A 225,582-nucleotide genomic window follows, 5' to 3' on the forward strand; every position below is an offset into this window, starting at 1 on the left:
GATGTCGCGCGCCATTGCGGGACGATCGGCTACGAGCTGATGTGCGCGGTCGCCGGCCGCGTGCCGGTGCGAGCGGAATAAGGGCGTCGCGCGTGGCCAAACAGAAAACCGTTTACGTCTGCAGCGAGTGCGGCGGACAGACCCCGAAGTGGCAGGGGCAGTGCCCGTCGTGCCAGGCCTGGAACACCCTCGTCGAATCGGTCGCCGAGTCGCCGGCCGCCCATCGCTTCCAGTCGCTCGCGAAGCGGGCGCCGGTGCAGCGCCTCGCCGACATCGAGGCCGCCGACGTGCCGCGCTTCTCCACCGGCATCGGCGAATTCGACCGCGTGCTGGGCGGCGGGCTGGTGCCGGGCGGCGTCGTGCTGATCGGCGGCGATCCGGGCATCGGCAAGTCGACGCTGCTGCTGCAGTCGCTCGCGGATATCGCGAGCGAGCGGCGCGCGCTCTATATCAGCGGCGAGGAATCGGCCGCGCAGATCGCATTGCGCGCGCAACGGCTCGCATTGCTCGACGGCGGCGCACCGGCTGCCGAACTGAAGCTGCTCGCCGAGATCCAGCTCGAGAAGATCCAGGCCGCGATCGATACGGAGCGGCCGGACGTGGCCGTCATCGACTCGATCCAGACCGTCTATTCGGACGCGCTCACGTCGGCGCCCGGCTCGGTCGCGCAGGTGCGCGAATGCGCGGCGCAGCTCACGCGCATCGCGAAACAGTCGGGCACCGCGATCATCATGGTCGGGCACGTGACGAAGGAGGGCAACCTGGCCGGCCCGCGCGTGCTCGAGCACATCGTCGACACGGTGCTGTACTTCGAAGGCGACACGCACTCGTCGTTCCGGCTCGTGCGCGCGTTCAAGAACCGCTTCGGCGCGGTCAACGAGCTCGGCGTGTTCGCGATGACCGAGCGCGGGCTGCGCGGCGTAGCCAACCCGTCCGCGCTGTTCCTGTCGCAGCACGAGCAGGTCGTACCCGGGTCGTGCGTGCTCGTCACGCAGGAAGGCACGCGCCCGCTGCTCGTCGAAATCCAGGCGCTGGTCGATACCGCGCACGTGCCGAACCCGCGCCGGCTCGCGGTCGGCCTCGAACAGAACCGGCTCGCGATGCTGCTCGCGGTGCTGCACCGCCACGCGGGCATCGCGGCCTTCGATCAGGATGTGTTCCTCAATGCGGTGGGCGGCGTGAAGATCACCGAGCCGGCCGCCGACCTCGCGGTGCTGCTCGCGATTCACTCGTCGATGCGCAACAAGGCGCTGCCGAAAGGGCTGATCGTGTTCGGCGAGGTGGGGCTGGCGGGCGAGATCCGGCCGTCTCCGCGCGGGCAGGAACGGCTGCGCGAAGCGGCGAAGCTCGGCTTCACGTCCGCGCTGATTCCGAAGGCGAATGCGCCGAAACAGCCGATCGAAGGGCTGAACGTGATGGCCGTCGAGCGGCTCGAGCAGGCGATCGACCGCGTGCGCGATCTTGAATGAGCGGCGCGGGCCCGCGCGCGGACCGTACATCGCCCGGCGATCTGTCGCGTAATTCGCTGTAAAGAATATGTAGGCTGCTGTAACCCGCCGGACATCGCTTTTCCCTATCCTTTGCCGGATTGTCGAACCGCGCAATGCGAAGGGAACCTATGTTGAAATCGTACGGGGAAGCGCCTGGCGGACGCCTTTACAACCTGCGCGGCTGCCGCGTGTCGGAGCCGATTCGCCAGCCGTGGGGCGGCGGATGCCGGATCGTCGAATGGATCGACGAAGAAGGGCGCCTGGCGCGCAAGGTCGTATCCGAGGATGTGACGGAAGCGGAAGTCGCCGCGGCGATCCGCCGGCCGATCAAAGGGCGCCGGCACCTGATGGGCGACGACGAGCAGATGCCGCGCGACACGCTGCCGCGCCGCTGAGCGGCTCGCGCGGCCGGCCGACGGGCCGGGCAACTACGTCAAACGCAATGAAAACGAGGCCGGGCCAACGCGCCCGGCCTCATCGTTTCCGGATGCGGCGCGGCCGGGCGGATTCGTGGGGCGGTGACGCCCCGACGCGCTGCACCACCGATGAAGCGATCATCGGCTGATGGCGCGCCGGCGGCCGCGCTCAGCCGATCTGCTCGAGTTCTTCCTGCACGGCGAGCCAGTCCGCCTCGACCGTCTCGAGCCGGGTGTTGACCTCGCCGAGCTTGCGAATCGCCTCGGTCAGCTCCGTCTTGCGCGCGGCCTCGTAGCTGGCCGGATCGGCGACGAACGCATCGAGGCGCGCCTTCTCCGCGTGCAGCGTTTCCATTTCCTTTTCGAGCTTCGTGATGCGGTTCTGCAGCGGCTTCTTCAACTGCGACAGCCGCTGGCGTTCCTCGGCCGCCTGGCGCTTCTGATCCTTGCGGTTGACGCCCGGATCGGCGCCCGCGGCGGCCGCGCTGTCGGCCTTGGCGGCCGCGCGCTGCTCGGCCGCGTGCTGCAGCAGCCAGTCGCGGTAGTCGTCGAGGTCGCCGTCGAACGGCTGCAGCCGGTGCTTCGCGACCAGCATGAACTGGTCGGTCGTCGCGCGCAGCAGGTGGCGATCGTGCGACACGAGGATCAGCGTGCCTTCGAACTGCGCGAGTGCCATCGTCAGTGCGTGGCGCGTTTCGAGGTCGAGGTGGTTCGTCGGTTCGTCGAGCAGCAGCAGGTTCGGCTTCTGCCAGATGATCAGCGCCAGCGCGAGGCGGGCTTTTTCGCCGCCCGAGAACGGCCCGACCGGGCTCGTCGCCATGTCGCCCGAGAAATTGAAGCCGCCGAGGAAGTCGCGCAATTCCTGCTCGCGCGTGTCGGGCGCGAGCCGCGCCAGATGCGCGAGCGGCGAGTCGTCCTCGCGCAGCGTTTCGAGCTGGTGCTGCGCGAAATAGCCGATCGTCAGCCCCTTGCCGTCGCGCACGTGCCCCGACAGCGGTGCGAGCGTGCCGGCCAGCGTCTTGATCAGCGTCGACTTGCCCTGGCCGTTCGCGCCCAACAGGCCGATGCGCTGGCCGTTCTGGATCGACAGCGCGACGCGCTCGACGATCGGGATGTCCGTTCCGTCGTCGGCATGGTAGCCGCAGCGGACGTCTTCCATCACCATCATCGGGTTCGGCGCGGCATCGGGCGTGCGGAATTCGAACGTGAACGGCGACGCGATGTGCGCGGGCGCGATCAGCTCCATCTTCTCGAGCGCCTTCATCCGGCTTTGCGCCTGCTTGGCCTTGGTCGCCTTGGCCTTGAAGCGGTCGACGAAGCTCTGCAGGTGCTCGATCGTCTTCTGCTGCTTTTCGTACGCGCTTTGCTGCAGCGCCAGTTGCTGCGCGCGCAGCACTTCGAACTGCGAGTAGTTGCCGCCGTAGCGCTTCACCTGGCGGTTTTCCAGATGCAGCGTGACGTTGCAGATCGAATCGAGGAATTCGCGGTCGTGCGAAATCACGACGAGCGTGCCGGGGTAGCGATGCAGCCAGTCTTCGAGCCAGACGATCGCGTCGAGGTCGAGGTGGTTCGTCGGTTCGTCGAGCAGCAGCAGGTCGGAGCGGCACATCAGCGCCTGCGCGAGGTTCAGCCGCATGCGCCAGCCGCCGGAGAAGCTCGCGACGGATTCGCGCGTCTGCGCGAGCGTGAAGCCGAGGCCGAGCAGCAGCGCTTCGGCGCGGGCCGGCGCGGTGTAGCCGTCGGCATCGGCGAACGCCGCGTGCGCGTCGGCTTCGGCGGCGCCGTCATGCGCGGCCGATGCGGCGGCGATGCGGGCCTCGATCTCGCGCAGCGCGGTATCGCCGTCGAGCGTGTAGTCGAGCGCCGAGCGGTCGACCGCGGGCGTTTCCTGCGACACGTGGGCGATCCGCCACGACGGCGGCATCGAGAAATCGCCGGCGTCCGAGTGCAGCTCGCCGCGCAGGACGGAAAACAGCGTCGACTTGCCGGCGCCGTTCGCGCCGATCAGGCCGGCTTTCTCGCCGGGATTGAGCACGAACGAGGTCGACTCGAACAGCGGCTTCGTGCCGCGCGCAAGGCTGAACTGATTGAAACGGATCACGGCGGAAATGGCTGGCCAAAACCGCTATTCTAGACTGCGCGCCGGTCGCGCCGGGCATCGGCCGTCCGGCGGATGCCGCAACGGCGCAATTTCGCCTAGACTCCACGTCGATCCGGTTTCGTAAAAGGAGTGCCCGATGTCCACCCTGTATTCGTTCAGCGCAGAGACGCTCGCCGGTGCGCCGGTATCGCTCGACGCGTATCGCGGCAAGGTGCTGCTGATCGTCAATACCGCGAGCGAGTGCGGTTTCACGCCGCAGTACGCGGGTCTGCAGAAGCTGTACGACCAATACGCGGCGCGCGGTTTCTTCGTGCTCGGCTTTCCCTGCAACCAGTTCGGCAAGCAGGAGCCGGGGGACGCCGCGCAGATCGGCGCGTTCTGCGAACGCAACTACGGCGTCACGTTTCCGATGTTCGCGAAGATCGACGTGAAGGGCGACCATGCGCATCCGCTGTATCGCTATCTGACCGACGCGGCGCCCGGCATTCTCGGCCTCAAGGCGATCAAGTGGAATTTCACGAAATTCCTGATCGACCGCGAAGGGCGGATCGTCAAGCGCTACGCGCCGTCCACCAAGCCCGACGAAATCGCCGCGGACATCGACAAGCTGCTGTGACGGCGCAGGGCGGCGTGCGCCGCACCGGTGCGGATCGTGCGGGGGCGGCTCGCGCTGGCCGTCAAAGGATCGGCGCGAACAGCCGCGCGACGTGCATCGCGATGCGCCGCCAGGCGGGCGACTGCCGGTATTCGTCCGCATCGACCTCGTAGGCTTGCGCGAAGTCGGCATCGAGCATCGCCTCCACTTCGTGGGCGAACGCGCGGTCGACGATCATGACCATGACCTCGAAATTGAGGCGGAACGAGCGGTTGTCGAGATTCGCGCTGCCGATCGCCGCCGCGATGCGGTCGATCAGCACGACTTTCTGGTGCAGGAAGCCGGGCCGGTAGCGGAACACCTTCACGCCGGCATCGACGAGGTCGCGCGCGTAGAGCTTCGACGCCTCGAACACGACGTAGTGATCGCGCCGGCTCGGGATCAGGATGCGCACGTCGACGCCGCGCATCACGGCGAGCTTCAGCGCGGAGACCACGGCTTCGTCCGGAACCAGGTACGGGGTGGTGATCCAGACCCGCTCGCGGGCGGCATTGATCGATTCGACGAAGAACAGCGATCCGGTTTCCTGCTTGTCGGCCGGTCCCATCGGCACCGCGAGGCAGTGCATGCCGTCGCCGGGCTGCGCGGGCGGCGGCAGCGCGATGGGCGGCAGCTTCTGCGTCGCCCAGTGCCAGTCTTCGGCGAACACGTACTGGATGCTCGCCACCACGGGGCCGCGTATCTCGATGTGGGTGTCGCGCCATGGCGACAGGCGCGGCTTCGCGCCGAGATATTCGACGCCGACGTTGTGGCCGCCGACGAACGCGCGATTGCCGTCGACGACGACGATCTTGCGATGGTTGCGGAAGTTCAGCTGGAAGCGGTTGACGAATTTCCGGTTGGTCGCGAACGGATGGACCTCGACGCCGCCCCGGCGCAATGCGTCGACGTAGCTGTGCGGCAGGTCGAAGCTGCCGATGCTGTCGTACAGCAGGCAGCAGCGCACGCCGGCCGCCGCGCGCGCAAGCAGCGCATCGCGCATCATCCGGCCGAGCGCATCGTCGCGCACGATGAAGAACTGGACGAGCACGTAGTCGCGCGCGGCGTCGATCGCCGACAGGATGGCGGAGAACGTCGCGTCGCCGTTCACGAGCGTGCGCACCGAATTGCCGCCGAGGAACGGCATGCCGCCGAGCCGCGTGAGCGCGAGTACGGCAGCCTGGCCGAGCGCGTCGGCGGCGGGCCCGTCGGTCGCGTCGGTGGTGCGCCACGGCGAGCGCGGTGTGTGCGTGCGCAACATTTCCAGCTCGTGGCGCCGGGCGTCGACGTAGCCGGAGAATTTGCTGCGGCCGAGGAACAGGTACGGGACGAGCGTCAGGTACGGCATGGCCGTGAGCGAGACGGCCCACGCGATCGCGCCTTGCGACGTGCGCGTGTTCATGATTGCGTGGCACGCCGCGACGATCCCGAGCACGTGGACGGTCAGGATCAGGGTGCCGAGATGTAGCCAGTCGAGGGTCATGGGCGCGTAAAGGACTCCCGAGCGGACTCCCGAGGGGATTCCGCAGGTCGTGCGGCCGGGCGGCCGCCTACGCGCATCTTACCCAACCGTGCAGCGCAGTGGTGCGCCGCACGGCGGGTGGGCCGGGAACGCTCAGGCCTTGCGCGGCAGGTCCGACGCCTGGATCAGGAACACGGCGTCGTCGCCCGCGCTGGTGGGCAGCCACGTGAGCTCGAGGCCGCCGAATGCCGCTTCGACGTGCTCGCGCTCGTTGCCGATCTCGACGACGAGCACGCCGTCGTCATGCAGCCAGCGGTGCGCTTCGGCGACGATACGTCGCACGATGTCCATCCCGTCGTCGCCGCCGGCGAGCGCCATCTCCGGCTCGTGCCGGTATTCGGGCGGCAGCGCGGCCATCGACGCGGCGTTCACGTACGGCGGGTTCGTCAGGATCACGTCGTAGCGCGAGTCGGGGTCGGTGCGGAACGCGGGCAACGGTGCGTACAGGTCGCCGCGGTGCAGCCCGATGCGGTCTTCGAGGCCGTAGTCGCGCACGTTGATTGCCGCGACTTCGAGCGCCTTGTCCGACAGGTCGACCGCGTCGATCTCGGCGTTCGGGAACGCGCTCGCCGCGAGGATCGCGAGGCAGCCGGAGCCGGTGCACAGTTCGAGCACCGCGCCGACCTGCTCGGGGTCGGCGACATACGGTTGCAGTCCGTCGTCGAGCAGTTCACCGATGAACGAGCGCGGCACGATCACGCGTTCGTCGACATAGAAGCGGTGGCCGTGCATCCACGCTTCATGCGTGAGGTACGCGGCCGGCACGCGGTCGGTCGCGCGTCGTTCGATCACCGCGAGCACGGCCGCGATTTCGTCGGGCAACAGGCGCGCGTCGAGGAACGGCTCGAGCGTGTCGAGCGGCAAATCGAGCGTATGCAGCACGAGGTAGGCCGCTTCGTCGTACGCGTTGTCGGAACCGTGGCCGAACGCGAGCTTCGCTTTCGAGAAGCGCGTGACCGCGTAGCGCAGCAGGTCGCGGACTGTGGCAAAAGGTGTCGTCATGCGAGGCTCCGTCAGGCAATCAGTTGTTCGAGCACGCGTCGGTACACGTTCTTCAGCGGGTCGACGAAGCGCACCTCGATGTGCTCGTCGATCTTGTGGATGCTGCCGTTCGGCGGGCCGAACTCGATTACCTGCGGGCAGATGCGCGCGATGAAGCGGCCGTCCGACGTACCGCCCGTCGTCGACAGCTCGGTCGTGATGCCGGTTTCGGTGCGGATCGCGTGTTCCAGCGCGCCCGACAGTTCGCCGCGCGGCGTGAGGAACGGCAGGCCGCTCACCGACCACTTCAGCGTGTATTCGAGGCCGTGCTTGTCGAGGATCGCGTGCACGCGGGCCTGCAGGCCTTCGACGGTGCTCGCGGTCGAGAAGCGGAAGTTGAACAGCAGGTCGGCGTGGCCGGGGATCACGTTGGTCGCGCCGGTGCCGGCGTGCAGGTTCGACACCTGCCAGGTGGTCGGCGGGAAGTATTCGTTGCCGGCGTCCCATTGCTCGGCGGCGAGCTCGGCGAGCGCCGGCGCGAGCAGGTGGATCGGGTTCTTCGCGAGGTGCGGATACGCGATGTGGCCCTGCACGCCCTTGACGACCAGTTCGCCGGACATCGACCCGCGGCGGCCGTTCTTGACGACGTCGCCGAGCTCGGTGGTCGACGTCGGCTCGCCGACGATGCAGTAGTCGAGGCGTTCGCCGCGTGCCTGCAGCAGTTCGACGACCTTCACGGTGCCGTCGGTGGCCGGGCCTTCCTCGTCGCTCGTGATCAGGAACGCGATCGCGCCGCGATGGTCGGGATGGGCCGCGACGAATTCCTCGGACGCGACGACGAACGCCGCGAGCGACGTCTTCATGTCGGCCGCGCCGCGGCCGTACAGCTTGCCGTCGCGATGGGCGGGGATGAACGGCGGCGAGGTCCACTGTTCGAGCGGGCCGGTCGGCACGACGTCGGTGTGGCCCGCGAACGCGAGCAGCTTGCCGTCGCGGCCATCGGTGCCGCGCTTGACGGCCCACAGGTTGGTCACGCCGTGCGACGCGATGGTCTCGCATTCGAAGCCGAGCGCGGCGAGGCGCTCGGTCATGATCTGCTGGCAGTGCTGGTCGTCGGGCGTCACGGACGCGCGGGCGATCAGCTGTTCGGTAAGGGCTAGGGTGGCGGACATGGTTCGGACCACTTTCGATAAAAAATGCCGGCGCGGTGGCCGGCAGCGACAGGGCGGCGCCCGTGGGCGCAGCGCGGGCAACCCTATGCGGCAAACAGCGCCGCGTATTGATCGGCCACGAAGCCGAGCGATTTCACGCGGCCGTTGACGACGAGCACGGGGCGCTTGATGACCGACGGCTTGTGGATCATCAGTGCGACCGCGCCGGTCTTCGTTTCGGCAGCCGCCTTCATCGCGTCGTCCAGGCCGCGCCACGTGGTGCCGCGCTTGTTCACGAGCGCGTCGAGCGACACGTCCTTCAGCCAGTCTTCGATCAGCGGCGCGCTGACGCCGAGCTTCTTGAAATCGTGGAACTCGAATTCGACGCCGTGATCGTCGAGCCACACGCGGGCCTTCTTCACGGTGTCGCAGTTCGGAATGCCGTAGACGACCACGGTGTGCGGCTTCGCCATCAGTCGCCTCGCAGCAGCTCGTTCAGGCCGACCTTCGCACGCGTCTTCGCGTCGACCTTCTTGACGATCACCGCGCAGTACAGGCTGTGCGAGCCGTCCTTCGACGGCAGGTTGCCGGCGACGACGACCGAGCCGGCCGGGATGCGGCCGTAGCTGACTTCGCCCGTCTCGCGATCGTAGATCTTCGTGCTCTGGCCGAGGTACACGCCCATCGAGATCACCGAGTTTTCCTCGACGATCACGCCTTCGACGACTTCCGAGCGCGCGCCGATGAAGCAGTTGTCCTCGATGATGACCGGGTTCGCCTGCAGCGGCTCGAGCACGCCGCCGATGCCGACGCCGCCCGACAGGTGCACGTTCTTGCCGATCTGCGCGCACGAACCGACCGTGGCCCACGTGTCGACCATCGTGCCTTCGTCGACGTACGCGCCGATGTTGGTGTACGACGGCATCAGCACGACGTTCTTCGCGATGAACGAGCCGCGGCGCGCGATGGCCGGCGGGACGACGCGGAAGCCGCCCGCGGCGAAGTCTTCGGCCGTGTAGTTCGCGAACTTCGACGGCACCTTGTCGTAGAACTGCGAGTAGCCGCCGGCCGGCATCGGCGCGTTGTCCTCCAGGCGGAACGACAGCAGCACGGCCTTCTTCAGCCACTGGTGGACCGTCCAGTTGCCGTCGATTTTCTCGGCGACGCGCAGGGCGCCCTTGTCGAGCTGCTCGATCGCGTGAGCGACGGCTTCGCGGACGTCGGCGGGCGCGGCCTTCGGCGACAGCTCGGCGCGGTTTTCCCAGGCGGTATCGATGATTTGCTGAAGTTGTTGCGACATGTTCGTTTTCGCAGGAGATGGATGGAATTGATCGGGATGGACGTCTTACCGCGCGAGAGCGCGGCAGAAATCGACGATGCGTTGCGCGCCCTCGACGCATTCGGGGGTGCCCGCGACGAGCGCGATCCGGATGAAATCGCGGCCCGGGTTCGTGCCGTGCGCATCGCGCGCCAGGTACGAGCCGGGCAGAACCGTCACATTATAGTCGGCGTACAGGCGGCGGGCGAACTCGGTGTCCGACAGGCCGGTGCGCGACACGTTGGCCCACAGGTAGAACGCGGCGTCGGGCAGCTTCACGTCGATCACGTCGGCGAGCATCGGTGTGACCGTATTGAATTTCTGCAGGTACAGCGCGCGGTTCTCGCGCACGTGCGCCTCGTCGTTCCACGCGGCGATGCTCGCGTGCTGCCAGACCGGCGACAGCGCGGCGCCGTGGTACGTGCGGTACAGCAGGAATTGCTTCAGCAGCGCGGCGTCGCCGGCGACGAAGCCCGAACGCATGCCCGGCACGTTCGAGCGCTTCGACAGGCTCGACAGCATCACGAGCCGCTCGAAGCCGCGGCCGAGGCGGTGCGCGGCCTCGAGGCCGCCGAGCGGCGGCGCCGCTTCATCGAAATAGATTTCCGAATAGCACTCGTCGGACGCGATCACGAAACCGTGGCGGTCGGACAGCGCGAACAGCTCGCGCCAGTCGTCGAGCGTCAGCACGGCGCCCGTCGGGTTGCCGGGCGAGCACACGTACAGCAGCTGCGTGCGCGCCCAGACTTCATCGGGCACGGCCGCGTAGTCGCACGCGAAGTTGCGGGCCGGGTCGCTGTTCGCGAAATAGGGTTCGGCGCCGGCCAGCAGCGCCGCGCCTTCGTAAATTTGATAGAAAGGATTCGGACAGAGTACGATCGCCTTCTTGCCGTCCGCGGCCGGGCGCGCGTCGATCACCGTCTGCGCGAGCGAGAACAGCGCCTCGCGGGAGCCCGACACCGGCAGCACCTGCGTGGCCGGATCGACCGCCGGCAGCCCGTAGCGGCGCTCGAGCCAGTGCGCGATCGACGTGCGCAGCGCGTCCGAGCCGGCGGTGGCCGGGTACGACGCGAGGCCGTCGAGCGCGGCCACCACGGCGTCGCGGATCAGCGCCGGCGTCGCGTGTTTGGGCTCGCCGATGCCGAAGCTGATCGGTTTGAGGTCGCCGGAAGGCGTCACGTCCTTGAACAGGGCGCGCAGCTTTTCGAAGGGATAGGGCTGGAGCGAGTCGAGTCGAGGGTTCACGGGCGAAGCGGCCATCGCGGCCGGTTGGAGCGAAAGAAGCGGCGGGCGCGCCGCGCGGCTGCGAACGGGCGCGTCGGGCGCGCGGGTCGCAGCGGACGATTATAGCGTGACGGAATGCGGTCACGGCCTGCCGGAACGGCGGCCGGGCCGGTCGAATAAAGGGTATCGAACCAAATGAACAACGCGGTACGCGGCAGTCTGCCGACGCTGGCCATCCTGATCGGCGCGTCGGTATGGGGCCTGATCTGGTATCCGCTGCGGATCCTCGCGTCGCTCGGCGTGACGGGCACGCTGGCGAGCGCGCTGACGAGCCTCGTCGCGTTCCTGTTCGTGATCGTCGCGCGCCACCGCACGATCGCGACGCTGCGCTGGCACTGGGTGCTGCCGGGCATCGCGGTGACGGCCGGCGTGACGAACCTCGGGTTCGTATGGGGCACGATCCACGGCGAGGTGCTGCGGGTGATGCTGCTGTTCTACCTGACCCCGGCCTGGACCGCGATCTACGCGCACTTCCTGCTGCGCGAACGGCTGACCTGGGCCGGCGCGGGGCTGGCGGCGCTGTCGATCGGCGGCGCGATGCTGATGCTGTGGTCGCCGAAGCTCGGCTTGCCGCTGCCGGCCAACCCGGCCGAATGGGCCGGTCTCGCCGCCGGGCTGAGCTTCGCGATGAGCAACGTGCTCGTGATCAAGGCGAGCCGCGAGCTCCCCGAGATGCGCGCGGAAATGCGCACCGCGACGCTGTTCGGCGGCGCGGCGGTGTTCGGCGCGATCGCGTCGCTGTTCGAAGGGCTGCCGGCCGTGCCGGCGAGCGGCCAGCTCGGCGTGGCCGCGCTGATCATCGCCGCGATCGGCGTGACGATGGCGTCGAACAACCTGCTCGTCCAGTACGGCCTCGCGCGCGTGCCGGCGAACCGCGCGTCGATCATCATGCTGTTCGAGATCGTGATCACCGCGCTGTCGGCGTGGGTGTTCGCGAACGAGTTGCCGACCGCGCGCGAGTGGGCGGGCGGCGCGTGCATCGTGCTGGCGACGCTGCTGTCGAGCCGGGTCCATCGTGCCGCGCCGGCACCGGGCAAACCCGGCGACGGTCGGGACGGCGCACGCGCGATGGTATGATGGAAGCCGTTTGCGGGGCCAACGCGGGATGCGCGCGGCCCCGTTTTTGAATTCCGGGGCGCGTGGCGCGCAGGGGCTCTCCGGCCCCGCGCCGTGCGGCCCCGTCCGTTTCACACCTTCTTCACATCCGATACCGCCGTGCGTCTGAGCTCGATCAAACTCGCTGGCTTCAAATCCTTCGTCGATCCCACGCATTTCCAGGTTCCGGGCCAGCTCGTCGGCGTGGTCGGCCCGAACGGATGCGGCAAGTCCAACATCATCGATGCCGTGCGCTGGGTGCTCGGCGAGTCGCGCGCGTCCGAGCTGCGCGGCGAATCGATGCAGGACGTGATCTTCAACGGTTCGACCGCCCGCAAGCCCGGCAGCCGGGCCAGCGTCGAACTGATCTTCGACAACTCCGACGGCCGCGCGGCCGGGCAGTGGGGCCAGTACGGCGAGATCGCCGTCAAGCGCGTGCTGACGCGCGACGGCACGTCGAGCTACTACATCAACAACCTGCCGGCGCGCCGCCGCGACATCCAGGACATCTTCCTCGGCACCGGCCTCGGCCCGCGTGCGTACGCGATCATCGGGCAGGGCATGATCGCGCGGATCATCGAGGCGAAGCCCGAAGAGCTGCGCGTGTTCCTCGAGGAGGCCGCCGGCGTGTCGAAGTACAAGGAACGCCGCCGCGAAACCGAGAACCGCCTGCACGACACGCGCGAGAACCTGACGCGCGTCGAGGACATCGTGCGCGAACTCGGCGCGAACCTCGAGAAGCTCGAGGCGCAGGCGGTGGTCGCGACCAAGTACAAGGAACTCGTCGCCGACGGCGAGGAGAAGCAGCGCCTCTTGTGGCTGCTGCGCAAGAACGAGGCGGCCGGCGAGCAGCAGAAGCAGCAGCGCGCGATCGAACAGGCGCAGATCGACCTCGAGGCGCAGACGGCGAAGCTGCGCGAAGTCGAGGCGCAGCTCGAGACGCTGCGCGTCGCGCATTACTCGGCGAGCGACGCGATGCAGGGCGCGCAGGGTGCGCTCTACGAGGCGAATGCCGAGGTGAGCCGCCTCGAAGCCGAGATCAAGTTCATCGTCGAATCGCGCAACCGCGTGCAGGCGCAGATCGCCGCGCTCAACGCGCAGCGCGAGCAGTGGCGCGCGCAGGCCGAGAAGTCGCAGGACGAGCTCGAGGAAGCCGAAGAGGCGCGCGCGATGGCCGACGAAAAGGCCGCGCTCGCCGAGGACAACGCGGCCGCGAAGCACGATGCGCTGCCGGCGCTCGAAGCGAAGTGGCGCGACGCGCAGGCGCAGCTCAACGACGAGCGCGCGCGGATCGCGCAGACCGAGCAGTCGCTGAAGCTCGAAGCCGCACACCAGCGCAACGCCGACCAGCAGCTCCAGCAGCTCCAGCAGCGCCACGAGCGCCTGAAGAGCGAAGCGGGCGGGCTCGACGCGCCGGACGAGACGCAACTCGAAGAGCTGCGCATGCAGCTGGCCGAACAGGAAGAGATCCTCGCGGAAGCGCAGGCACGCCTGGCGGACGCGCAGGAAACGGTGCCGCGCCTCGACGGTGAACGCCGCGCCGCGCAGGAGCGCGTGCAGGCTGAAGCCGCGCAGATCCACCAGCTCGAAGCGCGCCTCGCCGCGCTGAAGCAACTGCAGGAGAACGTGCAGACCGAAGGCAAGGTGCAGCCGTGGCTCGACAAGCACGAGCTCGGCGCGCTGCCGCGTCTGTGGAAGAAGCTGCACGTCGAGGCCGGCTGGGAAGCGGCGCTCGAGGCCGTGCTGCGCGAGCGTCTCGCCGCGCTCGAAGTATCGAATCTCGACTGGGTGAAGGCCTTCGCGAGCGATGCGCCGCCCGCGAAGCTCGCGTTCTACGCGCCGCCCGCGGCCGGTGAGCCGCCTGCCGCGGTGGCCGGGCTGCGGCCGGTGCTGTCGCTCGTGCGCATCGACGACGCGGGCATCCGCGCGGTGCTGAACGACTGGCTCGGCAACGTCTATGTCGCCGACGACGTCGCGCAGGCGCTCGCGACGCGCACGCAGCTGCCGGCAGGCGGCGCGTTCGTCGTCAAGGCCGGCCATATCGTCACGCGTGTCGGCGTGCAGCTGTACGCCGCCGATTCGGAGCAGGCCGGGATGCTGGCCCGCCAGCAGGAAATCGAGAACCTGGCGCGCCAGGTGCGGGCGCAGGCGCTGCTCGCCGACGAGGCGCGCACGGCCGCCGTGCGGGCGGAAGCCGCGCACACGCAGGCCACGCAGGCGCTCGGCGACGTCCGGGCCCAGGCCGAACGGGCGACGCAGCGCGTGCATGCGCTGCAGATGGACGTGCTGAAGCTCGCGCAGGCGCATGAACGCTATACGCAGCGCAGCACGCAGATCCGCGAGGAGCTCGAGGAAATCGGCGCGCAGATCGAAGAGCAGCGTGCGCTGCGCGCGGAATCGGAAGCGAATTTCGAGCGCTTCGACGGCGAGCTCGCCGAACTGCAGGCGCGTTTCGAGGACAACCAGCTCGCGTTCGAGTCGCTCGACGAATCGCTGACGCAGGCGCGTCAGGAAGCGCGCGACCTGGAGCGCGGCGCGAACGACGCGCGCTTCGCCGCCCGCAATGCGGTGACCCGGATCGACGAGCTCAAGCGCACGATCCAGGTGGCGCACGAACAGAGCGAGCGCGTCGCCGCGTCGCTGGAAGACGCGCGCGCCGAACTCGAGACGATCAACGAGCAGACCGCGCACACCGGCCTGCAGGACGCGCTCGAGATTCGCGCGGTGAAGGAAGAGGCGCTGCAGGCCGCGCGGATCGAGCTCGACGACCTGACCGCGAAGCTGCGCGCGTCGGACGAGCAGCGGCTCGTCGCCGAGCGTTCGCTGCAGCCGCTGCGCGACCGCATCACCGAGCTGCAACTGAAGGAGCAGGCCGCGCGTCTGTCCGTCGAGCAGTTCGCCGAGCAGCTCGCGACCGCCGAGGTCGACGAGGCCGCGCTGGCCGCGAAGCTCACGCCGGATCTGAAGCCGTCCTACCTGCAGGGCGAAGTCACGCGCCTGAACAACGCGATCAACGCGCTCGGCCCGGTGAACATGGCCGCGCTCGACGAGCTGAAGGCCGCGAGCGAGCGCAAGGTGTTCCTCGACGCGCAATCGGCCGACCTGATCGACGCGATCACGACGCTCGAGGATGCGATCCACAAGATCGACCAGGAAACCCGCACGCTGCTGCAGGGTACCTTCGACGAGGTCAATCGTCATTTCAGCGACCTGTTCCCGCGCCTGTTCGGCGGCGGCCAGGCGAAGCTGATCATGACGGGCGACGAGATCCTCGATGCCGGCGTGCAGGTGATGGCGCAGCCGCCCGGCAAGAAGAACGCGACGATTCACCTGCTGTCGGGCGGCGAAAAGGCGCTGACCGCGACCGCGCTGGTGTTCGCGATGTTCCAGCTGAACCCGGCGCCGTTCTGTCTGCTCGACGAGGTCGACGCGCCGCTCGACGACGCGAACACCGAGCGGTTCGCGAATCTCGTGCGCGCGATGTCCGACAAGACGCAGTTCCTGTTCATCTCGCACAACAAGATCGCGATGGAAATGGCGCAGCAACTGATCGGCGTGACGATGCAGGAACAGGGCGTGTCGCGGATCGTTGCGGTGGACATGGAAACCGCCGCGGGTTTTGCCCAGAATTGACGTTTGACGAAACCGGACCGCGTTCGCGCGGCGCATGGGCGCCCGTTCGCGGTCCCGACGAAAAAGAATTGCTGATGGAGCGTGCATGGACGAGTTGACACTCGGTTTGATCGGCGCGGGCGCCGTCGTGGTGGGCGGCGTCGTGGTCTACAACGCATGGCAGGGCGCGAAAGTGCGCCGCAGGATGCCGCGCCCGATGCCGGAAGAAGCGGCCGAGGCGATGAACCGCCCCGAGCGCGACGAAGAGTTGCCGTTCATCGAGCCGGTGCGTCAGCCGGTGCGCCGCGAGCCCGCGGCGCCGGTCGCGGCGGCGACGGCGGCGGCCGAAACCGCGCGCGTCGAGCCGACGTTCGGCGGGGCCGCGCCGGCCGATACGCCGGCCGACCTGCAGGCCGAGGCGACGGGCGTCGACACGTCGGCCGAATCGAGCGAACCGGCTGCCGGCGAAGAGGCCGTGCCCGCCGCCACGCATGACGCGGCGGCCGAACCGGCCGAGCCGACCGAACCGGTGATGCCGGCCGCGACGACGGTCTCGTCGGCGCCGCCCGCGATCGTCGATCGCCGGATCGACTGCATCGTGCCGATCCGCCTCACCGGCCCACTGCCGGGCGACAAGATCCTGCCGGTCGCGCAGCGGCTGCGCCGCGCGGGCAGCAAGCCCGTGCACATCGAAGGCAAGCCGGAAGGCGGCCAGTGGGAGCTGCTGCAGAACGGCGTGCGCTACGAAGAGCTGCGCGCGGCCGCGCAGCTTGCGAACCGCAGCGGCGCACTGAACGAGCTCGAATTCTCCGAATTCGTGACGGGCGTCCAGCAGTTCGCCGACGCGATCGACGGCGCGCCGGAATTCCCGGACATGATGGAAACGGTCGCGATGGCGCGCGAGCTCGACGCGTTTGCCGCGCAGTGCGACGCGCAACTGTCGATCAACGTGATGTCGGACGGTGCGCCGTGGTCCGCGAACTACGTGCAGGCGGTCGCGTCGCAGGACGGGCTGCTGCTGTCGCGCGACGGCACGCGCTTCGTGAAGCTCGACGCGAAGCAGAACCCGGTGTTCATGCTGCAGTTCGGCGATACGAACTTCCTGCGCGACGACCTGACGTACAAGGGCGGCAACATGATCACGCTGGTGCTCGACGTGCCGGTGGCCGAAGAGGACATCCTGCCGTTCCGGCTGATGTGCGATTACGCGAAGTCGCTGTCCGAGCGGATCGGCGCACGCGTCGTCGACGACTCGCGCCGGCCGCTGCCGGAGTCGACGCTGCTCGCGATCGAGCAGCAACTGATGAAGCTGTACGCGAAGCTCGAGGAAGCGGGCATCCCGGCCGGTTCGCCGGTCACGCGCCGCCTCTTCAGCCAGTAACGCGCCGGGCGCGGACGGCGGTATTCGACACCGTCGTTCGTCGCTGCGGCGAGCACGTTTCATGTGCGCTGCAGCACGTCATCCGGCCCGCATTGCGTGCCCCGCTGCGGCGTCAAACTGAGATAATCGGGCATCCGATTTTTTTCAGAACGACTCTGCCGCCAGCATGGCCCGAACCCAAGCCGAACCGCCAGCCAGCCAGCCCGACGCGCGCGCCGCGTGGCTGCGCGACCAACTCGAGCGGGCGAACTACGCCTATTACGTGCTCGACCAGCCGGATTTGCCCGACGCCGAATACGACCGGCTGTTCCGTGAGCTGCAGCAGCTCGAAACCGACCATCCCGAACTCGTGACGCCCGATTCGCCGACGCAGCGCGTCGGCGGCGAAGCGGCCGGCGGCTTCACGCCGGTCGTCCACGATGCGCCGATGCTGTCGCTGAACAACGGCTTCGCCGACGAGGACATCGTCGCGTTCGACAAGCGCGTCGCTGATGCGCTCGCCAAGGCGACCGATCTCGCCGGCTCGGTGACCGACCCCGTGGAATACGCGTGCGAACTGAAGTTCGACGGCCTGGCGATTTCGCTGCGCTACGAGCACGGCGTGTTCGTGCAGGCCGCGACGCGCGGCGACGGGACGACGGGCGAGGACGTGACCGAGAACGTGCGCACGATCCGCTCGATTCCGCTGAAACTGAAGGGCAAGCACGTGCCGGCCGTGCTCGACGTGCGCGGCGAGGTGCTGATGTTCAAGCGCGATTTCGCACGCCTGAACGAACGCCAGCGCGCGGCCGAGCAGCGCGAATTCGCGAACCCGCGCAACGCGGCGGCCGGCAGCCTGCGCCAGCTCGACTCGAAGATCACCGCGCAGCGGCCGCTGTCGTTCTTCGCGTACGGGATCGGCGTGCTCGACGGGATGCCGATGCCCGACACGCACAGCGCGCTGCTCGACTGGTACGAGGCGTTCGGCCTGCCGGTGAACCGCGAGCGCGCGGTCGTGCACGGCGCCGAAGGTTTGCTCGACTTCTTCCGCAAGGTCGGCGAGAAGCGCGAGTCGCTGCCATACGACATCGACGGCGTCGTCTACAAGGTCAACCGGCGCGACGAGCAGGAGCGGCTCGGCTTCGTGTCGCGTGCGCCGCGCTTCGCGCTCGCGCACAAGTTCCCCGCGCAGGAAGCGCTGACGAAGCTCGTCGCGATCGACGTGCAGGTCGGCCGCACCGGCGCGATCACGCCGGTCGCGCGCCTCGAGCCGGTGTTCGTCGGCGGGGCGACCGTGACCAACGCGACGCTGCACAACGAGGACGAAGTGCGCCGCAAGGACATCCGGATCGGCGACACCGTGATCGTGCGCCGCGCGGGCGACGTGATCCCGGAAGTGGTCGGCGCGCTGCTCGACCGGCGCCCGGCGGACGCGGCCGAATTCGTGATGCCGACCGAATGCCCGGTGTGCGGCTCGAAGATCGAGCGCCTGCCGGACGAGGCGATCGCGCGCTGCACCGGCGGGCTGTTCTGCCCGGCGCAGCGCAAGCAGGCGCTGTGGCATTTCGCGCAACGCCGCGCGCTCGACATCGACGGTCTCGGCGAGAAGATCATCGATCAGCTCGTCGAACTGAATCTGGTGCGCACGCCGGCCGACCTGTTCAATCTCGGGTTCGCGACGCTGGCCGAACTCGACCGGTTCGCGGAGAAGTCCGCGCAGAATCTGCTCGATTCGCTCGAGAAGGCGAAGCACACGACGCTCGCGCGCTTCATCTACGGGCTCGGCATCCGCCATGTCGGCGAATCGACCGCGAAGGATCTCGCGAAGCATTTCGGCTCGCTGACGCCGATCATGGACGCGTCGATCGAGGAACTGCTCGAAGTGAACGACGTCGGACCGATCGTCGCCGAGTCGATTCACCAGTTCTTCGCGGAAGAGCACAACCGGACGGTGATCGAGCAGTTGCGCGCGCCGGGCAAGGTCACGTGGCCGGAAGGGCCGCCCGCGCCGAAAGCGCCGCAGGGCGTGCTCGCCGGCAAGACGGTCGTGCTGACCGGCACGCTGCCGAATCTGACGCGCGATGCGGCGAAGGAAATGCTCGAAGCGGCGGGCGCCAAGGTGGCCGGCTCGGTATCGAAGAAGACGGATTACGTGGTCGCGGGCGCCGAAGCCGGCAGCAAGCTCGCGAAGGCCGAGGAACTCGGCATCCCCGTGCTGGACGAAGACGGTCTGCACCAACTCCTGGAGGGTAATACGCCATGATTCGCGAGATCCTGAAGATGGGCGATCCGCGCCTGCTCGAAGTCGCCCAACCGGTCGAGCGGTTCGATACACCCGAGCTGCACGAGATCGTCGCGGACATGTTCGAGACGATGCACCACGCGAACGGCGCCGGGCTGGCCGCGCCGCAGATCGGCATCGGGCTGCAGATCATCATCTTCGGCTTCGGCAACAACAACCGCTACCCGGATGCGCCGCCGGTGCCCGAAACCGTGCTGATCAACCCGAAGATCGAGTACATGCCGCCGGACATGGAAGAGGGCTGGGAAGGCTGCCTGTCGGTGCCGGGGATGCGCGGCGTCGTCAGCCGCTACGCGAAGGTGCGCTACAGCGGCTTCGACCAGTTCGGCCAGAAGATCGATCGTGTCGCCGAGGGGTTCCACGCGCGCGTGGTCCAGCACGAATACGATCACCTGATCGGCAAGCTGTATCCGATGCGGATCACCGATTTCACGCGCTTCGGCTTCACCGAGGTGCTGTTCCCGGGGCTCGATCCGGCCGACGACGACTGATCGGCCCGTTTTCGGCAGACAAGAAAAAAGCCCGCTCGAGCGGGCTTTTTCATTGGATGGCGTACCGGGTGCCTGCGGTCAGAACGTCTCGTCGGCCGACAGGTAGCGCCATTGGCCCTGCGGCAGCGCGCCGAGCATCACGCGGCCCATCCGCACGCGCTTGAGGCCGATCACGTCGAGGCCGACCAGTTCGCACATGCGGCGGATCTGGCGCTTCTTGCCTTCGCGCAGCACGAAGCGCAGCTGCTCGCCGTTCTGCCAGCTCACCATCGCGGGCTTCAGCGCGACGCCGTCGAGTTCGAGGCCGTGGCGCAGCTTCGCGAGCGATTCCGCCGGAAAGTGCTGGTCGATGTCGATCAGTCGTTCGCCGAAGCGCACGCGCACCAGGTATTCCTTGTCGATGTCCGACTGCTCGCCGATCAGTTGCTTCGCGATCACGCCGTTCTGCGTCAGCACCAGCAGGCCGGTGGAGTCGATGTCGAGACGGCCGGCCGGCGCAAGCGCATGCAGGTGTTGCGGCGAGAAGCGCACCGGCGAATGATCGCCGCTCCAGCGGTTCGCGCGCGTGATCAGCACGGCCGCCGGCTCGTAGCCGTCTTCCGCCTGGCCCGACACGTAGCCCACCGGCTTGTGCAGCAGGATCGTCACTTGCGCGGCCTGCGCGGCGCTCGCACGCTCGTCGATCTCGATCTTCTGGTCGGCGCGCACCTTGGTGCCGAGCGTGTCGATGCGTTCGCCGTCGACGAGCACCCAGCCCTTTTCGATCCATTCGTCGGCTTCGCGGCGCGAGCACATGCCGAGCTCTGACATCCGCTTCGACAGGCGCATCAGGCCCGTTTCGTCGCCGTAGTCGACGTCGGCCGTCGCGCGCTTGACGGGTTGCGCGGTCTTCACCGCGCCGAACGAACGGCGGTCGCCGTCGCGCGCCGGGCGGGCGGGGCGGTCGCCGAAGCTGCGCTTCGCGCCTTCGCTGGCGGCCTTGTCGCGGTAGGACGGACGCTTGCTGTCGTCGGCGCCTGCTGCGCGGCGCGGACGTGCGTCGTCATCACGGCGCGGCGGGCGATCGGACGACGTGCGGCGGTCGCCGAAGCCGCGCTTCGCGCCTTCGCCGGCGGCCTTGTCGCGGTACGACGGGCGCTTGCTGTCGTCACCACCCGCTGCACGGCGCGGACGCGTATCGTCGTCGCTGCGGCGTGGCGGGCGATCCGACGACGTACGGCGGTCGCCATAGCTGCGCTTCGCGCCTTCGCCGGCGGCTTTGTCGCGGTACGACGGGCGCTTGCTGTCGTCACCGCCTGCTGCGCGGCGCGGACGTGCGTCGTCATCACGGCGCGGCGGTCGATCGGAAGTCGTGCGACGCTCGCCGAAGCTGCGCTTCGCGCCTTCACCGGATGCGTTGTCGCGATAGGACGGGCGCTTGCCTTCGTCGCCGCCCGCGCGGCGCGGACGTGCGTCGTCATCACGGCGCGGCGGTCGATCGGAAGACGTGCGACGCTCGCCGAAGCCGCGCTTCGCGCCTTCACCGGATGCGTTGTCGCGATAGGACGGGCGCTTGCCTTCGTCGCCACCCGCGCGACGCGGACGCGCATCGTCATCGCGGCGCGGCGGGCGATCCGACGACGTGCGACGGTCGCCGAAACTGCGCTTCGCGCCTTCACCGGCTGCATTGTCGCGGTACGGCGCGCGCGTGCCGCGCTCGGCACCGCCGTCACGCGGCGCGCGCTTGGCCGGTGCGCGATCCGCGCCCGGGCGTTCGGCGCCGGCGGCGCCGCGCGGCTTGAACGAGCGCTCGCCGGTGGCGGCGGCCGCGGGCGCCTTCTTCGGGCGGGCCGGCTTGTCGCCTGCGGGCGGCGCGGCGGGACGCACCGCCTTGCGGGCGACGAGGCTGCCGGAGCGGACAGGGGCGCGAGTCGGCGACGCCGGCTTCGGATTCTTGACGGTTAATTTGGTGCGCATAAACGCTGGGATTCATTCAGACTGCGATCGCACGCAGCAATTCGGTTTCGAGCTGGATCTGCAGGCGGTTATCGGACAGGCCGGCACCCGCGAGCAGGAAGATGTCTTCGACGCGCTCGCCGAGCGTATTGATCCGCGCCGCATGGACGCCGATCCGATGTTCGGCGAGGACGCGCGCGATCGAATAGAGAAGGCCCGGCCGGTCGTTGGCCGACACGGACAGGATGTAGTACTGACCGCGCTCGTCGGCCCGCAGGTCGACGCGCGGCGTGATCGGAAACGTCCGGGACAGCCTCGACAGGCGGCCCTTCGACGGTTCCGGCAGCGGGGCGGTTTCGGCGAGCCGCGCCGCGAGCTGCTGCTCGACGAGGTTCGCGATGTCGCGGTAGCGCACGTCGCGCTCAGTCTGCGTGACGATGAAGTTGTCGAGCGCATACCCGTGCCGCGTCGTGCTGACGCGCGCATCGAGCACCGACAGCCCGTTGCGGTCGAAATACGCGCAGATGCCCGCGAACAGGTCGGGGCGGTCCTTCACGTACACGAGCACCTGCAGCGCGTCGCCGATCGGCGACGGCCGCGCGCGGACGATCGCGGTTTCGGCGTTCACGTGCCGGTACAGCACACGCGTCTGCCATGCGATGTCGGCCGCGTCGTGACGCAGGAAGAAGCCGACGTCGAGCTGATCCCACAACGCGCGGTGCGCATCGTCGGGCACGGTTTCCAGGCGCAGCAGCGCGAGCGCCTGCTCCTGTCTCGACTTCAGCTCCGAATGCGCGTCGGGGTTCGCGCCGCCGAGCACCGCGAGCGTGATGCGGTACAGATCCTCGAGCAGCTTGCCCTTCCACGTGTTCCACACCTTCGGGCTCGTGCCGCGGATATCGGCGACGGTCAGCAGGTAGAGCGCGGTGAGATACCGCTCGTTGCCGACGACCTCGGCGAAGCGCTTGATGACTTCGGGGTCGCTCGTGTCCTGTTTCTGCGCGACCTGGCTCATCGTCAGGTGATGCTGGACGAGCCACACGATCAGCGCCGCGTCGTCGCCGGCGATGCCGTGCTCGCGGCAGAAGCGCCGCGCGTCGGCCATCCCGAGCGTCGAGTGGTCGCCGCCGCGGCCCTTCGCGATGTCGTGGAACAGTGCCGCGACATACAGCACCCACGGGCGCTCGAAGTTGCCGATCAGCTGGCTGCAGAACGGGTATTCGTGCGCATGCTCGGCTACCGCGAAGCGGCGGATGTTGCGCAGCACCATCAGGATGTGCTGGTCGACCGTGTACACGTGGTACAGGTCGTGCTGCATCTGCCCGACGATGCGACGGAAATTCAGCAGGTAGCGGCCGAGCACGCTCGTCTGGTTCATCAGCCGGAACGCGTGCGTGATGCCTTCGGGCTGCTGCAGGATCCGCATGAACGTGTCGCGGTTGCGCGGATCGCGGCGCCACGCGTTGTTCATGATCTCGCGCGAGTTGTACAGCGCGCGCAGCGTGCGGGCGGACAGGCCTTTCACGCCACGCGTCGTTTCGTACAGCAGGAAGGCTTCGAGGATCGCGTCGGGATGGCGCTCGAACACGCCGTCGTCGACGATCTCGAGCATCCCCTGTTTCTCGACGAAGCGATCGGCCGACAGCACGCGCGTGATGCCGCTCGTCGCGGGGAACAGCTGCGCCTCGATGTTCTGGATCAGGATCGTCGCGAGCTGCGTGACCGCTTTCGCGGCCCAGTAGTAGCGACGCATCAGCTGCTCGCTCGCCCGCTTGGCCTGCGTCGGCTGGTAGCCGAAGCTTTCGGCGGCCTGCGTCTGCAGGTCGAACACGAGCATGTCCTGGCGACGCCCGGCGATCACGTGCAGCCGCGCACGCAGCGTCTTCAGGAACCCTTCGTTGCGGCGCAGCTCGCGCGCTTCGCGGTCGGTGATCAGGCCGCGCGTGTCGAGTTCGCGCCAACTGCTGCCGAAGCCGGCCGCGCGCGCGATCCACAGGATCGTCTGCAGGTCGCGCAGCCCGCCCGGGCTTTCCTTCACGTTCGGTTCGAGGCTGTACGGCGTGTCCTGGAACTTCGCGTGGCGCTGGCGCATCTCCAGCACCTTCGCGGTGAAGAACGCGCGGGCGTCGAGCGCTTCGTGGTAGCGCACGGTGAAGCGCTCGAACAGCGCGGTGCTGCCGACGATGCGGCGCGCTTCCAGCAGCGAGGTCTGCACCGTGACGTCCTGCGACGCCTCCTCGATGCACTGCGCGACCGTGCGCACGCTGCTGCCGATCTCGAGGCCGAGATCCCACGCCATGCCGATGAAGCGCTCGATGCGCGCGTCGAGCGCCGCGTCGTGCGCATCCGGCAACAGCACGAGGATGTCGACGTCGGAATAGGGCGCGAGCTCGCCGCGCCCGTACCCGCCGACGGCGACGAGCGCGAGCGTCGCGGGCAGTCCGCAGTCGTCCCACACGCGTTTCAATGCATCGTCGGTGAGTTTCGACAGCGCGTGCATCAGCGACGCGACGTTCGCCGCGCGGCGAAAGCGCTCGAGCATCTCCGTCTTGGCGGCCTTGAATTCGGCGCGCCGCGACAGCGCTTCGGGCGAGGGGGCAGCGTGAGCGCTCATGGGCGGCCGTTCAGGTGCGAAAGTGGGGCGGGCGGGGCGCGACGGCGCTCAGACGGCGGCGGCCGGCTGTGCGAACACCGGGCGCGCCGGCGTGCCGGCAGACACGGTCAGCACTTCGTAGCCGGTTTCGGTGACGAGCACCGTGTGCTCCCACTGCGCGGACAGGCTGCGGTCGCGGGTCTTGACCGTCCACTGGTCGGGCATCGTGCGGATGTCGCGCTTGCCGGCGTTGATCATCGGCTCGATCGTGAAGATCATCCCGGCCTTCAGTTCGATGCCGGTGCCCGGACGGCCGTAGTGGACGACCTGCGGATCCTCGTGGAACACCGTACCGATGCCGTGGCCGCAATATTCGCGCACGACGCTGTAGCCCTGCGCCTCCGCGTGCTTCTGGATCGCATGGCCGATGTCGCCGAGATGCGCGCCGGGCTTGACCTGGTCGATGCCGAGCCACATGCATTCGTAGGTGGTCTGCACGAGGCGCTTCGCGAGGATCGAGCCCTCGCCGACGATGAACATCCGGCTGGTGTCGCCGAAATAGCCGTTCTTGATCACGGTGATGTCGATGTTCAGCGCGTCGCCGTTCTTGAGCACCTTCTCGCCGGGAATGCCGTGGCAGATCACGTCGTTGACCGAAATGCAGGTGGCCTTCGGGTACGGCGGATAGCCGGGCGGCTGGTAGTTCAGCGGCGCGGGGATCGTGCCTTGCTCGTTGAGCATGAACTCGTGGCAGAGGCGGTCGAGTTCGGCGGTCGTGACGCCCGCGACGACGTGCGGCGTGATGAAGTCGAGCACTTCGCTCGCGAGACGGCAGGCGACGCGCATCTCCGCGATATCGTGTTCGTTTTTGAGCGTAATAGCCATCGAGGTATGCCTGGAATGCGGTGAATTGACGGATTATCGCACCTTATGGCGGGCCTCGCAGCCCCTGCGGGCCGCGCGGATGCGGGTTTTCGCGGATTGCCCGGCCCGCTGCCGCGCGGCAAGCGAAAGTGCCGAGCGACTTGAGAGCGGACAAATCCGCGTGCTATACTCTTTGGCTAAGTCGATATCCAAATGCCGAATTTGCCCCAAGTTGGGGCGGCATCGCGGTGAAAGGCTTACGGCACGGGCGTTTTGCGCGTGCCGAATCGCAAGCCGGCGCAACCAGGGTGCCGTCCGTGCGGAATTCACGCCTTCGTGGCGGGTTCGCGCGGCGGTACGGCAGCCGGCTTAAGACCCAACCCTCGTGGAGAATTTACATGGCAGTTACGATGCGCCAAATGCTGGAAGCGGGTGTCCACTTCGGTCACCAGACGCGCTTCTGGAACCCGAAGATGGCTCCGTTCATTTTCGGTCACCGCAACAAGATTCACATCATCAACCTCGAAAAGACGCTGCCGATGTTCACGGACGCACAGAAGTACGTGCGCCAGCTGGCAGCGAACCGCGGCACGATCCTGTTCGTCGGCACGAAGCGCCAGTCGCGTGACACGATCGCCCAGGAAGCGCAACGTGCGGGCATGCCGTACGTCAACGCACGCTGGCTCGGCGGCATGATGACCAACTTCAAGACGCTGAAGGTGTCGATCAAGCGCCTGAAGGACATGGAAGCGGCAGTCGAGGCGGGCGAGCTCGAGAAGATGAGCAAGAAGGAAGCGCTGCTGTTCGAACGCGAAATCGCCAAGCTGCAGAAGTCGATCGGCGGCGTGAAGGACATGGGCGGCATTCCGGACGCGATCTTCGTTGTCGACGTCGGCTACCACAAGATCGCCGTCACGGAAGCGAACAAGCTGGGCGTGCCGGTCATCGCCGTGGTCGATACGAACCACTCGCCGGAAGGTGTGGATTACGTGATCCCGGGTAACGACGACTCGAGCAAGGCAGTCGCGCTGTACGCCGAAGGCGTGGCCGACGCGATCCTCGAAGGCCGTGCGAACGCGGTCAACGAAGTGGTCCAGGCCGCACGCGGCGACGACGAGTACGTCGAGGAAAACGCGTAACTGGCCCCGAGCCGGCGCAAAAAGGGGGCTCTCAACAGGCCCCCTTTTTTTAAGCTTGTGCGCCGGACCTGATCGCGCCGAATCGGCGCGGGTCCGGAAACGAATCTCGGCCGTTCGCGTCCAAGCGGGCGGCGTTGTGAATACAGACTCAAGGAGCGAATGATGGCGGCAATTACCGCAAGCATGGTGGCAGAACTGCGCGCGAAGACCGACGCACCGATGATGGAGTGCAAGAAGGCGCTGACGGAAGCCGACGGCGATCTGGCCAAGGCTGAAGAACTGCTGCGCGTCAAGCTCGGCAACAAGGCGAGCAAGGCCGCATCGCGCGTGACGGCTGAAGGCGTCGTCGCCTCGTTCGTCGGCGGCAACGCGGGCGCGCTGGTCGAGCTGAACTGCGAAACCGACTTCGTCGCGAAGAACGACGACTTCCTCGCATTCTCGAAGACGGTCGCGGAACTCGTCGCGACGCAGAACCCGGCCGACGTGGCCGCGCTGTCGGCGCTGCCGCTCGACGGCTCGACCGTCGACGCAGTCCGCCTCGCGCTGATCGGCAAGATCGGCGAGAACGTGTCGATCCGTCGTTTCGTCCGTTTCGAAACCGCGAACAAGATCGCGACGTACCTGCACGGCGCGCGTATCGGCGTGATCGTCGAGTACACGGGCGCGGACGAGCAGGTCGGCAAGGACGTCGCGATGCACATCGCGGCGATGAAGCCGGTCGCGCTGTCGTCGGCCGACGTGCCGGCGGAACTGATCGAGACGGAACGCCGCGTGGCCGAGCAGAAGGCCGCGGAATCGGGCAAGCCGGCCGAAATCGTCGCGAAGATGGTCGACGGTAGCGTCCAGAAGTACCTGAAGGAAGTGTCGCTGCTGAACCAGACGTTCGTGAAGAACGACAAGCAGACGATCGAGCAGATGCTGAAGGCAGCGAATGCGGCGGTGCAGAAGTTCGCGCTGTTCGTCGTCGGCGAAGGCATCGAGAAGCGCCAGGACGACTTCGCCGCCGAAGTGGCCGCGCAAGTCGCAGCAGCAAAGCAGCAGTAAGCAGTCAGGCAGTATCCGCGGCGGGCGTCCGCTCCGCCGCGGCCGGCGGCGTCGCCGGCCGGCCGGGAACCCCGGTCCGGTCGGCGGCGCTTGCCCGAATCAGTATTTCGCCCCTACAGTTCGTGGTTGTCATCCTCTCGTCGCTCGGAAGCCCCTATGTCCAATGCCTATAAACGCGTCCTCCTCAAACTCTCCGGCGAAGCGCTGATGGGCGACGATGCCTTCGGCATCAATCGCGCGACGATCGAACGGATGGTGGCCGATATCGCCGAAGTCGTGCGTCTCGGCACGCAGCTCGCGGTCGTGATCGGTGGCGGTAATATTTTCCGCGGTGTCGCGGGCGGCGCGGCCGGCATGGACCGCGCGACGGCCGACTACATGGGGATGCTGGCGACGATGATGAACGCATTGGCGCTGCAGGACGCGATGCGCCACGCGGGCATCGAGGCGCGCGTGCAGTCCGCGCTGCGCATGGACCAGGTCGTCGAGCCGTACATCCGGCCCCGCGCGATCCGTCAGCTCGAGGAAGGCCGCGTCGTGATCTTCGCGGCCGGCACCGGCAACCCGTTCTTCACGACGGATACCGCCGCCGCGCTGCGCGGCTCGGAAGTGGGCGCCGAAGTCGTGCTGAAGGCGACCAAGGTCGATGGCGTATATTCTGCCGATCCGAAGAAGGATCCGTCGGCCACGCGCTACACGACGATCAGCTTCGACGAGGCGATCAGCCGCAACCTGCAGGTGATGGACGCGACGGCGTTTGCGCTGTGCCGCGACCAGAAGCTGCCGATTCGCGTGTTTTCGATCAACAAGCCGGGCGCGCTCAAGCGCATCGTGCTGGGCGAGGACGAAGGTACGCTCGTCCACGTGTAAACTCCCGCGGATGCGGGCGACCGGCGCGGGTTGCCGGCCGCGGCGCGCGACATGCGCCGGGCGGGGCCCGCGTTCTTTGAAGGTTTGAAGGTTCGGAGGTTGAAATGAGTGTCGCTGATGTGAAGAAGGGCGTCGAGCAAAAGATGCAGCGCTCGATCGAAGCGTTCAAGAACGATCTGGCCAAGATCCGTACGGGCCGTGCGCACACCGGTCTGCTCGATCACGTGCAGGTCGACTACTACGGCTCGATGGTGCCGATCTCGCAGGTCGCGAACCTGACGCTCGTCGACGCGCGCACGATCGGCGTGCAGCCGTGGGAAAAGAACATGGTCGCGAAGGTCGAGAAGGCCATCCGCGAAGCCGATCTGGGCCTGAACCCGGCAACGGCCGGCGACCTGATCCGCGTGCCGATGCCCGCGCTGACGGAAGAGCGCCGCCGCGAGCTGACCAAGGTCGTGAAGAGCGAAGGCGAAACGGCCAAGGTCGCGATCCGCAACCTGCGCCGCGACGCGAACGAAGCGCTGAAGAAGCTCGTGAAGGACAAGGAAATCTCGGAAGACGACGAGCGCCGTGCGAGCGACGACGTGCAGAAGCTGACCGACAAGCACGTTGCCGAAGTCGACAAGCTCGTGCAGACCAAGGAAGCCGAGATCATGACGGTCTGACGACCGTCCTCGCGCGCCGCCTTCTTCCCGCATTACTGTCTCAACGGCCATGACCTATACCAGCTCTACCGTTCGCGTGCCTGACGTCGGCGTCGTGCCGCGTCACATCGCGATCATCATGGACGGCAACGGCCGTTGGGCGACCGAACGCCGCTTGCCGCGCGTCGCGGGGCACACCCGCGGCGTCGATGCCGTGCGGGCGGTGGTCGAAGGCTGCGCGCGCGCCGGCGTCGAGTACCTGACGCTGTTCGCGTTCAGTTCGGAAAACTGGCGCCGGCCGAACGACGAAGTGTCGTTCCTGATGCGGCTGTTCATCACCGCGCTCGAGCGCGAAGTGGGCAAGCTGCATGCGAACGGGATCCGCCTGCGTGTCGTCGGCGATCTCGACCGTTTCGAGCCGCGCATCCGCGAACTGATTCGCCGCGCCGAAACCAAGACGGCGCGCAATACCCGTTTGACGCTCACCATCGCGGCCAACTACGGCGGCCGGTGGGACATCCTGCAGGCGACGAAGAAGCTCGTCGAGCAGGCCGTGCGCGAAGGTCGCGAGGTCGAAGTGACCGAGGATGCATTCGCGCCGCACCTGGCGATGGCCTATGCGCCGGAGCCCGATCTCTTCATCCGCACCGGTGGCGAGCAGCGCGTCAGCAACTTCCTGCTGTGGCAGCTCGCGTACGCCGAATTCTATTTCACCGACAAGTACTGGCCGGATTTCGACGGCGCGGCACTGGCCGACGCGATGGCGTCGTATACCGAGCGCGAGCGCCGTTTCGGGCGCACGAGTGCGCAGCTCGAACCGCAATCGCAGAACGCCGACTCCCTTTCATGCTGAAAACCCGTGTGATCACGGCGATCGTGATGCTGGCAGTGCTGCTGCCGGTGACGCTGTTCGCGCCGCTCGCCGGGTTCGGTGCGCTGATCGGCGTCGTGCTCGTGTTCGCCGCGTGGGAGTGGGCGCGCCTGCTCAAGCTCGGCGGCGCCGGCCCGGTCGTCTATGCGCTCGTCGCGGCGCTCGCGCTCGCGGCCACCGCGCCGCTCGGCGTCGATGCGGCATCGTCCCGTCCCCTTTTCATGGCGGCCGGCGTGTTCTGGCTGCTGGTCGGCCCGTTCGCGCTGCGGCGCAAGCCCGAACTCGCGGGCGGCGTGTGGCGGCCGTTCCTGCTGGCCGCCGGCCTCGTCGTGTTCGCCGCCTGCTGGCATGCGCTCGTGGCAGCCCGCGCGCAGGGCGTGCCGTTCGTGCTGTCGCTGCTTCTGGTCGTCTGGCTGGCCGATATCGGCGCATACTTCGCGGGCAAGGCCTTCGGAAAGCGTAAACTGGCCATCACGATCAGCCCCGGCAAGAGCTGGGAGGGTGCGATCGGCGGCTGGTTCGCGGTGATGGTCGTCGCCGGTGTCGCGATGGCCGTGCATGCGTTCGAACCGACCCTGTTTTCTGCATTCGCCATGCGCTACGGGATGCCCGGCGCGTGGGCCGCGCTGACGCTGCTGGTCGCGTACAGCGTGATCGGCGACCTGTTCGAGTCGCTGCTGAAGCGGCAGGCGGGCGTGAAGGATTCGAGCGGACTGCTGCCGGGCCACGGCGGCGTGCTCGATCGTGTCGACGCGCTGCTGCCGGTGCTGCCGCTCGCGATGCTGCTGCTTGGTTAAACCATTATTCCTGTTATGCAAAAACGTCTGACATTGCTCGGTTCCACGGGCTCGATCGGAGACAGCACGCTCGACGTGGTCGCGCGCCATCCCGAGCGCTTCTCGGTCTATGCGCTGACCGCGCACCGCAACGGCGACAAGCTCGTCGAGCAGTGTCTGCGCTTCGCGCCTGAAGTGGCGGTGGTCGGCGATGCCGCGACGGCCGCGCACGTCGACGCCAAACTGCGCGCGGCCGGCAGCAAGACGGTCGTGCTACACGGGCCGCAGGCGCTCGTCGACGTGTCGAAGAGCGACGGCTGCGACACGGTGGTCGCGGCGATCGTCGGCGCGGCCGGCCTCGCGCCGAGCCTGGCGGCCGCACGCGCCGGCAAGCGGATCCTGCTCGCGAACAAGGAAGCGCTCGTGATGTCGGGCGCGATCTTCATGGACGCCGTACGCGACCATGGCGCGATCCTGCTGCCGGTCGACAGCGAACACAACGCAATCTTCCAGTGCATGCCGCGCGACGCGGCTGAGCACGGCGGGATCTCGAAGATCATCCTGACCGCGTCGGGCGGCCCGTTCCGTACGCGCGAACCGGCCACGCTGGTCGACGTCACGCCGGACGAAGCGTGCAAGCACCCGAACTGGGTGATGGGCCGCAAGATCTCGGTCGATTCCGCGACGATGATGAACAAGGGCCTCGAGGTGATCGAGGCGCACTGGATCTTCGGGTTGCCCGGCGACCGGATCGACGTGCTGATCCACCCGCAGAGCGTGATCCATTCGCTCGTGTCGTACCGCGACGGCTCGGTGCTCGCGCAGCTCGGCAACCCCGACATGCGCACGCCGATCGCGCACGCGCTTGCGTTTCCCGAGCGCGTCGACGCGGGCGTCGACCAGCTTGACCTCGCGCAGATCGCCCAGCTGTCGTTCGAGAAGCCCGATTACGCGCGCTTCCCGTGCCTCGCGCTCGCGCTGAAGGCGCTCGAGGAAGGCGGTATTGCGAGCGCCGCATTGAACGCGGCGAACGAAGTCGCGGTCGAAGCATTTCTCGAGCGCCGGATCGGCTTCATGGCGATCGCGGCGACGGTCGACGCCGTGCTCAACACGCTGCCGAACCGCGCGCCCGACGGGCTCGACGACGTCCTCGCGGCGGATGCCGAGGCTCGCCGCCTCGCCGCCGCGATCATTGCGAAAGCGCCTGCGCCACGCGTGGAGCGTACTGTCTGAATGGGGTGCTCATGAACGTGCTGGTCGAACTGGTCGCGTTTGCGGTGGCGATCGGGGTACTGGTCGTCGTGCATGAGTACGGACATTATCGCGTCGCGCGCTGGTGCGGCGTGAAAGTGCTGCGTTTCTCGATCGGCTTCGGCCAGCCCGTCGCGCGCTGGGTCAGCCGCCGGACGGGCACCGAGTGGACGCTGTCCGCGCTGCCGCTCGGCGGCTACGTGAAAATGCTCGACGAGCGCGATCCGGGCCCCGGCATTCCGCCCGAGGTGCTCGGCCAGGCATTCAACCGCCAGTCGGTCTACAAGCGCATCGCGATCGTCGCGGCCGGGCCGATTGCGAACTTCCTGCTGGCAATCGCGCTGTTCTCCCTCGTATTCGCCACCGGCGTGACCGAACCGACCGCGATCGTCGCGCCGCCGGCTGCCGGCACTGCGGCGGCCCGCGCGGGCTTCGACGGCAGCGAGACGGTCGTGTCGATCCGCAATGCGCAGGGCGGCGAGTCCGAACCGGTGCGATCGTGGTCGGACCTGCGCTGGAAGCTGCTGTCGGCCGCGTTCGACCATCGCGAGGTCGTGCTCGGCGCGCGCGACGGCAATGCGACGTTCGATTTCCGCGTCGATCTCCGCAACGTACCCGACAGCCAGCTCGACGACGACTTCATGGCCCATCTGGGCTTCGAGGCCGGCGGCGGCACGTTGTCGGTCGCGTCGGTGCAGCCGGGCAGCGCGGCGGAACAGGCCGGCCTGAAGGTCGGCGACAAGCTGGTCGCGCTCGACGGCAAGCCGATCGGCGGCGCGTCGCGCTTCATCGACACGGTGAAGCACCATGCGGGCAAGCCGCTCGACCTGCAGATCGAACGCAACGGCGCCGCGCAGACGGTCGCGATCGTGCCGCAGATGCAGCGCGACGACGAATCGGGGCAGCAGGTCGGCCGCATCGGCGCGGCGCTGTCGATGCACGCGCCGTCGGTGGACGTGCGCTACGGGCCGATCGAGAGCCTGCGGCTCGGCGCGCACCGCACGTGGGACATTTCCGTGTATTCGCTGAAGATGTTCGGGCGGATGATCACGGGCAACGCGTCGCTGAAGAACCTGTCCGGCCCGGTGACGATCGCCGACTACGCAGGCAAGAGCGCGCGGCTCGGTCCGTCGGCGTTCCTGTCGTTCCTCGCCCTTGTCAGCATTAGCCTTGGCGTCCTGAACTTGTTGCCGATTCCCGTTTTGGACGGGGGGCATCTGTTATATTATGCGGTTGAAGCCGCGACCGGGAAAGCCGTCTCGGAGCGCTGGCAGCTGATTCTGCAAAGAGCCGGGTTGATCTGCATCGTCGCATTGTCGGCGATCGCGCTGTTCAACGATCTGGCTCGGTTAATCCATTTCTGAAGCGTCAGGCGGCGGCCGCTGGCCAGCCGCCCGATTTGATGCAGCTAAATATTGGGGATGCATGTTGTTCAAACCTCATCGCTTTGTACCTAAGACAGTTGCAGCGGCCGCGCTCGCCGCGCACGGCCTCGCGGCGCATGCAGCGGCACCGTTCGTGGTGCAAGACATCAAGATCGAGGGGCTGCAGCGCGTCGAAGCGGGTTCGGTGTTCGCCTATCTGCCGATCAAGCAGGGCGATACCTTCACGGACGACAAGGCATCCGAAGCAATCCGCGCGTTGTACGCGACGGGCTTTTTCAACGACGTGCGCATCGCCACGCAGGGCAACGTCGTGATCGTGCAGGTGCAGGAGCGTCCGGCCATCGCGTCGATCGACTTCACCGGCACGAAGGAATTCGACAAGGACAACCTGACGAAGGCGCTGCGCGCGGTCGGCCTCGCCGATGGCCGCTACTACGACAAGGCGCTCGTCGACAAGGCGGAGCAGGAGCTCAAGCGCCAGTACCTGACGCGCGGCTTCTATGCGGCCGAGGTCAAGACGACGATCACGCCGGTCGACGCGAACCGCGTGTCGATCCTGTTCGCGGTGGCCGAAGGCCCGAGCGCGAAGATCCGCCAGATCAACTTCATCGGCAACAAGGCGTTCAGCACCAGCACGCTGCGCGACGAGATGCAGCTGTCGACGCCGAACTGGTTCTCCTGGTACACGAAGAACGACCTGTACTCGAAGGAAAAGCTCACGGGCGACCTCGAAGCGGTGCGCTCGTACTACCTGAACCGCGGTTACCTCGAGTTCAACATCGAGTCGACCCAGGTGTCGATCTCGCCGGACAAGAAGGACATGTATCTGACGGTCACGCTGCACGAAGGCGAGCCGTACACGGTGTCGGGCATCAAGCTGTCGGGCAATCTGCTCGATCGCGAGGCCGAACTCAACAAGCTGATCAAGATCAAGCCGGGCGACCGTTTCTCGGCCGAAAAGCTGCAGCAGACCACCAAGTCGATCGTCGACAAGCTCGGTGAATACGGCTACGCATTCGCGACCGTCAACGCGCAGCCGGACATCGACCAGGCGAACCACAAGGTCAACCTGAACCTCGTCGTCGATCCGAGCCGCCGCGTGTACGTGCGCCGCATCAACGTGGTCGGCAACACGCGCACGCGCGACGAAGTGGTGCGCCGCGAAATGCGCCAGCTCGAAAGCTCGTGGTTCGACTCGAACCGCCTCGCGCTGTCGAAGGACCGCGTGAACCGCCTCGGCTACTTCACCAACGTCGACGTGACGACGGTGCCGGTCGACGGCACGAACGACCAGGTCGACGTGAACGTGAAGGTCGACGAAAAGCCGACCGGCGCGATCACGCTGGGTGCCGGTTTCTCGTCGACGGACAAGGTCGTGCTGTCGGCCGGCGTGTCGCAGGACAACGTGTTCGGTTCGGGCACGAGCCTGTCGGTGAACGTCAACACCGCGAAGAGCTACCGCACGCTGACCGTCACGCAGGTCGACCCGTACTTCACGGTCGACGGCATCAAGCGGATCACGGACGTCTACTACCGCACGTACCAGCCGCTTTACTACTCGACGAGCTCGAGCTTCCGGATCATCAGCGCGGGCGGCAACCTGAAGTTCGGCATTCCGTTCTCGGAAGTCGACACCGTGTACTTCGGTGCGGGCTTCGAGCAGAACCGCCTCGACGTCGATTCGAACACGCCGCAGAGCTACCAGGATTACGTGAACGAGTTCGGCCGCGTGTCGAACACGGTGCCGCTGACGGTGGCATGGTCGCGCGACGCGCGTGACAGCGCGCTGATTCCGAGCCGCGGCTACTTCACGCAGGCGAACATCGAATACGGCGTGCCGGTCGGCAAGATCCAGTACTACAAGGCCGACCTGCAGGCGCAGTACTACTATTCGTTCTCGCGCGGCTTCATCCTGGGCCTGAACCTGCAAGGCGGCTACGGTAACGGTATCGGCAACCCGTACCCGATCTTCAAGAACTACTACGCGGGCGGTATCGGCTCCGTGCGGGGTTACGAGCCGAGCTCGCTGGGCCCGCGCGACACGAAGACGAACGACCCGATCGGCGGTTCGAAGATGCTGGTCGGCAACATCGAGCTGACGTTCCCGCTGCCGGGCACCGGTTACGACCGCACGCTGCGCGTGTTCACGTTCCTCGACGGCGGTAACGTGTGGGGCAACGCGCCGGGCGGCACGAGTACGGGCGCCAACGGCCTGCGCTACGGCTACGGTGTGGGTCTCGCGTGGATCTCGCCGATCGGCCCGCTGAAGCTGAGCCTCGGCTTCCCGCTGCAGAAGCACGAAGGCGACCAGTACCAGAAATTCCAGTTCCAGATCGGGACGGCGTTCTGAACGAACGCATGACAACAGCAACGAGAGGGTAATTTTGCTAACCGGTAAGTTTTCGAAACGAGTGATGTGCGCGCTGACCGTTGCGCTGGCCCTGGGCGCGGCAACGGTGCACGCACAGGACGTCGCCCGCATCGCGGCGGTCAATTCGGATCGGATCCTGCGCGAGTCGGCACCCGCGAAGGCGGCGCAGACGAAGCTCGAAGCCGAGTTCGCGAAGCGTGACAAGGATCTGCAGGACCTGGCGGCACGCCTGAAGTCGATGTCCGATTCGCTGGACAAGAACGGCACGTCGCTGTCGGCGGCCGATCGCGCGCAGAAGCAGCGTGATCTGGCGCAGCTCGATACCGACTTCCAGCGCAAGCAGCGCGAATTTCGCGAAGACCTGAACCAGCGTCGCAACGAAGAATTGGCGGCCGTGCTGGACAAGGCGAACAAGGTCATCAAGCAGATCGCCGAGCAGCAGAATTACGACCTGATCGTGCAGGAAGCCGTGTACGTCAGCCCGCGCATCGACATCACCGACAAGGTGCTCAAGGCGCTCGCGTCCGGCTCGACGAACTGAACGGAGCAGACGACGAATGGCATTGACGCTTGAGGAACTCGTAAAACGGTTCGGCGGCGAGATCGCCGGCGACGCACAGTGCAAGGTGGGCGGGCTCGCACCGCTCGACCAGGCGGGCCCTCAACAGCTCGCGTTCCTCGCGAACCCGAAGTACCTGTCGCAGGTCGAATCGACCCGTGCCGGTGCGGTCCTGATCGCACCGAAGGATCTGGAAAAGCTGGGCGCGGCCGCCGCCGGTCGCAATTTCATCGTGACGCCGAATCCGTACGCGTACTTCGCGCGCGTCGCGCAGATGTTCATCGATCTGGCCACGCCGCCGCGCGCGGCCGGCGTGCATCCGAGCGCGACGATCGATCCGGCCGCGACGGTCGCCGCGACCGCGGTGATCGGCCCGCACGTGACGATCGAGGCCGGCGCGGTGATCGAAGACGGCGTGCAGCTCGACGCGAACGTATTCGTCGGCCGCGGCACGACGATCGGCGCCGACTCCCATTTCTATCCGAACGCATCGGTGTACCACGGCTGCAAGGTCGGCCCACGCGCGATCGTCCATGCGGGCGCCGTGATCGGCTCCGACGGCTTCGGCTTCGCACCGGATTTCGTCGGCGACGGTGACGCGCGCACCGGCAGCTGGGTCAAGATCCCGCAGGTCGGCGGCGTGACGATCGGCCCGGACGTCGAAATCGGCGCGAACACGACGATCGATCGCGGCGCGATGGCGGATACCGTCATCGAGGAATGCGTGAAGATCGACAACCAGGTCCAGATCGGCCACAACTGCCGGATCGGCGCGTATACGGTGATCGCCGGCAGCGCCGGCATCGCGGGCAGCACGACGATCGGCCGCCACTGCATGATCGGCGGCGCGGCCGGGATCGCCGGCCACGTGACGCTCGGCGACTACGTGATCATCACCGCGAAGTCGGGCGTATCGAAGTCGCTGCCGAAAGCCGGCATCTACACCAGCGCGTTCCCGGCCGTCGACCACGGCGAATGGAACAAGAGCGCCGCGCTCGTGCGCAACCTCGACAAGCTGCGCGAGCGCATCAAGGCGCTCGAAGCCGCGCTCGCCGCCCAGGGCGGCACCCACGCCTGAGCGCATCATGCGAGACCACGAACCGGGCACGGCCAGCGCAACCGGCCCGGTTTGCCAGACTGGGCCGCGCGGCGGCCCGCTTCAGCCTTTGCATCACCACCGCGCAGCCTCTGCGTGAGACGAACCATCATGAGCACTGAAAAAATCAACCTCGACATCCACAAGATCCTCACGCTGCTGCCGCATCGCTACCCGATTCTGCTCGTCGATCGCGTGCTCGAACTCGAACCGCACAAAGGGATCAAAGCGCTGAAGAACGTGTCGATCAACGAGCCGTTCTTCCAGGGGCATTTCCCGAAGCGGCCGGTGATGCCGGGCGTGCTGATCCTCGAGGCGCTCGCGCAGGCCGCGGCGCTGCTGACGTTCGCGGAAGAGCAGCCGAAGGATCCGGAGAACACGCTGTATTACTTCGTCGGGATCGACGGCGCGCGCTTCAAGCGCGTGGTCGAACCGGGCGACCAGCTGATTCTGAACGTGACGTTCGAGCGCTACATCCGCGGCATCTGGAAGTTCAAGGCGGTGGCGGAAGTGGACGGCAAGGTGGCGGCGGAAGCCGAACTGATGTGCACGGTCAAGACGGCCGACGCGGCGCCCTGAGCGACGCGGCACGCATGGATAACGTAACGCGAGCAACGCGACACATCATATCGAGAGGCAACGGCGCATGACCAGGATTCATCCTACCGCGATCGTCGAGCCGGGCGCGCAGATCGACGAATCGGTCGAGATCGGCCCGTACGCGATCGTCGGCCCGCACGTCACGATCGGCGCGCGCACGACGATCGGCTCGCACAGCGTGATCGAAGGCCATACGACGCTCGGCGAGGACAACCGCATCGGCCACTACGCGTCGGTCGGCGGCCGTCCGCAGGACATGAAGTACAAGGACGAGCCGACGAAGCTCGTGATCGGCAACCGCAACACGATCCGCGAATTCACGACGATCCACACGGGCACCGTGCAGGACGTCGGCGTGACGACGCTCGGCGACGACAACTGGATCATGGCCTACGTGCACATCGGCCATGACTGCCGCGTCGGCAACAACGTGATCCTGTCGAGCAACGCGCAGATGGCCGGTCACGTCGAGATCGGCGACTTCGCGATCATCGGCGGGATGTCGGGCGTGCACCAGTTCGTGCGCATTGGCGCGCACTCGATGCTGGGCGGCGCGTCGGCGCTCGTGCAGGACATCCCGCCGTTCGTGATCGCGGCGGGCAACAAGGCCGAGCCGCACGGGATCAACGTCGAAGGGCTGCGCCGGCGAGGCTTCTCGGCCGATGCGATCTCGGCGCTGCGCAGCGCGTACCGCGTGCTGTACAAGAACGGCCTGTCGCTCGAGGAGGCGAAGGTGCAACTGCGCGAGCTCGCGGGAGCGGGCGGCGACGGCGATGCACCGGTGAAGGCGCTCGTCGAGTTCATCGACGCGTCGCAACGCGGCATCATCCGCTAAGCGATGCCGCTCCCGACCAATCAGCTCCGGCTCGCGATGGTGGCTGGCGAGCCGTCGGGCGACCTGCTCGCGGCGTCGCTGCTCGGCGGGCTGCGCGAGCGGCTGCCCGAATCGGCCCAGTATTACGGGATCGGCGGGCAGCGCATGATCGCGCAGGGCTTCGACTCGCACTGGCAGATGGACAAGCTGACCGTGCGCGGCTATGTCGAGGCGCTGGGCCAGATTCCCGAGATCCTGCGGATTCGCGGCGAACTCAAGCGCCAGCTGCTGGCCGAGCGGCCGGACGCGTTCATCGGCGTCGACGCCCCCGATTTCAACTTCAGCGTCGAACAGGCCGCGCGCGACGCGGGCATCCCGTCGATCCACTTCGTGTGCCCGTCGATCTGGGCGTGGCGCGGCGGCCGGATCAAGAAGATCGCGAAGTCCGTCGATCACATGCTGTGCCTGTTTCCGTTCGAACCGGCGATTCTCGACAAGGCCGGCGTCGCCTCGACCTACGTCGGCCACCCGCTGGCCGACGACATCCCGCTCGAACCCGACACGCACGGCGCGCGCATCGCGCTGGGTGTGCCGGCCGACGGCCCCGTGATCGCGGTGCTGCCGGGCAGCCGGCGCTCGGAGATCGCACTGATCGGCCCGACGTTCTTCGCGGCGATGGCGCTGATGCAGCAGCGCGAGCCCGGCGTGCGGTTCGTGATGCCGGCGGCGACGCCCGCGCTGCGCGAACTGCTGCAGCCGCTCGTCGACGCCCATCCGCAACTCGCATTGACGATCACCGACGGACGCTCGCAGGTCGCGATGACGGCCGCCGACGCGATCCTCGTGAAGAGTGGCACCGTCACGCTGGAAGCCGCGCTGCTGAAGAAGCCGATGGTGATCTCGTACAAGGTGCCCTGGCTGACCGGGCAGATCATGCGCCGGCAGGGCTACCTGCCGTATGTCGGCTTGCCGAACATCCTGGCGGGACGCTTCGTCGTGCCCGAGCTGCTGCAGCATTTCGCGACGCCCGAGGCGCTCGCCGATGCGACGCTCACGCAGCTGCGCGACGACGCGAATCGCCGTACACTGACCGAAGTGTTTACCGAAATGCATCTTTCGCTGCGGCAGAACACGGCCGCGAAGGCGGCCGAGGCCGTCGTGCGCGTGCTCGAGCAACGCAAGGGGCGCGCATGACCGCCGTCCGTGCACCGCGCCGCCGCGCGCCGAGCGACGGGCAGGGCGGTTTCGATTTCAGCCGCCCGGACGAGATCGTGTGCGGCGTCGACGAAGCCGGCCGCGGCCCGCTCGCGGGGCCGGTGGTGGCCGCCGCGGTGATCCTCGATCCGGCGCGGCCGATCGACGGGCTCGACGATTCGAAGGTGCTGTCCGCGAAGAAGCGCGACCTGCTGTACGACCTGATCGTCGCGCGTTCGCACGCGTATTGCGTCGCGTCGGCGAGCGTCGACGAGATCGATACGCTGAACATCCTGCACGCGACGATGCTCGCGATGAAGCGAGCCGTGGAAGGGCTGTCGGTGCTGCCGACGCTCGCGCAGATCGACGGCAACCGCTGCCCGACGCTGAGCGTGCGTGCCGAGGCGATCGTCAGCGGCGACGCGCTCGTGCCGAGCATCTCGGCCGCCTCGATCCTCGCGAAAGTCACGCGCGATCGCATGCTGGTCGACCTGCACGAACGCTTCCCGGTGTACGGCTTCAACGTGCATGCGGGCTACGGCACCGCGAAACACCTCGCCGCATTGCGCGAACATGGCCCGTGCGAAGCGCACCGGCGCTCGTTCGCGCCGGTTCGTGCGGCGCTTGATCTGATTCGATGAAAAGCATCACTTCCCGCGACAACCCGCTGTACAAGCGCCTGAAGGCGCTCGCGGGTTCGACGCCCCAGCAGCGCCGCAGCGGCCAGGCGCTGCTCGAAGGTTTCCATCTCGCGAGCGCGTATCTCGACACGGGTGCGACGCCCGAGCTGTGCGTCACGACCGAAGGTGCGCTTGGCCATGCCGAGGCGCAGGCGATCGTCGCGCGTATCGACGCGCAGCGGATCGTCACGCTGCCGGACGCGTTGTTCGGACAGTTGTCGAACGTCGTCAACGGCGTCGGCTTCCTGCTGCTGGTCGATCGGCCGGCGCACCCGCTGCCCGCGCGCGTGACGGAGACGTCGGTCGTGCTCGACGGCGTGCAGGACGCCGGCAATGTCGGCTCGATCCTGCGCAGCGCGGCGGCGGCCGGCGTGCGTCACGTGTTCTGCGCGCCGGGGACGGCCTACGCGTGGTCGTCGAAGGTGCTGCGCTCGGGCATGGGTGCGCATTTCCTGCTGTCGATCCATGAGGACGTCGATGCCGGCGAGCTCTCCGGACGCCTCGCCGTACCGGTCGCGCTGACCGACTCGCACGGCGCGCAGGCCGTCTACGACTGCGACCTGTCGGCGCCCGTCGCATGGGTGTTCGGCAACGAAGGCGCAGGCGTGTCGGCCTTCTGGCGCGATGCGGCCACGCATCGCGTGACGATTCCGCAGCCGGGCGGAATGGAGTCGCTGAACGTTGCCGCGGCAGCAGCGGTGTGTCTGTTCGAGCAGGTGCGGCAGCAGCGGCCGGCGTGACGCCGCATGCGCGGCAGGTGCCGTAATACGAAAAAGGCCGCGTTCGACGCGGCCTTTTTGCTTTGGGCGGCGGCCAGACGGCCGCCAGCGCACCGACGCTCAGTACGACTGCCGGTCGAGACGGATTTCCTGCAGGATCGTCGTCGCGATTTCCTCGATCGACTTGTGCGTGGACGACAGCCACTTGATCCCTTCGCGACGCATCATCGCTTCGGCCTCGTTGATCTCGTAGCGGCAGTTCTCGGGCGCCGCGTACTTGCTGCCCGGCCGGCGCTCGTTGCGGATCTCCGACAGGCGCTGCGGGTCGATCGACAGCCCGAACAGCTTCTCGCTGTACGGCGACAGCGCCGACGGCAGCTTGCCGCGCTCGAAATCTTCCGGAATCAGCGGATAGTTGGCCGCCTTCACGCCGTACTGCATCGCGAGGTACAGGCTCGTCGGCGTCTTGCCGCTGCGCGACACGCCGACGAGGATCACGTCGGCTTCCGACAGGTTGCGGTTCGACTGGCCGTCGTCGTGCGCGAGCGAGAAATTGATCGCCTCGATCCGCGTCTTGTATTCCTCGGTGTCCGCGTTCTGGTGGCCGCGGCCCATCGCATGGCTCGACTTGAGCTCCAGTTCCTGCTCGAGCGGTTCGACGAAGCGCTGGAACATGTCGAGCACGAGCGCGTTCGAGCGTTTGACGATGTCGTTCGACTCGCTGTCGACGAGCGTCGTGAACACGATCGCGCGACGGCCGTCGTGCACGGCGGCCTCGTTGATCTTCTCGACGGTCGCATAGGCCTTGTCGAGCGAGTCGACGAACGGCACGCGCACGAGGCGGAATTTCTGGTCGAACTGGGAGAGGATCGAATGCGCGAAGGTTTCGGCAGTGATCCCGGTGCCGTCGGAGACGATGAATACGGTAGGCAGCATGAATCTGGGCGTCGAGCGTGAAGGGCGGTTGCGCGGGCGGCTGGAGGTTCGCCTCCAGACCCAGTGACAAGGTCGCGCCACATCCGGCAGCCGGCACGGTAGAATAGCGGCAACCTGTTGGATAAGCAATTGCGGGGGCGGGGCGCGAACGGCGCCCGTGGCTGGGCCGCGCGATTCCAGAATTCCCGGCAAGTCTGGCGATTTGTCTGAAAATATCGCCCTTCTGCCGGGATTTTTGCAAATCGGGTCGGAAGATTTTCGCCGCTGCGAGTGTTTATCTAACAGGTTGCGTAAGACGCGCCGCGCCTTTTTGCAAGCGCCCGCGTTCGAGCCCACTTGCGCGATCGAGCATTTTTTTCACACTTAGGGGCTTGTATGACTAACGCAGCAAACGTCGCAAAGGACCAGGCGTATGTAATTCCGTTCGAGCAGTTGCGGATGACCGATGTGGAGATCGTGGGCGGCAAGAATGCGTCGCTCGGCGAGATGATCAGCCAGCTTTCCGAAGCAGGCGTTCGCGTACCCACCGGTTTCGCCACGACCGCGCTCGCGTTCCGCGATTTCCTCAAGCACAACGACCTCACCGATCGCATCGCCAAGCGTCTCGAGTCGCTCGACATCGACGACGTGAAGGCGCTCGCCGAAGCCGGCGCCGAAATCCGCAAGTGGATCGTCGACGCACCGCTGCAGCCGCGCCTCGAGCAGGAAATCCGCGCGCAGTTCGAAGTGCTGAAGAACGGCTCGCCGAGCGAGCTGTCGTTCGCCGTGCGCTCGTCCGCAACCGCGGAAGACCTGCCCGACGCATCGTTCGCCGGCCAGCAGGAGTCGTACCTGAACGTCGTCGGCATCGAGGACGTGCTCGACCGCATGAAGCACGTGTTCGCGTCGCTGTACAACGACCGCGCGATCTCGTATCGCGTGCACAAGGGCTTCACGCACGCCGAAGTCGCGCTGTCGGCCGGCGTGCAGCGCATGGTCCGCTCGGACGTCGGCGCCGCCGGCGTGATGTTCACGATCGATACCGAATCGGGCTTCAAGGACGCCGTGTTCATCACGTCGAGCTACGGCCTGGGCGAAACCGTCGTGCAGGGCGCGGTGAACCCGGACGAGTTCTACGTGTTCAAGACGACGCTCGCGCAGGACAAGTACCCGATCATCCGCCGCTCGATCGGCTCGAAGCTGATCAAGATGGAATTCACGCAGCCGGGCGAACCGGGCCGCGTGAAGACGGTCGACGTGCCGCACGAGCAGCGCAACCGCTACTCGATCACGGATGAAGACGTGATCGAGCTGGCGAAGTACGCGGTCATCATCGAGAAGCACTACCAGCGTCCGATGGACATCGAGTGGGGCAAGGACGGCCGCGACGGCAAGATCTTCATCCTGCAGGCGCGTCCGGAAACGGTGAAGAGCCAGGCAACCGGCAAGGCCGAGCAGCGCTTCAAGCTGAAGGGCCAGTCGCAGGTGCTCGCGACGGGTCGCGCGATCGGCCAGAAGATCGGCGCGGGCCCCGTGCGCGTGATCCAGGACCCGTCGGAAATGGAACGCGTGCAGCCGGGCGACGTGCTGGTGGCCGACATGACCGACCCGAACTGGGAGCCGGTGATGAAGCGTGCGGCGGCGATCGTCACGAACCGTGGCGGCCGCACCTGCCACGCGGCGATCATCGCGCGTGAACTCGGCGTGCCGGCCGTCGTCGGCTGCGGCGATGCGACCGACATCCTGAAGGACGGCGCGCTCGTCACCGTGTCGTGCGCGGAAGGCGACGAAGGCAAGATCTACGACGGGCTGCTCGAGACGGAAGTCACGGAAGTGCAGCGCGGCGAACTGCCGGAAATCCCGGTCAAGATCATGATGAACGTCGGCAACCCGCAGCTCGCGTTCGACTTCTCGCAACTGCCGAACGGCGGTGTTGGCCTCGCGCGTCTCGAGTTCATCATCAACAACAACATCGGCGTGCACCCGAAGGCGATCCTCGAGTACCCGAACATCGACCAGGACCTGAAGAAGGCGGTCGAGAGCGTTGCGCGCGGTCACGCGTCGCCGCGCCAGTTCTACGTCGACAAGCTGACGGAAGGCGTCGCGACGATCGCGGCGGCGTTCTATCCGAAGCCCGTGATCGTGCGTCTGTCCGACTTCAAGTCGAACGAGTACAAGAAGCTGATCGGCGGTTCGCGTTACGAGCCGGACGAGGAAAACCCGATGCTGGGCTTCCGCGGCGCGTCGCGCTACATCGCCGAGGACTTCGCGCAGGCGTTCGAGATGGAATGCCGTGCACTGAAGCGCGTGCGTGACGAGATGGGCCTGACCAACGTCGAGATCATGGTGCCGTTCGTGCGGACCGTGAAGCAGGCGGAGCGCGTCGTCGGCCTGCTCGAGAAGTTCGGCCTGAAGCGCGGCGAAAACGGCCTGCGCCTCGTGATGATGTGCGAAGTCCCGACCAACGCGATCCTCGCCGAGGAGTTCCTGCAACACTTCGACGGTTTCTCGATCGGCTCGAACGACCTTACGCAGCTCACGCTCGGCCTCGACCGCGATTCGGGCATGGAGCTGCTGGCCGTCGACTTCGACGAACGCGACCCGGCCGTCAAGTTCCTGCTGAAGCGGGCGATCGATACCTGCCGCAAGATGGGCAAGTACGTCGGGATCTGCGGCCAGGGCCCGTCCGATCACCCGGACTTCGCGCAATGGCTGACGGACGAAGGCATCGTGTCGATCTCGCTGAACCCCGACACGATCATCGATACGTGGCAGGCGCTCGCCGCCAACCGCAAGTAACGATTCGTGATGCAACTTCGGCGAAAGGGCGGTCCGCCGCACTTTCGTTGAAGGCAAAATGCAAGGTTCGTGCTATAAACACCCCGGTAAGCACCGGGGTGTTTTTTTTCGTCGGTACTCGCCGGGCTGTCCGAAGCGTGCCGACCGCTTCGCACAGCTGCGAGCGCAACGAATATAGTGAGCATCGGGGACGTTTTTCTGGAGACCACAATGATGTCGGGGCATCTGTTCTGGTGGGTCGGGGTCGGCGTGCTGGTCGTGGCCGAATTGCTGACTGGTACGTTCTATCTGCTGATGATCGCGCTCGGCTTTCTCGCCGGCGGGCTGTTGCAACTGGCCGGTTTCGCGCCGCGCGTGCAGTTCGGCGCGGCGGCCGCGGTCGCGATCGTCGCGATGATCGTGCTGCGCCGCTCGGGGCTCGGTCGCAAGCAGAAGCGCGACACGTCGACGAATCCCGACGTCAATCTCGATATCGGCTCGACCGTCACGGTCGACGCGTGGCGTGACGGCCGCGCACGCGTGCAGTATCGCGGCGCCGACTGGGACGTCGAACTCGCGGCCGGCGAGCGCGACGATGCGCACGTGTACCAGGTGAGCGCCGTGCGCGGCAATTGCCTCGTGGTCGTGGCGAAACCCGCGGGCTGATCGTCCGCTGATACAACAAGGAGGGAATATTTCATGGATTCGCTGATCATCTGGGTTGTCCTGCTCGTCATCGCGATCGTGATCGTGTCGAAGACGGTGAAGATCGTGCCGCAGCAGCATGCATGGGTGCTCGAGCGCTTCGGGCGCTACCACGCGACGTTGTCGCCCGGCCTCAATATCGTGCTGCCGTTCGTCGATCGCATCGCGTACCGGCACGTGCTGAAGGAAATTCCGCTCGACGTGCCGAGCCAGGTCTGCATCACGCGCGACAACACGCAGTTGCAGGTGGACGGCGTGCTGTACTTCCAGGTGACCGATCCGATGAAGGCATCGTATGGATCGAGCAACTTCGTGCTGGCGATCACGCAGCTCGCGCAAACGACGTTGCGCTCGGTGGTCGGCAAGCTCGAACTCGACAAGACGTTCGAGGAACGCGATTTCATCAACCACAACATCGTGTCGGCGCTCGACCAGGCCGCGGCGAACTGGGGCGTGAAAGTGCTGCGCTACGAGATCAAGGACCTGACGCCGCCGAAGGAGATCCTGCACGCGATGCAGGCGCAGATCACCGCGGAGCGCGAAAAGCGCGCGCTGATCGCCGCATCCGAAGGTCGCAAGCAGGAGCAGATCAACCTCGCGTCGGGTGCGCGCGAAGCCGCGATCCAGAAGTCGGAAGGCGAGCGGCAGGCCGCGATCAATCAGGCGCAGGGCGAAGCCGCCGCGATTCTGGCGGTGGCCGAGGCGAACGCGCAGGCGATCCAGAAGATCGCGAGCGCGATCCAGTCGCAAGGCGGGATGGATGCGGTGAACCTGAAGGTCGCCGAGCAGTATGTCGGCGCGTTCTCGAATCTCGCGAAGCAGGGCAACACGCTGATCGTGCCGTCGAACCTGTCGGATCTCGGCACCGCAATTTCGTCGGCGCTGACGATCGTCAAGAGCGCGGGCGCGGCGTCGGTCGCGAAGGGCTGAGCCCGAAATCGATGCGCGCGCGGTTGCCGCGCACGCATCGTCGTGCGGCGAATCGTCGCGCAGCCGGGCGACCCGCCGCGCGATTCAGGCAGTTCAAAGCAACACGGCCCGCTTCGAGCGGGCCGTGTCGTTTGCGATGCGCGCGGGGTGTGTCAGGTGCCGGCGCGCATGATGCGTGCCTTCTCGCGTTCCCAGTCGCGTTTCTTCTCGGTTTCACGCTTGTCGTGCAGCTTCTTGCCCTTCGCGAGCGCGATGTCGCACTTCACGCGGCCGCCCTTGTAGTGGAAGTTCAGCGGCACGAGCGTGTAGCCGCGCTGCTCGACCTTGCCGATCAGCTTCTTGATTTCCTCGCGGTGCAGCAGCAGCTTGCGCGTGCGCACCGGGTCGGGCTTGATGTGCGTGGAGGCTTCGGGCAGCGGGCTGATATGGGTACCGATCAGGAAGATCTCGGCGCTCTTCACCACGACGTAGCCCTCCTTGATCTGGCCGCGCCCGGCGCGCAGCGCCTTGACTTCCCAGCCCTCCAGCACGAGCCCCGCCTCGTAGCGTTCCTCGATGTGATAATCGAAGTGCGCTTTCCTGTTGTCGATGATGCTCATGAAAGGATCGGGCCAACTCGTTTAAAATCACGATTTTAGCAAAGCAGGGCGGGAATCGCCCGGCTTGGCGTTCCCACTTTAAGCGATGCCGCGCGATTTATGGCAGATGTCCAGAAAACCGTATTGATCCGCCACTCGGCGGAACAGATGTTCGACCTCGTCACCGACGTGGCCGACTACCCCAATTTCCTGCCCTGGTGCGGCGGTGTCGAGATTCGCCGTCAGGACGAGAGCGGGATGGAAGCGCGCATCGACATCAACTTCAAGGGCATCAAGCAGCATTTCGCGACGCGCAACACGCAGCAGCGTCCGACCCGGATCGACATGGAGTTCGCGGACGGGCCGTTCAAGAAGTTCACGGGCTCATGGCGCTTCATCCCGCTGCGCGCCGATGCGTGCAAGATCGAATTCGCGCTGCACTACGAGTTTTCGAGCATCCTGCTCGAGAAGATCATCGGGCCGGTGTTCAGCCACATCGCGAACACGTTCGTCGATTCGTTCGTGAAGCGCGCCGATCAACGCTACGGGAAGGGGTGACGCGATGCTGTCGATCGAAGTCTGCTACGCACTGCCGGACCGCCAGACACTGATTCCGCTGTCGCTGCCCGAAGGCGCGACCGTGCGCTCGGCCATCGATGCGAGCGGCGTGCTCGCGCTGCATCCGGAGATCGATCTCGCGCACGCGAAGACGGGTGTCTACGGCAAGCTCGCGCCGCTCGATGCGCCGCTCGTCGATCACGATCGCGTCGAGATCTACCGCCCGCTGATCGTCGATCCGAAGCTCGCGCGCCAGCGGCGCGTCGACAAATCCCGCCGCGCCGGCTCGATCGAGGGCCGCAAGTGGATGCACAAGGACGCGCGCTGACGCGCGGTTCGCTCGGATTGGTCTGATCAAACGCCGCGGCGCTCAGTGCGCCGCGGCGTTTGCATTTGTCGATGCGCTGCCCGGCGTGTCGCCGTGCCGTCGCACCGAGCCGTACACGCCGGCGAGCAGCAGTACGAGCGCGGCGATCTCGAGCGCGTGCGGCATCCGCTGGTCGTACACGAACGCGTACAGCATCGCGAACACGGTTTCGAACACGATCAACTGGCCCGACAGCGTGAGCGGCAGCCGCTTCGACGCGGCATTCCACAGCCCGTTGCCGAGCCACGACGCGCCGATCGCGAGCACGAGATTCAGCAGCCAGAACAATTGCCAGCGCGATGCCGGGACGGCGGCCTGCACCGTGCCGGCGGGCACTGCGAGGATCGCGAGCCAGCAGAGCCCGCCGATCAAACCCGTCACGACACCCCACAGCACCGACCATTCGTTGCCGCCGAAGCGATGATGGCGCTGCAGGTAGCGCGCGTTCGCCACCGCATACCAGGTCCAGCTCGCGAGCGCGCCCGCCGCGCAGGCGATGCCCGCGAGCTTCTGGGCGAGCGTCGTGGCGTGCGCGGCTTCGGACGTGAACAGGTCGACGTTGATGCAGACGATGCCCGCGATCACCAGCGCGAGCGGGGCGGCGAGCCGCCGCAGCGGCACGGCGCCGTGGTCGCCGAGGCCCGCGAGCGTGACGGTCACGGGCAGTACGCCGACGATCAGGGAGCTGGGCGCGATGCCGATCAGGTGCACGGCGCCGGACAGCAGCATGTAATACGCGACGTTGCCGACGACGGCGAGCTTCACCAGTGCGACGAGATCCTCGCGGGTCAGCCGCGCGAGCAGCGAGCGGGCGGCCGGCAACGCGGCCGCGAGCGACACGAGTCCGTACATCGTATAGCGGCCGGCGCTCAGCAGCAGCGGCGAAAAATCGGTCAGCAGCCGCGGCACGAGAAACACCATGCCCCACAGGGCGCCTGCCAGGACACCGTACACCACGCCGCGCTGCATCGACCGCTCCGAACAAATGATTGACGTGCGCGCATCTTAGCGATGCCGTCGCGGCGGCGTCTTGTTCATTCCTGCACTCGGCGCAGGGCGGCGCGTCCTGGCAGCGTGGGCGCGCGGTGGATCAGCCGTCTGCCGGATCGGGTGTCGCCGCCGTGCCGTCGCCGTCGGCATGCGTGCGCGCCGGGCGGCGCACGGCGCGCAGCTTGCCGCTGTTGCCGCCGCCGCAGTAGAAGCGGTCGTGACCGTCGGATTCGAGCCCCGAGACGCCGACGCCGGCCGGCATGTCGATCTGCTCGAGCACCTGGCCCGTGCGCGGGTCGATGCGCCGCAGGTCGCTCTGGTCGCCTTCCCACGTGCCATGCCACAGCTCGCCGTCGACCCACGTCACGCCGGTGACGAAGCGGTTCGATTCGATCGTGCGCAGCACGGCGCCCGATTGCGGATCCACCTGATGAATCTTGCGTTCGCGGTACTGGCCGACCCACAGCGTGCCTTCCGCCCACGCGAGCCCCGAATCGGCGCCGCCGCCGGGCGCCGGGATCGTCGCGAGCACGCGACCCGATTCGGGGTCGATCTTCTCGATGCGGTCCTCGACGATCTGGAACAGGTGGCGACCGTCGAACGCGGTGCCCGCGTGCGCGGCGACGTCGAGCGAACGGACCGTCGTGCCGCGCTCGGGGTCGAGCGCGTTCAGCTTGTCGCCGGACGCGTACCACACGTGCTGCCCGTCGAACGTGACGCCGTGCACGCCGTCGACGCCCGGAAACGGACCGTACTCGTGAAGGATGTCTGCAGTGGAGCGTTTCATGTTCGTCACCTCGTCGTTCGATGCGGCCATCCTAATCTCCCGGCAGCGCAACCGGGAGTAACAAGGTCGTCGCGAATCCGGGCAGCGGCGGCGTCAGCCAGCGGCGCGCGCGTGCGCGGCCGAGCGCCTGGACCTTGCCGGTTTCCGCGAGCGAATCGAGCGCGCGCTGCACCGTGCGCTGGCTGGCGCCGAGCGCAAGCGCCAGCGCGGAACTCGACCACGCTTCGCCGTCGGCAAGCAGCGCGAGCACGGCCGCATGGCGATCGTCGACCGGGCGCGCGAGGACGACGGTTTCGCGCACGCCGAGCGGTTCGAGCGCGAAGCCGCGCGGCGTCGCGACGACGTTCGCGAGCGGGCGCAGCACCGCCCGCAGCCGGCCGATCTCGACGCGCAGCCGCGCGCGATGCGATTCGTCCGCCTGTTTCGCGCGGAACGCGGCGGCGACGAGCGCGTTTCTCGACACGTCGGCCGGCCACGCCTCGCCGAGCGCACGGGCGAGCACGAACAGCACCGGGCGGCGCGCGAGCGACACGGTCGTGCGCGCATCGCGCACCGTGTGGCGGCACGCGTCGACGACGAGCGCATTCGATTCGAACAGCGTCTCCACTTCGTCGAGCGGCACGAGCCGCGACGTGCCGCGTGCGATGAGCCGGGCGGCCGGTGCGTCGAGCACGCGCGCCGCGGTGTCGACCTCGGCCGTCAGCGCGGCAATGCCGGCGGCGCGGGCGGCCGCGCGGGCACGGGCAAGCGCCGCACGGGCTGCGTGCGTGCGGATGCGGCGCATCGCGATGCCGGCCGCGATCAATTCATGGGCGGCGCGCGACGCGGGCGGCAGCGGTGCGGGATCGAGATGCGCCAGCAGCTGCTCGGCCTCGTCCAGATGGCCGATCAGCAGCAACCGGCGTACCCCGAGATAGCGGGCATGCGCGGCGTTCGCGCGGTCGCCGTGTGCGTCGAGCGTCGCGCAGGCCGCCTCGAGCGCACGCGTCGGCCAGCGCAGGTCGCGCGACGCGAGCGCGATGTCGGCTTCCGCGACGACGCAGCGCGCCCGTGCAACCGCTTCCTTCGCACCGAACGCACGCGCGGCGCCGCGGACGAGCGCGCGCGCGCGTTCGAAATCGCCGAGCTGCGCGAGCGCGATCCCGCGCAGTGCGAGCGCCGGCGCATCGTCGCGCAGCGCGACGCGGTTCAGCGCACCGAGCGCGTCACCGGCCGCGAGCGCGCGCGCGGCCGCCGTGATCAGCGAATCCATCCGAATCCCGACACAGTTGTCACTCCCTCCGGTCCGATGCCCGGCACTAATCTAGCACCACGCACACGGCCCCGTACGCCGTGCCCGGATACCCATCGGAAGGAGGAACCCGCAATGACGACCCATCTCACCGGAACCCGCGACGAATGGCTGGTCGAACGCCGCGCGCTGCTCGACGCGGAAAAGGCGCTGACGCGGCAAAGCGACGAACTCGCGCGGCGGCGCCAGGCGCTGCCGTGGGTGCGCGTCGACAAGACTTACCGGTTCGATACCGAGGCAGGGCAGGCGACGCTCGACGACCTGTTTCGCGGCCGTTCGCAACTGCTGGTCTATCACTTCATGTTCGGCCCCGACTACAAGGCCGGCTGCCCGTCGTGCTCGGCGCTTGCCGACGGCTTCGACGGCTTCGCCGTGCATCTGGCGCACCACGACGTGACGCTCGCGGCCGTGTCGCGCGCGCCGCTCGCGAAACTGCTCGCGTACCGGCAGCGGATGGGGTGGACGTTCCCGTGGGCGTCGTCGGTCGGCAGCGATTTCAACTTCGACTTCAACGTGTCGTTCACCGAAACGCAGCAGCGCGCGGGCGACGTCGAATACAACTACGCGCGGGCCGGTCACGCGATGGACGTGGATCCGCCGCCGGCGCCCGTCGTGCAGTTCGCGGCCACGTGCGGCACCGACGCGGTCACGTATTCGCTCGACCGGCCGGGGATGAGCGCGTTCGTGCGCGAGGATGGCGCGATCTATCACACGTATTCGACCTACGCGCGCGGCCTCGACGGGCTGTGGGGGATGTACCAGTGGCTCGACCGCGCGCCGCGCGGACGCAACGAGGCCGGCCCGTGGTGGCGCCGTCACGATGAGTACGCGCGCGGCTGAGCGGGCCGGCCACGGACGGGCGCGCGCGATGATACGAACGACCACCGGTGAGGCGGCCGCCGATCCGCGCGCATTCGGCGCGGCGGTCGCGGCCGTGTTCGCGGTCGCCGCGGTGGCGACGCTGGCCCAGCACACGTCGATGGCGGCGATGGGCGGCGAGCCGATGACCGGCGGCTGGACGGCCTCGGCCGCCTGGCTGCGGCCGTGCGGCCAGAGCGCCGGGCGCGCATTCGCGGCGTTCGCCGGAATGTGGGGCGCGATGACGGTGACGATGATGCTGCCCGTGCTCGCGCCGATGCTCTGGTGCTACCGCCAGCGCATCGGTCCGGCGGCGGCGGCGCGATCGGCCTGGCTCGTCGTCGTCGCGGGCGCGGGGTATTTCTCGGTCTGGATGGCGCTCGGGGCACTCGTGTTTCCGGCCGGCGCGGTGCTGACGACGGCCGCCGTTCGGCTGCCGGCGCTTGCCCGTGCGATGCCGGTCGCGGCGGGCGTCGTCGTGCTGGCCGCGGGTGCGTTGCAATTCTCCGCGTGGAAGGCGCGCCGGCTGGCGGGTTGCCGGCACGCGGCGGCACATGGCGTGCACCCGTCGCGGGTGGCGGTCGTCACGGCGTGGCGGTACGGCGTGCGCGCCGCGATCCGGTGCGGCGCGTGTTGCGGGAACCTGATGGCCGTCGCGCTGGCGGCCGGCATGATGGATCTGCGCGTGATGGCCGTCGTGACGGTCGCAATCGCCGCCGAACGCGCTGCGTCGATCGGCGGGCGCGTCGCGCGGATCGTCGGTTGCGGGGTGGTGGCGGGCGGCATGGCGATGATCGCCCGTGCGGCCGGGCTGGCGTGAGGCAGGGCAGGCAAGCCGCTTCGGCGGGGCGCCGGGCCGTGCGCGCGGCCGCCGCCGTCGCGGCCGTGTGGCCCCGCCGCGACACGGACACTCGCCGCCCGGCGGCCGGTTGCGCGAATGGCGCGATGCGGCGGTGAAACGAAAGGCGATCGAAAACGAACCGAACGGCGATCCGAACGATTCGGCCCCCGAACGGCCGAAACCGGCTAAGCCGTTGTTCGTGTTGTGAAAATTCGCGGCGCTTCGCGTATAATTCGCTTTTGCGCCCATAGGATTTGCCATGCGTCTGATCCAAAAAGCACTCACTTTCGATGACGTGCTCCTCGTTCCCGCCTTCTCCGACGTTCTCCCGCGCGACACCAGCCTCAAGACCAAGCTGACCCGCAACATCTCCCTGAACATGCCGCTCGTGTCCGCCGCGATGGACACGGTCACCGAAGGTCGCCTCGCGATCGCGATGGCGCAGCAGGGTGGCGTCGGTATCGTCCACAAGAATCTCACGCCGGCCGAACAGGCCCGCGAAGTCGCGAAGGTCAAGCGTTTCGAGTCGGGCGTCGTCCGCGACCCGATCACGGTGCCGCCGCAAATGAAGGTGCGCGACGTGATCGCGCTGTCGCGCCAGCATGGCATCTCGGGCTTCCCGGTCGTCGAAGGCCCGCAACTGGTCGGCATCGTCACGAACCGCGACCTGCGTTTCGAAACGCGCCTCGACGAGCCGGTCAAGTCGATCATGACGCCGCGCGAGCGCCTCGTCACGGTCAAGGAAGGCACGCCGCTCGCCGAAGCGAAGGCGCTGATGCACAGCCACCGCCTCGAGCGCGTGCTGGTCGTCAACGACGCGTTCGAACTGCGCGGCCTGATGACCGTCAAGGACATCACGAAGCAGACCGAACACCCGGACGCGTGCAAGGACGAACACGGCAAGCTGCGCGCAGGCGCGGCGGTCGGCGTCGGTCCGGACAACGAAGAGCGTGTCGAGCTGCTGGTGCAGGCCGGCGTCGATGTGATCGTCGTCGATACCGCGCACGGCCACAGCAAGGGCGTGCTCGAGCGCGTGCGCTGGGTCAAGCAGAACTTCCCGCACGTCGAGGTGATCGGCGGCAACATCGCGACGGCCGCCGCCGCGAAGGCGCTGGTCGAATACGGCGCGGACGCGGTCAAGGTCGGTATCGGCCCGGGCTCGATCTGCACGACGCGGATCGTCGCGGGTGTCGGCGTGCCGCAGATCAGCGCGATCGCGAACGTCGCGGAAGCGCTGAAGGGCACCGGCGTGCCGTGCATCGCCGACGGCGGCGTGCGCTTCTCGGGCGACGTGTCGAAGGCCCTCGCGGCCGGCGCGAACGCCGTGATGATGGGCAGCATGTTCGCCGGCACCGAAGAGGCGCCGGGCGACGTGTTCCTGTACCAGGGCCGCCAGTACAAGTCGTACCGCGGCATGGGTTCGGTCGGTGCGATGAAGGACGGCGCGGCTGACCGCTACTTCCAGGACAATTCGGCGAACATCGACAAGCTCGTGCCGGAAGGCATCGAAGGCCGCGTCGCGTACAAGGGTTCGGTCAACGCGATCCTGTTCCAGCTGGTCGGCGGCGTGCGCGCGAGCATGGGCTACTGCGGTTGCAAGACGATCGACGAGCTGCACGAGAAGGCCGAATTCGTCCAGATCACCGCGGCGGGCATGCGCGAGTCGCACGTGCACGACGTGCAGATCACGAAGGAAGCGCCGAACTACCACGTGGACTGAGCGCCGATGAAACCGCTGCTGCGAGCCGTGCTGATCGTCGACGCCGTGCTGCTGCTGGCGTTCGGCGTGCTGTTCGTGCTGACGCCCTGGCAGGCGCTGTTCAATGCGCTGCAACTGGCGAACATCCAGCCGGCGATGCTCGGCCAGGCGTTCGGCATCGCGCTGCTCGGGCTCGCGTGGCTCGCGTTTCATGCGGCGTTCAACGGTGACCTCACGGCGCCCGTCGCGCGCTCGGTCGGCCATGTGTACTGGTTGACCGGCGTGCTGACGGTCGTGTGGTCGATCGGCACCGGCAGCGGGCCCGCGCTCGCGGCCGCCGGCCGGGTGCTGTCGGCCGTGGCCGGGGTCGCGCTGATCGTGCTGGGCCTCGGCGGCGTGCGGCTCGCATCGGCCGTGCGCCGGCGCGAGAAAGCGCAGGCGCTCGAGGCGCGCGCACCGGCGCAGCGGCCGGCCGAACCGGCGATGGCGCCGGCGTCGGCGCCTGCCGCGCAGCGTGTCGAGCCGGTCGTCGGCCGCCCCGTGGCGCCGGCCGGATCGTCGCCGGCCTCGTCCGGTTCCCGCGCATCGTCGGGCGGCGGCGTCGCCCTCGACGAACGCCCGCCGATGCAGGATTGACCGGCGATGCGTCGCGCGTGCCGCCTGCCGCCCGACGCCGCTGTCCATGCTTTTGACGCAGCGCTCGATGCGCTGCTTTTCTTATTCTCTTCATCCCGTCCGCAGCCATGCACGACAAAATCCTGATTCTCGACTTCGGTTCGCAAGTCACCCAACTGATTGCACGGCGCGTGCGTGAAGCGCACGTCTACTGCGAAATCCATCCGAACGACGTGTCCGACGACTTCGTCCGCGAGTTCGCGCCGAAGGCGGTGATCCTGTCGGGCAGCCACGCGAGCACGTACGAAGACCACCAACTGCGCGCGCCGCAGGCCGTATGGGATCTCGGCGTGCCGGTGCTCGGCATCTGCTACGGCATGCAGACGATGGCCGTGCAGCTCGGCGGCAAGGTCGAGTGGAGCGACCATCGCGAATTCGGCTATGCGGAAATGCGTGCGCACGGCCATACGCGCCTGCTCGACGGCATCGAGGATTTCACGACGGCCGAAGGCCACGGGATGCTGAAAGTGTGGATGAGCCACGGCGACAAGGTGGCCGAGCTGCCGCCGGGCTTCGCGCTGATGGCGTCGACGCCGAGCTGCCCGATCGCCGGCATGGCCGACGAGGCGCGCGGCTACTACGCGGTGCAGTTCCACCCGGAAGTCACGCACACCGTGAAGGGCCGCCAGATCATCGAACGCTTCGTGCTGCAGATCGCCGGCGCGAAGCCCGACTGGATCATGAAGAACCACATCGAGGAAGCCGTCGCGAAGATTCGCGAGCAGGTCGGTGACGAGGAAGTGATTCTCGGCCTGTCGGGCGGCGTCGATTCGAGCGTCGCGGCCGCGCTGATCCATCGCGCGATCGGCGATCAGCTGACCTGCGTGTTCGTCGACCACGGCCTGCTGCGCCTGAACGAAGGCAAGATGGTGCTCGACATGTTCGAGGGCCGCCTGCATGCGAAGGTCGTGCATGTCGATGCATCCGACCAGTTCCTCGGCCATCTGGCCGGCGTGACCGATCCGGAAGCGAAGCGCAAGATCATCGGCCGCGAGTTCGTCGAGGTGTTCCAGGCCGAGGCGAAGAAGCTGTCGAAGGCGAAGTGGCTCGCGCAGGGCACGATCTACCCGGACGTGGTCGAATCGGGCGGCACGAAGACGAAGAAGGCGACGACGATCAAGAGCCACCACAACGTCGGCGGCCTGCCGGAAACGCTCGGCCTGAAGCTGCTCGAGCCGCTGCGCGACCTGTTCAAGGACGAAGTGCGCGAGCTGGGCGTCGCGCTCGGCCTGCCGCCGGAGATGGTATACCGCCATCCGTTCCCGGGCCCGGGCCTCGGCGTGCGGATTCTCGGCGAAGTGAAGCGCGAGTACGCGGACCTGCTGCGCCGCGCGGACGCGATCTTCATCGAGGAACTGCGCGGCACGACGGCAACCGCGCAGGATGCGGCTGCCGGCCTGTGCGGCGAGGCCGATGTCGGCAAGAGCTGGTACGACCTGACGAGCCAGGCGTTCGCGGTGTTCCTGCCGGTCAAGTCGGTCGGCGTGATGGGCGATGGCCGGACGTACGACTATGTGACGTCGCTGCGCGCGGTGCAGACGACCGACTTCATGACTGCGCACTGGGCGCATCTGCCGTACGCGCTGCTCGGCCGCGCGTCGAACCGGATCATCAACGAAGTGCGCGGGATCAATCGTGTGGTGTACGACATCTCGGGGAAGCCGCCGGCGACGATCGAGTGGGAGTGAAATCAGGTCCTTCGGGGACTATCGCTAGCTATCGAAAAACTGTCATAACGTATTGATTTAAAAGAAAATACGTCACGGCGGCTATCGGTGGCTATCGCTGGCCAGCAAAACAGGTTGGCGGTAGAAGTGGCGGTAAGAACCGAAGGCCGGATTAAAACCCTCCCATTCACTATCCAGACCAAAGCCGTCTTTGACGGTAAAAGTCTCCTCGGGAAAGCTTATTTCATGCGGCTTTCCGGGCATCAGCAGGTCTCCTGGCCCCTGACGGTAAAAGCCGTCACGAAACAGGAGGAAAACCTCGATGCTTACCGACACCGCACTGCGCAATCTCAAGCCTAAGTCCAAGATTTATAAGGCTTCTGACCGCGATGGGATGTACGTGACGGTATCGCCTACCGGTACCGTCACCTTCCGCTACGATTACCGTCTCAACGGACGTCGCGAAACCCTGACCATCGGCCGCTATGGGCCGGCCGGCATTTCGCTGGCCCTGGCCCGCGAAAAGCTGATCGACGCCAAGAGGGCCGTCACCCAAGGCAAATCCCCGGCACTGGAGAAGCAGCGCGACAAGCGTCGGCTGACTGCGGCCAAGACCTTTGGCGACGTGGCCGATAAGTGGATGGCGGACGCCAGAATGGCCGACAGCACGAAGGCGATGCGCAAGCACATCGTCGATCGAGACATCCTGCCGGTCTTCCAGAACCGCCAACTCAACGAAATCACCGCCGATGACCTGCGAGCCCTCTGCAACAAGGTGAAGGCGCGCGGTGCACCCGCCACCGCGGTCCACGTCCGCGACATCGTGAAGCAGGTCTTTATCTTCGCCATCCTGCATGGCGAGAAGGTGGACAACCCGGCCGATGATGTAGGCGCGGCGTCGATTGCGACTTTCGTGCCGAAGGATCACGGAATCGCTCGATGGTAGCGATGGCACCGAGCGTCGCCACAAACTGCTGCTGATGCTCGACGAGTTTCCGGCGCTGGGCCGGCTCGACTTCTTCGAGACGGCGTTGGCATTTATGGCCGGCTATGGCATTCGCAGCTTCCTCATCGCGCAGTCGCTCAACCAGATCGACAAGGCCTACGGCCAGAACCATTCCATCCTCGACAACTGCCATGTGCGCGTGACGTTCGCCACCAACGACGAACGGACCGCCAAGCGCATTTCGGAAACGCTCGGCACGGCGACCGAGCTGCGCGCGCAGCGCAACTACGCGGGCCACCGGCTCGCGCCGTGGCTTGGGCACCTGATGGTTTCGCGCCAGGAAACCGCACGTTCGCTGCTGACGCCGGGAGAAGTGATGCAGCTCCCGCCCGACGAGGCGGTAGTGATGGTGTTCTTCCGCTCCAGCAACCAGCGCACCGCGGCCGCACCCGCACAGACCGCTTCGGCCGCGCCGCCGTCCGGCTTGGCGGGCTTCGACCCGCAGGCTGCCGGCCCGGCCTCGACGGCGGCGCAGCCCGCCGACCAAACCGCCGTGCAGAACCGACAAGACCAGAAGGAGGCGTTCCAGAAAGCCGGAACCACAGAAACCCGTAATTCCGGCAACCTGCAAATGCCGACCTCGCCGTATCAGGTGATGGCCGGAACGGTGATCGCAGCGGCGCTGGTGACGGGCATCAAGTCGGACTTGCCGGGGGACGTGATCGGCACAATGACGGAGCCGGTGTACGACACCGCGACGGGCCGCTATCTGCTGATCCCGCAGGGTTCGCGCATCTTCGGCAAATACAACAGCCAGGTCGCCTATGGGCAGAGCAGAGTTCAAGTCGTCTGGAACCGCATCATCCTGCCGGACACGTCCTCGCTCACGCTGGACAACCTGGCCGGCACCGACCCGGCCGGTTACGGCGGCCTGGAGGATGGCGTCGATTGGCATTGGGATCGCATCTTTGCCGGCGCGGCGCTGACAACACTGCTGGGCGTCAGCGCCGAGCTGGCTGCGCCGGAAAACCGCAACGGCGATCGCGTCATCATCGCCGGGCGCGACAGCTTGCAGGACAGCGTGAATCAGGCTGGGCAGGAGATGACCCGTCGCAATCTCAACATTCAGCCGACGCTAAGCTTTCCGGCCGAAGCGGCATCGGTCTCGCCTGCGTTGTTGCGCGTCGTTTGATGTCGCGATAATTCGCAAGCGGGCTGCCGGTTCGGTTGGCGTGCTGCCCCGGTTCACGCGTGGGCAAGAAGCGGCCTGGCGATTGCCAGGCCGTTTTGCGTTAACGCGCGAAGTCGGTCAAGAAGCGCCGTGTTCGCAGTCCCGGACCGGATTCATCACGCACACGCCCGCCCGAGCGACCGCAAATACATCGGCACCTTCGCCTTGGTCGTCGCCTGAACCCGCGACATCAGCGCGTGATCGATCCGATCCAGCCCATAAGTCCGGGAAATATCCTGCTGCAACCGGCACCACAGATGCCCAGCCATCTCGGCATCGACCATCGCACGGTGCGCACGGCCCGATTGCGGCAGCCGCAGCATCTCGACCAGGCTCGACAGGCGGTGACTCCGGGCGTCCGGGTAGATCCGTCTCGCCACCAGCATCGTGCACGCAAACGCATGGTCGGCCGACATGCCGAGCAACCCGAGTTCCGACTGCCAGAAGCGCTTGTCGAAACCGGCGTTGTGGGCCACGACCGCATGCTTGCCGACGAACGCGGCCGCTTCCTTCATGACTTCGGACGCGGGTGGTGCCGCCGCGATCATGTCGTTCGTGATGCCGGTGAGCGCAACGACATCGGACGGGATGCGTCGGCCGGCATTCATCAAACTCTGGAAACGGTCTACGACTTCCCCGTCGCGTAGCAGGATGACCGCAATTTCGGTCGCACGGTCGCCCAGATTCGGTGACAGGCCGGTGGTTTCGAAGTCCAGTACCGCGACGGTTTGCATGGTTGAATTCGGGGGCGTCATCAGAGGGTGTCGAGTTTGGCCCGAGAGGGTAGCATCTTCGGGCGTGCGAACGGCGGATCCGTGGAGCGGCGAGCGGGCCGGCTGCCGATTGACGATAATGAAATCTCGCTCCAGGCCAGTCGGACATGCTGCCGTGACTCAACTGACGCTACCCGGATTCGATGCGCCGCCGCCGGTTCCCGTGCACCGCTTCTTTTTCGCCGTGATGCCGGATACGGCCACGGCCGCGCGCATTGCCGGTATCGCCAAAAGCTTGCAGCAGAAGAAGGACAGTCCGGTGGGCACCGAGCGTCTGCACATCACGCTGGGCTCGCTAGGCGACTTCGCTTACGTGCCGGGCGCTACGCTTGCACGGGCCCGCGCGGTCGCGGACCGCATGGATGGGCCGTCTTTCTCCGTGAGGTTCGACAAGATCATCAGCTTCAACGGGCGGCCCGGTCATCAGCCGCTGGTGCTGACGGGGCGGAACGGTCTGGAAGACTTGATCGACTTTCGACGGCAGTTGCGAGATGCATTGAAACGGGTAGGCGTACCTGTTTTTCCCTCGGGTTTCACCCCGCACGTGACGCTGCTGTATGGCCCGCAGCGGCCCGATGAGTATCGGATCGAGCCGATTGCCTGGACCGCGTTCGACTTCGTCCTGGTCGATAGCTGGCTCGGCAAGTCGCACTACGACGTGTTGGGGCGCTGGCCGCTGGCGACCGGCCGCTCCCCGGGATGATCGCGATGTTGTAAGGGCGGTGCCGTTTCAGCGCATCCGGACCAGGTCGGTGCCGCGTTCCGTGCTCGCCCGGACTCCAGCTCAGTCCCGACCACCCCCGCGATAACGAAGATGAAGCAGCGGATAAGGCCGCCCCTGTCCATCGAGTTCCGATCGTCCGCAGCGCTCGAATCCGAGGCGCTCATAAAATCCCGCTGCCGCTTGGTTCTGTTCGTTGACGTCGGTCGACAGGTCGGGATGGCGCTTGAGCGCTTCTTCGACCAGCCGTCGCCCGACCCCCGCACCATGGTGGGCAGGATCGACGAACAGCGCTTCCATGTGGCTGCCGTCGAGCAGCATGAAGCCGATCGGGCGATCGGTTTCGTCGACGGCCAGATCGAGCGGCGCGCCCGGCAGAAATGCGACGACTTCGGATTCGATCGCGCGACGGTCGTCGTCGCTCAGGAAGTGATGCGTGGCATCGACGGCGTTGCGCCAGATATCCAGCACGCATGTGCCGTCGGCCTCGGTGGATTGTCGAATTCTGATCATGGTTTGACGTGGGGTGATCCGGCGCTCGGCGGGTAGCGGGCGCCAGGATAGATCGAACGCGTCGCGCGCCGGTAGTGCGCCAGCGACGGCAGTGTGTCAGGCGGATGGTGGCCGCGCGTGGCCTAGCGCCGCAGCCCGCTCGATCGCTCGCCGCGCAACGTCGCGCACGCCGGCGCTCATCGGCAAATCGTCGCGGTCGAGTTCGTCGATGCCGAACCAGCGCGCGTCGAGCGCATCGTCGCCGGCGGCCGGCGTGCCGCGCAGCCATCTGCACAGCACGGCGACCATGACGAAATGCTGGCGCACGGCGCCGTGCGCATCGTAATCGAACGCGTCCAGCGCGGTAAAGGCGTCGAGCGCTTCCACGTCGACCGTCGTTTCTTCCGCGATTTCGCGCACGACCGCATCCGCGAACGGCTCGCCCGGCTCGATCTTGCCGCCGGGGAAGCCCCAGCAGCCTGCATCGGGTGGATTCGCGCGGCGCACGAGCAGCACGTCGCGTTCGCGCAGCACGATGCCGATCACCGCGGGAACGGGGCGCAAGGGCGTAGCGTTGCCGGTTGCGGACATGGTCGCGCCTACCTGTCGGTTCGAACGAACGCGGGTACTACGTGTACGCGGCTCATCGCACGTCCCCGGTACGCTGTTCGATCGCGCGGATCACGGCGACCATGTCGGCCGCGCCGTGTCCGGCCCGCTCGGTTTCGCCGTACAGTGCGTGGCAAATGTCGAGCAGCGGCGACGCGATGCCGATGCCGCGCGCGGATTCGGCGACGAGGCGCGCATTCTTCAGCACGTCGGTGATCGCGGCCTGCACCGAGAAATCTGCCGCGACGAGCTTGCCGAGCTTCACGCGCGACACGTCGCTCGCCATCGGGCCGGCATTCAGCACGTCGGCGAAGCGCGCGAGATCGATACCGTGGCGTTGCGCGAAGTGCGTGGCTTCGGTGAGACCCGTGACCATCGTGATCAGGAACAGGTTGACGGCGAGCTTCATCGTCAGCGCCGACGGTACGTCGCCGCACACGAAGCTGTCGCGGCACAGCGGCTTCACGAGCGCGCGGACGGCATCGACGTCGTCCGGCGCGCCGGCCAGCATCACGACGAGCTGACCGGCTTCGGCCGGCTTGCGCGAGCCCGATACGGGCGCCTCGACGTAGCGGCCGGACGCGGCGGCGATTTCGTCGGCGAGCGCGCGGGAATAGTCCGGCGCATTCGTGCCCATGTTGACGATCGTATGCGCGCCGACCCGGGCGGCAAAAGCAGGCGTGCCGCGTGCGAGGGCGGCATCGATTGCCGCATCGTTCGCGAGCATCAGGATCACGGTGCGGCAGGATGCGAATACGTCGTCGATGTCGTCGGCCACGCGTGCGCCGGCGTCGCGCAGCGCATCGTCGCTGCCGTGCGAACGGCTCCACACGACGAGCGGCGTGCCGGCCCGCGCGAGATTGAGCGCCATCGGCGTGCCCATCACGCCAAGGCCGATGAATCCGACTGCGGTTTGCATGGTGCGGCTCCCACGGTAGGTGGCGACGATCGTGGGCGTCAGTATCGCAGCGTTTTCGCATGCCTGCCATCCGGCTCGCGCGAGCGCGCAAGCCGCGTCGTCGTCGCTACGCGAGGTCCGCCAGGTACGGCCACGGATAAATGCCGCGGGCATGGCCGTCGCCGAACACGAAGCGGATACCGTAGCCGAGCGCTTCCACGCCGTCGAGCGTCAGGTCGGGCCGCGCGTCGACGTGGCCGCCGTCGAGCCGGATCTTTCGGCATTCCGCGCATGGGCAACCGCCGCGCAATTGCGCATAGTCGATACGTTGCGACGCGCCGTCGGACCAGCGCAGCGTCAGTGTGCGCGCCGGGTGATCGAGTGCGATTTCGATCGGCGCGATCATCGCGACGCCTCGTCGACCTGGCCGATCGCTATCCGCACGGCCTTGCGGACTTCGGGGTCGCGATCGTCGAGCGCAGCGCTCAGCGCGGGCAGCGTCGCCCGGTCGCGCAATTCGCCGAGCGCGAGCGCGGCTTCCTTGCGCAGGTTGCTGATCGCATGCGAGAGCAGCGCGACGACGGCCGGCGCCGCAGCCGCATCGCGCAATTGCCCGAGTGCGCGCGCGGCGCGCAGGCGCACCTGCCAGTAGTCGTCGTCGAGCGCGGCGACGAGCGGCTCGCGTGCGGTCGCGATGCGCAGCTTGCCGAGCGTGGTCGCCGCTTCCTCGCGCACCTGCCATTCGGCGTCACGCAGCGCCGCGAGCAACGCGGTGACGACGGCGGCGTCGCCCGCCGCCGCAAACCCGATCGCGCCGACCGCGGCGCGCCGCACGTCCGCATCGGCGTCCGTGGTCGCGATGCGGGCGAGCGGCGCCAGCGCGCGGCCGTCCTTGAGCCAGCCGAGCACGACGACCGCCTCGGCGCGTACGGCCGCGGTGCACGCGTCGAGCGCACGCAGCGCGGGCGCGAACGCGCCGGGGTCGCGCAACTCGCGCAAGCCGCGCAGCACGGCGCCGCGTACGAACGGCTCGGGCCGGTCGGCCCATCGGCACAGCACGGCGCCCGATGCCGCGTCCTTCAGTTCGGACAGGCTTTGCGCGGCCGTCGCGCGCACGCTGTCGTCCGGATCGAGCAGCGCGTGGCACAGCGCGTCGACGACATCGGGCTGCTCCCACGCGTCGAGCACGCGCGCGGCCTCGCTGCGTACGTCGGCGGACGGATCGTCGCGCAGCGCCGCGACGAACGACGGCACGAGTTCGGGCGCCTCGAGATCGGCGAGTTCGAGCAGCGCGATGCGGCGCACCGATGCATCGCCTGCGGCGAGGCGCGCGACGAGCGCGGCATGATCGGCGGCCGGCACGCCGGGCAGCGGGAAAGCGGAAGAAGAAGCGGTCATGGAAAAAAGTCGGTACGGTGAATGGGCAGGCACGGGCTCAGGCGGCGTCGCGCAGCAGCGCGAGGCAGCGGCGCTTGATCTCGACGAACGCGGGTTCGGTCGTGCTGTCGTCGGTGCGGGGCCGCGCGAGCGGCACGCGGATGTCGGCGACGATGCGTGCGGGCCGCGGCGACAGCATCAGGATGCGGTCGCCGAGAAACAGCGCTTCCTCGATGTCGTGCGTGACGAACAGCACGGTCGTGCCGATGCGCGACCAGATATCGAGCAGCAGCGTCTGCATCATCCGGCGCGTCTGCGCGTCGAGCGCACCGAACGGTTCGTCCATCAGCAGCACGCGCGGCCGGTTGATCAGCACGCGGGCGATCTCGACGCGCTGCTGCATGCCGCCGGACAGCTGCGAAGGGTAGTGCGCGCCGAAGCCGCCGAGCCCGACGAGTTCGAGCAGCTCGGCCGCCTCGCGGCGGCGCTCGTGCGCGGGCGCGCCCTTCATCTTCAGGCCGAACGCGACGTTGTCGATCACGCGCTTCCACGGAAACAACGTGTGCTGCTGGAACACGAGCCCGCGATCGGGATGCGGGCGGTCGACCGGTTCGCCATCGACGACGATCTCGCCGTGCGTGGCCGCGACGTGGCCGGCGAGCGCGCCGAGCAGCGTCGATTTTCCGCAGCCGGACGGCCCGAGCACGCAGACGAATTCGCCGGGCGCGATATCGACGTCGAGCGCATCGAGCGCCGCGAAGCGCGCATGAGGCGGGCCGAGTTCGATCGTCAGCGCACGCACGCCGACACGGCCGGGAGCGGGTGCGGTAATCTCGGCGGTGCTCATGACCGGCCTCCACGCGGCGCGTACCACGGCGTGAGCACCGCGCCGATCCGCTTGACGAGCAGGCTGCTGCCCATCCCGAGCAGGCCGATCAGCGCCATGCCGACCACGATGTCCGGGTAGTTCTGCAGCGTATAGGACTCCCATGTGAAATAGCCGATGCCGTACTGGCCCGCGATCATCTCGGCCGTGACCAGGCAGAACCACGCGGTGCCCATCCCGATCGACAGGCCGGTGAAGATCGACGGCGCGGCGCCGGGCAGGATCACTTCCGCATAGAGCGCGAGGCCGCGCGTGCCGAGGCTGCGCGCGGTCGCGACGAGCCGCGGGTCGACGGCTTCGGCGCCGTGCACGGTATTGAGCAGGATCGGGAACAGCGCGCCGACGAACGTGATGAACATCATGCTCAGCTCGGACGATGGAAACATCAGGATCGCGAGCGGAATCCACGCGACGGCCGGAATCGGCCGCAGCATCTCGAGCGGCGGCAGCAGCGTGTCCTCGAGCGCGCGATAGCGGCCGATCGCGAGCCCGAGGCCGATGCCGGCGAACGCCGCCGCGACGAAGCCGGCCAGCACGCGCGTGATGCTCGCGAACAGATGCATCGGCAGCTTCGGCGATTGCAGGAACGAGGCCAGCGCGGGGCCCACGTCGGCCGGCGCGGGCACGTTCGCGAACGTGACGATGCCGAGCGACAGCCGCCAGTGGACGGCCGCCTGCCACAGCGCGATGCAGGCGGCGAGCGATGCGATGCGCCACGCGCGGCGGCGCATCGGTGTCGGGCGGCGGCGCGCGGCGGAATGCGGCGAGCGGGCGTCGGCGGCGCGCGGTGCGTCGGCGTGACGGCGTTTGACGAGGTCGAGGGTGGCAGCCATGCGGGAGTCCGGTGTCGACGAATGGAAAGAGAAGGGCGCGATGCTCAGCGCGCGGCGAGCGCCTGCGCGGTGACGGTCTTCGCGGCCGCGTAGTCGACCACCGCGCCCGATACCTGCTGCGCGTACGCATCGGCGCCCGACTTCAGCAGGAACGCGGTCAGCACGCCGTGTGCGTCTTTCACGTACCACGCCTGGTCGGCGAACAGCTTCAGGCCGCTGCCGTGGTCGTGCACGAACACCGCGCGCACCTTCGCGGACGGGCCGAGCTTGCCGAGCGCCGCAAAGGCGGCTGCGGGGCTCGCATAGTGACGCACGGCTTCGTCGCCGGCGAGCCAGACCTGCGCGACGTCGTTGAAATCGCGGATCGGCTTGCCGGTCGACGCATCGTTCGCGACGAGCGGCTGCTTGCCGTAGTGTTTCAGCGCCGCGTCGTAGTCGAGCCCGGACGCCTTGAACGCCGCGCGGATATAGCGATCGTCGACGAACGTCGCGGGGTCGGGCGCGGAGTCGGTCTTCTTCAGCAGCTTCAGCGTATCGATCGCCGTCGCGACCGCTTGCCGGTATTCGGGCTTCCACGTCAGGTCGCGGGTCTGGATGCCGAGCGGCCCGTGATACAGGTAGTCGACCGGCGCCTCGATGCCGGTGACTTTCTCGATCAGCAGGCTGTACTTTTCGGGATTCTGCGCGAGCAGGCGGTTCGCTTCGATCGCGGCGCGCAGATAGGCCACCACGATTTCCGGATAGCGCTGCGCGTAGTCCGCGTCAACGAGCGCGCCATGGAAAGTCGGCGCGTGGGTCTGCGCGCCGTCGTAGACCTTGCGCGCGATGCCGCGGTACGGGAACAGGTCGGCGAACGGCACGAAGTCCGCATGCGCGTCGATCTTGTTCGCCTTCAGCGCGCTGCCGGCCACTTCCGGCGCCTGCGTGACGATGTTCACGTCGGTGTCGGGGTTCCAGCCCTGGGCCTTGATCGCGCGCAGCAGCATGCCGTGCGCGGTCGACGCGAACGGCACCGAGATCGTCTTGCCCTTCAGGTCGGCCAGCCCGCGCACCGTCGAATTCGTCGGCACGACGATCCCGTTGCCGCTGCCGTCGATGCTGCCGTCGAGCACCGTGATGAACACGCTCTTGCGGCCGGCCTTGCGAAACGCCGCGCCGTTCAGCGCGCCGGGGAAATCGGCCATCGCGCCGAAGTCGAGCTTGCCGGCGACCATCTCGTTGGTCAGCGGCGCGCCGGACGTGAAGTCCTTCCACTGCACGTCGTACTTCACGTCCTGGTACTTGCCGGTGCGCGGCAGGTACTTGTCGAGCAGATGCAGTTCGCGGATCAACAGGCCGCCGGTCGCGCAGTTGATCGTCGTGTCCTGCGTGCCGATCGCGACGCGGATCGTCTCCGCATGCGCGAAACCGGCGGTCGCGACCGCGAGCGACGCGGCGAGCAGGTGAAACATCCGTAGCGTGGTGTTCATGTGTCGTGAGTCCGGTAGGGGGAAGCGGGGCGCGGGTCGGCGCGCCGTGTCAGCGCAGCAGGTAAGGGATGTCGACCTTGACCGCGCCGGTCGGGCAGTCGCGTTCGCACGGCATGCAGTACCAGCATTCGTCGAACTGCATATAGGCCTTGCCCTTGGTGACGTCGATCGCGAGCAGGTCGAGCGGACACACGTCGACGCACACGGTGCAGCCCTTGTCGGCGATGCACAGCGACTCGTCGATCGTCACGGGCGCGCTGCTGCGCTGGAAGATGTCGTGCGGGGTATGGGGCATGGCAAGGTTCCTCAAAGGGCGGCCGCGAGCGGGGCCGGTTCGCGGATGCGCAACTGCGCATAGGCGCCGCGTTCGTCGTCGGCGAGTGGCACGACGTACGGTTCGACCGGCCGCTTCTCGCTGCGCATCGCGCCCGCGGCGTCCTTGCGCAGCCACGTGTGGCAGAACCATTCGGCATCGTTGCGGTGCGGAAAATCGACGCGGTGGTGGTACAGCCCCCAGCGGCTTTCGGTGCGGAACAACGACGCGCGTGCGGCCATTTCCGCGCAGTCGCGGATCGCGCGCACTTCGGCCGCGCGCATCAGCTCGTGCGGGTTGTCGGCCTTTATTTCTTCGATATCCTCAATAATTCCGTCAAAACGTTGCAGCCCGATTTCCATCTTGCGCGTCACTTTCGGCGGTTGCAGGTAGTCGTTCACCATGCGGCGCAGCTTGTACTCGACCTGCGCCGGCGCCAGCCCGCGCTCGCGCAGCAGCGGCGCGAGCACGCGGGTACGCTCGGCATCGACCTGTTGGTCGTCCACCGGCGCGTGGTCGCGGCCGGCCACGTCATCGGCCGCGTTTTGTCCGGCGAACCAGCCGTACGTGAATGCGCCGAGCATGTAGTTGTGCGGGACGGCCGCCATGTCGCCGGCTGCGTACAACCCCGGCACGGTCGTCTCCGCGCGTGCGTTCACGTACACGCCCGATGCGCTGTGGCCGCTGCAGAAGCCGATTTCGGAGATGTGCATCTCGACCATCTGGCTGCGGTAGTCGGTGCCGCGCCCGGCATGGAAGCGTCCACGGCTCGGCCGTTCGTTGGTATGCAGGATCTGCTCGATGGTTTGGATCGTTTCTTCCGCGAGATGGTCGAGCTTCAGGAACACGGGGCCGTTGCCGCTCTGCAGTTCCTGGTAGAACTCCCACATCATCTGGCCGCTCCAGTAGTCGCATTCGATGAAGCGCTCGCCCTTGCCGTTCGCGGTGAAGCCGCCGAGCGGGCCGGTCACGTACGCGCAGGCCGGGCCGTTGTAATCCTTGATCAGCGGATTGATCTGGAAGCATTCGAGGTTCGCGAGTGCGGCGCCCGCGTGATAGGCCATCGCATAGCCGTCGCCCGCGTTGGTCGGGTTCTCGTACGTGCCCATCAGGTAGCCCGATGCCGGCAGGCCGAGGCGGCCGGCCGCGCCGCAGCAGAGGATCACCGCCTTCGCGCGGATCACGTGGAAGTCGGCGGTGCGGCAGTCGAAGCCGAGCACGCCGCTCGCGCGGCCCTGCGCGTCGGTCAGCACGCGCGTCGCGACGATCCGGTTCGTGATCGCGATGCGGGCGCGCTTCAGTTGCCGGTACAGCACCTTCTTGATGTCGTGGCCTTCCGGCATCGGCAGCACGTACGAGCCCATGTGGTGAACCTTCTTCACCGCGTAATCGCCGGTGCCGTCCTTCTCGAACTTCACGCCCCAGCGGTCGAGCTGCTCGATCGTCGTGAAGCTGTGCGTCGCGTATGCGTACACGGCCTCTTGATCGACGATCCCGTCGTTGGCGATCGTGATCTCGCGCGTGTATTGCTCGGGCGTCGCATGACCGGGAATCACCGCGTTGTTCAGGCCGTCCATCCCCATCGAGATCGCGCCGCTGCGTTTCACGTTGGCCTTCTCGAGCAGCAGCACGCGCAGCGACGGATCGCGCTCCTTCGCCTTGATGGCCGCCATCGGGCCGGCCGTGCCGCCGCCGACCACGACGATGTCGTATTCATGCACATGGGTATTCATCGCGGGTTCCTTGCAGGTTTGCGCGCCTTCTGCCGGTCGACGCGCAACCGGTACTGGAAGGCGTCGCCGCGGAAGTAGAGGTATTCGTAGTCGATCGGCGCGCCCGACGCGTCGTGCGTGAGGCGTTCGATGCGCAGCACGGGGCTGCTTTCCTCGACGTGCAGCGCGTCGACGATTTCGTCGTCCGCGAGGATCGCGTCGATCGACACGTCGGCATGGCCGAGCGGGATGCCGCAGTCGTTCTCCAGGATCAGGAAGATGTCGCGGGTCGCGAGATCGGCGCCGGCGAGGCGCTTGCCGAGCGCTTCCGGCACCCAGGTCTGTTCGAGCGACACGGGTTCGCGGTTCAGCAGCCGCACGCGATGGATCTCGACGAGCGGCGCGCCTTCGGGCACGTTCAGCTTCGTCGCGAGATGGCGATCGGCCTTCACCGTGCGCAGGCTGCGCAACTGGTTGACGATCTCGTAGCCCATCGACGACATCGCCTCGGCGAACCCCTGCAGCGACGTCACGTTCTGGAACGCCTTCGGCTTCGACACGAACGTGCCCTTGCCGTGCAGCTTGAACAGCAGGCCTTCCTTCTGCAGGTCGCCGAGTGCCTGGCGCACTGTGATGCGGCTGACGTCGAACATCGCGCAGAGCTCGTGCTCGGACGGCATCCGGCTGTGCGGCGCGTAGGTGCCGTCGAGGATGCGTGCGCGCAGCGTGTCCTTGATCTGCACGTAGAGCGGGGCCGCGGACAGCGGCACGACGTTGGGTGGGGGCATCGGTCAACTTGTTATGACAAGATGGGACGAGTGTAGCCAGCGCGATGGCGCGCCCCAACCAACTATTTGTGATTTCGAATTTCCGGTTGCGGAAAAGCGGGGCGGCAGGCGGCGCGGCGAGCGGGTGATCCGACCCTTGCGAGCCGTGCGCAATCGTCGACAATAAAAAAGCGCGGTTTCGTGCGCCGCGCGTGTCGATTTCCCGCTGCGTCGCCCGTCGTATCGATATCGACCGGGCAGTGCGCCGCGCCAGGCGGCCGCCACCCGGCTTCCGCGATTGGCGCAACGAACGAGGAGAGACCCCATGACACGCCACATGCCGGATTCCCGATACCGCTGGGTGATCGTCGCCGCGGGCGGCCTGATGGGCTGCGTCGCGATCGGCGCGATGTTTTCGTTACCGGTGTTCCTGCGATCCATTGCGCGCGATACGGGCTGGTCGATGACCGGCATTTCCGCCGCGATGACGCTCGGTTTCATCGCGATGGCGTTTGCGAGCATGGCGTGGGGCAGCCTGTCGGACCGCGTCGGCACGCGGCCGGTCGTGATCGCGGGCGCCGTGCTGCTGTCGGCGAGCCTGGCGCTGGCGAGCCGCGCGCCGTCGCTGCTCGTGTTCCAGCTGACCTTCGGCCTGGCCGTCGGCAGCGCGACGGCCGCGATATTCGCGCCGATGATGGCGTGCGTGACCGGCTGGTTCGACACGCACCGCAGCCTCGCGGTGTCGCTGGTGTCGGCCGGCATGGGGATGGCGCCGATGACGATGGCGCCGCTCGCCGCCTGGCTCGTGTCGGTGCGCGACTGGCGCACGTCGATGCTGCTGATTGCCGCGCTGGCGGCCGCCGTGATGATTCCGGTGTCGCTGCTGGTGCGCCGGGCGCCCGCGCTCGACGCGGCCCCCGCGCACGCGGCGCCTGCGGCCGGCGGCGCGCCCGCCGCGATGTCGGTCGCGGATGCGCTGCGCTCGCCGCAGTTCATGGTGCTGCTGCTGACCAACTTCTTCTGCTGCGCGACGCATTCCGGCCCGATCTTCCATACGGTCAGCTACGCGGTGACCTGCGGGATTCCGCTGATCGTCGCGGTGTCGATCTACAGCGTCGAAGGGCTGGCGGGGATGGGCGGCCGGATCGCGTTCGGGCTGCTCGGCGACCGCCTCGGCGCGAAGCGCATGCTGGTGGCGGGGCTGCTCGCGCAGGCGCTCGGCGCGCTCGGTTACTACTTCGTGCGCACGCTCGACGGCTTCTACGCGGTCGCGACGCTGTTCGGCTTCATCTATGCAGGCGTGATGCCGCTGTATTCGGTGCTCGCGCGCGAGAATTTCCCGCTGCGGATGATGGGCACCGTGATCGGCGGCTGCGCGATGGCGGGCAGCCTCGGGATGGCCACGGGCCCGGTCGCGGGCGGGCTGATCGTCGATGCGTTCGGCAGCTACGGCTGGCTGTACCTCGGGTCGTTCGCGATCGGGATCGGCGCGTTCCTGATCGCGACGATGTTCCGCCCGTTCGCGAAAGCGCGGCCGGAAACGGTGACTGCGTAATCGGGCCACGTCATCGAATGCGACGGCGGAAGTGGCGGCGGTGGGCGTTTTCGCCGGGTCGACAGGGGTCGATCGTCTCGTCGCGAATTAAAAAATGGGTCCGGGCAGCGCATGCGTTTGGAAGCGTGCGAACGGCGCTCAGCCTGCTGCGGCGCAGCAGAGCGGCAACTGACGGCGATCGGCGCGCATGCGCAGCGATTCGGCCCCTAAAAAACGCAATATCGAGCATATATTCGAAGGGCCTGTCATACCGGCGTCACCCTGCTAGAATTCGGCCTGCCGCATTGTTCCGATTGACTGATGAGATTGCTTGACGCCCTGGTCGAACAACGTATTGCCGCCGCCGCCGCGCGGGGCGAGTTCGACGATTTGCCGGGTACCGGCGCGCCGCAGGCGCTGGATGACGACCTGCTCGTGCCCGAGGAGGTGCGGGTGGCCAACCGTATCCTGAAGAACGCGGGCTTCGTGCCGCCGGCCGTCGAGCAACTGCGCGCGCTGCGCAATCTGCACGACGAAGTGCAGGCGGTCAGCGACCGTGCCGCGCGTTGCCGGCTGCAGGCGAAGATCCTCGCGCTCGACATGGCGCTGGAGTCGCTGCGCGGCGGCCCGATGGTGATGCCGCGCGACTACTGCCGGCGCATCGCGGAACGCCTGTGCGAGCGCGGGCTCGACGACGCGTCCGCCGAAGCGGGGACGATGTGACGTCCGACGCGCTGCACGACGCAGCCCGCTCGGCAGCCGCCCCGGCCGCTGAACCCGTCGCCGATTCTCCCGTTCACGAAGCCGCGCCCATCTCGGCGCGCGACCTCCATTTCATGCGTCTTGCGCAAGCCGCCGCCGAAGAGGCGCGTGCGGCCGGCGAAGTGCCGGTCGGCGCGGTGCTCGTGCGCGGCGACGAAGTGATCGCACGCGGCTTCAACCATCCGATCGGCGGGCACGACCCGTCCGCGCATGCCGAAATGGCCGCGCTGCGCATGGCCGCGCAGCAGTTGCAGAATTACCGGATGCCGGGCTGCGAGCTGTACGTGACGCTCGAGCCGTGCCTGATGTGCGCCGGCGCGATCATGCACGCCCGCATCGCGCGGGTCGTCTATGGCGCGGCCGACCCGAAGACGGGCGCGTGCGGCAGCGTGATCGACGCATTCGCGAATCCGCAGTTGAACCACCACACCGAAGTGACGGGCGGCGTGCTCGCCGACGAATGCGGCGCCGCGCTGAAGTCGTTCTTCGCCGAGCGCCGTCGCGCGTTGCGCGAGGCACGGCTCGCCCGCGACGCCGAATCCGGCGCGTCATAGTCGCCGCCGCCGCGCCCGTCGTTCCGGGCGCGCACGGTTTCCGTGAACCGGACCCGGTTCGGACCCTCTAAGCAGGTTTGACGATCCCGATACCTTTCGCCATGTCCTTCCAGCCCGCCGCGTCCTACACCATCCGCCTGCTGGCGCCGTCCGGCTATCCGCACGACCCCGACGCGATCAATCGCGCGCTCGAGCGCCTCAGCACCGCGCAGCAGCGCATCGAGAACATCGAGGCGACGCAGCGGCGCTTCCAGCGCTTCGGCGGCACCGATGGCGAGCGCGCAGGCGACCTGAACCGCCTCGCGGATCCCGAGCGGCCGCTGCCGGACATCGCGCTCGCGGTGCGCGGCGGCTACGGCGCCGCACGCATTCTGCACGGGCTCGACTATCGCGGCCTCGAGCGCCGGCTGCGCGACCAGCCGGTCGCGCTCGTCGGTCACAGCGACTTCACGGCGATCCAGCTGGCGCTGTATGCGAAGGCGCGCATCAAGACGTTCGGCGGCCCGATGCTGTCGGCCGACTTCGGCGCCGAAACGCCGAGCGACTTCACGATGCGGCATTTCTGGCAGACGCTGACGCAGCCGAGCACGACGATCGTCGCCGACGCACCGCAGGTGCAGGCGGTGAACGTGACCGGCACGCTGTGGGGCGGCAACCTCGCGATCCTCACGTCGCTGGTCGGCACGCCGTACATGCCCGACATCGAGGGCGGCATCCTGTTCATCGAGGACGTCAACGAGCAGCCGTTCCGGATCGAGCGGATGATCTATCAGCTGCATTTGTCGGGGCTGCTCGCACGCCAGCAGGCGCTCGTGCTCGGCCAGTTCACCGGCGCGCGGCCGTTCGAGTACGACAACGGCTACGACATGCAGGCGATGATCGACCAGGTGCGCGCGGTGGTCGGGATTCCGGTCGTCACGGGGCTCCAGTTCGGCCACGTGCCCGACCTGCTGACGCTGCCGTTCGGCGCGCAGGCCCAACTGGTCGCGAATGCGCACGGGTTCCGGCTCACGGTGTCGGACTATCCGCATCTCGGCTGATGCCGGCGCGATCGATCGAAAGGCGGGTTTTCCCGCCTTTTTCTTCATGTAAACGCGCAACTAACGGTCCATATTTTTCGTCGACGTCCACGCGACTTTCGCCCGTCTGTGCACCATTTTTGTCAACAAAATGGCCGGAAGGGTATACGACGAGAAGGGCCTCCGTATTGCCTGTCAGGCTTGTCGTGCATGGAATTCGTGCGCACTGCACCGAATGGAGACATGCCGGCGCACGCCGATTGTGCGGAATCCTGCAAAAGAATTGTTGACAATCTTTATGTCCGCCCTAGGATGAGGACCATCACACGATGCAGATCATGAACGAGCCCGATTCCTCTCCGTCCGGTGCAGCCGGTCCCGAAGCGATCGCCGAGCGCATCCGCACGGCGATCCTCGAGCATCGGCTCGCGCCCGGCGCGAAGCTGACGGAGGCGCAGCTCTGCGACGTGTTCGGTGTGAAGCGCGGGACGATCCGCCAGGCGCTCGCGCAGCTCGCGACCGACAAGCTGGTCGACCTCGAGCCGAACCGCGGGGCGTTCGTCGCGAGCCCGACGCTGCAGGACGTGCACGAAGTGTTCGAGATGCGCCGGATCATCGAGCTGGCCGTGGTCGAGCGGCTCGCCACCGGCCCCGGCGCCAGGCGCTTGAAGGGCGTCGCCGCGCTGATCGACAAGGAGCGCAAGGCGTTCGAGCGGCACGACTTCGCCGCGTGGATCCGGCTGTCGGGCGAATTCCATACGGCGCTCGCGACGCTGATGGGCAATGCGACGCTCAGCGAGTGCCTCGAAGGGCTCGTCGCACGCTCGACGCTGATGTCGGCGCTGTACGAATCGCACGGGCGCAGCCCGTGCTCGTGCGACGACCACGACGAGATCCTCGCCGCGCTGGAGGCGGGCGATCCGAAGCAGGCGGTGACGCTGATGGCGCGCCACCTGCAGCATGTCGAACTGAAGATGCTGGACCGGCCCGCGCAAGGGCAGGTCGATTTGCGCGAAGTGTTCGGCGGCGCCTGAGCGGCGACGCGAACCCGGCCGCGCGCCACAGAACGAGCGAAATGCGGGCCCGCGGTGTTTGCCGCGGGCCGCTGGTCCGACTCCGGGCGACGATCCGGAGCGATATCGATGACGGTGGAGCGGCCTTCCGGCCGCGTCAAGGAGAAGTCATGGCTCAGTTCAGTGTGGCGCACGACAGCGCCTATCCGGCGGAAGAAGGCGGCGAGGGCGGCGGTCCGGCGTTGCCGGATGGTTACAGCGAACGTCTGTACAACGAAGATTTGGCACCCCTTAAAAATCAGACATGGGGCTCGTACAACATCTTCGCGTTCTGGATGTCGGACGTGCACAGCGTCGGCGGCTACGTGTTCGCGGGCAGCCTGTTCGCGCTCGGGCTGACGAGCTGGCAGGTGCTGATCGCGCTGATCGTCGGCATCGGCCTCGTGAACGCGCTGTGCAACCTGATCGCGCGGCCGAGCCAGCAGATCGGCGTGCCGTATCCGGTCGCGTGCCGCGCGACGTTCGGCGTGCTCGGTGCGAACGTGCCGGCCGTGATCCGCGGGCTGATCGCGATCGCGTGGTACGGCATCCAGACTTATCTTGCGTCGAGCGCGCTCGTGATCGTCGTGCTGAAATTCTTCCCGCAATGGCTGCCGTATGCGGACGTCCATCGCTACGGCTTCCTCGGGCTGTCGGCGGTCGGCTGGGCCGGCTTCATGCTGTTGTGGGTGCTGCAGGCGTTCGTGTTCTGGAACGGGATGGAGACGATCAAGAAGTTCATCGACTTCGCGGGCCCGGCCGTCTATGTCGTGATGTTCATCCTGGCCGGCTACATGGTGTGGCGCGCAGGCTGGCGCAACATCGGCATCAACCTCGGCGGCGTCAAGTATCACGGCGCGGAAGTGATTCCGGTGATGATTACCGCCGTGTCGCTCGTCGTGTCGTACTTCTCCGGGCCGATGCTGAACTTCGGCGATTTCTCGCGCTACTGCCGCTCGTTCGGCGAAGTGAAGCGCGGCAATTTCTGGGGGCTGCCGGTCAACTTCCTCGCGTTCTCGCTGGTCACGGTGATCACGACGGCCGCGACGCTGCCGGTGTTCGGCGAACTGATCACCGACCCGGTCGAGACGGTCGGCCGCATCGACCATCCGACCGCGGTGATCCTCGGCGCGCTGACGTTCACGATCGCGACGATCGGCATCAACATCGTCGCGAACTTCGTGTCGCCCGCGTTCGATTTCTCGAACGTCGCACCGCGCCTGATCAGCTGGCGCGCGGGCGGGATGCTCGCGGCCGTCGCGTCGATCTTCATCACGCCGTGGAACCTGTTCAACAACCCGGCCGTGATCCACTACACGCTCGACGTGCTCGGCGCGTTCATCGGCCCGCTGTACGGCGTGCTGATCGCCGACTTCTACCTCGTCAAGCGCGGCCGCCTCGTGCGCGACGACCTGTACACGATGTCGGAAAGCGGCAGCTACTGGTACACGGGCGGCGTGAACCGCCGCGCGCTCGCCGCGCTGTTGCCGGCCGCGGTGATCGCGGTGGCCTGCGTGATGGTGCCGGGCTGGCAGGGTGTCGCGAATTTCTCGTGGTTCATCGGCGCGGGGCTCGGCTTCGTGTTCTACCGGCTGCTCGCGAGCGCGAAGGCGTAAGGAGCGTGCGATGAAGATCCGACTGATCAATCCGAACACGACGCAGCGGATGACCGACGCGATGGGCCGCTGCGCGCGCGAGGTCGCGGCCGCCGGCACGGAGATCGTCGCCGTGAGCCCGCCGATGGGGCCGCCGTCGATCGAAGGATATTACGACGAGGCGCTCGCGACGCCGGGCCTCCTCGCGGAGATCGCGCAGGGCGAGCGCGACGGCTGCGACGCATACGTGATCGCGTGTTTCGGCGATCCGGGCCTGTACGCCGCGCGCGAGCTCGCGCGCGGGCCGGTGATCGGCATCGCCGAGGCCGCGATGCATGCGGCGAGCGTGCTCGCGCCGGGCTTCTCGGTCGTCACGACGCTCGCGCGCACCTGCGGGATGGCGTGGCACCTCGCGGAGCGCTACGGGATGAAGCGGTTCTGCCGCAACGTGCGCGCGACCGACGTCGCGGTGCTCGAACTCGACCGGCCCGGCTCGGCCGCGCGCCGGATCATCGTCGACGAATGCCGGCGCGCGCTCGACGAGGACGGCGCCGACGCGATCGTGCTCGGCTGCGCGGGGATGGCCGAATTCGCGCACGAGGTCGAGCAGCAGATCGGCGCGCCGGTGGTCGAGGGCGTCACGGCGGCCGTGAAGTGGGCCGAGGCGCTGGTCGCGCTGCGCCTCGCGACCGCGAAACGCGGCGACTACGCGCGGCCGCTGCCGAAGCGCTACGACGGCGCGTTCGCCCGCTTCAGCCCGTCGGACGGGGATGCGGCGGAACCGGTCCCGAATTTGCCGCAACCGCACATACACACCGTCTGACACGCACTATCTGCGCCGCTGTATGGGCGCGTATGAACCTTTTCGCTACACTGGGCCGTCATCGCATCGGCTTGTGCGGCCGGCCTCCGGCACCGCGCGGTCGATGCGAACCCATTATTTCAGCCCGCTCATTCAGCCCGTTTTCGTTGCACTTCGAACCATGTCACTCGATCCCAACTATCCTCGCGACCTGATCGGCTACGGCCGCCATCCCGTTCAGGCGAACTGGCCGGGGCGCGCCCGCGTCGCCGTGCAATTCGTGCTGAACTACGAGGAGGGCGGCGAGAACTGCGTGCTGCACGGCGATCCGGGCTCCGAGCAGTTCCTGTCCGAAATCGTCGGCGCGGCCGCGTATCCGGACCGCCACATGAGCATGGAGTCGATCTACGAATACGGGTCGCGGGCCGGCGTGTGGCGCATCCTGCGCGAATTCGAGAAGCGCGGGTTGCCGCTGACGGTATTCGGCGTCGGCATGGCGATCGAGCGGCATCCGGAACTCGCGCGCGCCTTCGTCGAGCTCGGCCATGAGATCGCATGCCACGGCTGGCGCTGGATCCACTACCAGAGCATGGCGCCGGAGCTCGAAGCCGAGCACATGCGCCTCGGGATGGAGGCGATCGAGCGCGTGACGGGCGAGCGCCCGCTCGGCTGGTATACCGGCCGCGACAGCCCCAATACGCACCGCCTGGTCGCCGAATACGGCGGCTTCCTGTACGACTCCGACAACTACGGCGACGACCTGCCGTTCTGGATGGACGTCGAAGTGTCGGGCGGCCGCACGTCGCCGCAACTGATCGTGCCGTACACGCTCGACACGAACGACATGCGTTTCGCGACGCCGCAGGGCTTCAACACCGGCGACCACTTCTTCGACTACTTGCGCGACGCATTCGACGTGCTGTACGCGGAAGGCGACGAGGCGCCGAAGATGCTGTCGATCGGCATGCACTGCCGACTGCTCGGCCGGCCGGGCCGGTTCCGCGGGCTGCAGCGTTTCCTCGATCACATCGAGAAGCACGATCGCGTATGGGTGACGCGCCGTGTCGATATCGCGCGTCACTGGCGTGAACATCATCCGTATCAGCCCAATCATCGAAACGAAGGGAAAGCATGAAGGCGATGCGCTACACGTTGGAACAACTGAACACGATGGCGCCGAGCGCATTTGTCGCGGCGCTGTCGGGGATTTTCGAACATTCGCCGTGGGTGGCCGAAGTCGCCGCGGGCGAGCGGCCGTTCGCGAGCATCGACGCGCTGCACAAGACGATGTCGGGCGCGGTGGAAAACGGCGGCGAAGTGCGCCAGCTCGCGCTGATCAACGCTCACCCGGAACTGGCCGGCAAGGCCGCCGTGCGCGGCGAGCTGACGGCCGAGTCGACCCGCGAACAGAGCGGCGCAGGCCTCGACCAGTGCACGCAGGAAGAATTCGACAAGCTGCTGACGCTGAACCGCACGTATCGCGAGAAGTTCGGCTTCCCGTTCATCCTCGCGGTGCGCGGTTATGATCGCCACGGCATCATCGCGAACTTCGAGTCGCGCGTGAATCATTCGCGCACCGAGGAACTGCGCACGAGCCTCGACCAGATCTACCGGATCGCGCGCTTCCGCCTCGACGACCTGATCGACGCCTGACACCGCAATACGGCCTGCTGCGTCGCAGCGGCCTGATCGCCTCACTGAAACAAGGAAACATCATGGCTGTTCCGCTTCTCGATCCGAACGCACCCGATTTCACGCGGCGCTACGTGAATCTTGCCGACCCGCGTCTCGGTGCGCAGGCGCTCGAGGCCAGCGACGACTTCTTCGCGCCGAAGGACCGGATGCTGAACCCCGAGCCGGCCGTCTTCATTCCCGGCAAGTACGACGACCACGGCAAGTGGATGGACGGTTGGGAAACGCGCCGCAAGCGTACGACCGGCTACGACTGGTGCATCGTCAAGCTCGCGCGCCCGGGCGTGATCAAGGGCTTCGACATCGACACGAGCCATTTCACCGGCAACTTCCCGCCGGCCGCGTCGATCGAGGCCGCGTTCGTGGCCGACGGCGCGCCGACGCATGCGACCGAGTGGGTCGAGATCGTGCCGTCGACGACGCTGCAGGGCAACAGCCATCACTACGTCGAAGCGCACGACGCACGGGCGTTCACGCATCTGCGCGTAAACATCTACCCGGACGGCGGCATCGCGCGCCTGCGCGTGTACGGCCAGCCGCAGCTCGACTGGGCCGGCGCGAGCGCGACCGAGCAGTTCGACCTCGCGGCGATGGAAAACGGCGGTTACGTGGTGGCCGCGAACAACCAGCACTTTGGCGTCGCGTCGAACCTGCTGCTGCCGGGCCGCGGCGTGAACATGGGCGACGGCTGGGAAACCCGCCGCCGCCGCGAGCCGGGCAACGACTGGGCGATCATCGCGCTCGCGCAGCCGGGCGTGATCCGCAAGATCGAAGTCGATACCGCGTTCTTCAAGGGCAACTATCCGGATCGCTGCTCGATCCAGGCCGCGTACGTGTCGGGCGGCACGGACAGCTCGCTGATCACGCAGTCGATGTTCTGGCCGGTGCTGCTCGGCGAACAGAAGCTGCAGATGGACAAGCAGCACTACTTCGAACAGGACATCGCGTCGCTCGGCCCCGTCACGCACGTGCGACTGAACATCATTCCGGACGGCGGCGTGTCGCGCCTGCGTCTGTGGGGGACGCTCGACAAATGAAGACGCTTGCCATCGAACCGCTGACCAAGGAAGCCTTCGCGCCGTTCGGCGACGTGATCGAAACGGAAGGGGCGAAGCAGATCCCGATCAACCTCGGCACGACGATCCGCTTTCACGATCTCGCGAAAGTCGACGTGACCGATGAAGGCGGCCGCACGCTCGTCAACCTGTTCCGCGGCCAGCCGCGCACGCTGCCGTTCGAAGTGAAGATGCTGGAGCGGCACCCGCTCGGCAGCCAGGCGTTCGTGCCGCTGAACGACCAGCCGTATCTCGTCGTCGTCGCGCCCGCGGGCGATCTCGACCCGGCGAAGATCCGTGCGTTCGTGACGAGCGGCTGGCAGGGCGTCAACTACGCGAAGGGCGTGTGGCATCACCCGCTGATCGCGCTCGGCGGCGTCAGCGACTTCATCGTCGTCGATCGCGGCGGTGACGGCCTGAACCTGAACGAGCAGGATCTGCCGGAATCGCTGTGGCTCACCGAGGATGCACTGGATGCGGTGACGGCCTGAGTCAGGCCGATCCGATCGTCCTCCCGTCGAAACCCGCGCGGCCTGCGCGGTTTTTTTCATGGACGCTCACCTGCGCGTGAATCAGATGGACGAGGACTGGCGCATCGCGCGCGAACCCTGGCCGCCGCGCCGCCGGGTGGCGACCGGCGCATGCTGCGTCATCAGCTCGGCCACCCAGTCGACGAACACGCGCAGCTTCGCGCTGACGTGCCGGTTCGGCGGGAAGGCGACGTACATCGGCATCGGTTCGAGTTGCCATTGCGCGAACAGCGGCACCAGTTCGCCGTTCGCGCGATACGCGGCGGCCATGTAGTCGGGCAGCCACAGGATGCCGAGCCCCGCGAGGCCGGCTGCGAGGTACGCATTGCCGTCGTCGACCGCGAGCACGTAGCGCCCACGCACGTGGACCTGCTCGCCGTCGCATGTCATCGCGAACGGCAGCGTCTTGCCGGTGCGCGCCCACAGGAAGCCGACGACGCGATGATGCGTGTCGTCGAGTTCGGCCGGATGCGACGGCGTACCGGCGCGCGCGAGATAGGCGGGCGATGCGTACACGCCGAGCCGCAGGTCGCCGATGTGGCGCGCGACCAGCGAGCGGTCGGTCGGCTCGCCGCCGCGCACGACGCAATCGACGTTCTCGCCGATCACGTCGACCACGCGGTCGCTCACGCCCATGTCGAGCTGGATGTCCGGATGGCGCGCATGAAACGCGGGTAGCGCGGGGATCAGGATCAGGCGCGCGAACGGGCTCGGCACGTCCACCCGCAGCCGCCCGCGCGGCGACGCCGACGCCGCGGACAGGCTCGTTTCGGCATCGTCCATGTCGGCCAGCAGCCGCACGACACGTTCGTAGTACGCGGCGCCGTCGGCCGTGACGACGACCTTGCGGGTCGTGCGGTTGAACAGCTTCACGCGCAGCCGCGCTTCGAGCTGCTGCACCAGTTGCGTGACGGTGGTGCGGCTCATGTGCAGCGTGTCGGCTGCCTTCGTGAAGCTGCCGGCTTCCACCACGCGGGCGAACGCCTGCATTGCGTCGAATCGATCCATCGGGTCGGGGCTCCGCGTCGGTCGCAGGATTGTTTGGGATGTGCAAACAGTGTTGGACAGGGTTGCCGGTTTATCCGCCGCGCAACGGTCCTTAAAGTGCCTTCATCGTTGATGCACGGGCATGCCGCCCAAGACCGATGGAGGTGTCGAATGGCAAAGCGTAGCGCAGTTTTTCCGCCGGGTCGCCAGGCGCTGTACGACCGCAACCGTTATTCGCCGGCGCTGCGCGCGAACGGCTTCCTGTTCGTATCCGGGCAGGTGGGCAGCCGCGAGGACGGCTCGCCCGAGCCGGAACTGGGCGCGCAGGTGCGCCGTGCGTTCGACAACCTGAATGCGGTGCTGCGCGCGGCCGGCTGCACGTTCGACGACGTCGTCGACGTGACGGTGTTCCTCGTCGATCCCGAAGCGACGTTCAAGCGGGTCTGGGAGATCGTGCCCGAATACTGGGGCGACGCACCGCATCCGACGCTGACCGCCGTCGGCGTGACCTGGCTGTATGGGTTTCAGTTCGAGATCAAGGTGATTGCGCGGCTGCCGGAGACGGGCGACGCATGAGCATTCGGCGCCTGGGTTTCAGCTTGGCCTGCATCACGGCGCGACGGCCGGCTCGTGTTCATACGCGCGATGCAGCAGCGCGACGAACGACGACGAATCGGGCAGCGTCGCCGTGCCGAGCCGGCGCACCGCGATGGCCGGCGTCCATGAATTCATCACGACGGCGCCGGCCAGTGACGGCAGGTCGGCCGGCCTGACTTCACGGTCGTGCTGCGCGACGCCGAGGCGTGCCAGTTGCCGCCGCAGGATGCCCATCGTGACACCGCCGAGCATGCCGGCCACCGGCCACACGACCGCGTCGCCGGTCCAGAACGCCAGATTCCAGATCGAGCCTTCGCTGATGCGCCCGTGGCGATCGATGAACGCCGCATCGTCGAAACCCCGTGAGACCGCGCGGCGCAGAAAGTGCGTTTTCGCGACTTCGCCGACGTGCTTGATCGCCGGCAGCACGCGCTCGTAGTCGAACAGCGCGAGATCGAGTGGGCCTGCGGGCCCCGACGACGGCGCCGCGGTGCGCACCAGCACGTCGAGCGTTTCATCGGCGCGCGGCGCGACGAATTCGCCGCTCGTCGCATGAACGGTCGCGGTCAGCGACAGCGCCGATGGCGCGTGCTCGAGCGCGGCGTGCAGGAACGTGCGCATTCGTGCGTCGGGCAGCGCCTGCCCGAACAGTGCATTCGATGCTTCGCGCAGCCGGGCGAGATGCAGGTCGAGGCCGCGCACGCGCCCGTCGCGGACCTGCATCGCGGTGAAATGCGCGTGGCCCGCGAAGGCCAGCGCGGCGAGTGCATCCGGCGCGGTGGTCGTGCCGTTGAGTTGAGTGACGGACGGGAACGATACGGCGGTCATCGGCAAATCTCCGGGTTCGGCCGCGGGCACGGGGCGGCGCGCGGCATCTTCAAGAACGGCTATTGTTTGCTCATTGATGGCGTCATGAAAAACGAGTAGTTTTCGGACGGTCATCAAATTCCTTTTGAAGATCGATGGAACGCATGTGGCCCGGTACGCGCGCGCTGAGGACGTTCGATGCAGCGGCGCGGCACCTGAATTTCTCGCGGGCGGCCGACGAGGTCGGGTTGACGCCGGCCGCCGTCAGTCACCAGATCAAGGAAATCGAAGCGCAACTCGGCATGGACCTGTTCGTCCGTACGAGCCGCAGCATCCGGCTGACGCCCGCCGGCGTCGTGCTGGCCGGCGCGGCCGCCGACGCGCTGGCGGGCCTGCAACGTGCGACCGCACGGGCGCGCCGCCTCGCGCGCGAGCAGACCGAACTGCGCGTGTCGGTCGGCGCACGCTTCGCGACGCACTGGCTGCTGCCGCGCCTGCCGCGTTTCAGGGCCGCCCATCCCGCGCTCGAACTCACGTTCGACATCACCGATCGCCTGCGCGATTTCGCCGACGACGATGTGGACGTCGCGATCCGCTTCGGCACCGGGCGTTACCGCGATGCAGGTGCGCAGCGCCTGTTCGGCACGTCGGTCGTCGCGGTCTGCAGCCCTGCGCTGCTGTCGGCCGGGCAGCCGCCGCGCGTGCCGCGCGACCTGCTGCGCTACACGCTGTGCCACGCCGACTGCGAAGTCGACGGCGTGCGCTGGCCGCGCTGGTCGGCATGGATGACGGCAGCCGGGGTCGCAGGTTTCGACGACAGCCGGTGCGTCGCGTTTCCGGATTCCAGCCACGTCGTGCAGGCCGTGGCGGACGGCGCGGCGGTCGGGCTGGCCGAGCCGCACATGATCGTGCGCGATCTCGCGGACGGGCGCCTCGTGCGGCTGTTCGACGTGAGCGTCGACGTGGCGCCGACGCTCGCGTATCACGTCGTATATCCGGCGCACCTGCAGGATGATCCGCGCATCGTCGCGTTGCGCGGCTGGCTCGCGGACGAAGTCGCGACGGTGCGCGTGTAGCGCGTGCTATCGTGCCCGCAGCGCCACTGCACGACGCCCGCTTCCGGGCGCGATCTTCCGATGAGCCAGCCTGAAAACGACCTCGCGGTCCTGCTGCGCACGATGCGGCCCGAACTGCATCCGGGCGCGTTCGCGTTCATCGCGCTGCCGCACGACGCCGACGTATCGGTATCCGACGTGATCGCGACGTTCCGCGAAGCGGAAGGGCTGACGGTCGTGGTCGACGAGCAGACGGCCGCCCGGCGCGGCTGGCCGGTGCTGTTCCGCGCCGCCTGGATCACGCTCACCGTGCATTCCGACCTCGCGGCCGTCGGCCTCACGGCCGCGTTCGCACGCGCGCTCGGTGCGGCCGGCATCAGTTGCAACGTGATGGCCGCCGCGTACCACGATCACATCTTCGTGCCGTTCGACGACGGCCCGCGCGCCCGCGATGCACTCGTCGCACTGCAGCGCGACGCGATGCGCGGCTGACGCGCGCAGGGCATTCTGAGCGGGCAAAAAAACGGGCCCGTGACCGGGCCCGCGAACGGAGAGGATGGCGCCGGCGCATGACCGTGCCGGCGCCGGGCGGCTTACTTGACCGCGCCGCCCTCGAACCAGGCGGCGAGCTTGGTCCGCTCGTCGTCGGTCATGTGCGTGACGTTGCCGATCGGCATCGCCTTCAGGCGCACGGCCTGGTCGTAGATGCGCTGCGCGTTCTTCGACACTTCGTCCGGCGTATCGAACATCACGCCCGCGGGCGCGCTGCCCATCAGCGTCGGCTTGGCCGAGTGGCACTCGACGCAGCGCTGCTGCAGGATCGGCATGATGTCGTTGATCACGATCTTCGGTGCGTTGGCCGCTTGCGCTTCCGGTGCGACCGGCTTCGGCATCGTCCACACCAGCGCGCCCGACAGCAGCGCGACGCCGCCGATCGGCAGGTACCACAGCTGCTTGCCGCGGTGACGCATCACGAAGAACTGGCGAATCAGGGCGCCGGCCAGCATGATCAGCACGAGCACGACCCAGTTGAACTTGTTCGTGTACGTCATCGCATAGTGGTTCGACAGCATCGCGAACACGACCGGCAGCGTGAAGTACGTGTTGTGCACCGAACGCTGCTTGCCGCGCTTGCCGTAGATCGGGTTCGGCTCTTCGCCCTTGAGCATCTTGTCGACCATCTTGCGCTGGCCGGGGATGATCACGAAGAACACGTTCGCCGACATGATCGTCGCGAGCATCGCGCCGACGATCAGGTAGGCGGCACGGCCCGAGAAGATGTGGCACGCGAGGTACGCCGCGACGACGACGTACAGGCCGACGCAGATGCCCAGCACGCGGTCGTTGGTGCCGAGGATGCGGCACAGCGAGTCGTAGACGATCCAGCCGGCGGCGAGGAAGCCGAGCGCGGACGCGACGGCGACGACCGGGCCCATGTCGAGCACGTTCTTGTCGATCAGGTACGTGTTCGGGGCGAGCAGGTACAGCACGAAGAACAGCGTGAAGCCCGACAGCCACGTCGTGTACGACGGCCACTTCGACCAGTGCAGGTCATCCGGCATTTCCGGCGGGGCGACCGTGTACTTCTGCATGTTGTAGAAGCCGCCGCCGTGGACGTGCCACAGCTCGCCGAACACGCCGCGCTTGCGCTGGTTCGGGTCGGTCGGCGGTTTCAGGCTGTTGTCGAGCGCGACGAAATAGAACGACTCGCCGATCCACGCAATGGCGACGATGACGTGCAGCCATCGCAGCGCGAGGTTCAGCCAGTCGGTGATGAAGCCTTCCATGAAACTCCTCCAGACTCAGATTTTGTCTTGATGCGGGCGCTGATGCGTATGTCAGCTGCCGCGATAGGTGCTGTACGACCACGGCGACACGAGCAGCGGCACGTGGTAGTGCGATGCGGTGTCGGCGATGCCGAAGCGGAGCACGACGCGGTCGACGAAGCGGGGTTCGGGCACCTTCACGCCGAGCGCCGCGAAGTAGTCGCCGGCATGGAATACGAGTTCGTATTCGCCGGCGGCGAGCGCCGCGCCTTCGAGCAGGGGTTCGTCGCAGCGGCCGTCGCTATTGGTCAGCACGGTCTTGATCGCGCGGCGCGATTCGCCGTCCAGCGCGTAGAGGTCCACCTTGATGGCGGCGCCGGGACGGCCGTGCGCCGTATCGAGTACGTGGGTAGTGAGCTTTCCCATTCGTTGTTCCTTGTGTGAATGCGAGGTTCGGCGGCGGCTCGATCCATGACTGTGCGGCGGATCGAGGCTCCACGTCACGTGGCTACATACCCGTCGGCGAGAGTGAAGCGAGCGCCGTGCAGGCATTGTAAAAAGGTTCCCCACGCAAATACGGGCGCGATATCAAAGATAATGCGCCGCGCATGAGCGGCTGTCGACGGCCCGCCGGATAGGGCTTCGAGCGGCGGTTGCGGGCGCCCGGCAGGGCGGCGGGCGGCGTACCATACCGAATCCCTGAAGGGCGGTATTCCGGATCGCGCATTGTGCGCGGCGCGCGCTTGGGCGATCCTCCCGCCGTGCGCGTCGGCCCGTGGCCCGCGCGTACCCCGAAGACGGCGAGCACGCCGGGTAACCGGGCCAGGGCGTTCGAACGGACGCAGGCACCGGGGCGTGCCGCGATTCAGCGTTCGAACGGCTGTGTGACCGCCTCCAGGACAGCCCCTGGAGGCAGACCGACGCGGAGAACGCATGAATCTCGAGCAGCACGCTGGCGCACGCGCGCCGAACCCCTCCTCATCCCGCCCGACGACCCTGCTGGTCAAGCACGCCGACGTGCTCGTGACCATGGACGACACGCGTCGCGAGCTGCGCGACGCAGGGCTCTACATCGAAGACAACCGGATCGTCGCGGTCGGCCCGAGCGCCGAGCTGCCGGACACGGCCGACGAAGTGCTCGACCTGCGCGGCCACCTCGTGATCCCGGGGCTCGTGAACACGCACCACCACATGTACCAGAGCCTCACGCGCGCGGTGCCGGCCGCGCAGAACGCCGAGCTGTTCGGCTGGCTCACGAACCTGTACCGGATCTGGGCGCACCTGACGCCCGAGATGATCGAGGTGTCGACGCTCACCGCGATGGCCGAGCTGCTGCAGTCGGGCTGCACGACGTCGAGCGACCATCTGTACATCTACCCGAACGGCAGCCGGCTCGACGACAGCATCGGCGCCGCGCAGCGGATCGGCATGCGCTTTCACGCGAGCCGCGGGGCGATGAGCGTCGGCCAGCGCGACGGCGGGCTGCCGCCCGATTCGGTCGTCGAGCGCGAACCTGACATCCTGCGCGACGCGCAGCGCCTGATCGAGACCTATCACGACGAAGGCCGCTACGCGATGCTGCGCGTGGTGGTCGCGCCGTGCTCGCCGTTCTCGGTGAGCCGCGAGCTGATGCGCGACGCGGCCGTGCTGGCGCGCGAATACGGCGTGTCGCTGCACACGCACCTCGCGGAGAACGTCAACGACATCGCGTACAGCCGCGAGAAGTTCGGGATGACGCCTGCCGAATATGCAGAAGATCTCGGCTGGGTCGGCCACGACGTGTGGCATGCGCACTGCGTGCAGCTCGACGATGCGGGCATCGGCCTGTTCGCGCGTACCGGCACGGGCGTCGCGCACTGTCCGTGTTCGAACATGCGGCTCGCGTCCGGCATCGCGCCCGTGAAGAAGATGCGGCTCGCGGGCGTGCCGGTCGGGCTTGGCGTCGACGGTTCCGCGTCGAACGACGGTGCGCAGATGGTGGCGGAAGTGCGCCAGGCGCTGCTGCTGCAGCGGGTCGGCTTCGGGCCCGACGCGATGACCGCGCGCGAAGCGCTCGAGATCGCGACGCTCGGCGGCGCGAAGGTGCTGAACCGCGACGACATCGGCGCGCTGAAACCCGGCATGGCCGCGGATTTCGCCGCGTTCGACCTGCGGCAGCCGCTGTTCGCGGGCGCGTTGCACGATCCGGTCGCGGCGCTCGTGTTCTGCGCGCCGTCGCAGACGGCGTACACGGTGGTGAACGGGAAGGTGGTGGTGCGGGAAGGGCGGCTGGCGACGCTCGATCTGCCGCCCGTGATCGAGCGTCACAATGCACTCGCGCATGCACTCGTCGAGGCATCGCGCTGAGGCAGCACTGAAGCCGTGCGGCGGCGGCCAGGCCGGGCGCGCCGCCGCCGGCCATCGTCGCCCCGCGCCGTGAACGCGCGGGCGCGTGCAAGCCGTTACGGCTCGATCAGCGTGCGGGTGGCTTCGGCGACGAGGCTGCGCAGCCAGCGCACTTCGTCGGAGTAATGGCAGCGTTCGTGCCACAGCTGGTAGTACTGCATCGGCGGGAAGTCGAGCGGCGCCGGCACGACGGACAGCGGAAGGAACTTCGCGTAGTGATCGGCGAACAGCCGCGTGGTCGTGAAGATCAGGTCCGACTTCACGAGCACGTACGGCGCGAGGTTGAAGTACGGCAGCGTGACGACCACGTGGCGCTTGAGCCGCTCGCGCGCGAGATGCACGTCGATCGCGCCGCGCTGGCCGACCGAGTACGGCGTCGGCGCGAGGTGCGGTGCGTTCAGGTACTGGTCGAGCGTGAGCCCGCCGCGCTTCGCGAACGGGTGCGTATTGCTCATCAGGCAGACGATTTCGTCGACGAACAGGTTCGACAGGTGCAGTTGCTCGGGCGGCTCGGGCCAGTTGCCGACGACGATGTCGAGCTTGCCGTCTTCCAGCGCGAGCTCGTAGTCGAACGCGGGGCCGAGCGAATGGAACTCGAGCGTCGCATTCGGCGCGGCCTGGCGGAAGCGTTCGACGACGGTCGGGACGAACAGCACGTTCAGGTAGTCGGGGCAGCCGATCCGGTAGCAGCGGATCGACGTGGCCGGATCGAAGTTGTGCTGCTGGAACTTGATGCGCTCGATTTCACGCAGCGCGTTCTGCACGGGCTCGAGCAGGCGCAGCCCGTATTCGGTCGGCACCATGCCGGATTTGCCGCGCACCAGCAGCGGGTCGCCGGTGATGTCGCGCAGGCGCCGCAGCGCGGCGCTGATCGCCGGTTGCGACTGGTTCAGTTTGACGGCCGCGCGCGTGACGCTGCGCTCCATCAACAAGGTATGCAAGACGCGCAAGAGGTACGTGTCGATCGCCTCGCGTTGCTGACTCATGTTATCTCCGGTTTATATGGCTGGGCTGATCGAGGGGCAGGTGGGGTATATCGTTTTTAATATGAACGAAAATCAGCGTCAAGAGATGGATACCCGCAGGCACGCGGCGGCCGGGCCGCGACAAGGGGCCCGAACGGGATGCAATGCGGGGCGCGCGGCGCCGCACGGCTCCGCCTTGCGCGGATCCGGATCGCGGCGCGGCGGGTGCGGCGGTGCGCGCGTCAGTCGTCGATGCGCATGCCGACCTTCAGCGTGACCTGCCAGTGCACGACCTGGTCGCCTTCGATGTGACCGCGCGTTTCGGTCACCTGGAACCAGTGCAGGTTGTGCAGCGTCTTGCCGGCTTTCGAGATCGCGTTGCGAATCGCGTCGTCGCTCGATTGCCGCGACGAGCCGGTCAGTTCGATCATCTTGTACACGTGGTCGCTCATGATGCCTCCCTGGGACGTTCGCATGATGGGCCGGTGCAAGGCGCGCGCCCGCAACGGCGCCGTGCGTGCCCGGCTTCTTGAGTGATAGGTATGATGGGCGGCAAGTGCAACCCATATCGGAGACGAGGAACATCGTGGAAGTCGGATTTTGCGGACCGGGATTGATGGGCGCGCCGATGATTCGGCATTTGCTGGCGGCCGGGCATCGCGTCAGCGTGTGGAATCGCTCGCGCGAGAAGGCCGAGGCGCTCGTGAAGGACGGCGCGCAGGTAGTCGGCACGCCGCGCGAGCTGGCCGAGCGCGTCGATACGGTATTCGTGTGCGTGCTCGACGGTCGTGCGGTCGGCGACGTCGTGTTCGGCGAGCACGGGCTGCTTTCCGGTGGCGCGAATGCGCGTCGCCTGCAGCGCATCGTCGATCATTCGAGCATTCCGCCTGCCGCCACGCGCGACTACGCGGCGCGCGCGGCGGCGCTCGGGGTCGGCTGGGTCGATGCGCCGGTGTCCGGCGGCGTGCCGGGCGCGCAGGCCGGCACGCTCGCGGTGATGGCCGGCGGCCGCGCGGCCGATCTCGACGCGGTGCGCCCGCTGATCGATACGTACGCGTCGCGCATCACGCACATGGGCGACGCCGGCGCGGGCCAGACGGCGAAGCTGTGCAATCAGGCGATCGTGACCGCGACGGTCACCGCGATCGCCGAGGCGGTCGGCCTCGCGCAGGCGAGCGGCATCGACGCCGCGCGTCTGGCCGAGGCACTGGCCGGTGGCTGGGCCGATTCGGTGCTGCTGCAGACGTTCGTGCCGCGCATGACGTCGGGCGGCCATCCGCCGATCGGCGCGCTCGCGACGTTCCAGAAGGATGTCGATGCCATCGCCGACGCCGCGCGCGACACGGGCGCGGTGATGCCCGTGTCGGCCACCGTGCAGCAGGTGCTGAGGCTCGGCGCCGCGCAGGGGCTCGCCGGCGCCGATTTCGCCGCGTTCATCGACATCGTGCGGCCGAACAACGGCCGTCAACAGGTGTCGTGACGGGCAAGCGGAGCGTGTGAATGGCAGATGGGCCGCCCAAAGGCGGCCCATCGAATGACTGGCGGATCAGCCGAGCGAGCGGGGTGTCGTGTCGCCCGCGTTCTGGCGGCCGAGGCCGCCGCGCAGGCTCGCTTTCGTGCCTGCACCAAACTCGGGCAGGATGCGCGCACGGGCGCGGCTCGCGAAGACGAGGAAGCCGAAGCCGTTTGCTTCGTACCAGTATCCGCCGTTCTCGAGGCCGTCGAGCGGCTGCTCGAGCGCGTTGGCGATCGATTCGATGCAGCGCTTGCGCAATTCGGCGATGGCCGGATAAGGCGGCTGTGCGCCGCGCACGCTGCACAGGAGCACGTCGAGGCCGGGCAGCACATGCGCATAGAGGACGGGTTCGTCCTGCGCGCGGGCGCGGGCAATCTTGGTGTCGAGCTGGGCAAACGGTTTCGAGTGACGCAGGACCGCGAGGAACGACTCCTGGCCATCCTGCGGCGCACGCCGACGTTTTTTCGGGAAGGACATAAACACTCGCCTCAAAAACAATTGCAAGAAATGCGGCACTTTCATGCGACCCACTCCCGGCTATGTACGCCGCATGTCGATCCTTTATAGCACACGAAAATGCTGCATTCGTGCAGTACGACGATCAATGTCTCCCGTCGACCTGCTCGCCATGATCGACACAGCCAGCGTCTTGGCGCCCGTACTGTCGTTTAGTCTCCATCATAGACCTGCTTTTCCCGCGCGTGCATTCGCTCGTCACAAAAAAATGAGATGGGCCGCATGCGGCGGTGCATCGTGTACGCAATAAAAAGGCCCGCACGAGGCGGGCCTGGGGGGCGGAGCGCGTGGCGATCAGCGCTGCTTGAGCGAATCGCGGATCTCGCGCAGCAGCACGGTGTCTTCCGGCGTCGCGGCCGGCGCGGCTTCTTCCGGCTTGCGCAGCTTGTTGATGAATTTCACCATCAGGAAAATGATGAACGCGAGGATAACGAAATTGATCGCCACGGTGATGAACGAGCCGTAGCCGAATGCGGCGACGCCTGCGGCCTGCAGGTCCTTGAACGAGTCGGGATTACCCTTGAACGTCGGGGGGATGGTGCCGAGCAGAACGAACTTGTTCGAGAAATCCAGACCGCCGGTCAGCACACCGATGACCGGCATGATGAGGTCTTTCACGACCGAGTCGACGATTTTCGAGAACGCGCCGCCGATGATCACGCCGACGGCGAGATCCATCACGTTGCCCTTGACGGCGAACTCCTTGAATTCCTTGATGATGCTCATGAGCGGCTTTCTCCTGGTTGGGGGCGAGAGGAGGCGTGCCGCGACGCGCAGGATTGCTTTGCGTCGAATCAGGGTCGGTGGCACGCCGATGGCCGCATGATAGCGAACGTGCCCCATTGCCGGTAGTCCATCTTGAAATGATTGACAAATCCGCGCGTCGGCGCGGCCGGTCATGCAACGGGGCGTGGCGTGCGTGTCAGGGCGTCGACATGCACGTCGACGCCCGGTGGGCAGGGGCTCAGGTGTTGTCGTCGGTCCAGCCGTCGTCGTTGCTGCCGAGGTCCATCCCGCCACCGCCGTTGCCGTCGCTCCAGTTCGAATCGTCGCCGCGGCCGAGGTCGAAGCCCGGGTCGGCTTCCTGCCGGCGGCGCTCGCCGTCGACGATCACGTCGTGTTCGACCACGCGATCGCGGCCGCCGGACATCGCCTGGCCGAGCAGCACGCCGGTCAGCAGTCCGCCCATCCCGCCGCCGAAACCGCCGCCTTGCTGGATCACGACGGGCGGCTGCTGTTGCGGATAGGGTTGTTGCGGCGGGTAGGGCTGCTGCTGATAGGGCTGGCCCTGGGCGCCCGTCACGCGATCGGCTTCCTGCGCGTACACGGAGCCGCTGCCGTTCGTCGGCGCCGCGGGCTGCGCGGCCGGGTCGGGGCGGCCCTCGACGCGCGCCTTCACGCTGGCGTGACGCTGTTCGAGTTCGTCGACGCGATACGGCGGCACCGGATTCTTGCCGTTCGACAGCGTTTCAACGAGCGTACGCGCGTCGTTCTCGATCGCTTCGAGTTCGCCGGTCAGCGCCGCGGCGCCGGGCGCCGTCGACAGCTTCGCATCGAGCTTGAGCGGCCGGATGTCGTTCAGCACGTCGGTCGCGCGCTTGAGCTGCGTGCGGCGTTCGTCGTCGGCGCGGCCGTTGTCGGCCGTGCGCGCGCGCCGCAGCGTCCAGCGCAGCACCAGCGCGATCACGGCGACGATCAGCCCGAGGCCGATCCACATGCCGGTCGACGGGCCGTGTTTTTCGGCCGGCGCGACGGCGGGGGCGAGCCCCGGCTGCAGCGTGCCGGCCTGCGTGGCCGACGGCGTGTTGCCGCTCACGCGCGCGGCGTCGGCGCGAATGCGCGACTCCGTTTGCGCGAAACGCGACGCGTCGGTGAAGCGCAGTTGCGGATCGAGCGATTTCGCGCGCTGCAGTTGCACGAGCGCATCGGACGCGCGGCCTTCGCGGTCCAGCACCTGCGCATACAGGTAGCGCGCGTGCGCGTTGTTCGGATGGGCGTCGATGACTTGCGACAGCTGCGTGTCGGCGCGTTGCCAGTCACGCTGCGCGATCGACTGCTCGACCTGCTGCAGCGACGGTACCGCGAACGCGGCGGACGACAGCAACATCAGCGAGAGGCCGAGTGCGGCGAGAGATTTCTTCATGGTCGAACCGGGCGCACGCGCCCGTCTCCTGACGATCGGTTCGCGCCGCGCGCCCGGGCCGGGGCGCGGCGCGGCGCGGTGGCCCGCGATGGCGGTTACTGCGCGGGCGTATCGAGCTGCTTCTTCAGCGCGGCGAGGCGATCTTCCACCGACGGGCCCTTGTTCAGCGCGGCGAGCTTGTCGTCGAGCGCCTTGCCGCTCGACGTGTCGGCCGAGTTGAGGCGCGCGTCCGAGCGCGCGTTCTGCAACGCGACCTTGTCCTCGAGCTTCTGGAAGTCCTCGGACAGGTTCTTGCCGCCGATGCCGCCCAGCGCGCTGGCGGCCACGTCCTTCGCCTGCGCGATTTCCTGCTTGGCCTGCAGGATGTTCGAGCGCGCATTCAGGTCGTTGCGGCGCTGGCGCATGTCGGCGATCTGCCCCTTCAGCTTGTCGACCGACGGCTCGAGCGTCGTCAGTTCGGCCGCGAGCGCATCGCGCTCGGCTTCCGCGTTCGACTGCGCCGCGAGCGCCTCGCGCGCAAGCGCTTCGTCGCCGCCCTGCAGCGCGCGCTTCGCGCCGTCCTCGTACTTCCTGACCTTGTCGTCGGCCGCATCGCGCTTGCTGCGCTGGGTCGCGACCTGTGCCTCGATCTCGATCAGCGAATTCTCGGCACGGCCGATGCTGTCGTCGAGCTCCCGCACGATCTGCCGTGCGTCGCGCGACGGATCCTGTACCGAATCGGCCGCATCGTTCAGCAGGCCTTTGATCGTGCGCGAAATAGAGTCGAAAAGCGACATGAAATCCTCCGTGGTTGAAAGGCGCCGCGTGACCGCGGCAATGCCCGTCGCGAGCCGGTTCCGGCCCGCGTGAGCCGGCGGATATTACACCACCGGTTCACTTAAATACGGCTTAAACGCGCGAGTTCAAGCGGCGCACGCATCAGGACGCCAAACCTTTCGCGACTGAAAGAAAAATGCCCGCGCACGCCGTATCGCGTGTCCATCATAGGCCGAGGATGCCGACAATACGTTCCGCAAATCACGGCATTGCGGGAATTTTTACAAAAAATCGCGAAGGCCCCCGGGCGATTTCATTAAAATGCGCTGTCACGTCGCGGGAACGGATCGCCGCGCGGCGGGGTCTGTCGACGTGACAGCCGCATCTCGATGCACCCACTCTGATTCATCCGCTTGCATTTCCGCATGCGTCCGAGGGCGCCACGTACGCCCGCCATTCCGACATGCCAATTATCAAACGACCGCCTTCTTCTTCCGACAGGAACGAGCCCCACTACACGCTGCGCCGTTCGCCGTCCGGAGCCTATTACCCCGATGACGACGATCGCGACGACGGCCGCCGCGCGCAGCAGCGCAGCGGCGGTGGCGGAGGGCGCCGCCGTACGTTCGGCTCGCGCGTCGCGCTGTGGTTCGTCGGCTTGTTCGCGACCCTGGCGGTGGTCGGCGCGCTGATCGTCGGCTACGCGCTGGTCGTGATGGCGCCGCAACTGCCGTCGCTCGACGCGCTGACGAACTACCAGCCGAAGGTGCCGCTGCGCGTGTTCACCGCCGACCACGTGCTGATCGGCGAGTTCGGCGAGGAGCGCCGCAGCCTCGTGCGCTTCCAGGATATTCCCGACGTGATGAAGAAGGCCGTGCTCGCGATCGAGGACTACCGCTTCTACGAGCACGGCGGCGTCGATTTCGTCGGCATCCTGCGCGCGGGCGTGGCCGACCTGATGCACGGCGGCGCGCGCCAGGGCGCGAGCACGATCACGATGCAGGTCGCGCGCAACTTCTTCCTGTCGAGCGAGAAGACCTACACGCGCAAGATCTACGAAATGCTGCTCGCGTACAAGATCGAGAAGGCCCTGACGAAGGACCAGATCCTCGAGCTGTACATGAACCAGATCTATCTCGGCCAGCGATCGTACGGTTTCGCGGCCGCGGCGCGCGTGTACTTCGGCAAGGACCTGAAGGACATCACGCTCGCGGAAGCGGCGATGCTCGCGGGGCTGCCGAAGGCGCCGTCCGCCTATAACCCGGTCGTCAATCCGAAGCGCGCGAAGGTGCGTCAGGAATACATCCTGAAGCGCATGCTCGACATCGGCTACATCACGCAGCCGCAGTACGACGAAGCGATCAAGGAAGAGATCCACGTGCGCACGCCGGGCAACCAGTACGCGGTGCACGGCGAGTACGTCGCCGAGATGGTGCGGCAGATGATGTACCAGCAGTACAAGGACGAAACCTATACGCGCGGGCTGACCGTCACGACGACGATCAACTCGGCCGACCAGGAAGCCGCGTACCAGGCCGTGCGTCGCGGCATTCTCGACTACGAGCGCCGCCACGGCTATCGCGGCCCCGAGGCATCGATCAACCTGCCCGCGGCCGGCGACGAACGCGACGAGGCGATCGACGATGCGCTCGCCGATCACCCGGACAACGGCGACCTGCAGTCGGCGGTCGTGCTGTCGGCGTCGCCGAACGCGGTCGAGGTGCAGTTCGTCGGCGGGGCGACCACGACGATCGGCCCGGCCGGGCTGCGTTTCGTCGCGGCCGCGCTGGGCGCCCGTGCGAACAACACGCTGCGCATCAAGCCGGGCTCGGTCGTGCGCGTGCTGAAGGACGGCAAGACGGGCTGGCAGGTCGTGCAGCTGCCGCAGGTCGAAGGCGCGCTCGTCGCGATTGCGCCGCAGGACGGTGCGATCCGCTCGCTCGTCGGCGGCTTCGACTTCAACAAGAGCAAGTTCAACCACGTGACGCAGGCGTGGCGGCAGCCGGGCTCGTCGTTCAAGCCGTTCATCTATTCGGCGTCGCTCGACAAGGGGCTCGGGCCGGCGACGATGATCAACGACGCGCCGCTGTACTTCCCGCCGAGCGTGCCGGGTGGCACCGCATGGGAGCCGAAGGACGACGACCAGCCGGACGGCCCGATGACGATGCGCACCGGCCTGCAGCGTTCGAAGAACCTCGTGTCGATCCGGATCCTCGCGTCGATCGGCACGCAGTATGCGCAGCAGTACGTGACACAGCGCTTCGGCTTCGATCCGGCGAAGACGCCGCCGTACCTGCCGATGGCGCTCGGCGCGGGCCTCGTGACGCCGCTGCAGCTCGCGACCGGCTACGCGGTGTTCGCGAACGGCGGGTACAAGGTCGACCCGTACCTGATCGCCGAAGTCGACGACGCACGCGGTCAGCCGCTGCAGAAGTCGCAGCCGGTGGTCGCGGGCGGCACGGCGCCGCGCACGATCGAAGGCCGCAACGCGTACGTGATGAACAGCCTGCTGCATTCGGTCGCGACGGCCGGCACGGGCGCGGGCACCAACGCGCTGGGCCGCAACGACCTGCAGGGCAAGACGGGTACCACCAACGATGCGAAGGACGGCTGGTTCGCCGGCTACCAGCAGTCGCTCGTCGCGGTCGCGTGGATGGGCTTCGACCAGCCGAAGAGCCTCGGTAGCCGCGAATTCGGTGCGCAGCTCGCGTTGCCGATCTGGGTGAACTACATGCGCACCGCGCTGAACGGCGTGCCCGAGCAGCAGATGCCGATGCCGGACGGCCTGACCACGATCGACGGGGAGCTGTACTACGCCGATCGCACGCCGGGCAACGGCTTCGTCGCGAACGTCGACATCAACCCGGCGGAGAACGCGATCAGCGCGAACGACGCACTGGGTTCGGCCGGCGCGGCCGGGCTGGCGCCGCCGCCCGTCACGCCGCAGGAGAAGCAGCAGATCATGGACATGTTCGAGAACAGGTAAGCGGTACGCCGTGCTTCAGACATGCCGACGGGCGCCTTCGGGCGCCCGTTTTGTCGTGCGCGGCCGGCAGTGGAACGCGGTGAATCAGAACGACGTGCAGGCCGGCACGATGGCGATGCCGACCGATTGCTGATGGAACCGCTGGACGTATGCCTGCCGGATCGCGGCGAGCCGTGCGCGCGTGTCGGGCGTATCGTCGGCGATGATGCGGATCACGAAGCTGTCTTCGTGCGTGATCCTGTCGGTCGAGCGGTCGCGCCACTGGCCGTGCGTGTCCCAGTAGGTGAGGCCGTCGGGGAAGCGCGGCGTGACCGTGTCGGCGAGGAAGGCCGCGCGTTCGGCATCGGTGACGGGGCCGCGCCCGGTGACGTCGCGCCCGAACAGCAGGTCGGCCTGCAGCATGCGGCTTTCACCCGGTTGCGTGCAGGACGCGGATTGCGCGCCGGCGGTGGACGAGGATGGCACCGCGCAACCGGCGAGCAGCGCGAGCACCGCCGTGCATGCGGCCAGCCGCCGCATCTGCCCATTTCGTGACGATCGACCTTCGCGCGCGCAAAACGCTGCGCGCTCAACCACTTGCGTGCGGGTCCGGCGGGTTATCAACAGGGCTGTCAACATAATCTGGGGATAACCCTAGGTTGGTTTGCACGCGCCGAGTCGGGGTCAGTGCTGCAGTTTTGCGTGCGCGAGATGCATGCCGAGCGTGGCGGGGTCGGTATTCGTGCCCGACAGCAGCACGCCGACGCGCTTGCCCTGCAGCGTTTCGCGCAGCGGGCCGAGCAGCGCGGCGAGCGCGGCCGCGCAGGCCGGCTCGACCGACAGTTTCAGGTGCGAGAACAGGAACAGCATCGCGGCGCGCAGCGCATCGTCGGAGACGGTGACGATGCGGTCGAGGTGGCGCCGGCACAGCTGGTAGCTGTATTCCTCGGTATGCGGCGCCATCAGCGAATCGGCGATCGTCTGCATCGCGCTCATCTTGATCGTGTGATTGGCCGCGAAGCTGCGGCTCATCGCGTCGGCGCCTTCCGGCTCGACGCCGTACACGTGCACGCGCGGATTCGCGAGCCGCAGCGCGGTCGCCATGCCGGCCGCGAGCCCGCCGCCGCCGATCGGCACGATCACCGCGTCGAGGTCCGGCGTCTGCGTCGCCCATTCGTAGCCGAGCGTCGCGGTGCCGAGGATCGTGTGATAGCCGTTGAATGGATGAATGAAGAAGCGGCCTTCCTCGGCCTCGATGCGCCGCACGAGGTCGAATGCCTGCGATGCGCTGCCCGCCAGCACGACTTCCGCGCGGTACTGCTTGCATTGCGCGATGCGCGTCGGGCTCGCGGTATGGAACATCACGACCTTCGCGCTGCTGCCGAGCCGCATCGCCGCATACGCGACGGCTGCCGCATGATTGCCGGCCGACACGCAGGTGACGCCCGCGTTCTTGCGGGCTTCGTCGAGCGCGAGCAGGTGCGTGAACGCGCCGCGCGCCTTGAAGCTGCCGCTCGCCTGCAGCAGCTCGAACTTGAAGTTGACGTGCGTGCCTTCGAGGGAGGGCAGGTCGGCGCGCTCGAACACGGGCGTGCGCGCGACCCACGGCGACAACGCGAAATGCTGCGCGGCGATTTCGTCGAGCGTCGGAATCGGCTCGCCGTCGATCGTCGTGTGGGCGGTGCCCTGTTGTTCAGTCGACATGACGTGGCGGGTGGCGGAGTGGGCCGACCCGCACACGCGGGCCGGCGTGGCGGGAGGCAGTCAGTGCGCGTCGACCGACATGCTGCGGATGAACTTGCGCAGGAACTGCTCGCAGCCGGCGAGCTGCGCGAGCTCGACATATTCGTTCGGCTTGTGCGCCTGCTCGATGTTGCCGGGCCCGCACACGACGCTCGGGATGCCCGCGCGGGCGAACAGGCCGGCCTCGGTGCCGTACGCGACCTTGCGCTTGTCCTGGTCGGCCGTCAGCGCGCGCACGAGCTGCGTGATCGCGGCTTGCTCGGTCGCGTCGAGGCCGGGCGCCGCGGCGATCTTCGAGAATTCGATCGCGGCGTTCGGATGTTCGCGCAGCATCTGCGGCAGCAGCGTTTCCTGCGCATACGCTTCGATGCGCGTGAAGATCTGCTCGGGGTCGAGGGTCGGCAGGTTGCGGAATTCGAAGTCGAAGCGGCACTCGGCCGGCACCGTGTTGATCGCGTTGCCGCCCTGGATCGTGCTCGTCTGCGCGGTGGTGAACGGCACGTCGTACAGTTCGTCGAACGGGCCTTCGGCGCGGAAGCGCTCGGCGATGTCGCGGATGTGGCAGATGAGGCGCGCCGCGTACTCGATCGCGTTGAGCCCCTTCGGCGTCAGCGACGAATGCGCGGCGTGGCCGCGCACGCAGCAGCGGTACGCGTTGATGCCCTTGTGCGCGATGATCGGCCGCATGCTGGTCGGTTCGCCGACGATGCAGCCCGACGGTTGCACGCCGCGCTTCACGAGATCGGCGATCATCAACGGCGCGCCCGCGCAGCCGATTTCCTCGTCGTAGGACAGCGCGAAATGGATCGGCTTCGCGAGCTTCGTCGCCTGCATCTCGGGCAGCAGCGCGAGCGCCGCGCCGATGAAGCCCTTCATGTCGCAGGTGCCGCGGCCGTACAGGCGGCCGTCGCGGATTTCCGGCGCGAACGGGTTGCTGTCCCACTGCTGGCCGTCGACCGGCACGACGTCGGTGTGGCCCGACAGCACGATGCCGCCGTTCGTCGAGCCGTCGTGCGCGGGCACGGTGGCGAACAGGTTCGCCCAGCCGTCGCGCGGATCGTGCGTGATCGTCGACACGATGCCCTTCGCGGCGAGCGCGTCGCGCACCGTTTCGATCAGGCCGAGGTTCGGCACGCGGCTCGTCGTGTCCATCGACACGAGTTGCTTGACCCAGGGCAGGCTGACGAGCGATGCGTCGCCTTCGGTTGCGGCGGACGGCGCCGGCGCGTCGAGAGTGGACATGGCAAAACTCCGTCTGATGAATGGGAAATCATACTCAAAAACGCGCCCGCCCGCCTTCGTCGGGCGCGATGCGGTGCAGCAACGTCGCGCCCGTCAGGATTGCATCAGCGGGCCGCGACGGCCGCCCCCTGTTTCGGGCCGAGCGCGCGCAGCGTTTCCTTGATCGTCGACACGCGGATCGCGAGATCGGGCGAGCGCGTCTCGATGCGCAGCTTGTCCTGGCCCGCGAGCTTGATGTGGCGATGCTTCTGCACCATCTCGATGATCCGCATCGGGTCGATCGGCGGATTCGGCTCGAACTGCAGCCCGATCGCGACCTCGCTCGCATCGATCTTCACGATGCCGAGCGGCTTCGCGGCGATCCGCAGCCGGTGCGTCTCGACGAGCGCGTGCGCCTGCGGCGGCAGCTTGCCGAAGCGGTCGATCAGTTCCTCCTGGATGCCGTCGATCGCGTCGCCGTGCTCGCAGTTCGCGAGCCGCTTGTACAGCGACAGCCGCTCCTGCACGTCCGCGCAGTAGTCGGCCGGCAGGATCGCGGGCGCATGCAGGTTGATTTCGGTCGTCGCGGCGAGCGGGGCGGTGAGGTCGGGCTCCTTGCCGTTCTTCAGCGCCTTCACCGCGTCGTTCAGCATGTCCGTATAGAGCTGGAAGCCGATCTCGTGGATTTCGCCCGACTGCTTGTCGCCGAGCACTTCGCCGGTGCCGCGGATCTCGAGGTCGTGCATCGCGAGATAGAAGCCCGAGCCGAGTTCCTCCATCTGCTGGATCGCTTCCAGGCGGCGCTGCGCCTGCTTGGTCAGCGACTGCGGATCGTGGACCAGCAGGTACGCGTAGGCCTGGTGGTGCGAGCGGCCGACGCGGCCGCGCAGCTGGTGAAGCTGCGCGAGGCCGAACTTGTCCGCGCGGTGCATGATGATCGTGTTCGCGCTCGGCACGTCGATGCCGGTCTCGATGATGGTCGTGCACAGCAGCACGTTCGCGCGCTGCGCGACGAAATCGCGCATCACGCGTTCGAGCTCGCGCTCGTGCATCTGGCCGTGCGCGATCACGATGCGCGCCTCGGGCACGAGCGCCTCGAGCATCGCCTTGCGGTTCTCGATCGTCTCGACTTCGTTGTGCAGGAAGTACACCTGGCCGCCGCGCTTGAGCTCGCGCAGCATCGCCTCGCGGATCACGCTTTCCTCCTCGCGGCGCACGAAGGTCTTGATCGCGAGCCGCTTCTGCGGTGCGGTCGCGATCACCGAGAAATCGCGCAGCCCTTCGAGCGCCATCCCGAGCGTACGCGGGATCGGCGTCGCGGTGAGCGTCAGCACGTCGACTTCCGCGCGCAGCGCCTTCAGCGCTTCCTTCTGGCGCACGCCGAAGCGGTGTTCCTCGTCGATGATCACGAGGCCGAGGCGCTTGAACTGCACGTCCGACGACAGCAGCTTGTGCGTGCCGATCACGATGTCGACGCTGCCTTCGTTGATCTGCGCGATCGCCGCGTTCACTTCCTTCGCGGTCTTGAAGCGCGACAGCTCGACGATGCGCACCGGCCAGTCCGCGAAGCGGTCGGCGAAGGTCTGCGTGTGCTGCTCGGCGAGCAGCGTGGTCGGCGACAGCAGCGCGACCTGCTTGCCGCCCAGCACCGCGATGAACGCCGCGCGCAGCGCGACCTCGGTCTTGCCGAAGCCGACGTCGCCGCACACGAGGCGGTCCATCGGCTTGCCGCTCGTCATGTCGCCGATCACGGCCGCGATCGCCGCGGCCTGGTCGGGCGTTTCCTCGAAGCCGAAGCTTTCCGCGAATTTCACGTAGTCGCGCGGGTCGAGCGAGAACGCGTGGCCTTCGCGGGCCGCGCGGCGCGCGTACAGGTTCAGCAGTTCGGCGGCCGTATCGCGGATCTGCTGGGCGGCCTTGCGCTTCGCGCGCTCCCACTGGCCGGAGCCGAGCGCGTGCAGCGGCGCGCTGTCGGGATCGGCGCCGCTGTAGCGCGAGATCACGTGCAGTTGCGCGACCGGTACGTAGAGCTTGCTGTCGCCCGAGTATTCGAGATGCAGGAATTCGGTTTCGCCTTCGCCGAGATCCATTGACACGAGGCCCATGTAGCGGCCGATGCCGTGCTGCGCGTGGACGACCGGGTCGCCGACCTTCAGCTCGGACAGGTCGCGCACCATCGCGTCGACGTTGCTTGCCTGCTCCTGCCGACGACGGCCCGCGCGGCGGCCGAGCGCGCCGTACAGCTCGGTCTCGGTGACGACCGCATAGCCTTCGCCCGGCACCGCGAAGCCGTTCGCGAGCGGCGCGACGCCGAGCGCGAAGCGTTCGTCGCTTGCAAGCCAGCTCGCGAAGTCGTCGTTCGACGCGGGGCGCAGGTGGTGTTCGGCCAGCAGTTGCAGGATCGTCTCGCGGCGGCCGGCCGATTCGACCGTCAGCAGCACACGCTTGCCCGACGATTCGACGAACGTGCGCAGCGACGCGAGCGGATCGTCCGCATGGCGGTCGACGGTGAGCTCGGGCAGGGCGGTCGCCCAGCCGCCGGCCGGCTGCGCGGGCAGCACGACGCGCGCGAACGGCTTCGCGAACGCGAAGAAATCCTCGTCGGACAGGAACAGGCGCTGCGGCTCGAGGATCGGCCGCTCGCGATCGTGCGCGAGGAACGCGTGACGCTGCTTCGTGTCGGCCGTGAAGCGGCGGATCGACGCCTCGAGGTCGCCGGTGAACACGAGGTGCGCGTCCTGCGGCAGGTAGTGGAACAGCGTGGCCGTCTCGTCGAAGAACAGCGGCAGGTAATACTCGATGCCGGCCGACGGCACGCCGTTGCCGATGTCCTTGTAGATCGGCGCGCGGCTCGGGTCGCCTTCGAAGGTTTCGCGCCAGCGGCTGCGAAACGCCGTGCGCGCGGCTTCGTCGAACGGAAACTCGCGGCCGGGCAGCAGCCGCACGTCGCGCACCGGGTAGAGGCTGCGCTGCGTATCGGGATCGAACGCGCGGATCGAATCGACCTGGTCGTCGAACAGGTCGATCCGGTACGGCAGCGGCGAACCCATCGGGTACAGGTCGATCAGCGAGCCGCGCACGCAGTATTCGCCGGGCCGCACGACCTGGCTCACGTGCTCGTAGCCGGCCAGCGTGAGTTGCGCCTTCAGCTTCGCCTCGTCGAGCCGCTCGCCCTGCGCGAACGCGAACGTGTACGCGGCCATGAACGACGCGGGCGGCATCCGGTACAGCGCGGTGGTCGCGGGCACGAGCAGGATGTCGCAGCGGCCCTCGCCGAGGTCGTGCAGCGTCGCGAGCCGCTCGGACACCAGGTCCTGGTGCGGCGAGAAGGTGTCGTACGGCAGCGTTTCCCAGTCGGGCAGCAGGCGCACGCGCGCATCGGGCGAAAAGTAGCGGATTTCCTGCGACAGCCGCTGTGCATCGACCGCGTTCGCGCAGATCACCGCGAGGAGCGGCACGTCCTGGCGGTTGTCGGCGAGATAACGGGCGATGGCGAGCGCGTCGGCGGAGCCGTGCGCGCCGTCGAAGGCGAAACGCTGGCCGGGCTTGACGCGGGCAACGGGTGAAGCGGACGGGGTGGAAGCGTTATCTGGCATAGGGACGACAGGGGTGGCGTGCACGGGCGCAGCGCGGTGCGCCGGTCGAGACGAAAGACCTATTATAAAATCCGCTTCTCGATTTCACCTTTCCGGCGTTTCCCTTCGTGACTCCCCGACTTTTCGCCCTGATTCCCTGCGCCGGCACGGGCAGCCGTTCCGGTTCGGCCGTGCCGAAGCAATACCGCACGCTGGCCGGCCGCGCGCTGCTGCACTACACGCTCGCCGCGTTCGACGCGTGCAGCGAATTCGCGCAGACGCTCGTCGTGCTCGCGCCCGACGATTCCCATTTCGACGCCCGCCGTTTCGCTGGCCTGCGTTTCGCGGTGCGCCGCTGCGGCGGCGGCTCGCGGCAGGCGTCGGTGCTGAACGGGTTGCTGGAGCTGGCCGAATTCGGCGCGACCGACCACGACTGGGTGCTGGTGCACGACGCCGCGCGCCCGGGCATCACGCCGGAGTTGATCCGCACGCTCGTCGCGACGCTGAAGGACGACCCGGTCGGCGGCATCGTCGCGCTGCCGGTGGCCGACACGCTCAAGCGCGTGCCGGCCGGCGGCGACGCGATCGCGCGCACGGAATCGCGCGACGCGCTGTGGCAGGCGCAGACGCCGCAGATGTTCCGCATCGGCATGTTGCGCGAGGCGATCCTGCGCGCGCAGCGCGAAGGGCACGACCTGACCGACGAAGCGAGCGCGATCGAATGGGCCGGCCATACGCCGCGCGTCGTGCAGGGCAGCCTGCGCAACTTCAAGGTCACGTACCCGGAAGATTTCGCGCTCGCGGAGGCGATCCTCGCGCGTCCCGCGAACGCTTCCTGACTTTCACCCCATCTCAATCGGAACACGCATGGATTTCAGAATCGGACAAGGCTACGACGTGCACCAGCTCGTCGAAGGACGCCCTCTCATCATCGGCGGCGTGACGATTCCGTACGAGCGCGGCCTGCTCGGCCACTCGGACGCGGACGTGCTGCTGCACGCGATCACCGACGCGCTGTTCGGCGCGGCGGCGCTCGGCGACATCGGCCGCCATTTCTCCGACACGGACGCGGCGTTCAAGGGTGCGGACAGCCGCGTGCTGCTGCGCGCGTGCGCCGAGCGCGTGAAGGCGGCCGGTTTCACGATCCAGAACGTCGACAGCACCGTGATCGCGCAGGCGCCGAAGCTCGCGCCGCATATCGACGGGATGCGCGCGAACATCGCGGCGGATCTCGGGTTGCCGCTCGAGCGCGTGAACGTGAAGGCGAAGACCAACGAGAAGCTCGGCTATCTCGGCCGCGGCGAGGGGATCGAGGCGCAGGCCGCCGCGCTGCTGGTGAAGCAGGGCGGCTGACGTCCGGCCGTTGCGGCGTGCGGTTCGTGCCGCGCGCCGCGCCGCCGGAATGAAAAATGCCACGCGAATGCGTGGCATTTTCGTTTGCAGCCGCCGCGCGGCTCATGGCCGCGCGGCCGGCTCGCTCATTCGCCTTCGGCGGCGATCACCTGCGCGGCGGCGTTGATCACCGACGCGATGCGGCCCACGTCGCGCAGTTGCGTGACGGTCATCCCTTGCTCGTTCTTCAGCAGCGCATAGTGCGACTTCACGCAGAAGTGGCACTTGCCGACGATCGATGCGGCCAGCGCGTACATCTCGAACTTGCGCTTGTCGACGCCGCCGTGCGTCGCGTACGCGCCCATCCGCAATTCGGCGCGCTGCGTCTTCAGGTCGGCGTCGTCGGCCATCTCGACATACGGATACCAGGTGTTGTTCATCCCCATCAGCGCGGCCGCCGTCAGCACGGCGTTCGTCTCTTCGGGCGACAGGACGCCGGCTTCGCGAATCGTCTTGACGAGCACCGTGCTCTTCGCCGCGATGGCCGCCGCCAGCGCCACGCCGACCGCGTCCGTGCCTTCGAGCGACGAGCGCGAGATCGTGCCGTCGAGGTTCAGGCGAATGTCCTTCGCGTAGTCGGGGATACGCGCCTTAATCGAGTCGATGAATTCCATTGATATCTCCTATGGGTTGGCCGTTAAAAAAGCCCGCAGGCAGAACGCGCGCCGCGGGCTTCGTGCATTGCTGCGCTTACAGCGTTGCGCCGCCGACTGCGCGGTTGCACGGGCAGAGTTCGTCCGTTTGCAGGCCGTCCAGAATGCGCAGGACTTCTTCCGGGCTGCGGCCGACGTTCAGGTTGTTCACCGAAACGTGCTGGATCGTGTTGTCCGGATCGACGATGAACGTTGCACGCAGGGCCACGCCGGCTTCCTTGTCGCGCACGCCGAGCTGGTCGATCAGTTCGCCCTTGACGTCGCCGAACGAGTAGTGGTTCAGCTTGTCCAGGTCCTTGTGCTCACGGCGCCATGCGAGCTTGACGAATTCGTTGTCCGAGCTGCCGCCGAGCAGGACGGCGTCGCGCTCTTCGAACTGCTTCGTGAGCTTCGCGAATTCGACGATTTCCGTCGGGCACACGAACGTGAAATCCTTCGGATAGAAGTAGATGATCTTCCACTTGCCCGGGAACGACGCTTCGGTGACGGTCTCGAACGCCGACTGGCCGTTTTCCTCGTGATTGTTGAAGCCCGGCTTCGCGGCTACGACGGTGAAAGCTTCGAGTTTATCGCCCACGGTTTTCATGCGGATACTCCTGTGTGAGTTGGGAAGAAGACTGAGTCAAGCTACCTCGGTGCTGCAACGATGATGTGACAGCATGGGTAAAACTATAACACTATTAGCAAGACGCTTCAATAGATTTTGACTAACCACCCTCATAGCTTTTGTCAACCGCCTCGATAGTGTGACGCGCAAGATGCGTGCGTGCGCGTGTCACGCGGTCGCACGCGCCTTGCCGGCGCCGGGGAATTCGAGCGTGACTTCGAGGCCGGCTTCCGGCTGGCGATTGCGCAGGCGCAGCGCGCCGCGGTAGCGGCCGACGAGCCGCAGCACGATCGCCATCCCGAGGCCCGTGCCGTCGGCCTTGGTGCGCGCGGTGTCGACGCGGTAGAACGGCCGCATCACGAGCGGCAGCTGATCCTCGGGGATGCCGGGGCCTTCGTCGCTCACCGACAGCTCGACGCGCGCATGCGACACGCGCGTCTCGAGCGTGATGCGCGAGATGCCGTCCTGCTTGCTCTGGCCGTACTTGCGCGCGTTCTCGACGAGGTTGCCGATCACGCGGCGCATGTCGGTCTCGTCGGCTTCGATGATCGCGCTCGGCGCGAGCCGCGTGCGGATCTCGACGCCGTCCTCGCCCGACACGCGCGCGGCGACTTCGTGCGCGATCGACGACAGGTCGACGGGTTCCGGCTTGCGCTGCGACGGGCGCGCGTAGTCGATGAAGGCCGCGATGATGCGGTCCATCTGTTCGATGTCGTCGACCATCGCGTCCTTGGTCGCCTGGTCGGACGGGCTCATCTCGGTTTCGAGCCGCAACCGCGCGAGCGGCGTGCGCAGGTCGTGCGAAATGCCCGCGAGCATCAGCGCGCGATCGGCTTCGAGCTGTTCGAGGTCGCGCACCATCTGGTTGAAGCTGCGGTTGGTCTCGGCCGCGACGCCCATCCCGCGCTCGGGCAGCGGCTCGGGCGCCTGGCCCGAACCGACCTGGCGCGCGGCGAGCGCGAGCCGCGAGAACGGCCGGTTCACGAGGCTCGTGATGAACGCGGAGCCGAACAGCGACAGCGCGAGCGCGAACAGCCCCCAGCCGGCCCACTGCAGGCCCGTGACGTTGTCGAGCTGGTCGCGGTCGAGCGCGACCCAGTAATCGTCGTCGTCGATCTTGAAGCTGATCCACACGCCGGGAATGTCGTTGACCGACTGCGCGATCACGGTATCGTCGCCGAGGCGGCTGCGGATGTCGTGTTCGATCAGGCGGTTCAGCGATTCGTCGGGCTGCAGCTTGAATTTGTCGGTTTTCTCGCGCGGGTACACGCGCACGCCCTCGTTGCTCTCGAGATCCTGCAGCAGCGCGCGCCGCAAATCGGGATCGGAATAGAGCAGGGCGGTGCGCGTGAGCTTCACGACCGCGACGAGCTGGAGCGCGACGCGCTGCGCACGCGGCTCGCGCTCGATCACGCGAAAGCTCTGGAACCACGCGGCGAGACTGACCGAGATCAGCAGCGCGATCAGCAGGAAGGTGCGCCAGAACAGCCCGCCGAACGCGAGCTGCAGAAGGCGCCGGTCGATACGCATGGGACGGGCCGTGGACGGGGCGAAACCGGGAAAGAAAAAGCTCAGGCGGCGCCGTCCGGGATGAACACGTAGCCGAGGCCCCAGACCGTCTGGATGAAGCGCGGGCTGCCCGGATCGGGTTCGATCAGCTTGCGCAGGCGCGAGATCTGCACGTCGAGGCTGCGGTCGAACACTTCGTATTCGCGGCCGCGTGCGAGTTCCATCAGCTTTTCACGCGACAGCGGCTGGCGCGGATGACGCGCGAATACTTTCAGCACCGAGAATTCGCCGGTGGTCAGCGGAATTTCCTGGCCGGACTTCGTCAGCGTGCGCGTGGCGAGATTCAGCGAGAATTCGCCGAACTCGAACACCTCGGTGGTTTCGGACGGGGCGCCCGGCAGTTCGGCCGGCGCCTGGCGACGCAGCACCGCATGAATGCGCGCGACCAGCTCGCGCGGGTTGAACGGCTTCGGCAGGTAATCGTCGGCGCCCATCTCGAGGCCGACGATGCGATCGACGTCCTCGCCCTTCGCGGTGAGCATGATGATCGGCGTGCGGTCGTTGCTGCCGCGCAGCCGGCGGCAGATCGACAGGCCGTCTTCGCCGGGCAGCATCAGGTCGAGCACGAGCAGGTCGAAACGCTCGCGTACCCAGAGCTTGTTCATCGCGGTCGCGTTTTCCGCGACATAGACGTTGAAACCCTGTTCGCCGAGGTAACGGCGCAGCAGATCGCGCAGGCGAGGGTCGTCGTCGACGACGAGAATCTTGGAGGGGTTTTTCGTTTCCATGATCGGCATCTTATCGCGAATGGGAATTGACGCACGGCCGCGTATTTTCGTGCGTTACAGTCGGTTACAAAATTTACCCGTAGTGTCGCGCCGAGTAAAGGCAGGCTATAGAGATTCCTTTACTCGAAGCCGAAATTCGGTAGATACTCCCCTGCACTCCATCTTTCATCTTTGCACACCCGAATTCCGCAGGGTTTTTCAAGTACCAGAGGTAGCCGGTTGCCGCGTGACGAAGGGAACAAATCGACCAAAGAAGCGAGGACGGTCATGCGATCTGCCCGGATTGCACTGATGCTGACGATCGCGCTTGCCGGTCCATATGCGTCGAACTTCGCGTATGCGCAGCGCCCCGAGCAGGGCGCATCGTCGCGCAAGCTGCCGCGCGGCAAAGCGCCGCAGTCCGATCGTGCCGCCGATATGACGGTCCGTTCCGCCGTGCCTCCCGATCTCGAACAGCGCCGCCGCGACGGGCACATGACGCCCGAAGAGCGGCACCTGTTGCGCCAGCACATCGAAGACGCCGTTCGCGAGCTGTACAAGCGCTGACGCGTGTCGTCGTTCGTCTTGCGCGGAAATCTCCGCGCGGAAAAAATTCGTAGCACTTTTGCCGTCAACTTTCAGGCGCCGAATGCCGTTGTACGGGCATCCGCACCGCCGGTGCGTTCCGGGAGTCCATGACGATGAAAGCGAACGCTGCCGCACCGGCGCCGTCGCCTGCGATGCAGGCGACGCTCGATGCCGACGACGCGCTGTTTTTCCTCAGTCGCACCGGTTTTTCTCCCGCGCCCGCCGAGGTCGCGCGCATCGTCGGCATGACGCGCGCGCAGGTCGTGGCCGACACGCTCGGCAATGCGCGACACGAACCCGTCACGACGTGGCCCGACTGGCTCGGCGAGTTGCCGCCGACGCGCGCGCAGCGCCAGGCGCTGACGCCCGACATGCGGCGCGACGAGCAGCGCGAGCGCAATCGCCGCTACGATGCGTTGCGCGCGGCCTGGGTCCACGAGATGGTCGCGACGCCGTCGCCGCTCACCGAGCGCATGACGCTGTTCTGGCACGGGCATTTCACGTCCGGGCAGGACAAGGTGCCGTACCCGCAGACGATGGCCGCGCAGAACGCGCTGTTTCGCCGCGAGGCGCTCGGCAACTTCGGCACGCTGCTGCACGCGGTCGCGAAGGATCCGGCGATGCTCCAGTATCTCGACGGCGCGAGCAATCGCAAGGGGCGGCCGAACGAGAATTTCGCGCGCGAGGTGATGGAGCTGTTCACGCTCGGCGAAGGGCACTACACGCAATCCGACGTGACCGAAGCCGCGCGCGCGATGACCGGCTGGACGGTCGATCCCGACACGTTGCGCTTCACGGTGCGGCCCGAGTGGCACGATACCGGCGACAAGACGATCCTCGGCGAAACCGGGCCGTTCGACGGCGACGGCTTTCTCGACATCCTGCTGAAGCGGCCGGGCACCGCGCGCTTCATCTCCGGCAAGCTGTGGCGCGAGTTCGTGTCCGATACGCCGGAACCGGGCGCACTCGATGCGGTGGCCGAGCGGTTTCGCGCGAGCGGCTACGACATTCGCGCGGCGCTCGCCGTGCTGTGGTCGACCGACGCGTTCTGGGATCCGCGCAACCGCGGCGTGCTCGTGAAGTCGCCGGCGGAATTCGTCGTCGGGTCGGTGCGGCTGTTCGACGTCGCGTACGGCGATCCGCAGCTGCTCGCGAACACCGTGCGCACGCTCGGGCAGAACCTGTTCTATCCGCCGAACGTGAAAGGCTGGCCGGGCGGCGCGCTGTGGATCAACAGCACCACGCTGCTGTCGCGCAAGCAGTTCGTCGAGCAGTTGTTCCGCGCGACCGAAACGGTCGGCATGCGGCCGCCGGCTCGCGCGATCGCGCAGCCGCCGAACGCGCGGGCGCATGCGATGCCGGTGACCGATGCGGCGTCCGCCGCCGGCCTGCGGGGCACGCCCGCGAAGCCGGCGCGCGGCGGCCTGCGCTTCGACCTCGAGCGCTGGCTGGCCCAGTATCGTGCGCGGCCGCAGGCGATCGCGGGATTGTCGACCGAGCTGCAGTTGCAGCATGCGGTGCTGCAACTCTCGCCGGTCGCGGCGATCGATACGGATTCGACCGGCAGCGCGTATCTCGAGGCGCTGCTGATGGATCCCGCCTATCAACTGAAATGATGCGAACGACGACGAAGCGGGCAGCCGCCGCGGCAAAGGTGCCCGGTGGCGAACCAAAGGATGTGCGATGAACCGACGTGATTTTCTGACGCTGACCGGCGCTGCGGCGGCTGCCGGCGTGTCGATGTGGCAAGCCCCCGCGATGGCGGCCACCGTGCCGCAGGCCGGGCGGAAACCGGCGGCCGGGTATGCGAACGTGCTGATCCTCGTCGAGCTGAAGGGCGGCAACGACGGCCTCAACACGGTGGTGCCGTATGCGGATCCCCTGTACTACCAGTTCCGGCGCAGCATCGGCATCAAGCGCGACCAGGTGCTGCAGCTCGACGCGCAGACGGGGCTGCACCCGTCGCTCGCGCCGTTGATGCCGCTGTGGCGCGACGGGCAGGTCGCGGTCGTGCAGGGCGTCGGCTATCCGCAGCCGAACCTGTCGCATTTCCGCTCGATCGAGATCTGGGATACCGCATCGCGCTCGGATCAGTACCTGCACGAAGGCTGGCTCACGCGCACCTTCGCGCAGGCGCCGGTCCCGCCCGGTTTCGCGGCGGACGGCGTCGTGCTCGGCAGCGCCGAGATGGGGCCGCTGTCGAACGGCGCGCGCGCGATCGCACTCGTCAATCCTGCGCAGTTCATCCGGGCGGCCCGGCTCGCCGAGCCGTCGTCGCTGCGCGAGCAGAACCCGGCGCTCGCGCACATCATCGACGTCGAGAACGACATCGTGAAGGCGGCCGACCGGCTGCGCCCGCGCGGCGGGATGCGCGAATTCAGGACGGCCTTTCCGGCCGGCGCGTTCGGCACGTCGGTCAAGACCGCGATGCAGGTGCTGGCCGCGTGCGAAGCGTCCGGGCCCGGCGCGCAGGATGGGGTCGCGGTGCTGCGCCTGACGCTCAACGGCTTCGACACGCACCAGAACCAGCCGGGGCAGCAGGCCGCGCTGCTCAAGCAGTTCGCGCAAGGGATGAGCGCGATGCGTGCGGCGTTGATCGAACTCGGGCGCTGGAACGAGACGCTCGTGATGACGTATGCGGAATTCGGGCGGCGCGTGCGCGAGAACCAGAGCAACGGCACCGATCACGGCACGGCCGCGCCGCATTTCGTGATGGGCGGCCGCGTGGCGGGCGGCCTGTACGGTGCGCCGCCGGCGCTCGGGCGGCTCGACGGCAACGGCAACCTGCCGGTCGCGGTCGATTTCCGCCAGCTTTATGCGACCGTGCTTGGGCCGTGGTGGGGGCTCGATGCGACGCGCGTGCTGCAGCAGCGTTTCGACACGCTGCCGTTGCTGAAGGCGTGATGCGCGCGGCTCAGCGGCGGCGCGCGGCGCGCCACGCGATCCACAGCTTGCGGATCGGCGTCAGCGCGATGCGCTGGTGCAGCACCTGGTAGCCGTCGCGCGCGATTTCGTCGAGCAGCGCGCCGGCCAGCGCGATCTGCGCGCGCAGCGTGCGCTGTGCACGGCGTTCGGCGGCGGGAATCGCCGCACCGGCCGCCGCGAGCGCGTCGCGCGCGCGGGTCGTCTGGAATTGCAGCAATTCGGTGAAGGCCGGGCTATAGCGACGGTTCAGCAGATCGGCGGCGGTCACATTGTAGCGCTGCAGTTCGTCGATCGGCAGATAGATGCGGCCGTGGCGTGCGTCGTTGCCGAGTTCCTGCACGAATTGCGCGAGCATCAGCGCGCGGCCGACGTCCTCGGCCCACGGCTGCGGGTCGGTCGGGTCCGCCGAGCTGGCGCGCGCAACCAGCGACGCGAAGGTGCCGCCGACCTGCGCGATATAGCGCTGCAGGTTCGCGAAGTCGAGGTAGCGCGCCTGTTCGAGGTCCATCCCGTAACCGTTGACGAGCGTGCGCAGCGCATCGGCCTCGGCGGCGATCGCCGGGTGATGCTGTGCGAGCGCCTTCGTGACCGGGTGCGACGGTTGCCCGTCGGCGAGTGCCGCGAGTTCCTTGTGCCACCACGCGAGTTTCGTGTGTCCGACGGTCGGATCGCTGGTTTCCTTGACGGTTTCCTCGAGTTCGCGGCGCAGCGCGAACAGCGCGGTCAGGCGCGGCTGCGTGGCGAGCGGCGCCTGGCGCAGCGCGTAGTAGACGCTGGAGCCTGCGGGGGCGGCCTTTTGCTGACAGTAGTCGTCGAAGTTCACGGGCGAAATCGTGTGGGGCGGGTTCGGGGGACGCGCGGCGGCGCGCTGCCGAAACGTCGAGCGCGGCATTCTAGCACCGCGGCACGACGGGTGCCGGCAGGGCGAGACAAGGCCGCACGGATCGGGTAGAATCTCGCGCTCGCCTGATCGGGCGTGCCGGTTTTCGGGCCGGCGTGAAGTCCCGGGCGCGTGGAGCACGCATCTTGCGTCCCGCGCGGTCAGGCGACGGAAATGCGCGTGAGTGGCGAAATTGGTAGACGCACCAGGTTTAGGTCCTGACGCCCGCAAGGGTGTGCCGGTTCGAGTCCGGCCTCACGCACCAGAAGTCGAACGAGCCCCCGTCAGGGTCTCGTTCGCGAAAAAGCGCTGCCGGTCGGCTGACCGCAGCGCTTTTTTATCGTCCATTGATGCCGGTTTTCTCGCCAGGCGTCCGCATTCGCCCGAAAAAACGGCCGCGTGTAATATCGTGCTCACTTTTCATACAAGAAGCACCACGACACCGAGGGGTCGCCGATGAAACGCACCGTCCGCATTCCGATCTCCGTTCTGGCGCTGATGTTCGCCGCGCCGGCCTTCGCCAATACGCCCGCCGACAATGTCGTCTGGAGCGCCAAACCGGTGAAGACGGTCGCATCGTCGTCGGCGTGCACGGCGTACTCGGGACGGGCGATGTCGAGCGGCGAGCCGCTGTCGACGGAGGGTGTGCTCAAAGCGCTCGGCACGTCGCTGGCCGGCGCCGCGCTGGGCGCCGTCGCCGGCGGATATCAGGGCGCAGTCCCCAATCCGTGCCAGCGTCCGGGCCTGTGACGCGCGTGCAGTCGAATCGCCGGGCGCACCGCTTCAACTGACATGCCCGGCTCGACAAACCTCCCCGCGCGTCGCACGACCGCTGCGCTTCGTCGTTTCCGGCGCGCCTATTCCCAGAAGCTGCGGATCGCGACGGCCACGATCACCGGTACCGAGAACACCAGCGGAATCGCGAAATACTGCGCTTCGCGATCGACGACCCAGCTATAGATCACCCACGCCGCACCGATTGCGAACGTGATGAGGCCGACCGTCACGGCGGCGATGTTCAGGGCCAGCTTCGACGGCTGGCGGCGCGTTTTGGCGTTGTCGTTGTTATCGCGCGGGGACGATTTCATCGGAAGAGTGTGGCCTCGGGCCGGAACAGGGGTAAAGCCACAGGAAACCCCATCCGCACGGATCGCGCAAGGGCCGGCGCGGGCCGGCCCCGTCACGCCCGTTCCCGCGTTACAACCCGAACGACGCGGCCAGTTCGTCGAGCAGTTCGCGCTGGAACGCGACGAACCGCTCGCCCGGCTGCTGCGCGATCGCCAGGTCGAGCATCGGATCGGCGACCTCGGTGCGCACGCCTGCCAGTTCCTCGACGATCGCGAGCCCGCAGAACGGCACGTACGCCTCCGAATAACCGCCTTCGTGAACGATCACGAGCCGCCCGCCGCAATGGCGCTGCGCGGCTTCCTTCACCGCGCGCGTCATGAACCGGTAGCTGTCGGTATGCAGCTGCATGCGCGCGAGCGGATCGACCGCGCTCGCGTCGAGGCCGCTCGCGATGACGATCAGCTCGGGGCGGAAGCGCGCGAGCGCCGGCAGCACGATCCGCTCGAACGCATACCGGTACGCGTCGTCGCCGCTGCCGGCGAGCAGCGGCACGTTCAGGTTCGCGCCGATGCCCGCGCCTTCGCCGCGATCGTCCGCGCCGCTGTAGCCGGGCGGGAAACAGCGGTCCTGGTGCAGCGAGATCGTCAGCGTATCCGGATCGTCGTAGTAGATCGACTGCGTGCCGTTGCCGTGATGCACGTCCCAGTCGATCACCGCGACACGCTCGATGCCGTGCTTCGCGCGTGCGGCCTCGATCGCGATCGGGATGTTCGCCAGCATGCAGAAGCCCATCGGGCGGTCGCGCAGGCAGTGATGGCCGGGCGGTCGCGACAGCGAGAACGCATTCGCCGCGCGCTCGCCGACCACCGCATCGACCGCCGCGATCGCGAGGCCGGCCGACAGCGCGGCGATCTCGTAGCTGCCCTTGCCGAATGGCGCGAGATCGCCGAGGTCGCCGCCGTTTGCGTCGCTGAGGGCGCGGAACGCGTCGAGATAGTGCGCCGGATGAATGCGCAGCAGGTCGGCCGTCGTCGCGGGCGCGGCGCCGCGCAGGTCGAGCTGCGCGGCGAGGCCCGACGCCTGTACGAGCGACAGGAAGCGGCGCTTCGAATCGGGCGATTCCGCGTAGCCGGCGCTCGACGGCGGCTGGACCCAGCCGCCGACCGGGAAGAACAGCGCGTGCGTGCCGCCGGTATGCCAGAAAGTGCGTTCGTCGGTGAAAAAGGCAGTGCGATTCATGGAGGCGTGACCTGTCACGGTTGGGAGGAAACGGAAGGGCGTGCGCGGCGATCGATGTGGCGCAGCGCGGCGAACGACACGATCGCGACGGCCGTCGCGGCCACGAACAGCGTGCGCATCGTGCCGCCGGCGTCGAGCATCAGGCCGGCCAGCAGCGGGCCGGCGGCGAGACCCGCGCCGATCACGAAATTGAGCGTCGCGACGAGGCGGCCCGACGTGTCGATCTGCGCGACCGTCGCGAGAATGAACGGCAGCACGAAGGTCCATGCAAACTTGAACGCGAAGATCGCCGCGCTGTAGCCACCGGTATGACGCATCGCGGCGAGTGCGACGAGCGACGCCGCGAGCAGTGCGTAGCCGGCCGCCAGCATCGCGCGGCGCGCAAGCCGGCCGCCCGCGCACGAGGCAAGCGCCGCGCCGGCGATCCCCATCACGCTCGCGATCGCGAGCACGTTGCCGGTCGACTGCGGATCGAGCCCGGCCTCGGCCGCCGCGCGGCTCGCGAACGTCCATACGCTGCCGATCGCGAGATAGAACGTCAGCACCGCGCCGATGGCGAGCACGACGAAGTGTCGCGGCGTTTGCGGCGCGTCGCCGCGTGCGCTGGTCGCAGCCGCGGCTCGCGTGCCGAGCGACGGCGAAAAGCCGCGCGACAGCGGCGCCGCGAGCAGCGCGAGCCCGGCGAGCGCGACGTACAGCGCACGCAGCCCGAACGCGGCGAACACGTGCGGCAACACGAACAGGCCGATCGCGCCCGCGATCAGCTGGCCGACGACCCACAGGCCGTACACGCGGTCGCTGTTGCTGCTCGTCGCGGCGCTCGTCATGCAGAGCACCATCAGCGAACCGCCGCCGAGCGCGGTGACGGCGCGCAGCGCGAGCAGCACGGCAAAGCCCGGCATCCACAGCGCGGTCAGCAGGTTGCCCGCGCCGAACAGCGCGATGGCGAGCGCCGCGATGTGGCGCGCGTCGACACGGCCGAGCCACAGGTACGACGGCACGGTCGCGAGGCTGAACGCGCCGAGTTCGACGAAGAAGTAGGTGCCGATCTGCGACGCGGACAAGCCGAGCTGCGTCGCGAGCTGACCGGCGACGGCGGGCGCCACGAGCAGCAACAACGGTGTGATGGCCGCGAACACGACGAGCGCGACGAGCGTCGAGCGCGCGAACGGCGACGCGTGGCCGTCGGGCGAGAGGGCGGCATCCGGGGACAAGGTCTTCATGGCGGGGTCTCGTGGAGGGAATCAGAACAGGTGGTACATGCCGACCATCGCGCCGAACTGCGACGCGCCGGCAAGCGGTGTCGGGTCGTATTCGTAGACGGTCTGCGAGCTCTGGCCGCTGTTGCGCGCATAGCCGAGGTTCACGTACGCGACGGTGCGTTTCGACAGCGCGTAGGTGGTGCTCGCGATGAACAGCGTCGGGTGGCCGATCGCCGGCGTGCGCGAATCGGTGTGGTACACGCCCGCGTTCAGGCCGATCCCGTTCGACGCCAGGTAGCGCGCGCCGCCCCAGACGATCGTGCGCGCCGCGTCGAGGTCGCCGGTCAGGCGTTCGACGCCGGCATAGACGGTGAGCGGCAGCGTGGCGAACGCATAACGCGCGGCGAGCGTGCCGAGTTCGCGACGCCGCGCGGACGCGTCGTCGGCTGCCGATACCTCGCCGTGCGCCTGGTGCAGCACCGCGCTGACCGACAGGCCATTGCTCGTGTACTGCCCGCCGAGCTCGAGCACGCGTCCGGCGCGCGTATTGCCGGCGACGCCGGAGGTCGCGGCGAGCGCTTCGACGTCGAAGCCGGCGAACGTCGGCGACTGGTATTTGACCGAGTGATCGATGAAGTTCGCGTACATCGGCACGAGCACGCCCTGGCCGCTGTACGACCCGTACCAGAGCGGGTCGTAGAACAGCGTCTTGTCGAACAGCACGCTGAACTGGCGGCCGAGCGTGACGGTGCCGACCGGCCCCGCGAGGCCCACGTATGCGCCGCGGAAGAACGCGTAGCCGGGCACGGTCGCGGTGCCGTCGTTGAGGTTGAGGCCCTGTTCGAGCTTGAACAGCGCGCGCCAGCCGCCGCCGAGATCCTCGTGGCCCTTGATCCCGACCTGCGAAGGCAGGATGCCGTAGTTCTGCAACCGCACGGCCGAACGATGCCCGTCGGCGTGCGTCAGGTATTGCACGCCGGCGTCGAGCGCGCCGTACAGCGTGAGGGCGGACTGCGCGTGCGCGGCGGCGTTGCAGGCGGCCAGCGTCGCGGCGGCCGCGGCCGTGCGGATGAAGCGGGGTGTCGTCACGTGGGGTTCTCCATACCGTGCTGCATCGGTTTGTCGTTGGTGTTGTCGCGACGCAGTGTCCGCAGCGGGAAAACAGTCGAACAGTCGTCCAGATGAACGGTGCGGAAAACCCGCGGTGCACGGCATGTGCGCCGCGCGATGCCGTCGCGCGCCGTGCTGCGCAGCAGCAACGGGCGGCGCACCGTTCAAATGGATGGGGCTGGCGCGCGTTCCGGCGCCGTGGCCCGCCAAAAAAGCCGCTGGCTATAATCGGCCGGTGTCGTTGCGCACATCAGCAGCCCGACCGGGCAGGGGAGCGGAAGGTGAGGATCACGACGGATATCGGGCAGGATCTCGACGCGCTGCGCGACGTGCCGGCCGCCATCGTCCTCGACGAGTTCGCGTGGCCGCCGCTGCCGTCCCGGCGCGCCGACTTCGACGGCGTCACGCGCGGCGACGCAGCGCAGCGCGAACTCGGGCTGATGCTGCTCGACCTGTACGCGGTGGCCGCGCAGTCCGGCATCGGCGAATTCGAATGCCGGTTCTTTTCGCTGCTACAGGCGCTCATGCCGTTCGATGCGGCGTGGACGGGCGTCGCGACCCATGTGCCGACCGGCCCGGTGATGCACAACAGCTTTTTGTACCGGTTGCCGCATGCGTTCTTCACCGACTGGAAGCGCGTGCGCGATTGCGACCCGCTGGCGCACCGCACGTTGCATGGCGCGCACGGCCGGGCGGTGCGGCTGACGGTCGTCGAGCCGGGGCTCGATGCGCGGTTTCGCGACTGGTGCGTGAAGTACGGGCTCGCGCAGCTGATGTGCGTGTGTACGCTCGATCGCCGCTTCGGCCTGACGACGTTCATGTCGATCTACCGCCAGGGCCTGAACCGGCCGTTCAGCGACGACGACGCGCGACGTTTCGAGGAAGTGATCCCGCATCTGGCCGCCGCGCTGACGATCAATCGCGCGGCCCAACTCACGCGCGAGCGCGCCGACACGGTCGCGCCGGCAGCGCGGGCGCTGTGCGACAACTTCGGGGTGCTGCACCATGCCGATCACGGTTTCGACGACGTGCTGCGCACCGAATGGCCGGCCTGGGCCGGCGCGCGCGTGCCGGCGCCGCTCGTCGCGCACCTGCGGCGCCAGCCGGGCCAGCCGTTCGTCGGCGACGCGCTGCGTATCCAATGTGTGCCGGTCGCGGGGCTGTTCCAGATCGAGGCGCGGCCGCGCTCGCTGCTCGACCGGCTGAGCCCGCGCGAACTCGCGGCGATCCGCTATTACGGCGCCGGGCGTTCGCACAAGGAGGTCGCGCAGCAGATGGCGATCTCGCCGACGACCGTGCGTCACTACCTGCGTTGCGCGTACCGCAAGCTCGGCATGCACGACAAGAGCCAGATCGCCGGCGTGCTGGGCGCGACGGGCGGCGCGACCGACGACGAGGCGGTGGAAGCCGGCGGCGTGCCGCGCTGAGGCGAACGCACGCGTGGGCCGCGCGGTGCGCGGTACGCTGCCCGAATAGTTGTGCCCGCAACCATTGAGCGTTATGCTCGTCAGCTTCCAGGAGACGGAATGCCATCATGAACGACACGAATTCAGGGTCGGTGCGCGCGGCGGTGGTCGGCGTCGGCGCGATCGGCGGTCTGCTCGCGGCCGCGCTGTCGCGAGCCGGCATGACCGTGAGCGCATATGCGCGCGGCGCGACGCTCGATGCGCTGAATACGCACGGCGTGCGCGTGATCGACGAGGCGGGCGCAATCTCGTCGGTGCCGGTGCGCGCCAGCGACGATGCGGCCGCGCTCGGCGTGCAGGACTACGTGGTGATCGCGCTGAAGGCGCAGGCGCTGCCCGCGCTGGCCAGGCGCATTGCGCCGCTGGTCGGGCCGGACACCGTGATCGTCGCGGCGATGAACGGGCTGCCATGGTGGTTCACGCACGGGCTCGGAGGCGCGATCGACGGCGTGCCGCTCGATGCGGTCGATCCGGCCGGCGCGGTGTCGGCCGCGTTGCCGCCGGCGCAGGCGATCGGCTGCGTCGTGCACCTGTCGTCGAGTACCGACGCGCCCGGCGTCGTGCGTCGCGGGCGCGGCAACCGGCTGATCGTCGGCACGCCCGATCCGCGGCTCGACATGGCCACGGCGCGGTTCGCCGCGGCGCTCGCGGCGGGCGGTTTCGACGTCGAGTCGACGCGCGCGATCCGGACCGAGATCTGGACGAAGCTGTGGGGCAACATGAACATGAACCCGTTGAGCACGCTGACCGGGTCGACGGCCGAGCAGTTGCTCGACGATCCGTTCACGCAGGATCTCGCGCTGCGGATGATGGAGGAGGCGGCCGCGATCGGTGCGAAGCTCGGCCTGTCCACCGGGATGAGCGGCCCCGAGCGGATCGCGGTCACGCGCAAGCTCGGCGCGTTCAAGACGTCGATGCTCCAGGATTTCGAGGCGGGGCGCTCGCTCGAGATCGGGCCGATCCTCGGTGTGTTTCCGGAGCTCGGCCGCAAGCTTGGCGTGCCGACGCCGTATTGCGACGCGGTGCTCGGGTTGTTGCGCCAGCGCGCGACGAACAGCGGGTTGTAGCGCGACGAGGCCGCTGAATACGCGGCCGCCGGCCGATAACGCGGTAACGCGCGCTTCACGCGATGCCGCCGCATGATGCAAAACGGGCCGCCCGGACCGCGCATGACGCGACTCGGCGGCCTGTCTGATTCGTCGGATCAATGCTGCGCGCAGCACCCGGCCATCGCTCGATGCCGGGGCCGGCGCGCGGCTCAGTCGTCGCGTTCGGTCGCGTGCGCGACGACCTTGTCGAGCAGCCGCTCGAACGTCTGGCGCTCGCTGTCGGACAGGCATGCGAGCAAGCCGTCGTTCCACTTGCGCACGATCGGCATGATCTTGCGATGCAGCGCCCGGCCGTCGGTAGTCAGCGCGATCAGTACGATCCGGCCGTCCTCGTCGCTCGCGCTGCGCTCGAGCAGCCCCTGGCGCAGCAGCGCTTCGGCCGCGCGGCTCGCCTGGCTCTTGTCGAGATTGGTGTGGCGCGCGAGATCCATGATCGAGAACGGGCCGAATGCGCCGACGGCGGCGATCACGCGCGCCTCGGGCAGCGAGATGTCGAGCTTGTGCCGGTACACCTCGCCGATCCCGCGGTCGGAGCGCTTCGTGAGCGCATGGAGGCGATAGGTCAGAAACTGATCGAGCCCGGCTTGACGGCCTTTCATGTCGAATCCTGAAGAAAAAGGGCGGGCCCGATTGTTCCTGTATCGCGCGCTCGGGTCAACGGTCAGTGTGCACCGTACTTCAGGCGTGTCAACTGTTCCGCTTCGTTCGCGAGAAGATCGGCCGCATCGCGGATCGCGACGTCGAGCGTGATCGGCCCGGGGGCCGGAGAAAAGCAGCCGGAGAAATGCTCGGACAGGCGCGGCAGCGCGGCCGGGTCGACCGCGCCCGACAGCAGCGAGGCGGGGACGCCAGCGGCCTGCGCGTGCCGGCACGCGATGAACGGCGCCTTGCCGTGCAGCGTCTGCACGTCGGAGCGACCTTCGCCGGTGATCAGCCAGTCGGCGCCGGCGAGCGCGGCGTCGAGCCCGACCTGGCGCGCGACGACTTCGGCGCCGGCCTCGAACCGCGCGCCGAGCATGTGCAGCGCGAAACCCAGGCCGCCGGCGGCGCCCGCGCCGGGCAGATCGCGGCCGCGGCGGTCGAGCGCGGCTTCGAGCAGATCGGCGAAGTGGCCGAGCGCGGCATCGAGGGTCGCAACCTGCGCGGCCGTCACGCCCTTTTGCGGACCGAACACGGCAGTGGCGCCGTGGGCGCCCGTCAGCGGGTTGTCGACGTCGGACATGCCGACGAATTCCGTTTCCTCCAGGCGCGCATCGAGCCCCGACGCGTCGATGCGCGCGATGTCGGCGAGCCGCGACGGCACGGGCTCGACCGGCTGGCCGCTCGCGTCGAAGCATTGCAGGCCGAGGCCCGCGAGCAGCCCGGCGCCCGCGTCGTTGGTGCTGCTGCCGCCGAGCGCGACGAAGAAGCGGCGCACGCCGTCGTCGAGCAGCGCGCGGATCGCCTCGCCCATTCCGCGCGTGCTGCGCGCGTCGACCGGCACGCTCATGCCGACCGGATCGGTAATGCCGACGATCTCGGCCGTTTCGACGATCGCGGTGCGCGCATCGATCACGCCGACCGCCGCGTCGCGTGCCGCCAGCGACGCGCCGGCCACCCGCAGCGTGCGCCGCGTACCGCCACCCGCCAGCATCGCGTCGAGCGTGCCTTCGCCGCCGTCGGCCATCGGGCAGCAGCGCACCACGGCGTCGGGCCGGGCGCGGCGGATGCCGGTGGCGATCGCGTCCGCGACCTGCTCGGCGGAAAGCGAGCCTTTGAACGAATCGGGCGCGATGACGACGACAGGCGCGGACGGGTGTTGCGGCATGGTGTCTCCGGAAGGCGTGATTGGTGTGAAGAATGCAGGTGAGGCGACGAGCGGGCTCACACGCAATCGGAGCTTACAGGATGGCGGGCCCGTGGTGGATACGCCGTTCGGCATAGCGGCGATCTGCATGCATCGCCGTGCAACGGGCCGTCGACGTGGCGGGGACACACGCGTGTCGCGCTGATCTGGCGGTACGAGGAAAATTGTTTGCTAGAATAGTCGATTCTTCCGGCCAAAGCCGTGCTCCGAGCCGCTTGCGCTAGCCATCCGGCGCGTGCAGGGATGGCGTGGCGCTCCGGCGCGGCGTGCGAGTGCGACGCACCGCACGCTGCAGGCAGGCACGGCAAGGAAAACCCGATTCGCTCGAATAATTTTAGGACGATTGAAGCCATGGCTAACGTTGTTGAGAACCTCGGCAAGCTTGAACGCCGCGTGACGATTTCCCTGCCGAAAGACACCGTGCAGAAGGAAATCGACGCCCGTATCCAGAAACTCGCGAAGAACGTGCGCATGCCGGGTTTCCGCCCGGGCAAGGTGCCGCTCAAGATGGTCGCGCAACAGTACTCGGGCCAGGTCGAAGCGGAAGTGCTGAGCGACAAGATCGGCCAGGAATTCTTCACGATCAGCCGCGCGGAAAACCTGCGCGTCGCCGGCCAGCCGAGCTTCGAGCCGAAGCAGGAGCAGGCTGAAGATGCATACGCGTTCGACGCGACGTTCGAGGTTTACCCGGAAGTGAAGATCGGCGATCTGGCGACGGCTGAAGTCGAGCGCTCGACGACGACGATCGGCGACGCCGAAATCGACCGCACGCTGGACATCCTGCGCAAGCAGCGCGTGCACTTCCACGCACGCGGCGAAGCCGGCGAGCACGGCGACGGCGGCGCGGACACCGCAGCGAAGAACGGCGACCGCGTGACGGTCGACTTCGTCGGCAAGATCGACGATGTCGCGTTCCAGGGCGGCACGGCCGCAGATTTCCCGTTCGTGCTCGGCGAAGGCCGCATGCTGCCGGAATTCGAAACGGCGGCGCTGGGCCTGAAGGTCGGCGAACAGCGTACGTTCGACCTCAAGTTCCCGGATGATTACCACGGCAAGGACGTCGCCGGCAAAACGGCACAGTTCACGGTCACGATGAAGAAGATCGAGTGGCCGCACCTGCCGGAAATCGACGCTGAATTCGCGAAGTCGCTCGGCATCGAAGACGGCGACCTCACGAAGATGCGCGCCGAGATCAAGGAAAACCTCGAGCGCGAAGCGAAGCGTCGCACGCAGTCGATCGTCAAGAACCAGGTGATGGACGCGCTGCTGAAGATTTCCGAACTCGATGTGCCGAAGGCGCTGATCGAGCAGGACCAGCAACGTCTCGTCGAAATGGCTCGCCAGGATCTGGCGCAGCGCGGCGTGCCGAACGCGAAGGACGCACCGATCCCGGCCGAGATGTTCGCCGAGCAGGCCGAGCGCCGCGTGAAGCTGGGCCTCGTGCTGGCTGAACTCGTGAAGGCGAACGGCCTCGAAGCGAAGCCGGAACAGATCCGCGCGGAAGTCGACGAGTTCGCGAAGAGCTACGAAGACCCGAAGGAAGTGGTCCGCTGGTATTATTCCAACCAGCAGCGCCTCGCCGAGATGGAAGCGTTCGTCGTTGAAAGCAACGTCGTCGACTTCGTGCTGGGCAAGGCAAAGGTGACGGACAAGGAAGTGAGCTTCGAGGCACTCGCGAGCGCATCGGCGCAAGCGTAAGTGTTGCTCTAGCGGCGTGCCGGCTGTCGGAGCGACGGCCCGCACGCCGTTTTTACGTCAAGCGCACGGTTGCCATTAATATGGCGATTGAGCGGGCGGCTTCCTTCCGTTCAATTTTCCATTCGAACAAGGTTCATTGAATGATCACTCGCGCTGAATTGCTGGACATGCTTGCTTCGAACGCGCCGCAGGGTTTCGAGGCGCAAGCGCTGGGGCTGGTGCCGATCGTCGTCGAAACGAGCGGCCGCGGCGAGCGTTCGTACGATATCTATTCGCGTCTCCTGAAGGAGCGCCTGGTGTTCATGGTCGGCGAAGTGAACGACCAGACCGCCAATCTCGTGGTCGCGCAATTGCTGTTCCTCGAGAGCGAGAATCCCGACAAGGACATCAGCCTCTACATCAACAGCCCGGGCGGCTCGGTGTCGGCCGGGATGGCGATCTACGACACGATGCAGTTCATCAAGCCGGACGTGTCGACCCTGTGCATGGGCCTCGCGGCCAGCATGGGCGCGTTCCTGCTCGCGTCGGGCGCGAAGGGCAAGCGCTTCGCGCTGCCGAATTCGCGTGTGATGATTCACCAGCCGCTGGGCGGCGCGCGCGGCCAGGCATCCGACATCGAGATCCAGGCACGCGAGATCCTCTACCTGAAGGAACGGTTGAACAACCTGCTCGCGCAGCACACGGGCCAGGACGTCGAGCGCATCGCGCGCGACACCGACCGTGATAACTTCATGTCGAGCGAGGACGCGAAGGCGTACGGGCTGATCGATCAGGTGCTGCTGAAGCGCCCGTGAGCTTAAACGGGGTGCCGCCCCGATTCGCGCGGCGCCCCGCAACGTCCCGAGTGCCCTGAGCATCTGCGGCAAGCGCATCCAGCCGGCTCCGGTCGCGCCCTAGGCGCGGCGTTCGGAGCAATCGGCGTATCATGTCATTTACCTGTCCGGAGGCTCTACATTCATGGCGGACAAAAAAGGTTCGAACAGCGAGAAGCTGTTGTATTGCTCGTTTTGCGGGAAGAGCCAGCATGAGGTGAAAAAACTCATCGCGGGCCCGTCGGTGTTCATCTGCGATGAATGTATCGACCTCTGCAACGAAATCATTCGCGACGAGGCGGCTGCCGCCGGCGTCGAGGCCAGCCTGTCCCGGTCGGATCTGCCGAGCCCGCAGGAAATTCGCGACATCCTCGATCAGTACGTGATCGGCCAGGAGCGCGCGAAGAAAATCCTCGCGGTGGCCGTGTACAACCACTACAAGCGCCTGAAGCATCTCGACAAGAAGGACGACGTCGAGCTGTCGAAGAGCAACATCCTGCTGATCGGCCCGACGGGCTCCGGCAAGACGCTGCTCGCGCAGACGCTCGCGCGGTTGCTCAACGTGCCGTTCGTGATCGCCGATGCGACGACGCTGACCGAAGCCGGCTACGTCGGCGAGGACGTCGAGAACATCATCCAGAAGCTGTTGCAGAACTGCAACTACGAGGTCGACAAGGCTCAGCGCGGGATCGTCTACATCGACGAAATCGACAAGATCAGCCGCAAGTCGGACAACCCGTCGATCACGCGCGACGTGTCGGGCGAGGGCGTCCAGCAGGCGCTGCTGAAGCTCGTCGAGGGCACGATGGCGTCGGTGCCGCCGCAGGGCGGCCGCAAGCACCCGAACCAGGATTTCATCCAGGTCGACACGACCAACATCCTGTTCATCTGCGGCGGCGCGTTCGACGGTCTCGAAAAGGTGATCACCGATCGCACCGAGAAGACCGGCATCGGCTTCGGCGCGACGGTCAAGAGCAAGCAGGAACGCGACGCGGGCGAAGTGCTGCGCGAAACGGAACCGGAAGACCTGATCAAATTCGGTCTGATCCCCGAATTGATCGGCCGCCTGCCGGTGGTCGCGACGCTCGGCAAGCTGGACGAAGCCGCGCTGATGAAGATCCTGGTCGAGCCGAAGAATGCGCTCGTCAAGCAGTATCACAAGCTGTTCGCGATGGAGCGTGTCGAGCTGGAAATCCGGCCGGGCGCGTTGCAGGCAGTCGCCCGCAAGGCGATTCGCCGCAAGACCGGCGCGCGCGGTTTGCGTTCGATCATCGAACAGGCGTTGCTCGACGTGATGTACGAGCTGCCGACGATGAAAGGGGTCAGCAAGGTCATCATCGACGAGAACGTCATCGATGGGGACGGCAAGCCCTTGCTGATCTACGAGGACACGCCGAAGGTGGCGGGTTCGAACTGACCGGCTTGCCGACGATGTTCAGCGAAAAAGGCCGTTCATGAGTCCGTGGGCGGCTTTTTTTCGTTTATCTTGTGGGTAACTCTGACTCGACACGCGGTGGTTACTTTCTTACCGAATATTTCCCGCACTTGAAGGCTTGCAATTCGTTGTGGCGGCCTCAATTACCGAACAATTGATTCCACTCATGGGGAAATGAAATGTCAGGCACCCAACTTCTCCCGCCGGAACGCATCACGCTCCCGCTGCTGCCGCTGCGGGACGTCGTCGTTTTCCCGCACATGGTCATTCCGCTCTTCGTGGGCCGGCCGAAATCGATCAAGGCCCTCGAAGCAGCGATGGAAGGCGGCAAGCACATCATGCTCGTCGCCCAGAAAACCGCGGCCAAGGACGAACCGACCGAAAAGGACATGTACGAGGTCGGTTGTATCGCCAACATCCTGCAGATGCTGAAGCTGCCGGACGGCACCGTGAAGGTGCTCGTCGAGGGCCTGCAGCGTGCGAAGGCATTGTCCATCGAAGAACAGGAGACCCAATTCTCCTGCGAAGTGATGCCGCTCGAGCCCGATCACGCCGACAGCGCCGAAACGGAAGCGCTGCGCCGTGCGATCGTGTCGCAGTTCGATCAGTACGTGAAGCTGAACAAGAAGATCCCGCCGGAGATTCTCACGTCGCTGTCGGGCATCGACGAAGCAGGCCGCCTCGCCGACATGATCGCCGAGCGCCTGCCGCTGAAGCTCGACCAGAAGCAGCACATCCTCGAGATGTTCCCGGTCATCGAGCGCCTCGAGCACCTGCTCGCGCAACTCGAAGCCGAGATCGACATCCTGCAGGTCGAAAAGCGCATCCGCGGGCGCGTGAAGCGCCAGATGGAAAAGAGCCAGCGCGAGTACTACCTGAACGAACAGGTCAAGGCGATCCAGAAGGAACTGGGCGAAGGCGAAGAAGGCGCGGATCTCGAGGAGCTCGAGAAGCGCATCAACGCCGCGCGCATGCCGAAGGAAGCCAAGAAGAAGGCCGACGCCGAGCTGAAGAAGCTGAAGCTGATGTCGCCGATGTCGGCGGAAGCCACCGTCGTGCGCAACTACATCGACACGCTGATCGGCCTGCCGTGGCGCAAGAAGAGCAAGGTCAACAACGACCTGTCGAACGCCGAGCAGGTGCTCGACGAGGATCACTTCGGCCTCGAGAAGGTCAAGGAACGGATCCTCGAGTACCTCGCGGTGCAACAGCGCGTGGACAAGGTCAAGGCGCCGATCCTGTGCCTCGTCGGGCCTCCGGGCGTCGGCAAGACCTCGCTCGGCCAGTCGATCGCCCGTGCGACGAACCGCAAGTTCGTCAGGATGGCGCTCGGCGGCGTGCGTGACGAAGCCGAGATCCGCGGCCACCGCCGCACGTATATCGGTTCGATGCCGGGCAAGATCCTGCAAAGCCTCGCGAAGGTCGGCGTGCGCAATCCGCTCTTCCTGCTCGACGAAGTCGACAAGATGGGCATGGATTTCCGCGGCGATCCGTCGTCGGCGCTGCTCGAAGTGCTCGATCCGGAACAGAACCACACGTTCGCCGACCACTACATCGAGGTCGACTTCGATCTGTCGGACGTGATGTTCGTCGCGACGTCGAACTCGCTGAACATCCCGCCGCCGCTGCTCGACCGGATGGAAGTGATCCGTCTGTCGGGCTACACGGAAGACGAGAAGGTCAGCATTGCCCAGCGTTACCTGCTGCCGAAGCAGAAGAAGAACAACGGGCTGAAGGAAGGCGAGATCGACGTCACCGAGCAGGCGATCCGCGACATCATCCGCTACTACACGCGCGAAGCCGGTGTGCGTTCGCTCGAGCGGGAAGTGTCGAAGATCTGCCGCAAGGTCGTGAAGATGCTGCTGCTGAAGAAGGCATCGGGCGCGATCAAGGTCGATGGCGAAAATCTCGACACGTTCCTCGGCGTGCGCAAGTACGACTTCGGCCTCGCGGCGAAGGAAAACCAGGTCGGTCAGGTGACGGGCCTCGCGTGGACGGAAGTCGGCGGCGATCTGCTGACGATCGAAGCCGCGGTGATGCCCGGCAAGGGCAACGTGATTCGTACGGGTTCGCTCGGCGACGTGATGAAGGAGTCGGTCGAGGCCGCACGTTCGGTCGTGCGCTCGCGTTCGCGCCGTCTGGGCATCAAGGACGAAGCGTTCGAGAAGCAGGACATCCACATCCACGTGCCGGAAGGCGCGACGCCGAAGGACGGTCCGTCCGCCGGCGGTGCGATGACGACCGCGCTGGTATCGGTGCTGACGGGTATCCCCGTGCGTGCCGATGTCGCGATGACGGGCGAAATCACGTTGCGTGGCGAAGTGCTGCCGATCGGCGGGCTGAAGGAAAAGCTGCTGGCTGCGCATCGCGGCGGCATCAAGCTCGTGCTGATCCCGGAAGAAAACGTGAAGGATCTCGCGGACATTCCGGACAACGTGAAGAACGCGATCGAGATCGTGCCGGTCCGCTGGATCGACAAGGTGCTGGAGCTCGCGCTCGAGCGTTCGCCGACGCCGCTGCCGCCGGAAGAAGAAGCGAAGGCAGCAGCGCCGGTCGGTGAGGCGGCGAAGGATGCCGGCTCGACCGAAGTGGTCAAGCACTGAAGCCCTGAACGCCGTCGTTGCTGACGGTCGTTCACGAAACCCGCGGCGCTGTCCGCGGGTTTTTTTATGCGTATCGGAATCGTGCGCGCGCGTTAAAAAAATTCGCGTGCGGGCTTGGCAAAATGATCGGGGATGAATTAAACTTGCGGGCTCGCTGATTGTTGATGCGGAAACGCAGATCGCAGTCAGAACGAATCGGAAACGGGTGCTTAGCTCAGCTGGTAGAGCGGCGCCCTTACAAGGCGTAGGTCGGGGGTTCGAACCCCTCAGCACCCACCAGTTTCCCGATTCAGCCAGACCAAGGAGCGGTAGTTCAGTCGGTTAGAATACCGGCCTGTCACGCCGGGGGTCGCGGGTTCGAGTCCCGTCCGCTCCGCCAGAAAATGAAGAAGCCCGCCTCGTGCGGGCTTTTTCATTTGCATCGTGCGTCGTGCCCGCTTGCGGGCAGTGTGACGGCGGGGCGGAGGAAGCCGCTTGCGCGGCTTGCGGCGGGACGAGAAGGGATGCGCGTGTACGCGTATCCGCGGCCTGCGGGATGCAGGCGAGTCTCGTCCGCTCCGCTAAACAAACGACAGTGCCCGCGTCGTGCGGGCATTGTCGTTTGTGCATTCGGGCATTCGGTTTTGCGCCCGCTGGCGGGTGCGTGAAGAAGCCCGTCTCTCGTGCCGGCTTTTTCATTTCCCGTGTCCCGTTGTCGCATCCCGCTCGCGCACGGTACGTCTGCGTTTTTTCCCGTCCCACCCCGTATGTTGTAATATCGGACGTTTTGTCCAATTTTCCCGTCACGCATGCTCGATTTCTTCCGTAATCACCAGCGCCTGATGATGGCGCTCCTGCTCCTGATCGTGTTGCCGGGGCTGGGTTTCGTCGGGATCCAAGGCTTCCGCGGCTTCTTCGACGACAGTGCGAACGTCGCGGCAGTCAACGGGCACAAGATCACGCGGGTCGAATTCGACGGCGCGTTTCGCCAGCAGATCGACCAGGCGCGCCAGGCGCTCGGCGGGCAGTTCGACATCAAGATGTTCGACACGCCCGAGCATCGCAAGCAGGTTCTCGACGGCCTGATCCAGCAACGCGTGCTGGCCGACGAGACGCAACGTCTGCACCTGACCGCGTCCGACAACGCCGTACGCGACGCGCTGATGAGCGACCCGATGATCGCGTCGCTGAAGAAGCCCGACGGATCGATCGACGTCGAACGCTATGCACAGCTGCTGTCGTTCCAGGGAATGACGCCCGAGCAGTACCAGGAGCGTGTGCGTTACAGTCTCGCGCTGCAGCAGATTCCTGCGAGCATCGTGTCGAGCGCGTTCACGCCGAAGAGCCTCGCGCAACGCCTGTCCGAACTCGCCGCGCAACAGCGTGAAGTGCAGGCGCTCGTGCTGAAGACGAGCGACTTCGCAGCGAAGGTGCAGCCGACCGACGCGCAGCTCACCGCGTACTACGACGCACACAAGCAGAGCTTCGCGACGCCGGAAACCGCGACGATCCAGTACCTCGTCTATTCGCCGGCCGCAGCGGCCGCGAGCGCGCAGCCGACCGAAGCGGACATCAAGAAGTTCTACGACGACAATCCGACGCACTTCCGTACCGAAGCGCAGGTGCGCGTGAGCCACATCTTCATCGCCGCGCCGGGCAGCGCCAGCGCGGCCGACAAGGCGGCCGCGAAAGCGAAGGCCGAGCAATTGCTCGCCGACGTGAAGGCGCATCCGGACCAGTTCGCGCAGATCGCGCAGAAGAGCTCGCAGGACGCGCCGTCGGCGGCGAAGGGCGGCGACCTCGGCTTCATCACGCGCGGCTCGACCGCGGGCGGCAAGGCGTTCGACGATGCCGCGTTCTCGCTCAAGCAGGGCGACGTGAGCGGTATCGTGCAGTCGGACCTCGGTTTCCACATCCTGAAGGCGACCGAAGTGAAGCCGGCGGTCGTCAAACCGTTCGCGGAAGTGAAGGACCAGATCGCGATCGACCTGAAGCAGCAGTACGCATCGAAGGCGTTCTCGGACAACGCGGAAGGGTTCACGTCGACCGTCTACGAAAAGGCGAAGACGCTGCAGCCGGCCGCGGACAAGTACAAGCTGACGATCCAGACGGCCACCGTCACGCCGACGCCGAATCCGCAACTGCCGCCGACGAGCCCGCTGAACAACGCGAAATTCCTCGCCGCCGTGTTCGCGAACGACTCGGTGAAGAACCAGAACAACACGCAGGCGATCGACGTCGGCAACAATACGTTGATCTCCGCGCGCGTGACCGACTACAAGCCGGCTGCCGTGCCCGCACTCGATGCGATCACGGACGTCGTGCGCCAGAAGGTCATCGCCGAGCAGGCCGCGGAACTCGCGAAGAAGGATGGGGCGGCGAAGCTGGCCGAGCTGCAGAAGTCGAAGTCGACCGACGGCTTCGCGGCCGCGCAGAAGGTGTCGCGCACGCAATCGCAGGGCCTGACGCCGGCTGCGCTGAGCGCCGTCTACAAGGTCGATGCGAAGACGCTGCCGGCGTACGTCGGGGTCGATCTTGGTGCGGACGGTTATGCGATCTATCGCGTGAACGCGGTGATCCCGGGGTCGGCGGTCGATCCGCAGCAACTGGCGGCCGCGCAGCAGCAGATGGCGCAGGTCGACGCGCAAAGCGAAGGCGAGGCGTATCTCGCCGCGCTGCGCGATCGCTCGAAGGTGAAGCTGTACGGCACGACGGCCAGCCAGCAGCAAGACGGCGACAACTGAACGTCGTTTCGCCTGCAACCATCAAAAAGCCCCGCTCGAAGCGGGGCTTTTTGTTTTCCGGTGCGCGGCTGCGCTCAGCCGTGCGGCTTGCCGAGCAACGGCTTCAGCGCCGGCCACACGTTGTCGAGCAGAATGCCCTGGGCTTGCTGCGCGGGATGCATCTGGTCGGCCTGGAACATCTCCGGCTTGTTCTCGATGCCGGCCAGCAGGAACGGTACGAGCGGTACGGCGAGGTCCTTCGACAGCCGCGTATAGACCGCGTGGAACTTCTGCGTGTAGTCGGGGCCGTAATTGGGCGGCACGTACATGCCGACCAGCACGACCTTCGCCCGCGCACGCTGCGCACTGGCGATGATGTCGCGCAGGTTCTGCTCGGTCGTCGCGAGCGGCACGCCGCGCAGCGCATCGTTCGAACCGAGTTCGACGACGACGATCGACGGTTTGAGTCGCTGCAGCACCGCGGGCAACCGCGCACGGCCGCCGCTCGTGGTGTCGCCGCTGACGCTGGCGTTCGCGACGCTATAATCGATTCGCTCGGTCGTGAGCCGTTGCCGCAGCAGTGCAACCCAGCCTGTGTCGCGCGGCAGTCCGTATTCGGCCGAGAGACTGTCGCCGAGCACGACGATCACGGGCTGGCTCGATGCCGACGCCGTCGCGGCGCGCGCGGGTACGGTGACGGCCAGCAGGGTGCCCAGCAGCGCGGCGGCCGCCGCGCGTCTTTTCCAGCGAAATGTCGTGTCCATGTTCAAGATTACCGATCCGATCATCGAAGTCCATGACGTGTGCAAGCGGGTTGCCGATGCGACGGGCGAGCTGACGATCCTCGACGGCATCACGCTCGCCGTGCAACCGGGCAGCAGCCTCGCGATCGTCGGCGCGTCGGGGTCGGGCAAATCGACGCTGCTCGGCCTGCTTGCGGGGTTGGACAGCGCGACGAGCGGCACGGTTCGCCTGCTCGGCCGCGCGCTCGACCAGCTCGACGAGGACGAGCGCGCGGCGCTGCGCAACGGCGCGGTCGGATTCGTGTTCCAGTCGTTCCAGTTGATGCCGCACCTGACGGCGCTCGAGAACGTGATGCTGCCGCTCGAACTGCAGGGTGGCATCAGCGCGCGCGAGGCTGCCGAGCGTGCCCGGGCGCTGCTCGTGCAGGTCGGTCTGGGCGAACGCACTGCGCATTATCCGAAGCTGCTGTCGGGCGGCGAACAGCAGCGCGTCGCACTCGCACGCGCGTTCGTCACGCGTCCGGCGATCCTGTTCGCCGACGAGCCGACCGGCAGCCTCGACGCGGCCACCGGCCACGCGGTCATCGACCTGATGTTCGAACTGAACCGCACGCACGGCGCGACGCTCGTGCTCGTCACACACGATGCCGAACTCGCGCGCCGCTGTGCGACGACGGTGACGATCGACGCGGGGCGCATCGTCGCGCCGCACGGGCATGGGCGTTGATGCGTCAGTGCTTCAACGCTTGAGCGCCGCACGGGCGCGCTCGATCAGCGCCGTGGTCGACGAGTCGTGCTTCGCCGGGTCGACCGATTCGGCGGACAGGTCGGCTTCGACGACCTTGCCGAGAATCTTGCCGAGTTCGACGCCCCACTGGTCGAACGGATTGATGTCCCACACCGTCGCCTGCACCAGCACCTTGTGCTCGTAGAGCGCGATCAGCGCACCGAGCGCGCGCGGCGTCAGCGCATCGACGAGCAGCGTCGTGGTCGGGCGGTTGCCGGGGAACGTCAGGTGCGGCGCGAGCGCTTCCTTGCCGGGCCCGGCGACCTTGCGCGCTTCTTCGAGCGTGCGGCCGAGCATCAGCGCCTCGCTCTGCGCGAAGCAGTTCGCGAGCAGCTTCGGATGGTGGCTCGCGAGCGGATGCTCGGGTGTCAGCACCGCGATGAAGTCGATCGGCACGATCGTCGGCCCCTGGTGCAGCATCTGGAAGAACGCATGCTGGCCGTTGGTGCCCGGCTCGCCCCACGTGACGGCCGACGTCGGATAGTCGACGAAGGTGCCGTCCAACCGCGCGGATTTGCCGTTGCTCTCCATTTCGAGCTGCTGCAGGTACGACGGCAGGTAGTGCAGCGCTTCCGAATACGGCGCGACGAGATAGCTCTGCGAGCCGAAGAAGTTCCGGTACCAGATGCCGATCAGGCCGAGCAGCACCGGCAGGTTGCGCTCGAGCGGCGCTTCGCGGAAGTGGCGGTCCATGTCGTTCGCGCCGGCCAGCAGCTCGTCGAACTGCTCCGGGCCGACCGCGATCATGATCGACAGGCCGACCGCCGACCACAGCGAATAGCGGCCGCCGACCCAATCCCACATTTCGAACACGTTGTCCGCGGCGATGCCGAACTTCACGACTTCGGCCGGGTTCGCCGACACGCCGACGAAGTGCTTCGCGAGCGCGTCCTCGGGGCAGCCGCGCGCGACGAACCAGTCGCGCAGCGAGCGTGCGTTCGTCATCGTCTCGAGCGTCGTGAAGGTCTTCGACACGATGATCGCGAGCGTTTCCTCGGGATCGACCTGTTCGAGCACGCGCGCGAGATCGGCGCCGTCGACGTTCGACACGAAGTGGGTCGAGATCTCGGGCGTCGCGACGTGGTGCAGCGCATGCACGACCATCTTCGGCCCGAGATCCGAGCCGCCGATGCCGATGTTGATCACGTGGCGGATCCGCTTGCCCGTATAGCCCGTCCACGTGCCGCTGCGCACGGCGCGCGCGAACGTCGCCATCTTCGCGCGCTCGGCGCTCACCTGCGCGTGGAACGGCGCTTGCGGGTCGGTCGCGCGCAGCGCGGTGTGCAGCGCGGCGCGGCCTTCGGTCGGGTTGACGATCTCGCCCGCGAACATCGCGTCGCGGCGCGCTTCGACGCCCGCGTCGCGCGCGAGTTGCACGAGCAGGCGCACCGTTTCGTCGTCGATGCGGTTCTTCGAGAAATCGGCCGCAAGACCGCCGCCCGGAATCGTGAAGCGTTCGGCGCGGGTCGGCGCGCGGTCGTTTTCCGGCGCGAACCAGTCGCGCAGCCGCGCGTGGCGGATCTGTTCGAAGTGGGATTGAAGGGCAGTCCAGGCGGGGAGCGATTTCAGCGTCATGACGGTTCGAGTGAAGCGTGAATCGGGAGGAATGCCGCGCCGGCTCATCGGGATCGGAAAGCCGGCGGACGAGAAGGCCCGCCGTGCGGCGGGGCAGTCAGTATAGCGGCGTTACGTGTCGGCGCGCGGCGACGGATAAAAAAGGCGATTGATCAGCGTGCGCACCATCGGCGCGAGCTCGCCCGCGGTGAGCCCGGCCGGGCCGGTGCCGTTCGCGGTCAGCGTGTCGGCCGCGAGGCCGTGCAGGTAGACGCCGGCCAGCGCGGCTTCGTATGGCGCGACCCGTTGCGCGAGCAGCGCGCCGATCAGGCCGCCGAGCACGTCGCCGGTGCCGCCGGTGGAGAGCGCCGCGTTGCCGGTCGGGTTGATCGCTACGCGTCCGTCGGGCGCGGCAATCACCGTGCCCGAGCCTTTCAGCACGACGATGCCGGCGTAACGGGCGGCGAGCGTCTGCGCGGCCGCGACGCGATCGCGCTGCACCGCGGCCGTGTCGCTGCCGTGCAGGCGCGCGGCTTCGAGCGGATGCGGCGTCAGCACGCACGGCTTGCCGCGTGCGCCGCGCGCGGCGACGGCGGCCGCGAGGTCCGCGTGCGTCGCGACGAGGTTCAGCGCGTCGGCATCGAGCAGCGTCGGGAGGTCGTGCGCGAGCACGTCGCGCACGAGCGTCGCCGCGGCCTCGCGCGTGCCGAGCCCGCAACCGGCCGCGATCGCGGTCATCGCGCCGAGGTCGAGCGTGTCGGCCGGATGCAGCATCAGTTCGGGGAACGGCGGGTCGTACGGCGGCGCGCCCGCGCCAAGGAAGCCGACGTGCACCTTGCCGGCGCCCGCGAACAGCGCGGCGCGGGCGGCGAGGATCGGCGCACCGCACATGCCCGTGTCGCCGCCGAGCACCGCGAGGCTGCCGTACGTGCCCTTGTGGGACGCGAAGGCGCGCGCGGGCAGCGCCGCGGCGAAGCGCGCGGGCGCATTCAGCACGATGGCCGGCGCGGCGGGCGGCGCGACGTCGAGCGACGCGACGTGGATCTCGCCGGCGAGATCGCGGCCGTCGCCCGTGTAGAGGCCGGGCTTCGCGCCGATGAAGGTGAGCGTGTGGGTGGCCGCAACGGCGACGCCCGCGCCGACGATCCGGCCCGTGTCGCTGTCGAGCCCGCTCGGCACGTCGAGCGCGAGTACGCGGCCGCCGCTGCGCGCATGGGCGGCGATGCGTGCGGCCTGCTCCGCGAACGCGCCGTCGAGCGCACGGCCGAGGCCGATGCCGAACAGCCCGTCGACGACCCACGCGTAGCCCTCCAGCGACGCGGGCGCGGTGGCCGACAACGGCACGCCGGCGGTGCGCGCGAGGCCCAGCGCCCATTGCGCGTCGTCCGGCTTGACCGGCACCGGCATCCACGCATGCGTGGCGACACCGAGCTGCTGGAGCTGCGCGGCGGCCACCAGCGCGTCGCCGCCGTTGTTGCCGGGGCCGACCGCGAACCAGAGGGGGCGATCGTCGCCGGCGACGCGTTCGGACAGCCAGTGCGCGGCGGCGGCGCCGGCGCGGCCCATCAGCGTGTGCGGCGGCAGCGCGGCGGCGGCGTCGGCTTCGGCCGCGCGCAGGTCGGCGACGCGCAGCAGCGCGATCGGATCGGAATCGGGAAGCGGGCGGGTAACGGTCATCGCGGGATCGTGGCGGCGGGCAAGGAGGCCGCCACGGGTCGGCCCCGCGGCGGTCAGGTCGTGAAGCGGCCGGCGCTCAGCGCGGCGAGCGTGTCGGCGGGCCAGTGCTGGACGTTGCCGCCCAGATAGTCGGTCACCACTTTAGCAGACCCGCACGCGAGGCCCCAGCCGGCCGGGCCATGGCCGAAATTGACGAACACGCGTGGGTGCGGGGTCGGACCCACGACGGGCAGGCCGTCCGGCGACAGCAGTTGCATGCCCCGCCACGGCAGGGCGGCGGAGATCTTGGCGGCGCCGGGCACCCAGTCATGGACGGCCTGGCCGAGCAACGCGAGCGCGGCCTCGGACAACGGCTCGGCAAGCGGTTTCGCGGTATCGGCGACGCTCTGCAGCACGGCGGCGCCGCCGACGCGCAGCCGCTGGTGGGTGCGCGTGATCGAGATCCGCTTGATCGAATCGACGACGCAAAGGTGCGGCGAGTGTTCCTCGTACGCGACCGGTGCGGTGAGCGTATGGACGCGCGCCGGGTGCAGCGGCAGGCGCCAGCCGAGCCGTTCGAGCAGCGGGAGGCTGCCGGCGCCGGCGGCGACCACGATCGCGTCCGCGGAAATCACGTCGACCTCGCGCGCCTGCGCCGCGCGCCGGTTGCCCGGCGGCACGAGCTCGACCGCGGCGCGGCCGCTGTCGACGCGGATCGCGGCGACGTCCGCGCCGAAGCGGAACTGCACGCCGTGCTCGTCCAGCGTCTGCTTGATCAGTTTCGCGAACAGCGGGCAATTGCCGGTGCGCTCGGTTTCGAGCAGCACGCCGCCGGCAAAGCCGGGTTCGGCCGGCACCGACGGTTCGAGCGCCGCGCATTCGTCGGCGGTGAGGGTGCGGTACGGCTGGTCGAGCGTGCGCAGCAGGTCGAGCGCCGGTTGCAGCGCATCCCAGTCGCGCGGATCGCGCACGACGTGCAGGATGCCGGGTTTCTGTTCGAATTCGAGCTCGAGACGCGCGTCGATATCGGCGAGCGCGTCGCGCGACGCGTCGATCAGCGGACGCAGCCGCGCGTACTGCGCGGCGAACGCGTCGGGCTCGCGCAGCGTGCCGAGCTGCTTGACGAAGCGGCGCACGCCGCCGTTGAAGCCCGGCTTGTAGACGATGCCGCTGTCGCGCGGCTGGCGCTGGCGCATGAAAGTCGGGCCGAACCAGACGTCGAGCGGGCTCGGCAGCAGCGCGCCGCCGTCGCCGTAGGTCGCACCTTGCGCGACGGTCGCGTGGCGTTCGACCACGCACACGCGATGGCCGGCCGCGCGCAGCTGGTAGGCGGTGGCGACGCCGCTGATTCCGCCGCCGATGACGATGACATCCATGGAGTGCTTCGATGACGGGCGGCGCGCACGCCGCCCGGTGAGAATTCGCTGAGGGCCGGGCCCGGTGAACCCGGAATGATAGCGCCAAAAGTGCGCGAGCCGGCGCCGGCCGAGCATGGGTGGTGCGGTCGGGCCACGGCGGCGGGCATCCTGGGCCCGCGCAGGCCGGCCCGGCGGGCGGCCGTGCGCGCCACGCGTCCCGGCACCGTCGCGGTGCATGCGGACTACCGATCGGCCGGTCTTGGGCGGCCGACTTCCGGGTATAATTACGGCCTTCCTTTCGCCCCACGTCGCCACCTCGCGCGACTCATCGACGTCAGTCCAGCCCATGGCTCACTTCTCGTGTTTTCCCGGCGCTTCGGCCCTCTCCGATTTCCGTCAAACCCGTCTGCTCGATACGCTCAGGCAAATCGACGCCAACATCGTCGCGGTGCGCGGCCAGTTCCTGCACTTCGTCAATGCGGCCGAGCCGCTGTCGGCCGACGACAGCGCGCGCATCGATGCGCTGATGCACTACGGCGAGCCGTTCCAGCCGGCGGGCGAGAAGGGCACGACCGAGACCTTCGTCGTGCTGCCGCGCTTCGGCACGGTCTCGCCGTGGGCGAGCAAGGCGACCGACATCGCGCAGCACTGCGGCCTCACGCAGGTGCGCCGCATCGAGCGCGGCGTCGAATTCACGGTCACGCTGAAGTCGGGCCTGCTCGGCGGCAAGAAGGCGCTGTCGGACGACGCGCGCGCGGCCGTCGCGGCCGCGCTGCATGACCGGATGACCGAAAGCGTGGTCGCGGCGCGCGACGACGCGAAGCACCTGTTCGACGAACTGCCGGCCAAGCCGCTGTCGACCGTCGACGTGCTGGGCGTCGGCCGCGGCGCGCTGGAGCGCGCGAACGTCGAGCTGGGCCTCGCGCTCGCCGACGACGAGATCGACTATCTGGTCGACGCGTTCCGCAAGCTCGAACGCAACCCGACCGACGTCGAACTGATGATGTTCGCGCAGGCGAACAGCGAGCACTGCCGCCACAAGATCTTCAACGCGCAGTGGACGATCGACGGCGAAGCGCAGGACATGTCGCTGTTCGCGATGATCCGCAACACCGAGAAGCTGAGCCCGCAGGGCACGATCGTCGCGTATTCGGACAACTCGTCGATCATGGTCGGCGCCGAGGCCGAGCGCTGGTTCCCGCGCAAGGCCGGTGCGCCCGGCGAGCCGGGCGAGCGCTACGGCCGCCACACCGAACTCACGCACACGCTGATGAAGGTCGAGACGCACAACCACCCGACGGCGATCTCGCCGTTCCCGGGGGCGGCGACCGGCGCGGGCGGCGAGATTCGCGACGAAGGCGCGACGGGCCGCGGTGCGCGCCCGAAGGCCGGCCTCACGGGCTTCACCGTGTCGAACCTCGACCTGCCGGACGCCCGCCAGCCGTGGGAAAACGCGCGCGACGCCGCGCAGCCGGTGGCCGAGCGCAACCCGAACGAGCAGCACGGCCCGTACGGCCGCCCGGACCGCATCGCGTCGCCGCTGCAGATCATGATCGACGGCCCGCTCGGCGGCGCCGCCTTCAACAACGAATTCGGCCGCCCGAACCTCGGCGGTTACTTCCGCGTCTACGAGCAGAACGTCGGCGGCACGGTGCACGGCTATCACAAGCCGATCATGATCGCGGGCGGCCTCGGCAACATCGCGGATCAGCACACGCACAAGCACGACGTGCCGGCGGGCTCGCTGCTGATCCAGATCGGCGGCCCCGGCATGCGGATCGGCATGGGCGGCGGCGCCGCGAGCTCGATGGCGACCGGCGCGAACACGGCCGAACTCGACTTCGACTCGGTGCAGCGCGGCAACCCGGAAATCGAGCGGCGCGCGCAGGAAGTGATCAACGGCTGCTGGCAGCTCGGCGCGGAAAACCCGATCCTGAGCATCCACGACGTCGGCGCGGGCGGCCTGTCGAACGCATTCCCCGAAATCGTCGACGGCGCGGGCAAGGGCGCGCGCTTCGAACTGCGCAAGGTCGTGCTCGAGGAATCGGGCCTGTCGCCGCGCGAAATCTGGTCGAACGAGGCGCAGGAGCGCTACGTGCTGGCGATCGCGCCGGCCGACCTGCCGCGCTTCGAGGCGATCTGCGCGCGCGAGCGCTGCCCGTTCGCGGTGGTCGGTGTCGCGACCGACGAACGCCAGCTGAAGCTCGTCGACGACGAAGCGACGGGCGCCGACGAATACCCGGTCGACATGCCGATGGAAGTGCTGCTCGGCAAGCCGCCGCGCATGCACCGCGACGTCACGCGCGTGAACACCGAGCGTGCGCCGGTCGACGTGACCGGCATCGCGCTGTCGGCGGTCGCGCTCGACGTGCTGAAGCACCCGACGGTCGGCAGCAAGTCGTTCCTGATCACGATCGGCGACCGTTCGGTCGGCGGTACGTCGGTGCGCGACCAGATGGTCGGCCCGTGGCAGGTGCCGGTGGCCGACTGCGCGATCACCGCGCTCGACTACGCGGGCTTCAAGGGCGAGGCGATGACGATGGCCGAGCGCACGCCGCTCGCCGTGATCGATGCACCGGCATCGGGCCGCATGGCCGTCGGCGAAGCGATCACGAACATCGCGAGCGCGCCGATCGCGTCGCTCGACAAGCTGAAGCTGTCCGCGAACTGGATGGCCGCGTGCGGCACGGCCGGCGAAGACGCCGCGCTGTTCGACACGGTCAAGGCGATCGGCATGGAGCTGTGCCCGGCGCTCGGGATCGGCATCCCGGTCGGCAAGGATTCGCTGTCGATGAAGACGAAGTGGGACGAGCAGGGCGTCGCGAAGGAAGTGGTGTCGCCGGTGTCGCTGATCATCTCCGCGTTCGCGCCGGTCGAGGACGTGCGCCGCCATCTCACGCCGCAACTGCGCCGCGTGGCGGATGCGGGCGACAGCGTGCTGATCGCGATCGACCTCGGCCGCGGCAAGAACCGGATGGGCGGCAGCATCTTCGCGCAGGTCACGCAGCAGGTCGGCGACACGACGCCGGACGTCGACGACGCGGAAGACCTGAAGCGCTTCTTCAACGCGATCCAGTCGCTCAATGCGCAGGACAAGCTGCTCGCGTACCACGACCGCTCGGACGGCGGCCTGTGGGCGACCGTGTGCGAAATGGCGTTCGCGGGCCACGCGGGCGTATCGCTGAACGTCGACATGCTGACGCTCGACCCGAACCACGAATCCGACTACGGCGACGCGAAGGACTGGGCGAAGCAGACGAGCGGCCGTCGCGACGACCGCACGCTGCGCGCGCTGTTCTCCGAAGAGCTCGGCGCCGTCGTGCAGGTGCGCGCGTCCGACCGCGACGCGGTGCTCGGCGCGCTGCGCGAATTCGGCCTGTCGACGTGCTCGCACGTGATCGGCTCGGTCAACGATCGCGACGTGATCGAGGTGTACCGCGATGCGAAGAAGATCTTCGACGCGCCGCGTACCGAGCTCCATCGCGCCTGGAGCGAAGTGAGCTGGCGCATCGCGCGCCTGCGTGACAACCCCGCCTGCGCGGATGCCGAATACGACGCGCTGCTCGACGCGGCCGACCCGGGCCTCTCGCCGGTGCTCACGTTCGATCCGGCCGACGACATCGCCGCGCCGTTCATCGCGACGGGCGCACGGCCGCGCGTCGCGATCCTGCGCGAGCAGGGCGTGAACTCGCATCTGGAAACGGCGTATGCGTTCGACCGCGCCGGCTTCGATGCGCACGACGTGCACATGAGCGACCTGCTCGCGGGCCGCGCGACGCTGGCCGATTTCGCGGGTGCGGTCGCGTGCGGCGGCTTCTCGTACGGCGACGTGCTGGGCGCGGGCGAAGGCTGGGCGAAGACGATCCGTTTCAACGCGAACCTCGCCGACATGTTCTCGGCCTTCTTTGCGCGTCCCGATACGTTCGCCCTCGGTATCTGCAATGGCTGCCAGATGCTGTCGAGCATCGCGTCGATGATCCCGGGCGCGCAAGCGTGGCCGAAGTTCACGCGCAACAAGTCCGAGCAGTTCGAGGCGCGTTTCTCGTTCGTCGAAGTGGAGAAATCGCCGTCGATCTTCTTCGCGGGAATGGAAGGCTCGCGGATTCCGGTCGCGGTCGCGCACGGCGAAGGCTATGCGGACTTCTCGCAGCAAGGCGACATCGACCGCGTCGCGGTCGCGATGCGTTACGTCGACCACCGCGGCGAAGCGACCGAGCGCTATCCGTTCAACCCGAACGGGTCGCCCGCCGGCATCACGTCGGTCACGACGGCTGATGGCCGCTTCTCGGTGCTGATGCCGCACATGGAGCGCGTGCATCGTACGGTGACGATGAGCTGGCACCCGGAAGGCTGGGGTGACGCGAGCCCGTGGATGCGGGTGTTCCGCAACGCACGTCGCTGGATCGGCTGATCCGGATGATGTTCGACCCGAACGCGCCGGTCGAGATCGTCACGCTGCGTGACGAGCGTGCGAGCGAGGCCGACGCGATCGGCCGCGTGATCCGTGCGGCGTTCGCGGGCGAGCCGCAGGGCGGCGCGTTCGAGCAGCGCATCGTCGACACGCTGCGTGCCGACGGTGCGCTGAGCGTATCGCTCGTCGCGGAGCGCGACGGGCGCATCGTCGGGCACGTCGCGTTCTCGCCGGTCGCGATCGGCGGCGAGCCGGCCGGCAGTCAGCAGTGGTACGGGCTGGCGCCGCTCGCGGTGCGGCCCGATTGCCAGCGGCAGAGCATCGGCGCGGGGCTCGTGCGCACGGGGCTCGACGCATTGCGCCGGCTCGGCGCGCGTGGCTGCGTGGTGCTCGGCGAGCCGGCGTGTTACGCGCGTTTCGGATTCGAACCGCACGGCGACATCGTGTTTGCGGGCGTGCCGGCCGAGTATTTCCTCGCGCTGTCGCTCGATGATTCCGCGCCGCTTCCGGCAGGCGACGTGCGTTACCACGACGTGTTTTATCCCGCGTAGCGAACGCTGCGGGCGGGTGACGGCCTGGCACAATAAAAAACCGCTCCTCGGAGCGGTTTTTTATTGTGCGTCGGCTAAGCCCCATCGCATCGCGGCACCCCTGTTCGTGCGCGCCAAAAGAAAAAGCCGCTCTGAAGAGCGGCTGATCGATGCGCGTGTGACGTGCGCCGGCGTTACTGGATCTTGGCCTGCTGGCGCAGACCTTCCTCGAACGCCTGCAGCTTCTGCTGCACGAGCTGCTGCGCGATCTGCGCCTTCACCTGGTCGAACGGCGGCGGGGCGATGTCACGGATGTCGTCGACGCGGATGATGTGCCAGCCGAACTGCGTCTTCACCGGCGTGTCGGTCATCTGGCCTTTCTGCAGCTTCTGCGCGGCCGCCGCGAATTCCGGCACGTACGCCTTCGGATCGGACCAGTCGAGATCGCCGCCGTTCTTGCCCGAACCCGGATCCTTCGAGTATTGCTTCGCGAGATCCTCGAACTTCGCGCCGCCCTTGATCTTCGCGATCAGGTCCTTCGCCTGCTGCTCGTTGTCGACGAGGATGTGGTGCAGGTGATACTCGCGGTTGCCGCCCACGCCCTTGACGAGCTCGTCGTAGCGCGCCTTCACTTCGGCGTCGGTCGGCTGGTTCTTCTTCAGGAAGCCCTCGATCATCGAGCGCAGCACGACGGTCTGCTGCGCGACGGCGACTTGCGCCTTTACGTCCGGACGGTTCGGGATGCCTTCGCGAATCGCTTCCTGCATCAGGATTTCGCGGTTCACGAGCTCCTGGCGCACGGCCTGCTGCAGTTGCGGGCCGTCGGTCTGGCCTTGCTGGACGAGCTGCGCGACCATCGCGTCGGCGCGCGACTTCGGAATCGGCGTGCCGTTGACGACGGCGATGTTCTGGGCGAATGCCGGTGCCGCTGCAAATGCAGCCGCCGCGACCCACAGGCGGGGGGATGTCAGGATCATCGGGAATTCCTAATGAGACTAGATTGAAGATTCGTTGAATTCTTCGGGCGTGTAAGCCACGATCGCGAGCGCGTGAATGCCGCGCTGCATCGCATCAGCGAGCGCATCATACACCAGCCGGTGCCGCGCGACGCGCGGCTTGCCCGCGAACGCGGACGACACGATCGTGACCGTGAAGTGGCCGCCGGCGGCCGCGCCGGCGTGGCCTGCGTGCTGCGCGCTGTCGTCGCGCACGGTGAGCGACAGCGGCGCGAGCGACGCGGTGAGGCGCGCTTCGATCAGCGCGATGCGTTCGTCGGCGGAGGCGTGGAGAAAGGCGTCGGTCATGTCACTCGTCCTTCAGGTACTTCGTGAGCCACAGGCTCTGCAGGATGATGAATACGACCATCGCGCCCGTCGTCCCGAACAGCTTGAAGTTCACCCATTGCGATTCGGTGAAGTTGTGCACCACGTACAGGTTCGCGACGCCGAGCACCGCGAAGAACAGCGCCCACGCGAGGTTCAGCTTGTCCCACACGGGGGACGGCAGCGTGAGCTGCTTGCCCATCATCTTCTCGATCAGGTTCTTGCTGAACGCATAGCGCGCGGCGAGCAACCCGATCGCAAACAGCCAGTACAGCACAGTCGGTTTCCATTGAATGAATTTCTCGTCATGCAGGACGAGGGTGGCGCCACCGAACACGACGATCACGCCGAGGCTGACCCACAGCATCGTGTCCACCTTCCGGTGCCGGAAGGCGACCCATGCGACCTGGGCCAGCGTCGCGACGATCGCGACGGCGGTGGCGGTAAAGATGCCCCAGACCTTGAAGGCGACAAAAAACAGGATGATCGGAAACAGATCGAACAGGAATTTCATGGCGCTCGCAGCTGCGTGACGGGCCGCGGGCGCGGCCTGTCACCGTTGTAGGGACCCGCCAGGCATCGCCGTCGCGGATCGGGGCGGCCAGCCCGGGGCTGGCTGCCGCGGCGATCCGCCCGGCGCCGCTCATTCGTTTTCGGGTCGGGACTCGAAGTTTAACGCAGCCGAATTGATGCAGTACCGCAAACCGGTCTTGTCGCGCGGGCCGTCCTCGAAGACGTGGCCCAGATGCGCGCCGCAGTGGTTGCAGCGCACCTCGACGCGCACCATTCCGTGCGAGTAGTCGATCTTCTCGTCGATCACCTCGCCGTTGAGCGGCTTGAAGTAGCTGGGCCAGCCGCAGCCCGAGTGGAACTTGGCGCCGGATTCGAACAGCGGCGTGCTGCAGACGACGCACTTGTAGATGCCGGCATCCTCGGTGTCGGTGTATTCGCCGGTGAACGCGCGCTCGGTCGCCGCGTGCTGCGTGACCTCGTACTGCATCGGCGTGAGCCGGCGGCGCAGCTCGGCGTCGTCTTTCTGGTACGGGAAGGTCTTGTCGTCGGAATCGTGGGACATGGGGGTTCTCCTGATCGGTCGGTCGAGATGCGCGGGTTGCGGGCTCAGGACGAGCAGCTCACTTCGAGCGAGCCGGCCCAGTCGGGCGGCAACGCCGCATACGCTTCATGCTCCGGTTGTTCGTCGAACGGGCGGCGCAGGATCTGCGCGAGCCGCTCGACTTCCGAAAAATCCTTTTCCTTCGCGCGCCGGATCGCGACTTCGGCCAGATGGTTGCGAAGCACGTATTTGGGGTTCGCGCGGTTCATTGCAACTGCGCGTGCCACGTCGTCGCGCGTTTCCTCGGACAGCCGCGCGCGATAGAGGTTCGCCCATGCGTCGAACGCTTCACGGTCGATGAAGAGGTCGCGCACGGGCGCGTCGCGGCTCGCGTCGTGCTTCGAGATCTGCGCGAGCCGGCGGAACGTCAGCGTGAAATCCGCGTGGCTCGCATGCATCGTCTCGAGCAGCTTGTTCGCGAGTTCGGCGTCACCCTCGCGTTCGAGTTCCAGACCGAGTTTCGCGCGCATTGCGCGTTCGAGCGCGGGGCCGAAGCGCTCCGGAAACTTCGCGAGCACGGCCTGTGCGTCGTCCACCGCGCGCTCGGCGCGCGCATCGTCGTCGGCGATGCCGTGCTGCAGCCCGATCAGCGGCAGCAGCGCCTGCGCGAGGCAGTAGCAGTTCCAGTGCGCGATGCGCGGCTGCATCCGGTACGCATAGCGGCCGCCGGTATCGGAGTGGTTGCAGATATGGTTCGCATCGAACGCGTCGACGAAGCCGAACGGACCGTAGTCGATCGTCACGCCGAGGATCGACATGTTGTCGGTGTTCATCACGCCGTGGCAGAAACCGACGGCCTGCCATTGCGCGACGAGGTCGGCCGTGCGCAGCGTCGCGGCCTCGAGCAGCGCGAGGTACGGATCGTCCGCGTCGCGGCAGGCCGGATGGAAGCGGTCGATCACGTGATCGGCAAGCTGGCGCAGCAGGTCGGGGCGATCGTTCGAGAAGAAGTGCTCGAAGTGGCCGAAGCGCACGAAGCTTTCCGACACGCGCGTGACGACGGCCGCCGTCTCGATCTCCTCGCGCACCACCGGCTGGTCGGAGCCGATCACCGTCAGCGCGCGCGTGGTCGGGATGCCGAGGTGATGCATCGCTTCCGAGCACAGGAATTCTCGGATCGACGAGCGCAGCACCGCGCGGCCGTCGCCCATTCGCGAATACGGCGTGCGGCCGCCGCCCTTGAGCTGCAGTTCGTAGCGCCGGCCGTCGGTGCCGGGCAATTCGCCGATCGTCAGCGCGCGGCCGTCGCCGAGCTGGCCGGCCCACACGCCGAACTGGTGGCCGGAATAGACCGACGCATACGGCATCGCGTTCGCGGGCCAGTCGCGCGTCGGGTTGCCGGCGAACAGCTCGGCGAAGCCGGGCTGCGCGGCGAGCGTGGGTGGCAGATCGAGCAGCTGCGCGACTTCGTCGGAAAAGCCGACGACGTACGGCGCGGCAAGCGGCGCGGCCGGCAGCCGCGTATGAAACGCGTCGCCGAGCGTGACGAACGCGCGCTCGGCGGGCGCGCCGAGCGTCGCGGCGAGGTCGGGGAGGGTGTCAGCCGCATCGGCTGCGCTTCGGGAAAACGACATGTTGAGCGCCTCTGGGTAAGCCGATATTGTAAGGCGGCGCCGCGCCGCCCGCATGGCGGCCCGCGCGCCGTGCGCCACGCCCGTCCGGGGTCGCTGACGGGCGCACACCAGGGCTGCTTCGCTACGGAAACAGCCCCCAGGCTGGTCACCGATTCGCATCCTCAGGGAGAACAAGACGATGGGTAAGCCGTTGCTGGGCCAGATGATGGATGTGCCGTTGCTCGTGTCGTCGCTGATTTCGCATGCCGCGCGGCACGCCGGCGACACGGAGATCGTGTCGAAGCGCGTGGAAGGCGACCTGCATCGCTACACGTACCGCGATTGCGAACGCCGCGCGAAGCAGCTGGCGCAGGCGCTGGCGCGGCTCGGCGTCGAAACCGGCGACCGCGTCGGCACGCTGGCGTGGAACGGCTACCGGCATCTGGAAGCGTATTACGGGATCGGCGGGATGGGCGCCGTGTGCCACACGATCAATCCGCGCCTGTTTCCCGAACAGATCGCGTACATCGTCAATCACGCGGAAGACCGCTACGTGCTGTTCGACATCAATTTCGCGCCGCTGGTCGACGCGATCGCGCCGCAATGCCCGCACGTGAAGGGCTGGATCGCGATGACGGACGCCGCGCACCTGCCGTCCGCCGCCACGCCGCTGCTCTGCTACGAAACGCTCGTCGAAGCGGAAGACGGCGACTACGACTGGCCGCGCCTCGACGAGCAGCAGGCGTCGGGGCTCTGCTACACGTCCGGCACGACAGGCAACCCGAAGGGCGTGCTGTATTCGAATCGTTCGACCGTGCTGCATGCGTACGGCGCCGCGCTGCCCGACGCGATGAACCTGTCCGCGATGGACGCCGTGCTGCCCGTCGTGCCGATGTTCCACGTCAACGCATGGGGGCTGCCGTACGCGGTGCCGCTGACGGGCGGCAAGCTGGTGCTGCCGGGCAAGGATCTCGACGGGAAATCGCTGTACGAGCTGATGGAGGCCGAGCGCGTGACGTTTTCCGCGGGCGTGCCGACCGTGTGGCTCGGGCTGCTGAACTACATGCGCGAAGCCGGTGTCCGTTTCTCGACGCTGAACCGCACGGTGATCGGCGGCTCCGCGTGCCCGCCCGCGATGCTGCGCACGTTCGAGGACGAATACGGCGTGCGCGTGATCCATGCGTGGGGGATGACCGAACTGTCGCCGCTCGGCACGCTCGCGAAGCTCAACTGGGCGCAGTCGCAGCGGCCGCTCGACGCGCAGCGCCGGCTGCTCGAGAAGCAGGGGCGCGTGATCTGCGGCGTCGACATGCGCATCGTCGGCGACGATGGCCGCGAGCTGCCGTGGGACGGCGTCGCGTTCGGCGAACTGCAGGTGCGCGGGCCGTGGGTGATCGACCACTACTTTCGCGGCGACGCGTCGCCGCTCGCGGACGGCTGGTTCCCGACCGGTGACGTCGCGACGATCGACCCCGACGGCTTCTTGCAGATCACCGACCGCAGCAAGGACGTGATCAAGTCGGGCGGCGAGTGGATCAGCTCGATCGACATCGAGAACGTCGCGATCGCGCATCCGGGCGTGGCCGAAGCCGCCTGCATCGCCTGCGCGCATCCGAAATGGACCGAGCGGCCGCTGCTCGTCGTGGTGCCGCGCGAAGGCGCGAACCTGACCCGCGACACGCTGCTCGCGTTCTACGAGGGCAAGGTCGCGAAATGGTGGATTCCGGACGACGTCGTGTTCGTCGAATCGCTGCCGCACACCGCGACCGGCAAGCTGCAGAAGCTGAAGCTGCGCGAGACGTTCCGCGATTACGTGTTGCCCACGGCGGTGTGCGCGCCGTAAGGCCCAGGCCCGGGCCGCCGCCGCTTCAACCTCCGCATCGGTCGCCCGATCCGTCCCCGGATCGGGAACGAAATTCAAATTGAACGACCGTGCTTTTTCGTTGTATGCTGCCTCCGTTCATCCGGACATGCGGCTGTTCGACCGCGCACAATGAAGCGCAGCCAATCCGGCGCGCGATGCATGGAGGCAGGCAGATGGCAGTGGATTACTCGACTCGCGACGGCGTGGCCGTCATCACGCTCAACAATCCGCCCGTCAACGGGCTCGGCCTGTCGACCCGCCAGGGCGTCATGGACGCGCTCGATCGCGCCGCGCAGGACCCGTCGGTCACGGCCATCGTGCTGACCGGCGCGGGCCGCGCGTTCTCGGGCGGTGCCGACATCACCGAATTCAATACGCCGAAGGCGCTGCAGGAGCCGACGCTGCACACCGTGATCCGCGCGGTGGAGGCGAGCGCGAAGCCGGTCGTCGCGGCGCTGCACAGCGTCGTGATGGGCGGCGGCCTCGAGCTCGCGCTCGGCGCGCATTACCGCGTCGCGGCGCCGGGCGCGCAGGTCGCGCTGCCCGAGGTGAAGCTCGGGCTGCTGCCGGGCGCGGGCGGCACGCAACGCCTGCCGCGCGCGGTCGGGCTCGAAACCGCGCTGAACATGATCGTGTCGGGTGCGCCGGTGCCGTCGGAGCAGCTCGCGAAGAGCGGGCTGTTCGACGAAATGGCCGACGGCGACCTGCTCGACGCGGCCGTGGCGTTCGCCCGCAAGGTCGGCGCGCAGAAGGGGCCGCATCCGCGCGTGCGCGATCGCAAGATCGTCCACGACAACGCGGCCGGCTTCATCCAGTTCGCGCGCAATTCCGCGCGGGCCGCCGCGCCGAACTACCCCGCGCCGCACAAGTGCATCGACGCGATCGAGGCCGGCGTGCTGAACGGCTTCGACAAGGGCAGCGTCGCCGAGCGCGAGGGTTTCGTCGCGCTGATGATGACGCCGGAAAGCCGCGCGCTGCGCCACGCATTCTTCGGCGAGCGGGCGGCGAGCAAGATTCCCGACGTGCCGGCCGACACGCCGCTGCGCGAGATCCGCCGGGTCGGCGTGATCGGCGCGGGCACGATGGGCGGCGGGATCGCGATGAACTTCATCAACGCCGGGCTGCCCGTCACGCTGCTCGAGACGAAGCAGGACGCGCTGGAGCGCGGCCTCGCGACGATCCGCAAGAACTACGACGCACAGGTGAAGAAGGGCAAGCTCACGCAGGAGAAGCTCGATGCGCGCATGGCGCTGATCACGCCGACGCTGTCCTACGACGACCTGAAGGACGCCGACCTGATCGTCGAAGCCGTGTTCGAGGAACTCGGCGTGAAGGAGCAGGTGTTCAAGAAGCTCGACGAAGTCGCGAAGCCCGGCGCGATCCTCGCGTCGAACACGTCGACGCTCGACGTCGACAAGATCGCCGCGTTTACGAAGCGTCCGCAGGACGTCGTCGGCATGCACTTCTTCAGCCCGGCGAACGTGATGAAGCTGCTCGAGGTCGTGCGCGGCGCGCAAACCGCGAAGGACGTGCTCGCGACCGTGATGGCGGTGGCGAAGAAGATCCGCAAGACGGCGGTCGTGTCGGGCGTGTGCGACGGCTTCATCGGCAACCGGATGATCGAGCAGTACATCCGCCAGGCACTGTTCATGCTCGAGGAAGGCGCGCTGCCCGCGCAGGTCGATCGCGCGATCGAGAAATTCGGCTTCGCGATGGGGCCGTTCCGGATGAGCGACCTCGCCGGCAACGACATCGGCTGGGCGATCCGCAAGCGGCGCTACGTCGAGCAGCCCGGCCTGCAGTATTCGAAGATCGCCGACCGTCTGTGCGAACAGGGCCGTTTCGGTCAGAAGACGGGCGCCGGCTGGTACGACTACGTGCCGGGCGACCGCAAGGCGAAGCCGTCGTCGCTCGTCGACGAGATGGTCGTCGCGTACTCGAAGGAGCGCGGCGTCGAGCGGCGCAAGATCGGCGACGACGAGATCGTCGAGCGGCTCGTGTTCGCGCTCGTCAACGAAGGCGCGAAGATCCTCGAAGAGAAGATCGCGTCGAAGGCGTCCGACATCGACATGGTTTACCTGACCGGCTATGGCTTCCCGCTGTGGCGCGGCGGCCCGATGCTGTACGCGGATACGGTCGGTCTCTACAACGTCGAGCGCGCGATTCGCCGTTATGCGGCCGCGCCGAACGGCGACGCATGGCAACTCGCGCCGTCGATCGCGGAACTGGCAAAGGCCGGCCGCGGGTTCAACGGCTGACGCCGCCGTATCGCGGCGCGACCGATCCTGTCTGGAGACACGCAATGAAACGCACCGACGACGTCCTGCTCGTGATCGACGTGCAATACGACTTCATGCCGGGCGGCGCGCTCGCGGTGCCCGACGGCGATGCGGTCGTGCCGGTGATCAACGCACTGGCGCAACGCTTCGACCAGGTCGTGCTCACGCAGGACTGGCATCCGCGCGAACACGTGTCGTTCGCGGCGAACCATCCGGGCCGCGAGCCGTTCTCGACGCTCGCGCTGCCGTACGGCGAGCAGGTGCTGTGGCCCGTGCACTGCGTGCAGGACACCGACGGCGCGGCGCTGCATCGCGACCTCGACATTCCGCACGCGCGGCTCGTGATCCGCAAGGGCGGCGACGCGCAGGTCGACAGCTATTCCGCGTTCGTCGAAGCCGACCGCACGACGCGTACCGGGCTCGCGGGCTATCTGCGCGAACTCGGCGCGAAGCGCGTGTGGTGCTGCGGGCTCGCGACCGACTATTGCGTCGCGTGGTCGGCGCTCGATGCGCGCGCGGCAGGCTTCGAAGCCGCGGTGATCAACGATGCATGCCGTGCGATCGACCTGAACGGGTCGCTCGCGCACGCATGGCAGCAGATGCAGGCAGCGGGTGTCGCGCATGCGACGTCCGCGGGCGCGCGCCCGGCGGCGTAGCGCATTTCCCATCCGATTCAGGACATGAAGCAGGACCGAAGGAGACTCGCATGACCGAAGCCGTAATCGTATCGACCGCACGCACGCCGCTGGCGAAATCCTGGCGCGGTGCATTCAACATGACGCACGGCGCGACGCTCGGCGGCCACGTGGTCGCGGCCGCGCTCGAGCGCGCGAAGCTCGACCCCGCCCGCGTCGAGGACGTGATCATGGGCTGCGCGAACCCCGAAGGCGCGACGGGCGCGAACATCGCGCGGCAGATCGCGTTGCGCGCCGGCTTGCCGGTGAGCGTGCCGGGGATGACGGTGAACCGCTTCTGTTCGTCAGGGCTGCAGACCATCGCGCTGGCCGCGCAGCGGATCATCGCGGGCGAAGGCGAGATCTATGTGGCCGGTGGCGTCGAGTCGATCTCGTGCGTGCAGAACGAGATGAACCGGCACATGATCCAGGAAGGCTGGCTCGTCCAGCACAAGCCCGAGATCTACTGGAACATGCTGCAGACCGCCGAGAACGTCGCGAAGCGCTACGGCATCTCGAAGGAGCGGCAGGACGCGTACGGCGTGCAGTCGCAACTGCGCGCGGCGGCCGCGCAGGAAGCCGGGCTGTTCCTCGACGAGATCGTACCGATCACCGTGCTCGCGGGCATCGCCGACAAGGCGACGGGCCGCCTGTTTACGCAGGAAGTGACGGTGTCGGCCGACGAAGGCATCCGGCCCGACACGACGCTCGAAGGCGTGTCGAAGATCCGTTCGGCGGTGCCGGGCGGCGTGATCACCGCGGGCAACGCGAGCCAGTTCTCGGACGGCGCGTCGGCGTGCGTCGTGATGAGCGCCGAGGCCGCGCAGCGCGAAGGGCTGCAGCCGCTGGGTGCGTTCCGCGGCTTCGCGGTGGCCGGCTGCGAACCGGACGAAATGGGCATCGGCCCGGTGTTCGCGGTGCCCAAGCTCCTGAAGCAGGCGGGGCTGAAGGTCGACGACATCGGCCTGTGGGAGCTGAACGAGGCGTTCGCGGTGCAGGTGCTGTATTGCCGCGACACGCTCGGGATCCCTGAGGATCGCCTGAACGTGAACGGCGGCGCGATCGCGGTCGGCCACCCGTACGGCGTGTCGGGCGCACGCCTGACGGGCCATGCGCTGATCGAAGGCAAGCGGCGCGGCGTCAAGTACGTGGTCGTCACGATGTGCATCGGCGGCGGGCAGGGCGCGGCCGGCCTGTTCGAAATCCTCTGATCTTTGACCGGCGGCGGCCGTGGTTGCGCTTTCGCGTCACCGCCCGCCGCCGTGGTGAATAGGCGCGGCGCACGCGCCATTCGCAACGATCGGGAAGTAAAAGGCATGCACCCGGCAATGCCGTTTCCCCTGACTTGTCAAACGAATTGCCCCACCTATACTTGCTCTGACATTTGCCTTTCGGCACGATGGGCCAGATCGTGCGTCGTGCGATCCGTGCCGCGAAGAATCGAACCAACGCAGCAGACCGACCGGGGACCGAATGAGTACGACCTATGCAGCCGGGGAACCGCCGCGCGTCGTCAGCGCGGCCGCGAGGCTCTACGCGAAATGCCTGCTGGTCGGATTCGCGTTGCTGCCCGCCTATCTGATTGCCTATCTGTGGTTCTTCAGCGACCCGGGCGTCGTGTTCGAGAGCCACGCTTTCCATGAAATCGCGATCGCGGCGGCGACGGTCGAAGGCGCGTTCGTCACCTACGTGACGTGGGTGTGCTACCGGTCGTCCGGCGAGCCGCTGTTGCGCTGGCTCACGCTCGGCTTCCTCGGCTTCGCGATGATCTATGCGCTGCACGGGGCGTTCACCGGGATGGCGCACCACAATATCTGGCTGTTCCTGCTGTACGGGCCCGCGTCGCGGTTCGTGATGTCGGCGCTGCTGCTCACGGGCCTGCTGTCGTATTCGCGGCCGCCCGACCGGCTCGACAAGCGCACGAGCGTGCGCACCTGGCTGCCGTGGATCGTGTTCTTCCTGATCGTCAACGTGGCGGTCGCGTACATCGCCTATTCGCCGGTCGCCGGCGCGCCGGGCACGCGGCTGTCGATGGAAGGCGGCGCGCTGGTGTTTTCGCTGCTGAACGTGTGCCTGCTGCTCGCGCGGCGGATCCGCTCGCCGCTGATGGTGATCTACGGCGTGTCGATCATGGCGTTCGCGCTGTCGTCGCTCGCGTTCATCCTCGGCAAGCCGTGGAATCACATGTGGTGGCTCGCGCATGCGATCTTCGCGGGCGGATTCTTCCTGCTCAGTTACGGCGTCGTGCAGGCGCTGCAGACGACGCGCTCGTTCTCGGCGATCTACAGCCAGGAAGACCTGATGAGCCGGCTGTCGGAATCGATGGCGCGCACCGAAAGCGCGCTGCAGGAGCTGCGGCGCACGAACCAGAAGCTCGAATACATGGCCGCGACCGATCCGATGACGGGCGCGTCGAACCGCCGGCAGTTCATCGCGCAAGTCGAGCGCGAGATCGTGCGGGCCGAGCGCGACGGCACGCCGTTCTGCCTGCTCGCGCTCGATCTCGACAATTTCAAGAACATCAACGATGCGTACGGGCACCAGATCGGCGACGAGGTGCTGCGCGGCGTCGTGCGCCAGTGCCTCGAGGCGATTCGTCCGGCGGGCGCGCTCGCGCGGGTCGGCGGCGAGGAATTCATGGCGCTGTTGCCCGAGATGCCGCTCGAAGGTGCGCGGATGACGGCCGAGCGCGTGCGTTCGTCGATCTCGAGTTCGCCGTTCGGGCTCGACTTCAAGCGCGTGCAGGTGACGGTCAGCGTCGGCGTCGCGCAGTACGGGGTCGACGGCAGCACGGTCGATACGCTGCTGCGGGTGGTCGACGAGCGGCTGTACCAGGCGAAGCGGGAAGGGCGGAATCGCGTGGTGTCGCGGTGATCCGGATTCCTTCGACGTCCCGGCGGCGGGCGTGCCGCCGGGTTTTTTGCATGCCGATGCCGTTGCCCCTCGGTATGCGTGCGGCGACGCGCTAGCGCGCCGCCACCGCCGTCGCCTGTTTCGGCTGTGCGTCCTGCGTCGGCTGCGACGCCTGCCACCAGTACTTGCCCGCGCGCTGCTGCGGATCGCGGATCGCGAGATACGTCGTACTCCAGAGCTGCGCCGCGTTGGCTTCGGTCGCATCGGCGCTGCGCGTGCCGAATGCGTCGGTCTGGTACTTGCCGTTCACGTACGACCACGTCCACATTTCCGACGTGCGCATGTCGCGCCCGTTCGAGATCACCTGCCAGATCGTCTGCCGCGCTTGCGTGAGCAGCGTGCGGGTCGTGGCCGACAGGTCCTGACGCGCGAGCTGGCGATCGAGCCCGGCCACCCACATCGCCTGCTGCCACGACCAGATCACCGTGCCGTGATACGCGGAGCTCGTGAACTTCGGCCACAGCGTCTGGCTTGCATACGCGGGGTTCGCGATCAGCATCCCGGCATCGGTCACGAGCCCGGTCGGGAACGGCCGCGTGACGTCGCTGACGATCCGCTGGAGCTGATCGTCCGGCGGCGTGCCGAACAGCAGCGCGAAGCCGCCGTCCGAATTCATCACCGGAATCGGGTTGCCCTGCTGATCGAGCGACAGCGCGTAGAAGGCCAGCGGGGCGTTGGGCGCGGCGCCGGCCGGCACGCCGGCAGACGGTGCATAGGCCGACACGTCGGTGGCCGCCTGTGCGGCCGGCACACTGACCTGGAACAGCGGCGGCGCCTGCGTTTCCCAGGTGGCCGCCTGATTCGCCGTGTTGGCGAGCGTCGCACGCTGCCCGGCATCGAGGTACGGATCGAGCAGGCCGCGGGCGAGGAACGCGTTCGCCGCGCGCAGCGCGGCCGGCACGAGCACCGCGTTCACGTCGTACGGGTAGACGCCGCCGCCGAGGCCATCGGTGCTGTCGCGCCAGTTGCCGACGATTTCGCCGGGCCGCAGGTGGATCAGGTTCGCGACCGACGGCTGCTGCGCGAACGGCTGCGCGGTCGTCGCGACGTGCAGCAGATTGACGACGAGGCGGCTGCCGTTGGTCTGCCCATCGCTGCCGCGCTGCGCCAGATACGCGGCAGCGCGGGCCTGGCCGCGCGTATCGTCGATCAGCCACGCGGCCGCGATCGGCGCGAGCAGGTAGTCGCTGTCGATCATCTTGTAGTCGTAGGTCGGCGTCGCATCGTTAGGCCGCCCGTTCTTCTGGTTGTCGATCAGCGCGAATTCGCCGATGCCTTCCTCGTGCGCGACCTTGCCGTCCGCCGACAGGCGGCTGAGCACCGACGACAGGCCGGCCTCGATCGCCGCGGGTTCGAGCACGGGCATCAGCATGCGGACCGAAATCAGCGTGTCGCGGCCGAAGTATGTGTCGTATTGCCACGAACCGGCCAGCAGCTTGTCGTTGAAGCTCAGGAATTCGAGCACGTTCTGGCTGACCGGGTCGGGATTCACGGACGGCGCGAACAGGTCGGCGTGCGTGATCGGCGACAGCGGCGTCTCGCCCGACAGCGCATCGATGTGCAGCTTCAGCGTGCGTGCGCCCGCCGGCGCGTTCAGCACCAGCTTGCCACCCGCAGCCGGCGCGATGCTGCCGCCGTCGCGCAGCGTGATGCGCAGCGCATAGCCCGGTGCGCCGTCGATGCGGTCGCGTTGCCATTGCGCGGTGCTGCCCTGGACCGTCGGCGCGGTGAGGATCTGCGGCGGAATCGTGGCGCCGCCGTTGAAGTCGCGCAGGAAGCGCACGTTGCTGAGCACGCCCTGGCGGATCGTCAGCGACGTGGTGTCGACCGACACGTCGGCGCCGATGCCGTACAGCGGGCGGCCATGCGTGTCCGGGGCCGACAGCGCGGACGGCGGCGTGTCGAGGCTCCAGTTTACCGGCTGCGCGGTGTCGTCGAACCATAGTCCGGTGCCGCTGTTGCCGGCGGGGAAGACCACCAGCAGGCGCGGCTTCGTCGACGAGCGCACCAGCAGGTGCGCGGCGACCTTGTCCTGCCGGTAGAACGCGTTGATCTGGCCGCCGGTATCCATGCGGAACGACAACGCGGCGGTGTTCGATGGCGGGGTGTTCGACTGGACGTCGTCGTCGTTGCAGGCCGACAGCAGGCCGGCACAGACGAGCCCGAGACACAGCGACTTCGCAAGGCGATGCATGTTGATGTCCCTCCTGATGACTGGCGATTTTTTATCCGGATGTTCTAATCGGCGGATCTTGGGTCCGTTTGATCCCGTCTTGTATTCATTCTGGCGAATGGCGGGAATTAATCGAGGCGTTGCGATTCGTCGAAAGGAAAATGGGTTGGCAAATAACCGAGTGGCCGATAATGCCGAAAGCTGAAAACCACAGGGGTGCGCGTCGATGTCCCGCGGGAAAGGCTATGCGACGGGCCTTCGCGCGGGCGGTGGCGAATCCGGGGCGGCGCAGAAAATGATGCGTAAGCCGTCGTAGGCGATTCTAAATTTGCGGGAAAGCCGAAGTCAATAATGTTTTGGTTTTTGAATATTGAATTGAAAAGTGGTCGCAATTATTACCCGCCGCCCCGGTAAAATGTGCGATTTAATGGATGCCGATTAATGTGCTGCAGCTATTCGAGGGCGAAACAATCGGCAATGGCGTGCCACGCCGGCGATTGTTGCCGGACAGCGAACGAATCGCCGCGTGGTGTCGGTCAATGCCGTGACATGCCGACATGCTGAAACGGCGCGCACGAAGCCGAGCAAGCCGCGTTCCTGCGCATGCTTTCCACGACGACGGATCGCTGACGAAAGCGGAAAGAACTGCGACGTCTGCTAGCATCGGATGGTTCCGACAACCCTGTCGGGATGCTGGCATGTGATCATCGCAGGAGACTCGTCAATGACGCTCGAATGCATCAATCCCAAGGATCTGCCCACACCGCAAACGTACACGCAGGTCGTCGTTGCGACGGGAAGCAAGATGGTATTCATCTCGGGCCAGGAGCCCGAGGACATCGACGGCAAGCTGGTGGGCCACGGTGATCTCGCGGCCCAGGCGCGTCAGGTATTCGGCAATCTCGGTCGCGCCCTTGCCGCTGCCGGTGCGCGGCCCGAGCAGGTCGCGAGGATCACCATCTACGTCGTGAACTACGAGCGCGATGCATGCTTGCCGATCATCGAAAGCGCCCGGGTGGCGCTGTTCGGCGATCACAAGCCCGCGGACGTGGTGCTCGGCGTGGCCGCGCTGTCGCCCGGTTATCTGATCGAAGTGGATGCGATCGCGGTCGTCGATTGATCGTTCGGCAGTCGCAGCCATTGCATCGCCGGCACGCTCGCTACGTGCCTTTTTCTTTATCGGCCACCAGTTGCGTTGTGAAACCAGGTTGCATCAGTCCGGTCTCGAGCGAGACACCTGCGGTTGTTGCCCATGATCCGCCTTTGGCGCCCCAGGCTCCTGTTTCAGGGTTCACGAGCGTCGCGTTTCAACGTTCTTGATAGTCATCCGGCAATTATCGATCGCTTTTTTCACTCGTTGGTGGAGCCCGTGATGCCTACAAACAATCTCAAAGTTCGTCCTTTGGTCGGCGGGATCAAAATTGTGACCCGCAGCAAGATTGGCACTTTAGGTTTGGTCGTGAAATACAACGGCAACATGTGCTTTGTGACGGCGGGCCATGTGTTCGGAAAGGGAGATGCGAGGGTGGGGCAGCCCGATGACGCAAACCCGGTGGGTGACCTGCTTGAAAACTTCCTGGAGGACAACCAGGATATCGCCATCGTGAAGGTATCGTCGGGAGTCGACGCAACGCCCAACGAGATATGGACGGACAGCGGTATAAAACAGGTGGCGTTCGGTTCAGACGTGCGTCCCACGAAGGACCAGCGTTTGTGGTTGCAGGGTGCGTTCTCTGGTCTCGTGAATTGCTCGGTTGCCGGGACAGATGTCGATATCACGGTGCCGGACACCAACGATCAAGTCAAGAATGTCGTCCTGCTCAACCTGGACGGAGAGGCTCGGACCCAACCAGGTGACAGTGGCGCGCCCGTGGTGGGGAAAGTGGATGGCAAGGACGTCTGCTACGGTGTGTACGGCGGGAAAGTCGTGGTCGGCGCAGATACGTACGGGTGGTTTACGCCATTCGAGAACCTGTTTTGGGACTAGTCCGGCGTGATCGGATGTGACGCTGTCAAAGCCCTGGGTGCGAGAGCGCTCGGGGCTTTTGCATTGGGGCGCCGAAACGTGAACCGGGTCGACCAGCGCGGGAGCGTACTCGGGGTCGGCGGGGCACGGTCCAGACTCTCCCCGTCGTTGTACCAAGGACGCCGGTTTCAGGGGCAAATCTCCATCCGCCGCTTGGCGCTCGAGCAGGCAATCGAAACCCGTTTTGAACTGCGAGACGATTTCTGTCGAGATGTGTTTCGGAAAAGAAACGTGACGGCGGATCCGGGCGGTCGAGTCCTGACGAGACCGCGACCGACTTCCCGGACGGCGCATTCGAGCAGTACAACCATGCGAGCCATGAATACGTGCTGCCGGTGCCGGCCGGTGGTCGAATCGTGTTCCGCATCGGTGGCACGGAGTTCGAGCTGAAGGCGGACGGCGCAACACTACGCAGCAGCGAAGCTGCTGGCGGATGTTCCTGACTCAACGTTCACAGGGAACACGACGACCGAACAACTGCTGACGTTCAACGGAGGCATGTAGGGCAAGCCGGGCGACGGTGACGGTGTCGCGATGAAGGTAGTGGGCGGTGCGGAATTCGCCGACGATGTTATTACGACCGGTAAATCAGCCAGCACCGTCATCGGGAGCAGGGTGATGGAGAGTTGGTAAGTAAGCCAATCTAGGATCAAGCTGACAGATTTGTCAGGTGCTCGCGTGCCGCGAAGTGATGTAGCTTTTCTTCGCAGCATTTTGCTGTGCTGGAAACAATATTCGCGAAACGGGGCGCTTGCATGAGCACGGTTGAGTCGGACCAAAAATCAGAGAAAACGGACGGGAAGCACTCCGTGGAACGACGCGAGAGTGATCTCGGAAAGCTGCCCGAGCCGAAGTCCATGCTCGATTGGCCGTGGCCGGTGATCGTATCGATAGTCGGTTTGGTGTCGCTAGGTGTGGCGTATTCCTTGGGCGATGCATATTACAACGCGTATCTAGCGAAATTTTCGATTGAGCCTACTGCGTTCCCAATCGATAAGGCGCGGCATCTTGTACTGTCGCTATACGGCGCTCTAAACACGGTCGCAAATGTACAGGCCTGGCTCACCGAGAATACGGTTCCAATCCTGAAATTCGTGGCAATGATTCTGTTCGGTGTTGCCGTTTGGGTCTTGATTGAAAAAGGATTGCTTTGGGCGGTCGAGCGCGCAAGTAGGCGGGCAGACGGAACGACAAGGTCTATAAAGCTCTGGCCGATCGTAGTTCGATTCTTCACTATCGTGTTTTGGATATGGACGACTGTCGGGATTGGCTCGATTCTCGGAATGTCCGTTCCTACAGTGATGGCAATTCCTTCCGTAATCGGCGAATCCGCGGGAAACGGCGTCGCCACGGATCAGATGCGAGATTTTGACCGTGGATGCTGGGTGTCTGAAGCGCGATGTCAGATAGTAATCAAAAGCGGAAAGGAAGTTGTGCGTGGTTACATCGTTGCACAGTCAGCGACACACGTTGCGCTCTACTACGAACGTAATACCGTACAAATGCCTCTTGATGGCGCAGAAATCAGGACAGTCGAGCGACCGAATTTCGATCAGGCTCTACCCCGTTGAGCCGGCCTGCTTGGTCAATAACTTTGCCCCGCCACGAGCGGGGCTTTTCATTTCTAGAGAGCGATATGGCGAAAGACGCACAGCAAGGCGGGGAATCGAATCGCAATCGCGGTTCGTCTGCTCTTGTAGGTAGGAAGCTGGCGAAAAAGCCTCTTCAGTTCTTCACGGCTCAACGCCCGAGCATTCTCCGTCGGAGGTTCAGGACCGAGCCACACAGCACCGATGCGGGATCTGTATCGGCTCGCAGCGTGATCACCGCATACTGGAACACGTTGGACACGTACTGGCGCAGTTTGATCGCTACGGAAGGGGAGCCGCGCTCTTCAACCCGCCGCATCAAAGCAAGCACGTCATGAGCGGTAACTGACCGCATGGGGCGGCTCCCGATGTACGGGTACGCATCGGCTTCGAGCATGCGCAGAATCTCGCCAAAGTGCCGCTCGGTCCAAGTCTTCCGCTTCTTCCCCAGCCACTCGTCGCTGACTGCGCGAAAAGTTGCTTTGCCTTCGTTGATACGCGCCGACAGCACTTCCTGCCGCGCATGTGACGGATGCCAGTCCCTTCTTGACGAGTTCACGGGCGTCGTCACGCGCTGCGTGCGTCTTGAAGGCTGATCGTCGGATATTCGCCGATCGCGAAGAGATTCTCCTTTCCGGCAATTCGGTACTTGTATCGCCAGAGTTTGGAGCCGGATGGTTTTACTAACAGATACAGTCCATTGCCATCGGTAAGTTTGGTAGGCTTGTCGCCTGCCTTCGCTTGTCGGATCTTGATGTCGGTAAGTGGCGCGGTGAAAAAGGGGGTATCGTCTCGGGACGGTCGAAATGGTACCCCCTTATACCCCCTTTTTTTGTCAGCTGGACACGATTTCCGGCGAACGTAAGCGAACAGTGGAAAGGCATAAAGCGGCCGACTGGCAAGGGTTTGCGGCAAATTTTCGAACGAGCACGAACAGGAGCAACCGAAGTGATCAGACATATCGTCATGTGGAAGTTGAAGGAATCGGCCGAAGGCGCGACGCGTGCGCAGAACGCGCTGAAGCTGAAGGAAAAGCTCGAAGGCTGCCGCGACCTCGTGCCGGGCACCCTGCAGATCGACGTCGGCGTGGCGACGCCCGGCCTCGATGCGACCGCCGACATCGTGCTCGTCTCCGATTTCGCCGACAAGGCCGCGCTCGACGCGTACCAGGTGCATCCGGTTCACCAGGAAGTGAAGAAATTCGTCGTCGCGGTGGCCGAATCGCGCGAATGTGTCGACTACATCGTCGACAACGCACGATGAGCGACGCGGCAACCCCGACGGAAGGCCCGTCGATCGAAAGCCCGTTCGTCGATCTGCTCGGCGTGCAACTGGTGTCCGCGAAGGATGGCGCGAGCGAGATCGTGCTGCCGCTCGAGGAGCGGCACATGAACACGTGGAGCATCGCGCACGGCGGCGTGACGATGACGCTCGCCGATATCGCGCTCGCGATGGCGGCGCGCAGCCTGACCGACGACGGCGTCGGCGTCGTCACGGTCGAGATGAAGGTGAATTTCATGCAGCCGGGGCGCGGCGAACTGCGCGCTTACGGGCGCGTGATGCACCGCTCGACGACGATGGCCTACTGCGAAGGCGAAGTGCGCGACAGCGACGGCAATTTCGTTGCGAAGGCGCTCGGCACGTTCAAGTACATGCGGCGGCTCGCGGTCGGCCGCGACATCAAGCGGCAACGTTCGCGCACCGCGCCGGACGCCCAGCCGGGCCCGAGCGACGCGTAAGCGCACCGGCCATGCACGGCCCTGTCTCTTCGATGAGGCAGGGCCGTTTTGTTTGGCAGCACGGGATGGCGGCACACGGCGCGGCGCGTACGCCGGTCCGGCCGCCGCGTGGCATCATGTCACGCTTGTCCGCTTTGTCCGTTCACGGCGCCACGCCGGCGCCGTCCATACCGATGCCGCTGAATCCGAAGATCGCCCAGGTGCTCGACATGATCGAGCGCGCGAAACGTCCGTCGTATCACCATCAGACGCCGCAGCAGGCGCGCGCCGCGTACGAGAAGAGCGCGCCGATCCTCGACGTCGCGCCGGCGCCGATGCATTCGGTGGAGGCGTGCGTCGTGCCGACGCGCGACGGCCGCACGATCGGTGCGCGGCTGTATTCACCGGTCGCGCCGAGCCTGGCGGAACCGCTGCCCGCGCTCGTGTACTACCACGGCGGCGGTTTCACGGTCGGCAGCGTCGACACGCACGATGCGCTGTGCCGGATGTTCGCGCACGATGCGCAATGCGCGGTGCTGTCGGTCGGTTACCGGCTCGCGCCCGAACACCAATTTCCGACCGCGGTGAACGATGCGGACGACGCGTTGCAATGGCTGCATCGCGAGGCCGCCGCATTCGGCATCGACGCCGCGCGGTTGGCGGTCGGCGGCGACAGTGCGGGCGGGACGCTCGCGACGGTCTGCGCGGTGCTCGCGCGCGACGCGGGCATTCGCCTTGCGCTGCAGATGCTGATCTATCCGGGCGTGACGGGCTACCAGGACACCGAATCGCACGCGCGGCTCGCCAACGGCTACCTGCTGACGCAGGACACGATCCAGTGGTTCTTCGCGCAATACGTGCGCGATCGGGCGGATCGCGACGACTGGCGGTTCGCGCCGCTCGACGGCACGCGCGATGCGCCGTCGTTCGCGGGTGTTGCGCCGGCGTGGATCGCGACGGCCGAATACGATCCGCTGAGCGACGAGGGCGCCGCGTACGCGGACAAGTTGCGCGCGGCCGGCAACGCGGTCACGCTGGTCCGCTATCCGGGGATGATCCACGAATTCTTCAAGATGGGCGGCTACGTGCCGGAGGTGCGGGCCGCGCATGCCGATGCGGTCGCGGCGCTGAAGGCTGCATTCGACGAGGTTTGACGGCGGGCGGCCGAAGGCCGCACGCCGTGGGAGGACTGCGATGACGAACGGCGTGGGCGGAGTGGAAACGGGCGACTGGACGGTACTGGGCGGCGACGCAGCCAGGATCCGCGACGCGGTATTCGTGCGCGAGCAGCAGATTCCGCCGGAATGGGCGCTCGACGACGACGATCCGCTGTCGCTGCATGCGGTCGCGTACCGGACCGACGCGGCGACCGGGTTGCGCCGCGCGGTCGCGACGGGGCGGTTGCTGCCGTCCGGCACGATCGGCCGCGTCGCGGTGCTGGCCGACATGCGCGGGCAGGGCGTCGGGTCGGCCGTGCTGAATGCGCTGCTGGATGCCGCGCGGCGCCGCGGCGAAGCCGTCGTGCGGCTGTACGCGCAGGATTCGGCGGTGTCGTTCTATCTGCGGCACGGCTTCGCGGCGGTCGGCGAACCGTTCGTCGAAGCCGGCGTGCCGCACGTCGAGATGGCGCGCGCGCCGTAGCGCGCAACGCGTGCGTTCAGCGCGGCCGCGTCGCGTCGATATCGAATGTGAACGCGCGCTCGAACGCGCCCGGCCGGACGGTGCGGTGCGAGCCGTCGTCGTCGCTGCGCTCCTTGACCTCCACCGTCAGCCGCACGCCTTCCTTCATCGTTACGCGCAGCGCGGTGGTGCCGCGTGTGCCGTATTCGGGCGTCTCGATGAAGGCGGCCGACAGCGCGCGCTCGCGCTCGATCGGAATGCCCGTGTGCGGCAGCGCGTCGTCGTCCGCGACGTGCGGGTCGCGCATCAGCGCGATCAGTTCGTCGAGCGACGGGGTCGGATTGTCGGTGAGCAGCGTGCCGAGCTCGGCGCGCTTGCGCACCACTTTGGGCCAGGGCGTGTCGAGCCGCGCATTCGACAGCGCATGCACGCCCGGCGCGATCGCGACGGGTGCGGCGACACGGCTTTCGCCCTCGGGCGCGCGGTTGCAGAACCACGCGAGTTCGCGCCGGCGCCAGTCGCCGACGAGCAGGTTGAAGCCGTTGTACACGGCTGCATGCTCGGCCAGCTGCGCGAGATAGTCGAGCGGTGCGACCGATGGTCCGCCGAGAAAGTCGGATACCAGCTTGCCGCGGGTCGGCGCGCCCGCGCGGATGTCGAACGGCGCGCGGTAGTTGGTCAGCGCGGCGAAGCGGCCGTCGCGCGATACGCCGAGCCACGTGCCGCCGGCTTCGAGATCGCGGCCGGCCAGTACGCCCGGCACGTCCTCCCACCACGAGAGCGGCGCGCTGGTCCGGCGGAAGAACTCGTCGCGATTGGCGGCGAGGGTAAAGACGGGACCGGCGGCGGCATCAGGCTGCCAGTCGAAGGCAATCAGACACATCGGGCGAATCTCTCGCAGGAAACATCGGGCGCCGGCTGCGACTCGCGAGCCGGCGCGCGAACGGGTTGTCAGTGCATCACGCTTCGGTCGGCCACGCGTACGGCAGCGCGTCGAACGCGAGCGCCGGGCCGTCGGCCGAACCGAGGTGCACCGTGCCGCTGTCGAGCGCGGCGAGCTTGATCTCGACCAGTGCGTCGACGCCGCCCGCCGGCGCGGCCGCCGCGTTGACGATCATCCCGCACGGCTGGCCCGGGTCGTCGCTGTGGAACAGCTCGACGCCGGCATGCACGGTATCGGTCTCGCCGGCGACGTGCGCGAGCGCGGTGCGGCGCTTGATCGTGCCGCGGTACTGGCTGCGCGCCACCACTTCCTGGCCCGGGTAGCACCCTTTCCTGAAGTTAACGGCGCCGATCACGTCGAAGTTGACCATTTGCGGTACGAACTGTTCGACGGCCGGCTGCGTGATGCGCGGCTCGCCCGCGCGCACGTCGAGCCAGTCCCACACGGCAGGCGACACGACCGGCAGCGTGCCGGCGAGCGCGGCAAGGCGCGCGTCGACCTCGGCGCGCGGGCCGATCCACAGATAGCGCTTGCGGCCGGCCGCATCCGGCACGCGGATCAGCGTGCCGGCCGGGCCGTCGACCTTCACGTGTACGCCATCGGGCAGCGCATCGAAGATGCCCGACAGCGCGTCGCGCACGTCGCCAGCGAAACCGGCCACCGCGAGCGTGTCGTTCGCATCCGTCAGCTTCGCCTTCGCGCGCAGCACGAACATCGACAGCCGCTTCTGCACGGCAGGCTGCACGTCCTTCGACACGAGCAGGCGCACACCGTGGCCGGCGCGCCACGTGAGGAACGACGCGAGCAGGCGGCCCTTCGGCGAGCAGTACCCGGACAGCCGCGCGCTGCCGGCATCGAGATGCTCGATGTCGTTGGTGAGCTGGCTGTGCAGGAACGTCGCGGCGTCGTCGCCGGCCACGTCGATCACGCCGAACTGCGGCAGCGGCATGCAGGCGCCCGGCGCATCGAAATCGGCGGCGGACGGGCGGGGGAAAACGGGGAGCGAGGCAGATGCGGCCTGGGCAGCCGGTGAAGCGAACGGTGTGCTCATGGAATGAGGGAACAGTCAACCCTGACTTTGACGAAGGCGAGCAAGTATTATATGGGTCTTACCTGAGTCACGTTTCCATGTCCCTACTGAAGAAATGCGCCGCGACGATCGTGGCGCTGGCCGTCGTTGTGGCCGCTGCCGGCGCGGGCGGCGGGTATTACTGGGCGACCCGGCCGCTGTTGCTGGGCTCGGCATCGCTCGACGTCACGATCAAGCCGCGCAGCAGCGTGAAGAGCGTCGCGCTGCAGCTCAAGCGCGGCGGCGTGCCGGTCGAGCCGTTCGCGTTCGTCGCGATGACGCGCGTGCTCGGGCTGTCGAGCCGGCTCAAATCGGGCAATTACGAATTCAAGACCGGCATCACGCCGTACGACGTGCTGCAGAAGATCGCGCGCGGCGACGTGAACGAATACGTCGCGACGGTCATCGAGGGCTGGACCTTCAAGCGGATGCGCGCGGAGCTCGACGCGAATCCCGATCTGGCGCACGCGACGGCCGGCATGAGCGACGCCGAGCTGCTGCGCGCGATCGGCGCGCCGGACGGCGTGGTGCAGCGCGGCAGCGGCGAGGGGCTGTTCTTCCCCGATACCTACCTGTTCGACAAGGGCACGAGCGACCTGAACATCTACCGGCGCGCCTATCGCCTGATGCAGACGCGCATCGACGAGGCATGGGCCGCGCGCACGCCGGGGCTGCCGTACAAGACGCCTTACGAGATGCTGACGATCGCGTCGATCGTCGAGAAGGAAACCGGCCACGCGGCCGACCGCGCGTTCGTCGCGGCCGTGTTCGCGAACCGGCTGCGCATCGGCATGCCGCTGCAGACCGATCCGTCCGTGATCTACGGGCTCGGCGACGCGTACGACGGCCGGCTGCGCAAGCGCGACCTGCAGGCCGACACTCCTTACAATACCTACACCCGACGCGGGCTGCCGCCCACGCCGATCGCGTTGCCGGGCGTCGCCGCACTGCAGGCGGCGATCAATCCGGCCCCGACGAGCGCGCTCTATTTCGTCGCGAAGGGCGACGGCACGAGCGTGTTCTCGGACACGCTCGGCGACCACAACAAGGCCGTGGACAAATACATACGAGGTCAATAATGGCGAGCGGTAAATTCATCACGTTCGAGGGCATCGACGGGGCGGGCAAGACCACCCACCTGGCATGGTTCTGCGAACGCCTTCAGGGCCGGCTGGCTGCGGCCGGCCGGCAGGTCGTCGTGACCCGCGAGCCGGGCGGCACGCAGCTCGGCGAGAAACTGCGCGAGATCCTGCTGAACCAGCCGATGGATCTCGAGACGGAAGCGCTGCTGATGTTCGCCGCGCGGCGCGAGCACCTCGCGCTCGTGATCGAGCCGGCGCTCGCGCGCGGCGACTGGGTCGTGTCCGACCGCTTCACCGACGCGACCTTCGCGTACCAGGGCGGCGGCCGCGGGCTGCCGCGCGACAAGCTCGAGACGCTCGAGCGCTGGGTGCAGGGCGGTTTCCAGCCCGACCTCACGGTGCTGTTCGACGTCGCGCCGCAGGTCGCGAGCGAGCGTCGCGGGGCCGCGCGCATGCCGGACAAGTTCGAAAGCGAGTCCGACGCGTTCTTCTCGCGTACGCGTGCCGAATACCTGCGGCGCGCGGAAGAGGCGCCGCACCGCTTCGCGATCGTCGATGCGACGCGATCGATTCCCGAGATTCGCCAGCAGCTCGAACGCGTGCTCGCCGCGCTGTAACCCGCAAGGACGCACCCCATGATCTATCCGTGGCAAACCGACGACTGGAACCGCCTGCAGCAACTGCGCGCGCAATGGCCGCATGCGCTGCTGCTGCACGGTCAGGCCGGGATCGGCAAGCTGCAGTTCGCGCAGCATCTCGCGCAGGGTTTCCTGTGCGAATCGCCGCAGCCGAACGGCGAGCCGTGCGGCGCCTGCGCGGCCTGCAACTGGTTCTCGCAGGGCAACCACCCGGACTACCGGATCGTGCTGCCCGAGGCGCTGGCGGGCGAGGCGCCGGGCGCCGCGGACGACGCGAAGCCGGCCGACGCGGACGAAGGCGGCAAGAAGACCCGGGCGCCGAGCAAGGAAATCAAGATCGAGCAGGTGCGCGCGCTGCTCGACTTCTGCGGGGTCGGCTCGCACCGCGGCGGCGCGCGCGTCGTCGTGCTGTATCCGGCGGAAGCGCTCAACGTCGCCGCGTCGAACGCGCTGCTGAAAACGCTGGAGGAGCCGCCGCCCGGCGTCGTGTTCCTGCTCGTGTCGGCGCGCATCGACCGCCTGTTGCCGACCATCATCAGCCGCTGCCGCCAGTGGCCGATGACCGTGCCGGCACCGGAGGCCGCCGCCGCGTGGCTGGCGGCGCAGGGCGTCGACCAGGCCAGCGCGCTGCTCGCGGAAGCCGGCGGCGCGCCGCTCGCCGCGCTGGCGCTCGCGAGCGACGAGAATCGTCCGCTGCGCGACTACACGTTGGGGCAACTGGCCGCCGGGGCGGCCTGCGACCCGTTCGCGTGCGGCGAGACGCTGCAGAAGCTGCCGGTGCCGCTGGTGCTCGGCTGGCTGCAACGCTGGCTGTACGATGTGCTCGCGCAGCGGATGGCCGGCGCGCCGCGCTACTTCCCGATGCACGCGGCGGCCCTGGCGCGCTGCGCGGAAGCGGTCGACGCGAACGCATTCGCCCGCTTCATGAAAGCCGTGACGCGGCAGCGGACCGTCGAGAACCATCCGCTCAACGCGCGGCTCGTATTCGAGGAATTGTTTCTCGGCTATCGGGAAATGTTTGCTTGATCCGGCATTGTTTCCGATGGGTTGCGAAACGATGAACGGATCACGCGACGGCACGACCGTGGCCGGCCGGCCCGCCCACGTCGCCCGCTGCCGCATGCCGGCGGGCGCATGAGCGTCCGTCTCACGTATTCAGGAAACACGATGTTCGTCGACTCTCACTGCCACATCAATTTCAAGGGCCTGGCCGACCGCCTGCCGGCCGTTCTCGAGAACATGCGCGAGCACGACGTCACCCACGCGCTGTGCGTGTCGGTCGATTTGGAGACGCTGCCCGACGTGCTCGCGATCGCCGAAGCGCACGACAACGTGTACGCGTCGGTCGGCGTGCATCCCGATCACGAGGACATGCGCGAGCCGACGCTCGCGGAGCTCGTCGAGCTGGCCGCGCACCCGAAGGTCGTCGCGATCGGCGAAACCGGCCTCGACTATTACCGTCTCGAAGGCCGCTCGATCGCCGACATGGAATGGCAGCGCGACCGCTTTCGCACGCACATCCGCGCGGCGACCGCGACGATGAAGCCGCTGATCATCCATACGCGTTCGTCGTCGGAAGACACGCTGCGGATCATGGCCGAGGAGCGCGCGGACGTGCCGGGCGGCGTGATGCACTGCTTCACCGAGCCGTGGCCGGTCGCCGAGCAGGCGCTCGCGCAGAACTTCCATATCTCGCTGTCGGGCATCGTCACGTTCAAGAACGCGACCGACGTGCAGGACGTCGCGCGGCGCGTGCCGCTCGACCGGCTGCTGATCGAGACCGACTCGCCGTACCTCGCGCCGGTGCCGTATCGCGGCAAGCCGAATGAACCTGCGTACGTCAGCCATGTCGGACGCTTTATCGCATCCGAGCGCGGGATCGCCGTCGAGGCGCTCGCGGATGCGACGACGCAGAACTTTTTCCGGCTGTTCAGGATCGCCCGCTAACGACGGGCGCGCAGCCGACAACCCAGGGAAGGAGCCCACAACAATGACGAAGCCGACCAACCATCTGCCCAAACGCGCACTCGTTGCGGCCGCATTCGTCGCGAGCGGGCTGTTCGCCGCCGCCGGCGCGCATGCCGAGTCGCTCGACGCGATCGTCAAGGCCGTCAAGTTCGACGACATCGCCGATATCGGCAAGCAGCTCAAGAGCGGCAAGCTCGATCCGAACACGCTCGCGCCGAACGGCGACCCGATCCTCGTGATCGCCGCGCGCGAGAAGTCCGACAAGGTCGCGGCCGCGATCGCGACGACGCCGAACGTCGATCTCGAAAAGGAAGACAAGGCCGGCGAAAACGCGCTGATGCTCGCGTCGCTGAACGGCGACCTCGGCCTCGTCAAGCTGCTGATCGACAAGGGCGCGGAAGTCAGCAAGAAGGGCTGGGCGCCGCTGCACTACGCGGCGACCAACGGCCAGGACGCGGTCGTCAAGGTGCTGCTCGACCACGACGCGTACATCGATACCGCATCGCCGAACGGCACGACGCCGCTGATGATGGCCGCGCGCGGCAACCATGCGTCGACGGTCACGCTGCTGCTCGACCAGGGCGCCGATCCGCAGGTGAAGAACCAGCTCGGCATCACCGCGCTCGAGTTCGCGAAGCACTACAACGCGCCGGACGCGATCGAGATCCTGAGCAAGCGGACGACGCGTATCGGTGCGTCGACGCCGGCAGATGCACAAAAGAGTGCAAAATAACGGTTTTTGGTGCGGCGCCGCCTGTCCGCCCGGCCGGCTTCCGGCCGCGGCAGGGCAGCCGGCGCCGCACCGGCCAACGCAGCAGGCGGTCACCGGCCGCATTGACATAAGGAACACCATGTTGCGCGCAATGTTTTGTGCCGCGGCGTTTGCCGTGCCGTTGTCGGCGGCGGCTTTCACGGGCGCGGATCTCGACCGGCTGTGCGCGAAGACGGACGTCAAGTCGCGGGCGTCGTGCGCGGCCTATATCGAAGGCGCCGCCGACGGCGTCTACAACACGATCGATGCGATCGGCGGCACCACGGGGCCGCGCGTCGGCCAGTACTTCTGCCTGCCGCCCGACATCCGGGCGCAACAGATGACGGACGCGGTGCGCAAGTACATCGCCGAAAATCCGAAGCTGGCCGACTACAACGCGAGCACCGCGGTGTCGCTCGGTCTCGGCAAGGCGTTTCCCTGCAGGAGCGGCAACTGATCTGACGCCGTGTCCGGGCGCGTGCGTGGCCCGGACGTCGCCGACGCATCCAGGACGAAGCCTGCGCGCTTCATCACTCGAGGGCGCCGATGATTTCAATCGAGGAACTGCAGCGCATCGCCGATGCGCCGTTGCATTCGTGGCTCGGCACGCTGGTCGTGTCGGTCATCGTGATACTGGTCGTCACGGTCGTGCACCGCCTCGGCGCACGCATCGTCAAGCGCATCGCGCAGCCGTATCCGCTGATGAGCGCGATCCTGCGCTACATCGACAAGCCGTCGCTCGTCGTGCTGGCGTTGCTGGCGCTCGAATTCGTGTGGGTCCAGGCCGACGACGGCATGTCGTTCGTGCGCGGCATGCGCACCGCGGCGGCGGTCGGCTCGATCGTGTCGCTCACGTGGCTGCTGGTACGGCTCGCGGCCGGCGTCGGCGACGCGATCATCCAGGCCCATCCGATCGATACGGCCGACAACCTCCACGCGCGACGCGTCCATACGCAGGCCAAGGTGCTCGTACGGACCGTGATGGTGCTGATCGTGATCATCGGTACCGGCGCCGCGCTGATGACGTTTCCGAACGTGCGCCAGATCGGCGCGAGCCTGCTGGCATCGGCCGGTGTCGCGGGGCTGGTCGCCGGTATCGCCGCGCGGCCGGTGCTGGGCAACCTGATTGCCGGGTTGCAGATCGCGCTCACGCAGCCGATCCGGCTCGACGACGTGGTCGTGATCCAGGGCGAGTGGGGGCGCATCGAGGAAATCACCGGTTCGTTCGTGTCGGTGCGGCTGTGGGACCAGCGGCGCCTCGTCGTGCCGCTGCAGTGGATCATCGAGAACCCGTTCACGAACTGGACGCGCAGCAGCGCGGAGATCATCGGCACGGTCTACCTGTCGGTCGATTACCGTACGCCGCTCGCGCCGCTGCGCGAGGAGCTCGCGCGGCTCGTCCACGCGGCGCCGGAATGGGACGGCCGCGTGCAGGTGCTGCAGGTGACCGACGCGACGGAGCGCACGATGCAGTTGCGCGCGCTCGTCAGCGCGGCCGATTCGTCGTCGTGCTGGGACCTGCGCTGCCGCGTGCGCGAAGGATTGATCGCCTATCTGCAGGACCGTTATCCGCAATGCCTGCCGCGCAGCCGGATGGAGCTGTATCCGCACGAATCCGCGCCCGATGCGCCGAATCCCGAGCGGCCGCACGCGCGGTCGCCTGCGGCCAGCACGGCGGCCAACACCGCGGCCGATCCGCAGGCCGTCGACGGCCGCTGAACGCGGCCCGGCGCCTGCCTGCCATTCCCCGTCGCCCAATTCCATGACCGCGCTGAAGACGCTCGCCATCGCCAATTACCGCTCGCTGCGCGAGCTGATCGTGCCGCTCGCGGCGCTCAACGTCGTCACGGGGCCGAACGGCAGCGGCAAGTCGAGCGTGTACCGCGCGCTGCGGCTGCTCGCCGACACCGCGCAGGGCCGCGTGATCCCGTCGCTCGCCCGCGAGGGTGGCTTGCCGTCGACGTTGTGGGCCGGCCCCGAGCGTTTCTCGCGCGCGATGCTGGCCGGCGACGTGCCGGTGACGGGCACGGTGCGCAAGGGCCCGGTGAGCCTGAAGCTCGGCTTTGCGTGCGACGATTTCGGCTACTCGATCGATCTGGGCCTGCCGCTGCCGAGCAGTTCGCAGTTTGCGCTCGATCCGGTGGTCAAGCGCGAATGCGTCTGGGGCGGCGCGTTGCTGCGCCCGTCCACGCTGCTGGTCGACCGGCAGGGCGCGCAGATCCGCGTGCGTACCGCATCGGGCGACTGGCAGACGATTCCGCAGCCGGTCGCGAGCTTCGACAGCATGATGACCGAGTTCGCCGATCCGACCGGCGCGCCCGAGATGATCGCGGTACGCGAACGGATCCGCTCGTGGCGCTTTTACGACCATTTCCGGACCGATGCGCAGGCGCCGGCGCGCCAGTCGCACATCGGCACCCATACGCCGGTGCTCGCGGACGACGGGGCCGACCTCGCCGCCGCGCTGCAGACGATCCGCGAAATCGGCGACGCGGCGGCGCTCGACGCGGCGATCGACGACGCGTTTCCCGGCGCGTCGGTGGAGATCGACAACCCGGGCGGCCGTGGCCGCTTCGACGTGCTGATGCGCCAGCCGGGGCTGCTGCGGCCGCTGGCGGCGGCCGAGCTGTCCGACGGCACGCTGCGCTACCTGCTGCTCGCGGCCGCGCTGCTGACGCCTCGGCCGCCGGCGCTGATGGTGCTGAACGAACCGGAGACGAGCCTGCATCCCGATCTGCTGCCGGCGCTCGGCCGCCTGATCGCGCAGGCCGCCCGGCGCTCGCAGGTGCTGGTCGTGTCGCACGCGGCGCGGCTCATCGCGACGCTCGAGCGCGAGGCGGGCTGCGAATCGCTGGTGCTCGACAAGCAGCTCGGCGCGACCGCGCTCGTCGATGCCGACTCGCGCGACCTGCCGGCATGGAAGTGGCCGTCGCGTTGACGGCCTGATCGCGATCGTTGGCATGTGTTCGACGCCCGGCCGCGCCGAATCCGCGCCAGCCGGGCCCGAGCGACGCGGCGAGCCCGATCGGTCGAATGTATCCGGTCTGTAACAACCCCCAAAAAATGCAAGACCTGCGGTTCCGCTCATCGGGATCGCGAATAATAATGAGATATCCGGCTGGCGCCATGCCGGCCGGCGCGGCATGGACGCAGGGCGGGGCGCGCGCAAGCGCGGACTCCGCCGGCCGTACCGCAACGGACAGGACACAGGAGACGTGGACCATGAGAATTGCCCAGATCGCCCCGCTGACCGAATCCGTGCCGCCGAAGCTGTACGGCGGCACGGAGCGCGTCGTGTCCTACATCACCGAGGCGCTCGTCGACCTCGGCCACGACGTGACGCTGTTCGCGAGCGGCGATTCGACGACGCGGGCGAAGCTCGAGCCCGTGTGGCCGCGCGCGCTGCGGCTCGATTCGTCGATCCGCGACCGGGTCGCGCCGCACATGCTGCTGATGGAGACGGTCGCGCGCCGCGCGAAGGATTTCGACGTGCTCCATTTCCACATGGACTACTACTCGTTCTCGGTCTTCAACCGGCAGGAAACGCCTTACGTGACGACGCTGCACGGCCGGCTCGACCTGCCCGAGCAGCAACCGGTGTTCGACACGTTCAACACGGCGCCGGTGATCTCGATTTCCAATTCGCAGCGCCAGCCGTTGCCGCAGGCGAAATGGCTGACGACCGTCTATCACGGGCTGCCCGATACGCTGTACATGCCGCAGCCCGTCGAGCCGCGCTATCTCGCGTTCCTCGGCCGTATCTCGCCGGAAAAACGCGTCGATACCGCGATCCGCATCGCCCGCCAGTGTGGGTTGCCGATCCGGATCGCCGCGAAGATCGACGCGGCCGACCAGGAATACTTCGACCGGGAGATCAAGCCGCTCTTCGCGTTGCCGCACGTCGAATACATCGGCGAGATCGCCGATCACGAGAAGGCCGAATTCCTGTCGGGTGCGCATGCGCTGCTGTTTCCGATCGACTGGCCGGAGCCGTTCGGCCTGGTGATGATCGAGGCGATGTCGTGCGGCACGCCGGTGATCGCGTTCAACCGCGGCGCGGTGCCCGAAGTGGTGGACGAGGGCGTGTCGGGTTTCATCGTCGAGGACGAAATCAGCGCGGTGGCCGCCGTGAACCGGCTGCACCTGCTGCCGCGTGCGCGCGTGCGGCAGCGTTTCGAGGAGCGCTTCACGTCGCGCCGGATGGCGCAGCAGTACGTCGACGTGTACCAGTCGGTGATCCGCGCGCAGAAGCGCTCGCGCTTCAAGGTGATCGATTCGACGACCTGAGCGGCCTGAACGGCCCGAGCAGTCCGACCGACCCGGCGCACCGCGCCGGCGGATAAAAAAACGGCGATGCCCGCAAGGACATCGCCGTTTGCGCATGACCCGCGCGCGGCACGCGCGGGCAGTGCGTCAACGTCAGATCTTGAGCTTGGTGACCTTGGTGCCGTTGATCGACACGTCGCCCATCAGGCCGGCGTTGGTCAGCACGACGACCTGGATCGGCGCGGTAGCCGTGTTGGAGTCGACCGCGCCGTTCGCGCCCATCTTCACGAGCGCGACCGATGCGCCGGCGCCGGCTGCCCAGCCGTCCGAGCCGCGGAATTCGTCGAGCGCCTGCTGCGTCATGAACAGGAACACGATCGCCTTCGACTGCGCGCCGGCCTGCAGGCCGACCGACAGCGACGACGTGTTGTAGTAGCCGACCGTGCTGCCGCCGACGCGCAGCGCGCCATTGCCGGACTGGCCGCCGACGATGAAGCCGGCCTGGATCACTTCGGGGAACACCAGCACGCCGCGCGATTTCGCGACGAGCTCGCGCGAGCCCTTGACCGTGGAGTACATGCGCGACAGCGTCGCGTCGACGCTCGCGTCGATCGACTGACGCTTCGACGCGTTGGTCGCGGCGTTGTCCGGCTTGTCCGGGGTGGTGGTGCAACCGGTGAGCGCGAGGCTACCGACGATGAGCGCAGCGGCGGCTTTCAGCACAAGATTCCGTTTTTGCATCGTTGTTCTCCATCGGATGATGTTCGGAGTGAGTCTCGCTCAAGGAGCGGATCACGTCGGCAGTTATATCACAGCGGATTACGGCCTCTTTTCGTTGCCACGTGAAAAAGCGTCAAATCGCGCGAGGGTGTCGCGGCGCGCCAACGGACGGAGCGGCGCCCGAGCGCCAGGCGCGCTTCGCGCGGGGGCGGCATGCGGGGAACGCAGTGGTCGACCGGGGGGCGGCGGCGCCCGCGGCGCGTGTCGGGGTCAGTGCGTGACAGGCGGAACGGGCGGCTTGATCGGCGGGCGGCGCAGCGCGCGGCGGATCAGCGCGATCACGACGCCGCAGGCGAACAGGAACGCGGCCGGGACGACCCAGTAGCCGACGAACGCATGCCACAGGTAGCCGGCGAGCGTATTGCGGCGCACCACGTATTCGTCGCGGGCCGCCTGCTGGCGCGGCGCGTTGGCGGCGAGCACGTCGGCCGGGCAGCCGGCCGCGCGCGCGTCGTCAGGATCCCCGTGGCACTTCGCGGCGGCGCCGGCGGCCTGCTGCGCATCGGTGAGCTGCCAGGTGGTCAGCGCGAGCTGCAGGTCCGCCTTGTTGTAGGCCATTTCCTCGCGGATCTCGCGCACGGCGATGATCGCGACGGGCACCGCCCAGAACACGATCACGATCAGCCAGCGGCGGAACCAGCGGTGTTGTCTCCATGCCATCCAAAGCCTCCGTTTGACGCGCGTGCGCGTCCGTCTCGAGGGCGGCCCGATGGCGCTTCTTGGTCTTGGGTGGGCCGCGTTGCAGCCATCATAGAAGAAAACGCGGCGAATTGCCGCACCATGTGGCGGCATCGTGACGGCGGGCCGGAAAAACGGGGCGGGAAAGGCCGAATGGCGCACGTCGATGCGCGTGCAACGAAAACGAAAATGCCGCGCCCGCCGAAGCGGGACGCGGCATTCGGGACGGGAGCGCCGGGACTCAGGCGGCCGGCTGGTTGCTCAGGCAGCTCTTCATGAACGCCTTGCGATCGTCACCCTTCTTGCCGGTGGCCTGCGTGTTGCATGCCTTCATCTTCTCCTGCTGCGTCATTGCCTTTGCGGGCTTCGCCGACAGGCAGTCCTTCATGAACGCCTTGCGTTCGTCGCCCGTCTTGCCGGCTGCCTGCGTGTTACAGGCCTTCATCTTGTCCTGCTGGCTGTTCGCCGCGAATGCGGGGGAAGCCAGCATGCCGCCGAGAAGCACTGCGGCTACGAGCGATTGGATTTTCATTTCGACACTCCCATGGGGTGAATTGCGCGTGATCGACGTCGTCACGAAGCACGACGCGATGAGGACAGGGCCACATCGCACCACGCGTTCCGATTATGGCAAATCAATGTGAAAACACCAAAACGGCACTTCCTATAACGTTGCGGACGCCACGGCCGTTGACGGCGCGTGCGGCGCGGGGATCGGGACAAACCATGACGCGCGCCGGCAACGGCCGGCTGCCGCGCCGGAACCCGCCGGCTCGCGGCCGCGAGCCATTACAATCGCGGCCATGAATACACCGAACACCGCATCCCCTTCGTCCGCGCCGGCGCTGCCGCGCATCGCCGTCCTCGCCACCGGCGGCACGATCGCCGGCGCCGCGCCCGACGCGGCCAGCACGGCCGGCTACCAGGCCGGCGCGCTCGGCGTCAGTTTCCTGGTCGACGCCGTGCCGGCGCTCGCGTCCGTCGCGCGCATCGACGCGGAGCAGGTCGCCAGCATCGACAGCAAGGATCTCGCGCTGCCGCTGTGGAACACGCTCGCCGCACGGATCGACGCGCTGATGGCCGACCCGGCGATCGACGGCATCGTGATCACCCACGGCACCGATACGCTCGAGGAGACCGCGTATGCGCTGCATCTGGTCGTGAAAGGCGACAAGCCGGTCGTGCTGACGGCCGCGATGCGGCCGGCAACCGCGCTGTCGTCCGACGGCCCGCTGAACCTGCTGAACGCGGTGACGGTGGCCGCCCATCCGGCCGCGCACGGGCAGGGCGTGCTGGTCGCGTTCAACAACCGGATCCACGGCGCGCGCGACGTCGTCAAGACGAGCACTTATGCAGTCGACGCGTTCCAGTCGCCGGAGCTCGGTGCGCTCGGCTGGGTGCAGGACGGCCGCGTCGAATTCGCGCGCCGCGTCACGCGTACCCGCGACACGCAACTGGCGATCGCGGCGAGCTGGCCGCTGGTCGAAGTCGTCGCGAGCTATGCAGGCGTGACGCGCACGGCCGTCGACGCGCTCGTCGCGGCCGGCGTGCGCGGCCTCGTCGTCGCGGGTACCGGCAATGGCTCGATCCATGCGACGCTGCAGTCGGCGCTCGCCGATGCGGTGAAGGCGGGCGTGGCGGTGGTCCGCGCGTCGCGCGTGGGTTCGGGGCACGTGATGAGCAACGGCGCCGCGAGCGACGATGCGCTCGGTTTCGTGAGCGCGGGCTCGCTGCACCCGTTCAAGGCGCGCGTGCTGCTGATGCTCGCGCTCGCGAACGGCATCCACGATCGCGACGCCCTGCAGCGCGCGTTCGATACGCTGTGACCGACGGTCGCCGCGCGGACGTCGCGCAGCGTGCATAAAAAAATGGCAGGCCAATGGCCTGCCATTTTTGCGTCAGTGCTGCGCGAACGCTCAGGACTGCGGCGGAATCACGAGCTTCTGGCCCGGGTAGATCCGGTCCGGGCTCGACAGCATCGGCTTGTTCGCCTCGAAGATCACCGGATACTTGTTCGCGTCGCCATACACTTCCTTGGCGATCGCCGACAGCGTATCGCCCGGCTTCACGTCGTGGTACTGCACTTCCGGATCGTCCGGCTGCAGATCGTCGTCGTTGACGCCCGCGACACCCTGCACGTTGCCGGCCGCGACCTTGACCTTCGCCTTCGTGTCGAGATCGGCGACGCTGCCCGACAGCGTGACGGTGCGCGATGCGCCGTCGAACGCGACGGTCAGGTTCGACGTGTCGAGACCTTGCGAGCTGATGTAGTTCTTGATGGCATCGGCCGCGGTCTGGTTCGCGGCATTCGGATCTTCCGCTGCCTGTGCATCGGCGTGACCCAGCAGTTTTTCACCCGCCTCCTTGATAAACGAAAGAAGACCCATCGTTGCACTCCTTAGGTGGTTGAAAAGAAAACGCGCCGTGAAGTGGCGAAAAAAACACCGCGCTGGGGGCGTGCCCGGAAGGGCGCGCAAGCGCGGCGGTTTTCTCGAAAGGCGTGGCGAAAGTGTAGGCGTTCAACGCGACGATTGCATGAAAAATCGCACGCTCGAACGTAAAGAAATGTAATACGCGAAATCCGACAGGCGGACACCCGACGACGACGTCTGACCGACCAAGGCTTCCCCGGCGCCGCCGGGTGCCGCTGCGGACCCCACCACGCCGCTCTCAGCCCAGAGCGGCGTTTTTCGCCCCGTCCCGCATGCCGTTGGCGATGCAGGGCGGGGCGCCCCACCGTGATGCGCGCGTGCGGCGCGCATCGATGCGACCGGCCGCGGCCGAGTCACGTGTATCCGTCGCACGCCTGCGCCATCGCAGCACAAACGCGCGTTGCGGCATCCGCGTTACGCGGCCGGCGTCTGGCCGATCTCGAAGTTCGACATGATCTCGAGCGCGCGCACGAGTGCCGAGTGATCCCATGCCTTGCCGCCGTGCGACGCGCACACGCTGAACAGCTGCTGCGCGCTCGCGGTGTGCGGCAGCGCGAGGCCGAGCTTGCGCGCGCCGTCGAGCGCGAGGTTCAGGTCCTTCTGGTGCAGCTCGATGCGGAAGCCCGGATCGAACGTGCGCTTGGTCATGCGCGCACCGTGCACTTCGAGGATGCGCGACGCGGCGAAGCCGCCCATCAGCGCCTGGCGCACGCGCTCCGGATCGGCGCCCGAACGGGCGGCGAACAGCAGCGCCTCGCCGACCGCCTCGATGTTCAGCGCGACGATGATCTGGTTCGCGACCTTGCAGGTCTGGCCCGCGCCGTTGTCGCCGACGAGCGTGATGTTCTTGCCCATCTTCTCGAACAGCGGCTTCGCGCGCTCGAATGCCTTCTCCGGTCCGCCGACCATGATCGTCAGCGTCGCTTCGCGTGCGCCGACTTCGCCGCCGGACACCGGCGCGTCGAGGTAGTCGCAGCCGAGCGCGTTGATCTGCTTCGCGAATGCCTGCGTGTCGAGCGGCGAGATCGAGCTCATGTCGATCACGAGCTTGCCGGCCGTCAGGCCCTTCGCGACGCCGTCGTCGGCGAACAGCACGTTACGTACGTCCGGCGTGTCCGGCACCATCGAGATGATGATGTCGGCGTGCTGCGCGACTTCGGTGGAGTTCGCGACGACCTTCGCGCTGCCGCGCAGGTCGTCCGGGATCGGGAACGCGCCGTTCACGACGAGTTGATGATCGCCCTTGAGCAGGTTGCGCGCCATGTGCGCGCCCATGATGCCGAGGCCGATGAAACCGATGGTTGCCATGTGAAAGTCTCCTATAGGGCTGAAAACGGAAAGGGCGCGACTCAGGCGGCGCGACGCGCCGAGGCCGGTGCGCAGCCGGCTACGCTTTGCAGCCAGCCGAGGCCTTCCGTCGTGGTGGTACGGGGCTTGTATTCGCAGCCGACGTAGCCGGCATAGCCGAGCCGGTCGAGCAGCGCGAACAGGAACGCATAGTTGATCTCGCCGGTGCCCGGCTCGTTGCGGCCCGGGTTGTCCGCGAGCTGGACGTGGCCGATCGATGCGAGGTTGCGTTCGATCGTCGCGGCCAGTTCGCCTTCCATGCGTTGCATGTGATAGATGTCGTACTGCAGGAACAGGTTGTCCGAGCCGACCGCGCGGATCACGTCGAGCCCTTCCGACGAGCGGTTCAGCGCGAAGCCCGGGATGTCGAAGCTGTTGCACGGCTCGACGAGCAGGCGGATGCCTTCGCGCTTGAGCGCGTCGGCCGCGAAGCGCAGGTTGTCGACGATCGTGACGAACGTCTTGTCGCGCGCCGTGCTCGCCGACGGGATGCCGACGAGGCAGTTCAGCTGCGGCACCTTCAGCGCCTTCGCATACTCGATCGCACGGCCGACGCCTTCCTGGAATTCGCCGACGCGATCGGGCAGGCACGCGATGCCGCGCTCGCCCTGATCCCAGTTGCCGGCGGGCAGGTTGTGCAGCACGAGGCGCAGACGGTTGGTCTCGAGCCGTTCGGCGAGTTCCTCTTTCGCATACGGGTACGGGAACAGGAACTCGACGGCGTCGAAGCCCGCGTCCGCGGCCGCCTTGAAGCGGTCGAGGAACGGCACTTCGTTGAACAGCATGGTCAGGTTTGCAGCAAACTTCGGCATGAGCTAAGCCTCTTCGGTCGGTCAGTCAAAAAAGTCTTGCGGGTCAGTCGAGCATCGAGATCGCGGTCGGGGCATGCTCGGCCTTTTCGGCGAGATCCTCGAATTCGTTGATCGCATCGATTTCGGTGCCCATCGAGATGTTCGTCACGCGCTCGAGGATCACTTCGACGACCACCGGCACGCTGAACTCTTCCGCGAGCGTCTGCGCCTGGCGCAGCGCCGGCTCGATCTCTTCCGGCTTGAACACGCGCAGCGCCTTGCAGCCGAGGCCTTCCGCGACGGCCACGTGGTCGACGCCATAACCGTTCAGTTCCGGCGCGTTCACGTTGTCGAACGCGAGCTGCACGCAGTAGTCCATGTCGAACGCGCGCTGCGCCTGGCGGATCAGCCCGAGGTACGAGTTATTCACGACGACGTGCACGTACGGCAGCTTGAATTGCGCGCCGGCCGCCAGTTCCTCGATCATGAACTGGAAGTCGTAGTCGCCGGACAGCGCGACGATCGGGCGGCTCGGATCGGCCGCACGCACGCCGAGCGCGGCGGGGATCGTCCAGCCGAGCGGGCCGGCCTGGCCGCAGTTGATCCAGTTGCGTGCCTTGAACACGTGCAGGAACTGTGCGGCGGCGATCTGCGACAGGCCGATCGTGCTGACGTAGCAGGTATCGCGGCCGAACACCTTGTTCATCTCTTCGTACACGCGCTGCGGCTTGACCGGCACGTTGTCGAAGTGCGTCTTGCGCTGCAGCGTGCGCTTGCGTTCCTGGCAGTCGGCGACCCACGCGCTGCGGTCCTTCAGCTTGCCGGCGGCCTTCCATTCCTGCGCGACCGCGACGAACAGCTCGAGTGCGGCCTTCGCGTCGGACACGATGCCGAGATCCGGGCCGAACACGCGGCCGATCTGCGTCGGTTCGATGTCGACGTGCACGAACTTGCGGCCCTTCGTGTAGACCTCGACGCTGCCCGTGTGGCGGTTCGCCCAGCGGTTGCCGATGCCGAGCACGAAATCCGATGCGAGCATCGTCGCGTTGCCGTAGCGGTGCGACGTCTGCAGACCGACCATGCCGGCCATCAGCGGGTGGTCGTCGGCAATCGCGCCCCACGACATCAGCGTCGGGATCACCGGCACGCCGACCGTTTCGGCGAACTGTACGAGCAGGTCTTCGGCCGCCGCGTTGAGCACGCCGCCGCCCGACACGATCAGCGGCTTGTCCGCGTCGTTGAGCATCGTGAGCGCCTTCTCGATCTGCGCACGGGTGGCCGCGGGCTTGTAGACCGGCAGCGGTTCGTACGTGTCGATGTCGAATTCGATTTCGGCGAGCTGCACGTCGATCGGCAGGTCGACCAGCACCGGGCCCGGACGGCCCGAGCGCATCAGGTGGAATGCCTGCTGGAACACCCGCGGCACGAGCGCCGGTTCGCGCACGGTGACGGCCCACTTCGTGACCGGCTTCGCGATCGATTCGATGTCGACGGCCTGGAAGTCTTCCTTGTAGAGGCGCGCGCGCGGTGCCTGGCCGGTGATCGCGAGGATCGGAATCGAATCGGCGGACGCGGAATAGAGGCCGGTGATCATGTCGGTGCCGGCGGGGCCCGACGTGCCGATGCACACGCCGATGTTGCCCGGCGCCGCACGCGTGAAGCCTTCGGCCATGTGCGACGCGCCTTCGACGTGGCGCGCCAGCACGTGGCTGATGCCGCCCGACTTGCGCATGGCCGAGTAGAACGGGTTGATCGCTGCGCCCGGCACGCCGAACGCGGTCTGGATGCCTTCCTTCTCGAGCACGAGTACGGCTGCGTCGACGGCTCTCATCTTGGCCATGAATGTCTCCTTGGATAGTGGAATCTTGCGAATCGGTCTGTTGAGGACACTTTAGGGATGCAGGAAAGGTTTGATAAGATCAGCCGAAGTCGCTTATTTCGAAACTAAAAGTATGGAATGACGGCCGGACGGGGCTTCCCGCCGGTGTCGGAACGGAGACGGAGACGGGAGATGGATCGCTTCAAGCAGATCGAGACGTTCGTGCGGGTCGCGGACGCGGGCAGCCTCGCGGCGGCGGCGCTCGAGGAGGGCGTGTCGCCGGTGGTGCTCGGGCGGCGCATCGACGCGCTGGAGAAACGCCTCGGCGTGAAGCTGATGTACCGCTCGACGCGGCGGCTGGTCGTCAGCGAGGAGGGCGCCGCGTTCCTCGAGCGCTGCCGCGGGCTGCTGTCCGAATGGGATCAGGCCGAGAACGAGCTGGCCGCCGGCCGGCGCGCGGTCAGCGGGCACCTGATCGTGTCGGCGCCGGCCGCGTTCGGGCGCAAGCACGTCGCGCCGCACGCGCCCGGCTTCCTGGCCGACAAGCCGGAGATGCAGCTGTCGTTCAACCTGACCGACCGTGTCGTCGATCTCGTGCGCGAAGGCTACGACCTGTCGATCCGGATCGGCGGCGCGGTCGATCCGAACTTCGTCGCGGTGAAGCTCGCGTCGAACCGGCGCGTCGTGTGCGGCACGCCCGACTATTTCCGCAAGCACGGGCGGCCGAAGTCGCTCGACGACCTGCTGAAGCACAACTGCCTGGCGTTCAACCTGCAGGGCGGGCAGAACCGCGGCTGGTACTTCCAGCGTCACGGCAAGATCGCGACGATGCGCGTGACCGGCAATCTCGACTGCAACGACGGCGAGCTGCTGCACCGCTGGGTGGCCGAGGGGCTCGGGCTCGGCTGGCGTTCGACGTGGGAAATCGCCGCGCAGCTCGAAACGGGCGAGCTCGAGACCGTACTCGACGAATACGCGCTGCCCGACTACGACATCCTCGCGGTCTACCCGCAGCAGCGCTACGTGCCGGCGCGCGTGCGCTATTTCATCGACTATCTGCGCGCCGCGTACGCGCGCCCCGGTTACTGGAGTACCACGCCATAACGGGCGGCCGGCTGGGCCGTCCGGCGATTTTTTACGCTTCATGCGCACGGCGCGGGAATAAACTCGACGCAGCAGCGGTAAGGTCATCGAGCGCGCACGTTGCCGGTCTGTCCGGGTGCCGTGCGCGGAACGGGCGCGGCGTCGGCCGCCGGGACCAGGGAGGCCATGTGGGGCAAGCCGGACAGGCGGTCGATGACCGGGCGGCGGACGATGCGCGCGCGCGCGGCGAGCGGTTTCGCGCGCTCGTGCTGCCGCATCTCGACGCCGCGTACAACCTCGCGCGCTGGCTGAGCGGCAGCGCCGGCGATGCGGACGACGTCGTGCAGGACGCGTGCATGCGCGCGCTGCGCTTCGTCGATTCGTGTCGCGGCGACAACGCGCGGCCGTGGCTGCTGACGATCGTGCGCCACACCTGGTACACCGAGTGGCGGCGGCGCACGCAGGCGCACGAGGTCGCGCTGCCCGACACGCTCGACGACGCCGACGTCCCGGACGACTGGCAGCCGGCGACGGAGGACCCGCTCGCGCACCTGCTGCGCGGCGAGAACGTGCGGCTCGTGAATGCGGCGCTCGCGAAGCTGCCGCCCGAATACCGCGAGGTGCTCGTGCTGCGCGAGATGGAGGACCTGAGCTACCGCGAGATCGCGGCGATCGTGGACGTGCCGGTCGGCACGGTGATGTCGCGGCTCGCGCGCGGCCGGCGCAAGCTCGCCGCGCTGCTGGGCGGCGCGCCCGCGCCGGCGACCGAAGGCCGGCCGGGCCGTGCGCCGGCGGGCGGAACCGCATCGGAGGCTATCGATGGACTGTAACGAAGCGCGAGCGTTGCTGGACGCGGACGTCGACCGCGAGCTGTCGGCGCCCGATGCGTTGCGGGTCCAGCAGCATGTCGACGGGTGCGATGCGTGCCGCCGCGAACGCGCGCGGATCGTCACGCTGGTGCAGGCCGTGCGGCAGGCCGATTATCACCGCGCGCCGGACGCGCTGCGCGCAAGCCTCCTCGCGAGCCTGCCGGCAGCGGCCGACGCGCGTGCCGATGCGCCGTCGCGGGCCGAGCCGCGGCCGGAGTCCCCGCCACCGCCGCCCCGGCGGCCGCGCGGGCGCGACTGGTTCGCGTGGCTGACCGGGCGGGGCGGGGCGGCACGCCCGGTATCGACCGGCACCGGCCCGCGCGTGGCCGCGCTGCCGGGCCTCGGCTGGGGCGTCGCGTTGCTGATGGCGCTCGCGGCGGCGGGCGGAATGGCATGGTCGGGCCGCCACGCCGACACCGCCCGTACGGTCGACGAACTGGTCGCGAGCCACGTGCGGGCCGACCTGTCGGCGCGCGACATCGACGTGATCTCGACCGACCGGCACACGGTCAAGCCGTGGTTCAACGGCCGGCTCGACTATGCGCCGCCGGTCGAGGATCTCGCGGCGAGCGGCTTCGCGCTGGTCGGCGGCCGGCTCGACTACGTCGGGCGGCGCCGCGTCGCGGTGCTCGTCTACCGCCACCGGCAGCACGTGGTCGACGTTTACGTGCAGCCGGCCGGGGAGCGGCCGGCGGCCCCGTACGCGACCGTGTCGCAGGGCTATGCGCTCGACCGCTGGAACGCGGCCGGGATGACGTGGTGGGCCGTGACCGACGCCGAGCCGTCGGCGCTGGCGGCGTTCCGGACGGCGCTCGACGCGCGACTTGCCGGCACGCATAACGAGTGACCGTTGCGCCGCGCGGCCGGCGCGCTTGCGCTCCGACCCCGACTGCAGAAGGGCCGAGCGGCTGCCGCTTGCCCGACATACCCGCTCAAGTCTTTGAAAATACGGCCGAATCCGTCCGCGAATCGTCGATTGGCCTTGCGTGCGTCCCGTAACCGGGTTAGAATCTTCGGCTTCTCACTTGCCACACCGGTTCAGACGCCCGGGTGGCTTTAATCCACAAGGAGTGTGTAATGCGTCATTACGAAATCGTATTCATCGTGCACCCCGATCAAAGCGAGCAAGTGCCCGCGATGATCGAGCGTTACAAGTCCACGATCACGTCGCACGGCGGCCAGATCCACCGTGTCGAAGACTGGGGCCGTCGCCAACTGGCCTACATGATCGAGAAACTCGCGAAGGCTCACTACGTCTGCATGAACATCGAGTGCGACCAGACGACGCTCGACGAACTCGAACACGCGTTCAAGTTCAACGACGCCGTGCTGCGCCACCTCATCGTCAAGATGAAGAAGGCCGAAACCGGCCCGTCGCCGATGATGAAGGAAGTTCAGCGCGAAGAAGCCAAGAAGGCGGCTGCAGCTCAGCCGGCCGAAGCGCAGGCTTAAGTTCGTCACTCATTAAGCCATCAAGGAGCGCGCCACTCACGTGAACAGGTTGCAATTGACGGCGAGCGTCGTCGAACGCGCACCGGTGCGATATACGCCGGCCGGTGTTCCGATCGCAAGCGCCACGTTGCATCACCGCACGGAAGTCGTCGAAGCAGGCATTCCCCGTCAGGTCGAAATGACGATCGAGGCGGTGGCGGCCGGTGAGGCGAGCGGCAAGCTGGAAAGCCGTGAAATGGGCGTCGAAACGCTGTTCACGGGCTTCCTGGCCAAGAAAAGCCGCAACGCGAGAACCTTGGTGTTTCACATCACAGCATTGCAGGACATTGGAAAGGACTGAAATCATGCCCCGCCCGACTGGTAAGAAATTCGACAAGCGTCGTCAGCAACAAAACCCGCTCTTCAAGCGCAAGAAGTTCTGCCGTTTCACGGCTGCAGGCGTCGAGCAGATCGACTACAAGGACACGGAAACGCTGAAGGACTTCATCGGCGAAAACGGCAAGATCACGCCGGCTCGTCTGACGGGTACGAAGGCGCACTATCAGCGTCAGCTGGATACGGCCATCAAGCGTGCGCGTTTCCTCGCGCTGCTGCCGTACACCGATCAGCACAAGGCGTAATCAGGCGACGCAATAAGGAGAATTCGAATGCAAATCATTCTGTTGGAAAAAGTCGCCAATCTGGGTAACCTCGGCGATATCGTCAAGGTCAAGGACGGTTACGCTCGCAACTTCCTGATCCCGAACCGCAAGGCTCGCCGTGCAACGAAGGAAGCGATCGCCGAATTCGAAGTGCGCCGCGCTGAACTCGAAAAGATCGCCGCTGAAAAGCTGGCCGCATCGCAGGCAGTCGGCGAGAAGCTGAACGGCCAGTCGTTCGAAATCACGCAGAAGTCGGGCGTCGACGGCCGTCTGTTCGGCTCGGTCACGAACGGCGACGTCGCGGAACTGCTGAAGAAGGCAGGCTACGAAGTCGAGAAGCTGCAAGTGCGCATGCCGGAAGGCCCGCTGAAGATGATCGGCGAGCACAACGTCCAGGTCGCGCTGCACACGGACGTCGTCGTCGACGTCACGATCAACGTGATCGGCGACCACGCGTAAGCGTATGCAAGCTTGCCGGGCGGCTTCCGCCGTCCGGACAAGGGCAGGCGCCCGGGCAACCGGGGCCTGCCTTTTTTATTGCCCGATCGCGGGCAAGCGGTGGTAGCGCTGCCGCCATCTATTCGCGATAATCCCAACCCATGAACGCGCCGCAAGATCCCCAAATCGAATCGCTGAAAGTCCCGCCGCATTCGGTCGAAGCCGAACAGTCGGTGCTCGGCGGCCTGTTGCTCGACAACGCGGCATGGGACCGGATTGCCGACTTCCTGTCGCAGGGCGACTTCTACCGCTACGACCACCGGATCATCTACGAGCACATCGGCCGCCTGATCGCGTCGACGCGCCCGGCCGACGTCGTGACCGTGTACGAAGCGCTGACCACGTCCGGCAAGGCCGACGACGTCGGCGGGCTCGCATACCTGAACGCGCTCGCGCAGAATACGCCGAGCGCGGCGAACATCCGCCGCTATGCGGAAATCGTGCGTGACCGCGCGGTGCTGCGCCGGCTCGTGTCGGTCGCCGACGAGATCTCGGCCGACGCGTTCAATCCGCAGGGCAAGGAAGTCCGCCAGCTGCTCGACGAAGCCGAATCGAAGGTGTTCTCGATCGCCGAGGAGGGCGCGCGCGGCAACCAGGGCTTCCTCGAGATCGGCCCGCTGCTCACGCAGGTGGTCGAGCGCATCGACACGCTGTACCACACCGCGAACCCGAGCGACGTCACCGGCACGCCGACCGGCTTCGTCGACCTCGACCGGATGACGTCCGGGATGCACGGCGGTGAACTGATCATCGTCGCGGGGCGCCCGTCGATGGGTAAGACCGCGTTCTCGATGAACATCGGCGAATACGTCGCGGTCGAGTACGGGTTGCCGGTCGCGGTGTTCTCGATGGAAATGCCGGGCACCCAGCTCGTGATGCGTATGCTCGGCTCGATCGGCCGGCTCGACCAGCACCGGATGCGTACGGGCCGCCTGACGGACGAGGACTGGCCGAAACTGACGCACGCGGTGCAGAAGATGAGCGAGGCGCAGCTCTTCATCGACGAGACGGGCGGCCTGAATCCGATGGAATTGCGCTCGCGCGCGCGGCGTCTGGCGCGGCAATGCGGCAAGCTCGGCCTGATCATCGTCGACTACCTGCAGCTGATGTCGGGTTCGTCGCAGGGCGAGAACCGGGCAACCGAAATTTCGGAAATTTCGCGATCGCTGAAGAGCCTCGCGAAGGAGCTCGACGTGCCGGTGATCGCGCTGTCGCAGCTGAACCGCGGCCTCGAACAGCGCCCCAACAAGCGTCCGGTGATGTCGGATTTGCGCGAATCGGGCGCAATCGAACAGGATGCGGACGTGATCCTGTTCATTTACCGCGATGAGGTCTACAATCCCGACAGCCCTGACAAGGGGACGGCCGAAATCATCATCGGCAAGCAGCGTAACGGCCCGATCGGGCCCGTTCGGCTCACGTTCCTGGGGCAATACACGAAGTTCGACAATTTTGCCGGGGCGCAGACCTTCTACGGCGAGTAAAGCCGGTTGTAAACACCTATTTCGCCAAATGTTGTATCCAATCCCGGCGTGCGCATATGCGCACGTCGCGTCGCGACCGGAACCGGTACAATGTCGCCCGTTTTCGTGACAGTAGTTTGACAATCTCTCAGGAATCCCATGTTCGGTCGATTCATGCCCACCGAGGGCAAGTTCTTTGAACTCTTCAACTCGCACGCGAAGCACATCGTTTCCGGTGGCCGCGAGCTCGAACTGCTGATCGACAATCTCGCCGACGCCGAGATTCACAAGCAAAACGTGCAAATCGCCGAGAAGGCCGCCGACAAGCTCACGCACGAGGCGATCGATCTGCTGCACAAGACCTTCATCACGCCGCTCGATCGCGACGAGATCCACAAGCTGATCACGACGATGGACGACATCCTCGACCTGATGGAAGACGTCGCGACGGCCGTATCGCTGTACGACGTGCAGTCCGTCACGTCCGAGGCGAGCCAGCTCGCGCACATCGTCACCCAGTCGGCGCAGCACGTGCAGCAGGCCGTCGGATTGCTGTCCGACATGAAACAGTCGGCGCAGATCCTCAAGCAATGCGAGGAAATCGACCGCTGGGAATCGGAAGCCGACCGCGTGCTGCGTGCGGCGATGTCGAAGCTGTTCCGCGAGGAAGACGACGTGAAGACGCTCATCAAGCTGAAGGCGATCTACGAGCTGCTCGAAGAGATCACCGACAAGTGCGAGGACGTCGCGAACATCATCGAAGGCATCGTGCTGGAAAACGCCTGAGCGGACCACGATGCATTCGATACAACTCGCCCTATGGATGGTCGCGACGCTGGTGCTCGTCGCGCTCGTATTCGACTTCATGAACGGCTTTCACGACGCGGCGAACTCGATCGCCACCGTCGTGTCGACCGGGGTGCTGAAGCCCCAGCAGGCCGTGGTGTTCGCGGCCGCGTTCAACGTGATCGCGTACTTCATCTTCCACCTGAAAGTCGCGCAGACCGTCGGTAAAGGCACGATCGATCCCGAAATCGTCGACCATTACGTCGTGTTCGGCGCGCTGGTCGGCGCGATCGGCTGGAACGTGATCACGTGGTACTACGGGATTCCGTCGAGCTCGTCGCACGCGCTGATCGGCGGTCTCGTCGGCGCGGCGCTCGCGAAATCGGGCTGGAGTTCGCTGAACGTCGACGGGCTGCTGAAGACGATCGCGTTCATCTTCATTTCGCCGCTGCTCGGTTTCATCCTCGGTTCGCTGTTCATGCTCGGCGTGTCGTGGCTGTATTTCCGTACCGCGCCCAGCAAGGTCGACCGGCGCTTCCGCCGGCTGCAACTGCTGTCCGCCGGCCTGTACAGCCTGGGCCACGGCGGCAACGATGCACAGAAGACGATCGGCATCATCTGGATGCTGCTGATCGCGAGCGGCTACGCGTCGGCCACCGCCGATGCGCCGCCGGCATGGGTGATCGGCGCGTGCTACCTGTCGATGGGCCTCGGCACGCTGTTCGGCGGCTGGCGCATCGTGCGCACGATGGGCCAGAAGATCACGAAGCTCAAGCCGGTCGGCGGCTTCTGCGCGGAAAGCGGCGGTGCGATCACGCTGTTCGTCGCGTCGTTCCTCGGCATTCCCGTGTCGACCACGCACACGATTACCGGCGCGATCGTCGGTGTCGGCGCGACGCAGAAGTTGTCGGCCGTGCGCTGGGGCGTCGCCGGCAATATCGTGTGGGCGTGGGTGCTGACGCTGCCGGCGGCCGCGCTGTTCGCGGCCGGCGGATGGTGGCTCGGGCACCAGATCTTCTGATCGTCGACGCTTTCCGGTTGACACGAAATGCGCCGCAAGCCGAAAGGCTGCGGCGCATTTTCTTTTGGGAGCGCGGGAGAGGGGGGCGGCGAAGCGGTGGCGGGTGGCAAATGCCGCCCACGTCGTGACGGTCGGGGTCGAGCAACGGGTCAGTAACTGCCGGTCGCAAACCGCGCGATCGGATCGTCCGCGGTACTGGTGCGCGGGCTGACGGGTGCGGATTGCGTCGACGCACGCAATACCTGCACGGGCGCGGGCTCGATACTGCGTGTCGGCGTCGACGCGGTGGCGGGCGGCGGCTCCGCATCGAAGGCGGCGGCCTGGGCGGCCGTCAGTGCGGTCGTCGGAATCTGCGTACCGACCTCGGCCGGGGCGGCCGGTGCTGCATTGGCCGTCATCGCGGGCACGGCGCCATTCGCCGACGTCGCTTGCTGTTGCGCCGCCTGCATCCGCGGGGGCGGCGGTTCGTACGGATCGGCGGCCGTTGCCGGCGGTGCCGCTGCGGCCGTCGTCACGACCGGCGTGGTCGGAATGGCCTGCGCCTGCGTCACGCTTGCTTGCGACGGCGCATACGTCGGCTGCCGCGGCGCGGCGGCGGCCGTCACGACCACCGGAGCGGCCGCGACCGCGGTCGGGTTGCGCGGCTCGTCGCGCTTGGCCTCGTAGGTCGGCGCATCGAACGGCGTCGGGGCCGAGCGCGGCGGCGCGACGCGGCGAATGCCGTCGAAACGCTTGGCCCAGTACGGGTTCGTCAGGTAGTCGAGCCGCACGGTGCCGCCCGTCGACGGTGCGTTGACGAAGCGCAGCTTGCCGACGTAGATGCCGACATGCGAATGCGGCCGCCCGGTCGTATTGAAGAAAATCAGGTCGCCCGGCGCGATCTGGTCGGGTTCGATCGACACGCCGCGGCCGCTCATGTCGGCGGTCGTGCGCGGCAGGTTGACATCGGCCGCGCGGCCGATCACGTAGCGCACGAGCCCGCTGCAGTCGAAGCCGCTCGTCGGCGTGTTGCCGCCCCAGCGATACGGGACGCCGACGAGGCTCATCGCCTGGATCGAGATTTCTTCCTGGCCGACGCTGTGGTCGACGAATTTCGGGAAATTGGCCGGCGCCGGGAAGGCGCGCGGCGTCGTGATCTTCATCCCCGAAGCGGAGCGCGATGCCGACTGCGGCGGCACGCTGGAGCAGGCCGCAAGCAGGGAGACGACGGCGACGGGAACCCAGATTCGAAGCATGGCAAGGCGGGCGAGCGCGGCGCGCTCGCGAATCGTATGACAACAGACAGACCCGATGGTAGACGCTCCGGCGGGGCTTAAGCAACCATTCTTGAGAATTTACTTGAAGTTTCGCGCGTAAACTGCGTTGTTGCGTGACGAAGCGTTACCTTTGTCTTCGACCCCAAATAAAAACGGCGCTCCGGAAACGGAGCGCCGCGTGGCGTCGACAGCCGGCCGCTCGGCCGGCCTGCGCGTTACAGAATGTCCGACGCGTAATCGGCGAGCCGCGAGCGTTCGCCGCGCGCGAGGGTCACGTGGCCGCTGTGGCCCCAGCCCTTGAAGCGGTCGACGACGTAGGTCAGGCCCGAGCTGCCTTCGGTCAGGTAAGGCGTGTCGATCTGTGCGATGTTGCCGAGGCACACGATCTTCGTGCCGGGGCCCGCGCGCGTGACGAGCGTCTTCATCTGCTTCGGCGTCAGGTTCTGCGCCTCGTCGATGATCAGGTACTTGTCGACGAACGTGCGGCCGCGCATGAAGTTCATGCTCTTCACCTTCAGGCGCGATCGGATCAGCTCCTGCGTCGCGGCACGGCCCCATTCGCCGGCGGCATCGTCGGTCTTCTGCAGCACTTCGAGGTTGTCGTCGAATGCGCCCATCCACGGCTGCATCTTCTCTTCCTCGGTGCCGGGCAGGAAACCGATGTCCTCGCCGACGGGCACGGTCGCGCGCGTCACGATGATCTCGTTGTAGCGCTTGTCGTCGAGTACCTGCGCGAGGCCGGCCGCGAGCGCGACGAGCGTCTTGCCGGTGCCGGCCTGGCCGAGCAGCGTGACGAAGTCGATCTCGGGGTTCATCAGCAGGTTCAGCGCGAAGTTCTGCTCGCGGTTGCGCGCGGTGATGCCCCACACGTTGTTCTTGTGGTGGCTGTAGTCGCGCAGCGTCTGCAGCAGCGCCGTCTTGCCGTTCAGCTCGCGGACGATCGCGTGGAACGTCGGCTCGCCGTTCTGCGGCTCGAGATAGACGAACTCGTTGACGAGCATCGACGCGACGAGCGGGCCGGTCACGCGGTAGTACGTGGTGCCCGTCTTCGTGTCCTGCCAGCTCTCCATGCCCTTCGCGTGCTTGGTCCAGAAGTCCTGCGGCAGTTCGCGCACGCCGGTGTAGAGGAGATCCTTGTCCTCGAGCACCTGGTCGTTGAAGTAGTCTTCCGCGGGCAGGCCGAGCGCATGCGCCTTGATCCGCATGTTGATGTCTTTCGACACCAGCACGACCTGGCGGTCGGGCCGGTCGCGCTGCAGCGCGCGCACAACGCCGAGGATCTGGTTGTCGGCCTTGCCCTCGGGCAAGCCTTCGACCGGCGCGATGTCGGCGAGCTTCGTCTGGAAGTACAGGCGGCCGAGCGCCTCGCGGCTGCCGAGGCGCGACAGCGGGATGCCGTCCGAGATCGGGCCGCCGTCGGCGACGAGCGCGTCGAGCGTGCGGCTGACCTGGCGGGCGTTACGCGCGACTTCGGACATCCCCTTCTTGTGGTTGTCGAGTTCCTCGAGCGTCATCATCGGCAGATAGACGTCGTGTTCCTCGAAGCGGAAGAGGCTGCTTGGGTCGTGCATCAACACGTTGGTGTCGAGCACGAACAGTTTCTGCAGTTCGGCTTCGGCGGGCTTGCGGCTGCGCGACTTCGTCGCGGCGCCGGCATCGCGCGCGGGCGCCGTGGCCGGTTTCCCGGCGGCCGGCTTGTCGTGGCGTGCCACGACCGGCGCCGCGGGTTCGGCGGGCGCCGGCAGCGGCTGCAGCAGCGCGGCCGTCTGTTTGGTCTTGCGGCCGCGCGCGGGTGCGCTCGCGGCGTCGGGCGCCGAAGACGCGACGGCACGCAGCGGCGCGGCCGTGTTCGCGGCTTCGATCATCGGTTGGGCCACGCTGGCCGGACCATAGTCACCGGCTGTGGATGCGTCCCCTTCGGCGGATTTCTTCGCGGCTTTCGCGGGCCGCGCTTTCGCCTTGTATTCGTCGGGCGGCAGCAGGCTGCCGAGCTTGCTGGGGGGAGTAGGCAAAGGCATGGTGTCCCTCGGGAGGAATCGTGTCGCATGGCGTGCGCCGCTGATCGCATCCTGCGTGACGTAGACGCATGCAGTTTGCGCGCGGTGGCGCACAGGAATTTCGTCTAGCCGGTTCGCCTAAGTGTCGATCAGCTCCTCGATGCGGTAAGGGCCGGACCGGGGAGGGCCGGCGCGCGTTCCATAAAAAAAGCCGCTGCCCCGTCGACAGGGACATGCGGCTCGGCTGATGCCGTCGTGATGCGCGTCAGGTGCCGGGAAGCATTGCAACGGGCACCGGCGCAGCTACGAGAAATATGGGGCGAACTGGCATTCATTGCGGCCCAATATAACGCGCCTCAAAGCGCTTGTACAGCCTTTAGCACGTCGTCCACGTGACCCGGCACCTTGATGCCGCGCCATGCCTGGCGAAGCACGCCGTCGGCGTCGAGCAGGAACGTCGAACGCTCGATTCCGCGCACTTCCTTGCCATACATTTTCTTCATCTTGATGACATCGAACAACGCGCACAGCGCTTCGTCGGCATCGGAGATCAGCGGGAACGGCAGTTCGAGCTTGGCCTTGAAATTGTCGTGCGAGCGCAGGCTGTCGCGCGACACGCCGATGACTTCCGCACCGGCCTTCTTGAACTTCGGATAGAGATCGCGGAACTGCAGCCCTTCGGTCGTGCAGCCCGGCGTGTTGTCCTTCGGATAGAAGTACAGCACGAGCTTCTTGCCCTTCAGGTCGGACAGCGAAATGTCGCCGCCCGTGGCCGGTGCGGTGAAATCGGGAACTTGACGGTCAACTTCGACAGACACGTGTTTCTCCTGTTGTTATGGAAGGGCGCCGCTGCGGCGGCGCGGTTCGGCGGGGCGTCGCGGCAGCGCGCCGCGGGGGCGGAGCGGCGACGCCGGCTCGCGTGCGAACTTCAGTCGGGCTGGACGATCAGTTCGCCGGAGCGGCCGGGGATTTCGCCCCACGTGACAGGGTACGATGGCAGCGAGTCGCGGTCCAGCGTCGCGTGGTAGTCGCCCATCGTCGCAAACGTGTGGCCTTGCGCACGCCAGCCGGCGAGCAGCTGTTCGAACACGGGCGCGAGTTTCTGCCCTTCCAGTTCCGCATGCAGCGTGAACACCTGGTCGTGCGGATTGGTTTCGGTGAACTTGAGGATGTGCGCGGCGACGTTGTGCGTGTCGACGCCGTCGATGCCGAGCACTTCGTCGAGCGTGGGCAGCGTGGTCGGCATCTGCACGTGCGACAGCGTGCGGCCGCCGACGACGGGCAGGTACGGCGAATGGCCGCGACCGTCGGACGCGTAGCGCATCCCCCATGCATCGATCTGCTCGAACGCGGCATCGTTCATCTGCCAGCCGGCCGCGCCGTGCGTGACGGGCGGCGCGCCGAAGATCTCGACGAAGCGCGCGTGACTCTTCTGCATTTCACGCGCGGTCCAGTCGCGATCGCGGACGCGCACGTTGTCCTGCCAGTACACGTGATCCCACGTGTGGATCCCGCATTCGAAGCCGGCCTCGTGAATCGCGCGCATGTCGGCGATCGCACGGCGGCCGATGTCCGGGCCGGGCAGCAGCACGCCGTACATCAGCTGCTTCACGCCGTAGTGCTCGACCACCGACGTGCGCGACACCTTCTTCAGGAAGCCCGGGCGGAACACGCGCCGCAACGCCCAGCCGGTGTGATCCGGCCCGAGGCTGAAGAGGAAGGTCGCGCGCGCATTGAAGCGGTCGAAGATGCGCGCGAGGTTCGGCACGCCTTCGCGCGTGCCGCGCAGCGTGTCGACGTCGATCTTGAGGACGATACGAGCCAAGCGAACGTCCCGGTCAGCCTTGCTGTTCGACGAGCGCGCGCGCGTCGGCGACGTGGCCGCGATACGCTTCGAAGATGTTGCGCAACGCGTCGTCGAACGTCGCCTGCGGCGCCCAGCCGAGCTCCTGCATCGTGTTGTCGATCTTCGGCACGCGGTTCTGCACGTCCTGGTAGCCGTTGCCGTAGTAGGCGCCGGACGTCGTTTCGACGAGCTTCACCTGCTTGGCCGAATCGGCGTACTCGGGGAATTCCGCGGCCAGTTCGAGCATCTTGTGCGCGAGCTCGCGAACCGAGAAGTTGTTCTTCGGATTCCCGATGTTGTAGATCTTGCCCGACGCGACGCCGTCCTTGTTCTCGATGATCTTCATCAGCGCGCTGATGCCGTCGCCGATATCGGTGAACGCGCGCTTTTGCGAGCCGCCGTCGACGAGGCTGATGTTCTCGCCGCGCACGATGTGGCCGAGGAACTGCGTGACCACGCGCGAGCTGCCTTCCTTCGGCGTGTAGATCGAGTCGAGGCCCGGGCCGATCCAGTTGAACGGGCGGAACAGCGTGAAGTTCAGGCCTTCCATCCCGTAGCCCCAGATCACGCGGTCCATCAGCTGCTTCGAGCACGCGTAGATCCAGCGCGGCTTGTTGATCGGGCCGTAGGTGAGCGCCGACGCATCCGGGTCGAACTGCTCGTCCGAGCACATCCCGTAGACCTCGGAGGTCGACGGGAACACGAGGTGCTTGCCGTACTTGACGGCCGAGCGGACGATCGGCAGGTTCGCCTCGAAGTCGAGCTCGAACACGCGCAGCGGCTGCTGGACGTAGGTGGCCGGCGTGGCGATCGCGACGAGCGGCAGGATCACGTCGCACTTCTTCACGTGATACTCGACCCACTCCTTGTTGATCGTGATGTCGCCTTCGAAGAAATGCATCCGCTCGTGGTTGACGAGGTCGCCCAGCCGGTCGGTCTGCATGTCCATGCCGAACACTTCCCAATCGGTGGTTTCAAGAATGCGCTTCGACAGGTGATGGCCGATGAAGCCGTTCACACCCAGGATCAGGACTTTTTTTGCTTTCATGAATGACGGGAAGAATGAATGAACTGCGCGAATTCCGCGGGCGTCACGACGGTTTCGCTGCCGTCGCGCTGCTGCCGGAGCTCGAGAATGGATAGGGCGCGGCTGTCGCCGCAGACGCCGAATAGCGCATTATCGCTTACGTGCAGGCCGGGCGGCAAATCTGCCGCGGCGGCCGCTGCCGCGCTGCCGGGCGCCGCGAGGCGCGCGCGCGCGATCACGAAGCGGGCGCCGTCGATGTCCGTGAATGCGCCCGGATACGGGGGCGCGACCGCGCGCACCAGGTTGTAGACCTGCGCGGCCGGCTTTGACCAGTCGACGCGGCCGTCCTCGGGCTTGCGCCCGCCGTAGTAGCTGCCGGTCGCGAGATCGTTCGGCAGGTGCGACGCCTCGCCCGCGAGCAGCGCGGGCAGCACGCGCCACAGCGTCTGCTCGGCGGCCACCGTGACCTTGTCGAACACCTGCGCGGCCGTGTCGTCCGGCAGGATCGGCACCGCGGTCTGGCCGATGATCGCGCCCGCGTCCGGCTTGGCGGCCATCTCGTGCAGCGTCGCGCCGGTTTCGGTCTCGCCGTTCAGCACGGCCCAGTTGGTCGGTACCCGACCCCGGTATTTCGGCAGCAGCGAACCGTGCATGTTGTACGCGCCGCGCGGCGCGATCGCGAGCAGGTCCACCGGCAGCATGTGGCGGTAGTAGAACGAGAAGATGAAATCGGGCTGCGCGTCGGCCACCGCGCGGCGCAGCGCCGGATCGGTCGGGTCGGCCGGCGTGACGACCGGAATGCCGTGCTCGGCCGCGACGGACGCGACGCTGCCGAACCAGATGTTCTCGTTCGGATTGTCCTCGTGCGTGACGACCAGCGCGACGTCGACGCCGCGCGCGAGCAGCACCTGCAGGCACCGCACGCCGACGTTGTGATACGCGAAGACGACCGCGCGCGGCTTCATTGCGCGGCTCCCGGGCGGTTCGCGGCGGCCGGCACCGGCGGCATGCCGTCGTGCTGCTCGAGCACGGCCTGGATCAGGTAGCGGGGACGCGCGCGCACCTGCTGGTAGATGCGGCCGACGTATTCGCCGAGCAGGCCGAGCGCGAAGATGATCACGCCGAGCAGGAAGAACGTGATCGCGAACAGCGTGAACACGCCTTGCACTTCCGCGCCGACGATGAAGCGGCGCACGAGCAGCAGCACGAACAGCGCGGCGGAGCCGAGCGACAGGATCACGCCGATGAACGACAGCCACTGCAGCGGCACGACCGAGAAGCCCGTCACGAGGTCGAAGTTCAGCCGGATCAGGCTGTACAGCGAGTACTTCGATTCGCCCGCGAAGCGTTCCTCGTGCGCGACCTCGATTTCGGTCGGGTTCTGCGCGAACGTGTACGCGAGCGCGGGGATGAACGTGTTGACTTCGCCGCACACGTTGATCGTGTCGATGATGCGGCGGCTGTACGCGCGCAGCATGCAGCCCTGGTCGGTCATCTTGATGCGCGTGATGCGCTCGCGCAGCCGGTTCATCATCTGCGACGCCTTGCGCCGCCACAGGCTGTCCTGGCGCTGCTTGCGGATCGAGCCGACGTAGTCGTAGCCCTCGCGCATCTTCGCGATCAGCTTGCCGATTTCCTCGGGCGGGTTCTGCAGGTCCGCGTCGAGCGTGATGACGATCTCGCCGCGCGACTGCGCGAAGCCCGCGAGGATCGCCATGTGCTGGCCGTAGTTGCCGTTGAGCAGCACGACGCGCGTCGTGTCGGGCCGGACGTGGAACTGATCGGCGAGCATCGCGGCCGAGCGGTCGCGGCTGCCGTCGTTGATCAGGATCACTTCGTACGACGTGTCGAGGGCGTCGAGCGCCGGATACAGCCGCGCGAACAGCGCGGCGAGACCGTCTTCCTCGTTGTACACGGGGATGATGACCGAGACTTCGGGCCGGCCGGTGTCCAGATGCGCGGCGCCCGGATGTCCGGCGCGTGCTTCAAGGTGACTCATGTACGCTTATTTTCCGTATTGTTCGCAAATCTGATTGACGGCGTCGACCACGCGACGCACGTCGCCTTCCGTCATCTGCGTAAACAGCGGCAGCGTGACGGTCGACGCGCCGTACCGTTCGGCGTGGGGGAACATGCCCTCCTTGAAACCGCGCGCACGGTACAGCGTGAAAAGATGGATCGCCGGGTAGTGGATGCCCGTGCCGATGCCGCGTTCCTTCATCTGCGCCATGAATTCGGCGCGCGTGATCGTCAGCCGCTCGAGCGGCAGCGTGACCAGGAACATGTGCCAGTTGCCGTTCTCGAATTCGGCGACGGGCAGGCCGACGCCGAGCTTCGCGGCCGCGCCGCCGTCGAACGCGGCGAAATACGCGCGCGCGAGTGCGCGGCGCTGCGCGGTGAAGCGCTCGAGGTGCGGCAGCTGGCCGAGGCCGACGCGCGCGGCGACGTCGGTCAGGTTGTACTTGCCGCCGAGCACGTCGCAGTCCATTCCGTCGAAGCCGGTGCGCGTGATGCCCTGCAGCCGGTACTTCTGCGCGAGCACCGCTTCGTCCTCGTTGTTCAGCACGAGCGCGCCGCCTTCGATCGTCGTCAGGTTCTTGTTCGCGTGGAAGCTGAACGACACGAGGTCGCCGATCGCGCCGATGCGCTTGCCGTGCCACGTCGAGCCGAACGCCTGCGCGGCATCCTCGATCACGCGCAGCTTGTGCGCGCGGGCGATCGCGTACAGGCGGTCCATGTCGACCGGCAGGCCGGACAGGAACACGGGGATGATCGCCTTCGTGCGCGGCGTGATCGCCTGCTCGAGCTTGTCGAGGTCGATGTTGCGCGTGACGGGATCGATGTCCGCGAACACGGGCGTCGCGCCCGTTTCGATGATCACGTTGCTGGTCGAGACCCACGACGCCGGCGTCGTGATCACCTCGTCGCCGGGGCCGACGCCCGCGATGCGCAGGCCGATCTCGAGCGTGCAGGTGCCCGAATTGAATACGCGGACCGGACGGCCGCCGCAGTACTCGGACAGCGCCGCCTCGAATTTCTGGCACTGCGGGCCGGTGGTGATCCAGCCCGAGCGCAGCACCTCGACGACGCCCTGGATGGTTTCCTCGTCGATCTCGGGGCGGGTGAACGGCAGAAACGGGGCGGTAGTCTGGCTCATGAACGCGTTTGGCCTGTAATGGCGTGTAATAAAAGGGTCGGGCGATCCGCCCGAAACCGGCATTAAACACCGGTTGGCGGATTCGTACCGTGATTTTTTGTAGGCGGACGCTTAACGCCGCGGGCCGTGCTCAGCTGCGCGCGAGCACGAGCACACCGATCAGGATGATGCCGATGCCGACGAGCCGCTGGACCGACAGCACCTCGCCGAACAGGTACCACGCCGCGAACGCGTTGACGACGTACCCGAGCGACAGCATCGGGTACGCGATCGACACGTCGACCCGCGACAGCCCGACGATCCACACGACGACGCTCAGCACGTAGCAGCCGAGGCCGCCGATGATCGGCAACTGGGTCGCGATCTTCAGGCCGACCGGGATGATGTTCGCACGGCTGAATTCGAAGTGTCCAACGGCGTTGACGCCGGCTTTCAGCAGAAGTTGCGCACAGGCGTTGAGCATCACGCCGGTGATGATGCAGACGAACGAAACGGGGTTCATGCGGGAGGCGTCCTTACGATTGCGGTTTCTCGACGATCACGCGCCGGTTGTCGCGCGCGATCACGCGCATCGGCACGCCTTCCTTGACCAGCGCGTCGTACTGGCCGGGCGGCATGATCGCGAGCGCGTGGGTTTCCTGCTTCCAGCGCGTGATCCATTCGCCGACGGTCGGAATCCACTTGTTCGGCTCGACCGAGATCCCGAACGCGAGCTCGTCCTGGCGCTGCACCATGATCGTCGTGTGACCCATGTAGAACGGGAACGTGTGGTCGAGCATTTCGATCGAGTAGAACGGCGTGTCGGGCGGCAGCTTCGTCAGTTCGGCGCGCACGGCCGGCGCGAGCAGCGCGCCCGAGCTGTAGCGGCCGAACTCGTCGTGCCCGGTGCCTCCGATCGTGCCGAACACGAGCCATGCGGCGCCGAACGTGGCGAGCGCGGCGGTCACGCCCGCGCGACGGTTCAGCCACGCGGCCACGAGCGTCAGCGCGGCCGCGACCGCGAGGCCGGCGTACAGCCACATCTGGAACGCCCGGTACAGCGCGTTCGGCGTGCGTGCGTCGCCCTGGTACGCGAGGAAGACGATCCCGAACGCCGCGGCGACGAAAAACACGAGGTAGCCGAGCAGGTGGCGACGGAAGCGGTCGGCTGTCATCAGCGGCAGGTACGCGCCGATGATCAGCGCGAGCGCCGGCGCGACCGGCAGCACGTACGAGATCAGCTTCGAATGCGACGCGCTGAAGAACAGGAAGATGAACGCGCTCCAGATCAGCAGCACGAGCATCGGCGCGAAGCCGTTCGGCTGGCGCGGCATCCGCACCGCATGGCGGATGCTCTGCCACGCGACCGACAGCCACGGCAGGAAGCCGACCAGCAGCACGGGCACGAAGTAGTACAGCGGACCCGGGCGGTTCTGTTCCGGGGTCAGGTACCGGCGGAACTGCTGGACGATGAAGAAGAAGTTGAAGAACTCGGGGTTGCGCTGCTGGACGAGCACGAACCACGGCGTGACGATCGCGAAGAAGATCACGAGGCCGCTGACCAGGTACAGGCGCTTCCACAGCGCCCAGTCGCGCGCGACCAGCGTGTACAGCACGAGCACGGCGCCCGGCAGGATCAGGCCGACGAGGCCCTTGGACAGCACCGCGAACGCCATCGCGGCCCAGCACGCCCACATCCAGCCGCGCACCGCGGCCGGGCGTAGCCCGGGCCGCTGCGCGAGCAGCAGCGAGCAGAGCGACAGCGCCATCCAGAACGCGAGCCCCATGTCGAGCGCGTTGAAGTGGCCCATCAGGTTCCAGTACGGCGAGCTGGCCAGCACGACGGCGGCGAGGAAGCCCGACAGCGGGTTGAACAGGCGCGCGCCGGTGTAGCCGACGAGCAGCACGCCGGCGAAGCTCGCCACGGCGGTATAGAGGCGCGCCTGCCATTCGCCGATGCCGAACCACGCGAACGTCAGCGCGTTCAGCCAGGTCTGCAGCGGCGGCTTCTCGAAGTACTTGTAACCGTTGTAGCGCGGCGTGATCCAGTCGCCGGTGACGAACATCTCGCGCGCCATTTCCGCGTAGCGGCCTTCGTCGCTCGGGATCAGGTGGCGCAGCCCGAGCGGCGCGAACCAGACGATCGCGAGCGCGACGAGCAGGAGGACGAGCGTGATGCGATTGAGCGGTAGCCTCGACGGCGTATCGTTCATGGGTTTTCAGCCTGTTGGTTGTTGTGACGGGCCGCCGGCGGGTGGCGCCGGGGGCGGGCGGCCTGGCCGGGCCGATCGGGGGATCGACCCGCTGCGCCGGCCCGAGTTTTACCGCATCGGGGATTAACGTTCAATTAAGAGCGCGGCGGCGACTTTGCGGCCCTCGGCCATCAGGATGTTGTAGGTGCGGCAGGCGGCCTGGAAATCCATCGTTTCGACGCCGATCCGCTGCGCGGTGAGCGCCGCGACGAGCCGCGGGTGCGGGAAGCGCAGCCGCGCGCCGCTGCCGAAGATCACGAGCTCGGGCGTCGGCTCGAGCAGCATCGCGAAATGCTCGGGCGCGAGCGCGTCGAACGACGACACGGGCCAGGCCTGGACCGGCGCGCCGGGCAGCACGATGACGCTCGTTTCGTGGCGTTCGAGATTGACGTCGACATAATCGGGGCCGTAGCCGGTGACGGTGTTGAGCGCGCCGCTCGCGTCCTGGTGCAGTTTCAAATCGGTATTCCGCGGTTCCGTAGGGGAATGGATTGGCCGGGCCGTGCGGGCCCGGCTGGCCGGTTTCGCGCGCCCGGGCACGCGGGGACGCCTGACGGCGCGGGCCCGGCGCGGCTATGGTGCATTGCGAAAGTCGGCCAAAATCCGCTAAATTATAACTTTTTGGTCGCCCCCGGGCGCCACTTGCGTCGTGCGTCGCCACAAGCCGCGTCCGACCGCCGCTTTTTCCCAGTCTAGACAGCGCGCACAGACCGGCCGCTTTCCAGTTTTGATCCCGTCCCCCCGGCCGCAAGGCCAACCCAGGAACCGTGTCGTCGTGAAACCGATTCAGAAGTCGAACAAGCTGCTCAACGTCTGCTACGACATCCGTGGCCCGGTGCTCGAGCACGCGAAGCGCCTCGAGGAAGAAGGCCACCGCATCATCAAGCTGAACATCGGCAACCTCGCGCCGTTCGGTTTCGACGCGCCCGACGAGATCATCCAGGACATGATCCGCAACCTGCCGGCGTCGTCCGGCTATTCGGATTCGAAGGGCGTGTTCTCGGCGCGCAAGGCCGTGATGCACTACACGCAGGAAAAGGGCGTCGTCGGCGTCGGCCTCGACGACATCTACATCGGCAACGGCGCGTCCGAGCTGATCGTGATGGCGACCCAGGCGCTCCTGAACGACGGCGACGAAGTGCTGCTGCCCGCGCCCGACTACCCGCTGTGGACGGCGGCCGTGAGCCTGTCGGGCGGCACGCCGGTCCACTACGTGTGCGACGAGCAGAACGCGTGGATGCCCGATCTCGACGACATCCGCCGCAAGATCACGCCGAACACGAAGGCGATCGTCGTGATCAACCCGAACAATCCGACCGGCGCGCTTTATTCCGACGAATTGCTGCTGGAGCTGCTCGAGATCGCGCGCCAGCACGGGCTGATCGTGTTCGCCGACGAGGTCTACGACAAGATCGTCTACGACGGCCTCGAGCACACGGCGCTCGGTGCGCTGTCGGAGGACGTGATCACCGTCACGTTCAACAGCCTGTCGAAGAGCTATCGCTCGTGCGGCTACCGCGCGGGCTGGATGGCCGTGTCGGGCCTCGGCGGCGACAACCGCCGGCGCGCGAAGGATTACCTCGAGGGGCTCGGCATCCTGTCGTCGATGCGCCTGTGCGCGAACGTGCCCGGCCAGTTCGCGATCCAGACGGCGCTCGGCGGCTATCAGAGCATCAACGAGCTGATCGTGCCGAGCGGGCGCCTGTACAAGCAGCGCGAACTCGCGTATGACATGCTGACGTCGATCCCGGGCGTGACCTGCGTGAAACCGCAGGCCGCGCTGTACATGTTCCCGCGCCTCGACCCGAAGCTCTATCCGATCCAGAACGACCAGCAGTTCATTCTCGACCTGTTGCTCGAGGAGCGCGTGCTGCTCGTCCAGGGCACGGGTTTCAACTGGACGACGCCCGACCACTTCCGCGTGGTCTTCCTGCCGAACCTCGACGACCTGACCGATTCGATCAACCGGATCGCACGCTTCCTCGACGGCTACCGCAAGCGCCATTCGGTCTGAGCGGGCAGGACCACACGGAACTCACTACTTCTTACTCATCGATCACACGCAGCATGGAACCGATCAAAGTTGGCCTGTTGGGCTTCGGCACGGTGGGCAGCGGCACCTTCACGGTGCTGCGCCGCAACCAGGAAGAAATCAAGCGACGCGCGGGGCGCGGCATCGAGGTGGCGCGCATTGCCGTGCGTAACCCGGCCAAGGCGCAGGCTGCGCTCGGCGGTGACGCCGCCGCTGCGCAGATCACCGACGATTTCAACGCGGTCGTCGACGATCCGTCGATCGCGATCATCGCCGAGATGATCGGCGGCACGGGCATCGCGCGCGAGCTCGTGCTGCGCGCGATCGCGAACGGCAAGCACGTCGTGACGGCGAACAAGGCGCTGCTCGCGGTGCACGGCACCGAGATCTTCGAAGCCGCGCGCGAGAAGGGCGTGATGGTCGCGTTCGAGGCGGCCGTCGCCGGCGGCATCCCGATCATCAAGGCGCTGCGCGAAGGCCTGACCGCGAACCGCATCCAGTACATCGCCGGCATCATCAACGGCACGACCAACTACATCCTGTCGGAAATGCGCGACCGCGGGCTCGACTTCGCGACCGCGCTGAAGGCCGCGCAGGAGCTCGGCTACGCGGAAGCCGATCCGACCTTCGACATCGAAGGCGTCGACGCCGCGCACAAGGCGACGATCATGAGCGCGATCGCGTTCGGCGTGCCGGTGCAGTTCGACCGCGCGTACGTCGAGGGCATCAGCAAGCTCGACGCGACCGACATCCGCTACGCGGAGGAGCTCGGCTACCGGATCAAGCTGCTCGGCATCACGCGCCGCGCCGAAAACGGCATCGAGCTGCGCGTGCACCCGACGCTGATTCCGGAAAAGCGCCTGCTCGCGAACGTCGAGGGCGCGATGAACGCGGTCGTCGTGCACGGCGACGCAGTCGGCACGACGCTGTACTACGGCAAGGGCGCGGGCGCGGAGCCGACCGCGTCGGCCGTCGTCGCGGATCTCGTCGACGTCACGCGCCTGCACACGGCCGACCCCGAGCATCGCGTGCCGCATCTCGCGTTCCAGCCCGACAGCCTGTCGAACACGCCGATCTTGCCGATCGAGGAAGTGACGAGCGGCTACTACCTGCGCCTGCGCGTCGCCGACCAGACCGGCGTGCTCGCCGCGATTACGCGCATCCTCGCCGAATCGGGCATCTCGATCGACGCGCTGCTGCAGAAGGAATCGGAGCAGATCGACGGCGCGAACGGCGAGACCGACATCATCCTGATCACGCACGAGACGGTCGAGAAGAACGTCAACGCGGCGATCGCGCAGATCGAGAGCCTGGCGACGGTGGTCTCGAAGGTCACGAAGCTGCGCATGGAAGCGCTGAACTGAGCCGAGGACGACATGAACTACATTTCCACGCGCGGCGCCGGCATCGGCGAGCGCCATACGTTCTCCGACATCCTGCTCGGCGGTCTCGCGAAGGACGGCGGGCTCTACCTGCCTGCCGAGTATCCGAAGGTGTCGGCCGACGAGCTCGCGCGCTGGCGTACGCTGTCGTACGCGGATCTCGCGTTCGAGATCCTGTCGAAGTTCTGCGACGACGTGCCGGCCGACGACCTGCGTGCGATCACGCGCCGCACGTACACGGCCGCCGTGTACAGCAACACGCGCCACGGCGAGAACGCGTCCGACATCACGCCGCTGAAGACGCTCGGCACCGAGCACGGCGCGGCGCTGTCGCTGCTCGAACTGTCGAACGGCCCGACGCTCGCGTTCAAGGACATGGCGATGCAGCTGCTCGGCAACCTGTTCGAGTACACGCTCGCGAAGCACGGTGAAGCGCTGAACATCCTCGGCGCGACGTCGGGCGACACCGGCAGCGCGGCCGAGTACGCGATGCGCGGCAAGGCCGGCGTGCGCGTGTTCATGCTGTCGCCGCACAAGAAGATGAGCGCGTTCCAGACGGCGCAGATGTTCAGCCTGCAGGATCCGAACATCTTCAACCTCGCGGTCGAAGGCGTGTTCGACGATTGCCAGGACATCGTGAAGGCCGTGTCGAACGATCATGCATTCAAGGCGCAGCAGAAGATCGGCACCGTCAACTCGATCAACTGGGCGCGTGTCGTCGCGCAGGTCGTCTACTACTTCAAGGGCTATTTCGCGGCGACGCAGTCCAACGACGAGCGCGTGTCGTTCACGGTGCCGTCGGGCAACTTCGGCAACGTCTGCGCGGGTCACATCGCGCGGATGATGGGGCTGCCGATCGCGAAGCTGGTGGTCGCGACCAACGAAAACGACGTGCTCGACGAGTTCTTCCGCACGGGCGCGTATCGCGTGCGCAGCGCCGAGAACACCTATCACACGAGCAGCCCGAGCATGGACATCTCGAAGGCGTCGAACTTCGAGCGCTTCGTGTTCGACCTGCTCGGCCGCGATCCGGCCCGCGTGATGCAGCTGTTCCGCGACGTCGAGGAGAAGGGCGGCTTCGATCTCGCGGCGAGCGGCGATTTCGCGCGCGTCGCCGAATTCGGTTTCGTGTCGGGCCGCAGCAGCCACACCGACCGCATCGCGACGATCCGCGACGTGTTCTCGCGCTACGACACGATGATCGACACGCATACGGCCGACGGCGTGAAGGTCGCGCGCGAGCACCTGGAAGCCGGCGTGCCGATGGTCGTGCTCGAGACGGCGCAGCCGATCAAGTTCGGCGAGACGATCCGCGAAGCGCTCGACCGCGAAGCCGAGCGGCCGGCCGCATTCGACGGGCTCGAGGCGCTGCCGCAGCGCTTCGAGGTCGTGAAGGCCGACGCGCAGCAGGTGAAGGACTTCATCGCCGCCCATACGGGCGCATGACGCACGGCCGGGCCCGCAGGCCCGGCGGCGCAGGACGGCCGGAACGCCGATTCGTCGAACGGATCGGGGTTCCGGCCGTTTCGTTTGGTTCGCGGGCTCGGCATCCGGGCATCGTTCTCCGCGCGAAACAAGTGCCAGACCCGCGCGTTCGCGCCGATCACAGTCTTCGCATGCTCGCCATATCGCGCGTGCGCGTGACGGCGTCGCTACAATGACGGTTTGATTCCAACGATCCCCGATTCCATCGATGTCGAACCCGAATCCCGCGGCGCCGCGCGCGCCAATGCTGTCGACCGCCGAGGCGCTCGCCGCGCTGCTCGATGCCGCGAAGCCGCTGCCCGGCGCCGAAACCGTCGCCACGCTCGACGCGCTCGGCCGCGTGCTGGCGGCCGACGTCAGCTCGCCGCTCGACGTGCCGCCGATGCACACGAGCGCGATGGACGGCTATGCGGTGCGCGTCGCCGACCTGCTGCACGGCGATCGACGGTTGCCGGTGTCGCAACGCATTCCGGCTGGCCATCCGGCGCAACCGCTTGCGGCCGGCACGGCCGCGCGGATCTTCACCGGCGCGACGGTGCCGCCCGGCGCCGACGCGGTCGTGATGCAGGAGCAGGCGTCGGCCGACGGCGACGCGGTCGAGATCCTGCACACGCCGAAGGCAGGTGAATGGATCACCGCGCAGGGCGCGGACATCCGCCAGGGGGCGGTGATCCTGCCGGCCGGCACGCGGCTCACGCCGCAGGCGCTGGGTCTCGCCGCATCGGTCGGCTGCGCGCAGCTGTCGGTCGCGCGGCGGATTCGCGTGGCGGTGTTCTTCACCGGCGACGAACTGACGATGCCCGGCGAGCCGCTGAAACCCGGCGCGATCTACAACTCGAACCGCTTCACGCTGCGCGGGCTGCTGGAGCGGCTGGGCTGTCACGTGACCGACTACGGCATCGTGCCCGACTCGCTGGCCGCGACCCGCGACACGCTGCGGGAGGCCGCCCGCGATCACGACGTGATCCTGACGAGCGGCGGCGTGTCGGTCGGCGACGAGGATCACGTGAAGCCGGCCGTCGAGGCGGAAGGGCGGCTCGCGCTGTGGCAGATCGCGATGAAGCCCGGCAAGCCGCTCGCGTATGGTGCCGTGCGCCGCGGCGACGAGCGCGCCGACGCGCATTTCATCGGGCTGCCCGGCAACCCGGTCTCGAGCTTCGTCACGTTCCTGCTGTTCGTGCGGCCGTTCCTGCTGCGCCTGTCCGGCGTGCGCGACGTCGCGCCGCGCGCGTTGTCGCTGCGTGCCGATTTTTCGCAGAGCAAGGGCGACCGGCGCAACGAATTCCTGCGTGCGCGCGTGAATGCGGCCGGCGGCCTCGACCTGTTCCCGAACCAGAGCTCGGCCGTGCTCACGTCGACGGTCTGGGGCGACGGCCTGATCGACAATCCGCCGCAGCACGCGATCAGCGCCGGCGAGACCGTGCGTTTCATTCCGTTTTCCGAACTGCTGTCGTAACGCGACGGCTTCCCGAACCATGAAGATTCAGCTGAAATTTTTTGCAAGCGTGCGCGAAGCGCTGGGCGTCGCCGATGAAGAAGCCAACGTACCGGACGGCGTGACGACCGTCGGCGACGTGCGGGCGTGGCTGCGCGTGCGCGGCGGCGCGTGGGCCGACACGCTCGCCGAAGGGCGCGCGTTGCGCATGGCGTGCAACCACGAGATGACCGATCCCGACACGCGGCTCACCGAAGGCTGCGAGGTCGCGTTCTTTCCGCCGGTGACGGGCGGTTGAGGGCCGGGCGATGGCAACGGTACGAGTCCAGACCGACGATTTCGATCTGAATGCCGAAGTCGCGGCATTGCGGGCGCGCAACCCGAAGATCGGTGCGGTCGCGTGCTTCGTCGGCACGGTGCGCGACCTGAACGAAGGCGAGTCGGTCGCCGCGATGGAGCTCGAACACTATCCCGGAATGACCGAGAAGGCGCTCGAGAAGATCGCGGCCGAGGCCGGCCGGCGCTGGCCGGGCATCGACGTCGCGATCGTGCATCGCGTCGGCAGGCTGTTGCCGCTCGACCAGATCGTGATGGTCGCGACGGTCGCGTCGCACCGCGGCGATGCGTTTGCATCGTGCGAATTCGTGATGGATTACCTGAAGACCGAAGCGCCGTTCTGGAAGAAGGAAACGACGCCGGACGGCGAGCGCTGGGTCGATGCGCGCAGCACCGACGACGCCGCGCTCGCGCGCTGGGGCGTCGAGTCGGGCAACACGCGGCGCTGAGCGCGGAGCGCGAACGATGCGGCGATGTGCCGCATGCACGCGATCGTCGCGGGTGACGGACGTTACGCGTCCGGGTCGACGCTGCGCCCGATGATCTTGGTCGGAAACGGCTCGCCGCGGGCCCGCGACGGCAACGCGTGCGAATCGTCGCCCGCGTCGCGACGGCGCGGCGCGATCGCGTCGAGCAGCGCCTGCTGCTCGGGCGGAATCTGGTAATCCCAGCCGAACCGACTCAACTGCAGGCTCTGCGCGATCCGCAGCGCGGGCTCCATGAAACGGAGCGCCGCCGGCGGCGCGTAGCGCGCTTCGACGGTTTTCAGGAACAGCGACAGCCAGCGGCTGAAGTGGGCCGGCTCGATCCCGTCGAGCGGCTGGTGCGCCTGCTGCACGTTGCCGCGATAGCCCTTGGTGCCGAGCACGAGGCTCGACCAGAACGTCACCATCTTCGGCAGATGATCGTCCCAGCGGCCGGCCAGCTTCGCGTCGAACACGGGTCCGAGCAGCGGATCGGCGCGCACGCGGTCGTAGAACGCGTAGACGAGATCGCGGATGTTGTCTTCGGTCGGCTCGGCGTCGCGGGGGCGGGCCGGTGCGGATTCGGGCGAGGCGGGCAGGGCAGTCATGACGAAAATGGCCGGTGGATCGGGGCAGCGACGGCGCGGCGGCACGGGTGACGAGCAGGACGCCGGCCGGATTTTGACGCAAAATAGCGTCCAATAACCCCTGGAAAACGTGTAGATGTCACGCATCTTATTGCGCGCACGCGATCCCGGCAACCCGGGGCCGCGCAACGGCACCATCGATCGGCCCCTGCACGCATCGCGATCGGCTCGGTTCAGGTAATCGGGGCACGATCGATCTTTTCCGTATTCGCTCATGAGACTCACCGACTACACCGACTATTCGCTGCGCGTGATGCTGTACCTGGCCGTGCGCGGCGAGGGGCTCGCGACGATCCAGGAGATCTCGGACGCCTACGGCATCTCGAAGAACCATCTGATGAAAGTGGTGCAGCAGCTCGGCGAGCTGGGCTGGGTCGACACCGTTCGCGGCCGTAACGGCGGGTTGCGGCTGTTCGCCGATTCGCTGCAACTGACGGTCGGCCAGGTGGTGCGGGCGACCGAAAACGACTTCGCGCTGGTCGGTTGCTTTTCGCCCGACGACAGCGAGTCGCGCGGCTGCGTGATCGAGCCGCAGTGCCGGCTGAAGGGCGTGCTCGCGGCCGCGCGCGATGCCTTCTTCGCGGAGCTCGATCGTCACACGATCGGCGAACTGGCCGAGCCTGCGTCGCCGCTCGTGGCGCTGCTCGGCATTCGCCCGGTCGCGCTCGTGCGTGCGGCGCCGGAGCCGGACGAGGTGTCGGCGGCCGCCGAGCCGTCGTCCAAGGCCCACTGACACGCGGGCGCCGCCCATCCCGTCACGCCGCCGGCCGTTTTCAGGCGATCCGGCATTTTTTGCGCTGAATCAACCCGAATTTCGCTTGAAAGCCGCATAACCATCCTCATCTTGGTGTTAATCGAAAATTGGAGGTCTCGACTAAATGAGAATCGACAAGCTCACCACCAAGTTCCAGGAAGCACTCGCGGACGCGCAAAGTCTCGCGGCAGGCCGCGACAATCAATACATCGAACCCGTTCACGTCCTCGCGGCGCTGGTCGCGCAACAGGACGGCTCGGCCCGCTCGCTGATGTCGCGTGCGGGCGTGCACGTGCAGGCGCTGCAAGGCGCGCTGAACGAAGCCATCTCGCGCCTGCCGCAGGTAACGGGCACGGGCGGCGACATCCAGATCGGCCGTGAGTTGGCCGGGCTGCTGAACCAGGCCGACAAGGAAGCGCAGAAGCTCAACGACACGTTCATCGCGAGCGAGATGTTCCTGCTCGCGGTGTCGGACGACAAGGGCGATGCCGGCAAGCTCGCGCGTCAGCACGGCCTCACGCGCAAGGCGCTGGAAGCCGCGATCGCCGCGGTGCGCGGCGGCTCGCAGGTGCACAGCCAGGATGCGGAAAGCCAGCGCGAGGCGCTGAAGAAATACACGGTCGACCTGACCGAGCGCGCCCGCGCGGGCAAGCTCGATCCGGTGATCGGCCGCGACGACGAAATCCGCCGCTCGATCCAGATCCTGCAGCGCCGCACCAAGAACAACCCGGTGCTGATCGGCGAGCCGGGCGTCGGCAAGACGGCGATCGTCGAAGGGCTCGCGCAGCGGATCGTCAACGGCGAAGTGCCCGAGACGCTGAAGGGCAAGCGCGTGCTGTCGCTCGACATGGCCGCGCTGCTCGCCGGCGCGAAGTATCGCGGCGAGTTCGAGGAGCGCCTGAAGGCGGTGCTCAACGACATCGCGAAGGACGAAGGCCAGACGATCGTCTTCATCGACGAGATCCACACGATGGTCGGCGCGGGCAAGGCCGAAGGCGCGATGGACGCGGGCAACATGCTGAAGCCGGCGCTGTCGCGCGGCGAGCTGCACTGCATCGGCGCGACCACGCTCGACGAATACCGCAAGTACATCGAGAAGGACGCCGCGCTCGAGCGCCGCTTCCAGAAGGTGCTCGTCGACGAGCCGAGCGTCGAGGCGACGATCGCGATCCTGCGCGGGCTGCAGGAGAAGTACGAACTGCACCACGGCGTCGACATCACCGACCCGGCGATCGTCGCCGCGGCCGAGCTGTCGCACCGCTACATCACCGACCGCTTCCTGCCCGACAAGGCGATCGACCTGATCGACGAAGCCGCTTCGAAGATCAAGATGGAAATCGATTCGAAGCCCGAAGAGATGGACAAGCTCGACCGTCGTCTGATCCAGCTGAAGATCGAGCGCGAAGCCGTGAAGAAGGAGCAGGACGAAGCGTCGCAGAAGCGCCTGCAGCTGATCGAGGAAGAGATCGAACGCCTCGGCCGCGAATATGCGGACCTGGAAGAGATCTGGACCGCCGAGAAGGCCGCGGTGCAGGGCAGCGCGCAGCTCAAGGAAGAGATCGAGAAGGTGCGGGCGGACATCGCGCGCCTGCAGCGTGAAGGCAAGCTCGAGAAGGTCGCCGAGCTGCAGTACGGCAAGCTGCCGCAGCTCGAGTCGCAACTGAAGCAGGTCACGCAGGCCGAAGAGCAGGAGCAGCACAACCCGACGCGCCCGCGCCTGCTGCGCACGCAGGTCGGCGCCGAGGAAATCGCGGAAGTCGTGTCGCGTTCGACCGGGATTCCCGTGTCGCGGATGATGCAGGGCGAACGCGAGAAGCTGCTGCACATCGAGGAAAAGCTGCATGAGCGCGTGGTCGGCCAGGACGAGGCGATCAGCGCGGTGGCCGATGCGATCCGTCGGTCGCGCGCGGGTCTCGCCGATCCGAACCGTCCGTACGGCTCGTTCCTGTTCCTCGGCCCGACGGGGGTCGGCAAGACCGAGCTGTGCAAGGCGCTGGCGTCGTTCCTGTTCGATTCGGAAGAGCACCTGATCCGCATCGACATGAGCGAGTTCATGGAGAAGCACAGCGTCGCGCGGCTGATCGGCGCGCCGCCCGGCTATGTCGGCTACGAGGAAGGCGGCTACCTGACGGAAGCCGTGCGCCGCAAGCCGTACAGCGTGATCCTGCTCGACGAGATCGAGAAGGCGCATCCGGACGTGTTCAACGTGCTGCTGCAGGTGCTCGACGACGGCCGCATGACGGACGGGCAGGGGCGCACGGTCGACTTCAAGAACACGGTCATCGTGATGACGTCGAACCTCGGCTCGCAGGTGATCCAGGCCATGACCGGCTCGCCGCAGGACGAGATCAAGGACGCCGTGTGGCTCGAGGTGAAGCAGCATTTCCGCCCCGAGTTCCTGAACCGGATCGACGACGTCGTCGTGTTCCATGCGCTCGACCGCAGCAACATCGAGTCGATCGCGAAGATCCAGCTGGCGCGCCTGCACGACCGGCTTGCGAAGCTGGACATGGCGCTCGACGTGTCGCCCGCTGCGCTCGAACAGATCGCGAAGGTCGGCTACGATCCGGTGTTCGGTGCGCGGCCGCTGAAGCGCGCGATCCAGCAGGAGATCGAGAACCCGGTCGCGAAGCTGATCCTCGCCGGCCGCTTCGGTCCGAAGGACGTGATCCCGGTCGACGTCAACGACGGCCAGTTCGTGTTCGACCGCGTCGTGCACTGATCGCCTGCCATCGGCAGCGTGCCCGGTTCGCGCCGGGCGCGCAAAAACAAACACCCCGCCTCGGCGGGGTGTTTGCATATGGAGCGACCGAAACCGCTGCGCGGGATGTCGGCGCGCTGCGCGGCGGGCTTACGCCTGCTTGTTGCCGCCGAACATGCCGGCGAGTTGCGTCAGCGTGCCGAGCACGTTCGACGTGTCGACCTGGCCGCCGGCCGGCACTTCGCCGTTCGGCGTCGCGCCGTTGACGACGTGCGGCAGCACTTGCGCGAGGATCGACGACGCCTGCGACGGATCGATGCCGACCTTGCTCGCGAGCGAGCCGACGACGTCCGAGCCGAGCACGTTCTGCAGCGTATCGGCCGAGATCGGCTGGTTTTCGCCGGTGCCGACCCACGAACCGATGATCTCGCCGGCGCCGCCGGCCTTGAACTTCTCGATCAGCCCGTTCAGGCCGCCCGGCTGGTTGTTGATGAATTCGAGCGCGGTCGTGATCAGCGCGCTTTGGGAGTTGCCGCCGGCCTGGCCGCCGATCAGACCGCCAACGATGTCGAGGAGACCCATGGTTCTTCACCTTCACTGAAAAGGGCGCCGTGACGACGGCGCCCGTTGAACGAATGCCGCGCGCACGCCGTCGCGCGCGCGGCGCACATCAGGCGCCCGACGCCGCGGCGGCGGAGGCTGCCTTGTCCTTCTTGCTCTTCTTCTTCGAACCCTTCGTCGCCTTCGTGGACGACGCGGCCGCCGGTGCGCTCGCACCCGCGTCGGCGGATGCCGCCGCCGCCGCTTTTTCCTTCTTCGACGCACGCTTGGTCTTGGCCGGCTTGGCGGCCGCTTCCGGTGCGCTTGCCGTCGGCGCCGGCGCCGCGGTCGTCGTGCCGGCCGTCGCGGTCGTGGACGTCGACGCGGTGCCTGCCGACGTCGTGGTCGACGTGGTCGCGGACGTCGTCGCGGCCGGCTTCGACAGCTTCACGCCCTTCGGCGGCGTCGATGCGCCGCCGATCGTCAGGCCGTTTTCCTCGAGATGCCCGACCGACTTCGTGCCGAGGCCCTTCACGCGGTTCGCGAGATCGTCGGCGTCCTTGAACGGGCCGTTCTTGGTGCGTTCGTCGATGATCGCCTTCGACTTCACGGGCCCGAGCCCCTTCACGGATTCGAGCGCGGCCTGGTCAGCCGTGTTGACTTCGACGGCCGCGGCAAGGCCGGCGGCGAGCGACAGCGATAGCGCGACGAACAGCATCAGCAGCTTTTTCAGCATGGCAAAGGCTCCCTGGTTCTGACGGATGAATGGCTGTTGCAACGGATGACGACGCGCGAGGTGGCCGGGCGTCGCCGTTAAGCATAGGACAAATGCGTGCCCTTTTTAAGACAGGCTGACCGAATCTTGCTGAAGGCTTGCGGTGCTGTAAAGGCCGAAACCGGTGCCGGGGGCCGATTTTGACCATTCTTTACGGTGTCCGAGGGTGTGTCCCGGGAGAACGTCGCGCTGGCCGTCAGACAGGGCTTGACTTAGAGTGAACTCTAACTCCTAACCTCGTTCCTGCCATGTCGAAAACCGTATCCCAACCCTCCGCCGCCGGTCCGCTGACGATCGGGCAAGTCGCCGAACTGACGGGCGTGTCGACGCATACGTTGCGGTATTACGAGCAGGCCGGGCTGCTGCGCGCGATCTCGCGCACGGCGGCCGGGCACCGGCTCTATGCGCCGGCCGACCTTGACTGGCTGGCTTTCGTGATGCGCCTGAAGGCGACCGGCATGCCGATCGCGCAGATGCAGGCGTTCGCGGTGCTGCGCGAGCAGGGCGAGTCGACGTTCGGCGCGCGGCGCGACTTGCTGGTCGCGCATCGCGACGCGGTGCGCGCGCATATCGCGGAGCTGCAGGCGAGCCTCGACGCGATCGGCGACAAGATCGCGTACTACGAGGCGCAGGAACGGGAAATGGAACGACGGGCGAATCCTTCTCACTCTTTACCGGAACAGGACGGACACGATGGAACGACTCGTTGAGGATCGCTACACGCGCGGCTGGAACAAGCTGAAGGAAATCGACGGCGAAGCGGGCGAGCGCGTGATCGCGGCGCTTGCGCCGATCGCACCGGACTTCGGACGGCTGCTGGTCGAATTCAGCTTCGGCGACATTTACAGCCGGCCGCAGCTCGACCTGAAGGCGCGCGAAATCGCGACGATCGCGGCGCTGGCCGCGCTCGGCAACGCACAGCCGCAACTGAAGGTGCATATCGAGGCCGCGCTGAACGTCGGCTGCACGCGCGACGAGATCGTCGAGGTGTTCATGCAGATGGCCGTGTATGCGGGGATGCCGGCTGCGCTCAACGCGCTGTTCGCCGCGCACGAGGTGTTCACGCGGCGCGACGCAGCGGCCGGCGTGGCAGACGACGCGAACGAAGCGGCCGGGCAGTCCGCATGACGGCGCGTGCGCCGGTGCGTCACGCGCGGTGCGGCGCGACGATCCGGTGCTTCGCGATGCGCCGGTACAGCGTCGCGCGCGAGATGCCGAGCGCCCGGGCGGCTGCGTCGGGCCGCCAGCGATGCGCGGTGAGCGCGGCGACGATGCGGCTGCGTTCATCGTCGGGCAGCGCGCCTGCCGGCGCGCCGCCGAGTTGCGCGGCGAGGTCGGCCGGCAGGTCGCGCCGCGTCACGCGCGCGGCGTCGCACACCGCGCACGCATAGCGCAGCACGTTGCGCAGTTGCCGCACGTTGCCCGGCCATGGGTAGGCGGCGAGCTGTTCGGCGAGCGTCGCGTCGAGCGTGAGCACGTGGCCGGTCGCCTGCGCTTCCTCGGCGAACACGGCGGCGATCACGTCGCGCACGTCCGCGCGTTCGCGCAGCGGCGGCAGGTCGAACGTCGCGCCGCTCAACCGGTAGTACAGATCCTCGCGGAACGTGCCGTCGGCCACCATCCGCGCGAGATCGCGGTGCGTCGCGCAGATCACGTCGAGATCGACGCGCACGGGCGTATCGCTGCCGAGCGGCACGACCTCGCCGTCGGCCAGCACGCGCAACAGGCGCGTCTGCAGCGCGAGCGGCATGTCGCCGATTTCATCGAGAAACAGCGTGCCGCCGTCGGCGAGCGCGATCTTGCCGCGCGCGCCGTGCTTGCGTGCGCCGGTGAATGCGCCGGCCGCGTAACCGAACAGTTCGCTCTCGATCAGCGCTTCGGGCAGCGCGCCGCAGTTGACGGCGACGAACGGCCGCGCGCGCCGCGCGCCGGCGTCGTGGATCGCGCGCGCGAATACTTCCTTGCCGGCGCCGGTCTCGCCGAGCACGAGAATCGGCAGCCGCTTGCTCGCGACGCGCAGCGCGAGTTCGGCCTGTTGCGCGATGCGCGGGTCGCTGCTGTGCAGGAACGGCGTCAGCGCGCCGACGTGACGCGGCGCGGCGCTGCCCGGGCGGCGCGATGCCGCGCCGGGCTCGCGGCCGGTGCGCCGTAGCGGCGCACGCAGCCGCGCGTAGAGCGGCGCGCCGGTCGCGCGCAGCCGCAGCGCGACGATCGCATCGAGCCGCGCGGCGTCGCGCAGCGGCATCTCGGTCGCGTCGAAGATCTCGTCGATATGACGCGGCTCGCGCAGCGCCGGCAGCGCGTCGCGCGCGTGCCGGTTCGCGGCGACGATGTTGCCGCATTCGTCGAACGCGATCAGCCACTCCGGTTGCGCCTCGACGTAGTGACGATTCGGATGCCCGAACAATATCCAGTGCTGCGCGGTGCTGTGCACGAAGTAGCCGTCCTCGATCAACGCCGCGCTCTGCCGTACGAGCTGGTAGACGAGGCGCTGGCTGTCGCGGCCGTCGGGCGAATGCACGGCCGACGCGTCGAGCACGCCGATCAGTTCGCCGCCCGGCGAGAAGATCGGCGCCGCGCTGCACGTGAGCGTCGTGAACGCCGCGCGAAAGTGATCGGTCTTGTGCACGGTGATCGGCGCGAGATCGGTCAGCACGCTCGCGACGCCGCAGGTTCCTTCCTCGCTTTCCGACCAGCACGAGCCGATGTGCAGCCCCGCGTGACGGAAGTCGTTGCGGCGTTCGCGGTCGATCCGGTAGTCGATCGTCACGCCGTGCGCGTCGGTCAGCATCACGCAGTAGTCGGCGACGCGGATCATGTCGTGCAGCCGCGTCAGGCACTGGCCCGACGCGCGCAGGAAGGCTTCCTCCTTGTCGCGCACTTCGCGCAGTTCGGCCGCGGTCAGCACGCGCGGGCCGATCGACGAAGCGGGGTCGAGACGGTAGCGCTCCAGCGATCGTTGCCACGACGACACGAGGCGCGCGGAATCGGCCGGCGCGGGCAGGCGCCCGGCGAGCGCGCCGAGGACACGGTCGGCGTGCTGGGCCTGGGGGACGGCGTAGGGCATGGTCGGCTCCGGTTCCGTACGGCGGGAATGTCGCTGTTCTTGTAGCACATCCGTTCCGGCAGATCACATTGCATCGCAGCACGCGGCGCGCGTGAGACGGTCGTCTCACCGGTATCGCGCCATGTCTCGCGCAGTTGAGACGGCCGCGTGCGCGGCGTGCGGCGCTGGTCCGGCCACGCATCGCCTGCGTGACGCCGCGCAAATGCAGGGGTTTGCGGGCGGAACGCCGGGCTTGCGCGGGGGCCGCGACGATCGCGTCGACGTATCGACGACGTGAGACGCACCGATGAATTCGCCGCGCGCGGCGTCGTCCCGGCCGCCCATCCGGAACACGCACTCACCCGCCACGCCAGCGTGCACGCGGGTTTCACGGCTATCGCACGCACGATGGCACGCCGCTTGCAGAGATCACGGGCAAGCCGGCGCGATCGTGTCGGCGACGACGATCCGCCGCCCGTCGATGGCAGCGGACGAAACAGGTGGAGCCGACGCACGCGCCAATGCGCCGGCCCCGCCGACTGGATGGAGACAAACCCGTGACGACGCCCGTTACCGTCGGTGTGATCGCGAACCCCGCCTCGGGGCGCGACATCCGCCGCCTCACGACGCATGCATCCGTGTTCCCGACCGCGGAGAAGGCGAACATGATCGTGCGCCTCCTGGCCGGCCTTGGCGCGATGGGCGTCGAGCGCGTGCTGACGCTGCGCGACCGCACGGGCATCGCGACGCTGCTGCTGCGCGCGATCGACACGCATCGCGCGGTCGCGCCGCACGAGCGCTGGCCCGAGGTCGAATTCGTCGACCTGCCGATCACCGATACCGTCGCCGACACGCAAGCCGGCGCGGCCTATCTGCACCGGATGGAAGTGTCGCTGATCGTCGTGCTCGGCGGCGACGGCACCCATCGCGCGGTGGCCGCGCATTGCGGCGCGACGCCGCTCGTCGCGCTGTCCACCGGCACCAACAACGCGTTTCCCGAACATCGCGAGGCGACCGTCGCCGGCGTCGCGGCCGGGCTTGCTGCAACCGGTGCCGTGCCGGCCGAGGTCGCGTTCGTGCGCAACAAGCGGCTCGTCGTGCGCTGCGTCGCGGGCGCGCAGCCGGGGCGCGAGGAGATCGCGCTCGTCGACGTGTGCGCCGCGCGGCAACGCTTCATCGGCGCACGCGCGATTTCCGGCTCCGACGACATCGATTCGCTCTACCTGACGTTCGCGGAACCGGACGGCATCGGCCTGTCCGCGCTCGGCGGTGCATGGGCGCCGCTCGAACGCAGCGCGCCGCACGGGCTCGCGATGCGCTTCGCGGAAGCCGGCAAGACGGCCGGCACGCCGCTCGTCGCGCCGATCGCGCCGGGGCGCGTCGACCGCGTCGTGATGCGCAGTTGCGAACGGCTCGAACCGGGCTCGTGGCACGCGATTCCGTTCGAGCGCGGCACGCTCGCGTTCGACGGCGAGCGCGAGATCGAGGTCGCGCGCGGCGATCGCTACGAGATTGCGCTCGACTGGCGCGGACCGTTGACGGTCGACGTCGGCCGCACGCTGCGCTACGCGTCGTCGCGGCAACTGCTGCGCGACGCCGGTGCATGGCACGACTGACGCTTCGCGGTACGCAACGGCATTTCGCCATCCATCACGATCAACAAGGAGACATCGCCATGACAGCCCCTCTCGAAGGACAGGTCGCCATCGTCACCGGCGGCGCGCGCGGCATCGGCCGCGGCATCGCGCTGACGCTCGCCGGCGCCGGCGCCGACATCCTGCTGGCCGACCTGCTCGACGACGCGCTCGACGCCACCGCGCGCGAGGTGCGTGCGCTCGGCCGCCGCGCGGCGATCGCGAAGGTCGACGTCACGCAGGCCGCGCAGGTCGACGCGATGGTCGCGCAGGCGCTCGCCGACCTCGGCGGGCTCGACATCCTCGTGAACTGCGCGGGCGTGATCAGCATTCATCCGGTCGCCGAGCTGACTGAGCGCGACTGGGATTTCGTGATGAACGTGAACGCGAAGGGCACGTTCCTCGGCTGCCGGGCGGCGCTTGCCCACCTGAAGGCGCAGGGGCGCGGCCGGATCATCAACGTCGCGTCGATCGCGGGCAAGGAAGGCTTTCCGAATCTCGCGCATTACAGCGCATCGAAATTCGCGGTCGTCGGCTTCACCAATGCGCTGGCGAAGGAACTCGCGCGCGACGGCGTGACCGTCAACGCGATCTGCCCCGGCATCGTCCGTACCTACATGTGGGACCGGCTGTCCGACGAATGGAAGACCGACGGCGAATCGGTCGAGCAGTCGTGGCAGCGGCACCAGTTGACGCTGATTCCGCAGGGCCGCGCGCAGACGCCGGAGGACATGGGCCGGCTCGCGCTGTTCTTCGCGACGATGGACAACGTGACGGGCCAGGCCGTGAACGTCGACGGCGGCTTCACGTTCCACTGACGGCCGCAGGCCGTGCAATCCGCCGCCACGGCATGGCCGGGGCGGCATTCGCAGTCAGACCCACCCAGGAGACACACATGACCGCTTCGACACAGCTCAGCAGGGACACGCTGCTGGACGCCTATCGGCTGATGCGCACGATCCGCGAATTCGAGGAGCGCCTGCACGTCGAATTCGCGACCGGCGAGATACCCGGCTTCGTTCACCTGTATGCGGGCGAGGAGGCGTCCGCCGTCGGCACGATGCTGCATCTCGGCCTCGACGACTACGTGGCCACCACGCACCGCGGCCACGGCCATTGCATCGCGAAGGGCGTCGACGTGCACGGGATGATGGCCGAGATCTACGGCAAGAAGACCGGCGTCTGCCACGGCAAGGGCGGCTCGATGCACATCGCCGACCTGTCGATGGGGATGCTCGGCGCGAACGGGATCGTCGGCGCGGGCGGCCCGCTCGTGTGCGGCGCGGCGCTCGCGGCCAAGCACAAGAAGACGGGCGGCGTCGGCGTGTGCTTCTTCGGCGACGGCGCGTCGAACCAGGGCGTGATCTTCGAATCGATGAACCTCGCGTCGGTGTGGCGGCTGCCCGCGATCTTCGTCGCCGAAAACAACGGCTATGCGGAAGCGACGTCGTCGAGCTGGTCGGTCGCGACCGACAACATCGCCGATCGCGCGAACGGGTTCGGGATGCCGGGCGTGATCGTCGACGGCTTCGACTTCTTCGCGGTGCACGAGGCGCTCGGCGAGGCCGTCGAGCGTGCGCGCAACGGCGGCGGCCCGACGCTCGTCGAGGTGAAGTTCACGCGCTATTTCGGCCACTTCGAGGGCGATGCGCAAACCTACCGGGCGCCGGGCGAAGTGCAGAAGCTGCGCGACGAGAAGGATTGCCTGAAGCATTTCGAAACGCGCGTCGTGCGCGCCGAAGCGCTGACGACCGACGACCTGCGCGCGGTCGACGCACAGGTGAAGGCGCTGATCGACGACGCGGTCGCGCAGGCGAAGGCGGCGCCGCTGCCGGATGCCGCCGACCTGCTGGCCGACGTCTACGTGTCGTATCCGTGAGCGCGGCCTGACCCAGCAGCCGGCACGGCGAACCGAACATTCCAGGAGACAGACATGGCAAGGAAGATCACTTATTCGCAGGCGATCAACGAGGCGCTCGCGCAGGAAATGGCGCGCGACGACAGCGTGATCGTGATGGGCGAGGACAACGCGGGCGGCGCGGGCGCGCCGGGCGAGGACGACGCATGGGGCGGCGTGCTCGGCGTGACGAAGGGGCTGTTCCACAAGTTTCCGGGCCGCGTGCTCGATACGCCGCTGTCGGAGGGCGGCTACATCGGCGCGGCGGTCGGCGCGGCCGCGTGCGGGATGCGGCCCGTCGCGGAACTGATGTTCATCGATTTCATGGGTGTGTGCTTCGACCAGATCTTCAACCAGGCCGCGAAATTCCGCTACATGTTCGGCGGCAAGGCCGTGACGCCAGTCGTGATCCGCGCGATGTACGGCGCCGGCCTGCGCGCGGCCGCGCAGCACTCGCAGATGCTCACGTCGTTGTTCACGCACATTCCGGGGCTGAAGGTCGTGTGCCCGTCGACGCCGTACGACGCGAAGGGGCTCCTGATCCAGGCGATCCGCGACAACGATCCCGTGATCTTCCTCGAACACAAGCTGCTCTACACGCGCGAGGGCGACGTCCCGGAGGAATCCTATGCGATTCCGTTCGGCGAGGCGAACGTGATGCGCGACGGCGACGACGCGACGATCGTCACGTACGGCCGGATGGTGCATCTCGCGATGGACGCGGCCGCCAAGCTCGCGAAGGACGGCATCCAGTGCGAGGTGATCGACCTGCGCACGACGTCGCCGCTCGATGAGGAAACGATCCTCGACAGCGCCGAGCGTACCGGGCGCGTGGTGGTCGTCGACGAAGCGAATCCGCGCTGCTCGATCGCGACCGACATCGCCGCGCTCGTTGCGCAGCGCGCGTTCCGGTCGCTGAAGGCGCCGATCGAGCTCGTCACCGCGCCGCATACGCCCGCGCCGTTCGCCGGCGTGCTGGAAGACCTGTATATCCCGTCCGCCGATGCGATTGCGCAGGCGGTCCTGAAGACGAGGAGCTGACACGATGTCGATTCACATGATCACGATGCCCAAGTGGGGGCTGTCGATGGAGCAGGGGCAGGTCAACGGCTGGCTGAAGGCGGTCGGCGAGCGTGTGACGAAGGGCGACGAGGTGCTCGACGTCGAGACCGACAAGATCTCGTCGGGCGTCGAATGCGCGTTCGACGGCACGCTGCGCCGGCAGGTCGCGCAGGAGGGCGAGACGCTGCCGGTCGGCGCGCTGCTCGGTGTGGTCGCGGCGGCCGATGCAAGCGATGCCGACATCGACGCGGCGATCGCCGACTTCCAGCGCGATTTCGTGCCGAGCGCGGCGTCCGACGAGGCGGCCGGCCCGCAGCCCGAGAAGGCGCAGATCGGCGGACGCACGATCCGCTTCCTGAAGCTGGGCGACGGTTCGGGCACGCCGGCCGTGCTGATCCACGGCTTCGGCGGCGACCTGAACAACTGGCTGTTCAATCACGCGGAGCTCGCCGCGCACCGGCCGGTGTGGGCGCTCGATCTGCCGGGCCACGGCGAATCGGGCAAGGCGGTCGAGAACGGCAGCCTCGACGAACTGGCCGACGCGGTGCTCGCGCTGCTCGATGCGCAGCACATCGAGCGCGCGCACCTGATCGGCCATTCGATGGGCGGCGCGGTCGCGATGACGGTGGCCGAGCGCGCGCCGCAATGCGTCGCGTCGCTCACGCTGATCGCGAGCGCGGGGCTCGGCACCGACATCAATCGCGCGTACATCGACGGCTTCGTCGCCGGCAACAGCCGCAACACGCTGAAGCCGCACCTCGGCGCGCTGTTCGCGGACCACGCGCTGGTCACGCGGCAGCTCGTCGAGGATCTCGTCAAGTACAAGCGGCTCGAAGGCGTGCAGGCCGCACTGGAGAAGATCGCGGATGCCGCGTTCGACGGCGCCGCACAGCGGCGCGTGTTCCGCGACCGGCTCGCGACGCTTGCGCCGCGCACGCTGGTGATCTGGGGTGAGCGCGACGAGGTGATTCCCGCGCAGCATGCGCAGGGTTTGCCGGACGGCGTGCGTGCCGAGGTGATCGCCGGCAGCGGGCACATGGTGCAGATGGAGGCGGCCGCCGACGTGAACCGCCTGATCGTCGCGTTCCTCGGAGACTGACGATGGCCGCCGCGCTCGAACGACCCAGCCTCACGGCGCTCGGCCAGCCCGGCGCCAGAAGTCGCGACAAGCTCGCGCGCATTCCGGTGCGCGTCGAGCCCGCGGCCGGCACGGCGCTGCCGAAGCCGCCGTGGCTGCGCGCGCGGCCGATGATGAGCGCGGCGGTGGCCGACATGGCCGCCGTGCTGCGCGAGCATCGGCTGCATTCCGTCTGCGAGGAGGCGATGTGTCCGAACATCGGCGAATGCTTCGCGCAGCGCACCGCGACCTTCATGATCATGGGCGGGCTGTGTACGCGGCGTTGCCCGTTCTGCGATGTCGCGCACGGCCGTCCCGAACCGCTCGATCCCGACGAGCCGGCGCGGCTGGCCGACGCGGCCGCGGCGCTCGGGTTGCGCTACGTCGTGATCACGTCGGTCGACCGCGACGATCTGCGCGACGGCGGCGCCGCGCATTTCGCCGCGTGCATCGCGGCGGTGCGCGCGAGCGTGCCGGGCATCGGGGTCGAGGTGCTGACGCCGGACTTTCGCGGCCGCGCGGTCCGCGCGCTCGACGCGCTGTCGTCGGCGTGGCCCGACGTGTTCAACCACAACATCGAGACGGTGCCGTCGCTATACCGGGCGGCGCGGCCGGGCGCCGACTATCGCGGCTCACTCGAGCTGCTCGCGCAGGCGAAGGCCGCGCGGCCGACGCTCGTGACGAAATCGGGGTTGATGCTCGGGCTGGGCGAGCGCGACGACGAGGTGCGCGACACGCTGCGCGACCTGCGCGCGCACGAGGTCGACGTGCTGACGCTCGGCCAGTATCTCGCGCCGTCCGTGCATCATTTGCCGGTGCGGCGCTACGTGAGCCCGGAGGCGTTCGCCGCGTGGCACGACGAGGCGCTTGCGCTCGGTTTCAGGGAAGTCGTCGCCGGCCCGCTCGTGCGCTCGTCATATCACGCGGCCGACGTGCTGGAGGACGCGTAGCGCGCCGCGCGTCACGCAGCCGCGGTGGCGTGCGCGCGACCGATGCGGCGCAGGTACAGCACGAGCCCCGCGCCCGCCAGCATCAGGCTGACCGTGTTCGCGAACCAGAAGCCGCGCGCGCCGGTCAGCCAAGCGGGCGCGATGCCGCCGACGTCGAAGCCGAGCACGTAGCCGCCGCTGAGTCCGACGCCCCACAGCGCGACCGCATAGATCACGGTCGGCACGACCGCCACCTTGTACGCGCGCAGCACGAACGCCGACGTGACCTGCAGCGCATCGAACACGTGATAGCACGCGACGATCGCGACGAGCGGCATCGCGGCCGCGGCGACGGCGGGGTTCGGCGTGTAGCCGCCGATGATGAGCGGGCGCAGCGCGAACACGAGCAGGCCGTAGGCGGCCGCCACGCCGCACGCGAAGATCACGCTGTGCCGGCCGAGCAGCCGGGCTTCCTCGGCGCGTCCGGCGCCGAGCGCGCGCGCGACCAGCGTCGACGCCGCCACGCCGATCGACAGCGGCGTCATGTACAGCACGGCGCCGATGTTGCCGGCGATCTGGTGGCCGGCGAGCGTCGTCGTGCCGAACTGCGCGATGAACAGCGCCATGCACGTGTACGACGTGACCTCGATCAGGTACGACAGGCCCATCGGCACGCCGAGCTTCAGGATCGCCTTCTGGCGTTCCCAGACGGGCCAGCAGAAGCGCGAGAAGATCGCGAGCGGCGCGAACACGTCGAGCTTCGCGAGCAGCGTGTAGCCGATCAGCGCGAGCGCCCAGTTGATCAGCGTGCTGGCCAGCCCGCAGCCGGGGCCACCGAGCGCCGGTACGCCGAAGCCGCCGAAGATGAACCACACGTTCAGCGGGAACTTGAGCAGCAGCGCGCCGATCTGCAGGATCATCGCGAGCCGCGGCTTGCCGGCCGCGTTGGTCAGCGCGTTGTAGATGCGGAATACGAGGCTGGCGGGCAGCCCGTACGACAGGATGCGCAGGTAGTCGACGGTGCGGTCGTGCAGCGCGGCGGGCGCATGCGCGACGCGCAGCAGCGGCTCGGGAAAATGCAGCAGCAGGAAGCCGGGAATCGCGAGCAGCAGCGCGAGCCACAGCGCCTGGCGCACTTCCTCGCCGATCTCCGCATAACGCCGCGCGCCGTACAGTTGCCCGGTGATCGGCTGCAGCGCGGACAGGATGCCCGTCAGGCCGATGTAGATCGATACGTAGATCGACGAGCCGAGCCCGAGCGCGGCGAGATCGACGGCCGAGTAGCGGCCGACCATCGCGGTGTCGATCACGCCGAACGCGATGATCGCGAGCTGGCCGACCAGCACCGGCCACGCGAGACCGACGATCCGGCGGATGTCGCCGAGCATCGTCAATCGGCCGTCGGGCGGCGCGGCGGACGCCGCTTGACGGGCGCTTTCGGCCGTTCGATGCGCTCGTACAGGCGGAAGCGCTCGTCGCGGTCGGCGACGCGCCGGCCTTCCCAGACGAGACGCCACACGTATTGCGACATCGCGCTCGGCTCGCCGAAGTCGGCGCGGTCCTGGCGCAGGATCACGTCGCAGTCGCCGGAGAAATCGAAGTGCATGTCGCCGAAGTACGCGAAGGTCGCGATCTGCGCGTCGCCGAGCCGCACGGGCGAGATGCACTCGTAGTCGGACGGCAGGTGCACGGCGATCTGTTGCGCGACATCGCGATAGGTCCGGCCGTAGTTGACGATCGGCAGCCACAGCGTCATCAGCAGCACCCACATCAACGTGGTGCCCGCGCTCGACAGCACGACGCTGCGCCACAGCACCTTCGGCTGGCGCGACACACGCCAGCGCACGAGGAAGCACCAGCACACGGTGACGATCACCGCGCAGATGAACGACAGGATCTTGAAATGCGGCTCGTAGCCGGGCACGAGGCGCGCGAGGTTGCGCGCGAGCGGATGCGGGAAGCCGGTGAGCGACGCGAGCCACACGAGCCACACGAAGGTGCCGAGGATCGTGAAGCTCAGCACCGCGAACCAGTCGATCGCGTTGATCGCGCCGCGCTTGAGGGTCGGCAGCGCGAACGTCGCGAGCACCGCGAGCGGCGGCAGCAGCAGCATGTACATGCGGTTCGACTGCTGGCTTTGCAGGATCACGAGCGCGACGAGCGGTACGGCGACCGACAGCGGAATCGCGATGTGCGCGCGACGGCGCATGCCGGCCCAGCTCCACCACGCCCAGATCGCGAGCGGCCACGCGGGCCACGTGAACAGCGGCAGGTTTTTCGCCGCATAGCCGAGCACGGCCGTCGGCGGGCCCGAAAAGCGCATCAGGCTGCCGTGGATCCACTGGTTGAAGAACCACGCGGCGTCGTCGGGCGCCGCGACGATGGCGGCGAGCGGCCACAGCGCGAAGATCGCGGCCGCGAGCGGCACGCCGAGCAGCGGCAGGTGCAGGTTGCGCATCTCGGGCGTGACGAGCCACAGCGCGGCCGTGCCCGCGAGCAGCGCGACGACCAGCACCGGGTTGCCGGACAGCGCGACGAGG

Annotated in this window: 209 protein-coding genes, 3 tRNA genes and 5 pseudogenes (2 of these 217 cut by a window edge); 125 read left to right on the forward strand and 92 right to left on the reverse strand. The window is 67.4% G+C overall.

The genetic code is table 11. From position 1 onward, the window contains the following. The 3 genes from alr to H0X95_RS01830 all read left to right on the forward strand — a co-directional run. Window positions 1-81 carry the final stretch of an alanine racemase gene (gene alr / locus H0X95_RS01820; RefSeq protein ID WP_006488243.1) on the forward strand. It extends 990 nt beyond the left edge of the window, so 81 of the gene's 1,071 nt are visible here — the last part of the coding sequence; its start codon lies beyond the left edge, outside the window; its stop codon occupies window positions 79-81. Between the two features lie 11 nt (window positions 82-92). Next, on the forward strand, window positions 93-1,469 hold the full coding sequence (radA, locus tag H0X95_RS01825) for a DNA repair protein RadA (protein WP_006488230.1): 1,377 nt from the start codon (window positions 93-95) through the stop codon (window positions 1,467-1,469). Between the two features lie 149 nt (window positions 1,470-1,618). Then, entirely contained in the window at window positions 1,619-1,885 is a 267-nt protein-coding gene (locus tag H0X95_RS01830) for a DUF2866 domain-containing protein (protein ID WP_006488228.1), read from the forward strand. A 190-nt stretch (window positions 1,886-2,075) separates the two neighbouring features. On the opposite strand, the gene H0X95_RS01835 is transcribed toward H0X95_RS01830, so the two are convergent. Next, window positions 2,076-4,007 (reverse strand): ATP-binding cassette domain-containing protein, encoded by a 1,932-nt coding sequence (locus tag H0X95_RS01835; RefSeq protein WP_048989265.1) that lies wholly within the window; start codon window positions 4,005-4,007, stop codon window positions 2,076-2,078. Between the two features lie 136 nt (window positions 4,008-4,143). Between H0X95_RS01835 and H0X95_RS01840 the strand changes: the two genes are divergently transcribed. Continuing rightward, window positions 4,144-4,623: a glutathione peroxidase gene (locus H0X95_RS01840; RefSeq protein WP_006498673.1), complete on the forward strand. Its 480-nt coding sequence runs from the start codon at window positions 4,144-4,146 to the stop codon at window positions 4,621-4,623. Between the two features lie 61 nt (window positions 4,624-4,684). On the opposite strand, the gene cls is transcribed toward H0X95_RS01840, so the two are convergent. The 6 genes from cls to dapC all read right to left on the reverse strand — a co-directional run bounded on the left by cls (window position 4,685) and on the right by dapC (window position 10,873). Further along, window positions 4,685-6,124 (reverse strand): cardiolipin synthase, encoded by a 1,440-nt coding sequence (gene cls, locus H0X95_RS01845; RefSeq protein WP_059720681.1) that lies wholly within the window; start codon window positions 6,122-6,124, stop codon window positions 4,685-4,687. Between the two features lie 132 nt (window positions 6,125-6,256). Next, entirely contained in the window at window positions 6,257-7,165 is a 909-nt protein-coding gene (gene prmB / locus H0X95_RS01850) for a 50S ribosomal protein L3 N(5)-glutamine methyltransferase (protein WP_006488226.1), read from the reverse strand. Between the two features lie 11 nt (window positions 7,166-7,176). After that, window positions 7,177-8,316: a succinyl-diaminopimelate desuccinylase gene (gene dapE / locus H0X95_RS01855; RefSeq protein WP_006493370.1), complete on the reverse strand. Its 1,140-nt coding sequence runs from the start codon at window positions 8,314-8,316 to the stop codon at window positions 7,177-7,179. A gap of 83 nt (window positions 8,317-8,399) precedes the next feature. Then, window positions 8,400-8,768 carry an ArsC family reductase gene (locus H0X95_RS01860; protein WP_006478478.1) on the reverse strand — a complete coding sequence of 123 codons (369 nt, stop codon included), beginning with the start codon at window positions 8,766-8,768 and terminating at the stop codon, window positions 8,400-8,402. Further along, window positions 8,768-9,595 carry a 2,3,4,5-tetrahydropyridine-2,6-dicarboxylate N-succinyltransferase gene (gene dapD / locus H0X95_RS01865; RefSeq protein ID WP_006478479.1) on the reverse strand — a complete coding sequence of 276 codons (828 nt, stop codon included), beginning with the start codon at window positions 9,593-9,595 and terminating at the stop codon, window positions 8,768-8,770. The genes H0X95_RS01860 and dapD overlap by 1 nt, the downstream gene beginning before the upstream one ends. Before the next feature lie 45 nt (window positions 9,596-9,640). Further along, window positions 9,641-10,873, reverse strand: a complete 1,233-nt coding sequence (gene dapC, locus H0X95_RS01870; protein ID WP_006488235.1) for a succinyldiaminopimelate transaminase — start codon at window positions 10,871-10,873, stop codon at window positions 9,641-9,643. Window positions 10,874-11,032: 159 nt separating this feature from the next. Here dapC and H0X95_RS01875 point away from each other — a divergent pair, with 159 nt between their 5' ends. The 5 genes from H0X95_RS01875 (at window position 11,033) to def (ending at window position 19,757) form a co-directional block, all read left to right on the forward strand. Next, window positions 11,033-11,974, forward strand: coding sequence for a DMT family transporter (locus H0X95_RS01875; RefSeq protein ID WP_006488241.1), 942 nt, complete (start codon window positions 11,033-11,035; stop codon window positions 11,972-11,974). 138 nt (window positions 11,975-12,112) lie between these two features. Beyond that, window positions 12,113-15,625: a chromosome segregation protein SMC gene (smc, locus tag H0X95_RS01880; RefSeq protein WP_006488233.1), complete on the forward strand. Its 3,513-nt coding sequence runs from the start codon at window positions 12,113-12,115 to the stop codon at window positions 15,623-15,625. Between the two features lie 85 nt (window positions 15,626-15,710). Continuing rightward, window positions 15,711-16,985 carry a cell division protein ZipA C-terminal FtsZ-binding domain-containing protein gene (locus tag H0X95_RS01885; protein WP_006498677.1) on the forward strand — a complete coding sequence of 425 codons (1,275 nt, stop codon included), beginning with the start codon at window positions 15,711-15,713 and terminating at the stop codon, window positions 16,983-16,985. Between the two features lie 166 nt (window positions 16,986-17,151). Further along, complete coding sequence (gene ligA, locus H0X95_RS01890; protein ID WP_059720680.1) at window positions 17,152-19,227, forward strand: NAD-dependent DNA ligase LigA; 2,076 nt, start codon at window positions 17,152-17,154, stop codon at window positions 19,225-19,227. Then, complete coding sequence (gene def, locus H0X95_RS01895; RefSeq protein ID WP_006484650.1) at window positions 19,224-19,757, forward strand: peptide deformylase; 534 nt, start codon at window positions 19,224-19,226, stop codon at window positions 19,755-19,757. Before ligA ends, def begins: the two co-directional genes overlap by 4 nt. 78 nt (window positions 19,758-19,835) lie before the next feature. Here the strand turns inward: def and H0X95_RS01900 are convergent, their stop codons facing one another. Genes H0X95_RS01900 through map form a run of 3 tightly spaced genes read right to left on the reverse strand, consistent with a single transcriptional unit; the run spans window position 19,836 to window position 25,170 of the window. Further along, window positions 19,836-21,713, reverse strand: a complete 1,878-nt coding sequence (locus H0X95_RS01900) for a pseudouridine synthase (RefSeq protein WP_080403467.1) — start codon at window positions 21,711-21,713, stop codon at window positions 19,836-19,838. A 16-nt stretch (window positions 21,714-21,729) separates the two neighbouring features. Next, window positions 21,730-24,306: a [protein-PII] uridylyltransferase gene (locus H0X95_RS01905; RefSeq protein ID WP_006483828.1), complete on the reverse strand. Its 2,577-nt coding sequence runs from the start codon at window positions 24,304-24,306 to the stop codon at window positions 21,730-21,732. Window positions 24,307-24,354: 48 nt separating this feature from the next. Beyond that, window positions 24,355-25,170 (reverse strand): type I methionyl aminopeptidase, encoded by an 816-nt coding sequence (gene map / locus H0X95_RS01910; RefSeq protein ID WP_006483813.1) that lies wholly within the window; start codon window positions 25,168-25,170, stop codon window positions 24,355-24,357. 377 nt (window positions 25,171-25,547) lie between these two features. Between map and rpsB the strand changes: the two genes are divergently transcribed. From rpsB to H0X95_RS01990, 16 genes are all read left to right on the forward strand, one after another. Beyond that, a complete protein-coding gene (gene rpsB / locus H0X95_RS01915) occupies window positions 25,548-26,288 on the forward strand; it encodes a 30S ribosomal protein S2 (RefSeq protein ID WP_006483818.1) in 741 nt (246 codons plus the stop codon). A gap of 162 nt (window positions 26,289-26,450) precedes the next feature. Then, window positions 26,451-27,332, forward strand: coding sequence for a translation elongation factor Ts (gene tsf, locus H0X95_RS01920; protein ID WP_006483826.1), 882 nt, complete (start codon window positions 26,451-26,453; stop codon window positions 27,330-27,332). 156 nt (window positions 27,333-27,488) lie between these two features. After that, a complete protein-coding gene (pyrH, locus tag H0X95_RS01925; protein ID WP_006402648.1) occupies window positions 27,489-28,202 on the forward strand; it encodes a UMP kinase in 714 nt (237 codons plus the stop codon). Between the two features lie 104 nt (window positions 28,203-28,306). Further along, on the forward strand, window positions 28,307-28,867 hold the full coding sequence (gene frr / locus H0X95_RS01930) for a ribosome recycling factor (RefSeq protein ID WP_006483822.1): 561 nt from the start codon (window positions 28,307-28,309) through the stop codon (window positions 28,865-28,867). 49 nt (window positions 28,868-28,916) lie between these two features. After that, entirely contained in the window at window positions 28,917-29,699 is a 783-nt protein-coding gene (gene uppS, locus H0X95_RS01935) for a polyprenyl diphosphate synthase (protein ID WP_006478494.1), read from the forward strand. Further along, window positions 29,693-30,514 carry a phosphatidate cytidylyltransferase gene (locus tag H0X95_RS01940; protein WP_006483814.1) on the forward strand — a complete coding sequence of 274 codons (822 nt, stop codon included), beginning with the start codon at window positions 29,693-29,695 and terminating at the stop codon, window positions 30,512-30,514. Before uppS ends, H0X95_RS01940 begins: the two co-directional genes overlap by 7 nt. Window positions 30,515-30,529: 15 nt before the next feature. Then, window positions 30,530-31,726: a 1-deoxy-D-xylulose-5-phosphate reductoisomerase gene (locus H0X95_RS01945; RefSeq protein ID WP_006483824.1), complete on the forward strand. Its 1,197-nt coding sequence runs from the start codon at window positions 30,530-30,532 to the stop codon at window positions 31,724-31,726. Between the two features lie 11 nt (window positions 31,727-31,737). Then, window positions 31,738-33,108: an RIP metalloprotease RseP gene (rseP, locus tag H0X95_RS01950; RefSeq protein ID WP_048989268.1), complete on the forward strand. Its 1,371-nt coding sequence runs from the start codon at window positions 31,738-31,740 to the stop codon at window positions 33,106-33,108. A gap of 61 nt (window positions 33,109-33,169) precedes the next feature. After that, window positions 33,170-35,479 carry an outer membrane protein assembly factor BamA gene (gene bamA, locus H0X95_RS01955; RefSeq protein WP_006493237.1) on the forward strand — a complete coding sequence of 770 codons (2,310 nt, stop codon included), beginning with the start codon at window positions 33,170-33,172 and terminating at the stop codon, window positions 35,477-35,479. A gap of 64 nt (window positions 35,480-35,543) precedes the next feature. After that, window positions 35,544-36,041: an OmpH family outer membrane protein gene (locus H0X95_RS01960; RefSeq protein ID WP_006495557.1), complete on the forward strand. Its 498-nt coding sequence runs from the start codon at window positions 35,544-35,546 to the stop codon at window positions 36,039-36,041. 16 nt (window positions 36,042-36,057) lie between these two features. Beyond that, the gene (gene lpxD, locus H0X95_RS01965) at window positions 36,058-37,137 is read left to right on the forward strand and encodes a UDP-3-O-(3-hydroxymyristoyl)glucosamine N-acyltransferase (protein ID WP_059720679.1); all 1,080 of its coding nucleotides are present in this window, start codon (window positions 36,058-36,060) and stop codon (window positions 37,135-37,137) included. Between the two features lie 129 nt (window positions 37,138-37,266). Then, on the forward strand, window positions 37,267-37,734 hold the full coding sequence (gene fabZ, locus H0X95_RS01970; RefSeq protein WP_006495559.1) for a 3-hydroxyacyl-ACP dehydratase FabZ: 468 nt from the start codon (window positions 37,267-37,269) through the stop codon (window positions 37,732-37,734). 67 nt (window positions 37,735-37,801) lie between these two features. Further along, window positions 37,802-38,590 carry an acyl-ACP--UDP-N-acetylglucosamine O-acyltransferase gene (gene lpxA, locus H0X95_RS01975; RefSeq protein ID WP_006483825.1) on the forward strand — a complete coding sequence of 263 codons (789 nt, stop codon included), beginning with the start codon at window positions 37,802-37,804 and terminating at the stop codon, window positions 38,588-38,590. A gap of 3 nt (window positions 38,591-38,593) precedes the next feature. Then, complete coding sequence (gene lpxB / locus H0X95_RS01980; RefSeq protein ID WP_059720678.1) at window positions 38,594-39,763, forward strand: lipid-A-disaccharide synthase; 1,170 nt, start codon at window positions 38,594-38,596, stop codon at window positions 39,761-39,763. Further along, entirely contained in the window at window positions 39,760-40,404 is a 645-nt protein-coding gene (gene rnhB, locus H0X95_RS01985; protein WP_006483830.1) for a ribonuclease HII, read from the forward strand. Before lpxB ends, rnhB begins: the two co-directional genes overlap by 4 nt. Next, window positions 40,401-41,183, forward strand: a complete 783-nt coding sequence (locus tag H0X95_RS01990; protein ID WP_034201586.1) for a TrmH family RNA methyltransferase — start codon at window positions 40,401-40,403, stop codon at window positions 41,181-41,183. The genes rnhB and H0X95_RS01990 overlap by 4 nt, the downstream gene beginning before the upstream one ends. 99 nt (window positions 41,184-41,282) lie before the next feature. Here the strand turns inward: H0X95_RS01990 and ppsR are convergent, their stop codons facing one another. Then, the gene (gene ppsR / locus H0X95_RS01995; protein ID WP_006483812.1) at window positions 41,283-42,098 is read right to left on the reverse strand and encodes a posphoenolpyruvate synthetase regulatory kinase/phosphorylase PpsR; all 816 of its coding nucleotides are present in this window, start codon (window positions 42,096-42,098) and stop codon (window positions 41,283-41,285) included. 375 nt (window positions 42,099-42,473) lie between these two features. Here ppsR and ppsA point away from each other — a divergent pair, with 375 nt between their 5' ends. The 3 genes from ppsA to H0X95_RS02010 all read left to right on the forward strand — a co-directional run bounded on the left by ppsA (window position 42,474) and on the right by H0X95_RS02010 (window position 46,490). Continuing rightward, window positions 42,474-44,876: a phosphoenolpyruvate synthase gene (gene ppsA / locus H0X95_RS02000; protein ID WP_006483823.1), complete on the forward strand. Its 2,403-nt coding sequence runs from the start codon at window positions 42,474-42,476 to the stop codon at window positions 44,874-44,876. A gap of 210 nt (window positions 44,877-45,086) precedes the next feature. Then, window positions 45,087-45,521: an NfeD family protein gene (locus H0X95_RS02005; RefSeq protein WP_059720677.1), complete on the forward strand. Its 435-nt coding sequence runs from the start codon at window positions 45,087-45,089 to the stop codon at window positions 45,519-45,521. Between the two features lie 33 nt (window positions 45,522-45,554). Continuing rightward, a complete protein-coding gene (locus H0X95_RS02010; protein ID WP_006483815.1) occupies window positions 45,555-46,490 on the forward strand; it encodes an SPFH domain-containing protein in 936 nt (311 codons plus the stop codon). A gap of 152 nt (window positions 46,491-46,642) precedes the next feature. Here the strand turns inward: H0X95_RS02010 and smpB are convergent, their stop codons facing one another. Then, window positions 46,643-47,089 (reverse strand): SsrA-binding protein SmpB, encoded by a 447-nt coding sequence (gene smpB, locus H0X95_RS02015; RefSeq protein ID WP_059720676.1) that lies wholly within the window; start codon window positions 47,087-47,089, stop codon window positions 46,643-46,645. 99 nt (window positions 47,090-47,188) lie between these two features. On the opposite strand from smpB, the gene H0X95_RS02020 reads away from it, so the two are divergent. Both H0X95_RS02020 and H0X95_RS02025 read left to right on the forward strand, forming a co-directional pair. Further along, window positions 47,189-47,626, forward strand: a complete 438-nt coding sequence (locus tag H0X95_RS02020) for a type II toxin-antitoxin system RatA family toxin (RefSeq protein WP_006483809.1) — start codon at window positions 47,189-47,191, stop codon at window positions 47,624-47,626. Between the two features lie 4 nt (window positions 47,627-47,630). Next, complete coding sequence (locus tag H0X95_RS02025; protein ID WP_006478513.1) at window positions 47,631-47,954, forward strand: RnfH family protein; 324 nt, start codon at window positions 47,631-47,633, stop codon at window positions 47,952-47,954. A 42-nt stretch (window positions 47,955-47,996) separates the two neighbouring features. Here the strand turns inward: H0X95_RS02025 and H0X95_RS02030 are convergent, their stop codons facing one another. The 3 genes from H0X95_RS02030 to H0X95_RS02040 all read right to left on the reverse strand — a co-directional run bounded on the left by H0X95_RS02030 (window position 47,997) and on the right by H0X95_RS02040 (window position 51,022). Next, a complete protein-coding gene (locus tag H0X95_RS02030) occupies window positions 47,997-48,962 on the reverse strand; it encodes a DMT family transporter (protein WP_006483819.1) in 966 nt (321 codons plus the stop codon). 121 nt (window positions 48,963-49,083) lie between these two features. After that, the gene (locus H0X95_RS02035; RefSeq protein WP_034178530.1) at window positions 49,084-49,770 is read right to left on the reverse strand and encodes a Vgb family protein; all 687 of its coding nucleotides are present in this window, start codon (window positions 49,768-49,770) and stop codon (window positions 49,084-49,086) included. Window positions 49,771-49,801: 31 nt separating this feature from the next. After that, on the reverse strand, window positions 49,802-51,022 hold the full coding sequence (locus tag H0X95_RS02040) for a hypothetical protein (RefSeq protein ID WP_059720675.1): 1,221 nt from the start codon (window positions 51,020-51,022) through the stop codon (window positions 49,802-49,804). Between the two features lie 114 nt (window positions 51,023-51,136). Between H0X95_RS02040 and H0X95_RS02045 the strand changes: the two genes are divergently transcribed. The 5 genes from H0X95_RS02045 to guaA all read left to right on the forward strand — a co-directional run bounded on the left by H0X95_RS02045 (window position 51,137) and on the right by guaA (window position 56,822). Next, window positions 51,137-51,901, forward strand: coding sequence for a DUF899 domain-containing protein (locus H0X95_RS02045; protein ID WP_059720674.1), 765 nt, complete (start codon window positions 51,137-51,139; stop codon window positions 51,899-51,901). A gap of 28 nt (window positions 51,902-51,929) precedes the next feature. Continuing rightward, a complete protein-coding gene (locus tag H0X95_RS02050; protein ID WP_059720685.1) occupies window positions 51,930-52,739 on the forward strand; it encodes a DUF2182 domain-containing protein in 810 nt (269 codons plus the stop codon). A gap of 280 nt (window positions 52,740-53,019) precedes the next feature. Then, a complete protein-coding gene (guaB, locus tag H0X95_RS02055) occupies window positions 53,020-54,480 on the forward strand; it encodes an IMP dehydrogenase (protein ID WP_006488752.1) in 1,461 nt (486 codons plus the stop codon). Window positions 54,481-54,486: 6 nt separating this feature from the next. Beyond that, the gene (locus H0X95_RS02060; RefSeq protein WP_006495568.1) at window positions 54,487-55,095 is read left to right on the forward strand and encodes a hypothetical protein; all 609 of its coding nucleotides are present in this window, start codon (window positions 54,487-54,489) and stop codon (window positions 55,093-55,095) included. A gap of 107 nt (window positions 55,096-55,202) precedes the next feature. Continuing rightward, window positions 55,203-56,822, forward strand: a complete 1,620-nt coding sequence (guaA, locus tag H0X95_RS02065) for a glutamine-hydrolyzing GMP synthase (protein ID WP_006495569.1) — start codon at window positions 55,203-55,205, stop codon at window positions 56,820-56,822. An 81-nt stretch (window positions 56,823-56,903) separates the two neighbouring features. Here the strand turns inward: guaA and H0X95_RS02070 are convergent, their stop codons facing one another. Further along, the gene (locus tag H0X95_RS02070; RefSeq protein WP_154641141.1) at window positions 56,904-57,065 is read right to left on the reverse strand and encodes a hypothetical protein; all 162 of its coding nucleotides are present in this window, start codon (window positions 57,063-57,065) and stop codon (window positions 56,904-56,906) included. 58 nt (window positions 57,066-57,123) lie between these two features. Here H0X95_RS02070 and H0X95_RS02075 point away from each other — a divergent pair. The 3 pseudogenes from H0X95_RS02075 to H0X95_RS36365 all read left to right on the forward strand — a co-directional run. Further along, window positions 57,124-57,738: pseudogene (locus H0X95_RS02075) on the forward strand (tyrosine-type recombinase/integrase); the annotation flags it as partial. Further along, window positions 57,719-58,159, forward strand: a pseudogene (locus tag H0X95_RS36360) (type IV secretory system conjugative DNA transfer family protein); the annotation flags it as partial. The pseudogenes H0X95_RS02075 and H0X95_RS36360, both read left to right, overlap by 20 nt. Before the next feature lie 300 nt (window positions 58,160-58,459). Next, window positions 58,460-58,939 (forward strand): annotated as a pseudogene (locus tag H0X95_RS36365) (TrbI/VirB10 family protein); the annotation flags it as partial. A 155-nt stretch (window positions 58,940-59,094) separates the two neighbouring features. Here the strand turns inward: H0X95_RS36365 and H0X95_RS02085 are convergent. Next, window positions 59,095-59,712: a 3'-5' exonuclease gene (locus H0X95_RS02085; RefSeq protein WP_006495570.1), complete on the reverse strand. Its 618-nt coding sequence runs from the start codon at window positions 59,710-59,712 to the stop codon at window positions 59,095-59,097. A gap of 118 nt (window positions 59,713-59,830) precedes the next feature. On the opposite strand from H0X95_RS02085, the gene H0X95_RS02090 reads away from it, so the two are divergent. Continuing rightward, entirely contained in the window at window positions 59,831-60,454 is a 624-nt protein-coding gene (locus H0X95_RS02090; protein WP_063889494.1) for a 2'-5' RNA ligase family protein, read from the forward strand. 81 nt (window positions 60,455-60,535) lie between these two features. Here H0X95_RS02090 and H0X95_RS02095 read toward each other — a convergent pair whose 3' ends face one another. From H0X95_RS02095 to H0X95_RS02145, 11 genes are all read right to left on the reverse strand, one after another. Continuing rightward, window positions 60,536-60,985: an acetyltransferase gene (locus H0X95_RS02095; RefSeq protein ID WP_034201590.1), complete on the reverse strand. Its 450-nt coding sequence runs from the start codon at window positions 60,983-60,985 to the stop codon at window positions 60,536-60,538. Window positions 60,986-61,081: 96 nt separating this feature from the next. Further along, window positions 61,082-61,555 carry an NUDIX hydrolase gene (locus H0X95_RS02100; RefSeq protein WP_080403465.1) on the reverse strand — a complete coding sequence of 158 codons (474 nt, stop codon included), beginning with the start codon at window positions 61,553-61,555 and terminating at the stop codon, window positions 61,082-61,084. A 52-nt stretch (window positions 61,556-61,607) separates the two neighbouring features. Beyond that, entirely contained in the window at window positions 61,608-62,492 is an 885-nt protein-coding gene (locus H0X95_RS02105) for an NAD(P)-dependent oxidoreductase (protein WP_059720671.1), read from the reverse strand. Between the two features lie 106 nt (window positions 62,493-62,598). Then, window positions 62,599-62,877, reverse strand: coding sequence for a gamma-butyrobetaine hydroxylase-like domain-containing protein (locus tag H0X95_RS02110; RefSeq protein ID WP_048989274.1), 279 nt, complete (start codon window positions 62,875-62,877; stop codon window positions 62,599-62,601). After that, the gene (locus tag H0X95_RS02115; RefSeq protein ID WP_059720670.1) at window positions 62,874-63,869 is read right to left on the reverse strand and encodes a HEAT repeat domain-containing protein; all 996 of its coding nucleotides are present in this window, start codon (window positions 63,867-63,869) and stop codon (window positions 62,874-62,876) included. Before H0X95_RS02115 ends, H0X95_RS02110 begins: the two co-directional genes overlap by 4 nt. Window positions 63,870-63,906: 37 nt before the next feature. Beyond that, window positions 63,907-64,695, reverse strand: coding sequence for an ABC transporter ATP-binding protein (locus H0X95_RS02120; protein WP_059720669.1), 789 nt, complete (start codon window positions 64,693-64,695; stop codon window positions 63,907-63,909). After that, the gene (locus H0X95_RS02125; protein ID WP_006495577.1) at window positions 64,692-65,567 is read right to left on the reverse strand and encodes an ABC transporter permease; all 876 of its coding nucleotides are present in this window, start codon (window positions 65,565-65,567) and stop codon (window positions 64,692-64,694) included. Before H0X95_RS02125 ends, H0X95_RS02120 begins: the two co-directional genes overlap by 4 nt. A 44-nt stretch (window positions 65,568-65,611) precedes the next feature. Then, entirely contained in the window at window positions 65,612-67,036 is a 1,425-nt protein-coding gene (locus H0X95_RS02130; protein ID WP_034201595.1) for an ABC transporter substrate-binding protein, read from the reverse strand. A 49-nt stretch (window positions 67,037-67,085) separates the two neighbouring features. Continuing rightward, entirely contained in the window at window positions 67,086-67,331 is a 246-nt protein-coding gene (locus H0X95_RS02135; RefSeq protein ID WP_006490846.1) for a 4Fe-4S dicluster domain-containing protein, read from the reverse strand. An 11-nt stretch (window positions 67,332-67,342) separates the two neighbouring features. Beyond that, the gene (locus H0X95_RS02140) at window positions 67,343-69,082 is read right to left on the reverse strand and encodes a fumarate reductase/succinate dehydrogenase flavoprotein subunit (protein ID WP_006490842.1); all 1,740 of its coding nucleotides are present in this window, start codon (window positions 69,080-69,082) and stop codon (window positions 67,343-67,345) included. After that, the gene (locus tag H0X95_RS02145) at window positions 69,079-69,849 is read right to left on the reverse strand and encodes a GntR family transcriptional regulator (RefSeq protein ID WP_006490849.1); all 771 of its coding nucleotides are present in this window, start codon (window positions 69,847-69,849) and stop codon (window positions 69,079-69,081) included. Before H0X95_RS02145 ends, H0X95_RS02140 begins: the two co-directional genes overlap by 4 nt. Window positions 69,850-70,165: 316 nt before the next feature. Between H0X95_RS02145 and H0X95_RS02150 the strand changes: the two genes are divergently transcribed. The 11 genes from H0X95_RS02150 to H0X95_RS02200 all read left to right on the forward strand — a co-directional run bounded on the left by H0X95_RS02150 (window position 70,166) and on the right by H0X95_RS02200 (window position 80,384). Next, window positions 70,166-71,383, forward strand: a complete 1,218-nt coding sequence (locus tag H0X95_RS02150) for an MFS transporter (protein ID WP_034201597.1) — start codon at window positions 70,166-70,168, stop codon at window positions 71,381-71,383. A 300-nt stretch (window positions 71,384-71,683) separates the two neighbouring features. Further along, the gene (locus H0X95_RS02155; protein ID WP_006490221.1) at window positions 71,684-72,085 is read left to right on the forward strand and encodes a DnaJ family domain-containing protein; all 402 of its coding nucleotides are present in this window, start codon (window positions 71,684-71,686) and stop codon (window positions 72,083-72,085) included. Then, a complete protein-coding gene (gene tadA, locus H0X95_RS02160) occupies window positions 72,082-72,678 on the forward strand; it encodes a tRNA adenosine(34) deaminase TadA (protein ID WP_006495582.1) in 597 nt (198 codons plus the stop codon). Before H0X95_RS02155 ends, tadA begins: the two co-directional genes overlap by 4 nt. A 101-nt stretch (window positions 72,679-72,779) precedes the next feature. Then, window positions 72,780-73,718: a muramoyltetrapeptide carboxypeptidase gene (gene ldcA, locus H0X95_RS02165; protein ID WP_006490211.1), complete on the forward strand. Its 939-nt coding sequence runs from the start codon at window positions 72,780-72,782 to the stop codon at window positions 73,716-73,718. 308 nt (window positions 73,719-74,026) lie between these two features. After that, window positions 74,027-74,731, forward strand: a complete 705-nt coding sequence (locus H0X95_RS02170; RefSeq protein WP_006490206.1) for a GntR family transcriptional regulator — start codon at window positions 74,027-74,029, stop codon at window positions 74,729-74,731. A 149-nt stretch (window positions 74,732-74,880) separates the two neighbouring features. Next, window positions 74,881-76,365 (forward strand): NCS1 family nucleobase:cation symporter-1, encoded by a 1,485-nt coding sequence (locus H0X95_RS02175; protein WP_006495585.1) that lies wholly within the window; start codon window positions 74,881-74,883, stop codon window positions 76,363-76,365. Between the two features lie 10 nt (window positions 76,366-76,375). Next, complete coding sequence (locus H0X95_RS02180) at window positions 76,376-77,167, forward strand: aspartate/glutamate racemase family protein (protein WP_058901560.1); 792 nt, start codon at window positions 76,376-76,378, stop codon at window positions 77,165-77,167. A gap of 160 nt (window positions 77,168-77,327) precedes the next feature. After that, window positions 77,328-78,281, forward strand: coding sequence for an allantoinase PuuE (puuE, locus tag H0X95_RS02185; RefSeq protein ID WP_006490231.1), 954 nt, complete (start codon window positions 77,328-77,330; stop codon window positions 78,279-78,281). Then, the gene (uraD, locus tag H0X95_RS02190; protein ID WP_006490235.1) at window positions 78,278-78,799 is read left to right on the forward strand and encodes a 2-oxo-4-hydroxy-4-carboxy-5-ureidoimidazoline decarboxylase; all 522 of its coding nucleotides are present in this window, start codon (window positions 78,278-78,280) and stop codon (window positions 78,797-78,799) included. The genes puuE and uraD overlap by 4 nt, the downstream gene beginning before the upstream one ends. 62 nt (window positions 78,800-78,861) lie before the next feature. Continuing rightward, window positions 78,862-79,875: an allantoicase gene (alc, locus tag H0X95_RS02195; RefSeq protein WP_006490198.1), complete on the forward strand. Its 1,014-nt coding sequence runs from the start codon at window positions 78,862-78,864 to the stop codon at window positions 79,873-79,875. Then, window positions 79,872-80,384: an ureidoglycolate lyase gene (locus H0X95_RS02200; RefSeq protein WP_006495587.1), complete on the forward strand. Its 513-nt coding sequence runs from the start codon at window positions 79,872-79,874 to the stop codon at window positions 80,382-80,384. Before alc ends, H0X95_RS02200 begins: the two co-directional genes overlap by 4 nt. Window positions 80,385-80,465: 81 nt before the next feature. On the opposite strand, the gene H0X95_RS02205 is transcribed toward H0X95_RS02200, so the two are convergent. After that, window positions 80,466-81,431 carry a LysR family transcriptional regulator gene (locus tag H0X95_RS02205; protein ID WP_059720667.1) on the reverse strand — a complete coding sequence of 322 codons (966 nt, stop codon included), beginning with the start codon at window positions 81,429-81,431 and terminating at the stop codon, window positions 80,466-80,468. Window positions 81,432-81,581: 150 nt separating this feature from the next. Here H0X95_RS02205 and H0X95_RS02210 point away from each other — a divergent pair, with 150 nt between their 5' ends. Further along, window positions 81,582-81,986, forward strand: a complete 405-nt coding sequence (locus H0X95_RS02210; protein ID WP_048989279.1) for a RidA family protein — start codon at window positions 81,582-81,584, stop codon at window positions 81,984-81,986. 33 nt (window positions 81,987-82,019) lie between these two features. On the opposite strand, the gene H0X95_RS02215 is transcribed toward H0X95_RS02210, so the two are convergent. Continuing rightward, window positions 82,020-82,835, reverse strand: coding sequence for an aminotransferase class IV family protein (locus H0X95_RS02215; protein WP_408580185.1), 816 nt, complete (start codon window positions 82,833-82,835; stop codon window positions 82,020-82,022). A 134-nt stretch (window positions 82,836-82,969) separates the two neighbouring features. Here H0X95_RS02215 and H0X95_RS02220 point away from each other — a divergent pair, with 134 nt between their 5' ends. Beyond that, window positions 82,970-83,890, forward strand: a complete 921-nt coding sequence (locus tag H0X95_RS02220; protein ID WP_034201602.1) for a LysR substrate-binding domain-containing protein — start codon at window positions 82,970-82,972, stop codon at window positions 83,888-83,890. A gap of 60 nt (window positions 83,891-83,950) precedes the next feature. Beyond that, entirely contained in the window at window positions 83,951-84,361 is a 411-nt protein-coding gene (locus H0X95_RS02225; RefSeq protein ID WP_006495592.1) for an ACT domain-containing protein, read from the forward strand. 101 nt (window positions 84,362-84,462) lie between these two features. Here the strand turns inward: H0X95_RS02225 and H0X95_RS02230 are convergent, their stop codons facing one another. Next, window positions 84,463-85,656, reverse strand: coding sequence for a urate hydroxylase PuuD (locus tag H0X95_RS02230; protein ID WP_006490217.1), 1,194 nt, complete (start codon window positions 85,654-85,656; stop codon window positions 84,463-84,465). 51 nt (window positions 85,657-85,707) lie between these two features. Continuing rightward, window positions 85,708-86,061: a hydroxyisourate hydrolase gene (gene uraH / locus H0X95_RS02235; RefSeq protein ID WP_006490200.1), complete on the reverse strand. Its 354-nt coding sequence runs from the start codon at window positions 86,059-86,061 to the stop codon at window positions 85,708-85,710. A 507-nt stretch (window positions 86,062-86,568) separates the two neighbouring features. On the opposite strand from uraH, the gene H0X95_RS02240 reads away from it, so the two are divergent. Then, complete coding sequence (locus tag H0X95_RS02240) at window positions 86,569-87,981, forward strand: 8-oxoguanine deaminase (RefSeq protein ID WP_006490193.1); 1,413 nt, start codon at window positions 86,569-86,571, stop codon at window positions 87,979-87,981. Between the two features lie 95 nt (window positions 87,982-88,076). Here H0X95_RS02240 and H0X95_RS02245 read toward each other — a convergent pair whose 3' ends face one another. Together H0X95_RS02245 and H0X95_RS02250 are read right to left on the reverse strand one after the other, a co-directional pair. Then, window positions 88,077-89,006, reverse strand: coding sequence for a LysR substrate-binding domain-containing protein (locus H0X95_RS02245; protein ID WP_006490213.1), 930 nt, complete (start codon window positions 89,004-89,006; stop codon window positions 88,077-88,079). Between the two features lie 221 nt (window positions 89,007-89,227). Beyond that, window positions 89,228-89,437 carry a dodecin gene (locus H0X95_RS02250; protein ID WP_006493215.1) on the reverse strand — a complete coding sequence of 70 codons (210 nt, stop codon included), beginning with the start codon at window positions 89,435-89,437 and terminating at the stop codon, window positions 89,228-89,230. Window positions 89,438-89,571: 134 nt separating this feature from the next. On the opposite strand from H0X95_RS02250, the gene H0X95_RS02255 reads away from it, so the two are divergent. Further along, a complete protein-coding gene (locus H0X95_RS02255; RefSeq protein WP_006495594.1) occupies window positions 89,572-90,465 on the forward strand; it encodes an NAD(P)-dependent oxidoreductase in 894 nt (297 codons plus the stop codon). 66 nt (window positions 90,466-90,531) lie between these two features. Here H0X95_RS02255 and H0X95_RS02260 read toward each other — a convergent pair whose 3' ends face one another. The 4 genes from H0X95_RS02260 to H0X95_RS02275 all read right to left on the reverse strand — a co-directional run bounded on the left by H0X95_RS02260 (window position 90,532) and on the right by H0X95_RS02275 (window position 93,936). Further along, window positions 90,532-90,978 carry a hypothetical protein gene (locus H0X95_RS02260; RefSeq protein ID WP_006488003.1) on the reverse strand — a complete coding sequence of 149 codons (447 nt, stop codon included), beginning with the start codon at window positions 90,976-90,978 and terminating at the stop codon, window positions 90,532-90,534. A gap of 333 nt (window positions 90,979-91,311) precedes the next feature. Then, on the reverse strand, window positions 91,312-91,743 hold the full coding sequence (gene mscL / locus H0X95_RS02265; protein WP_006487991.1) for a large conductance mechanosensitive channel protein MscL: 432 nt from the start codon (window positions 91,741-91,743) through the stop codon (window positions 91,312-91,314). Between the two features lie 238 nt (window positions 91,744-91,981). Beyond that, entirely contained in the window at window positions 91,982-93,160 is a 1,179-nt protein-coding gene (locus H0X95_RS02270) for a tetratricopeptide repeat protein (RefSeq protein ID WP_006495595.1), read from the reverse strand. Between the two features lie 95 nt (window positions 93,161-93,255). Beyond that, window positions 93,256-93,936 carry a PspA/IM30 family protein gene (locus tag H0X95_RS02275; RefSeq protein WP_006487987.1) on the reverse strand — a complete coding sequence of 227 codons (681 nt, stop codon included), beginning with the start codon at window positions 93,934-93,936 and terminating at the stop codon, window positions 93,256-93,258. A 443-nt stretch (window positions 93,937-94,379) separates the two neighbouring features. On the opposite strand from H0X95_RS02275, the gene H0X95_RS02280 reads away from it, so the two are divergent. Next, a complete protein-coding gene (locus H0X95_RS02280) occupies window positions 94,380-96,902 on the forward strand; it encodes a penicillin-binding protein 1A (RefSeq protein ID WP_006488026.1) in 2,523 nt (840 codons plus the stop codon). 84 nt (window positions 96,903-96,986) lie between these two features. Here H0X95_RS02280 and H0X95_RS02285 read toward each other — a convergent pair whose 3' ends face one another. From H0X95_RS02285 to mfd, 4 genes are all read right to left on the reverse strand, one after another. After that, window positions 96,987-97,421: a DUF3574 domain-containing protein gene (locus tag H0X95_RS02285; RefSeq protein ID WP_059720665.1), complete on the reverse strand. Its 435-nt coding sequence runs from the start codon at window positions 97,419-97,421 to the stop codon at window positions 96,987-96,989. Between the two features lie 144 nt (window positions 97,422-97,565). Next, window positions 97,566-98,585, reverse strand: a complete 1,020-nt coding sequence (locus tag H0X95_RS02290) for a threonine/serine dehydratase (RefSeq protein WP_059720664.1) — start codon at window positions 98,583-98,585, stop codon at window positions 97,566-97,568. Window positions 98,586-98,645: 60 nt separating this feature from the next. Continuing rightward, on the reverse strand, window positions 98,646-99,866 hold the full coding sequence (gene argE, locus H0X95_RS02295) for an acetylornithine deacetylase (RefSeq protein ID WP_006495598.1): 1,221 nt from the start codon (window positions 99,864-99,866) through the stop codon (window positions 98,646-98,648). A gap of 104 nt (window positions 99,867-99,970) precedes the next feature. After that, on the reverse strand, window positions 99,971-103,441 hold the full coding sequence (mfd, locus tag H0X95_RS02300; RefSeq protein WP_034201608.1) for a transcription-repair coupling factor: 3,471 nt from the start codon (window positions 103,439-103,441) through the stop codon (window positions 99,971-99,973). A 107-nt stretch (window positions 103,442-103,548) separates the two neighbouring features. Between mfd and ispD the strand changes: the two genes are divergently transcribed. Together ispD and ispF are read left to right on the forward strand one after the other, a co-directional pair. Beyond that, the gene (gene ispD / locus H0X95_RS02305) at window positions 103,549-104,259 is read left to right on the forward strand and encodes a 2-C-methyl-D-erythritol 4-phosphate cytidylyltransferase (RefSeq protein ID WP_034201609.1); all 711 of its coding nucleotides are present in this window, start codon (window positions 103,549-103,551) and stop codon (window positions 104,257-104,259) included. Between the two features lie 28 nt (window positions 104,260-104,287). After that, window positions 104,288-104,773 (forward strand): 2-C-methyl-D-erythritol 2,4-cyclodiphosphate synthase, encoded by a 486-nt coding sequence (gene ispF / locus H0X95_RS02310; protein ID WP_006488015.1) that lies wholly within the window; start codon window positions 104,288-104,290, stop codon window positions 104,771-104,773. 125 nt (window positions 104,774-104,898) lie between these two features. Here the strand turns inward: ispF and H0X95_RS02315 are convergent, their stop codons facing one another. The 4 genes from H0X95_RS02315 to ompR form a co-directional block, all read right to left on the reverse strand. Further along, window positions 104,899-105,426, reverse strand: coding sequence for a carboxymuconolactone decarboxylase family protein (locus H0X95_RS02315; protein ID WP_006478562.1), 528 nt, complete (start codon window positions 105,424-105,426; stop codon window positions 104,899-104,901). Between the two features lie 76 nt (window positions 105,427-105,502). Continuing rightward, the gene (locus tag H0X95_RS02320; RefSeq protein WP_006478563.1) at window positions 105,503-106,051 is read right to left on the reverse strand and encodes a peroxiredoxin; all 549 of its coding nucleotides are present in this window, start codon (window positions 106,049-106,051) and stop codon (window positions 105,503-105,505) included. A gap of 189 nt (window positions 106,052-106,240) precedes the next feature. Further along, window positions 106,241-107,602, reverse strand: a complete 1,362-nt coding sequence (locus H0X95_RS02325) for an ATP-binding protein (RefSeq protein ID WP_006488007.1) — start codon at window positions 107,600-107,602, stop codon at window positions 106,241-106,243. Window positions 107,603-107,643: 41 nt separating this feature from the next. Further along, window positions 107,644-108,378: an osmolarity response regulator transcription factor OmpR gene (gene ompR / locus H0X95_RS02330; RefSeq protein WP_006478565.1), complete on the reverse strand. Its 735-nt coding sequence runs from the start codon at window positions 108,376-108,378 to the stop codon at window positions 107,644-107,646. 258 nt (window positions 108,379-108,636) lie between these two features. Between ompR and H0X95_RS02335 the strand changes: the two genes are divergently transcribed. The 3 genes from H0X95_RS02335 to H0X95_RS02345 all read left to right on the forward strand — a co-directional run bounded on the left by H0X95_RS02335 (window position 108,637) and on the right by H0X95_RS02345 (window position 111,840). After that, complete coding sequence (locus H0X95_RS02335; RefSeq protein WP_012492681.1) at window positions 108,637-108,915, forward strand: hypothetical protein; 279 nt, start codon at window positions 108,637-108,639, stop codon at window positions 108,913-108,915. Between the two features lie 134 nt (window positions 108,916-109,049). After that, window positions 109,050-110,552: a DUF1800 domain-containing protein gene (locus tag H0X95_RS02340; RefSeq protein ID WP_059720684.1), complete on the forward strand. Its 1,503-nt coding sequence runs from the start codon at window positions 109,050-109,052 to the stop codon at window positions 110,550-110,552. A gap of 67 nt (window positions 110,553-110,619) precedes the next feature. Further along, window positions 110,620-111,840, forward strand: coding sequence for a DUF1501 domain-containing protein (locus H0X95_RS02345; protein ID WP_059720663.1), 1,221 nt, complete (start codon window positions 110,620-110,622; stop codon window positions 111,838-111,840). A 10-nt stretch (window positions 111,841-111,850) separates the two neighbouring features. Here H0X95_RS02345 and hpnD read toward each other — a convergent pair whose 3' ends face one another. Next, complete coding sequence (gene hpnD / locus H0X95_RS02350; RefSeq protein ID WP_006488013.1) at window positions 111,851-112,684, reverse strand: presqualene diphosphate synthase HpnD; 834 nt, start codon at window positions 112,682-112,684, stop codon at window positions 111,851-111,853. A gap of 235 nt (window positions 112,685-112,919) precedes the next feature. Here hpnD and H0X95_RS02355 point away from each other — a divergent pair. Next, window positions 112,920-113,006 (forward strand) — tRNA-Leu (locus H0X95_RS02355). A gap of 191 nt (window positions 113,007-113,197) precedes the next feature. After that, window positions 113,198-113,491 (forward strand): hypothetical protein, encoded by a 294-nt coding sequence (locus tag H0X95_RS02360; protein ID WP_006488005.1) that lies wholly within the window; start codon window positions 113,198-113,200, stop codon window positions 113,489-113,491. A gap of 107 nt (window positions 113,492-113,598) precedes the next feature. Here H0X95_RS02360 and H0X95_RS02365 read toward each other — a convergent pair whose 3' ends face one another. The 5 genes from H0X95_RS02365 to H0X95_RS02385 all read right to left on the reverse strand — a co-directional run bounded on the left by H0X95_RS02365 (window position 113,599) and on the right by H0X95_RS02385 (window position 117,509). After that, window positions 113,599-113,829 (reverse strand): hypothetical protein, encoded by a 231-nt coding sequence (locus H0X95_RS02365; protein WP_006487995.1) that lies wholly within the window; start codon window positions 113,827-113,829, stop codon window positions 113,599-113,601. Between the two features lie 109 nt (window positions 113,830-113,938). After that, the gene (locus tag H0X95_RS02370; RefSeq protein ID WP_006488011.1) at window positions 113,939-115,048 is read right to left on the reverse strand and encodes a class II histone deacetylase; all 1,110 of its coding nucleotides are present in this window, start codon (window positions 115,046-115,048) and stop codon (window positions 113,939-113,941) included. A gap of 14 nt (window positions 115,049-115,062) precedes the next feature. After that, on the reverse strand, window positions 115,063-116,271 hold the full coding sequence (locus H0X95_RS02375; protein WP_006496344.1) for an MFS transporter: 1,209 nt from the start codon (window positions 116,269-116,271) through the stop codon (window positions 115,063-115,065). 21 nt (window positions 116,272-116,292) lie between these two features. After that, window positions 116,293-117,339, reverse strand: a complete 1,047-nt coding sequence (locus H0X95_RS02380; RefSeq protein ID WP_006496345.1) for a porin — start codon at window positions 117,337-117,339, stop codon at window positions 116,293-116,295. After that, the gene (locus H0X95_RS02385) at window positions 117,336-117,509 is read right to left on the reverse strand and encodes a hypothetical protein (protein ID WP_006496346.1); all 174 of its coding nucleotides are present in this window, start codon (window positions 117,507-117,509) and stop codon (window positions 117,336-117,338) included. Before H0X95_RS02385 ends, H0X95_RS02380 begins: the two co-directional genes overlap by 4 nt. Window positions 117,510-117,641: 132 nt before the next feature. Here H0X95_RS02385 and H0X95_RS02390 point away from each other — a divergent pair, with 132 nt between their 5' ends. Both H0X95_RS02390 and H0X95_RS02395 read left to right on the forward strand, forming a co-directional pair. Next, the gene (locus H0X95_RS02390) at window positions 117,642-118,787 is read left to right on the forward strand and encodes a helix-turn-helix transcriptional regulator (RefSeq protein ID WP_006487985.1); all 1,146 of its coding nucleotides are present in this window, start codon (window positions 117,642-117,644) and stop codon (window positions 118,785-118,787) included. A 107-nt stretch (window positions 118,788-118,894) separates the two neighbouring features. Further along, window positions 118,895-119,893, forward strand: coding sequence for a 2-dehydropantoate 2-reductase (locus tag H0X95_RS02395; protein ID WP_059720662.1), 999 nt, complete (start codon window positions 118,895-118,897; stop codon window positions 119,891-119,893). A 191-nt stretch (window positions 119,894-120,084) separates the two neighbouring features. Here the strand turns inward: H0X95_RS02395 and H0X95_RS02400 are convergent, their stop codons facing one another. Both H0X95_RS02400 and H0X95_RS02405 read right to left on the reverse strand, forming a co-directional pair. Next, window positions 120,085-120,534, reverse strand: coding sequence for a MarR family winged helix-turn-helix transcriptional regulator (locus H0X95_RS02400; RefSeq protein ID WP_006478574.1), 450 nt, complete (start codon window positions 120,532-120,534; stop codon window positions 120,085-120,087). 62 nt (window positions 120,535-120,596) lie between these two features. Then, window positions 120,597-121,742: a glycerate kinase gene (locus H0X95_RS02405; RefSeq protein ID WP_058901551.1), complete on the reverse strand. Its 1,146-nt coding sequence runs from the start codon at window positions 121,740-121,742 to the stop codon at window positions 120,597-120,599. Window positions 121,743-122,132: 390 nt separating this feature from the next. Between H0X95_RS02405 and tig the strand changes: the two genes are divergently transcribed. From tig to H0X95_RS02440, 7 genes are all read left to right on the forward strand, one after another. After that, complete coding sequence (gene tig, locus H0X95_RS02410; RefSeq protein ID WP_059720661.1) at window positions 122,133-123,479, forward strand: trigger factor; 1,347 nt, start codon at window positions 122,133-122,135, stop codon at window positions 123,477-123,479. 140 nt (window positions 123,480-123,619) lie between these two features. Continuing rightward, complete coding sequence (gene clpP / locus H0X95_RS02415) at window positions 123,620-124,273, forward strand: ATP-dependent Clp endopeptidase proteolytic subunit ClpP (RefSeq protein ID WP_006496351.1); 654 nt, start codon at window positions 123,620-123,622, stop codon at window positions 124,271-124,273. A gap of 163 nt (window positions 124,274-124,436) precedes the next feature. Beyond that, the gene (gene clpX / locus H0X95_RS02420) at window positions 124,437-125,708 is read left to right on the forward strand and encodes an ATP-dependent Clp protease ATP-binding subunit ClpX (RefSeq protein WP_006489345.1); all 1,272 of its coding nucleotides are present in this window, start codon (window positions 124,437-124,439) and stop codon (window positions 125,706-125,708) included. 197 nt (window positions 125,709-125,905) lie between these two features. Beyond that, on the forward strand, window positions 125,906-128,329 hold the full coding sequence (gene lon / locus H0X95_RS02425; protein WP_006489349.1) for an endopeptidase La: 2,424 nt from the start codon (window positions 125,906-125,908) through the stop codon (window positions 128,327-128,329). Between the two features lie 203 nt (window positions 128,330-128,532). Continuing rightward, window positions 128,533-128,608, forward strand: a tRNA-Val gene (locus H0X95_RS02430). Window positions 128,609-128,631: 23 nt separating this feature from the next. Further along, window positions 128,632-128,708, forward strand: a tRNA-Asp gene (locus tag H0X95_RS02435). 409 nt (window positions 128,709-129,117) lie between these two features. Then, complete coding sequence (locus H0X95_RS02440; RefSeq protein ID WP_059720660.1) at window positions 129,118-131,052, forward strand: SurA N-terminal domain-containing protein; 1,935 nt, start codon at window positions 129,118-129,120, stop codon at window positions 131,050-131,052. A gap of 74 nt (window positions 131,053-131,126) precedes the next feature. Here H0X95_RS02440 and H0X95_RS02445 read toward each other — a convergent pair whose 3' ends face one another. Further along, the gene (locus tag H0X95_RS02445) at window positions 131,127-131,795 is read right to left on the reverse strand and encodes an arylesterase (RefSeq protein ID WP_006489343.1); all 669 of its coding nucleotides are present in this window, start codon (window positions 131,793-131,795) and stop codon (window positions 131,127-131,129) included. Between H0X95_RS02445 and H0X95_RS02450 the strand changes: the two genes are divergently transcribed. Next, the gene (locus tag H0X95_RS02450) at window positions 131,794-132,501 is read left to right on the forward strand and encodes an ABC transporter ATP-binding protein (RefSeq protein WP_006496353.1); all 708 of its coding nucleotides are present in this window, start codon (window positions 131,794-131,796) and stop codon (window positions 132,499-132,501) included. The genes H0X95_RS02445 and H0X95_RS02450 overlap by 2 nt on opposite strands. 12 nt (window positions 132,502-132,513) lie before the next feature. On the opposite strand, the gene pgi is transcribed toward H0X95_RS02450, so the two are convergent. The 3 genes from pgi to H0X95_RS02465 all read right to left on the reverse strand — a co-directional run bounded on the left by pgi (window position 132,514) and on the right by H0X95_RS02465 (window position 137,147). After that, window positions 132,514-134,136, reverse strand: a complete 1,623-nt coding sequence (gene pgi, locus H0X95_RS02455; RefSeq protein ID WP_006489351.1) for a glucose-6-phosphate isomerase — start codon at window positions 134,134-134,136, stop codon at window positions 132,514-132,516. Window positions 134,137-134,247: 111 nt separating this feature from the next. Beyond that, on the reverse strand, window positions 134,248-135,792 hold the full coding sequence (locus H0X95_RS02460) for an NAD(P)H-hydrate dehydratase (protein ID WP_059720659.1): 1,545 nt from the start codon (window positions 135,790-135,792) through the stop codon (window positions 134,248-134,250). 53 nt (window positions 135,793-135,845) lie between these two features. Continuing rightward, entirely contained in the window at window positions 135,846-137,147 is a 1,302-nt protein-coding gene (locus H0X95_RS02465) for an FAD-dependent oxidoreductase (RefSeq protein WP_006492783.1), read from the reverse strand. Window positions 137,148-137,475: 328 nt separating this feature from the next. Here H0X95_RS02465 and purL point away from each other — a divergent pair, with 328 nt between their 5' ends. Both purL and H0X95_RS02475 read left to right on the forward strand, forming a co-directional pair. Next, window positions 137,476-141,540, forward strand: a complete 4,065-nt coding sequence (purL, locus tag H0X95_RS02470) for a phosphoribosylformylglycinamidine synthase (RefSeq protein WP_059720658.1) — start codon at window positions 137,476-137,478, stop codon at window positions 141,538-141,540. A gap of 5 nt (window positions 141,541-141,545) precedes the next feature. Then, the gene (locus H0X95_RS02475) at window positions 141,546-142,091 is read left to right on the forward strand and encodes a GNAT family N-acetyltransferase (protein ID WP_196445883.1); all 546 of its coding nucleotides are present in this window, start codon (window positions 141,546-141,548) and stop codon (window positions 142,089-142,091) included. Between the two features lie 173 nt (window positions 142,092-142,264). Here the strand turns inward: H0X95_RS02475 and H0X95_RS02480 are convergent, their stop codons facing one another. From H0X95_RS02480 to H0X95_RS02500, 5 genes are all read right to left on the reverse strand, one after another. Beyond that, window positions 142,265-143,047: a peptidylprolyl isomerase gene (locus H0X95_RS02480; protein ID WP_006483903.1), complete on the reverse strand. Its 783-nt coding sequence runs from the start codon at window positions 143,045-143,047 to the stop codon at window positions 142,265-142,267. Window positions 143,048-143,065: 18 nt separating this feature from the next. Then, window positions 143,066-143,374 carry a BolA family protein gene (locus tag H0X95_RS02485; protein ID WP_006483904.1) on the reverse strand — a complete coding sequence of 103 codons (309 nt, stop codon included), beginning with the start codon at window positions 143,372-143,374 and terminating at the stop codon, window positions 143,066-143,068. Window position 143,375: 1 nt separating this feature from the next. Then, window positions 143,376-143,906, reverse strand: a complete 531-nt coding sequence (locus H0X95_RS02490) for a septation protein A (RefSeq protein WP_006483893.1) — start codon at window positions 143,904-143,906, stop codon at window positions 143,376-143,378. A 129-nt stretch (window positions 143,907-144,035) separates the two neighbouring features. Next, on the reverse strand, window positions 144,036-144,467 hold the full coding sequence (gene msrB / locus H0X95_RS02495) for a peptide-methionine (R)-S-oxide reductase MsrB (protein WP_006483891.1): 432 nt from the start codon (window positions 144,465-144,467) through the stop codon (window positions 144,036-144,038). 44 nt (window positions 144,468-144,511) lie between these two features. Then, window positions 144,512-146,080 carry a protein adenylyltransferase SelO gene (locus tag H0X95_RS02500; RefSeq protein WP_034201619.1) on the reverse strand — a complete coding sequence of 523 codons (1,569 nt, stop codon included), beginning with the start codon at window positions 146,078-146,080 and terminating at the stop codon, window positions 144,512-144,514. 178 nt (window positions 146,081-146,258) lie between these two features. Here H0X95_RS02500 and H0X95_RS02505 point away from each other — a divergent pair, with 178 nt between their 5' ends. From H0X95_RS02505 to H0X95_RS02525, 5 genes are all read left to right on the forward strand, one after another. Beyond that, on the forward strand, window positions 146,259-147,902 hold the full coding sequence (locus H0X95_RS02505) for a 3-(methylthio)propionyl-CoA ligase (RefSeq protein ID WP_006496360.1): 1,644 nt from the start codon (window positions 146,259-146,261) through the stop codon (window positions 147,900-147,902). Window positions 147,903-148,096: 194 nt separating this feature from the next. Then, window positions 148,097-150,181, forward strand: a complete 2,085-nt coding sequence (locus tag H0X95_RS02510; protein WP_006483901.1) for a 3-hydroxyacyl-CoA dehydrogenase NAD-binding domain-containing protein — start codon at window positions 148,097-148,099, stop codon at window positions 150,179-150,181. 44 nt (window positions 150,182-150,225) lie between these two features. Beyond that, the gene (gene pncA / locus H0X95_RS02515; RefSeq protein WP_006483895.1) at window positions 150,226-150,858 is read left to right on the forward strand and encodes a bifunctional nicotinamidase/pyrazinamidase; all 633 of its coding nucleotides are present in this window, start codon (window positions 150,226-150,228) and stop codon (window positions 150,856-150,858) included. A 50-nt stretch (window positions 150,859-150,908) separates the two neighbouring features. After that, entirely contained in the window at window positions 150,909-152,087 is a 1,179-nt protein-coding gene (locus tag H0X95_RS02520) for an acetyl-CoA C-acyltransferase (RefSeq protein ID WP_006483911.1), read from the forward strand. A gap of 262 nt (window positions 152,088-152,349) precedes the next feature. Beyond that, complete coding sequence (locus tag H0X95_RS02525; RefSeq protein WP_006483889.1) at window positions 152,350-153,750, forward strand: sensor domain-containing diguanylate cyclase; 1,401 nt, start codon at window positions 152,350-152,352, stop codon at window positions 153,748-153,750. A 91-nt stretch (window positions 153,751-153,841) separates the two neighbouring features. Here the strand turns inward: H0X95_RS02525 and H0X95_RS02530 are convergent, their stop codons facing one another. Further along, window positions 153,842-155,983, reverse strand: coding sequence for a hypothetical protein (locus H0X95_RS02530; RefSeq protein ID WP_048985870.1), 2,142 nt, complete (start codon window positions 155,981-155,983; stop codon window positions 153,842-153,844). Between the two features lie 703 nt (window positions 155,984-156,686). On the opposite strand from H0X95_RS02530, the gene H0X95_RS02535 reads away from it, so the two are divergent. From H0X95_RS02535 to H0X95_RS02545, 4 genes and pseudogenes are all read left to right on the forward strand, one after another. Next, window positions 156,687-157,082 carry a RidA family protein gene (locus H0X95_RS02535; RefSeq protein ID WP_058901539.1) on the forward strand — a complete coding sequence of 132 codons (396 nt, stop codon included), beginning with the start codon at window positions 156,687-156,689 and terminating at the stop codon, window positions 157,080-157,082. A 132-nt stretch (window positions 157,083-157,214) separates the two neighbouring features. Next, a complete protein-coding gene (locus H0X95_RS02540) occupies window positions 157,215-157,949 on the forward strand; it encodes a hypothetical protein (RefSeq protein ID WP_154641140.1) in 735 nt (244 codons plus the stop codon). A 266-nt stretch (window positions 157,950-158,215) separates the two neighbouring features. Beyond that, window positions 158,216-158,635 (forward strand): annotated as a pseudogene (locus H0X95_RS35865) (phage baseplate assembly protein V); the annotation flags it as partial. A gap of 108 nt (window positions 158,636-158,743) precedes the next feature. Continuing rightward, entirely contained in the window at window positions 158,744-159,559 is an 816-nt protein-coding gene (locus tag H0X95_RS02545) for a hypothetical protein (protein WP_124674760.1), read from the forward strand. 169 nt (window positions 159,560-159,728) lie between these two features. Here H0X95_RS02545 and H0X95_RS02550 read toward each other — a convergent pair whose 3' ends face one another. After that, complete coding sequence (locus tag H0X95_RS02550; RefSeq protein WP_006496364.1) at window positions 159,729-160,148, reverse strand: tyrosine-type recombinase/integrase; 420 nt, start codon at window positions 160,146-160,148, stop codon at window positions 159,729-159,731. Next, window positions 160,145-160,537: an Arm DNA-binding domain-containing protein gene (locus H0X95_RS02555; protein ID WP_077190694.1), complete on the reverse strand. Its 393-nt coding sequence runs from the start codon at window positions 160,535-160,537 to the stop codon at window positions 160,145-160,147. Before H0X95_RS02555 ends, H0X95_RS02550 begins: the two co-directional genes overlap by 4 nt. Between H0X95_RS02555 and H0X95_RS02560 the strand changes: the two genes are divergently transcribed. The 4 genes from H0X95_RS02560 to H0X95_RS02575 all read left to right on the forward strand — a co-directional run bounded on the left by H0X95_RS02560 (window position 160,526) and on the right by H0X95_RS02575 (window position 162,936). Then, window positions 160,526-160,840, forward strand: coding sequence for a Dabb family protein (locus H0X95_RS02560; protein ID WP_006483902.1), 315 nt, complete (start codon window positions 160,526-160,528; stop codon window positions 160,838-160,840). The two genes, H0X95_RS02555 and H0X95_RS02560, sit on opposite strands and share 12 nt — an antisense overlap. Beyond that, on the forward strand, window positions 160,837-161,316 hold the full coding sequence (locus tag H0X95_RS02565) for a PaaI family thioesterase (protein WP_006483907.1): 480 nt from the start codon (window positions 160,837-160,839) through the stop codon (window positions 161,314-161,316). The genes H0X95_RS02560 and H0X95_RS02565 overlap by 4 nt, the downstream gene beginning before the upstream one ends. Before the next feature lie 173 nt (window positions 161,317-161,489). Further along, a complete protein-coding gene (locus tag H0X95_RS02570) occupies window positions 161,490-162,449 on the forward strand; it encodes an alpha/beta hydrolase (protein ID WP_059720654.1) in 960 nt (319 codons plus the stop codon). A gap of 40 nt (window positions 162,450-162,489) precedes the next feature. Continuing rightward, the gene (locus H0X95_RS02575) at window positions 162,490-162,936 is read left to right on the forward strand and encodes a GNAT family N-acetyltransferase (protein ID WP_059720653.1); all 447 of its coding nucleotides are present in this window, start codon (window positions 162,490-162,492) and stop codon (window positions 162,934-162,936) included. A gap of 16 nt (window positions 162,937-162,952) precedes the next feature. On the opposite strand, the gene H0X95_RS02580 is transcribed toward H0X95_RS02575, so the two are convergent. Both H0X95_RS02580 and ygfZ read right to left on the reverse strand, forming a co-directional pair. After that, window positions 162,953-163,798, reverse strand: coding sequence for an NRDE family protein (locus H0X95_RS02580; protein WP_034201626.1), 846 nt, complete (start codon window positions 163,796-163,798; stop codon window positions 162,953-162,955). Window positions 163,799-163,874: 76 nt separating this feature from the next. Then, on the reverse strand, window positions 163,875-164,909 hold the full coding sequence (ygfZ, locus tag H0X95_RS02585) for a CAF17-like 4Fe-4S cluster assembly/insertion protein YgfZ (protein WP_048985910.1): 1,035 nt from the start codon (window positions 164,907-164,909) through the stop codon (window positions 163,875-163,877). 77 nt (window positions 164,910-164,986) lie between these two features. On the opposite strand from ygfZ, the gene mltG reads away from it, so the two are divergent. The 9 genes from mltG to H0X95_RS02630 all read left to right on the forward strand — a co-directional run bounded on the left by mltG (window position 164,987) and on the right by H0X95_RS02630 (window position 173,653). Continuing rightward, entirely contained in the window at window positions 164,987-166,006 is a 1,020-nt protein-coding gene (gene mltG / locus H0X95_RS02590; RefSeq protein ID WP_006496368.1) for an endolytic transglycosylase MltG, read from the forward strand. Next, on the forward strand, window positions 166,006-166,626 hold the full coding sequence (gene tmk, locus H0X95_RS02595; protein ID WP_006483888.1) for a dTMP kinase: 621 nt from the start codon (window positions 166,006-166,008) through the stop codon (window positions 166,624-166,626). Before mltG ends, tmk begins: the two co-directional genes overlap by 1 nt. An 18-nt stretch (window positions 166,627-166,644) precedes the next feature. Next, window positions 166,645-167,673 carry a DNA polymerase III subunit delta' gene (locus H0X95_RS02600; RefSeq protein WP_006496369.1) on the forward strand — a complete coding sequence of 343 codons (1,029 nt, stop codon included), beginning with the start codon at window positions 166,645-166,647 and terminating at the stop codon, window positions 167,671-167,673. 141 nt (window positions 167,674-167,814) lie between these two features. Next, window positions 167,815-168,594: a TatD family hydrolase gene (locus H0X95_RS02605; RefSeq protein ID WP_059720652.1), complete on the forward strand. Its 780-nt coding sequence runs from the start codon at window positions 167,815-167,817 to the stop codon at window positions 168,592-168,594. Between the two features lie 43 nt (window positions 168,595-168,637). Beyond that, window positions 168,638-169,348: an ankyrin repeat domain-containing protein gene (locus tag H0X95_RS02610; RefSeq protein WP_006485954.1), complete on the forward strand. Its 711-nt coding sequence runs from the start codon at window positions 168,638-168,640 to the stop codon at window positions 169,346-169,348. A gap of 118 nt (window positions 169,349-169,466) precedes the next feature. Then, window positions 169,467-169,823: a Rap1a/Tai family immunity protein gene (locus H0X95_RS02615; RefSeq protein WP_006485939.1), complete on the forward strand. Its 357-nt coding sequence runs from the start codon at window positions 169,467-169,469 to the stop codon at window positions 169,821-169,823. 89 nt (window positions 169,824-169,912) lie between these two features. Then, window positions 169,913-171,085: a mechanosensitive ion channel family protein gene (locus tag H0X95_RS02620; protein WP_006485950.1), complete on the forward strand. Its 1,173-nt coding sequence runs from the start codon at window positions 169,913-169,915 to the stop codon at window positions 171,083-171,085. Window positions 171,086-171,128: 43 nt separating this feature from the next. Next, window positions 171,129-172,304 (forward strand): AAA family ATPase, encoded by a 1,176-nt coding sequence (locus H0X95_RS02625; RefSeq protein WP_006496371.1) that lies wholly within the window; start codon window positions 171,129-171,131, stop codon window positions 172,302-172,304. Between the two features lie 284 nt (window positions 172,305-172,588). Continuing rightward, a complete protein-coding gene (locus tag H0X95_RS02630) occupies window positions 172,589-173,653 on the forward strand; it encodes a glycosyltransferase family 4 protein (RefSeq protein ID WP_006485945.1) in 1,065 nt (354 codons plus the stop codon). A 132-nt stretch (window positions 173,654-173,785) separates the two neighbouring features. On the opposite strand, the gene H0X95_RS02635 is transcribed toward H0X95_RS02630, so the two are convergent. The 3 genes from H0X95_RS02635 to H0X95_RS02645 form a co-directional block, all read right to left on the reverse strand. Further along, the gene (locus H0X95_RS02635; protein ID WP_006496373.1) at window positions 173,786-174,373 is read right to left on the reverse strand and encodes a BPSL1445 family SYLF domain-containing lipoprotein; all 588 of its coding nucleotides are present in this window, start codon (window positions 174,371-174,373) and stop codon (window positions 173,786-173,788) included. Window positions 174,374-174,622: 249 nt separating this feature from the next. Beyond that, window positions 174,623-175,072, reverse strand: coding sequence for a membrane protein (locus H0X95_RS02640; RefSeq protein ID WP_006485938.1), 450 nt, complete (start codon window positions 175,070-175,072; stop codon window positions 174,623-174,625). A 259-nt stretch (window positions 175,073-175,331) separates the two neighbouring features. Next, window positions 175,332-175,622, reverse strand: coding sequence for a PsiF family protein (locus H0X95_RS02645; protein WP_011549641.1), 291 nt, complete (start codon window positions 175,620-175,622; stop codon window positions 175,332-175,334). A 271-nt stretch (window positions 175,623-175,893) separates the two neighbouring features. Here H0X95_RS02645 and H0X95_RS02650 point away from each other — a divergent pair, with 271 nt between their 5' ends. After that, complete coding sequence (locus H0X95_RS02650; protein ID WP_059720651.1) at window positions 175,894-176,916, forward strand: asparaginase; 1,023 nt, start codon at window positions 175,894-175,896, stop codon at window positions 176,914-176,916. 90 nt (window positions 176,917-177,006) lie between these two features. Here the strand turns inward: H0X95_RS02650 and lysM are convergent, their stop codons facing one another. From lysM to gcl, 4 genes are all read right to left on the reverse strand, one after another. Then, window positions 177,007-177,477, reverse strand: a complete 471-nt coding sequence (lysM, locus tag H0X95_RS02655; protein WP_006478617.1) for a peptidoglycan-binding protein LysM — start codon at window positions 177,475-177,477, stop codon at window positions 177,007-177,009. A gap of 459 nt (window positions 177,478-177,936) precedes the next feature. Next, complete coding sequence (locus tag H0X95_RS02660; RefSeq protein WP_006485940.1) at window positions 177,937-178,830, reverse strand: 2-hydroxy-3-oxopropionate reductase; 894 nt, start codon at window positions 178,828-178,830, stop codon at window positions 177,937-177,939. Between the two features lie 41 nt (window positions 178,831-178,871). Beyond that, the gene (hyi, locus tag H0X95_RS02665; protein WP_006485952.1) at window positions 178,872-179,681 is read right to left on the reverse strand and encodes a hydroxypyruvate isomerase; all 810 of its coding nucleotides are present in this window, start codon (window positions 179,679-179,681) and stop codon (window positions 178,872-178,874) included. Window positions 179,682-179,724: 43 nt separating this feature from the next. Then, window positions 179,725-181,500, reverse strand: a complete 1,776-nt coding sequence (gene gcl / locus H0X95_RS02670) for a glyoxylate carboligase (RefSeq protein ID WP_006485953.1) — start codon at window positions 181,498-181,500, stop codon at window positions 179,725-179,727. 171 nt (window positions 181,501-181,671) lie between these two features. Here gcl and H0X95_RS02675 point away from each other — a divergent pair, with 171 nt between their 5' ends. From H0X95_RS02675 to H0X95_RS02720, 10 genes are all read left to right on the forward strand, one after another. Further along, the gene (locus H0X95_RS02675; protein WP_006496376.1) at window positions 181,672-182,583 is read left to right on the forward strand and encodes a LysR family transcriptional regulator; all 912 of its coding nucleotides are present in this window, start codon (window positions 181,672-181,674) and stop codon (window positions 182,581-182,583) included. Between the two features lie 167 nt (window positions 182,584-182,750). After that, the gene (locus H0X95_RS02680) at window positions 182,751-183,392 is read left to right on the forward strand and encodes an RNA polymerase sigma factor (protein WP_006496377.1); all 642 of its coding nucleotides are present in this window, start codon (window positions 182,751-182,753) and stop codon (window positions 183,390-183,392) included. After that, window positions 183,382-184,278 carry an anti-sigma factor family protein gene (locus tag H0X95_RS02685; protein WP_048985915.1) on the forward strand — a complete coding sequence of 299 codons (897 nt, stop codon included), beginning with the start codon at window positions 183,382-183,384 and terminating at the stop codon, window positions 184,276-184,278. Before H0X95_RS02680 ends, H0X95_RS02685 begins: the two co-directional genes overlap by 11 nt. A 230-nt stretch (window positions 184,279-184,508) precedes the next feature. Further along, window positions 184,509-184,883: a 30S ribosomal protein S6 gene (rpsF, locus tag H0X95_RS02690; RefSeq protein WP_006486255.1), complete on the forward strand. Its 375-nt coding sequence runs from the start codon at window positions 184,509-184,511 to the stop codon at window positions 184,881-184,883. Between the two features lie 40 nt (window positions 184,884-184,923). Further along, window positions 184,924-185,223, forward strand: a complete 300-nt coding sequence (gene priB / locus H0X95_RS02695; protein WP_006486250.1) for a primosomal replication protein N — start codon at window positions 184,924-184,926, stop codon at window positions 185,221-185,223. Between the two features lie 4 nt (window positions 185,224-185,227). Next, the gene (rpsR, locus tag H0X95_RS02700; RefSeq protein ID WP_006486248.1) at window positions 185,228-185,503 is read left to right on the forward strand and encodes a 30S ribosomal protein S18; all 276 of its coding nucleotides are present in this window, start codon (window positions 185,228-185,230) and stop codon (window positions 185,501-185,503) included. Between the two features lie 27 nt (window positions 185,504-185,530). After that, window positions 185,531-185,983, forward strand: a complete 453-nt coding sequence (gene rplI / locus H0X95_RS02705) for a 50S ribosomal protein L9 (protein WP_006486256.1) — start codon at window positions 185,531-185,533, stop codon at window positions 185,981-185,983. A 140-nt stretch (window positions 185,984-186,123) separates the two neighbouring features. Beyond that, on the forward strand, window positions 186,124-187,506 hold the full coding sequence (locus H0X95_RS02710; RefSeq protein WP_006486249.1) for a replicative DNA helicase: 1,383 nt from the start codon (window positions 186,124-186,126) through the stop codon (window positions 187,504-187,506). A 138-nt stretch (window positions 187,507-187,644) separates the two neighbouring features. After that, on the forward strand, window positions 187,645-188,271 hold the full coding sequence (locus tag H0X95_RS02715) for a DUF47 domain-containing protein (RefSeq protein WP_006486252.1): 627 nt from the start codon (window positions 187,645-187,647) through the stop codon (window positions 188,269-188,271). Between the two features lie 10 nt (window positions 188,272-188,281). Beyond that, on the forward strand, window positions 188,282-189,292 hold the full coding sequence (locus H0X95_RS02720) for an inorganic phosphate transporter (protein WP_006486254.1): 1,011 nt from the start codon (window positions 188,282-188,284) through the stop codon (window positions 189,290-189,292). Between the two features lie 149 nt (window positions 189,293-189,441). Here the strand turns inward: H0X95_RS02720 and H0X95_RS02725 are convergent, their stop codons facing one another. Continuing rightward, window positions 189,442-190,527: a C40 family peptidase gene (locus H0X95_RS02725; protein WP_059720650.1), complete on the reverse strand. Its 1,086-nt coding sequence runs from the start codon at window positions 190,525-190,527 to the stop codon at window positions 189,442-189,444. A 236-nt stretch (window positions 190,528-190,763) separates the two neighbouring features. Continuing rightward, window positions 190,764-192,566, reverse strand: coding sequence for a PhoH family protein (locus H0X95_RS02730; RefSeq protein WP_043205346.1), 1,803 nt, complete (start codon window positions 192,564-192,566; stop codon window positions 190,764-190,766). Here H0X95_RS02730 and H0X95_RS35870 point away from each other — a divergent pair. Beyond that, a pseudogene (locus H0X95_RS35870) lies at window positions 192,462-192,703 on the forward strand (hypothetical protein); the annotation flags it as partial. The gene H0X95_RS02730 and the pseudogene H0X95_RS35870 overlap by 105 nt on opposite strands. A gap of 198 nt (window positions 192,704-192,901) precedes the next feature. Here the strand turns inward: H0X95_RS35870 and H0X95_RS02735 are convergent. From H0X95_RS02735 to H0X95_RS02775, 9 genes are all read right to left on the reverse strand, one after another. Then, a complete protein-coding gene (locus H0X95_RS02735; RefSeq protein WP_006482867.1) occupies window positions 192,902-193,363 on the reverse strand; it encodes a peroxiredoxin in 462 nt (153 codons plus the stop codon). Between the two features lie 110 nt (window positions 193,364-193,473). Beyond that, window positions 193,474-194,370: a polysaccharide deacetylase family protein gene (locus tag H0X95_RS02740; protein ID WP_058901530.1), complete on the reverse strand. Its 897-nt coding sequence runs from the start codon at window positions 194,368-194,370 to the stop codon at window positions 193,474-193,476. Between the two features lie 13 nt (window positions 194,371-194,383). Continuing rightward, complete coding sequence (locus tag H0X95_RS02745) at window positions 194,384-195,439, reverse strand: bifunctional UDP-4-keto-pentose/UDP-xylose synthase (RefSeq protein ID WP_006482864.1); 1,056 nt, start codon at window positions 195,437-195,439, stop codon at window positions 194,384-194,386. Beyond that, a complete protein-coding gene (locus H0X95_RS02750) occupies window positions 195,436-196,383 on the reverse strand; it encodes a formyltransferase (RefSeq protein ID WP_048985918.1) in 948 nt (315 codons plus the stop codon). The genes H0X95_RS02745 and H0X95_RS02750 overlap by 4 nt, the downstream gene beginning before the upstream one ends. Next, window positions 196,380-197,417, reverse strand: coding sequence for a glycosyltransferase (locus tag H0X95_RS02755; protein WP_034201635.1), 1,038 nt, complete (start codon window positions 197,415-197,417; stop codon window positions 196,380-196,382). Before H0X95_RS02755 ends, H0X95_RS02750 begins: the two co-directional genes overlap by 4 nt. A 6-nt stretch (window positions 197,418-197,423) precedes the next feature. Next, the gene (locus tag H0X95_RS02760) at window positions 197,424-198,575 is read right to left on the reverse strand and encodes a DegT/DnrJ/EryC1/StrS family aminotransferase (RefSeq protein WP_006482866.1); all 1,152 of its coding nucleotides are present in this window, start codon (window positions 198,573-198,575) and stop codon (window positions 197,424-197,426) included. 130 nt (window positions 198,576-198,705) lie between these two features. Beyond that, window positions 198,706-199,077: an EamA family transporter gene (locus tag H0X95_RS02765; RefSeq protein WP_011352303.1), complete on the reverse strand. Its 372-nt coding sequence runs from the start codon at window positions 199,075-199,077 to the stop codon at window positions 198,706-198,708. Between the two features lie 13 nt (window positions 199,078-199,090). Beyond that, complete coding sequence (locus H0X95_RS02770; RefSeq protein WP_059720649.1) at window positions 199,091-200,767, reverse strand: glycosyltransferase family 39 protein; 1,677 nt, start codon at window positions 200,765-200,767, stop codon at window positions 199,091-199,093. 123 nt (window positions 200,768-200,890) lie between these two features. After that, a complete protein-coding gene (locus tag H0X95_RS02775; protein ID WP_006482859.1) occupies window positions 200,891-201,265 on the reverse strand; it encodes an Mth938-like domain-containing protein in 375 nt (124 codons plus the stop codon). A 316-nt stretch (window positions 201,266-201,581) separates the two neighbouring features. On the opposite strand from H0X95_RS02775, the gene H0X95_RS02780 reads away from it, so the two are divergent. The 6 genes from H0X95_RS02780 to H0X95_RS02805 all read left to right on the forward strand — a co-directional run bounded on the left by H0X95_RS02780 (window position 201,582) and on the right by H0X95_RS02805 (window position 207,925). Further along, the gene (locus H0X95_RS02780) at window positions 201,582-202,820 is read left to right on the forward strand and encodes a pyridoxal phosphate-dependent aminotransferase (protein ID WP_006482871.1); all 1,239 of its coding nucleotides are present in this window, start codon (window positions 201,582-201,584) and stop codon (window positions 202,818-202,820) included. 53 nt (window positions 202,821-202,873) lie between these two features. Further along, a complete protein-coding gene (locus H0X95_RS02785; protein WP_006482858.1) occupies window positions 202,874-204,202 on the forward strand; it encodes a homoserine dehydrogenase in 1,329 nt (442 codons plus the stop codon). A 12-nt stretch (window positions 204,203-204,214) separates the two neighbouring features. Further along, on the forward strand, window positions 204,215-205,666 hold the full coding sequence (gene thrC, locus H0X95_RS02790) for a threonine synthase (RefSeq protein ID WP_006482856.1): 1,452 nt from the start codon (window positions 204,215-204,217) through the stop codon (window positions 205,664-205,666). 247 nt (window positions 205,667-205,913) lie between these two features. Next, window positions 205,914-207,161: a molybdopterin molybdotransferase MoeA gene (locus tag H0X95_RS02795; RefSeq protein ID WP_012492667.1), complete on the forward strand. Its 1,248-nt coding sequence runs from the start codon at window positions 205,914-205,916 to the stop codon at window positions 207,159-207,161. A 19-nt stretch (window positions 207,162-207,180) separates the two neighbouring features. Further along, the gene (moaD, locus tag H0X95_RS02800; protein ID WP_034201638.1) at window positions 207,181-207,438 is read left to right on the forward strand and encodes a molybdopterin converting factor subunit 1; all 258 of its coding nucleotides are present in this window, start codon (window positions 207,181-207,183) and stop codon (window positions 207,436-207,438) included. 10 nt (window positions 207,439-207,448) lie between these two features. Continuing rightward, window positions 207,449-207,925 carry a molybdenum cofactor biosynthesis protein MoaE gene (locus H0X95_RS02805; protein ID WP_006482862.1) on the forward strand — a complete coding sequence of 159 codons (477 nt, stop codon included), beginning with the start codon at window positions 207,449-207,451 and terminating at the stop codon, window positions 207,923-207,925. A 62-nt stretch (window positions 207,926-207,987) separates the two neighbouring features. Here H0X95_RS02805 and H0X95_RS02810 read toward each other — a convergent pair whose 3' ends face one another. Beyond that, window positions 207,988-208,548 (reverse strand): group III truncated hemoglobin, encoded by a 561-nt coding sequence (locus tag H0X95_RS02810; protein WP_034201639.1) that lies wholly within the window; start codon window positions 208,546-208,548, stop codon window positions 207,988-207,990. Window positions 208,549-208,801: 253 nt separating this feature from the next. Between H0X95_RS02810 and H0X95_RS02815 the strand changes: the two genes are divergently transcribed. Together H0X95_RS02815 and clpB are read left to right on the forward strand one after the other, a co-directional pair. Beyond that, on the forward strand, window positions 208,802-209,320 hold the full coding sequence (locus tag H0X95_RS02815) for an Rrf2 family transcriptional regulator (protein WP_006484059.1): 519 nt from the start codon (window positions 208,802-208,804) through the stop codon (window positions 209,318-209,320). Window positions 209,321-209,465: 145 nt separating this feature from the next. Continuing rightward, window positions 209,466-212,063, forward strand: coding sequence for an ATP-dependent chaperone ClpB (gene clpB / locus H0X95_RS02820; protein ID WP_006496391.1), 2,598 nt, complete (start codon window positions 209,466-209,468; stop codon window positions 212,061-212,063). Window positions 212,064-212,192: 129 nt separating this feature from the next. Here the strand turns inward: clpB and H0X95_RS02825 are convergent, their stop codons facing one another. Continuing rightward, window positions 212,193-212,624, reverse strand: a complete 432-nt coding sequence (locus H0X95_RS02825) for a YidB family protein (protein ID WP_006484058.1) — start codon at window positions 212,622-212,624, stop codon at window positions 212,193-212,195. Window positions 212,625-212,712: 88 nt separating this feature from the next. Continuing rightward, window positions 212,713-213,318, reverse strand: coding sequence for a ComEA family DNA-binding protein (locus H0X95_RS02830; RefSeq protein WP_059720648.1), 606 nt, complete (start codon window positions 213,316-213,318; stop codon window positions 212,713-212,715). A gap of 287 nt (window positions 213,319-213,605) precedes the next feature. On the opposite strand from H0X95_RS02830, the gene H0X95_RS02835 reads away from it, so the two are divergent. Both H0X95_RS02835 and H0X95_RS02840 read left to right on the forward strand, forming a co-directional pair. Further along, a complete protein-coding gene (locus tag H0X95_RS02835) occupies window positions 213,606-214,067 on the forward strand; it encodes a MerR family transcriptional regulator (RefSeq protein ID WP_006484054.1) in 462 nt (153 codons plus the stop codon). Continuing rightward, on the forward strand, window positions 214,051-214,485 hold the full coding sequence (locus H0X95_RS02840; RefSeq protein ID WP_006496395.1) for a carboxymuconolactone decarboxylase family protein: 435 nt from the start codon (window positions 214,051-214,053) through the stop codon (window positions 214,483-214,485). The genes H0X95_RS02835 and H0X95_RS02840 overlap by 17 nt, the downstream gene beginning before the upstream one ends. Before the next feature lie 19 nt (window positions 214,486-214,504). On the opposite strand, the gene H0X95_RS02845 is transcribed toward H0X95_RS02840, so the two are convergent. Next, the gene (locus H0X95_RS02845) at window positions 214,505-216,424 is read right to left on the reverse strand and encodes a sigma-54-dependent Fis family transcriptional regulator (protein WP_034201642.1); all 1,920 of its coding nucleotides are present in this window, start codon (window positions 216,422-216,424) and stop codon (window positions 214,505-214,507) included. A 536-nt stretch (window positions 216,425-216,960) separates the two neighbouring features. Between H0X95_RS02845 and H0X95_RS02850 the strand changes: the two genes are divergently transcribed. The 6 genes from H0X95_RS02850 (at window position 216,961) to lipA (ending at window position 223,063) form a co-directional block, all read left to right on the forward strand. Beyond that, the gene (locus H0X95_RS02850; RefSeq protein ID WP_006485073.1) at window positions 216,961-218,019 is read left to right on the forward strand and encodes an ATP-NAD kinase family protein; all 1,059 of its coding nucleotides are present in this window, start codon (window positions 216,961-216,963) and stop codon (window positions 218,017-218,019) included. Between the two features lie 59 nt (window positions 218,020-218,078). Continuing rightward, complete coding sequence (locus tag H0X95_RS02855) at window positions 218,079-218,855, forward strand: SDR family NAD(P)-dependent oxidoreductase (RefSeq protein WP_006496398.1); 777 nt, start codon at window positions 218,079-218,081, stop codon at window positions 218,853-218,855. A 77-nt stretch (window positions 218,856-218,932) separates the two neighbouring features. Continuing rightward, window positions 218,933-219,916 carry a thiamine pyrophosphate-dependent dehydrogenase E1 component subunit alpha gene (locus H0X95_RS02860; protein ID WP_006485077.1) on the forward strand — a complete coding sequence of 328 codons (984 nt, stop codon included), beginning with the start codon at window positions 218,933-218,935 and terminating at the stop codon, window positions 219,914-219,916. Between the two features lie 54 nt (window positions 219,917-219,970). After that, window positions 219,971-220,975: an alpha-ketoacid dehydrogenase subunit beta gene (locus tag H0X95_RS02865; RefSeq protein ID WP_006485069.1), complete on the forward strand. Its 1,005-nt coding sequence runs from the start codon at window positions 219,971-219,973 to the stop codon at window positions 220,973-220,975. 4 nt (window positions 220,976-220,979) lie between these two features. Continuing rightward, the gene (locus H0X95_RS02870; protein ID WP_006485078.1) at window positions 220,980-222,095 is read left to right on the forward strand and encodes an acetoin dehydrogenase dihydrolipoyllysine-residue acetyltransferase subunit; all 1,116 of its coding nucleotides are present in this window, start codon (window positions 220,980-220,982) and stop codon (window positions 222,093-222,095) included. Between the two features lie 2 nt (window positions 222,096-222,097). Next, a complete protein-coding gene (lipA, locus tag H0X95_RS02875) occupies window positions 222,098-223,063 on the forward strand; it encodes a lipoyl synthase (protein ID WP_006496400.1) in 966 nt (321 codons plus the stop codon). An 11-nt stretch (window positions 223,064-223,074) separates the two neighbouring features. Here the strand turns inward: lipA and H0X95_RS02880 are convergent, their stop codons facing one another. Together H0X95_RS02880 and H0X95_RS02885 are read right to left on the reverse strand one after the other, a co-directional pair. Further along, a complete protein-coding gene (locus H0X95_RS02880) occupies window positions 223,075-224,430 on the reverse strand; it encodes an MATE family efflux transporter (RefSeq protein ID WP_059720647.1) in 1,356 nt (451 codons plus the stop codon). A gap of 2 nt (window positions 224,431-224,432) precedes the next feature. Further along, on the reverse strand, window positions 224,433-225,582 hold the 3' portion of the coding sequence (locus tag H0X95_RS02885; RefSeq protein WP_006485070.1) for an ArnT family glycosyltransferase. The gene runs 683 nt beyond the window's last position; the window shows 1,150 of its 1,833 coding nt (coding positions 684-1,833); the start codon falls outside the window, past its right edge; its stop codon occupies window positions 224,433-224,435.

The sequence above is a fragment of the Burkholderia sp. 9779_493 genome (genome assembly GCF_015712215.1).
In the GTDB taxonomy this organism is placed as follows: Bacteria; Pseudomonadota; Gammaproteobacteria; order Burkholderiales; family Burkholderiaceae; genus Burkholderia; species Burkholderia cenocepacia.

Bases quoted from the DNA above. Each gene is read 5' to 3' on its own strand.
- H0X95_RS02245 (WP_006490213.1), bottom strand. From the start codon at position 89,006: ATGAGTCAGCAACGCGAGGCGATCGACACGTACCTCTTGCGCGTCTTG.
- H0X95_RS02755 (WP_034201635.1), bottom strand. From the start codon at position 197,417: ATGAGTCACCTTGAAGCACGCGCCGGACATCCGGGCGCCGCGCATCTG.
- H0X95_RS02845 (WP_034201642.1), bottom strand. From the start codon at position 216,424: ATGCCCTACGCCGTCCCCCAGGCCCAGCACGCCGACCGTGTCCTCGGC.
- rnhB (WP_006483830.1), top strand. From the start codon at position 39,760: ATGACCGCCGTCCGTGCACCGCGCCGCCGCGCGCCGAGCGACGGGCAG.
- H0X95_RS02095 (WP_034201590.1), bottom strand. From the start codon at position 60,985: ATGATCAGAATTCGACAATCCACCGAGGCCGACGGCACATGCGTGCTG.
- H0X95_RS02285 (WP_059720665.1), bottom strand. From the start codon at position 97,421: ATGCGGCGGCTGGCCGCATGCACGGCGGTGCTCGCGCTGCTCGCCGGT.
- H0X95_RS02110 (WP_048989274.1), bottom strand. From the start codon at position 62,877: ATGATCGCGCCGATCGAAATCGCACTCGATCACCCGGCGCGCACACTG.
- H0X95_RS02475 (WP_196445883.1), top strand. From the start codon at position 141,546: ATGATGTTCGACCCGAACGCGCCGGTCGAGATCGTCACGCTGCGTGAC.
- H0X95_RS02610 (WP_006485954.1), top strand. From the start codon at position 168,638: ATGACGAAGCCGACCAACCATCTGCCCAAACGCGCACTCGTTGCGGCC.
- H0X95_RS02620 (WP_006485950.1), top strand. From the start codon at position 169,913: ATGATTTCAATCGAGGAACTGCAGCGCATCGCCGATGCGCCGTTGCAT.
- H0X95_RS01830 (WP_006488228.1), top strand. From the start codon at position 1,619: ATGTTGAAATCGTACGGGGAAGCGCCTGGCGGACGCCTTTACAACCTG.
- uraH (WP_006490200.1), bottom strand. From the start codon at position 86,061: ATGGGAAAGCTCACTACCCACGTACTCGATACGGCGCACGGCCGTCCC.
- H0X95_RS02370 (WP_006488011.1), bottom strand. From the start codon at position 115,048: ATGAATCGCACTGCCTTTTTCACCGACGAACGCACTTTCTGGCATACC.
- H0X95_RS02375 (WP_006496344.1), bottom strand. From the start codon at position 116,271: ATGAAGACCTTGTCCCCGGATGCCGCCCTCTCGCCCGACGGCCACGCG.
- H0X95_RS01945 (WP_006483824.1), top strand. From the start codon at position 30,530: ATGCAAAAACGTCTGACATTGCTCGGTTCCACGGGCTCGATCGGAGAC.
- H0X95_RS02010 (WP_006483815.1), top strand. From the start codon at position 45,555: ATGGATTCGCTGATCATCTGGGTTGTCCTGCTCGTCATCGCGATCGTG.
- H0X95_RS02650 (WP_059720651.1), top strand. From the start codon at position 175,894: ATGAATACACCGAACACCGCATCCCCTTCGTCCGCGCCGGCGCTGCCG.
- H0X95_RS02710 (WP_006486249.1), top strand. From the start codon at position 186,124: ATGAACGCGCCGCAAGATCCCCAAATCGAATCGCTGAAAGTCCCGCCG.
- ompR (WP_006478565.1), bottom strand. From the start codon at position 108,378: ATGCCGATCATGGAAACGAAAAACCCCTCCAAGATTCTCGTCGTCGAC.
- guaA (WP_006495569.1), top strand. From the start codon at position 55,203: ATGCACGACAAAATCCTGATTCTCGACTTCGGTTCGCAAGTCACCCAA.
- H0X95_RS02805 (WP_006482862.1), top strand. From the start codon at position 207,449: ATGGCAACGGTACGAGTCCAGACCGACGATTTCGATCTGAATGCCGAA.
- H0X95_RS02460 (WP_059720659.1), bottom strand. From the start codon at position 135,792: ATGACCGTTACCCGCCCGCTTCCCGATTCCGATCCGATCGCGCTGCTG.
- lpxA (WP_006483825.1), top strand. From the start codon at position 37,802: ATGACCAGGATTCATCCTACCGCGATCGTCGAGCCGGGCGCGCAGATC.
- lon (WP_006489349.1), top strand. From the start codon at position 125,906: ATGTCAGGCACCCAACTTCTCCCGCCGGAACGCATCACGCTCCCGCTG.
- H0X95_RS02365 (WP_006487995.1), bottom strand. From the start codon at position 113,829: ATGAAATCGTCCCCGCGCGATAACAACGACAACGCCAAAACGCGCCGC.
- mltG (WP_006496368.1), top strand. From the start codon at position 164,987: ATGTCCCTACTGAAGAAATGCGCCGCGACGATCGTGGCGCTGGCCGTC.
- msrB (WP_006483891.1), bottom strand. From the start codon at position 144,467: ATGTCCCACGATTCCGACGACAAGACCTTCCCGTACCAGAAAGACGAC.
- H0X95_RS01840 (WP_006498673.1), top strand. From the start codon at position 4,144: ATGTCCACCCTGTATTCGTTCAGCGCAGAGACGCTCGCCGGTGCGCCG.
- H0X95_RS02540 (WP_154641140.1), top strand. From the start codon at position 157,215: ATGATCCGCCTTTGGCGCCCCAGGCTCCTGTTTCAGGGTTCACGAGCG.
- H0X95_RS02020 (WP_006483809.1), top strand. From the start codon at position 47,189: ATGGCAGATGTCCAGAAAACCGTATTGATCCGCCACTCGGCGGAACAG.
- H0X95_RS02750 (WP_048985918.1), bottom strand. From the start codon at position 196,383: ATGAAGCCGCGCGCGGTCGTCTTCGCGTATCACAACGTCGGCGTGCGG.
- H0X95_RS02180 (WP_058901560.1), top strand. From the start codon at position 76,376: ATGAAGATCCGACTGATCAATCCGAACACGACGCAGCGGATGACCGAC.
- H0X95_RS02445 (WP_006489343.1), bottom strand. From the start codon at position 131,795: ATGGACACGACATTTCGCTGGAAAAGACGCGCGGCGGCCGCCGCGCTG.
- H0X95_RS02465 (WP_006492783.1), bottom strand. From the start codon at position 137,147: ATGGATGTCATCGTCATCGGCGGCGGAATCAGCGGCGTCGCCACCGCC.
- H0X95_RS02810 (WP_034201639.1), bottom strand. From the start codon at position 208,548: ATGACTGCCCTGCCCGCCTCGCCCGAATCCGCACCGGCCCGCCCCCGC.
- dapE (WP_006493370.1), bottom strand. From the start codon at position 8,316: ATGTCCGCCACCCTAGCCCTTACCGAACAGCTGATCGCCCGCGCGTCC.
- H0X95_RS02315 (WP_006478562.1), bottom strand. From the start codon at position 105,426: ATGGAATTCATCGACTCGATTAAGGCGCGTATCCCCGACTACGCGAAG.
- H0X95_RS02250 (WP_006493215.1), bottom strand. From the start codon at position 89,437: ATGAGCGACCACGTGTACAAGATGATCGAACTGACCGGCTCGTCGCGG.
- lpxB (WP_059720678.1), top strand. From the start codon at position 38,594: ATGCCGCTCCCGACCAATCAGCTCCGGCTCGCGATGGTGGCTGGCGAG.
- ligA (WP_059720680.1), top strand. From the start codon at position 17,152: ATGGCCCGAACCCAAGCCGAACCGCCAGCCAGCCAGCCCGACGCGCGC.
- H0X95_RS02660 (WP_006485940.1), bottom strand. From the start codon at position 178,830: ATGGCAACCATCGGTTTCATCGGCCTCGGCATCATGGGCGCGCACATG.
- H0X95_RS02215 (WP_408580185.1), bottom strand. From the start codon at position 82,835: ATGACCGCCGTATCGTTCCCGTCCGTCACTCAACTCAACGGCACGACC.
- H0X95_RS02155 (WP_006490221.1), top strand. From the start codon at position 71,684: ATGAGATTGCTTGACGCCCTGGTCGAACAACGTATTGCCGCCGCCGCC.
- H0X95_RS02860 (WP_006485077.1), top strand. From the start codon at position 218,933: ATGACCGCTTCGACACAGCTCAGCAGGGACACGCTGCTGGACGCCTAT.
- tmk (WP_006483888.1), top strand. From the start codon at position 166,006: ATGGCGAGCGGTAAATTCATCACGTTCGAGGGCATCGACGGGGCGGGC.
- H0X95_RS02545 (WP_124674760.1), top strand. From the start codon at position 158,744: ATGAGCACGGTTGAGTCGGACCAAAAATCAGAGAAAACGGACGGGAAG.
- H0X95_RS02880 (WP_059720647.1), bottom strand. From the start codon at position 224,430: ATGCTCGGCGACATCCGCCGGATCGTCGGTCTCGCGTGGCCGGTGCTG.
- H0X95_RS02440 (WP_059720660.1), top strand. From the start codon at position 129,118: ATGCTCGATTTCTTCCGTAATCACCAGCGCCTGATGATGGCGCTCCTG.
- H0X95_RS02345 (WP_059720663.1), top strand. From the start codon at position 110,620: ATGAACCGACGTGATTTTCTGACGCTGACCGGCGCTGCGGCGGCTGCC.
- H0X95_RS02115 (WP_059720670.1), bottom strand. From the start codon at position 63,869: ATGACCGCTTCTTCTTCCGCTTTCCCGCTGCCCGGCGTGCCGGCCGCC.
- H0X95_RS02675 (WP_006496376.1), top strand. From the start codon at position 181,672: ATGGATCGCTTCAAGCAGATCGAGACGTTCGTGCGGGTCGCGGACGCG.
- H0X95_RS02500 (WP_034201619.1), bottom strand. From the start codon at position 146,080: ATGTCGTTTTCCCGAAGCGCAGCCGATGCGGCTGACACCCTCCCCGAC.
- H0X95_RS02325 (WP_006488007.1), bottom strand. From the start codon at position 107,602: ATGCGTATCGACCGGCGCCTTCTGCAGCTCGCGTTCGGCGGGCTGTTC.
- H0X95_RS02145 (WP_006490849.1), bottom strand. From the start codon at position 69,849: ATGCCCCCACCCAACGTCGTGCCGCTGTCCGCGGCCCCGCTCTACGTG.
- H0X95_RS02575 (WP_059720653.1), top strand. From the start codon at position 162,490: ATGACGAACGGCGTGGGCGGAGTGGAAACGGGCGACTGGACGGTACTG.
- tsf (WP_006483826.1), top strand. From the start codon at position 26,451: ATGGCGGCAATTACCGCAAGCATGGTGGCAGAACTGCGCGCGAAGACC.
- H0X95_RS02485 (WP_006483904.1), bottom strand. From the start codon at position 143,374: ATGACCGACGCCTTTCTCCACGCCTCCGCCGACGAACGCATCGCGCTG.
- H0X95_RS02405 (WP_058901551.1), bottom strand. From the start codon at position 121,742: ATGCCGCAACACCCGTCCGCGCCTGTCGTCGTCATCGCGCCCGATTCG.
- H0X95_RS02085 (WP_006495570.1), bottom strand. From the start codon at position 59,712: ATGCAAACCGTCGCGGTACTGGACTTCGAAACCACCGGCCTGTCACCG.
- prmB (WP_006488226.1), bottom strand. From the start codon at position 7,165: ATGACGACACCTTTTGCCACAGTCCGCGACCTGCTGCGCTACGCGGTC.
- fabZ (WP_006495559.1), top strand. From the start codon at position 37,267: ATGAGCACTGAAAAAATCAACCTCGACATCCACAAGATCCTCACGCTG.
- H0X95_RS02520 (WP_006483911.1), top strand. From the start codon at position 150,909: ATGACCGAAGCCGTAATCGTATCGACCGCACGCACGCCGCTGGCGAAA.
- uppS (WP_006478494.1), top strand. From the start codon at position 28,917: ATGACCTATACCAGCTCTACCGTTCGCGTGCCTGACGTCGGCGTCGTG.
- H0X95_RS02760 (WP_006482866.1), bottom strand. From the start codon at position 198,575: ATGAGCCAGACTACCGCCCCGTTTCTGCCGTTCACCCGCCCCGAGATC.
- rpsB (WP_006483818.1), top strand. From the start codon at position 25,548: ATGGCAGTTACGATGCGCCAAATGCTGGAAGCGGGTGTCCACTTCGGT.
- H0X95_RS01960 (WP_006495557.1), top strand. From the start codon at position 35,544: ATGTGCGCGCTGACCGTTGCGCTGGCCCTGGGCGCGGCAACGGTGCAC.
- H0X95_RS02120 (WP_059720669.1), bottom strand. From the start codon at position 64,695: ATGAGCACCGCCGAGATTACCGCACCCGCTCCCGGCCGTGTCGGCGTG.
- dapD (WP_006478479.1), bottom strand. From the start codon at position 9,595: ATGTCGCAACAACTTCAGCAAATCATCGATACCGCCTGGGAAAACCGC.
- moaD (WP_034201638.1), top strand. From the start codon at position 207,181: ATGAAGATTCAGCTGAAATTTTTTGCAAGCGTGCGCGAAGCGCTGGGC.
- lpxD (WP_059720679.1), top strand. From the start codon at position 36,058: ATGGCATTGACGCTTGAGGAACTCGTAAAACGGTTCGGCGGCGAGATC.
- H0X95_RS02050 (WP_059720685.1), top strand. From the start codon at position 51,930: ATGATACGAACGACCACCGGTGAGGCGGCCGCCGATCCGCGCGCATTC.
- cls (WP_059720681.1), bottom strand. From the start codon at position 6,124: ATGACCCTCGACTGGCTACATCTCGGCACCCTGATCCTGACCGTCCAC.
- purL (WP_059720658.1), top strand. From the start codon at position 137,476: ATGGCTCACTTCTCGTGTTTTCCCGGCGCTTCGGCCCTCTCCGATTTC.
- guaB (WP_006488752.1), top strand. From the start codon at position 53,020: ATGCGTCTGATCCAAAAAGCACTCACTTTCGATGACGTGCTCCTCGTT.
- H0X95_RS01860 (WP_006478478.1), bottom strand. From the start codon at position 8,768: ATGGCGAAGCCGCACACCGTGGTCGTCTACGGCATTCCGAACTGCGAC.
- H0X95_RS02625 (WP_006496371.1), top strand. From the start codon at position 171,129: ATGACCGCGCTGAAGACGCTCGCCATCGCCAATTACCGCTCGCTGCGC.
- H0X95_RS01990 (WP_034201586.1), top strand. From the start codon at position 40,401: ATGAAAAGCATCACTTCCCGCGACAACCCGCTGTACAAGCGCCTGAAG.
- H0X95_RS02640 (WP_006485938.1), bottom strand. From the start codon at position 175,072: ATGGCATGGAGACAACACCGCTGGTTCCGCCGCTGGCTGATCGTGATC.
- H0X95_RS02025 (WP_006478513.1), top strand. From the start codon at position 47,631: ATGCTGTCGATCGAAGTCTGCTACGCACTGCCGGACCGCCAGACACTG.
- H0X95_RS02030 (WP_006483819.1), bottom strand. From the start codon at position 48,962: ATGCAGCGCGGCGTGGTGTACGGTGTCCTGGCAGGCGCCCTGTGGGGC.
- H0X95_RS02630 (WP_006485945.1), top strand. From the start codon at position 172,589: ATGAGAATTGCCCAGATCGCCCCGCTGACCGAATCCGTGCCGCCGAAG.
- H0X95_RS02600 (WP_006496369.1), top strand. From the start codon at position 166,645: ATGATCTATCCGTGGCAAACCGACGACTGGAACCGCCTGCAGCAACTG.
- H0X95_RS02795 (WP_012492667.1), top strand. From the start codon at position 205,914: ATGTCGAACCCGAATCCCGCGGCGCCGCGCGCGCCAATGCTGTCGACC.
- H0X95_RS01940 (WP_006483814.1), top strand. From the start codon at position 29,693: ATGCTGAAAACCCGTGTGATCACGGCGATCGTGATGCTGGCAGTGCTG.
- ppsR (WP_006483812.1), bottom strand. From the start codon at position 42,098: ATGCTGCCTACCGTATTCATCGTCTCCGACGGCACCGGGATCACTGCC.
- lipA (WP_006496400.1), top strand. From the start codon at position 222,098: ATGGCCGCCGCGCTCGAACGACCCAGCCTCACGGCGCTCGGCCAGCCC.
- H0X95_RS02400 (WP_006478574.1), bottom strand. From the start codon at position 120,534: ATGAAAGGCCGTCAAGCCGGGCTCGATCAGTTTCTGACCTATCGCCTC.
- H0X95_RS02535 (WP_058901539.1), top strand. From the start codon at position 156,687: ATGACGCTCGAATGCATCAATCCCAAGGATCTGCCCACACCGCAAACG.
- H0X95_RS02170 (WP_006490206.1), top strand. From the start codon at position 74,027: ATGCAGATCATGAACGAGCCCGATTCCTCTCCGTCCGGTGCAGCCGGT.
- H0X95_RS02480 (WP_006483903.1), bottom strand. From the start codon at position 143,047: ATGATCCTGACATCCCCCCGCCTGTGGGTCGCGGCGGCTGCATTTGCA.
- H0X95_RS02240 (WP_006490193.1), top strand. From the start codon at position 86,569: ATGAATCTCGAGCAGCACGCTGGCGCACGCGCGCCGAACCCCTCCTCA.
- H0X95_RS02505 (WP_006496360.1), top strand. From the start codon at position 146,259: ATGGGTAAGCCGTTGCTGGGCCAGATGATGGATGTGCCGTTGCTCGTG.
- H0X95_RS02045 (WP_059720674.1), top strand. From the start codon at position 51,137: ATGACGACCCATCTCACCGGAACCCGCGACGAATGGCTGGTCGAACGC.
- H0X95_RS02200 (WP_006495587.1), top strand. From the start codon at position 79,872: ATGAAGACGCTTGCCATCGAACCGCTGACCAAGGAAGCCTTCGCGCCG.
- H0X95_RS02530 (WP_048985870.1), bottom strand. From the start codon at position 155,983: ATGCATCGCCTTGCGAAGTCGCTGTGTCTCGGGCTCGTCTGTGCCGGC.
- mscL (WP_006487991.1), bottom strand. From the start codon at position 91,743: ATGAGCATCATCAAGGAATTCAAGGAGTTCGCCGTCAAGGGCAACGTG.
- H0X95_RS02205 (WP_059720667.1), bottom strand. From the start codon at position 81,431: ATGGATCGATTCGACGCAATGCAGGCGTTCGCCCGCGTGGTGGAAGCC.
- H0X95_RS02125 (WP_006495577.1), bottom strand. From the start codon at position 65,567: ATGGCTGCCACCCTCGACCTCGTCAAACGCCGTCACGCCGACGCACCG.
- smpB (WP_059720676.1), bottom strand. From the start codon at position 47,089: ATGAGCATCATCGACAACAGGAAAGCGCACTTCGATTATCACATCGAG.
- H0X95_RS01905 (WP_006483828.1), bottom strand. From the start codon at position 24,306: ATGAGCGCTCACGCTGCCCCCTCGCCCGAAGCGCTGTCGCGGCGCGCC.
- ygfZ (WP_048985910.1), bottom strand. From the start codon at position 164,909: ATGAGCACACCGTTCGCTTCACCGGCTGCCCAGGCCGCATCTGCCTCG.
- H0X95_RS02150 (WP_034201597.1), top strand. From the start codon at position 70,166: ATGCCGGATTCCCGATACCGCTGGGTGATCGTCGCCGCGGGCGGCCTG.
- rseP (WP_048989268.1), top strand. From the start codon at position 31,738: ATGAACGTGCTGGTCGAACTGGTCGCGTTTGCGGTGGCGATCGGGGTA.
- H0X95_RS02635 (WP_006496373.1), bottom strand. From the start codon at position 174,373: ATGCAAAAACGGAATCTTGTGCTGAAAGCCGCCGCTGCGCTCATCGTC.
- H0X95_RS02580 (WP_034201626.1), bottom strand. From the start codon at position 163,798: ATGTGTCTGATTGCCTTCGACTGGCAGCCTGATGCCGCCGCCGGTCCC.
- H0X95_RS02130 (WP_034201595.1), bottom strand. From the start codon at position 67,036: ATGAACACCACGCTACGGATGTTTCACCTGCTCGCCGCGTCGCTCGCG.
- clpP (WP_006496351.1), top strand. From the start codon at position 123,620: ATGATCACTCGCGCTGAATTGCTGGACATGCTTGCTTCGAACGCGCCG.
- H0X95_RS02260 (WP_006488003.1), bottom strand. From the start codon at position 90,978: ATGTCCTTCCCGAAAAAACGTCGGCGTGCGCCGCAGGATGGCCAGGAG.
- H0X95_RS02825 (WP_006484058.1), bottom strand. From the start codon at position 212,624: ATGGGTCTCCTCGACATCGTTGGCGGTCTGATCGGCGGCCAGGCCGGC.
- H0X95_RS02645 (WP_011549641.1), bottom strand. From the start codon at position 175,622: ATGAAAATCCAATCGCTCGTAGCCGCAGTGCTTCTCGGCGGCATGCTG.
- H0X95_RS02870 (WP_006485078.1), top strand. From the start codon at position 220,980: ATGTCGATTCACATGATCACGATGCCCAAGTGGGGGCTGTCGATGGAG.
- H0X95_RS02615 (WP_006485939.1), top strand. From the start codon at position 169,467: ATGTTGCGCGCAATGTTTTGTGCCGCGGCGTTTGCCGTGCCGTTGTCG.
- H0X95_RS02040 (WP_059720675.1), bottom strand. From the start codon at position 51,022: ATGGATTCGCTGATCACGGCGGCCGCGCGCGCGCTCGCGGCCGGTGAC.
- H0X95_RS02565 (WP_006483907.1), top strand. From the start codon at position 160,837: ATGAGCGACGCGGCAACCCCGACGGAAGGCCCGTCGATCGAAAGCCCG.
- H0X95_RS02745 (WP_006482864.1), bottom strand. From the start codon at position 195,439: ATGAAAGCAAAAAAAGTCCTGATCCTGGGTGTGAACGGCTTCATCGGC.
- argE (WP_006495598.1), bottom strand. From the start codon at position 99,866: ATGTCCACTCTCGACGCGCCGGCGCCGTCCGCCGCAACCGAAGGCGAC.
- H0X95_RS02730 (WP_043205346.1), bottom strand. From the start codon at position 192,566: ATGCCTTTGCCTACTCCCCCCAGCAAGCTCGGCAGCCTGCTGCCGCCC.
- H0X95_RS02715 (WP_006486252.1), top strand. From the start codon at position 187,645: ATGTTCGGTCGATTCATGCCCACCGAGGGCAAGTTCTTTGAACTCTTC.
- H0X95_RS02510 (WP_006483901.1), top strand. From the start codon at position 148,097: ATGGCAGTGGATTACTCGACTCGCGACGGCGTGGCCGTCATCACGCTC.
- pgi (WP_006489351.1), bottom strand. From the start codon at position 134,136: ATGACGCTGAAATCGCTCCCCGCCTGGACTGCCCTTCAATCCCACTTC.
- H0X95_RS02290 (WP_059720664.1), bottom strand. From the start codon at position 98,585: ATGTCGACTGAACAACAGGGCACCGCCCACACGACGATCGACGGCGAG.
- H0X95_RS02220 (WP_034201602.1), top strand. From the start codon at position 82,970: ATGGAACGCATGTGGCCCGGTACGCGCGCGCTGAGGACGTTCGATGCA.
- H0X95_RS02060 (WP_006495568.1), top strand. From the start codon at position 54,487: ATGAAACCGCTGCTGCGAGCCGTGCTGATCGTCGACGCCGTGCTGCTG.
- H0X95_RS02830 (WP_059720648.1), bottom strand. From the start codon at position 213,318: ATGCTGAAAAAGCTGCTGATGCTGTTCGTCGCGCTATCGCTGTCGCTC.
- H0X95_RS02275 (WP_006487987.1), bottom strand. From the start codon at position 93,936: ATGTCGCTTTTCGACTCTATTTCGCGCACGATCAAAGGCCTGCTGAAC.
- H0X95_RS02840 (WP_006496395.1), top strand. From the start codon at position 214,051: ATGGAACGACTCGTTGAGGATCGCTACACGCGCGGCTGGAACAAGCTG.
- pncA (WP_006483895.1), top strand. From the start codon at position 150,226: ATGAAACGCACCGACGACGTCCTGCTCGTGATCGACGTGCAATACGAC.
- H0X95_RS02230 (WP_006490217.1), bottom strand. From the start codon at position 85,656: ATGGAAGGCTTCATCACCGACTGGCTGAACCTCGCGCTGCGATGGCTG.
- H0X95_RS02725 (WP_059720650.1), bottom strand. From the start codon at position 190,527: ATGCTTCGAATCTGGGTTCCCGTCGCCGTCGTCTCCCTGCTTGCGGCC.
- H0X95_RS02450 (WP_006496353.1), top strand. From the start codon at position 131,794: ATGTTCAAGATTACCGATCCGATCATCGAAGTCCATGACGTGTGCAAG.
- rpsR (WP_006486248.1), top strand. From the start codon at position 185,228: ATGCCCCGCCCGACTGGTAAGAAATTCGACAAGCGTCGTCAGCAACAA.
- H0X95_RS02320 (WP_006478563.1), bottom strand. From the start codon at position 106,051: ATGAAAACCGTGGGCGATAAACTCGAAGCTTTCACCGTCGTAGCCGCG.
- H0X95_RS02070 (WP_154641141.1), bottom strand. From the start codon at position 57,065: ATGCCCGGAAAGCCGCATGAAATAAGCTTTCCCGAGGAGACTTTTACC.
- H0X95_RS02855 (WP_006496398.1), top strand. From the start codon at position 218,079: ATGACAGCCCCTCTCGAAGGACAGGTCGCCATCGTCACCGGCGGCGCG.
- H0X95_RS01875 (WP_006488241.1), top strand. From the start codon at position 11,033: ATGAACAACGCGGTACGCGGCAGTCTGCCGACGCTGGCCATCCTGATC.
- gcl (WP_006485953.1), bottom strand. From the start codon at position 181,500: ATGGCCAAGATGAGAGCCGTCGACGCAGCCGTACTCGTGCTCGAGAAG.
- pyrH (WP_006402648.1), top strand. From the start codon at position 27,489: ATGTCCAATGCCTATAAACGCGTCCTCCTCAAACTCTCCGGCGAAGCG.
- H0X95_RS02865 (WP_006485069.1), top strand. From the start codon at position 219,971: ATGGCAAGGAAGATCACTTATTCGCAGGCGATCAACGAGGCGCTCGCG.
- H0X95_RS01885 (WP_006498677.1), top strand. From the start codon at position 15,711: ATGGACGAGTTGACACTCGGTTTGATCGGCGCGGGCGCCGTCGTGGTG.
- H0X95_RS02100 (WP_080403465.1), bottom strand. From the start codon at position 61,555: ATGTCCGCAACCGGCAACGCTACGCCCTTGCGCCCCGTTCCCGCGGTG.
- def (WP_006484650.1), top strand. From the start codon at position 19,224: ATGATTCGCGAGATCCTGAAGATGGGCGATCCGCGCCTGCTCGAAGTC.
- clpX (WP_006489345.1), top strand. From the start codon at position 124,437: ATGGCGGACAAAAAAGGTTCGAACAGCGAGAAGCTGTTGTATTGCTCG.
- H0X95_RS02210 (WP_048989279.1), top strand. From the start codon at position 81,582: ATGGCAAAGCGTAGCGCAGTTTTTCCGCCGGGTCGCCAGGCGCTGTAC.
- mfd (WP_034201608.1), bottom strand. From the start codon at position 103,441: ATGCCAGATAACGCTTCCACCCCGTCCGCTTCACCCGTTGCCCGCGTC.
- lysM (WP_006478617.1), bottom strand. From the start codon at position 177,477: ATGGGTCTTCTTTCGTTTATCAAGGAGGCGGGTGAAAAACTGCTGGGT.
- H0X95_RS02815 (WP_006484059.1), top strand. From the start codon at position 208,802: ATGAGACTCACCGACTACACCGACTATTCGCTGCGCGTGATGCTGTAC.
- dapC (WP_006488235.1), bottom strand. From the start codon at position 10,873: ATGGCCGCTTCGCCCGTGAACCCTCGACTCGACTCGCTCCAGCCCTAT.
- H0X95_RS02785 (WP_006482858.1), top strand. From the start codon at position 202,874: ATGGAACCGATCAAAGTTGGCCTGTTGGGCTTCGGCACGGTGGGCAGC.
- H0X95_RS02340 (WP_059720684.1), top strand. From the start codon at position 109,050: ATGAAAGCGAACGCTGCCGCACCGGCGCCGTCGCCTGCGATGCAGGCG.
- H0X95_RS02605 (WP_059720652.1), top strand. From the start codon at position 167,815: ATGTTCGTCGACTCTCACTGCCACATCAATTTCAAGGGCCTGGCCGAC.
- rplI (WP_006486256.1), top strand. From the start codon at position 185,531: ATGCAAATCATTCTGTTGGAAAAAGTCGCCAATCTGGGTAACCTCGGC.
- H0X95_RS02765 (WP_011352303.1), bottom strand. From the start codon at position 199,077: ATGAACCCCGTTTCGTTCGTCTGCATCATCACCGGCGTGATGCTCAAC.
- puuE (WP_006490231.1), top strand. From the start codon at position 77,328: ATGTCACTCGATCCCAACTATCCTCGCGACCTGATCGGCTACGGCCGC.
- H0X95_RS02360 (WP_006488005.1), top strand. From the start codon at position 113,198: ATGAAACGCACCGTCCGCATTCCGATCTCCGTTCTGGCGCTGATGTTC.
- H0X95_RS02105 (WP_059720671.1), bottom strand. From the start codon at position 62,492: ATGCAAACCGCAGTCGGATTCATCGGCCTTGGCGTGATGGGCACGCCG.
- tig (WP_059720661.1), top strand. From the start codon at position 122,133: ATGGCTAACGTTGTTGAGAACCTCGGCAAGCTTGAACGCCGCGTGACG.
- ispF (WP_006488015.1), top strand. From the start codon at position 104,288: ATGGATTTCAGAATCGGACAAGGCTACGACGTGCACCAGCTCGTCGAA.
- clpB (WP_006496391.1), top strand. From the start codon at position 209,466: ATGAGAATCGACAAGCTCACCACCAAGTTCCAGGAAGCACTCGCGGAC.
- H0X95_RS02140 (WP_006490842.1), bottom strand. From the start codon at position 69,082: ATGAATACCCATGTGCATGAATACGACATCGTCGTGGTCGGCGGCGGC.
- bamA (WP_006493237.1), top strand. From the start codon at position 33,170: ATGTTGTTCAAACCTCATCGCTTTGTACCTAAGACAGTTGCAGCGGCC.
- H0X95_RS02135 (WP_006490846.1), bottom strand. From the start codon at position 67,331: ATGCCCCATACCCCGCACGACATCTTCCAGCGCAGCAGCGCGCCCGTG.
- H0X95_RS02270 (WP_006495595.1), bottom strand. From the start codon at position 93,160: ATGAAGAAATCTCTCGCCGCACTCGGCCTCTCGCTGATGTTGCTGTCG.
- uraD (WP_006490235.1), top strand. From the start codon at position 78,278: ATGAAGGCGATGCGCTACACGTTGGAACAACTGAACACGATGGCGCCG.
- hyi (WP_006485952.1), bottom strand. From the start codon at position 179,681: ATGCCGAAGTTTGCTGCAAACCTGACCATGCTGTTCAACGAAGTGCCG.
- H0X95_RS02335 (WP_012492681.1), top strand. From the start codon at position 108,637: ATGCGATCTGCCCGGATTGCACTGATGCTGACGATCGCGCTTGCCGGT.
- frr (WP_006483822.1), top strand. From the start codon at position 28,307: ATGAGTGTCGCTGATGTGAAGAAGGGCGTCGAGCAAAAGATGCAGCGC.
- H0X95_RS02555 (WP_077190694.1), bottom strand. From the start codon at position 160,537: ATGTCTGATCACTTCGGTTGCTCCTGTTCGTGCTCGTTCGAAAATTTG.
- H0X95_RS02225 (WP_006495592.1), top strand. From the start codon at position 83,951: ATGAGCCAGCCTGAAAACGACCTCGCGGTCCTGCTGCGCACGATGCGG.
- thrC (WP_006482856.1), top strand. From the start codon at position 204,215: ATGAACTACATTTCCACGCGCGGCGCCGGCATCGGCGAGCGCCATACG.
- H0X95_RS02490 (WP_006483893.1), bottom strand. From the start codon at position 143,906: ATGAAATTCCTGTTCGATCTGTTTCCGATCATCCTGTTTTTTGTCGCC.
- H0X95_RS02175 (WP_006495585.1), top strand. From the start codon at position 74,881: ATGGCTCAGTTCAGTGTGGCGCACGACAGCGCCTATCCGGCGGAAGAA.
- rpsF (WP_006486255.1), top strand. From the start codon at position 184,509: ATGCGTCATTACGAAATCGTATTCATCGTGCACCCCGATCAAAGCGAG.
- H0X95_RS01900 (WP_080403467.1), bottom strand. From the start codon at position 21,713: ATGCGCACCAAATTAACCGTCAAGAATCCGAAGCCGGCGTCGCCGACT.
- H0X95_RS02035 (WP_034178530.1), bottom strand. From the start codon at position 49,770: ATGAAACGCTCCACTGCAGACATCCTTCACGAGTACGGTCCGTTTCCG.
- H0X95_RS02395 (WP_059720662.1), top strand. From the start codon at position 118,895: ATGAACGACACGAATTCAGGGTCGGTGCGCGCGGCGGTGGTCGGCGTC.
- alc (WP_006490198.1), top strand. From the start codon at position 78,862: ATGGCTGTTCCGCTTCTCGATCCGAACGCACCCGATTTCACGCGGCGC.
- H0X95_RS02685 (WP_048985915.1), top strand. From the start codon at position 183,382: ATGGACTGTAACGAAGCGCGAGCGTTGCTGGACGCGGACGTCGACCGC.
- H0X95_RS02720 (WP_006486254.1), top strand. From the start codon at position 188,282: ATGCATTCGATACAACTCGCCCTATGGATGGTCGCGACGCTGGTGCTC.
- ldcA (WP_006490211.1), top strand. From the start codon at position 72,780: ATGTCCTTCCAGCCCGCCGCGTCCTACACCATCCGCCTGCTGGCGCCG.
- H0X95_RS02525 (WP_006483889.1), top strand. From the start codon at position 152,350: ATGAGTACGACCTATGCAGCCGGGGAACCGCCGCGCGTCGTCAGCGCG.
- H0X95_RS02280 (WP_006488026.1), top strand. From the start codon at position 94,380: ATGCCAATTATCAAACGACCGCCTTCTTCTTCCGACAGGAACGAGCCC.
- H0X95_RS02005 (WP_059720677.1), top strand. From the start codon at position 45,087: ATGATGTCGGGGCATCTGTTCTGGTGGGTCGGGGTCGGCGTGCTGGTC.
- map (WP_006483813.1), bottom strand. From the start codon at position 25,170: ATGGCTATTACGCTCAAAAACGAACACGATATCGCGGAGATGCGCGTC.
- H0X95_RS02770 (WP_059720649.1), bottom strand. From the start codon at position 200,767: ATGAACGATACGCCGTCGAGGCTACCGCTCAATCGCATCACGCTCGTC.
- ppsA (WP_006483823.1), top strand. From the start codon at position 42,474: ATGACTAACGCAGCAAACGTCGCAAAGGACCAGGCGTATGTAATTCCG.
- H0X95_RS02835 (WP_006484054.1), top strand. From the start codon at position 213,606: ATGTCGAAAACCGTATCCCAACCCTCCGCCGCCGGTCCGCTGACGATC.
- H0X95_RS02570 (WP_059720654.1), top strand. From the start codon at position 161,490: ATGCCGCTGAATCCGAAGATCGCCCAGGTGCTCGACATGATCGAGCGC.
- H0X95_RS02090 (WP_063889494.1), top strand. From the start codon at position 59,831: ATGAAATCTCGCTCCAGGCCAGTCGGACATGCTGCCGTGACTCAACTG.